This window comes from Weizmannia sp. FSL K6-0777 (assembly GCF_038593185.1).
GTDB classification, from domain to species: Bacteria; Bacillota; Bacilli; order Bacillales; family Bacillaceae_C; genus Weizmannia; species Weizmannia faecalis.
The window spans coordinates 3,342,040-3,572,725 of the sequence record NZ_CP151971.1; the positions used below are offsets into that span (position 1 = coordinate 3,342,040).

Below are 230,686 nucleotides of genomic sequence, written 5' to 3' on the forward strand. Positions count from 1 at the left end.
GGTTTTTTCCCAGATGGTGGTGTAGGCATTGACAAATTCATTTTGAACGGCATTGGTCCATTCCCGGAAGATTTCCCAGAATTCCTGGTGCTTTTCAAACACGACATCCGGGTTGTTATTCATCATCAGGTTGTAAACAATATCCCCGAGAATTTGAATGCCAGTCGTTGCAAAAGTGAGCGGCCAGCCCAGTGTCACGATTCTTTCGGAAAACTCGCCGAGCTGTTTCTCGTATTCGTGATTGCCTTTCGTCAACCGCGCAAGAATCACTTCGACAAAATCCCGGCTTGTTTTTTCAAACACCACCCCTTCATCAAAATGAAACGGGGCACCGCCTTTTGCTTTCATGCTTTTCATCCATTCATCCAGTATTTCATCTTTATGTTCTGGTATAAATTTCGCTAAATATGATTGCATGATCAACCCTCTTTCCTCCGAACAGTTTGAAGCGCCCTTCTTTGACAGCCTGCTTTAGACATGCCGGGCTTTTCCGGAAGGCTTGCACAAAAACAAATGAACTGCTGCCTTTCGCCCCGGCGGATGGCTTTTTTCTGAACCGGTTTGTTGAAAAAACACAGAAAAATCCATTTGATTTATAAGTTATTATATCTGTTTTTGCCGGCAACCGGAAAATATTTTTTATGTAAATGGCACAGGAATCGGGCAAAAGCAGCATTTTTCGGAAATTTTCTTTGGTTTATCTTATAGCGTTATCATATACCCGTTTTCAGATAGGGTTAAACCACATTCGTTGTATTTTTTTTGAAGGTGGGTTGCGCATGTTTGACCGCAGCACGTGAAAAAATATGCTAAAACGGGCGACGGGATGATCTCTCTTTTGTTCCAGCTTATTTTAAGAATGGCAAAGCCTGCCGAATGAAAAAACGCCCTTTAAAAAGAGCGTTCCTAAAATTCGACCAGTCCCAGGCTGATTTGCAGGGCGTCGTCAATTTTTTCCATGACTTCTTCATCAAGATGCGTAATCTTATCCGTTAAGCGTTGTTTATCGATTGTGCGTATTTGTTCAAGCAATATCACAGAATCCCTTTCCAAACCGTAACGCTTTGCATCAATTTCCACATGCGTGGGCAATTTTGCTTTCTGGATTTGCGCTGTTATCGCGGCAACAATGACAGTGGGGCTAAAACGGTTTCCAATGTCGTTTTGTAAAATGAGGACAGGACGTACGCCTCCCTGCTCGGAGCCGACCACCGGAGATAGATCGGCGAAGTACACGTCTCCACGCTTAACAATCAAAGGATTACCCCCCGCTTACTAGGCTTTCAACTGTATGTTCTGCTTCGTATTCAGCCTGGATCGCTTCGGAGGCAATCGCCAAATTAATTTTTGCCATTTCCATGTAACCACGCCTCATCGTTTCGCGGATTTGGCGTTTTTTCCGTTCTTTTAAATACATTTTTGTGGCACGGTAAATTAATTCATTGCGATTCATATTTTCAGTTTCAGCAAATCCGTCCAATTCCGTCAACAGCTGCTGCGGCAAGCGGACTAAAATTTCTGTTGAAATAGGTTCAGACACCTGCTACACCTCCACGCACTAGACACCGTTTCTACTTTCCATTCCCTTTTCATCATACCATCAAATACACTATATGCAAAGGCCAAATCACCATTCCTGTCTATTATCGGCAAAAAAATCATGTCATTATTCAAAATTCGCCAAAACATTTTTCAACCTTCAAGGACCGGATTCGACACGTCCGCGACATCGTTCCCGTTTTTCAGGAAAATGCGCGGCACCCGGCTTGAAATGGAACAGGTAACCTCGTAGTTGATGGTTTCGAGCTTTTCGGCAATTTCGTCAACAGGAATGGACAAATCTCCCTGCTTTCCAATCAAGGTTGCTTTTGTCCCGACAGCAACCGGACGGGCAAGCTTGACCATGCATTGATCCATGCAAATCCTGCCGACAATAGGCGCTCTTTCCCCGTCAATGATCACTTCCTGACCTGAAAGCCTGCGGATCCAGCCATCTGCATATCCAATCGGCAGCGTGGCGATCCATTCATCGCCGGAAGCCTGATAAGTGGCACCATAACTCACCGTGTCCCCGGCATGGATTTGTTTCACATGCGTCACCTTCGTATGAAGGGAGAACGCCTCTTTTAACGGAAACGGCAAAACCGGCTTGATGGCGGGCGAAGGGGAGAGCCCGTACATTGCAATGCCGAAACGGACAGCATTAAACGGAGACTGGTCAAATCTCAAAGCGGCGGCGCTGTTTGCGCAGTGCACATACGGCGGGCGGTGTTCGAGGTTTAAAACCATATCCTGAAACTGGCTATATTGCTTTTCATACAAAGTCGTATCGATTTCATCCGCTGTCGCAAAGTGGGTAAAGATCCCTTCAAAATAGAAACAGGATTGTTGGTTCACGATTTTTTCCACTTCTTTTAATTCCTGTAGGGTTCTTACGCCAATCCGGCCCATTCCGGTATCACATTTAAGATGGACGGATAGTTTCCGCCCGGTTAAATACCGGCCTGCTTCCTCAAGCCAGTCTTTTTGAAAAACAGTCAGGGAGATGTTTTCTTCAGCCGCGACTCCGGCATCTTCCGGACGGGCTGCCCCCAAAACAAGTATCGGAGCGGTAATCCCTTTTTTTCGTAACGCGAGCGCCTCGTCCAAAAATGCAACCGCAAGCGCTGAAGCTCCGGATGCAAGCGCGGTTTTCGCCACATATTCCGCGCCGTGCCCGTAGGCGTTCGCTTTTACAACCGCAATGATTTGCGTATGCTCGGGCAAAAGCTGGCGCATATTTCCGACATTTTCCGAAATGGCATCCAAATCGACTTCCACCCATGTATCCCGGTAAAAAGCCATGATTACACTTCCTTTATGATTCCATATCCTGATTATCGAACGCGTAGCCAGCGTTGTCAATGGTTTTTAAAAGGAAGTCTTATCAAACCGGTTTGGGACGGATTGCCGAAAGCAACATGCTGTAACCGCATCAAGAAAAAAACCCGCAGAGAATGGCTGCGGGCTTGTGCTTTTAGTGCTTACGAACGGGTTATCCGCATTTTATTTTTCCGGTTCTCCTCCGACAGACTGGGCGACTTCCATCATTTCCGCAGCCGTGAGCGATTTGGAGGCAAGCGTATATTCGACACCGTTCACCGTCCAGGACAGGGAGTCGCCTGTCTTGATCCCGAACGCAAACCCGAGATCCGCCATTTCCCCGTTTGCAGGAATCGGTTCTGTGGAAGCAGCAGGGAGTACCTCTGCCTTTTCCTCAATCAGCGTATACGTTTTATCGCCCGTATAGGTCAAAATAACGCGCTTGCCGTTTGCAACGGCAACTTCCTGTTCATCGAGCAGCGTCGTCCCCCCGATTTTTGCCGTCGGATATTTTACCGAAAACTCTTTGTTGCCGACCTTTCCGTCCACCGGCACTTCGAGTTTCGCCCCTGTCATATTTTTTTTCGTGTCAAACGCGTTGCTGTCGAATTTTGCATTAAAATCCACTTTCGTAAAAAGCACACTGACAAGCGTATTGCGGTCCGTGTCCATCACTTTCACACTGACTGGTGCAAGCGTCCTTTTGTCAAAAGTAATTTGCTGGTACGGCAGCATCTTATGATTTTGGTAGCGTGTCTTCGTCTCAAACACATATCGGTTCTTTTTCACCGTCATCTTTGCCTCTTTATCTTTCAATATGTCTTTCACAAGTGATTCATAAAGGTACGCCTGGCTTGTGTTGTTCGGCCAGTCGCTTTGAAATTTGTAGCTTTTGTTGAGGGCGGGCGTGACCACAAACACGCCTTCTTTATTGCGCAAAATCATCTGGCTCTGCCCCTCGCCCGCATTTTTCAGGTTGACACGGTAATATCCCGGCCGGTTGTGCCAAACTTCAATATTGTATGTCCGCGGTTCATTGCCCGTTTTCAGCGTCATTTTCGCATTCAGCTTGTAGCCGTCCATCTTCTCCACTTTTTCATTTAATTTTCCGGCCACATCCTGCGGTTTTTTCGCTCCGCAGGCGGAAAGCAGAAAAATGGCAAACAGCGCCGCAAACAAAACCCAGTACTTTCTCTTCATCCTTTCAACCCCTTTATTGTCTCAAATCTTATGAAGAGAAAGGCTTCATCAAAAGCCCGTGCCTTGTCTCTCCTCTCTTACTCTGAATATATGAGACAACCCGGGCCTGTATGATGGGGAATTGAAAAAACGTTATAGCTTCAGTCTTCCAGAATCACTTGGGCGAATGCATATTCACGGCTGTGCGTGATCGACAAATGGGCATGGGGCTCGGCCGGCTTTGAAAAATACGGGCGGCCATTTTCATCTTTTGCGATTTCAATTTCCTGAAAAGACAACGCGCCCCCGATCCCCGTGCCAAAAGCTTTGGAATAAGCTTCTTTCGCCGCAAACCTGCCGGCCAGGAATTCAATTTTCCTTTTTTCTGTCAACTTGCAGAACTTTTGCTGCTCCGCTTTTGTTAAAATCCGCCCCGGGAACCGCGGCTGCCGTTCATACAGCTTTTTTATCCTTTCAAGCTCGACAATATCAATGCCAATTCCTTTGATCATGCGCTCACCTTCTTTTTTTCCAGAGTATAAACCACAAAATTTCCGATACCCGATTTTCACGCTGCTGCGGTGCCTCTGCCTTCCGTGAAAATATGCGCCGGTAAATCGTTCTGCTGGTATCCATGATGGCGGTTCGGCCCTTTTTGAAAATACGCGCCGGATTTGGGCTATCCCTTTTTCCATCCTGCTGGCGGTTGCGGTTAGAAGCAGGCCGGACGTCTAATTCGTCATTTCCGGCATATGTATAAATAGAGCTTTTCCATTGAAAGGAGTATTTGCAATGCTGATCCGCCCGATCCGCTTTTCTGCTTTTATTGGTTCCTATCCCGTCGTATCTGCCATTTTCCTGGCCCAGTGCCTCTTGTTTGCGGCCATGCGGCTTCCGGTTTTACCAACACAAACCCTTTATGAAACACTGTCCGGTGTGAACCTTTATATTGCCCAAGGGGAAATATGGCGGCTTGTCTCCCCTGTTTTTGTCCATATTGATTTCAGCCACCTGCTGTTGAATTCCTTCTCCCTTTTGCTGCTCGGCCCCTGTCTCGAACGGCTGGCCGGAAAATGGAAGTTTACCCTATTATATTTTGGCTGCGGATGCTGCGCCAATCTCGCTTCTTTTTTTCTGCTTCCGCTTACCTATTCCCATGCCGGTGCGAGCGGTGCCCTGTTCGGCCTGATCGGCGCATATGTCGCCCTTGTCTGGGTCGGGGAAGATGTGCCAAAAACAAGCCGGCAAACCATTTTATCGATTGCGGTCATTTCCGTTGTAACGGCTATGATGCAGCCTGGTGCCAACCACACAGCCCATCTTTCCGGACTCGTTGCCGGCATGCTGCTCGGAGGCATGCTTTTGCAAAGAAAAGCGGCTTCTCCTGCTTAGAAAAAGTCAATTCTCCGGACTCATTGCCGGCGTGCTGCTCGGGGGAATGACTTTTACGAAAAAAACGGATTCTTCCGCTTTAAAAAAAGCCAATTCTTTTCAGCCGCATTACCGGCGTGCTGCTCGGGGGAAAGGCTTTTACGAAAAAAAGCGGATTCTTCCGCTTTAAAAAAAGCAACGGGAGCTGCCGTTGCTTTTTTAATGGGGCGCCGGCAACTTTTGCCATACCGGCATTTTTACTTGTAAAGAGTCGCAGCCGGATACAAACCGACCCGCTCGTAAAGCTGATGATGCTCTATTTTTTTGGCCCCGCCTTCGTTTGGTTAAAATGGTTTGCGGTTTGTTGTTGTTCTTCTCGGCTTTCTTCCCTTATTGTAAGACCCTTTGTAGGACCCTGCAGGCTTGCCCCGTCTGCTATGGTCTTTTTTATGCGGAAGCGGCCGTTCTTCTGAAATATGAACCGGTGTTTTATCCGGCTCTTTCGTCATCAGTTTCAAAGCAGCTGCCGTGACCTCAGCCGGGTCATATTCTGCAAGCAGCTCCTTCGCTACCGACATATATTCATCAATATTGCCTTCTTTGATGGTTTCCCCGATCCGTTCCATGGTGACGCGCTGCTGCCCTTCAAACGCTTCATCCCAGGTCGGCGGGCGCATCGGGAGCATTCTCTTTTTCGTTGTCTGTTCAACCGTTTTGAGATAGCCCATTTCCCGCGGCGTGACAAAGGTCATTGCCATGCCTTCCCGTCCGGCACGGCCCGTTCTTCCGATCCGGTGCACATAGGATTCCGGATCCTGCGGAATATCGTAATTGTAAACATGGGTTACACCCGAGATATCCAGCCCGCGTGCGGCAACATCGGTGGCAACAAGCACATCAATTTTCCCGTCTTTAAACTTCCGGAGTACCGATAAGCGTTTCGCCTGGCTCAAATCACCGTGGATACCTTCTGCAAGATAGCCGCGCAAGTTCAGGGCATTCGCCAGTTCATCAACTCTCCGCTTCGTGCGCCCAAACACAATCGCAAGGTCCGGAGACTGTACATCCAAAAGCCTTGACAATACATCGAATTTTTCGCGTTCCTGGACTTTGACGTAGTATTGTTCAATAGACGGAACGGTCATTTCTTTTGCTTTCACACGGACAAGTTCCGGGTTGTTCATGAAGCGTTCGGCAATTTTCCGGATCGGATCCGGCATGGTTGCCGAGAACAGCATCGTTTGGCGGTCTTTCGGCACGGTGGAAAGAATGGCTTCAATGTCATCAATAAAGCCCATATTCAACATTTCATCCGCTTCGTCAAGCACAAGCGTATGCACATGGTCGAGTTTCAAGGTTCCCCGGTGTATATGGTCAAGAATCCGTCCCGGTGTTCCGACAATAATTTGCGGATGGTTCTTCAGCGCACGGATCTGACGCGAAATATCCTGGCCGCCATAAACAGCCAGCACATGAACGCGCGAATCCTGGCCGATCCGGTACAATTCTTCAGATACTTGAATGGCAAGCTCGCGGGTTGGCGCGATAATGATTCCTTGAATATTACGGCTTCTATGATCAATCTTTTCAATTAACGGTATGCCAAATGCTGCAGTTTTTCCCGTACCTGTCTGCGCCTGGCCGATAATATCCTTCCCTTGCATGGTGAGCGGAATGGTGGCTGCCTGAATCGGCGATGCCTCTTCAAATCCCATTCTTTTCACAGCTTTTAAAATCGCCGGGCTTAAATTTAATTCTGAAAACTTCGTCAATCTTCTCAATCTCCTTCTAAACGTTCAACAGGGCCGCATGTCTTCCTTAGGGTTTTACCCTTTTCGGCAAAAAAATATACTCTTTTGAGCATTGTCAGCTAAAAGCGTAAACGATGTACGGTAATCGTAACATGAATACGGCAAGATTTCAACGAATATGGAGCCGTGGTTTTTTCACAATCATTTTGGGACTTTCAATTTTTCGGTACAATGGTCGCCGCTATACAATTTTTCTAAAAGATATCTAATCTCTGGCACAAAAAAGTGATAAAATCGCCATCATTTATATCTCCAGGTATTTCATTATCCAGTTCTAGAATAAATTTGCCAACCAACACTTTCTCTTTATGCACTAATTTCCCTGTAAATCTATAGGAAAAATATTCATCCAGTTTTTCAATTGTGTACTTTGGCTTTTCCGCCTTCATCAAATCAGAAACATTCAAACAGTAAATCGGGTTCTTTAATACATAGCCTTCTGTGTAATTTAACGGTTGGGCAAAGCATCTGATTTCGGTTTCTCCATCCGTCACGATTACTTCAGCTTCTAAAGCTTCTTTGGAAATCCACTCTATATTTTTTATTTTCAATTTAGCACATCCTTTCTATTTATTCTAAACCATATGCTTTGTACTTTCTTTGCTCGTTCTTTGTATGGGTAATATTTTACTCGAAGGAGCAAATGAGCGGAAAAATAAAGGGACATAGGCTTCAAATTTTTAAACCGCTGAAACAAAAAAATGATCATTTTCAATTCCCGTGCCTGCTTTTCCATCCATCATTCGATCAAACCCTTTTAGAAGCCATGGACAGAAAAGCAATCCATGGAAGAATAATGGCGCACTTTTAACCCATCGACTCTGTTTATGCACTTTCATCGTTTGGGTTCATTTTTTCATTTATGGCATCCATTTTGCTTTTATTAGTTGTACAGGCTATAGTTTCTGAATACAAATATATCAATCGCATGATGGAAAGGCTGAGGAAAATGATGGAAAGCATGATTAGTTATATTTTTCTTGGGCTGTCGCTTGCTGCGCCGATCGGGCCGGTGAATGCCGCTCAAATTGACAAGGGGATTAAAAATGGCTTTCTCCACTCATGGCTGCTCGGAATCGGTGCCATGGCAGCGGACGGTTTGTATATGCTGCTCGTTTATCTCGGTGTCGTCCATTTGCTCAGCATCGGATTTGTAAAATCATTCCTTTGGTTTTTCGGATGCTTTGTCCTTACATACACCGGCATTGAAAGCATGATTGCAGCCAATCAGCCGATTTCCGGTTTGATGAGAAACAAAGAAAAATTGTCCAAATCATTCCTGACCGGTTTTCTGATGTCTCTGACCAATCCGCTCACCATTTTATTCTGGCTCGGCGTTTACGGTTCCGTGCTTGCAAAAACAGCTGAATCTGTAGGCCCGCAGCAGTTTCTCCTCTACAGCCTGGCCATCTTTATCGGAGTGGCGCTGTGGGATTTTTCGATGGCTGCCGTCTCAAGCAGCTTCGGAAAACTGCTAACCAACCGTTTGATTCTTTTCATTTCGAGGCTGTCCGGCCTGTCTCTTGTCGGTTTCGGCATTTATTTCGGCATTCAGGCGGTCAAGAGTCTATAGCATAAGCAAACAAAAGTCCCGCCGAACTCTTGTACCTTTTCGCTGGTTTTCCGGAAAAAATCAGCACGTTCTTGCTTTCCGCCCGCTTTTTTACCGTCCGGCCCTTTTTGCCGATTCAGTCACCTTTTTTTCAAATAAAGGGATGATTTCTGAAGTGGGCATGGAATCCTTTCATTTATACCGCGTTTTTCGAAATGCGCCGGATTTTTCCGGCTTTTCGCCAGTTCTTTCGCTTTTTCTGAATCTTTTTCGCCTTTTCTGCTGGTTTCGACAAGCAACTTATATAGTTCCATAGTTTTCAAGAGAAATTTCCCGTATACTAATCATAACAGCAATCAAACTTTATAAGTTGGAGGAGAATTGTCAATGGCAGCTTCACATATTCAAGCCGTTCTCTTTGATTTAGACGGGGTCATCACAGATACTGCGGAATACCACTACTTAGCATGGAAAAAGCTGGCTGATGAGCTGCAGGTTCCTTTTGACCGCCATTTTAATGAAGCGCTTAAAGGGCTCAGCCGCATGGACTCTTTAAAGAAAATATTGGAGAACGCCCGGCCGGAGCCTTCCTTTTCTAAAGAAAAGCTGAGCGAGCTCGCGGACAGGAAAAATGAATATTACAAAGAACTGATCCGCCAAATTTCCCCTGCCGATTTGCTTCCGGGCATCCACAACCTGCTCGAAGATATAAAGGAAAGGGGAATCAAAACAGCGCTGGCTTCCGCGAGCAAAAACGCCATGTTTGTCATCGACAGACTGGGGGTGGCTTCCTTTTTTGATGAAATCGTGGACGCTGCCCGCATTCAGCACGGCAAGCCGGATCCGGAAATCTTTTTAACCGGCGCCCGCAAGCTGGACGCGGATCCGGCATTTTGCATCGGCATTGAAGACGCGGAAGCCGGCATCCAGGCCATTAAAGCGGCCGGCATGTTTGCAGTCGGGGTCGGCACGCCGGAAAACATGAAGCAGGCGGATTTCCTTGTTGAAGGGACGCAGGATCTTGACTTTGAAAAAATCGAAAGCGCATTTCTTCTGAAAAATAAAGGATGAGGCGTGATGGTTACCATTTCCGATGTCGCAAAACAGGCGAATGTTTCAAAGATGACGGTTTCACGGGTCCTTAACCACCCCGAACAGGTTAGAGATGATTTAAAAAAACTGGTATATGAGGCGATGGAGCAGTTGAACTATGTACCCAATTATGCGGCACGTGCCCTCGTCTCCAACCGTACCCAGGTCATCAAGTTCCTGATATTGGAAGAAATGGACACAACAGAGCCGTATTATATGAACTTGCTGGCCGGCATTGCCAGGGAGCTCGACCAAAACCACTACTCGCTTCAGCTGGTCACACGGAAATCGAAGGACATCGGCCAGTGCGACGGTGTGATTGCGACGGGTGTCCGCAGCCAGGATTACGATACCATTTTAAAAGAATTTTCCAAACCGGTGATTTTATTCGGGCAAAATGACAGAGGGTTTGATTTTATTGATGTGGACAATGAAAAAGGCGTACGGCTGTTAACAGAGCATGTCATTCGCCGCGGGTTTAAAAAAATTTATTTTTTCGGCATTGACCTGCAAGAGCCCTTTATGTTTGCGAGACAAAAAGGTTATCTGGATGCAACCGAAGCAAACGGGTTGCCGCCGTTTCTTTGCAGGGTCAAAAACAGTTCAAGCGCCGCCCAGCAAGAAGCGGAAAAAATTTTATCCAGCCGGAAGGAAAGATGCGCGTTTGTATGCGCAAGCGACCGGATTGCCCTCGGTGTGATCAGAGCCGCCCAATCGCTGCGGCTATCCATACCAAGTGAGGTTGCGGTCACCGGTTTTGACGGGGTGTTTCTTGACCGGATTTCCGCTCCCCATATTACAACCGTGCGCCAGCCCGTTGTAAAAATGGGAGAAGCATGTGCACGCATGCTGTTGAAAAAAATTCAGGAAAACGGGAAATCCCAAGGGCACCAGTTTTTTGAACCGGAAGTGGTCATCCGCCCCTCCACCGTCTGTGAATAAGCAGCCTTACACCGGTTGCTTATTTTTTTCAGGATGGGCTTGGGCCAATCAAACCCGTAAAAAGCATTTTGTTAACGGTAACATCGCTGAAAAATTTGTTCCGGATAAAGGGGTGATGATACGTTGAAAGGGTATAGAAGAAACGTGGAGGTGAACCGCTTTGCAAGATGCGTGGTGGAAAGAAGCTGTCATCTATCAGGTATATCCGCGCAGTTTCAAAGATGCAAACGGGGACGGCGTGGGCGATATCCCGGGCATCATTGAAAAGCTGGATTATATCCGTGATCTCGGGGCAACGGCCATCTGGCTCAATCCGATTTTCGCATCGCCGCATGTGGACAATGGCTATGATGTCAGCAACTACGAAAAAATCGACCCGGTTTTCGGCACGATGGAAGATGTGGAACACCTGATCAAGGAAGCGAAAAAACGCGGGCTTAAAATCATTCTGGACCTCGTGCTGAACCATACGTCAGACCGCCACCCGTGGTTCCAAGAAGCGCGGAAAAGCAAAGAAAATCCGTACAGGGATTACTACATTTGGCATGACCCTGTCAAAGGGCGTGAACCGACGAACTGGGCGAGCTTTTTCGGCGGCAGCACATGGACATTGGATCAACAAACCGGGCAATATTATTTTCATCTGTTCAGCGACAAAATGCCCGACCTGAACTGGGAGAACAAAAAAGTGCGCGAAGAAATGGCAAAAATCGCCCTATTCTGGCTGGATAAAGGTGTGGACGGATTCCGGCTGGATGCGGTCATTCACCTGGCAAAGGACACCCGTTTTCTTCCCGTTAAAACAAAATCGGAAGAAGCCTTTGTGCTTGCAGAACAGTATTATGCCAACCTGCCGCGTGTCCATGATTATATCCGTGAATTTAACCGTACGATTAAAGCGAAGCATCCGGAAGCTTTTTTAATCGGGGAAACAGCTTCCGCCGACACGAAGCTTGCCCGGCTTTATTCAAGGCCGGACCGCGAAGAATGCGACTGCATCATTACCTTTAACTACTTAGGGTTTGACACAGAAGCAAAAAAACCTGGCATTCCGCAAAACTGGCAACAGGGAAAATGGGACTTGCTTGCTTTTAAAAAAGCGATGTCCCAGTGGCAACATGACTTGTACGGGGAAGGCTTCAATTCGCTCTACTGGAATAATCATGATATGCCGCGGGCCTTGTCGCGTTTCGGGGACGAAGGTAAATACCGGGAAAAAAGCGCAAAGATGCTTGCTACTTTGATGTATTTGCAATGGGGGCTGCCGATTTTGCTGCAGGGCGAAGAAATCGGCATGGTGAACTTGAAGCTCCCGCGGCTCCAAGACTATGAGGACCCAAGTATCAAAGGGCTTGCCACAATTGCGAAAAAGAAAGGCTATGCGGAGGAAGAAATTTTAAAAATGGTGCAACAGCGCTCTAAAGATACGTCAAGAGGCGCCATGCAGTGGAACAATGATCGATACGGCGGCTTTTCTACATATGCTCCGTGGCTCGGCATCAATGAAGATACGCGGACCGTGAACGTAGCGGCGCAGGAAAAAGATCCCGGCTCCGTGCTGCATTATTACCGGAAGCTGATCGAACTGAAAAAATCAATGCCTGTCTTTACGGCCGGCAGCTGGGAAATGCTGGCTGATGAGGACCCGGACATCTACGCGTATATACGGAAGCATGAAGGCAGCTGTGCCATGATTGTCTGCAATACATCGAAAAAGCTGCAGACCTTTACCTGCCCGGAGCTTACCCGCCACAGATGGGCATGCCTGCTCAATAACAACGGCTATCATAGCAAAGCGGTGCCAAGCAAACTGGTGCTATCGCCTTTTGAATGCTTTGTTTTATTACAGGAGTAGCATAAGAGGAGGAGAAAAGATGGAACACGCAGGAATTTTTCATCAGCCGTTCAGCGCGGATGCATATGTATATGACAAAAAAACGATGCACCTGAAGCTGCGCACGAAAAAAGGGGATATTCAGAAAGCCGTCCTCATTTGGGGAGACCCGTATTTATTTAAAAAAAAGCAAGACGGGGAATATCACTGGGAATCTGAACGCCTCGAAATGGAAAAAAAGGCTGAAACAGAGGCGCACGATGTCTGGTTTGCCGAAGTCCGTCCGCCGCACCGCCGCCTGCAGTACGCCTTTATCCTTACCGGCACGGATGGCAGCAACATTTTTTATGGCGGGCGCGGCTTTTACCCGGCAAATGAAGATACACTGCGGGTGCCTGACTATTATTTTAAATTTCCGTTTATGCACGAAATCGATATGTTCAAGGCGCCTGACTGGGTGAAGTCCACCATTTGGTACCAGATTTTCCCTGAACGGTTTGCAAACGGCAATCCCGCCATTTCTCCGGAAAATGCCCTGCCGTGGGGAAGCAAAGACCCGGGCGTGGACGACTTTTTCGGCGGCGACCTCGAGGGGATCATCGGCCATCTCGATTATCTCACCGATCTAGGCATTAACGGGATTTACTTGACGCCGATTTTCGAAGCCCCTTCCAATCATAAATACGATACATTCGACTATTTTACGATTGACCCGCATTTCGGCGATAAAGAAACATTCCGCAAACTGGTGAAAGAAGCCCACAAGCGCGGGATCCGGATTATGCTCGATGCGGTGTTCAACCATATTGGGAAAAATTCAAAACAGTGGCAGGATGTGCTGAAAAACGGGGAGAAATCGCGCTACAAAGACTGGTTCCATATCCACTCTTTCCCGGTCCGCGAAGGCGAAAACGGGAACATTGACGGGCATGATACGCTCTCATTTGACACGTTTGCTTTTACGACAAGCATGCCGAAGTTGAATACGGCCAATCCCGAAGTCCAACAGCATTTGCTCGATATTGCGACATACTGGATCCGTGAATTTGACATTGACGGCTGGCGCCTTGATGTCGCCAACGAAGTCGACCATGCTTTTTGGAAAAAGTTCCACCAGACCGTTGTAAGCGAGAAACCGGATGTTTTTATTCTCGGCGAAATTTGGCATGATGCATGGCCTTGGCTTTTAGGCGATGAGTTTCATTCGGTCATGAATTATCCATTTACGCAGACGATAATTGAATACTTTGTGGATGAAAACATTTCCGCTGAAAAACTGATGCACAGCCTCAACCAGCAGTTTATGCACTATATGCAGTCCAACAACGAGGTTTTGTTTAATATGCTTGACAGCCATGACACCCCGCGGATTTTGACAAAAGCGGGCGGTGACAAGCAAAAGGTGAAGCTTGCCCTTGCCTTTACGTTCGCGCATACCGGTTCGCCGTGCATTTATTACGGCACCGAGGTCGGAATAGACGGCGCAGGTGACCCGCTTTGCCGGAAATGCATGGTCTGGGATGAAGACAAGCAGGATCGCGACATGCTCGCATTTATGAAAAAGCTGATCCGCTTCCGGAAAGACCATCAACAAACCTTGACATACGGCGATCTCGTCTGGCTGAAAACCGATAACGAAAAACAAGTGGTCAGCTTCCTGCGCAAAGGGGAAAAATGCACCTTGCTGTTTGCCTTTAACCGGTCGGACCAAGAACAGACCATCCCGTGGAGCGAGCTGGATGTAAAACCGGACACCGTAAAAGACGCTTGGGAAAACAAACCGGTTTCAAGCAAAACCCTTGTCCTCCCGCCAATGGACTTTGCGATTCTGGAAATCACAAACTGACCCTGACCGTAGCGTTCTTGAAACCCATTCGTCGCTTCCCATTGCGATTTTAAAAATCACAAACTACCCCTCCCCCCTGCCGGATAATTGGCAGGGGGCTTTTCATTTTGTTACCGTTAACAGAAAATTTTACATTGTAACCGTTTTCCACTCTCTTCTATAATAAAGTTGTACCAAAAAAGGGAGGTTCATGAAATGAAAGTATTCAAGAAGCTGTTCGTGCTTACGCTTGTCTTGGGCGTCATCATGGCGCTCGCCGCGTGCGGGGGATCGAAAAAAACAAACAGCGGATCTTCTCAAGACAGCGGTGGCAAAAAGACGCTCACGGTTTCCGTGGAAGAATCTTATGCCGATTATGTCAACAGTATTAAGGGCGATTTTGAAAAGAAAAACAATTGTACTGTAAAAGTGGTCAAAAAGCCGATGTTTGACCAGCTGGAAGCACTGCCTTTGGACGGCCCGGCAGGAAAAGCCCCAGATGTGATGCTCGCTTCTTATGACCGGATCGGCGGACTCGGCCAGCAGGGGCATCTGCTTAAACTGTCCAAAAAAGATGTTAGCGCCTATGATGCAAAAGACCAGCGCCAAGTCATGATCGACAACAAAGTTTACGGCGTCCCGTTCGTCATTGAAACGCTCGTCCTTTATTACAACAAAGATTTGTTGAAAAGCCCGCCAAAAACATTTGCCGATCTTGAAAAATTGGCGAAAGACAGCAAATATAATTTTTCATCCGAATCCGGAAAGAATACAGGATTCCTTGTTAAATGGACGGACTTCTACTATTCTTACGGCTTGCTCGCGGGTTACGGTGGCTATGTGTTCGGCGATAACGGCACAAACACAAAAGATATCGGGTTGAACAATGCCGGTTCCGTAAAAGCCATTACGTACGCCACACACTGGTTTAAAGATATTTGGCCAAAAGGAATGAAAGATACAAAAAGCTCCGGCGACTTTGTAACAGAAGAATTCTCAAAAGGCAAAGCGGCTGCCGTCATTGACGGTCCTTGGTCGGCGGACACCTACGCGAAAGCAAAAGTAAATTACGGCGTAGCCCCGATCCCGACGCTTCCAAACGGCCACAAGTACGAAGCATTCGGCGGCGGAAAAGGATGGGTTGCTTCCAACTATACGAAAGAACCGAAACTTGCGGAAAAATGGATTCAATACGTCACCAACTCCGCAAACAGCTACAAATTCTATGAAAAATACAAAGAAATCCCTGCCAACCCGACTGCGCGCGAAAAAGCGGCTGCGACAAATGATGAACTGACAAAAGCGGTTGTTGAACAGTACAAATCCGACCAGCCGATGCCGAACGTTCCAGAAATGGCAGAAGTCTGGACCGGTATGGAATCGACGATGTTTGACGCAGCGAGCGGCAAGAAAACACCAAAGCAGGCAGCCGATGCAGCGGTGAAGACGATCAAAGACAATATTTCCCAAAAGTATTCCAATAAATAATCCGCTTTATCCATTTCCAGGTGGGGATACGCTCCACCTGGTTTTCAAAATATGGTGCTAGGCCGTTAGCAGGTTGAAAGCCGTGTAAACTTCCAGGTTTGGCGTCCATGTTGCAAAAAGCACCAGTAACATAAGTCAACTGCGCGTATTTTCAAGATTGGCATCCGGACCACAAAAATCTGCTGCCAACAAAAAATGAAATATTTTCAAAAAGGTGTCCCTGCCGCAAAACTGCAGCGCTGTATCACATGGACGTAAGACCAAGTCATCCATTTGCAAAAGGCACAAAGTAGCCATGTTTCGCTCATTTTCTATAGCTGCAGCATGAAAATCTGCCAGCGGGATTTTTTGGAAAGACCAATATAGAAACGAGGTAATCAAAATGGAAACCGAACCGAATAAACTGAAGGATGTCCGAAAAGCCGGCTTCTTCTCCCTGATCCCGGGGCTCGGCCAGTTTTATAACAAGCAGCCTTTTAAAGGCGTCCTTTTTCTGGCTATTTTTATCCTTTTTGCCATCCAAATGATCGTAGCAGGCATCCCGGCAATAAACGATTTTATCACGCTGGGTTCTGTCCCGCGGGTTGACCATTCGCTGTTTCTGCTGATCAAGGGTTCCCTGCAAATCATTTTGATCGCAATTTTTCTAGCTTTTTATTTGCTGAATATTTATGATGCCCGGCGTGTTGCCGCCATCTGGAACTTAAAGGGGACAGCCAACACATCCACCAAGGCCATTTTAAAAAACGCATGGGATGCAGGCTTTCCTTATTTGCTGACGATTCCGGCCTATGTGGCCATGACATTCGTCATCATTTTTCCTGTGCTTGTGACGCTGTTCACTGCTTTTACAAACTATGATTTTTATCATATTCCGCCTTTCCGCTTGATTGACTGGGTCGGGATCAAAAATTTCTTAAATATTTTTTCGCTTAGCTCGTATCGGGCCACGTTTACAAGTGTGCTCAGCTGGACAATCATCTGGACATTATGCGCGACCACCGGCCAGATTGTGCTCGGCATTTTAACAGCCTGTGTGGTAAACCAGCCTTTTATCAAAGGGAAAAAGCTGTTTCGGATCATTTTTTTGCTGCCATGGGCGGTGCCGGCCTTTATTACCATTATGAGCTTTTCCAACATTTTCAATGACAGTATCGGTGCCATCAATGCCCAGGTCATTCCGCTGCTCAACCATCTTCTGTTTACCGACATTCCGGCCATCTCGTGGAAAACGGATCCGTTCTGGACAAAAGTGGCCTTGATCATGATCCAGACATGGCTCGGTTTCCCGTATATTTATGTGATGGTCACCGGCGTTCTGCAGTCGATCCCGGGCGATTTATACGAAGCCGCCATCATTGACGGCGCAAATTTCTGGCAAAAGTTCCGCAGGATTACCCTGCCGATGATTTTATTTGCCACCGCGCCTGTTCTGATCACCCAGTACACATTTAATTTTAATAACTTCTCAATTATTTATCTCTTTAATAACGGCGGGCCGGGCAGTGTCGGAGCGGGGGCCGGGTCGAGCGATATTTTAATTTCCTGGATTTATAAACTGACGACCGGGACATCGCCGCAGTACGCGATGGCCGCGGCGATTACCCTTATGATTTCATTTATTGTAATTGCCTTCTCGATGATCGCCTTTAAAAAGACAAACGCTTTCGGCAATGAGGAGATGATGTAGGATGAAGGCGTTAATGAAAAATCAAAAATTTACCCGTTTCTGGAACCGGTTTTTCACCTATGCATTTTTAATCCTATTAAGTGTGATCATTCTGTACCCATTGCTCATTACAGCGTCGTCTGCTTTCCGGGAGTCCAATATCGTTTCCTTCCAGCTGGATTTTCATTCCCACTGGACATTGGACAATTTCCGCCAGCTGTTTACCCAGACGCTGTATCCGGAATGGTATAAAAACACGCTTATCATCGCGGTAGCAACGATGGTTTTACAGATCGTCATCGTGACGCTTGCCGGCTACACTTACAGCCGCTACCGTTTTAAAGGAAGAAAGTACAGCCTTGTCTTTTTCCTGATCATCCAAATGGTTCCGACAATGGCGGCCTTGACCGCATTTTATGTCCTGGCGAATATCCTGAACGCGCTCGATACGTACTGGTTTTTAACCTTGCTTTATGTTGGCGGCGGCATTCCGATGAATACGTGGCTGATGAAAGGTTATTTCGATACGGTGCCGCGCGATTTGGACGAATCGGCAAGAATTGACGGAGCCGGCCATTTGCGCGTATTTTGGCAAATTGTGCTCCCGCTTGTTAAACCGATGCTTGCCGTCCAGGCACTCTGGGCATTTATGGGGCCGTTCGGGGATTATTTGCTGGCTAAATTTTTGCTCCGGACACCAGAACATTTAACCGTGGCGGTCGGCCTCCAACAATTTATTTCCAACCCGACCCAGCAAAAGGTGACGCTCTTTGCTGCCGGCGCCATTTTAGCCGCGCTGCCAATCTGTATTTTGTTTTTCTTCCTGCAGAAAAACTTTGTATCCGGGCTGACGTCGGGGGGCACAAAAGGATAAAGTGCGTAACGAGATGAACAGCTTTAACAGCTGCCGGCCCATGCGGAAAAAACTTGCAAAAAAACATAGAATACTTTATTGAAATGTGGGATTGCTTATGGAACAGATTCAAAGATTCCCTGCTGGTTATTTTGCGACGATCGTTTCACCCGTAAAAATCTTCCGGCACCGGGGCGCGCTTGGCGTTTGGAAACTGATTCTCATTTTTTTCTTTTTAAACGCCTGCCTGATTGCCCCGCTTTCACTCTCTTTTGCGCAGGCAGGAAATATCAGTTTAAAGCAAGTGGCGCCGCATTTATACGAAGCAGTGCAAACCGGATATACCGGGCAAAACGCCGTCCTTTCCTTTCAAAACGGCATGCTCCAATCCAGCAACGCGTGGACAAAGGATCACGGAGATACGATTATCTCCTTTGACCCAGGCAAAACCGCTGCCGTTTCAGAAAGCCATTACCATACAAAAGTCACGCATTACAAAAATGCGCTCCTTTTCCGGAAAGACCGGCTCATTCTGGCTGATGAAAACGGCTTTGGCTTTTCCGTCCGCTACCCGGCCGGAAACGAGAAGATCACGATCCAAAACGGCCGTGACCTTGCTTCTTTTGCCGGCGCTCTCTGGTTCCGGCAATATAAAGTCAACCTGATTCCGCTTGTTTCATGCCTGATCGGAATCCTGTTTCTTTTCAGCAATATACTTTTAATGGGGGCAGTGTCCCTGATACTTTGGCTGACACGTTTTTCAAGTTCTTCCGGCATCCGGTCATTGAGACAGGCTGCAACCATTACACTATCTGCAGCAGGGGTTCCGTCCATTATTGCCATGTTGGCAGGCTTTGCCGGCGCAGGTGCTGCAACGATGATGATGATCCAATCACTGGGCATGGTGCTTTTCATTGCGATGATTTTTTTAAAAACAAAATTTCTGGCGGACGACATGTAAATACAAGATGCTGACGAGGAGGATTTCTCATGTATTATAACCGGCTTTTCGATGTAGATGAATGGACTTTAAAAACAACGAAGCTCCACCGTGAACATATTCGGCTTCAGGAAAGCATCGCTTCTTTAGGAAACGGCTATATGGGAATGCGCGGGAATTTCGAGGAGTCTTATTCCGGGGACCATCACCAGGGCACGTATATTGCAGGGGTCTGGTACCCGGATAAAACAAGGGTGGGCTGGTGGAAAGTCGGCTATCCCGATTATTTCGGAAAGGTCATTAACGCAGTCAATCTTGTCGGGTTGCGCGTCTGGATTGATCAAGAGGAAATTGACCTGTTTCTGGACCCGCTCGAACAATTTCAACTGGAACTTGATATGAAAAATGCCGTCTTGCGCCATTCCTATCTTGTCGAAAAGTCTGGCAAGAAAGTCAAAATTGAATTTGAACGTTTTTTCAGCATTGTCTATAAAGAAATTGCCGCGATCCGAATCCGTGCCACCAATCTTGGCAATCCGGCCGTCCTCACGTTAAAACCTTTCCTGGACGGCAATGTCAAAAACGAAGACGCCAATTATGATGAAATGTTCTGGACGGAAATCCAGTCTGAAGCAACGGAAGACAAGGCCGCGGTTGTCACGGAAACAATTGAAAACCCGTTCGGTGTTCCCCGTTTTACCGTAGCTGCCGCCATGGGCAATCTGACGGAGGCAACGCTTGCTTCCTGTGAGTCGGATACGCTTTATGCCGGCCACGTATATGAAAAAACGCTCGGCGAAAACGAGTCGCTCCTTCTGGATAAAATCGTTTCTGTCACGACAAGCCGGGACTATGAAAAAGATGCGCTCCTCCCCCGCGCCTACGAATTGCTTGAACAGGCTTTGGAAAACGGGTACGAAAAGCTGTACGAGGAGCACGCAGCAGCCTGGCATAAACGGTGGGAGAAAGCAGACGTCCGCATTTCCGGCGATCCGGAAGCCCAGCAAGGGATCCGCTTTAACCTATTCCAGCTTTTTTCGACCTATTACGGCGATGATCCGCGCTTAAACATCGGCCCGAAAGGTTTCACCGGCGAAAAATACGGCGGCGCGACGTACTGGGATACAGAAGCCTATGCCGTACCCATGTATCTGGCCGTTGCCACGCCGGAAGTCACAAGAAATTTACTGCTCTACCGCTACCATCAGCTTCCAGAAGCGTATGAAAACGCAAAAAAACTCGGGCTGAAAGGCGCTTTATATCCGATGGTCACCTTTACCGGGATCGAATGCCATAACGAATGGGAAATCACATTCGAAGAAATTCACCGGAACGGCGCCATTGCTTATGCCATTTACAATTATGTCAATTACACCGGCGACAAAGACTACATCAGCCAGTACGGGATTGACGTCCTCGTCGGGATCAGCCGCTTTTTCGCCGACCGTGTCCATTTTTCCGAGCGAAAGAAAAAATACATGATCCATGGCGTCACCGGCCCGAACGAGTATGAAAACAACGTCAACAACAACTGGTACACAAACCGGATTGCCGTCTGGACGCTTAAATATACCCTTGCGTCCCTTGATTTTACCGGTGCGGAAAAAGCAGCCGCGCTGAATATTACGGAAGAAGAACGCGCGCATTGGCAGGATATTATCGACCGGATGTATTTTCCGTATGATGAAGAGCTGGGCATTTTTCTACAACAGGACGGCTTCCTGGATAAACCGATCAAACCAGTTAGCTGCCTCCCGAAAGAAGATCTGCCGCTCAATCAGCACTGGTCATGGGACCGGATTCTGCGCTCCTGTTATATTAAGCAGGCTGACGTACTGCAAGGGTTTTATTTCTTCAATGATGCGTTTACAATAGAAGAAAAGCGGCGCCATTTTGAATTTTACGAACCGCTCACCGTCCATGAATCGAGCCTCTCCCCGTGCGTCCATGCGATTCTAGCGGCTGAGCTTCGAAAAGAAGACAAAGCGGTCGAACTGTATAAGCGCACGTCCCGGCTTGATCTTGACAACTATAACCATGATACGGAAGACGGGCTGCACATCACGTCCATGACCGGAAGCTGGCTTTCCATTGTCCACGGGTTTGCCGGCATGCGCACCTTCCATGAAACATTGTCGTTTGTGCCGTTTTTACCGAAAGACTGGGATGAATACGCATTTAAAATCAATTACCGGCACCGCCTCCTTGAAGTGAAAGTAAACAAAAAAGAAGTCACCATCTCCCTTTTGGAAGGCGAACCGCTTGAATTGAAGTTATACGGGGAATTCATCCATCTAACAAATACGTACACGAAGGAGTATGAGCTGTCATGACAGAATGGTGGAAAAAAGCCGTTGTTTACCAGATTTACCCGCGTAGTTTTTATGATACAAATGGTGACGGGATCGGCGATTTGCGGGGAATTATGGATAAGCTCGACTATTTGAAGAAACTTGGGATCGACTGCATCTGGATCAGCCCGGTGTACGACTCGCCGCAGGATGACAATGGCTACGACATCCGTGACTACCGCAAGATCGACAAGATGTTCGGGACAAATGAAGATATGGACCGCCTGCTTGACGAAGCCCATGCACGCGGGATTAAAATCGTAATGGATCTTGTCGTGAACCATACCTCCGATGAACATGCCTGGTTTGTCGAAAGCCGGAAATCGAAGGATAATCCGTACCGCGACTTTTATTTTTGGAAAGACCCGAAACCGGACGGCACCCCTCCGAACAACTGGGGTTCGATGTTTTCCGGTTCCGCCTGGGAGTACGACGAAACAACCGGGCAATACTATTTGCACTATTTTTCAAAGAAACAGCCTGACTTAAACTGGGAAAACGAAAAAGTGCGGAAAGAGATTTACGATATGATGAAGTTCTGGATGGATAAAGGGGTGGACGGCTGGCGCATGGATGTGATCGGCTCGATTTCCAAGTTTCTTGATTTTCCTGATTATGAACTTCCGGAAGGGCAAAAATACGACATTGGCAAGTATCATGCAAACGGGCCGCGCCTCCATGCGTTCATCCAGGAAATGAACCGCGAAGTGCTGTCGAAATACGACTGCATGACTGTCGGGGAGGCCATTGGATCCGATGTCGAAATCGCCAAGAAATATACGGGGCCGGACCGCCATGAACTCAATATGATTTTTAACTTTGAACATATGGATGTCGATACGAAACCAGGCAGCCCTGCCGGCAAATGGGCTCTGAAGCCTTTTGACCTCATTGAATTGAAACAAATCCTTTCCCGCTGGCAATATGCGCTCGCGGATACCGGCTGGAATGCGCTCTACTTTGAAAACCATGACCAGGCAAGGGTTGTATCGCGCTGGGGCAATGATACAACGTACCGGGCGGAATGTGCAAAAGCGTTTGCCACCATTTTGCACGGACTGAAAGGGACCCCTTTTATTTACCAGGGGGAAGAAATCGGGATGGTGAATGCCGCGCTTGAACTCGAAGAATATGATGATATTGAAATCCGGAATGCTTATCAAGAACTCGTACTGGAAAATCAAATCATGACGAAGGATGAATTTTTAACAGCTGTCCGAAAAAAAGGACGTGACAATGCACGGACGCCGATGCAGTGGGACAGCGGTCCGAATGCCGGCTTTACAACCGGAAAACCGTGGCTTAAAGTGAACGCCCGCTATCCGGAGATCAACGTAGCAAAAGCGCTTCAAGATTCGAATTCGATTTTTTATTACTATCAATCTCTGATCAAGCTGCGGCATACATATGATGTGTTTACAGACGGCCGGTATGAGCTGCTGATGCCGGACCATCCGCATTTGTACGTATACACGAGGGAGAATGAATCGGAAAAGCTGCTCGTTGCCGCCAACTTAAGCGAAAACACGGTAAGCTTTGATCAACCGGATGGCAACTGGAAACTGCTGCTTGGAAACTATGAAGATACGCGCTCCAGCACGCTGTTCCGCCCGTATGAAGCAGGAATTTATTATCTGGAAAAATAGATTTTTGTGCTATGTTCACCCGATTGCCTTTGGATGCAAAGAGCGTGTTTGTACGGCGGTTGCTCCGCCATACGCCTCCGCTTTGCCCGGTTGCTTTTTTATGCAAAGAGCCCTCTATCCTGCGTATGAGGGGCTCTTTGCTGTTTCTTTGGTTTGGTAGATTTTTGGCTGAAAGTCTAGGCACGTTTCTTTCGCAGGAGATATGGCTGGAATTTGTCCCGCTTCTTATCGCAGACGCCTCCCTACGATCACTTTTGAACGAAATTCTGACCGCTTTCTTAACGTAGATGCGGCCTATGTGAAGAAAGGCCGGCTTTTTCCCCCGCTTGCTTCACTTAGAGGTGGTCTATGTGAAGGAAGAGATCCTTTTTGGCTCGGTTTCTTAATGTGGACGCGCTCTATGTTAAGAAACAAGCTCATTTTCCTCCGCTTCCTTAACGTAGACGCGCTCTATGTTAAGGAAGCACCTCATTTTCCCTCGCTTCCTTAACGTAGACACGCTCTATGTGAAGGAAGCACCTCATTTTCCCTCGCTTCCTTAACGTAGACGCGCTCTATGTTAAGAAACTATCTCATTTTCCTCCGCTTCCTTAACGTAGACACGCTCTATGTTAAGAAACTATCTCATTTTCCCTCGCTTCCTTAACATAGACGCGCTCTATATTAAGGAAGTACCCCATTTTCTATCGCTTTCTTAACGTAGACGGGCTCTATATTAAGGAAGCACCTCATTTTCTATCGCTTCCTTAACGTAGACGCACTCTATGTTAAGAAACTATCTCATTTCCCTCGCTTCCTTAACGTAGACGCGCTCTATGTTAAGAAACAAGCCCATTTTCCTCCGCTTCCTTAACGTAGACGCGCTCTATGTGAAGGAAGCACCTCATTTTCCCTCGCTTCCTTAACGTAGACGTGCTCCATGTTAAGAAACTATCTCATTTTCCCTCGCTTCCTTAACGTAGACGCGCTCTATGTTAAGAAACAAGCTCATTTTCCTCCGCTTCCTTAACGTAGACACCTCTATGTTAAGAAAGCATCTCATTTTCTCTCGTTTCCTTAACATGGACTCGTTCTATGTTAAGGAACAAGCTCATTTTCCCCAGCTTCCTTCACATAGACACACTCTATAGCCAAGTTCCCGACCGCTTCCCTTACATTGAACCCGTCCAATCTCCATTCCACATGACAAAGCTTGCCGGAAAATATCCTTTGCCAAAAATGAAAGACAGCCGCCGGAAAAAACTGGCAGCTGTCTTTCACGTATCATCTATTTAGGAAACCGTAATGGCCTTGACCACTTCTTCCAGCTGCATGCCTCTTGAGGCTTTGACCAAAACCAAATCGCCGGCTCCGATTTTTCCTTTCAACATATCGATCAGCCTCTTCTTGTCCTCAAACGCAAACACACGGTTGTCCGGAAAATCGCAAGCATCCGCAATCAAACGGCCCAACTTGCCATATGTAAAAACAAAATCAATTTTTTCGGGATTCAAGTCGCAGCCAACCTCCCTGTGAAACGCCGCTTCCTTTTCGCCCAGTTCAAGCATATCCCCGAGCACGAGGATTTTCCGGCCCGTTCCTTCAAACTGCTCCACAAGCCGGATGGCCGCACGCATCGACGTCGGGCTTGCATTATATGCATCGTTGATAATTTTTGAACCGTTGATGCCGTCCGCCATTTCCATCCGCATTTCGCTCAGCCTCGTTTTCCCAAGCCCTGCGCGGATTTCCTCAAATGGCATGCCAAACTCGCGGCCGGCAAGAATGGCGGCAAGCGAATTGATGACATTGTATTCACCAAGGACCGGCAGATAAAAATCGATATCTTCCGATGCATTTGTCCGGAACGCGCTGCCGCTTGTCTCTTGTTTCCATTCCACCGGATAAAGATCATTTCCGTGCCCTTTGCCAAACGTCTTTGTTCGGATGCCGGTAATGTTTGGCACCCGTTCCTGCAAAAGCGGTTCATCCCCCATATAGATCAGCAGCCCGTTTTCCGGAAGGCCTTCTGTAATTTCGAGTTTTGCATCGGCAATCGCTTCACGGGAACCGAGATTTTGAATATGCGCCTCACCGATATTTGTAATAATGGCCACATCCGGGCGGGCAATCGATGTGAGGAAAGAAATTTCCCCTTTTGCACTCATGCCCATTTCCACTACGGCGATTTCCGTGTCTTCATCAAGGGACAAAAGCGTTAACGGAACGCCCTGGTGGTTGTTAAAATTGCCTTCCGTTTTTTGCACTTTAAATTTTTCGGAAAGGACGGAGGCGACCATATCTTTTGTTGTCGTTTTGCCGTTGCTGCCGGTAATGCCGACAACTTTTGCCCGCAAGGCGTTCCGGTAGCTTTTTGACAGTTCTTGCAAGCTCTTCTCTGTGTCTTCCACGATAAGAAGCGGCACGTTCGCCGGCGGGTTTGGCACATCTTTTTGCCAGAGGGATGCAGCTGCGCCTCTGCGGAACGCGTCTTCCACATATTGATGGCCGTCCGCATGTCTGCCAGTAAGCGGCACATACAGATTCCCTTTTTCGATTTTGCGCGAATCAATGCATACGCCATGTACAAGCGTTTCGTTGTGCTGCAGTTGTTCCCCGTTTTCCACATGGATCATTCCGGTCATTTCCCGGATCGTCCGTCTGATCATTTTCGCTCTTTTCCTCCTTGAAAACAGAACGGGAACCATTCAGAATGGTTCCAAACTGAGATTCGGAAAGCTATTTCGTCCGAGTAAAATTCAGAACAGAAACCATTAATAATGGTTCCAAACCCCGTTACAAAGTATATTTAATCCGCTGTTTTTCCGCATGTCGCTCCAGGGCAAGTTCAATCAGCTTTTCGATCAGCTGCGGGTAATCCAGCCCTGCCTCTTTCCACAGAAGCGGAAACATGCTGAACGGTGTAAATCCGGGCATCGTATTGATTTCATTGATGATCACCCGTTCGTCTTCTGTCACAAAAAAGTCAGCACGCACCAGCCCCGAGCAGTCGAGTGCTTTAAATGCTGTAATCGCAGCTTCGGTACATTTTTTATACACTTTTTCGGGAATATCGGCCGGAATGATTAACGCCGTTTCCCCGTCTTCGTATTTCGCTTTATAATCGTAAAAATCTTTTTTCGCGACAATTTCGCCGGCAACGGAACATTGCGGATCGTCATTCCCAATCACGCCAAGTTCAATTTCCCTGGCCGTGACGCCTTCTTCGACAATGATTTTCCGGTCGTACTGAAAGGCTTCCTTAAATGCTGCTTCCAACTCCGTGCGGTTTTTACACTTACTGATCCCGACGCTTGAACCGAGATTCGCCGGTTTGACGAAACAAGGGTAGCCGGTCTTTTCTTCCACTTGTTGAAAACAGGTTTCGGGCGCATTTTCCCATTCACTCCGGATAAAAGAAACATATTTCACTTGGTCGAGCCCGGCTTGTGCAAACAGGTTTTTCATAATTACTTTATCCATTCCGGCTGAAGAGGCAAGCACGCCGTTTCCGACATACGGCAGGTTTAACAGTTCAAGCATGCCCTGTACGGTGCCGTCTTCCCCGTTTGGCCCGTGCAGCAGCGGAAAAATGACGTCATAGCCGCCTTTTTCACCCGATACAGTGGTTGACAGCGCATTGGGGGCCATTTTCTTTCCGTCACGGAACTCAAGCTGTTTCACGGTTTCAACAGGTCCGGTTAAAAGCGGCCCTTTTATCCAGTCCCCTTCCGTTGTAATGAAGATGGGGTAAATATCGTATTTTTCGTGATCCAAGGCCTGTATTACAGCTTTGGCGGTTTGCAGGGATACTTCGTGTTCAGCGGATTTCCCGCCGTAAAGCAAACAGATTTTCTTTTTCATTGTCATCCTCCATCATACGAACAGGATATTCCTATTTTAACATTTTACACACCCGGTGTGCGCCAAATTTGCCATTTTGATTTGTTCAGTTTCTTCCCTATTGTATGGCAAAACGGGCATTTGTGTAACACGATTTGTTCAGGATTTTTTTAACAGGGGGCTGTTTCCCGTTGCGCTTTGCGACTTGAAAGATGGTGCCCGTTAAAAAACGCCGTCGTCTGCAGCCCTAAAGATGGTTTTACTAAAAAGGTTTTCCGCCGCTATCCATTTTAAAAATAAAACAGGACCCGATACCATTGAAATGCGGGGGATCGGCCCTGACGTTGAAGAGGATTTTGCATCATGAAAAGCGGGGTGGCTTCCTTCCCCGCTTTTCTATCGTAAAACGCGCCAGCTACTTTTCACTGCAGCATGGACGTCTAATGAATTAAAATTTTCCATTCCTGCATCCTGCGGTCATAGACCATTTTTCCATCGATTGGCGTGCCGGAGATGGCGGCATATTCTTCGTGCATTTCATCCATATCATGAAAATCGCCGATCGTCCAAAACGGGATTTCAATTTGCACCCGGGTCTGCACGGCATATTCCATCGAAATAACCATCCCTTCCTTCATCTTCTCCGAAAGCGGCAACAGCACCTCCACCGGGATAGCGGGCAATGCTTTCCGCTTTTTCCGCCCGAACAGAAACGGTTTCTCTCCTTTGATCCTGTTGATCCGCTCGGCAACCACATAGCCAAGCATCGCATAAAAATCACGGAAAGAACGGAAATAAATTTTGCTGTAGTAGCCGTCATCCTGCGATAAATAGACGAAATGGTTATTTAATTTCCGGTAAAAAGGCATCCGCAAATGATGTTTCATATGGCTCAGATACAGCAGTTCCGCAATTTCATACCCCTCCAGCAGATCGAGCCCTTCCTCATCCTCAAAATCCACCCAGCAAAAATCCCCGTAGCTGTAAATGTCTTCTTCTAGCAGGCGCCCGATCGTTTCCTCATCCGCATATTCAAACAGCGTATGTAAATTTACAGTGCCTGCCTCAAATTGATGACGGAGAAGAAGGAGATTCGTCAAATTGGGAAAAGCATGGTAAAATTCATAAAAACAGATGCCGTGCAATAAAACATAGTGATTCACTTCATTCGCGTGAACATATATGAGCTCCCTGTTGCCACCATGGTTTTTCAAACGATTACCCCCGATTGTGCAGAACATGTTATGGACTAAAACCTGCCAGTTCTCATAATTTTATTTTAACAAATTTGGCAAAAAAATTGGATTTTTATTTCATTCCTATCTGAAAATCGTGCATCCTTTATCCTCATTGATGATTATAATGTATTTCCACTAAATGCAAAACCATATACCCCCTAAACCAGTATGATCATTTTTACCGGGAGAAGATGCGCCTTGTGCTTGCAGTTCTGATTGAAATGATTCAAAATATGGATAGGAATATACAGAAAACGACGAATTACTTTCTTGTTCCCGGGCAAGCCCCGTTTTTTCTCCTGTTTTTCGGGAACAGTATACAGGAAGAGTCTCTTAAGGAGGTGCATGTCTTGCCGAATCAGGGGCCATGTAAAACGATTCGTTTTTGCATCTCTTGGCAGGACAAACCATGCTGACGATCAAATTGCTTATTATTGTCTTATTAATCGGGGCCAATGCGTTTTTTGTCGCCTCGGAATTTTCTCTCGTAAGGGTGCGAACATCGAGAATTGACCAGCTCATTGCGGAAGGCAACAAAAAAGCCGCTTCCGCCAAAAAAGTAATCTCCAGCCTGGACAGCTATCTGTCGACAACACAGCTGGGCATCACCGTGATTTCTCTTGTTCTTGGGTGGCTGGGCGAGCCGACATTAAGGGTGATTTTTAATCCGCTTTTAATCAAACTCCATGTTCCCGGGACACTCATCCACGTGGTGACCTTTATTCTTTCTTTTCTCATCATCACCTTTTTCAGCGTCGTGGTTGGGGAGCTTGCACCGAAAAATATTGCTATCCAGACAGCAGAAAATATTGTGCTGCTCGTCGCCAAACCGCTGATTTTCATCAACAAAATCATGTATCCCTTTACGTGGACACTGAACAAGTCTTCGCGGCTTGTGACAAAAGCGCTCGGTTACGACATGCAATCGGACAATGAAATTACCCATTCGGAAGAAGAACTGCGGATTATCCTGTCAGAAAGCTTAAAAAGTGGTGAAATTAACCAGTCGGAATATAAATATGTCAACAATATATTTGAATTCGATAACCGGATCGCAAAAGAAATTATGGTCCCCCGCACAGAAGTAGTCACGGTTGACAAGAGTGACCGGATTGCCGATCTCATCCGGCTGGCACAATCGGAAAAATATACACGCTACCCGGTTACAGACGGGGACAAGGACAATGTCATCGGCGTTCTCAACATGAAAGAAGTGCTGACGGATTGTGTTTCAAACCCGGATCTCAGGGATGATGCGACGATTGAACCGTATATTAATCCGATTATCCATGTCATTGAAACGGTGCCGATTCAGGGTGTTCTTGCCCGCATGCAAAAGGACAACACCCATATGGCCGTTTTACTGGATGAATATGGCGGGACTGCCGGCATTATTACAGTCGAGGACATTTTAGAGGAAATCGTTGGTGAAATCCGGGACGAGTTTGATACGGATGAGATCCCGCTTATCCAAAAGATCGGGGATGCCCATTATATTTTAGACGCCAAAGTGCTGATTGAAGATGTAAATGACCTCCTTGCGATCGAAATTCCCGATGATGACGTGGATACGATCGGCGGATGGCTGTTGACACAGAAATACGATTTAAAAAAGGGCGATTCCGTGCCGTTCCAATCGTATGACTTTAAAGTAAAAGATATGGAAGGTTCGCACGTCCTGTATGTAGAAGTATCGAAAAAACAGGAAGCAGCTTCCTCATAACGGGGGCTGCGCAACCTGGTTTTTCCGCTTTTTAATAAATTGAATTTTCCTAATTACATTTTATTTCTAACCGATACGTTTGACTGTATGGTATTTATGTTTTATAATAGTCGTAATATAAGTGTGCTTTTTCAGAGATTGGGGTGATTCCAATGGGGCTTTGTACCGCATCGGGGAATTAGCATCCATTGCCAATGTTTCAAAACGGACCATTGATTACTACACCCGGCTCGGGCTGTTAAAACCACAACGTACCGGTGCAAATTACCGGATTTATGACGAAAACGCCGTAAACGACCTGCAGTTTATAGAAGAATGCAAAAAAATGCATCTTCCGCTGGAGGCGATCCGGGCCAAACTGGAATGCAGAAGGAACGGCATATTGAATGCACATGCCTTAATCCAGCAATTGAACCTCTTTTCCGAACAGCTAAAACAGCTCAATACGGAACTGAAGGATATAACACCGAATCTGGAAAAACTGCCGGAAGCGCAAAAAGAAACATTGCGCAATCAATTATCGGGAGACAGCCTGGCACTCGTCCAGTCCCTTTCCTCCATTTTAAACAGGGAAGTGGTTTGGCGCTAAAATCGGGAATAGAATCATTCAATTTTGTAAAAATACAGGAGGTGACTCCTGCCCCGTCTCTATTCGGAGCAGGGAAACTTATTTGGACATATTTAAATTGGTGCTGATTTTTATATTAATCGCACTTTCCGCTTTTTTTGTAGCTTCAGAGTTTGCAATCGTAAAGATTAGAAGTTCCCGGATTGACCAACTCATCGAAGAAGGAAACAAAAAAGCGATTTCGGTAAAAAACATCATCACAAATCTTGATGAGTATTTATCGACCTGCCAATTGGGCATCACCATCATTTCGCTTCTGATCGGATGGATCGGAGAAGAAACCGTATCGCATCTTCTCGCCCCCGTGTTCGGGCTGTTGCATCTTCCGGAGTCTTTTGGCGCCGTTTTCTCCGTCATCCTTGCCTTTGCTGTCATTACCTTTGTGCATGTTGTGGCAGGAGAACTTGCACCAAAAACAGTTGCGATTCAAAAAGCGGAAACCATTACGTTTCTTGCAGCAAAGCCGTTAATTTTGTTCCACAGGCTGATGTACCCGTTTATTTGGCTATTGAACAGTTCTGCCGGCCTGATTACAAAAATGGTTGGGATGGAATCCGCATCCCGGCATGACGTCGCCCATACGGAAGAGGAATTGCGGTTTATCCTGTCTGAAAGCTATAAAAATGGTGAAATCAATCAATCAGAGTTTAAATATGTAAATAAAATTTTTGAGTTTGATAACCGGATTGCGAAAGAAATTATGGTGCCAAGAACCGAGATTGTCTCCCTTTCCAAAGGTGATTCCCTCCGGACGTTCATGGACCTCGTGCAGGAAGAACGGTTTACCCGCTACCCTGTCATTGACGGAGATAAGGACCATATTATCGGGATCATCAATTTAAAGGAAGTCTTAACCGATGTACTGAAAAAACAGGCTCCCCCTTCGTCACTGGAAGCGTATGTCCGGCCGATTATCCGCGTGATCGACACGATTCCGATTAATGAGCTGCTCGTCATGATGCAAAAAGAGCGCATTCACATGGCCGTCTTGCTTGATGAATACGGCGGCACGAGCGGCATTGTGACGGTCGAGGATATTTTGGAGGAAATCGTCGGTGAAATCCGTGACGAATTTGACATGGATGAGGTGCCGCTGATCCGGAAAGTCAAGGACGGTCACTTTATTATCGACTCGAAAGTACTGATCAGTGAAGTGAATGACCTGCTCGGCACACAAATTTCCGATGAAGACATTGATACCCTCGGCGGCTGGATTTTAACCAAAAAGATCGAGGCGAAGCAGGGCGACACGGTTGAATTCGGGGATTACACCTTTACGATCAGTGAAATGGAAGATATGCATATCCGCTATATCGAGGTGAAAAAGAAAGCGGCACGGCCGGCGGTTCAAACTGCAAAACAGGAACCCGTGTCCATGCTTCAAAATGAATCCGGACATCCTGAAATGTTAAAAGCTTTTGAGTAATGGAAGGCAGCAAAAACCTGCCTTGGTGCAAGCCAAAACCAAAAAAACGCGGACGATCGCTTGGTCGCCCGCGTTTTTCCGCTCCGCAAAACAGGAATTAATGTTTTTTGTAAACCGGTTGCAACTTTCTCCCTTCCAGCACTTCGAACAATTCCAGCCGGGATTTCGTAAAAGAGGTTTTAATTCCCATTTCCGAAAAGGCCGATATCATCTTTATTAAATGATCATGGTTTTTTTTCATACGACCACCTCATCTATCATGGATTTCCGTACTGTTTCCTTATCTGTATATGTATTCCCATCTATATAGGATTTTACACGGCATTTCTTAAAGTTTTATGAAAATTTTCTTGTCTTACTCTTAATATAGCAAAAAAATTAAAAAAATATAAGGGTTTTCATCAAAATTGTTTGATTTCCTTTCATAAGTCTGCGAGAAGAACAAATAGACCGGTTGCAGCTGTCTCCTTGTATGTGTAAAATTTTACTCGAAGGGGCAAATGAGTGGAAAAAAATGGGAAGACACTCTATCATCTAAATGTACACCTTGAATGAACATCTAGAGAGAGGTCTTCCCATGGATATTATATCAATAATTGCTGGATTATTAAAGGGTACAAAGAGTCTTATGGAATTTGAAGAACAAATTAAAATTCTGATGCAGAAGGTTTTTACACAATGGGTTGGGGATGTATTTGAGGAGTTAGATAAAACAATTAAACAAAAGAAGTTGGAGGAAGGCTGGGAGTACTGCCGTAGTGATAACAGAAGCGTTCAGTTTCTATTTGGAAGTGTGACTTTTAAACGTTCATTAATGCGTGATAAGAGAGGGAACTCACATTATCCCTTGGATGAATGCTTGGGGCTGGTACCCCACCAGAGATATAGCCCGTTAGTGGAATTAAAGGTGGCAGAGTTGGCAAGTGAGAACACCTATCGGGAGGTGGCGAATATTTTAAAAGAATGGACAGCCGTGAGTCTTAGTCATACAACTGTAGGGGAAATGGTGAAACGCGTAGGAAAAACGCAGGTGGAAGCCGACAAGGCCCTTGTAGAAGAGATGGAAATAGCTGCTTCACTGCCTGATGGGAAGAAGGTAGACTACCTGTTTTCCGAAGCAGATGGCGTATTCATCCGGGGACTGGAAAAGAAACAGAGTATGGAAGTCCACCATGCCATTCTCTATGAAGGTTGGGAAACCAATGGAAAAAGGGTCTCCCTGCGTCAGCCCACAGTCATCATGACGACGGAAGACATTCAGACATTTTGGGATGAAGTCCAAGCCACAGCTGCCAACACCTATTCCCTCGAAAAAGCGCATGTCATTACAAACAGTGATGGAGGTGCTGGGTACACAGCTGAACGGTTTCAAACAGCATTCTCACAGTCGGAATTTCCGGTGCTCAACCAGCTGGATACCTACCACGTTGCACAAGCCATCATAAGGACATTTGGGGGCGGAAAGAGCGAGATCAAGGAGCAAATTAGAAAAGCGATTAGAACGCATGACCTGGACCAATTCACGTTATATTTGGATACGCACGAAAGCACCTTGACGGATAAAAAGGCCCTCAAGAAAATCAAGGAATTCCGTTCGTATATCTTGAAAAACTGGGACCGCATTTTTGACTGGAGAGACAGGGTGAAAAACGTGCCGGAAGGTGCGAGAGGCCTAGGAGCGATGGAATCGAATCAAAGGCATATCTCCTTCAGGATGAAAAAAAGGGGCATGCATTGGAGTGAACTTGGCGCAGAAGCCATGGTGAAAATCAAACAAGGCATACTCAATGGGACATTTAAGCAAAATATTAGAGCTTTCGTTTTAAGCCTGGATCAGTGGGGACTGATCGTTGAGGCGCGCGAAATTTACGAGACTCCTGCGGGAAAAGCGAGCCAGGAGAGACCCCGCAGCGAGGTACGAGCGAGGAGGCTCGCCGGCCGCCCGCGGAAAGCGAGTGAATTTCGCGCGCCTCAACATCCCCGTTATCCATCTTTATACGAAAATACTACATCTTTTCCGAAAATTACACCGAGCAAGTAAAGCACGGTAGCCGAAAGTGTACAAAAAGAGTGTCTAGGAATACCCGATATTTAAACCTTGTCGAGAAAAACTTGACACATACTGTCTCCTTTCCGCACTGGACATCAACGGAAATGTGTATTATGCTAAATAGTTGAATTATCATCTGTCACAATCGAAGCAGCTACCTGCTTTTTGTTTACATATTTTACTAAGGAAGTGTGTCGTCCTATGGCCGCCTTACTGAATGATTATGCCAAAAAACTTCAGAACCATTTGCAGCCGGAGCGCGATTCCCACCAGAAACTGGTGCAAAAAGGGCTGCTGTTGTACCGCCAGCATCTAGTCCATGACAAACGGATTTCGGGACGGTTTTTGCGCGGGAAAGTTCAGGATGTGACACCGGTGGATTGCGGGCTGGATCTTTTTGACCCGTTGTTTTTTGATTGTTCCTGCCCCCATGACGGTTTTTGCCGCCACCTGATGGCTTTGTTTTTCTCTGCCTATAGTGAAGAAAACAGTGTGTTTGACTGGGTCGGGGAGTGGAAGCGACGCAGTACGGACGGGGACATTCTGCAATCCGTGAAACGGGCAAGCGATTTGCTGGAGAAAAAGGCGGAAACATCCGGGCAAAACATCAGCATGTGGCTGGACGATTTCCATACCGCTTTTGAAGAGATCAATGTGAATGATGAATTTCTTCTCGATCTCTCGGCAAGGGAAGTATACCGCCGGCTTACCCTTTTTTTGCCTGTCGAACGGGAATGGGAGCCGCTTTACAAACTGACTGCTGCCTATGAATTGTTTAAGTACATTAACACGATTTGTTTGAAAAATGACTTTTTTTCGTCCACGGCTCTCATGCAATTTTTGTCCGGCGAAGCGGAAGAAGCGGCAAACCAGCTGTCGTCCGCAGCGCTCCCGTTTGTTTTTGATCCGTTTATCGCTTATTTCCGCGAAAACACCCGTGAGCTGGCAGAAAGTGTATCCCTCTACGAACTTGAAACCGTTGATTTTTACCGAATCCTCTGGTCGCGCCTGCTAAAGAAAGAAAATTGGCGGAAAGAGGAAGAGGCGCGTTTAAGGAAGGAAATTTTAAACAGCATTGATGCCGGTGAAAATCTCTCCTCCACGAAGGTGCTCTGCTTCATCCATCTCGCCTTTTTGCTCGGGAATGACGACACCGCGCTGTTTTTTCTCAGGCAGCTGGCTCAAAGCGGCGTCAATACAGCCGTATATATGCCGTACTGGTTCTTGGAACTGAAAGCGGACGAGAGACTGTTCCGCTATATCTCCGCTGCCTTACCGATGATCCCGCGCCTTTTGGAAACATGCGGGGATGACTATGACAAGGCTGCCTATATGCGAATGTTTTTCCGCTCCATCAATGAACAGGCGCTCTCCGCCCAGCAGCTGAAATTACTGGAAAAACTGTACCGCGCCTTTTTGCCTGTCAGCGCCCCGAAATACGGGGATATTTTATTTTTATCCGCAAGATACAGGGAGTGGGCGGAACTCCAGACACTGATCGGCAATACACCCGAGGATATGGCAAAAGAAAAACTCGAACGGGTTGCAAAGCAAGCACCTGAAGTCCTCCTCCCTCTTTACCACCGGGCGGTCGGCATCTGTATCGGGGAAAAAAACCGGAAGTCCTATCAAAAAGCCGTCCGCTATTTGAAAAAATTAAAAGCCATTTACCGGAAACGCCATGAAGAGGAAAGGTGGTACGCATTCTTTGACGAAATCAAGGAACGGACAAAACGGATGCGCGCTTTTCAGGAAGAATGCAGGAGGGGAAATTTGACCGATGCAGATGGAATATGATGTAAAAATCAATATACAACCGGATCCGGGCGGGCGTTATTTCTTATATGCCGAAGACCGGGCCGGAAACGAAGCCGATCCTTCCTACTGGGCGCCGTCTTTGTTGATGTGGCATGAAGAAAGTTTTTATGGCGCCTTCATACCGTACACGCGTTTCGGAAACCGCAGCGGGATTTTGGCCGACAGCTTTACGCTTTTGTCCCTGCTCGGAAAAGAAGGTTTCAGTTCGATGTTGCGATGGGATTGGGATGAACGCGGGCAAATTTATCTTGCTGTGGCTCCCGTGCTGCTTGATGCCGTTTTAAGCGGCGGCTGGCTTGCGACAGCGGCTGCACTTCCGGAAGAAGAAGCATGGGCGATAGAGCTGTCTGATACCGTCATCCACGAGTTCAACCCGTCATTTTGGGACCGGGAGCTGGATGAAAAACCTTTGTCGCGCGTGCTCTCCGAATGGTACGGAGAAGCGGCCCGTTCTTTTATCGCCAGCCGGCCGCAATTGAAGCGGCAATTCATGGAGCTGAAAAAATCAGGCTTTACAAACCAGGAACTCACCTCCTATTTTGACAAGCGACGCTTTCAACTATGGGCGGGCGAAGCGTCCCTCCCCTTTACAATTGGGATCCGCCTTTTTGAACCTGACACGGATGGGGGGTACTGGAAGCTTGAGACCGTGTTGCGCGACCGTGATAAACCGGAACGGCTGCTCGTCTACCCTCGGCAAAAGCTGTATAAAAAATGGCAGCCATTTGAAGAAGAGATCCGGCTCGAACAGGCAAGATGGGGAAAATTGTTCCCTTGGCTTCATGATGAAAACGGGCAGCTGCGCAATGAACTCGAAGAAAACCAAGCATGGGCATTCTTCGTTCACGCCAGCGAAAAGCTTCTCCCGCTCGGTGTCGAAATTATGCTGCCGTCCTGGTGGTCATCCGTTAAAAACGCCAATATGCGGCTGAAAGCTAAACTGAAAAAAAACACAAGCTACCGGTCTTTTTTTAATCTTAATACGGTGCTCGAATTTGACTGGCGGATTTCCTTAAATGGGGCAGAAATGAGCGAAGAAGCGTTCCAAAATCTGATCAACAAGGGGCGCCGCTTTGTGAAAGCGGGAGACGAGTGGATCACACTTGATCCGAAGATGATTCGATCGCTGCAGGCGCTTATGGAAAAAGCCAAAAAAGAGGGGCTCCATCTTCAGGATCTGCTCGCACAAACTTCCGAATCCGAAGAGGAAACGGATGAAGAAGAAACAGAGGATGTGCAGGCGCTCGCCCGGATTCAAATTGAACTGAACCAGTCATTAAAAAAGTTTATCCGAAAGCTTTCCAATCTGACCGAAATGCCATCCGTCCCGATCCCGCCCGGATTTCAGGGCGATTTGCGGCCGTACCAGCAGCTCGGCTTAAACTGGCTTGCCTTTTTGCGTGATTGCGGGTTTGGCGCCGTACTGGCAGACGATATGGGGCTTGGGAAAACCGTGCAGCTGATCGCTTACCTTCTCCATGTGAAATATACGAAACAGCCGGAAAAACCGGCGCTTATCATCTGTCCGACATCTGTCCTCGGCAACTGGCAGCGGGAAATCGAAAAATTTGGAAACAGCTTAAATGTCGCCCTCCATTACGGACCGAACCGGGAAAAAGAAAAACTGGGGGATTACTATCAACATGCCGATGTTGTACTGACGAGCTACGGGATTGCCAACCTTGATTTCGAGGCATTGTCAGCTGTGGAATGGAGCACGATCGCCCTTGATGAAGCGCAAAACATTAAAAATGCGGAGACGAAACAGTCGCGGGCGATCCGGAAACTAAAGGGCAGGCACTATATTGCTTTGACCGGCACCCCGATGGAAAACCGGCTCTCAGAACTGTGGGCGATCTTTGATTTTACCAATAAAGGCTATTTGGGCACGTTCAGGCAGTTCCAAAAACGGTTCATCGCCCCGATCGAAAAGGATGGATCGAAAGAAAAAATCCGCGAGCTTAAGCGCCTCATTCAGCCGTTTTTGCTACGCCGGACGAAAAAAGATCCGGATGTGGAACTGAATCTGCCCGAAAAGCTGGAGCAAAAAGAATATTGCCCGCTGACGGCGGAGCAGGCGGCTCTGTATGAAGAAACGGTGCAAAATGCTTTTAAGGGGATCGACCAGCTGAGCGGGCTTGGCAGAAGAGCGCTGATTTTGCAGATGCTGAACCGGCTGAAGCAGCTGTGCAACCATCCTGCCCTGTTTCTGAAAGAAGAAAAACCGGCGCACCTTTTGGAACGGTCATTTAAATTGGAAAAACTGGCCACGCTGACAGAAGCCATTTTGAATACGGGAGAATCATGCCTGATTTTCACCCAGTATATCGGGATGGGCCAGATGATTCGGCAAATGATGAAGGAGCTGTTCGGTCTTGACGTTCCGTTTTTAAACGGAAGCATGCCGAAAGCAAAACGCGACCAGTTGATCCGTGATTTTCAAAACAAGGCGTTCCCTGTTTTTCTCCTGAGCTTAAAAGCCGGGGGAACGGGCTTGAACTTAACAGCGGCCAATCATGTCATTCATTATGACCGCTGGTGGAACCCGGCTGTTGAAAACCAGGCAACAGACAGGGCGCATCGCATCGGACAGCAGCGGTTTGTCCATGTCCATAAATTGATTGCGACCGGCACACTTGAAGAAAAGATTGACGCCATGCTTGAAAAAAAACAGGCACTGAACGACGAAATTATCCAAAGTGACAACTGGGTAACTGAGCTGTCCGATGACGAATTGAAACATTTGGTTTTGCTGCAAAGTTAAGGAAAAAGCCGCTCTGTTTTATGACGCAGAGCGGCCTTTTCCGTTTAATCTTTCTTTAAATGCCTCAATTAATTGCTCGCCTTCATACCCTTCGCGGACCAGCTCCTCGAGCAGTTTTTCCGCATACGCGATCCGTCTCGAGCGCATTTTCCCTTCGAGCAGAACGCTGATCGTCCCGTCAAATTCTCTTATTCCCCTAACCCGGGTCGAAAGCGGTGCCGGATCATTGTTCTCGTAAGTGATCACGACTTCGGTATCAAGCTCCGTCTGCTGCTTTTCTCTTTCCGCAAAAAACGGCAAATACTTGCGCTCCGTGTACGCTTCAATCAGCCAGGTGCCCCTTCCGTCTTCCTTGTTCAGAATCAACCCGTCAATCAACGGAATCGACACCCGTTCGCCGTCATTCAAAATGGTAAGTGACAGGATCTTAAATGTTTTCATCCCTTTCCTCCCTATTCGTTTGTAAAAATTATAACATACATCCAACCTACGATCACCGATCACGCCAAGTTTCTCCCCTCGTCTCAAAAGACCGGTGACTGCCATGTTTTTGCCGGCCGACAATGCCCATCTCCATACGAAAAAAATTTTAAATTATACCATATCCCTTTTTTGTCGCCGAAATTTGTAAAAATCACGCGTGAAAAATTGATTTTTGCCCGAAAAAAGGGGGCGATTTTTGAAAAATGACGATTTTACACGAAAATGGAAAGCCGGTAAGATAAATGCAGGAAGGGGGTGGCGCAGTTGATTAACCAGGTCACATTAGTCGGAAGGCTTACAAAAGATCCGGATCTTCACTACACGGCAGATGGAAAACCGGTGTTAAATGTTACGCTTGCCTTAAACCGCCATTACCGGAACCAATTTGGCGAAACGTTAACCGATTTTGTCCAATGTACCCTTTGGAATAAAATCGCAGAAAACACAAGCAAATATTGCGCAAAAGGTTCCATGCTCGGCATTACCGGCCGGATTCAGACCCGCCATTATGATAATAAAGACGGAAAAAGGGTTTATGTCACCGAAGTCATTGCCGACACAGTCCAATTTTTAAGCAAACGGCCAGAAAACAAGCCGCTGCAAAAAACCGGTCAGGGAGGGTAGCATGCAATGGAAGATGCAGCAAAACGGTTGGATGCACTTGAGCGGGTCTTAGCGGATATGATCGTCAAACAGGGCATGCTGAACCGGCAGCTTGCACTTTTAATGCAGGAAGTAAAACGGATAGAGGAAGAGAGCCGCAAAATGCCCGCACTCGTGCCACACCTGAAGTAACGTATGAGTTTTCCTTTCCTAACTTTTTTTCCATTTTACCAGTTCCTAAATGTTTCTCCTATTTTGCCCCATCAGAGAGAATGTGTTTGTTATCAATACCGATCCTCTTCTTATCCCCTTTTCTTTTTGGTCAGCTGGACATCCGGCTGATTTTTTTTGCGGGAAAAAGCGGCCTGGTGCCCCGTCTTTATTTTTCAAGCGCAAACATGATTTCCGCTTCACAGGCAAGCTCCCCGTCGATGGTGGCAACCGCTTTGCCTTTTCCGACCGGCCCTTTCAAGCGGATGATTTCCACTTCGAGATGAAGCTGGTCTCCCGGTTTCACCTGGCGTTTAAACCGGCATTTGTCAATCCCTGCAAAAAGCGCAAGTTTCCCGCGGTTTTCTTCCTTTTTTAACATGGCGACAGCGCCCACTTGTGCGAGCGCCTCCACAATCAATACACCCGGCATGACCGGATAGGACGGGAAGTGGCCGGCAAAAAAGGGTTCATTTCCAGATACATTTTTGATTCCAACCGCACGTTTTCCTTCTTCCACTTCAAGAATACGATCAATCAATAAAAAAGGATAACGATGCGGGAGAATGTCTTTAATTTGTTGCAAATCCAACATTGGCAAAAATCCTCCATTTTCAGTTTCAATCCGGGAGCGAACAAGGCGGGGGCAGGATCCAAACAGCTGCCTTCCCCGGGATCCGCCTTAAAGTGCAAGACAGCTGTTTTCCGTAAAAAACGAATCATCAGGAACGGATGTTATTTACAAGGCCCATCATCTGGTCGGACAATGTAATCGTCTTTGACTGGAACTGATACAACCGTTCTGTTTTCGTTAGCTCAGTTATTTCAGTGGAAAGGTCGACATTCGATTTTTCAAGCACGCCCTGCTGCATAGAAATCTGGCTGCGGGTTGCACCTGTCAAATCTGTGTACACATTTGCCGCATTAACGTTTTGCGGCAGTCTCAGCAGGTTGTTCCCGACCTGTTCCAGCACTTGCGGATTGCGCATTTGGACAACGCCGAGGTTAAAGCTTTCCCGCGTGCCATCACTGTATGCCACCTGCAAGGTCCCGTTTGGCCTGATCGCGTAATCTGCTACATTGCCCCGAAATGTAATCATCGCGTTATGCTCATCCAGGACAGGGTTCCCGTTCGCATCAGTGAGCACACTTCTATTGTTTCCGAGCGGGGACACTTCCAATGCGCCATTGCGCGTAAATGCCACTTCATCACTGCCATTTGCCCGGGCAAGCACTTTTAAATACTGGTTTTCTTTTGTAAAGGCCATATCAAGGGCGCGTCCGGTATGTTCAAGTGCCCCCTGCGATGGGGAAATGACCGCTTGTGCCAGTTTTGCCCCCGTGCCGGTCCGGATGCCGTACGGCGTTTTTCTGCCTGTTTCTTTGGATGTATCCGGCTGGTTGTTGATTTGCTGGACGAGCAGATCGGTAAAGCTCGCCTGTTTGCTTTTATAGCCGTTTGTATCCACATTGGCAACATTATGGCTGATGGTATCGATTTTGTCCTGCAACTGCCTGAGCGTGTTCGTTGCTGTCAGCATGGATTGATTCATGGCGCTTTTTCACCCTACCATTCTCCGTTATACTTTTCCTACGTCGTTTACGGCTTTGCCGAGGCTTGCATCATAAGCCTGCAGTACTTTTTGATTGGCTTCAAAAGAGCGGTAAGCACTCATCATATCTGTCATTGTTTTTGTCTCATCGACATTGGAAGATTCCAGGAAGCCCTGCTTGATTTGAAAGCCATTTTGGCCTGCAGCCGGCAGCGCCCCGTTATTCGCGAGCGTATATAAACCGTCGCCTGTTTTCTCAAGCTGTGCCGGATTTTGGGCGTAAGCAAGGCCGATCGTACCTGCATAGCGCCCGTTCTCCGTTACCGCGCCAGCCGCATCGACGGAAAAATCGGTTCCCCCTGTCCGAATCCGGCCCCCGTTTTCATCCAGCACATAATGGCCGGAAGCGGTCGTTAAATAGCCTTCCGGGTTTACCGTGAAATTCCCGTTCCGCGTATAGACTTCATGGCCGTTGCCATCATCGATGCGGAAGAACAGGCTCCCCTCCGGTGAAGCTTGATCGAATATGGCCAAATCGGTCCGGTTGCCTGTTTCTTCAAGGTCGCCCTGTTTAAAAAGCGGCAGTGTTTCCTGCATGTAAACACTGGTCGCAAGTGACCCGACCGATTTCACCACTTCGCCTGTTGTCCCGTTTTTATCCATATAACTGAGCAGCATTTTCGGGAAAGAGCGGATCGATGACTGGTCCGTTTTATATCCCGGCGTATCTGCGTTGGATAAATTATTGGCGAGCAAATCCGTTTTCCGCTGCTGGGCGATCATCCCGGAAGCCGCTGTATACAAACCCCGTAACATTGCCATTCACCTCGCTGGAGCATTCATCAAACGTTTGATTAAACGAGTTTTCTTTTTGAAATTTTATCGATATTTTCAAGCATGACGCCTGTTCCGATCGCTACAGAACTCATCGGATTTTCGGCAACAAGGACCGGTACTTTAATTTCTTCGGCAAGCAATTGGTCAATACCGTGCAAAAGGGCCCCACCGCCTGTTAAAATGACACCACGATCAATGATGTCGGCTGACAGTTCAGGAGGCGTTTTCTCCAAAACGTTTTTCGTGGCGTGGACAATGATGGATACGGATTCACGCAGCGCTTTTTCAATTTCAGCAGATTTAATCGTAATCGTCCGCGGCAAGCCGGAAACCATATCCCTGCCCCGGATGTCCATTTCTTCATTGCGGGCGCCCGGAAATACCGTGCCGATATTCATCTTGATATTCTCCGCCGTCCGTTCGCCGATCAGCAGTTTGTACTCCCGTTTTATATACTGCAGAATTTCATTGTCAAATTTGTCACCGGCCATTTTGATGGACGAGCTTGTCACGATGTCCCCCATCGATAGTACCGCAATATCCGTCGTGCCGCCGCCGATATCAACCACCATGTTCCCGCTCGGCTGGAAAATGTCCATGCCTGCACCGATGGCCGCCACTTTCGGTTCTTCTTCCAGGTAAACATTTTTCCCGCCGCTTTTTTCTGCTGCCTCGCGGATCGCTTTCTGCTCCACGCTCGTAATATTTGTCGGGCAGCAAATCAAAATGCGCGGTTTCGATAAGAATCCCTTTACATTCAGCTTGTTAATAAAATACCGCAGCATCGTTTCTGTTACGTCAAAATCGGCAATGACACCGTCTTTCAACGGGCGGATGGCGACTATATTGCCTGGTGTCCTGCCTACCATGCGGCGCGCTTCCTCCCCGACTGCGAGCACTTTGTTGGCTGTTTTCTCAATGGCCACAACAGATGGCTCATTCAGCACAATTCCCTGGCCTTTTACGTGGATCAGTACATTCGCGGTACCCAAATCAATTCCGATATCCTTTGCAAACATGTATGTGCTCCTTCCTCATTTTTCAAACTTTTTTAGGACGATTTATCTATTCGAAGTCTATCATTGTCTGTTATCCCTGATTATTTATTTTAGCATATTTTTGCCGGGTTTCGGGATCATTTGTCAAATTTTATTTTCGGGTATTTTTCAAGCGGGGTAAACGGAGGGGATTTTACAGGGGCCGGTCTTTCAAAAAAGCGGCTTCCGCATGGGTGTCCTTTTTAATTTTGCGACAGCTGTTTACCGGATGGAAGCAGCTGCGCACTGTCACCGGAATCGTTCCCCAAACCGATCCGGTCCGTAAAAAGAAGCAACCGCGCAATTCGATTGCTTCTTTCAGGGATCATGGAGCCCTCATGAGCCGGAAAGCGCTGCTAACGGTTTTGCTGTTACTCTGTGACTGGATACTCTTCTTTTTTATATTTTTGCTTCGTTGCTTCCCCTCCGCGCAAATGGCGGACAGATTTATGGTAATCGAGGATATCCTTTACCTCATTTGCCAGTTCCGGATTGATTTCCGGCAGCCTTTCCGTCAAATCTTTATGGACAGTACTTTTGGATACGCCAAACTCTTTCGCAATTACGCGAACTGTTTTCCTCGTCTCCACGATATACTTCCCAATCTTGATAGTCCTCTCTTTGATGTAATCGTGCACACTACTCGCCCTCCCCAAAAATTGGATGTGAGGCGTGTGAAATGAGACTCGCTGGATTCAATTTTGTACTGGGTCCCGCAGGCTGTTCATGCTTGCGGCAGAAAGTGAAGCCTTTCTGATGGTGCAGAATATAATCAAGTCTGTAGCGAAGATGCTCCCGTCATTAACGATTCCTCACCTCAAACACTCCCGCTTTTTTGTCAAGTTTGTAACAGTTTATTAGCTTGTGTACCATTTTATGCAAGAAACTGCTTTTTTTACGGGAAGCGGGCGGAAAACAAAAAAAGGACAGAGGTTTTCTGTCCTGTATACACGCGGGCTGTATTAATGGCTGTTCTGGCTGGTTGATGTTTTTTCCGAAGACCGGCTTTGCTTGGACTGGCTGCTTTCGGATGAAACTTCCGGCGTTTTGACGTCGCTGGCCGTTTTATTGAAGTAGCCTTCCGGATTGACCGCCACATCGTCTTTGCGGATTTCAAAATGAAGATGCGTCCCGGCGGCTTTGTTCAGCTCGCTCCGGCCGGCTTTTGCGATCGTTTGTCCTTGCTTGACCATATCGCCTTCTTTCACCGCAATGTCTTTCACCGATTGGTATTCGGTCGTCACGCCTTTGTCATGTTCGACTTCAATGACATTGCCCAAAACGGCATCTTCCTGCACTTTTGTGACGGTACCGCCCATTGCAGCAACAACGTCAAATGTTTTGCCATTTTTCATCGTGATGTCAATTCCCTGGTTCGGCTGATATGTGTTGCCGTATACAACGAGTGCGGCTTCCTGGTCCTTGACGGAAGCATTCGCGTCGTAAAACTTCTTCTCAATCGTGGCCAGTTCAGGTTTTTGTACCGGCATTCTGAAGTTTTCTACCGCTTTGTTTACTTCGATTGCGTCATTGCCGGATCCTTTCTGGCTGATGGATGCATCGTTTTTAAATTTTTCTTTTGCCGAATGGGTTCCAAGCGACTGATACCAAATAATCCCTGTAATCAACAGCACCGCACTTACTAAATAGATTGCCGGATAGACCCAGCGTTTTTTGAAGAAATTTTTTATGTTCTTTGGTTGAGAAGGCCGTTTCTTTTCTTCCTCTCTCATTTATCATCACCTCAGCAACCATTCTGAACATTTCTTCATTTGTTTATACATCAAGTTTAAAAAATTTTTGTCCGGGAGGGATTATTTTTTTGCCAGGGCGCCGGCTCCGGCAATTTGGCTGAATGGTTTCACCGTGACGCCTTGATAATAATACGCCACAATCGCTTTATAATCTTTCCCTTCCTGTGCCATGCCGTTTGCCCCGTACTGGCTCATGCCGACGCCGTGCCCGTATCCTTTCGTTATAATTTCAATTTCTTTTCCTTTTCTTTCCCATGTAAAATCTGAAGAAGGCAGCCCCAGCTTCTCCCTCACCTGCCTGCCGGTGAAAACTTTGCCGGCAATTTTGATTTTCGCCACTCTTTTTCCTTCTGTCCTGGATAAGACAGTTCCCGTATCATTCGCTTGAATCCGGATCCCCAGTTTTTGTTCGAACGCCGTGGCGGGGATGGATGTGACTTTCTTGAATTTAGGCGAGTTTTGATCCCACGGGCTTTTCACGCTTTTTAAATAGGGTACGGCACTGGACCAGTAATCGCCGGCATTTTCTGTGTAGCCGTTGCTGGTGGAAAAAAACGCTGCATCGATCGGCTTGTTATGGTAAGTGATGATTTCGCCTTCTGTTGCAGCAACCGCTTTGTCGATTTTCTCCATTTTTTCCTGATACGCTTTCCCCCAAACGTTTTTCAGTTCATCCCGGCTCAAATATACCTGGTCGTTGACCGTATCTGTCACATTGGCATTATCCGGCAAATCCCTGTTTCCGCCATTTAACATCCGGTTGACAATGAAAGTGCGGGCAGTCAGTGCCTGGGCTTTTAATGCCTCGAGTTTAAACGTTGCAGGCATTTCAGCTGCGACCACGCCTGCAACATAGTCTTCCATTGGCACGCGGTCAACCTTTTTCTCCATGCTTCTGTATACGGATACCTGGACGGATACCGTTGCTTTCTCCTCCTTTGGCGGTTTTTTTTCATGCAATTTTCCGCTCACCTTGTCGTTGTGGAACGGAAGGACGACAAGGGCCGGAATGAGAAAGGAAAAGGCGAGTACGAGGATCGCTGCGATTACAACGGGTTTGATTGGTTTCATGCTGACGCCTCCATATGGTCGAAGTGGTGGAAAGCCTATACTCCAATTTATGGGACGGGACAAGCATTTATGATTAAAAATGCACGCTCAAGGGTGTGCGGGGCAAGCATGGGGCAGCACCGAAAAAAAGCCGACGAACCTTCCCGGCGCGCTCTGGCGACAACCGGATAAGTTCCGGAGGCGCATCGCTTGAGGCGGGAGGAAACGCATTGGACGGCGTTTCAGCATAAACTGTTTCAACAACTGCATGAAAAATCAAGGCCTGTACGTTTGAAACCGGCCTGTTTTGTCCATAATGGGAACAGCGGCAGAAAAATGGCGAAAAAAAAACCCTGCACATGGGGAATATGTACAGAGGTTTTTATACAAACTAGAGATTGGCGTCAGCAAGCAATTGATCTTGTTTTGCCGGCGCAACTTCCGCTTCGTCGTCGACCCTTTCAATGTCGGCCCCAAGTGCAGCCAGTTTTAAATGAAAGTTCAAATAGCCGCGGTCCAGATGTTTTAATTCGGTCACCCGGGTAATGCCTTTTGCCGCCAGCCCGGCAATAATTAAAGCGGCGGCTGCCCGCAGGTCTGTTGCGGCAACTTCAGCCCCCTGCAAATTGCACGGCCCGTTCACAATAACCGAACGCCCTTCTATTTTTAAATCCGCATTCATGCGCCGGAATTCTTCCACATGCATGAATCGGTTTTCAAATACCGTTTCCGTAATCACGCTCGTGCCTTCAGCACACAAAAGGAGCGCCATCATTTGCGACTGCATATCGGTCGGGAATCCCGGATAAGGCATTGTCTTTATGTCTACTGCCTTTAATGTTTCCGGGCCGATAACCCGGACACCGTTCTCTTCTTCAATGATGGTGACACCCATTTCCTCCAGCTTTGCAATTAAGGAAGAAATATGCTCAGGTACCGCACCTTTTACCAACACATTTCCCTTTGTAATCGCAGCGGCAACCATAAATGTCCCTGCTTCAATTCTGTCCGGTATGATGGTATGATCAGCAGCATGCAGCTTCTCCACACCTTCGATCTTAATGGTTCCCGTGCCGGCACCTTTTACATTTGCGCCCATTTCATTCAGGAAATTGGCAAGATCCACAATTTCAGGTTCTTTTGCACAGTTTTCAATGACCGTTTGTCCGTCAGCCAGCGATGCGGCCATCATGATATTCTGGGTTGCGCCGACGCTTGGAAAATCCATATATATTTTCGCGCCATGCAAGCGGCCGGATACAGACGCTTCAATAAAGCCGTTTCCCACATCTACTTTGGCGCCCATTGCTTCAAATCCTTTTAAGTGCAAGTCAATAGGGCGGGATCCAATGGCACAGCCTCCCGGTAATGCGACCCTTGCTTTCCCGGTTCTTGCCAGTAACGGCCCCAGCACTAAAAAAGATGCCCTCATTTTGCGTACATATTCAAAAGGCGTTTCAATTGATAACTCCCTTGATGCATCTACAGTGATTTCATTATCCAGAAACGTAACTTCAGCATTCAAGTGGCGCAGCACTTCACTGATTGTAAATACATCGGAGAGTTGTGGTACATCACGTATGATGCTTTTTCCTTCACTTGCCAATAACGATGCAGCGATCACAGGCAATACGGCATTCTTTGCACCTTCCACTTGAACGGTGCCCTGAAGCCTGTTTCCGCCGCGGACGATGATCTTTTCCAAGAGTATTCCCCTCCGCGTCCATATTCTCTATATTAATATTCAATCGTAATGATGGGTGTGCCAATTACGACCGTTGGCTTACCGCCCAAACCGCTGTCTCGCAAACCGATTTGCACATTCATTTTCCGGTTTTTGGCATGGATATTTTCAGAAAACTTAGGCGAGTATCCGGAAACCGCATAAAAGTTCTTTTCTTCCATTGTTTCAATTTCTTGCGCATCAAGACGTTTCAGCAATTGTTCTTTTTTTCCACGTAACAAAACATGATCCATTTTATCACTGAATTCGCCTTTGATACAAGAGAAAACCATGGGCTTTTTCGTAAAAAGCGCTCGAGTGCGGGCAGATACCAATTGATTGACTTTGCGCATTTGCGCGCGGTCCCATCCTTTGCCATTCACTTCATAAATGATATACGAACCGTTTTCAGCATTTGATAGGGTCGACATCAATTTTACGGTTTCGACATAATGGCTTTTTTCCAGCTTGCCCGTGAGCACCTTCACATGCCTGTCCTTTTTTACCGACCAGTGCATTTCAGGGAATGTATCCTGCAATGTCTGCACTTTTTCGGCCCATTCCGGTTCGGACGGCGCCCGCAGGGGTTCTCTTGTATATAAAGACCATTCAGTGACTTTGCCGTTCAATTTTGCAATGGACGCCTGAAATAACTGCAATTGATCCGTAAAATTGGCCGCATCTGTCTTATTCCCCATGAAAATCAGTGTCAAACCAACAATTGCCAAAACCGGATATACAAATCGGAATTTCATCTTTGCGCTCCCCTCTCCCTTATTAAAAGTGTTAACAAGAGAGACGGCAGACATACCAGGTAAAAGTCGTCAAGTTTTGACACCCTATACACTAGTATAATGAATTTTGTCAAAAAAGCATACCTAAATTGTATGCAACGGATAATTTTTTGGAAACAGGAAAAACGAACCATTTTTCAGCCTCAAAAGAACCGATCAATTGGAATTTTGAAACAATGCTTAGCGGTACCCGTCATTGGAACAGGAAATGCAGGCGCTGCGCCCATAGCAAATAGTCAAGGAAAAAATTGCTGACGCTGTATCCGATTGCGACAGAAAGGAAAATATACAAAAGCCTTGCCTGGACAATGCGGTTTTTCTTTATGATCTTGTCAATATGGACGGCTTGAAGGATCCAAAACGTCATGCCAATAAAAAACAAATTCACAAGGATGCTGAGCACTGCCTGCGTTCCGAATTCAGCTGTCATCTGTCCTCATTCCCTTCCTGTTTTTGCCCGTTCAGGCGCCTTGCCCGGCAAACCGGCTGCTTAAAGAAAAACACCTTCCGAAAAAGCAGAAGGTGCCTTTTTGATCATAAAATGACAGTAAGGAAAAGCGGTTATCTGGAAAAGTGGCGATAGACATCAATCCGGTTCATCGCGCGTTTTAACGCAAGCTCCGCCCGTCTAAAATCGGTATCATCCTGATGGGACTGATGCAATCTTTTTTCTGCACGCTGCTTTGCTTCTTCCGCCCGCCGGATGTCAATTTGTTCGGGTGTTTCGGCAGCCTGTGCCAGAATGGTCACCTGGTTGGAGCGTGTTTCCAAAATGCCGCCGCTCACTGCAACTACTTTTTCCTGGTCGCCGTTTTTAAACCGGACAACTCCGATATCAAGCGGCGCAACAAGCGGAACATGCCCGTACAGGATGCCGATCTCGCCGCTTTTGGCCTTTGCAATAACCATTTCTACTTCCGCATTGTATACCGGGCCGTCCGGAGTGACAACACTGGCTTCAAATGTCCTCATTTTGCTTCCTCCCGGTCCCGTATTATACTTTTACACCCATGGCTTCCGCTTTTTTCACAGCATCCTCGATCGTGCCTACGAGGCGGAAAGCATCTTCAGGAAGATGGTCGTATTTCCCTTCAAGAATTTCTTTAAAGCCGCGGACGGTTTCCTTAACCGGCACATAAGATCCAGGCTGGCCTGTGAATTGTTCCGCAACGTGGAAGTTTTGCGACAGGAAGAACTGGATGCGCCGAGCCCGCGCAACAATCATTTTGTCATCTTCGCTCAGTTCGTCCATCCCGAGGATCGCGATAATGTCCTGAAGCTCGCGGTAACGTTGCAATGTTTGCTGTACCTGGCGGGCAACATTGTAATGCTCTTCCCCGACAATTTCAGGGGACAATGCCCTTGATGTCGAAGCGAGCGGATCCACAGCAGGATAAATCCCCATTTCCGACAAACGCCGTTCAAGGTTTGTCGTCGCATCGAGGTGGGCAAATGTTGTGGCCGGAGCCGGGTCAGTATAGTCGTCAGCAGGTACGTAAATCGCCTGAATGGAAGTAATGGAACCTTTATTGGTCGACGTAATCCGTTCCTGCAGCTGACCCATTTCGGTTGCAAGGGTCGGCTGGTAACCTACGGCTGACGGCATACGGCCGAGCAGCGCAGAAACTTCAGAACCTGCCTGTGTGAAACGGAAAATATTATCGATAAAGAGCAATACGTCCTGCCCTTGCTCATCACGGAAATATTCAGCCATCGTCAGCCCTGTTAAAGCGACACGCATCCGTGCGCCAGGCGGTTCGTTCATTTGTCCGAACACCATCGCTGTTTTGGCAATAACGCCGGAATCTTTCATTTCGTAGTAGAGGTCGTTCCCTTCACGTGTCCGTTCTCCTACGCCGGCGAATACGGAAATACCGCCGTGTTCCTGTGCAACGTTGTTAATCAGTTCCTGGATTAACACGGTTTTGCCAACGCCGGCACCGCCGAACAAGCCAATCTTCCCACCTTTGATGTAAGGCGCCAAAAGGTCAACGACTTTAATGCCGGTTTCAAGAATTTCAACCTGCGTGGATAATTGCTCGAAAGAAGGCGCCGGTTTTTGGATCGGGTCGCGTCGCACATTGCCTTTCAGTTCGCCGTCAAGGTCAATGACTTCCCCGAGGACATTAAATACACGGCCAAGGGTTGCTTCCCCTACCGGTACAGAGATCGGCGCACCTGTGTCCACCACTTCCATGCCGCGGCGGATGCCGTCTGTGGAAGCCATCGCAATCGTGCGGACGGCATCATCGCCCAGGTGTAATGCAACTTCCAGTGTGACATTGATATCCACTTCATTGGCATTTTTTGCTTTATAATTGATTTTTAATGCGTTATAAATATCAGGGAGCTGACCGTTTTCAAACTTTACGTCAACTACCGGACCCATTACTTGCAGAACGTGTCCAATGCTCATACTGTTCCCTCCTAACTTGCTTGATGGCACATGCCCGTTCCGTTTCGGCAAAAGAGCGGTTTGCCAAAACGGAAATTATTCCAGTGCAGCTGCTCCACCGACAATTTCTGTAATTTCCTGTGTGATGGATGCCTGGCGGGCACGGTTATATGTCAATGTCAACGAGTCGATTAATTCAGTTGCATTGTCCGTCGCATTTCTCATTGCAGTCGTGCGTGCCGCGTGTTCACTTGCTTTGCTGTCCAGCAGCGCGCCATAAATAAGGCTTTCTGCGTATTGCGGCAGCAAAACATTCAGGATTTCTTCTGCAGACGGTTCAAATTCATAGGAAATGAGCCGGTTTGTCGCCGTTACATCCGTAAGCGGCAGCAGCCTTTTTTCCGTCACATCCTGGCTAATGGCGCTGACAAAATGGTTGTAATACAAATACAACTCATCGAATGTCCCGTCTTCATACATCGCGACCGTTTTCTTCGTGATATTTTCGATATCCTGGAATGTCGGATGGTCAGACAGGCCGACAATCTGCAGCACAACATTCATCTTTAGACGCCTGAAAAATTCGTATCCTGTACGGCCGATCACAATAATCGCATATTCATCATCAGATTGATGGCGTTCCCGGATGGTCTGGGTTACAAGCCTTAAAACGTTGCTGTTAAAAGCGCCGGCCAGTCCGCGGTCAGATGTGATCACGAAATAACCGGTCCTTTTAACCGGGCGGGAAACAAGCATCGGATGCCGGGCGCCGCCTGTCCCCTGGGAAATGCTGACTACTACATCCTGCATTTTCTCCATGTAGGGGACAAATGATTTGGCGGACAATTCCGCACGGTTCAGTTTTGCAGCCGACACCATCTGCATGGCCTTCGTAATCTGGCTTGTTTTCTGCGTAGAGTTGATCCGGTTTTTTATATCGCGTAAGGATGCCACTTCACTTCACCACCCTTGTGAGTTAATCAGGATTCCAATCCTGGATTGAAATCCTTTGTCTGTCCGGCCCGTTTGCCTCCGGTTCGGATGCTGCAGTGAAAAAGCACGCATGCCGCATACGGGTAACGGGGTTCTCTGTCCAATTATTGATGTTCAGATGCTACGAAGGTCTTTTTAAATGCCTGAATGGCTTCTTTCATTTTTTCATCGTCAGGAAGATTTCCGGTTGTACGGATTTCTTCGAGCAGTGATGCCCGGTTCTGGTCCAGCCAGTCATAAAGTTCCGATTCAAAACGGAGAATGTCTTCCACTTGAATATCGTCCAGCAATCCTTTTGTTAATGCATACAGGATGCATACTTGTTTTTCCACTTTGATTGGCTTGTTCAGGTCCTGCTTCAATACTTCAACCGTACGCTGCCCGCGTGCCAGTTTTGCCCGGGTGGCTTTATCCAGATCCGACCCGAATTGGGCAAATGACTCAAGTTCACGGTAAGATGCCAGGTCAAGGCGCAGTGTGCCGGAAACTTTTTTCATTGCCTTGATTTGCGCGGCACCGCCTACGCGGGATACGGATAACCCTGCATTGATCGCCGGGCGGACACCTGAGAAGAACAAGTCGGACTGCAGGAAGATCTGCCCGTCTGTAATCGAAATCACGTTTGTCGGAATGTAAGCCGAAATATCGCCGGCCTGTGTTTCAACAAACGGCAGGGCGGTCAATGAACCTCCGCCTTTTGCATCGCTTAATTTGGCGGCACGTTCAAGCAGGCGGGAGTGCAAATAGAATACGTCGCCAGGATATGCTTCACGGCCCGGCGGACGGCGCAAGAGCAAGGAAAGTTCACGGTAAGCAACAGCCTGTTTGGATAAGTCATCATACACAACGAGCACGTGTTTTCCGTTGTACATGAATTCTTCGCCCATCGCAACACCGGCATACGGTGCCAGGTATTGAAGAGGCGCCGGTTGCGAAGCGGAAGCCGTTACCACAATCGTATAATCCAAAGCCCCGAATTTGCGGAGCGTTTCAACTGTACCGCGGACGGTCGATTCTTTTTGGCCAATCGCAACATAGATACAAATCATGTCCTGGTCTTTTTGGTTTATAATCGTATCAATCGCAATAGTCGTTTTACCAGTTTGGCGGTCGCCAATAATCAATTCCCGCTGCCCGCGGCCGATCGGCACAAGTGCATCGATCGCCTTAATCCCCGTTTGCAGCGGTTCGCTTACCGATTTCCGGTCCATTACGCCAGGCGCTTTAGATTCAATCGGGCGGGTTTTCGTTGTGTTGATGGGCCCGAGCCCGTCAACCGGCTGGCCGAGCGGGTTGACGACACGGCCGATGAGTTCCTCCCCGACCGGCACCTGCATGATCCGGCCTGTACGCCTTACTTCATCGCCTTCATGAATTTCGCGGTAAGGCCCGAGAATAATGATCCCGACATTGCTTTCCTCAAGGTTCTGCGCAAGCCCCATGACCCCGTTGGAAAATTCCAGCAGTTCCCCGGACATGGCCTGGTCAAGACCGTGTGCACGCGCAATCCCGTCACCGACTTCGATAACGGTACCGACATCGCTCACTTCAATTTCAGACTGGTAATTTTCAATCTGTTTTTTTATCAGCAAGCTGATTTCTTCAGCCTTAATGCTCATAAATCCAGCACCTCATTTCTCACTTAACTGATTAATGTTTTTTCAAGACGTTCCAATTTTCCGCGCAAACTGCTGTCAAAAATAGAGTTGCCGATTCTAATCTTTAATCCGGCCAGCAGACCGTCATCCACGATATTCTCAATGTTTAAAGACCGCTTTCCGACCTTTTTGGCAAATACTTCGGATATCGCTTTGCTCTCGTCAGCAGAAAGCGGGCGAGCAGAGTAGACAAGTGCATCTGCAATACCGCGTTCATCATTCACCCGTTCAATAAAAGCACGGCATACCCTCGGGATGAGCTCGTCCCTGTGCCGCTCAGTCAAGAGCAACAACAAATTCAAAGTGAAAGTGGATAATCCGGAAAAAATGTTTTTAAGGATTTCTTGTTTCTTTTCTATCGTCAATTTCGGAGATTTAAGGAGCTTTCGGAACGGTTCGTTTTCCTCAAAAACCTCTTTTACCGCCCGGACTTCTTTTTCGATCTCTTGAAGCTGCCCGTGCTCTTTTGCAAGCTCGAAAAGTGCCGAAGCGTACCGTTTTTCTACCGCCTCATTACTCATTTCATTTCTCCTGCCTCTTTAATAGAATCGAGTATGAATTTCTCATGGTCTTTCTCGGAAATTTCTTTTTCAATCACTTTAGAGGCAATCATCACGGACAAGGATGCTACCTGTTCACGCAAAGCAGCAACAGCTTTTGCTTTTTCCTGTTCGATTTCAACTTTGGCTGCATCTTTCATGCGTTCTGCTTCCTGACGCGCTGTTGCAACGATATCATCATGCTGCACTTCTGCTTGTTTCCTTGCGTTTTCAATTAAATTCTGGCCTTCAACGCGTGCTTCTTTCAGCAACTTGCGCTGTTCTTCCAAAAGCTTGGCTGCTTCTTCGCGGTTTTTTTCCGCCGTTTCAATTTCTTTTGCAATATGTTCCTCACGTTTCCTCATCATTTCGACAAGAGGACCGTAAGCAAATTTTTTCAATAACAGAAGCAACACAACAAAGATGATGGCCTGGAATAAAATATCGCCTGTGTTGAGCTTCCCTAGCACAAATCCGAGTACTAAATCAGTCTGGGACACCCGGGTTCACTCCCTTCCACACGTTCTTAAAACATTCTTTCGCACCCTTTACCAAAAAAGAAGCAAAATGGTTCAAAGAAGATGGCCTTGAACCGCTCAAAACAAAAGCCACAACGATTCTTGGCTAAATCATAAAGGAAAGGCGAAGGTTTCTTAGAATCCGCTTCGCCGTCAACATTTTCCTTATCTTCCCAGTGCAATAAATGCGATAACAACCGCAATGATAGGAAGAGCTTCAACTAAGCCGATACCAATAAACATTGTTGTCTGCAAAAGACCGCGTGCTTCCGGCTGCCTTGCAATCCCTTCAACTGTACGACCGACAATAAGACCGTTACCAATACCGGCGCCCAATGCTGCCAAACCAACTGCGATTGCTGCTGCAAGAATACCCAAACTCATGATAAGATTTCCTCCTTTGGAATATATAAATAGGTGATTTTTCAAAAATATAGAAATGGTTATTCCTCATGGGCAATCCGATGAGAAATATAAACCATTGTTAACATGGTAAAGATATATGCCTGGATCGTGCCGACAAAAATGGAAAATCCTTGCCATACAAGGGTCGGAATAATTGCTCCGATTGTCCCCCAAATGTTTGTATGCATCGCCAAAGTGCCCGCAAGCAGCGACAGCAACACTTCGCCGGCATAAATATTCCCATAAAGCCGGAGCCCTAATGTTAATGTGTTGGCAAACTGTTCGATCAGGTTAATCGGGACCAGAAACCATAACGGTTCAGCATAGCTTTTCAGATATCCGCCAAACCCCCTCTTTTTGACACCGTAAAAGTGGGACAGGCCCATGACCAGAACAGCCAGCGTAAGGGTAACAACCGGGTCGGAAGTAGGTGACTTCCACCAGGAATAATGGTCATAAACAACCATAAACGGCAATCCAAGCATATTGGAAACAAAGATATACATGATCAGTGTTAGACCCAGAATGTGAAAGACGCCGCCGGTTTTCCAGTCCATATTGCTTTTAATGATCCCTCTTACAAAATCCATGACCCATTCCATAAAATTCTGCATGCCTGTAGGTTTCAACGCCAACTTTCTTGTTGAGATGACCGCAATGATGAACACGATCAATGATGAGACAGTAATCATCATGACGTTGGACAGGTTAAAATACAACCCCATGAATTCAACTATCGGTTGCTTATGTTCCACCGAAACTCACCTCACTTTACTTTTTTCTTTGTTGAAGCAAACCTACAAAAAAATCTATCATAATGACCAGATAAGATGTCATTACGCCAATCACTACAGCTAAAAGATGAAACAAATCCGGAAAACGGAGCGCCACCGCCACCGCGAGGACAGCAGTCGCCATTCTCATCCCGGTACCGAGCGAGACCCTTTTTTTGCCTGAGGAAACATCGGTAACCGCCAATGTTTTCTTCACCATAAGCCATAAGTTAAAGAGGCTAACAGCTGTGCCAAGCAAAAGCCCGAGGAAAACAGAGCGGCAACCGGGAAACATCGCCCCCGTCAAATAAAGGCACAAAAGAATCACCAAATACTTGCGCAGCCTTTTGTAGATACGTAGAAGTTCCGGCATGCCTTAAACACTCCTGACAAGGGACGCCGATCAATTGCAGCACAGCAGGAAAGCGGTATGTCACTTCACCTGGCAAATCGCAACATTCTTAACCAAAACTTACAATTTGTTAAGGTTACGAGTAGCCTGCAGCTCCGGCTTTACTGGTTTTTCAGATTTCCGGCATATAAATAGTAGAATCCCAACCATATGAAAACCTTCTCATTATGTACACTTTTTTAGCATACAATAGCGCTTATCCAATGTCAATAGGAGTTTCCTTGATATAGTCATTAGAACTTGTTTTTTCGAGAAAAGGTCATCCCGCCTCCCGAAATAGGAAGGAAACGCCTGCACTGGCGTAAGCTTGCGCCCTTTTTCCAATCGTTTACATACCTGGCATTCATCTATATACCGAAAACATACCGTTATTATAGACCCTTTTTATTTTTTTACCAGCCTGTTTCTGCAGGGTTAACAAAATTGTAAAACACGAAGCGCATCCATACATTTTATTTTGTTCCAAACAGGCGGTCCCCCGCATCTCCGAGGCCCGGCACAATGTACCCTTGCTCATTCAGCTTCTCATCAAGGGCTGCTGTATAAATATCAACGTCCGGATGGGCTCTCTGTACGGCTTTCACACCCTCAGGGGATGCAATCAGGCACATGAATTTAATGTTTTTTGCGCCTCGCTGTTTTAAAGACTGGATCGCATCCACGGCAGAACCGCCTGTAGCCAGCATCGGATCGACAATAATAAAATCGCGTTCCTCTACATCGCTTGGAAGTTTTATGTAATATTCAACCGGCGTCAGTGTCTTCGGATCGCGGTACAGGCCGACATGTCCGACTTTTGCAGCCGGGATCAGTTTCCGCACGCCGTCGACCATGCCCAGGCCCGCACGCAGGATCGGGACAATGCCGATTTTTTTGCCGGATAAAATTTTTGATTTTGCCTTGCAGACCGGCGTTTCAATTTCAATTTCTTCAAGCGGCATATCGCGGGTAATTTCAAATGCCATCAAAGTCGATACTTCGTCGACAAGTTCGCGGAATTCTTTTGTCCCCGTATGTTTATCGCGGATATACGTCAACTTGTGCTGGATCAGCGGGTGGTCAATGACATGAAGTGTGCTCAAATGAATTCTCTCCTTTAAAGGTTGGTATCAGGTTCGGCAAATGCTTACCCCAACCATTTTACACGAAAAAAGCGCCCAATCTCAAGGAAAGCCAAAAGAAAATCCTGAGGCCGGGCGAAAGGATCCAGCCCCGCGTTTTACGGGGCCATCCTGCTCAATTTTTTTGCCGGTTCTGACTCGAATTTGTTTTTATGCCACATTGGAAGCGGACCAGCCATCCGTCCGGAAAAAGCGGGATAAAACCCCTGCTTAGTTTTGGCCGGCGTACAGCGGAAAGCGTTCCGTAAGATGCTTGACGCGTCCTGCCGCTTCTTTTAAGACTGCTTCGTTATCCGGATTTTTCAATGCCGATCCGATAATGGATGCCACCTCATCCATTTCTTCAAGGCCGAATCCCCTTGTTGTGACTGCGGGTGTGCCGATTCTGAGACCGCTTGTCACAAACGGGCTTTCCGGGTCATACGGAATCGTATTTTTATTGGCCGTAATGCCGATATCATCGAGCACTTTCTCCGCATCCTTCCCGGTAATGCCGAAAGAGCGCAAATCAACGAGAATAAGATGATTATCCGTCCCGCCGGATACAAGGTCAAATCCCTCTTTTTGGAGCCCTTCCGCCAGCCGTTTTGCGTTATCCACCACTTTTTGCGAATAGATTTTGAACCCGTCTGTAAGCGCCTCTCCAAAAGCGACGGCTTTAGCCGCAATCACATGCATAAGCGGGCCGCCCTGGATCCCCGGGAAAATCGATTTGTCCACTTTCTTTGCAAATTCCGCTTTGCATAAAATCATGCCGCCGCGCGGTCCCCGCAATGTTTTATGCGTTGTGGTCGTCACAAAATCCGCATACGGCACAGGGTTCGGATGTAACCCGCAAGCCACAAGCCCTGCAATATGCGCCATATCCACCATTAAATAGGCGCCGACTTCATCCGCAATTTCCTTGAACTTTTTAAAATCAATCGTGCGGGGGTATGCACTTGCACCGGCAACAATCAGTTTCGGCTTATGTACGCGCGCTTTTTCCAATACATCTTCATAATCAATATGCTGCGTTTCCTTATCCACACCGTATTCCACAAAATGGTACTGCATGCCGCTGAAATTGACCGGGCTGCCATGTGTCAAATGCCCGCCGTGGGACAAATTCATGCCAAGCACCGTATCGCCGTGCTCCAGAATGGTGAAATAAACCGCCATATTGGCCTGTGCGCCAGAATGCGGCTGGACATTGACATGTTCGGCACCAAAAAGCTGTTTTGCCCGCTCCCGCGCAAGGTCTTCCACAATATCCACATATTCGCATCCGCCGTAATAACGGTGCCCCGGATAGCCTTCCGCGTATTTGTTGGTCAGAACGGAGCCTTGTGCTTCCATCACCGCTTCGCTGACAAAATTTTCGCTGGCAATGAGTTCAATCTTGTTTCTTTGCCGGTTCAATTCCTGCCGGATCGCCTCGTAAACTTCCTTGTCTTGATTTGCAATATGGCTCAATTCGGTACCCCCTCAAGATTGTTTTCATATTCTTTTTTATTTTACCATAATGCTTTGCAAAATTTGTCCATTTTTTTGACAGGAAGAAAAAAAACATGCCCCGCATACAACATGCAGGGCAGTATAGGGGTCCTTATTCCGGCTGTTCTTTTTCGTAAACCGCCCGCACGCCGCCGATCAGTTTCGGCCGCGTTTTGGCAAATGTAACATGGGCTTTTTCCAGCTCTTTTTCGGAAACCCTTACAGGCACGGCAACATGCTTTAAGTGCATGCCGATCAATGTATCTCCGATGTCGATGCCCGCGTCAGCCCGGATATATTCGACGACAACGGGATCTTCCATGTGAGCGTATGCATACGTAGCCATCGCGCCACCCGCCTTCCGGACAGGCACGACCGTCACTTCTTCCCATCCCTTTTCATCAGCAAGCGAACGGTCAACCACAAGCGCCCGGTTCAGGTGTTCGCAGCATTGAAATGCCAGTTGGAATCCGAACCGGCGTGCAAACATCTGTACACTGTCATAAATAATGGCGGCGACATCCATTGCCCCTGCTGTCCCGATTTTTTTCCCGGTTACTTCGGATGTCGAGCAGCCAACAACAAAAACCTGTCCTTTTTTCATTGGCACCTGCCGGAAAAATTCATCCAGCATGCGGTCCAACTGTTCTTCCAAACGTGCCGAATCTGATTGCAACAAAAACACCTCTGTTATTTTTGTTCATACTGCGCGATTTTCTCAATCCTGCGCGCATGGCGGCCGCCTTCAAACGGCGTTCCGAGCCATTCTTTTACAATTTCACAGGCCAGCCCCGGCCCGATGACCCGCTCTCCCATGGCGAGGACATTGCTGTCATTATGGGCCCTTGTAGCCTTCGCGCTGAAGACATCATGCACAAGCGCGCAACGGATACCCTTTACTTTATTGGCGGAAATACACATCCCGATTCCGGTGCCGCAAATAAGGATCGCACGGTCAAATTCCCCTTTTGCCACCTTTTCCGCAACCGGAAGCGCGTAATCCGGATAATCAACCGACCCTTCACAATCGCATCCGAAATCTTCGTAGGCAACACCCAGATCCTGAAGCAAACCGGCAATTTCCTGTTTAAGATGCTTACCGCCGTGGTCTGAAGCCAATGCCACTTTCATGTTCTTCCCCCTCCTTCATGCTTCTGATTCTATTGTGGCACAGAACGTCGAAAAAGAAAATAAAGCGTCTTAGAGGCCAGGTTCCATGGCTGTTAAAATTTCCGGCCCGTTTAAAACGTCCATCGTCCCCGGAAAAATGCCAGGCATACGGCCGCATGTTCCCGCATCTCCTCTTGTCTTGCGGGATTTCCCGGCACAAAACCTGAATTGCCGCGCTTCTTCCAGCCAAAACCGGTGCTCCCCGTCCAAAACCAGGCGGGCGAAAAACTCACCGGATATGAAAGCGGCGGGTGCTCCCTTTTAATTTCTCCGCATCCTGCTCGAGCTGCGCGATAAGCCTTTCAATCAATTCCATGTTCTGCGCCTGCTCATTTGTAATCGCCGTGACTTCTTTTGCCCCGGCAGAAGTCTGTTCGGTAATGGCCGCCACTTCCTGCGACTGGCTCGAAGCTTCGTGAATCGCATCCATTTGGTTCTTGGCCATACCGGCAATTTTTTCAACTGCCCCCGCAACCAAATGGATCGATTCCGTCATTCTGTCCATCGCTTCATTGGCCTTTTGTCCTCTGCGCACTTCTTCATTGGCTTTTTGAACTTGTACAGTCATTTGTTCGACAACCCGTGTACCTTCCTGCTCAATGTGCTGGATCATCCCGGTAATGCCCTGAACGGCCTGGGCACTTTCATCCGCAAGCTTCCGGACCTCATTTGCGACCACCGCAAACCCGCGCCCGTATTCCCCGGCGCGTGCCGCTTCAATAGAAGCATTCAACGCCAGCAAATTGGTTTGTGCCGCGACTTCACCGACAAAAGAAATGATCCCCTCCACTTTCTTCGTTTCTTCCGCAAGATCCCGAACGGCTTCCAGCGAGATGGTATTTTCTTTTGCCAGATTTTCAACACCTGATATAAGTGAGTCCATTGTCTCTTTGCTCGTCTTTAATTCGCTCAGCATGTGATCAGAAGATTTTTTGCAAGTATCCGCTTTCCCGCGGACTTCGGATGCAAGCTGATAGGTTTTTTCAACGAGGTCAGCCGTAGATTGGGTGGCAGCCGCGGATTGCTCGGCGCCAAGTGAAATCTCTTCCACCGTCTTGTTTACATGTTCCGCCTGGCCCGCAGCCAGTGCCGTTTTCTCCGATATTTCCGACACACTTTCTTTGGTGCGTTCCACATTTTCATCAATTTGTTCAACCGTCTCCCGCAAATTGGAAAGCAAGGAATTGAAAGCCGCTGCGAGCGACTCAATTTCATCGCCCGATTTTGGCACGGGGACTTCATCTCTTAAATCCCCGCGGCTCGCTTTAAGGGCTGCATCTTCTAACTTGCGCATCGGGCCTGCAATCAGGAATGAACCGAAAAAGCTTAAAATCCCGGACCAGATAATCCCTAATGCAAGTGTAATGACAATAAACCACGGCAGCTTTATCCAGTCGGAAAAAAACGGATAAATAAGATAAATGAAAAGACCGCTTGCCGAATATGTAATAAAAGACAGCCCGGTTACGAACAATACAATTTTCTTCGTTAAACTGAATCTATAGCTTCGCTTTTCCATCCGTCACACCCGCCCCTGGTTTCCCATTTTCCTGTTTTTAATCAAACGATTGATCAATGCATGCAATTGTTGATAAGTTTCTCTGTAAGCATCCAGGCTGCCGCCGTACGGATCCGGCACATCCCCGCTGCTTCCGGCATACTCCGCGATCGTAAACGTTTTATTGCGGGCATGCGGATACCGTGCTGCCACTGCCTGTTTGTGCCCGGACGTCATCGTAAGAATCACGTCAGCCCAACCCGCCAAATTCTCCGAAAGGTTCCGGGCGTGGTGGCGGAAATCGATTCCATTTTCTTTCAGTACTTCGTAGGTATGGACAGAAGCGTCTTCACCCTCGGGCGCAAAAAGGCCGGCTGATTCCACTTCAATGCCTGTCAGCTGTTTAGCTTTTAAAATGGCCTCCGCCATCGGGCTCCTGCATGTATTCCCGGTGCAAACAAAAAGGATATTCAAAGGCTGTCCTCCTATCCTGAACTTTTAAATCTACTATTATTATAGTAAAAAAGACCTTAATTACAAGGTCAATCTGTTGATAGATAAAAAAACGCCGGAAAATTGAAGCCGGCTTTTCTAAATAGAAAATAGCAATTTCAGTCCAAAAACAACGAGGATCGTTCCCCCGAGCACTTCGCCGTACACCCCGATCCAACCCTGGAATTTCCTGCCAATCAAAAGGCCGAGCCAGGTTAAAAATGTAGCAGCAACGCCGAAGCAAATCATAACAGCAACAGTCCGCACGCCGAAAATGCCAAGTGATAGCCCGGCAGAAAAACTGTCCAGGCTTACACTCAACGCAAACAGCATCGTTCCCCATCCGGACGGGCTGACAGCTTGCGCCCCCTCCTTTTTGAAGACCCATACAATCATCTGTATCCCCATAATCACGAGCAATATGCCACCAATATACTGGGCAAATAGGCCAAAAGTACGGGAGAGAAGATGGCCCGCAAAAATGCCGAGAACCGGCATCAACACATGAAAAATGCCGACCGTTAAACCTATGTAAAAGATTTGCCTCAGTCTGGGCTGCATCATGCCCACGCCGAGGCTTACCGAAAAAGCATCCATACCGAGCGCCAAAGCCATGATCGCCAAAGTTACCATTTCTGCGATGACTGCCATCTCTTTTTCCCCCTTTGGACGTGCCTACTCCAGCTTATGCACGTCCGGGGCGTTTTAGAAGCCGCAGATCATCCGAAACCGCCCGCGCACCCGATCCGCAATAAAACAGCACCAAGCGATAAGGGCAGTTTAAAAGCGTCCGGGTTACTGAACATCCTCTTCTTTTACATAACGATGCCCCGCTGCTTTCTCAAGCCGATTCATAATCGCCCGGCCGATGCCTTCACGCGGAAAAATTTCAGAAAATATCACATCCACTTTTTGCGCATTAAACGACCGAAGTGTATCATACAAGTGCTGGGCAACGGTCTCAAGGGATGCCCGCCTGCCACAAACTGCCACCACATCAGCACGGACGATACCGGACGTTTCTTCCGTCACAATCGCTCCTGTTACTTCCCCTTTTTTCCGGTGCGCATCGATCATTTGCTGCATAAAAGCTATGCTGCCATCCACAAGATAAACCGGCGCATCTGGCGCATAATGCGTATATTTCATGCCGGGTGCTTTCGGCCGGGCGCCAGCACCAGTTCCCTTAAGTCCCGGATCAAGCCTCACTTTTCCAATCCGTTCTTCGAGCTGTTCTTTCGTAACACCGCCCGGGCGCAAAATCACAGGCACTTCCGCTGTCACATCGAGCACGGTCGATTCCACTCCGACACCCGTTTCTCCGCCGTCCACAATGCCGGCAATTTTACCGGCAAGGTCTTCCCGGACATGGCGAGCTAATGTCGGGCTCGGCTTGCCGGACCGGTTGGCGCTCGGGGCGGCAATCGGCAGCCCGCTCATGCGAATAAGCGCCAGTGCAACCGGATGCCGGGGCATGCGGATCCCGACCGTGTCCAGCCCGGCCGTCACCTTTTCGGACAATGCCCCTTTCTTTACTTTTACAACGAGCGTAAGCGGGCCCGGCCAAAAAGCTTTCATCAGCACTTTCGCCGTTTCCGGTATTTCTTCCGCCAATTCTTCCAGCTGCTTTTCCTCCGCAATGTGGACAATCAGCGGATTATCGGATGGCCTTCCTTTTGCCTTGAAAATCTTATCCACCGCTTCATCGCTTGTTGCATCGGCTCCTAAACCGTATACCGTTTCAGTCGGAAAAGCGACTGTCTGCTTCTCTTTCAGTAACTGCGCTGCTTCTGCAAGTTGTGGATAAGCACCGGGATTCTCCACAGTTTTATCCACAACCCAGTATTTTGTTTCCATTCTTTTTCACCTTTCTCCATCCAATCATCGGTCCTGCCAGGATATTTATTTATCAAGTTTTCTCCCGGCAAGTATACAAAAGTTCGAAAAATGAAACAAGTATTATCCACAACTTGTGGATAATACTTCGCATTTTGTTGATAACCCGTCTTTGTTCCAGCCCGTTTGTCCGAGCTTTCCACAATCCGGGTGGAAAATGTTAAAACAGTTCTTTGATCACTTTCACAATCAGCAGCTTTTTCTCCACCTCGCCATCCTCTCCGGCGTAAACAGCGCTAGTGTGGTTTGCTGTTTCACCGACTGGCTGTTTCGTTTTGCGGTCTTGTGCCGCTGGTTGATTTTCATGCGGTTTCCGGTTCACTTTTTCAGCTGTCGCCGCTTCGGCAGGTTTTGTGCGGGCATTGGAAGTCGCAACCTTCTTTGTTTCCGATTTCTTTTCTTCACCCCTGCTGCTTGTTGCAACGCCGTTGGAAAAATCGAGAAAACAGAGGGGCGGATACAGGACGCACCACCAATTGGCGCCCTTGCCTTCCCCAAGCGTAATCAAAACCGCTTCATACTTCCCGGCCGGATATAAGTACTGGCCGTATAATTTTGTCGGAAAGGCGACCTTACCAAGTTCGGCTTTTACCGGTTCGTCCAGCTGTTCTTCCGCCATCACCCTTCTTGCAATGCTTTCAATTTCCGGCAAGTGGGAGCGGATGACTTTTTCCGCTTCTTTTTTGGAATTTAAGTGGCCTACCCATTTGGCGATGTTCGTATTTACTTCATCGCGGATTTTCCGTTTTACTGCCTGGTCTTCCGGCTTGTCACTGTTTGCCAGAATGCGCAGCCGGATCGCATCTTTCGGAATAACGATGGTTTCAGCCTCCACCGCTTTTTGTTTCGGTGCATATAAACTGATGATCGTTGCGATCGATAACATGAAAATATACAATGAAACCACTGTTTTTCTTTTCATTTTCTTCCCCCGTCCCTTCATATTCCCATTGTGGGCAGGAACAGGGGATTTTAAACTATGAATCTGAAAAAAAGCTAATTTTTTTCGCAAAACACCATCCGCTCATGGCCGTTGATATCGCGGACCACTTCCACAACGCTTTCCGGAAATGTATCCCGCAACAAGCAGGAAACGCGCTCCCCCTGGCCTGACCCGATTTCAAAACCGACGAGCGCCCGCTTGCTTAAAACAGACGGCAATGTTTCCATAAAGCGCCGGTAAAACGCAAGGCCGTCTTCTCCGCCAAACAGGGCCGTTTCAGGGTCATGGTCGCGCACCACAACGGATAACGAGCTCCGGTCCGTTTCCGGGATATACGGCGGATTGGATAAAACAATGTCCAATTTCTCGCCGTGTATAAACGGTTGGAGCAGATCTCCGTGCACAAACCGGATATCCGCATGCAGGGCTTCAGCGTTTTTTTCAGCTACGGCAAGCGCTTTTTCCGAAATATCGGAGGCGTACACCAAAAGCTCCGGCAACTCCAATTTAATTGTGGTCGCGATAATGCCGCTCCCTGTCCCGATATCTGCCAATTTAAGCCCTTTTGTTTCCCCGAAATGACGGCGGATCCGTCCGATTGCACCCTGCACTAGTTCTTCCGTTTCCGGGCGCGGAATGAGCACATCCCCGTTGACAAAAAATTTTCGTCCGTAAAAGGTTTCATAGCCCGTAATATGCTGGACCGGAACCCCTTTTGCATGGGCTTCTGCCGCTTGCCGGAACTTCGCCTCCACATCCGGAGGCAAAACCATCCGCAAGTTGGAAAGCAGGCGGGTGCGATCCATATCCAGAAAATGTCCGAGCAAGATCTCCCCGGCTTGCGCGTCGCGGCCGTTTTCCGTTAAAAAAGAAGAAGCCCACTGCAAGGCTTCATACACTTTTATGTTCCCATCCATCAGCCATTCACACTCTCCAGTTTTTTTGACTGGTCTTCAAGAATGAGGGCATCAATGATTTCATCGAGTTTGCCATCAAGCACCTGGTCAAGCTTTTGGATCGTTAACCCGATCCTATGGTCCGTCACACGGTTTTGCGGAAAATTGTACGTACGAATCCGCTCGGAACGATCCCCCGTTCCAACGGCAGATTTCCGGTTGGCGTCATATTCCGCCTGCGCTTCCTGCTGAAATTTATCATAAATGCGGGCACGAAGCACTTTCATCGCTTTTTCTTTATTTTTGATCTGCGATTTTTCATCCTGGCAGGACACGACAATCCCGGTCGGAATATGGGTCAGGCGCACAGCCGACATTGTCGTGTTGACGCTTTGCCCGCCCGGCCCGCTTGATGCAAATGTATCGACCCGGATATCTTTCTCATTGATATCCACTTCGACTTCCTCCGCTTCCGGCAAAACCGCAACCGTTGCCGTAGACGTATGGATACGCCCGCCCGATTCCGTTTCCGGCACACGCTGCACCCGGTGAGCCCCGTTTTCAAACTTCAATTTCGAATACGCACCCTTGCCGTTCACCATAAACACAATTTCTTTGTACCCGCCGATCCCCGTGACATTGGCTTCAATCACATCGATTTTCCAGCCTTGCGATTCGGCATAACGCATGTACATGCGGTACAGATCGCCTGCAAACAACGCGGCTTCATCCCCGCCGGCTGCCCCACGGATTTCCACGATAACATTTTTTTCATCATTCGGGTCTTTCGGCAGGAGCAAAATTTTCAGGCGCTCTTCATATTCCGGGATTTTTGACTCGAGCTCATGGATCTCTTCTTTCACCATGTCCTTCATTTCAGGATCGAGTTTTTCCGAAAGAAGCGACTTTGCATCCTGGAGCTGTTTCTGCACTTCTTTATATTCACGGTACACCTGTACGGTTTCCTGTAAATCCGACTGCTCCTTCGAATACTCCCGCAGTTTTTTCGGATCATTGACGATCTCAGGATCACTTAACAACTCGTTCAGCTTTTCGTACCGATCTTCCACGGCCTGCAACCGATCGAACATCGAACCCCACCTCATTTCACAACGTATTCCCGTTCCGATAACAGCAAAATCCGCCCTAAGACATAACAAGTTTATTATAGTATACGCACGGGGAAACTTAAAGCGGAACATGAAAACAGTATGTGTCAAGTTTTTCTCGACAAGGTTTAAATATCGGGTATTCCAAGACACTCTTTTTGTACACTTTCGGCTACCGTGCTTTACTTGCTCGGTGTAATTTTCGGAAAAGATGTAGTATTTTCGTATAAAGATGGATAACGGGGATGTTGAGGCGCGCGAAATTCACTCGCTTTCCGCGGGCGGCCGGCGAGCCTCCTCGCTCGTACCTCGCTGCGGGGTCTCTCCTGGCTCGCTTTTCCCGCAGGAGTCTCGTAAATTTCGCGCGCCTCAACGATCAGTCCCCACTGAGCCAGGCTTAAAACGAAAGCTCTAATATTTTGCTTAAATGTCCCATTGCCGATGAACTGCTTGAATGCAGGGCAACTGATCCGTGCTTTACGCCCACTGACGGGCGTACAGGCTGCTTGAGTAGTTGAGACATCCTGATGGATTGTTTCAAGTTCCGTTGCTTTCTCTCGCTTCTTGAACGGTGTTTCAGATAGGCTTCTCTCAATGTCCCATTGAGTATGCCTTGTTTGATTTTCACCATGGCTTCTGCGCCAAGTTCACTCCAATGCATGCCCCTTTTTTTCATCCTGAAGGAGATATGCCTTTGATTCGATTCCATCGCTCCTAGGCCTCTCGCACCTTCCGGCACGTTTTTCACCCTGTCTCTCCAGTCAAAAATGCGGTCCCAGTTTTTCAAGATATACGAACGGAATTCCTTGATTTTCTTGAGGGCCTTTTTATCCGTCAAGGTGCTTTCGTGCGTATCCAAATATAACGTGAATTGGTCCAGGTCATGCGTTCTAATCGCTTTTCTAATTTGCTCCTTGATCTCGCTCTTTCCGCCCCCAAATGTCCTTATGATGGCTTGTGCAACGTGGTAGGTATCCAGCTGGTTGAGCACCGGAAATTCCGACTGTGAGAATGCTGTTTGAAACCGTTCAGCTGTGTACCCAGCACCTCCATCACTGTTTGTAATGACATGCGCTTTTTCGAGGGAATAGGTGTTGGCAGCTGTGGCTTGGACTTCATCCCAAAATGTCTGAATGTCTTCCGTCGTCATGATGACTGTGGGCTGACGCAGGGAGACCCTTTTTCCATTGGTTTCCCATCCCTCATAGAGAATGGCGTGGTGGACTTCCATACTCTGTTTCTTTTTTAGTCCCCGAACGAATACACCATCTGCTTCAGAAAACAGGTAGTCTACCTTCTTCCCCTCAGGCAGGGAAACAGCTATTTCTAGCTCTTCTACAAGTGCCTTATCGGCTTCCGCCTGAGTTTTCCCTACGTGTTTTACCATGTTCCCTACAGTTGTGTGACTAAGACTCACTGCTGTCCACTCTTTTAAAATATCAGCTACTTCCCGATAGGTGTTCTCACTTGCCAACTCTGCCACCTTTAATTCCACTAACGGGCTGTATCGTTGGTGTGGTACCAGCCCTAACCATTCATCCAGAGGATAATGTGAGTTCCCTCTCTTATCACGCATTAATGAACGTTTAAAAGTCACACTTCCAAATAGAAACTGAACGCTTCTGTTATCACTCCGGCAGTACACCCAGCCCTCCTCTAACTTCTCCTGTTTAATTGTTTTATCTAACTCTTCAAATATTTCCCCAACCCATTGTGTAAAAGCCTTCTGCATCAGAAGTTTAAGCTGTTCTTCAAATTCGATAAGACTCTTTGTATCCTTTAATAATCCAGCAATTATTGATATAATATCCATGGGAAGACCTCTCTCTCTAGATGTTCATCTTGAAGTGTACAATTAGATGATAGAGCGTCTTCCCATTTTTTTCCACTCATTTGCCCCTTCGAGTAAAATTTTACACATACATGAAAACAGCTGCTGAAACGCCTTTTCTAGGATGATTTCCTATTTCACGTCTATTCGGACATGAATGTCGTAACGGGGGGCCACTTTCAAAAGTTGGCTGCGGATGTCCGCCGCTTTTTTCATTCTTTCCCTGTGGTTCAGCTGTTCCTCCGTGTGGACATTGACCCACATATCTTTCCCGTTCACATATACCGAATGCGGGACGGCGTTGTCCATTTTCCAAACCGCTTCCCGCACCCTCTCGATATCCGCGTTTACAGCAGCTGCCCCGCCAGCATCCCCGTTTCTTTGCCCGGCCTTTTGCGTATCCGCCGTGCTTAACGGCCTCGTTTCAACACGATCCGGCGCAGCTTCACGGGTCCGGTTTTGGGCCGTGCAACCTGCTAAGAGCAGCATGGCCAGGCAGAGGAAAATCAGCTGTTTTGCCATAAAAAAAACCTCCTCGTATAATAAGTTTAAATCCAAAGTGGATGTCAATTTCCAGTTCATTCTGCTGCTCATTGACAAGTGAATATAAGATTTTGTATTCCGGGCTCGCCCGGAATACAAGTTCGGACTTGGACGCTTCGCGATGTTCCCGGATAATGGTCTTAGGATCGTTTGGGTCAATGCTTCCCCTCCTTGTAGCCTGACTACTCGAAAAGTCTGCATCCCCAGGTTCTTGCTTGAACGTCTAACCCGTAGGCCGTTCCTCCGGATCTCCGTGCTGGAAATGAGCAGTTCCAGGCAGCCCACGGCCCGGATGAGTTCTCATACGCGAGGCTGACAGATCGGCAAGCCATCTGGGGATATCCCGAAGCGTCCGATTCCATCGATCCCAATACAGAGAGGAGGAAATCATATGCCCTTATTTGTCGGTATTGACGTGAGCTCCAAAAACCTCGATGCCTGCCTGATGGATGGAATGGGGGAAACGTTGGCCACCCAAACGGTGACAAACAATCTTCCCGGTGCCTCTGAGTTAAGAGACGCCATCCTCCAACATGCGGAGGCGGATGACACCATCCAGATCGCCATGGAGGCCACATCTGTGTATAGTTGGCACCCGGCAATGTTTTTCCATGAAGATCCCGAGCTGAAACAGCGTCGTACAAAGGTGTTTACCCTGAATCCGAAGCTGGTGAGAAATTTCAAAAAGGCTTATGCCGAGATGGACAAGACCGATCCCAAAGATGCCTGGGTAATTGCGGACCGCTTGCGTTTCGGGAGATTGCCGAAATCCGTGATTCAGTCAGAACAATACCTTGCCCTTCAACGGTTAACACGGATGCGCTATCACCTGATTCAAAGTTTAACCCGGGAACAACAGGTATTTTTGAATCATCTGTTTTTCAAATTCAGTGCCTTTAACCTTGAAGTGGATACACCGGTCTTCGGCCATGCCATAACGGAATTTTTGCTTGAGGCCTATAGCCTCGATGAAATTGCCCAAATGCCTCTAGAGGACTTAGCGATGTATCTCCAGACCAAAGGCCATGGCCGCTTTAGCGATCCCGAGGATTTGGCCGCATCCATCCAAAAAGCTGCCCGGTCCTCTTACCGGCTTTCTAAATGTGTGGAGGATTCGATTGACTTGGTCCTGGGCAGTTCTATTGAGATCATCCGGCATCTTAAACGCCAAATCAAGGATTTGGATAAGGCGATTGCCCGCGTTCTTGATGGAATCCCGAATACCCTCCAGACCATTCCGGGAATAGGCCCGGTGAGCTGTGCTGGGATTCTCGCTGAAATCGGCGACATTGAGCGCTTTGACGACCAAGCCGCGATCGCAAAATTTGCTGGATTGTTCTGGCCCCGCCACCAATCGGGTGATTTTGAGGCTGATGACAAAATGCTTGCGCGTACAGGCAATCGTTATCTCCGGTATTACCTGGTTGAGGCTGCCAATCTGGTCCGGCGACACGAACCTGAGTACCGCGCCTTTTACCAAAAGAAATATCGTGAGGTGCATAAGCACTCACACAAACGCGCCCTCGTCTTAACGGCAAGAAAACTGGTGCGCCTGATCGATGCGCTGCTCCGCAACGATCAAATTTATGCGCCGAAAAAGAAGGTGACGCGATGAGGTAACCAGGTAACCATCATCGATAGCCTGAACTTGAAAACTTCCAGATTATTCCAATTATCTGGAGGCTTAGTTCAGTATTGCCATTTTTACGACATAGAGCCAACAAAATTTCCAATTCACTTGTTTTTAACCCTTGACATCACACCGTAGGACTTTTCCAATAGGTTTCCCTTCGGACGGAGGTTTATTTACGGACCACGTGCCGTCACAGCGGCGGATGGTCGTGGCATTTGCGGCAAACAGGATAATACGTGTCGTTCCCGCCGATCTGGATCTGGTCTCCTGTATACACCGGCTTCCCGTTCTCATCGACGCGCAAATTCATCGTTGCCTTCCGCTCGCAAAACCAGCAGATCGTTTTCATTTCTTCGATTTTATCCGCATACAAAAGCATGTATTTGCTGCCCTCAAAAAGTTCATTTTGAAAATCATTTTTAAGGCCGAATCCCATTACCGGGATATGCAAATCATCGACAATGCGGGCAAGCTGCAGCACATGTCTTTTTTTCAAAAACTGGACTTCATCGATCAGGACGCAGTATGGCGGGGGATTGTACCCTTTCACCATTTCAAAAATATCCGTATCATCGTAGATCGGGATCGCCTTCCTGCGCAAACCGATTCTGCTTGAAATATAGCCTTCTTCATCGCGCGTATCGATACCCGATGTAAAGATAAGGACCGGTTTATTCTGTTCTTCATAGTTATGGGCAACTTTCAATATTTCAATCGATTTGCCGCTGTTCATTGCGCCGTATCTGAAAAATAGCTGTGCCATCGTTCCCGCTCCTTATTTCAACAAATATGGTTTTAGGATCAGAAAAATCCGTCCGGGCAAACCGGAATCCCATAAAAAAAACAGGCAAACGCATCGCCTGTTTTTCATGGATTCTTTTATTTAAGTCCGTATTTTTTATTAAAGCGATCAACACGTCCGTCAGCAGTCGCGAATTTTTGGCGTCCTGTATAGAATGGATGGCATTCGGAACATACTTCCACGCGCAGTTCATCTTTTACAGAACCACTTTCGAATTCGTTGCCGCACGCACATTTGACCATTACTTTTTTGTATTCTGGATGAATTCCTGGTTTCATGCTTTTCATCTCCTTCAGCCCTGAGTCATTGCGAAACAGAGTTCTATTGTTTTACGGGACACGCCCTGTAAAATTTCATAAACACACTATGCTTAGTATAGCAAGTCCGAAGTGGAAATGCAACATCACTGCCTGAAAAAAGTTCTTCCTTATTTTTCCTTATATTACACGCCTTGACGATGATACTTTCAAGTCTGCTTTGATCATTTCCACAAACTCGTCGTTTGTTTTGGATTGTTTCAGCTTGCGCAAGAATTTTTCGACAAAATCCGGAGAATCGGACATCGATTTGCGGATCGCCCACAGCACTTCGAGATGGTCTTTCGAAAGCAGCAGTTCTTCTTTCCTTGTACCGGAACGGCGGATGTCGATGGCCGGGAAAACGCGCTTTTCAGCGAGGGAGCGGTCAAGATGGAGCTCCATGTTCCCGGTGCCTTTAAATTCTTCATAAATCACATCATCCATGCGTGATCCGGTATCGACTAGCGCGGTGGCCAAAATTGTCAGGCTGCCGCCTTCTTCAATATTACGCGCCGCCCCGAAAAACCGTTTCGGACGATGGAACGCAGCCGGGTCAATCCCGCCTGAAAGCGTTCTCCCACTCGGCGGAATCACAAGGTTATAGGCGCGTGCGAGGCGCGTAATGCTGTCCATTAAAATGACGACATCGCGCTTATGCTCGACAAGGCGCATCGCTCTTTCCAATACGAGTTCCGCAACCTTGATATGGTTTTCCGGCACTTCGTCAAAGGTCGAGCTGACGACATCCGCATGCACGGAACGTTCAATATCTGTTACTTCTTCCGGCCGTTCATCAATCAACAGAACGATCAATTCCGCATCAGGATGGTTCACGGTAATAGAGTTGGCAATTTCTTTCAGCAGCATCGTTTTACCGGCTTTCGGCGGCGCCACAATCAAACCGCGCTGCCCGAAACCAACCGGGGTGATTAAATCCATAATCCGGGTGGACAGTTTTTCGGGAGCCGTTTCAAGGATAATCTGCCGGTTCGGATAAAGCGGCGTCAGAGCCGGAAAATGAACCCGTTCCTTAGCGGTTTCCGGGTTTTGGCCGTTTACCGCTTCCACATGCAGCAAGCCGTAATAGCGTTCGTTTTCTTTCGGCGGCCGGACTTTGCCGGAAACCTTATCGCCGTTTCTTAAATCAAAGCGGCGGATTTGCGAAGCAGAAATATAAATGTCCTCCGAACTTGGGGAGTAGTTGATCGGGCGCAGGAATCCGAATCCTTCCGACTGGATGATTTCGAGCACGCCTTCCATAAAGAAATACCCTTCTTGCTCTGCCCGTGCTTTTAAAATCGCAAAAATTAACTCTTTTTTCGTCAGTTTGCTATAGTAGGATACTTTATACTCTCTTGCAAGGGCATAAAGCTCTTTTAACGTCATATTTTCCAGACTTGATATTGATAAACTTTCCATAAAAACACCACACTTTTTCAATTTACAGTCGGGTAGAGCAGTCTGTTTCTTCCGTTACATCAAAATTTTCCATTTGTTCCCGGCGCTTAAAACTATACCGGTATACCAATGGAACAGAACAGGCTAAAAATAAAGGAATGTGAAGGCAAGATATGAAAACATCCACAGTTTTGCTTTGCGCATAGATAGAAAACATGAGCTGTCTGCAAAGAGGCAATGTTGCAGCACGTGCATCTATGGAGCCGCACCATGTACGGAAGAAAAAGAAGACAAACAATTGAATATTTATAAATAAAATCATAATCATTTTAACCCTGAAACAGAAGAGAAATCAACTAAAAATAGCATAAGAGGTAAAAAACTTTGTTGAAAATGGGAGGGAAGGCGGCACTTCCGCCCTTCCCCCGCCGCTATAGCTGCATGGTCCCCCGGAGATTTACGCTTTGATCACAAGGTTCGGCTTTTTCTTCAGACTGTGCTGCCCTTCAATAAAGCGGACCGTCCCCGACTTTGCACGCATGACGACAGAATGGGTGGATCCGTACTGGCCCTTAAATTGGACACCGCGCAAAAGTTCCCCGTCGGTTACGCCGGTCGCAGCAAAAATGGCGTCATCCCCGCTCACAAGGTCGTCCATCATCAGCACTTTATTGATGTCAACCCCCATGCTCAGGCAGCGTTCTTGCTCCGCGTCGTTTTGCGGCAGAAGGCGTCCCTGGATCTCGCCGCCGAGGCATTTCAGCGCAACTGCTGAAATAACCCCTTCCGGCGCGCCGCCCGATCCGAACAAAATATCTACACCGGTATGGTCGAATGCCGTGTTAATGGCAGCTGCCACATCCCCGTCATTGATCAGTTTGATCCGGGCGCCTGCAGCACGGAGCTGCGCAATAATTTCTTCATGGCGCGGACGGTTCAGAACTGTTGCCACCACATCCTCGATATCTTTATTTTTTGCCTTTGCCACAGCTTTTAAATTATCGATAATCGGCGCATTAATATCAATCATGCCGACTGCTTCAGGGCCGACAGCAATTTTATCCATGTACATATCCGGCGCATGGAGCAAATGTCCGTGATCTGCTATCGCCAGCACACTGAGCGCATTCCAGCCGCCGGATGCAAGAATATTCGTTCCTTCCAGCGGGTCAACTGCAATGTCAACGCGGGGGCCGTATCCGTTCCCGAGTTTTTCCCCGATGTACAGCATTGGTGCTTCATCCATTTCCCCTTCACCAATGACGACAGTGCCTTTCATCGGAATGGTGTCGAACACATCACGCATCGCGGACGTTGCCGCATCATCCGCTTCATCTTTCAATCCGCGCCCCATCCATCTTGCGGATGCAAGTGCTGCAGCTTCCGTGACGCGAACCAATTCCATTGACAAACTTCTTTCCAATTTCACTACCCCCATAAATAGATTTTTAATTAGTATATCACATTTAAAAAATTATTGTGTCATAATTTCTCTGTTTTTTTCTATTTATGGGGGAGCCGGCAGTTGTTCGCTAGGAATGGTTCAGGTGTTCCATCTCCTTTTCGGACATGCCTTCCCGCCAAACAGCAGCACCAAGTCCGGTTAGTTTTTCCACGAGGCAGCTGTATCCGCGGTCGATATGTTCAACGCCTGTCACTTCTGTCACGCCTTCTGCCATCAGGCCGGCAATGACAAGGGCAGCACCCGCACGCAAATCACTCGCTTTCACCTTTGCCCCTTGAAGCCGGACCGGACCGTTTACAATCGCAGACCGTCCTTCCACTTTAATATTGGCGCTCATTCTCCGCAACTCGTCAATATGTTTAAAGCGGGCGGAATAAATTGTATCGGTTACGATGGACGTCCCTTCTGCTCTTGTCAGAAGCGTGGTGAACGGTTGTTGCAGATCTGTCGGAAACCCCGGATAAACGAGCGTTTTAATATCAACGGGTTTCAGCTTGTCTGCTTTCCCGATAAAAATCTGTTCATCCCCGGTTTCCACAGGTATGCCCATTTCCCTGAGCTTTGCGGTCAGCGACTCGAGATGATGCGGAATGACATTGTCAACAAGTACTCCTTCACCCGCGGCCGCCGCCAGGATCATAAACGTACCGGCTTCGATCCTGTCCGGAATAATCGTATGCCGGCAGCCGCTCAAATGGTCTACGCCTTCAATCCGGATGACATCTGTTCCGGCGCCTTTAATTTTTGCGCCCATATTTGTCAAAAGTGTGGCTACGTCAATGATTTCCGGCTCTTTTGCAGCGTTTTCAATGATTGTCCTTCCCTTTGCTTTAACGGCAGCCAGCATAATATTGATCGTTGCCCCGACACTGACAACGTCCAGATAAATACGGGCACCTTTCAATTCATCCGCCCTTAAATAGATGGCACCCTGCTCATTTGTCACTTTTGCGCCCAATGCTTCAAAGCCTTTAATATGCTGGTCGATCGGCCGCGGTCCGAGATGGCACCCGCCCGGCAGCCCGATGACAGCTTTTTTGAACCTGCCGAGCATCGCGCCCATTAAATAGTATGAGGCACGCAGTTTCTTCACCCTGCCATTGGGCAGCGGCATCGAGATCATATGGCGGGGATCGACCGTAATTTCCCCGTCCTCTGACGTAACCGTTGCCCCGATCTCTTCCAGCAGGCCGGTCAATGTCCGGACATCGGAAATTTCAGGCAAGCCTTCTATTGTTACAGGAGATTCCGCGAGGATGGTCGCAGGTATTAAAGCGACAGCGCTATTTTTTGCGCCGCTCACTTTAATGGTGCCTTTCAAAGGATATCCCCCGGCAATTTTTAGCTTTTCCATATTAAGCTCCCTTCTTTAGCGGGTATGGATGTACATTCCGGCTGTAAATGGCCGTTCGCAAACTGAGTCCGAAAGCTCCGAAAAACAATATGAATCCCAGCAACAGGATTGCCGAACAGGCGGAAAATCAAACTGTCCCGGAGAAAGCAAGAAATAAAGAGCAATTTTAAATATTTCCGTTATTCTGCTGTACGGCTGTTCCAGTCGCGTGTAAATTGTTCAATCCCTTTGTCCGTTAATGGATGCTTGAACAGCTGTGTGAGCACTTTAAACGGGACGGTTGCGATATGCGCCCCTGCGAGCGCCGCTTGTGTAATATGTTGCGGGTGGCGGATCGAAGCTGCGATAATTTCCGTATCAATTTGATGGATGGAAAAAATTTCGGCAATCTCGGAAATCAGGTGGATGCCGTCATGACCGATATCATCCAGCCTGCCAAGGAACGGCGAAACATACGTTGCACCCGCTCTTGCCGCCAAAAGCGCCTGATTGCTGCTGAAAACCAGGGTAACATTTGTGCGGATGCCTGCCTGTGCCAATTGATGAACGGCTTTCATTCCTTCCGGCGTCATCGGCACTTTGACTGTAATATTCGGAGCAATAGCCGCCAGTTCTTTTCCTTCTTTCACCATACCTTCCGCATCTTCGGAAACGACTTCAGCACTGACAGAACCAGGCACGAGCGCCGTAATTTCTTTTAACCGGTCATGGAATGAAACATTTTCCTTTGCCACAAGCGACGGATTTGTCGTTACGCCGGACAAAATCCCCCATTCATTTGCGGTTTTGATTTCCTCGAAATTGGCAGTATCAATAAAAAATTTCATTCTGCTTCCATCTCCTTTTATGGTTCCTATGTATCCATTTCCACTATACCACGGAACGAAAAGAAAGTTCAGAAAAACAACCGTTTTTTTCACTGGCGCCTATCCAAAAAAACTATAAATCCTCTTGTTTCGCACCTTTGAACCTTGTTTCCCTAAAAAAGCCCAAATCTAAACGCCTGAAGCCATTCGCATTTTAAAACGCCATACCAAAAAAGCCCGGCACGCACGGGGCAGCGCCAGACCTTTTTATCTTGAACACTCATCCTTAAGGCATGTGTGTTCTCGGCTAATCTAAAACAATCATGCTTTTTGGTTAGAACCGAACTCGCGGATTTTGCCGATAACGGTTTGTTTAATCGTTTCGCGTGCAGGCCCGAGGTATTTGCGCGGATCGTATACATCCGGATCAGCTGCCAATACTTCACGAACCGTTTTCGCGGAAGCAATTTGGTTTTCCGTATTCACGTTGATTTTCGCAGTACCTAAAGAAATAGCTTTTTTAATATCAGCTTCAGGGATGCCTGTCCCGCCGTGAAGTACAAGCGGCATGCCGGTAATTTTGCTGATTTCTTCCATTTCTTTGAAGCCAAGGTTTGGTTCGCCGTGGTAAGGGCCGTGAACCGAACCAAGAGCCGGTGCCAAAGCATCGATTTTGGTTGCGTCAACCAGTTTTTTGCATTCTTCAGGATCCGCATAAATGATACCTTTTCCGACAACATCGTCTTCCTGGCCGCCGACAGTGCCGAGTTCTGCTTCCACAGATACGCCGTGGGCATGCGCATATTCCACCACTTTAGAAGTAATTTCCACGTTTTCATCAAACGGATGGTGGGAAGCGTCGATCATTACAGAAGTAAAGCCTGCATCAATGGCTTTCTTTGCATTTTCAAAGCTTGAACCGTGGTCAAGATGGATCGCGACCGGAACCGTGACGTTCAAGTCTTCCATTAATCCTTCAACCATTTTTACAACGGTTTTAAAACCGCTCATGTAACGGCCTGCTCCTTCGGAAACACCGAGGATGACCGGGGATTTTTCTTCTTCTGCAGCCATCAGAATGGCCTGGGCGTATTCAAGGTTATTGACGTTGAATTGCCCTACCGCATATTTCCCTTCTTTTGCTTTATTCAGCATTTCAGTCATGGAAACTAAAGGCATGAATTTTCCTCCTTATCATTTGCGTTAAAAAGATTGCCCGAGGTTATCATTTTTATGATATACAATCTTCATAACATCATACTAGCCTATTGATCATTCCTTAACAATCATAACAAACAAAACCGGCATTTACCAATGAACTTTATTTGTCGGTAAAAAGAAATAAAATTATCAAAATTTTACGGTTTAGCACTTTTTTCACTTCATGCGCTTACATTGCCAAATATTTTTTCACTGCCTTGCGGATGTCGTCAATATCAAACGGCTTTGCAAAATGGGTCAGCGCCCCGAGCTCCTTCGCTTTCTCAATCAAGTCCAGTTCGCCGTAAGCGGTCATAATGATGGCCCGGATATCCGGTTTCATTTCTTTCAGCTTTTTTAAAATTTCAATGCCGTCCATGCCGGGGATTTTCATATCCAGCAAGACAAGGTCGATTTCATGGTTTGCAGCCAGGGAAAGTGCCTGGGGGCCGTTTGCCGCCTGAAAGGTTTCATAGCCCTCTTTCTGCAGCACTTCCGTAAGCAAAACCCGGATGCCAAATTGGTCGTCAACAATTAAAATATTCGGCTCTCTCATTTTTCTCCTCCATCAGCTGATCAGTTTTAACAAAATTTGTATGTATTTTTGCCTGGCATTACTCACTTGCTTTATGTATGTTAAACTATTTCTACTTCTTGTTCCTTTTTTCCTGCTTATGCAAGTGGCAAATTAAATGATCATAGACGGAGGCGGAAAAGCGGCAAAAAAAATAAAAGGGGAAGGCCCCCCTTTTATTCTATCGTCAACTTAACCCCTTCCACATACCGGGGGTTAATTCGTTTTCCTTTTTGAACCACTTTTCCACTGTACAGCTGCTTGCCGCTTGAAATGTCAAACACATACAGGAGACACGCTTTTTCCCGGGAATCGTTCGGGATAAGGAAGTACAACCTGCCGTTTTTGATTTCAGGGATGGGGTTGCCCGTACTCTGGTACTTGATAGCAAATGTCTTGTCTGCTTTCAGCTTTCCATTCCCGTCAAAGGTTAAAAGGCGCGCGCCTCCTTTCTTTCCCCCGGTTGCCATATAAACCGTCTTTCCGTTGTAAACATATTTCCAATTATCGCGGTTTCGCAGCGGAATGTTTATCGGTGGCTTGAGTTTTTTCGTTTCATTTGTGTAATATTTGTAAATGACGGTATTCATTTCCTTTACTGAACCGTCATCGTCCACTTTCTCTTCTTGATATGCCAGTATATGGTTGGGCTTGTTCATGTCGGTTTCTGCGAGCTGGGTATATTGAGCCATTCTCCCCGTCTGTCCTCTTTGTGTAATCCATTTGCCTCCGGTTATTTTCTTGTCCGGCAGGCTGACACGATATACGCGGATATCTCCATCTGTGGCTGCCGCTACTTTCAGCTCATTCCCGGTTTTTTGCACATCCCAAACCGATGGAAAAGATTGTTTTGAAAAACCCTGCACCTTCCTCTTCATTGTTTCTGTTTTTCTTGTTTTCTTATCCAGCACCTCGACATACAGTTCTTTATCGAACCGGTGAAGCGGCTGCGGAATGATGTCCGCATAAGCAATCATTTGTCTATCCTCATAAAAGCCGCCTTGATTGGTCTTTCCCCTCATAAATCGGGGGTACTGCTTGACATACTGCTTGTACCAATCGGGGTCTTCATCTAGTAGCGAAAAAGAAGATTCCCTTCCTAAATAGCGGCTTCCAGATGAAGTAATCGAAAACATGCGATTCAAATGGTTTTCCTGGTTATCCAGAGCAGTGATTTTAACATTTCGGATTTCTTTTTCATTTCCGCTTATCTTTTTCAGCATAAGCCCCGGATCCTTGTCAGCGGCCAATGCGGTGTAAAAAAAGGGAATCGCCGCCACAACCGCAACCACAATCACCAATAAATTTATATAGCGTCTCATCGTATCTCTCCCTTACACCGTTACTTTGTATTTGATCAAGTATCCCCCCAGCAGGATGGAATACCCCGCGATGATGGCAGTCATGGCCACTTCAATCCATAACAATTCCGATTGGTACAAAACACCGGGCAGCAATATATCAAAGAGGAAATCCGGCGTCCAAAATAAAACGAACGAGAGAAAGCCGAAAAGCAGGCCGAGCAAGACCCCCTTCATGCGGAAACTTCTTTCCAATAAGATGGCCGTAAAGATCACAAGGACCACTGTAAACCCTAACCCGTAATGTAAGAGAAAGTCTATCACTGTACTAGGAAGGAGCAGGTTAAACAAGGGAAAACTTAAGACAGCATCTATGACCGTCATATCCATCCTGTAAATGCCCGGTGTAATAGCATTAAAAAAGAAATGTTCAACCGGCAGCAAAACAATCTGAACAGCAACAAATCCAAACACCATCAGCAAAATGCTTGCCGCTTTCGCCAAATAGAGATTCCATCTTTCAACAGGAAGCATCAAAAGCCGGTATATAAACGTATGCTTACCGTACCAGTCCCTGTACCAAATCAGGAATATATAAAACATCATGGCCGCCGCACAAAGCGCAATCGGCCCCATGAACCAAATCGAACCAAAGCAGTCGATAAAGCCGATCGAACCATAATGCTTTACGTATGCCAGCTTTGGCAGTGACTGATGATACATGATCTCATTTGCTTTAGTGATGTAACGATGCACCGTCAAAAAAACGGCCGTAAATTGTGAAAGGATGGTGATTGCAACCAAAGACCAGTAGATTTTCGCAAAACGGTTGATTTCGAAGTTGACGAGTTTTACAAAACTTTTCATTGCCGGTATACCTCCCTCATTATATCGACAACGGATTTCCCTTCGCTTTGGCGAATGTCTTCCGTGTAAAATTCTTTTAAAACCTTCCCGTCCCCGAGCAGCACCACTTTGTCCAATAGATGCTCAATATCGTTGATTTCATGTGTGGTAATCAACACCCCGCGGTTTTCAACCAGGCCGCTTGCGAACACATCTGCAATTTGTTCCCGGCTGAAAATATCAATGCCCGAAAAAGGTTCATCCATCAGCACATAATCGACATCGAGCGATAGCCCAAGCAGCAAATTCACTTTTGCCATGTTTCCTTTCGAAAGGTCACCGATCCGGTCATTTTCATTCAGTTTGAAAAAATAAAGCAAGTCTTTTGCGCGCAATGCATTCCAGTCCGGATAATAATCTCGCATAAAAAGAATGGCATCTTTGATTTTCATCCGCGGCAGCATGATGGGCGCATCCGGAATGAATGCCAGCTTCTCGTAAATATGTTTGTTGTACGGTTCCCCGTCGATCAGAATCTTTCCTTTGCTGACCGGGACAAGCCCTGCAATCGCTTTTAAAGTGGTTGTTTTGCCTGTCCCGTTCACCCCGATCAAACAGGTAATTTCCCCTTTTTCTGCTGTAAAAGAAAGCGAATCAAGCACTTTTTTTCGCCCGTATTTTTTCGTAACTTCCATAACTTCAATCATGCCCGGCCCCCCTTTTGCCCGCGGTATTGCCTTTTTACCAGCTCCAATAGCTCCTCCAGCGGAATGTCCATCGGGCGGATCGCATCCAGAAAATCAGCCAATGCTGACTGGATCAGTTCTTCCCGTACCCGGGCAAGCACTTCCCGGTCTGTTGTAATCCGGCTCGGAAGATTGCGTTCTGTGTGGATCAAACCTTGCTCCTCCATTTCTTTATACGCTCTTTGCGCGGTATTCGGATTGATTTTTAACATGGCTGCAAGTTCGCGCCGCGATGGAATTTCCTGTCCCGCCTCAAGGCTCCCTGACGCAATCCGGGTTTTAAAATAGTGGATAACCTGGATGTAGACAGGATCGCGGTTATTCCATTTAATCTCTGCGATGATCTGAATCGCCCCCATCCTTTTTCATCTCTCCATGTGTATGAAGGGCTTCATACACGAACGTCAAAATGATCGTATTAATACATTCATACAGCTGATATGTGTATCATATCGTTCATACACTTCTCCGTCAATGGTTTTTTATAAAAAACCCGAAAAAAATTCCGGGCTTTTGTATGAAAAAAACGGGATGCAAAAAAGCGGTGAGAAACCAAGCATAATGGTCTCTCACCGCTTTTTTCATTTAGGTGCCTTTGGAAAAATGGAGCACTTCCAAAGGGACGAGTTTATTGTTTCCCCTTGATCGACGCTTCGATAAACCCTTTAAACAAAGGCTGCGGGCGTGTCGGGCGCGAGGTAAATTCCGGGTGGAACTGGGAAGCAACGAACCACGGATGGTCCTTCAGCTCGACAATTTCAATGAGCCGGCCGTCCGGGCTTGTCCCTGAGAACGTGAACCCGGCATTTTCCATCTGTTCACGGAATTGATTGTTAAATTCATAACGGTGGCGGTGGCGCTCATAAATGACTTCATCCTGATAAGCTTCATACGCTTTCGTACCTTTCACAAGCCGGCAAGGATAAAGCCCGAGGCGAAGCGTACCGCCGAGGTCTTCAATTTCTTTTTGCTCCGGCAAAAGGTCAATCACCGGATAAGGCGTATCCGGGTTGATCTCCGAGGAGTGCGCATCTTTCAAACCGAGGACATGGCGGGCAAATTCGACCGATGCAAGCTGCATACCAAGGCAGATGCCGAGAAACGGAATCTTGTGTTCACGGGCATACTGGATGGCAAGAATTTTCCCTTCGATGCCGCGATCGCCGAAACCGCCCGGCACTAATATGCCGTCCGCATCTTTCAGCAGATCCGCCACATTTTCCCTGTCCACCTCTTCGGCATTGATCATGTCAATATCAATATCTGCATCAAACTGGTAGCCGGCATGTTTGAGCGCTTCTGCAACGGAAAGATAGGCATCCTGGAGTGCCACATATTTGCCGACAAGCGCAATTTTTACCGTCTTTTTCAGATTGCGCACCCGGTCAACAAGCCCTCTCCATTCGGCCATATCTGCTTCCGGGCACTGCAGTTTTAAATGGTCGCAAACAAGCTGGTCCAGTTTTTGTTCCTGCAGCATGAGCGGAATGGCATATAACGTATCGGCATCGATGCATTCGACCACTTCGCGCGGCTGGATATCGCAGAACAATGCAATCTTGTCCTTCATATCCTGGGAGATCGGCATTTCCGTCCGGACGACAATGACATTTGGCTGGATTCCGAGGCCGCGCAATTCTTTTACACTATGCTGGGTCGGCTTCGTCTTCATTTCGCCCGATGCTTTTAAATAAGGAATTAATGTACAATGGATATACATGACATTGTCAATGCCGACATCCGTTTTGATTTGCCGGATTGCTTCAAGGAACGGAAGCGATTCAATATCACCGACCGTCCCGCCGATTTCGGTGATGACGACATCTGCATTGGTTACTTTTCCAGCACGAAAGACACGTTCTTTGATTTCATTGGTAATATGCGGGATGACCTGTACGGTGCCGCCGAGATATTCGCCGCGTCGTTCTTTCCGGATGACTTCGGAATAAACTTTACCGGTCGTGACGCTGCTGTATTTTGTTAAGTTAATGTCAATAAAACGTTCATAATGGCCGAGGTCAAGGTCGGTTTCCGCGCCGTCGTCCGTTACAAACACTTCCCCGTGCTGGTACGGGCTCATCGTCCCCGGATCAACATTAATATACGGGTCAAATTTCTGGATCGTAATATTCAACCCGCGGTTTTTTAACAACCGCCCGAGCGATGCCGCAGTAATCCCTTTTCCCAGCGAGGAAACGACCCCGCCTGTTACAAAGATATATTTTGTCACGTGTTGTCCCCTCCTGTAATGTAACATTATTGTTGCCCCAATACACGGCTTCATCCATTTTTAAGGGCTTGGGTCTGGTATGAATCGTTTTTTAAATCAGTCCTGTAAAAAACAAAAAGCCCCTCTTGCAATACGGGTTGCAAGGGGGAGCTTGATTTATTTTGCGATATTCCGTCCTTTTCAAAGGAGCCCAAACATAATACTACCGTTGTCCTGGAAAGAAGTCAAGACTAATCTTTGTCGTTAGCGTCTTCCTCTTCTTCGTCTTCAGTAATGTCGAAATCATCCGTGAGCAGTTCATCGTCTTCGAAAGTTTCATCATCATCTTCATCTTCATCGATATCAGAAAACTCATCGTCAGCCAAATCTTCGTCTTCGGCCAAATCTTCATCTTCCTCGTCTTCGTCGGCAAAATCCTCATCATCATCTTCGACGACATCATCGATATCCTCAAGATCGAGGTCCTCATCATCAATAATGTCCTCTTCTTCCTCGACAACTTTCGCTTTTTTCCGCTTCGTTTTTGTTTTCACGGTGTGGGTCACTTCTTCGTCAATCTGGTCAACCGGGTACCAGGCGCGGAGACCCCAAGTGTTGTCCCCCAGGCTGATAAATCTCCCGTCAATGTTTAAGTCCGTATAGAACTGGATCATTTTTCTTTCGGTCTCTTCTTCCGGCAATCCTAAAACCGCGCCGATTTCCGCAAGCAAGTCCTGGAAGGAAGTCACTTGTTTCTTTTCCTCCAATATTTGTTCCGCCAACTCGATAAAAGACATTTCCTTCAGTTCTTCTTTCGGCAACTGTCGCAAGCTCACGCGTCGCACACCCTTTCTCATTGATCAAAACTGCTATATGGCAGGCAAATGCTAATCTTTGCATGATTTAATAGAAAACATATTTACCATTATATACAAAAAGCAAACGTTTATGCTAGCCCCGCGGCCTTTTCCGGCTTTTTTTATCCCGGATTTTTAAGCGGCCCGGTGTCCTCATCAGCCGGTATGCAAGATAAAACAGAAAAAAAGAGAGGATTAAAAAAGGGATGGCACCAAGTTCTTTACTGTATAAATAATACCCAGCCAGCAAAAAAACGATCATACCGCTGCATGATAGTAAAATTTTGATGAAAGAAAACAAACAGTCCACATCCCTTGAAAAAATAAGCGATTGACGAGTCCTACTCCCACCTTCCGCCTATTCAAGCACATCTCCTATATCCTTGTCCATTTTACATCCATCTGGTAGAAAGAAACAACAGAATTCTATGTGGAAAGAAAATTTATTTTCGTACTTGCCATTGAGCGAAAGCAAAAAACCGGCATTCAGCTGCCGGTTTTTTGCTTTTGGAAGCACACGCTGCATTTTTGTCCAGCGGCAACTCCTAGCGGAAAATGCTATTTGGGTCGTTCAGCTTTGCTGGCACTGTAGTTTTAGCTGTATCAGTATCCAACTTATCCTTTGTTGGCCCGGTAACGTTTGCAACAATACTAAAAGAATGGCCAGAACGCTTGGCACCTGCTTCAGTCGGAATATATAATGCTAATATCAATATTGTCGGTATGAGTAAACTCACATTATAATTGGAATATTATGTTAAACAGATTCTTTTTTAAAAAGTTCCATCATTATCAATATACTGGAAACTTCAAAATTCAGAGAGTAGTTTTACTTCTCCCATTTTGCCAGCCATTCACAAAAAATGGCAACCACTATGCCGCGAGGAGATCTCTTCTATGAATAATGACTTACGATGCAGATCCATACCTAAAATGACCATATGAATACATAGCTCAAAAATATTATCGTTTTTATTGAAGGAGAATATTATGGAAGCATTAATAGAAGCTAATCGAATTTGTAAAAGATATAATCAAAAGAGCAGTAACATGGAATTGAAAGAAACATCCCTTACCATTCAAAAAGGAAAGATTTATGTCATTGAAGGGAAAAGTGGAGCAGGGAAATCAACCTTGTTAAATATTCTGGGAGGAATGGAGAAACCCACATCTGGAAAAGTATATTACAAAGGAAAATCCTTTTATGATCTAAAGGATTCGGAACAGGCTGCTATTAGAGGAGAACAATACGGATTTATATTCCAATCTTTTCAACTTATTCCGGAATTGACTGTAAAAGAAAATATAGAACTTCCACTCATGTTTATAAATAGGCATGAAAGAACAAATAAAGTGGAAGAATTAGCTGGATATTTAGGGATTGAAAATCAATTACATAAGCTTCCTGACTTTTTATCAGGAGGGGAACAACAAAGAGTAGCCATTGCCCGGGCACTTATTACTGATCCCGAAATTATATTTGCCGATGAGCCCACCGGTAATCTTGATGGAGAAACAACCAAAAAAATGATCCATTTATTCACAAGTCTGTGTAACAAAAAAAATATAACACTGATTGTTGTCACTCACGAAAAGAATTTATTCGAATTTCCAGATACTTTGTTTCTTATGAAAAACGGGAGATTGCAGGTGATACAAGAAAATGTTTAATTTAAGCATGAAAATTCTTTTATCGCGAAAAAAATGGTTATTTCTCATCGCTGGTTCAATTGCGATTGTTCTATCATCCGTAGCTTCTATATTTATTGCTTCTGAATCTGTAAGATCGGCAATTAAACAAAAGGCTCAGAATACTTACGGAGAACATACCGGTATGTTAACAAATATTACAGAAACAAAAAAATCATTGTTGAAGAGAAATAAGGGGATATCGGTAGGAGTATATCAAATTATTGGTAAAACTAAAGTTAGTAGTGATAGATTTGCAACGGTGGGCTGGATGGATAAAAAATCAATATTATTGGGGCATTTAAAATTAATAAGTGGGAGATTTCCGGAGAAGCCAAATGAGGTTGCGATAGAATCTGCGTATTTACAAGGCCCTTTAAAAAATTGGAGAATCGCGGAAAAAAGAACAATCAAAATTGGCAACAGCACGAAAAGCTTACGCCTTGTTGGAATAGTAAAAAATTATTCATCACAATGGTCAGTAGCCGAGGATTTTGAGAAGGGTGTCAATGACTTCCCGAATATATTTATATCTAAACAGTTAACTACCAATTATAAGAAAAATAATAGTTTTTTGTTCAAATATAACGAAAGCACAAAAGATTCGTTTGAAAAATCAATAGATCTTATTAATCACTATGACCAACAAGGCACTGTTAATAGTCGATTATTTAATAACGGACTAAATCAATGTGATACTATCAGGTCCTTATCGATTACATTTCAATTATTAATTGTGATTCTTTCACTATTTTCTATAAACAGTCTCATTTTATATTTTACCCAAGATCAACATAAAAAATTGGGTATTATGAAATCCGTAGGTGCAAGTCAACGAGCTTTATACCGCATATACATTTACCAAGCTGTTATTATTTTTGTTTTAAGTGCCTTATTTTCATTTCCTATAGTATATTCTATTCAGTCACTAATCATTCATTTCTCATACAGAGAGTATTTTTCTAACTTTATGCTGATGATTGAAATGGTTGGAATGAGTATATTACTATACATTGGATTATTCTTTATGATCTTATTTTTATTCCTTAAAAATGTTAAGGAGTCCGGCACATTACATGTACAAGAACTATTGAACCAGCAAAATCGTGTAAGTTTCAGCGAACGATATAAAAGCGTTTTTAAAGGCTTTCATTCTAGCTATGGAAAATTATTAGTGAAAGAATTATTTTCGAATCCGAAGCAATTCTACCTTACTGTATTAATTTTATGCTTTTCATCTTTAACATTCACATTTACAAATTATATTCAAAAAGATAATTTATATAGTTGGGAAGGGCTTAAATCCAAGTATTATTTAAACTCCCAAGAAGCTTTTAGCTTTAAAACACAACAAAATTTAAAAGTATTAAGTCACCAGGGATTAACCTTTACAGAAGCTGAAGTAAAAAAACTGGAAAAAACACCCGGGGTTTTATACATAGATAAAACTCCATTCATGGAAGATGTCGAAACGCTAATTGATCGGAAAATGATTACACCTTCCATTAACAATTGGATCTTTAATGAAAACTCTGCTTATAAAACTTATAATAATAAAATTATTATTCCGGATGTAAAATACGTTCTTCTCAATAAAGACGACTGGAAAAATATTGAGGCTCCAAAGAAATATAAAGATCTTGATGGCAAAGCATTCATTTATAATCCAGTTAACAAGAAAAACACAAACGAGGATAAAATCTTAGTTGGAAATACATTGACTTTAGTCAGATTGTATAAAACGCCAACCGGAATGAAAACCAGTCAAAAAAAGTTAAAAATTCTAGATGTTATTCATAAACCATTTAAATATAGAGTCAGCCCTTCTGTAGAAATAAAAAAAGATGACTTTATTATTTTGATGGACACTCAAACCGCAGTAAAATCCGGTTTGTTCCATGGGTTTAATGAACTTGAGATTTACACGAAAAAAGATATCTCTCATAAAGAAAAAATGAATCTTGATAAACAAGTAAAATCCTTATCGTCAACATTTCCTGGCAGCTTAGTGCAGAATACTTCTCAATTAATAAAAGACGATAATAAAATTTATAATTATCTCAAGGTGCTTGGCATGCTTTTGTTTTTTGTCTCTCTTATCCTCACTGCGATTTCCGTCACGATCATGATCTTTAGCAAATATCAAACTCAGAAGAGACAGTGGGGCATTTACTTATCTCTTGGGATGAGTAAAAGAAACATCATGCAACTCGTTTTTAGCGAAATATTCATTTATGTTTTTGTCTCTATGATTTTAAGTATGTTAATTTGTTGTATTGGATTGATAATGTTACCGCGTCAGTATCCCCTTGTTTTCTATTTTAAATATTTTCTGTTGTCTATTTTAATTGAAATCAGTTTTCTCATTATCGGGGGCTATATAATAAATCGTTCCTTACAACGTCAATCAATTGCTTCTTTCCTTAGAAGGGATGAGTAACACGCCTTGGACATAAATAAAGAAGCGAAAAGCTATCGTGATATGATGCAATAGCTTTTCGCTTCTCTTTCTTTTTTCTAATTCATTCGCAATATGAATAGAACGCGTGTATAATCGAAATTTTTGCCAGTTTTTTAAGAACAATACTTCTTGCAGCCGGCTCCTCGGATAGCATAACCTGCCCGTAATAAAGCCCTTAGCTTATTCCGGCCAGAACATTTGCCTGTCGGATACGGGCAAGGCGGCGGGACTTTCTGTTCACATATTCCTTCTGTATTGCCCGCCAATTTGGTAGAGGGTGTTGGTGATTTGGCCGAGACTTGCGACTTTGACGGTTTCCATAAGCTCGGCGAAAATATTGCCTCCTGAAACCGCGGTTTGCTTTAATTTTTCCAGTGCGGTTTCCGCTTCTGCTTTGTGGCGGGCCTGGAAATCACGCAAATTTTTGATCTGCAAATCTTTTTCTTCCTTTGTTGCCCGCGCAAGCTGCATATTGTTCAGCTCGTCCTCGCTTTTCGGGTTTGGATTCAGGAAGGTGTTGACGCCGATAATCGGAAGGGCGCCGGAATGCTTTCTGACCTCGTATTCCATGGACTCTTCCTGAATTTTCCCTCTCTGATACTGGGTCTCCATTGCGCCGAGTACCCCGCCGCGGTCATTGATACGCTCAAATTCCTCCAAAACGGCGGCTTCGACAAGGTCTGTCAGTTCTTCAATGATAAATGAACCTTGCAGCGGATTTTCATTTTTCGACAATCCGTGCTCTTTTGTAATAATCAGCTGAATCGCCATCGCGCGGCGCACCGATTCCTCGGTCGGTGTCGTAATCGCTTCATCATATGCATTGGTATGGAGCGAATTGCAATGATCCTGAAGGGCCATCAGCGCCTGCAGCGTCGTGCGGATATCATTGAAATCAATTTCCTGTGCATGGAGCGACCGGCCGGATGTCTGAATGTGGTACTTCAGCTTCTGGCTCCGCTCATTTGCCCCGTATAAATCGCGCATCACAACCGCCCAGATTCTTCTTGCAACACGCCCGATCACCGTGTACTCCGGATCAAGCCCGTTCGAGAAGAAGAATGAAAGGTTCGGGGCAAAATCATCCACCTTCATGCCCCTTCCTAAATAATACTCAACATAGGTGAAACCGTTTGCAAGTGTGAACGCAAGCTGTGAAATTGGATTCGCACCCGCTTCTGCGATATGGTATCCGGAAATCGAGACCGAATAATAATTGCGCACTTTATGGTCAATAAAATACTGTTGGATATCACCCATCATCCGGAGTGCAAATTCAGTTGAGAAAATGCATGTATTCTGGCCCTGGTCTTCTTTTAAAATATCCGCCTGCACGGTGCCCCTGACCGTCTGCAGCGTTTTTTCGCGCACCTCCGTAAATTCCTCGACGGTTAAAACGCGCCCGAGCTCCGCTTCTTTCTTTTTCACCTGCTGGTCAATTGCCGTATTCATGAACATTGCCAGAATGACCGGCGCCGGGCCGTTAATCGTCATGGAAACAGAAGTCGAAGGCGCACAAAGGTCGAACCCTGCATACAGTTTTTTCATATCATCGAGCGTGCACACACTTACCCCTGACTCGCCGACTTTTCCGTAAATATCCGGGCGTTCGTCCGGATCTTCGCCGTACAGCGTTACCGAGTCAAAAGCCGTGCTCAGCCGCTTTGCCGGATCATCTTTTGATAAATAATGGAAGCGCCGGTTTGTCCGTTCCGGTGTCCCTTCCCCCGCAAACTGCCGCTTCGGATCTTCTTCCTGTCGCTTAAATGGGAAAACACCGGCCGTAAAAGGAAATGCCCCTGGCACATTTTCTTTATACAGCCATTTTAAAATCTCGCCCTTGTCTTCCCAATCTGGCAGCGCCACTTTCGGGATCGGAAGCCCGGACAAGCTTGTTGTCCTGATCCTCGTTGTGATCTCTTTATTGCGGATTTTGACAGTGACCGTCTCCCCGCTGTATTTTTGCTTAACATCCGGCCAGCTTTTCAAAAGGGTTTTCGATTCTTCTGTCAGCCCTTTTTCCGCTTCCGTACGAAGCGCTTCAAGCGATGTAATCACATCCTCTGCTGCCCCGGACTCCTTTGCGGCCGTAATGGCGCCTTCAAGTTGAAACATTCTCCGTGCGAGCATTGCCTGTGCCTCCGCCTTTTTATGGTACCGGCGGACGGTTTCCACTATTTCCCGCAAGTAATGGCTGCGGCTTGCCGGGATGATGGTATGCCGGTTGCCCGCTTCCTGCTTTTTCGAAAAAGACGAGCGAAAAGCCGTACCGCTCTTTTCATTGATTTTTTCCATCAGGGCGCCATATAAGGCGTTTGTCCCCGGATCATGGAACTGGCTGGCAATCGTACCGTATACCGGCATCTCATCCAGGCTTTGATCAAACAGCAGATGGCTCCGCTGGTACTGCTTTTGCACCTGCTTTTTCGCATCCTCTGAACCTTTCCGCTCGAATTTGTTGATCGCAATGAGATCCGCGTAATCGATCATATCAATTTTTTCAAGCTGGGAAGGCGCTCCGAATTCGCTCGTCATCACATACATGGCAACATCGGAAACATTCGTAATTTCGGCGTCCCCCTGGCCGATCCCGCTTGTTTCGATCAAAATCAAATCAAAGCCGGCAGCCTTTACAATCCGGATGGCGTCATGGATGGCAAGGGAAAGTTCGGAACGGGAGGCCCTCGTAGCCATGCTCCGCATAAAAACGTTCGGATGGAAAATTGCATTCATCCGGATCCTGTCGCCAAGCAATGCGCCCCCCGTTTTTTGCTTCGTCGGATCGACCGAAAGAACGGCAATTTTGCTTTCCGGATGGTCGTGCAAAAAACGGCGAATCAGTTCATCTGTCAAGGAGCTCTTTCCCGCTCCCCCGGTACCGGTTATGCCCACGACCGGCGCTTTCTTCACAGCCGACACCGCAGCTTCAAGGGCAGCGAGCGCTTCCTGATGGTTCAAATGGTTCTCGGCATAAGAAATCAGCCTGGCAACAGAACCGATCCGCCCTTCGCTTAAGCGCTCCACCTCTTTTACAAAATCCGCTTCCGTTACCGTCGGGTGGTCGCACTCCCGGAGCATGATATTGATCATCCCCTGAAGGCCGAGCTTTCTGCCGTCCTCCGGTGAAAAAATCCGCGCGATCCCGTAGTCATGCAGTTCTTTCATCTCACGCGGGATGATGACGCCTCCGCCCCCGCCGTAAATACGGATTCCGGAGGCGCCATTTTCCTGGAGCAAATCATACATATACTTGAAAAACTCGAGATGCCCTCCCTGGTAAGAAGAAACGGCAATGCCTTGGACATCTTCCTGAATCGCCGCCTGGACAATTTCGCGTGCCGAGCGATTGTGACCGAGATGAATGACTTCCGCACCGCTTGCCTGCAAAATCCTCCGCATAATGTTGATGGAAGCATCGTGACCGTCAAACAAACTGGACGCTGTGACAAAACGGACCGCATGTTTCGGGCGGTAAATTTCTGTATCAGCCATCATATCCTCCTTGTCTTCATCAGGATTAAGTTAAAACGCATAAATGAACCCCGGGATGGAAAAATTTATGCCATCATATCCCTTGTCTCAAGGCCGGAAAACAGCAAATGGGTTTGCAGACGGATATAATCCTCAATTGTAAACTTCTTTTTAAATGCCCAGCGGCGGAAAGCCCACATTTCACCCTGAACAAAAATATTGTGGGCGAGCATCTCCATCTCTTTTTCATCCAGATCAAGTTCGCCGTTTTCCGCGCATTTTCTGATCATTTTTTCAAATATGCCGACCATTTCCATTTCCTTTTTTAATACATATGGCAGTGCTTCTTTTGTCAGTGATTTTGCTTCCTGGTACATGACAAGTACTTCATCTTGCAGTTCGTCAACAATCCGGAAATAATGGGCAATCGCGAGTTTCAAACTTTCAAGCGTCCCCTGGCCGGCATCAATGCGCAGCAGCCTGTCGCGCACTTCATCATAAATCCGGTCGCACACCAAATAGAGGACATCCTCTTTTGCCCGGATATATTCGTAAAGCGTCCCGATGCTAAAGCCGGATTTTTTGGCAATTTCCCTCGTTGTCGTCCGGTGGAACCCCTTTTCCTTAAAAAGCGCGACGGCGGCATTGATCATTTGGTTTCTGCGCTTTTCAATCAGCCTTTCGTCCCTGACCGATGCCGGCACAAACTTTTTTTGGCTCACAAACGGCCTCCCCTCTCCGTCAGTCCCTTGTCAGCATTCTTGAAATGACAAGCCGCTGGATTTCCTGCGTCCCTTCGTAAATTTGCGTAATTTTGGCATCGCGCATGAACCGCTCAACCGGATAATCTTTTGTATAACCGTAGCCGCCAAAAATCTGCACGGCTTCTGTTGTGACTTTCATCGCCGTATCGCCGGCAAATAGTTTGGACATGGCAGATTCTTTCCCGTACGGCAGCCCGTTTGACTCAAGCCAGGCCGCCTGGTACGTTAACAGCCTTGCCGCTTCGACTGCAGTGGCCATGTCGGCGAGTTTGAAAGACACGCCCTGGTTTGCTGCGATCGGTTTGCCGAACTGTTTCCGCTCTTTCGCATAAGCTGCAGCCGCATCGAGCGCGCCCTGGGCAATGCCGACTGCCTGGGCTGCAATGCCGTTGCGCCCGCCGTCCAGCGTCATCATCGCGATTTTAAAGCCCTGTCCTTCTTCCCCCAGCCGGTTTTCTGCCGGCACCATGACATTGTCAAAAATGATTTCCGTTGTGGTGGAAGCCCGGATGCCCATTTTCTTTTCCTTTTTGCCGGTTGAAAACCCGGGAAAATCTTTTTCAATGATAAATGCGCTTGTACCATGGTGTTTGCTTTTCGGATCGGTGAGGGCAAACACGATGTAAATATCCGCCACGCCGCCGTTTGTAATGAAAATTTTGGAACCATTTAAAACATAATGGTCTCCTTCACGCCTGGCCGTTGTCACCATCGCGCCCGCATCAGAACCCGACCCCGGCTCCGTCAAGCCGTACGCGCCGATTTTTTCCCCGCGGGCAAGCGGAACGAGGTATTTCTGTTTTTGTTCTTCTGTGCCGAATTTAAACAGCGGCCAGCTGGCAAGGGAAGTATGTGCCGAGAGGGTCACGCCGGTTGAGGCGCACACACGCGACAGCTCTTCCACCGCGATGCAGTATGCCAGAAAATCGCTCCCGATCCCGCCGTACTGCTCCGGCCATGGAATCCCGGTCAGGCCAAGCGCCGCCATCCGGTCAAAGATGCCACGGTCAAACCGTTCGTTCTCATCGCGTTCCGCTGCTGTCGGCGCTACTTCCTTCACGGCAAAATCGCGTACCATTTTCCGGATCATTTCATGTTCTTCACTTAAACGAAAGTCCATTTTTCTGCCTCCAATTTTTTTATCCAAGACAACTTAAAGCCTTTTCTCCCGCAATAATTGATTGCTGATCACGATTCTTTGGATTTCACTTGTCCCTTCATAAATTTGCGTAATTTTCGCATCGCGCATGAACCGTTCAACCGGATAGTCTTTCGTGTATCCATATCCGCCGAAAATCTGAACGGCTTCAATCGCTGTATCAACAGCTGTTTGGGAAGCGAGCAGTTTGGCCATCGCCGCTTCTTTTTTGCAGCCCAGGCCGTTGCTCCGCAAAAAGGCTGACCGGTAGACAAGCAGTTTGCTGGCTTCGATGTTTGTTGCCATGTCGGCAAGTTTAAAACCGGTACCCTCAAATGCGTGGATGGGTTTTCCGAACTGGCGCCGGTTTTTTGCGTATTGAAGTGCCAGTTCATAGGCGCCTTCCGCAATCCCGAGGGCCTGTGCCGCGATCCCGATCCGGCCGGCATCCAGCACCGCCATTGCGATCTTAAACCCTTCCCCTTCTTCCCCCAGCCGGTTCTCAGCCGGAACCTGGAGATTTTCAAAGTGAAGCTGGACAGTTTTTGACCCGTGCAGCCCCATTTTTTTCTCATCCTTGCCGGTCCGGAAACCCGGCATGGTCTTTTCAATAATGAAAGCGGTGATGTTGCCGTCTTCCGTGCGGGCAAATACAATATACGTATCCGCCTCGCCGCCGTTTGTAATGAACATTTTTGAACCATTGAGCACATAATGCCCGCCCTGTTTTACCGCTTTTGTTTTTAAATTCTTCGCATCCGACCCCGCCTCGGCTTCCGTCAGGCAAAAAGCCCCCAGGTATTCCCCGCTTGCAAGCTTTGGCAAATATTTTTGTTTTTGCGCTTCACTTCCGAAATATAAAATCGGCGCGGTCCCGACGGATGAATGGACGGAAAGGATGACGCCAATGGTCGCGCTGGCTTTGGAAATTTCATGAACAGCTATAACGTATGCAGTAAAATCCAGCCCCGCACCGCCGTATGTTTCCGGAATGGTGATGCCCATCAGACCGAGGGTTGCCATTTTTCCAAGTATTTCACGCGGGAACATGCCGCGCTCCATGTCGCCCGTAGCCGGCAAAATTTCTTTTTCTGCAAAATCCCGTACGGTTTTTCTTAACAAAAGCTGTTCTTCCGTAAACTGAAAATCCATGATCAGGTCCCCTTTTTTGGGTGGTCATACACGTTGAAGTTTTATTGCACTTCAATCATGACGGCATCGCCCTGGCCGCCACCGGAGCAGATGGCTGCGATCCCGGTCCCGCCGCCGCGCCGTTTCAGTTCGTATGCAAGGGTTAAAATAATGCGCGTGCCGCTTGCACCGATCGGATGGCCTAACGCAACCGCGCCGCCGTTTACATTCACCTTATCCAAATCGAGCTGTGCGATTTTGCTGCTGGCAAGGGCCACAGCGGCAAATGCTTCATTGATTTCAAACAAATCAATGTCATCAAGCTTTCTTCCTGTTTTTTTCAGGATTTCGTTGATCACAAGCCCCGGCGTCTGCGGAAAATGCTGCGCCTCCACCGCCACTTCCGCATGCGCCACAATCTTTGCAAGCGGCTTCAACCCTGCTTTTGCAGCCCGTTCAGCGCTCATTAAAACAAGTGCAGCCGCCCCGTCATTCACACCCGGAGCATTGCCGGCCGTGATGGTGCCGTCTTTGTCGAAAGCAGGCGGCAGCTGGGACAGTTTTTCAAGCGTCGTATCCGCGCGCGGCGGTTCATCCTGTTCAACAAGCAGCGCAGGGCCTTTTCTTTGCGGGATTTCCACCGGAACAATCTCTTCGGCAAACTTGCCGGAATGGATGGCTTCCAATGCTTTCTGGTGGCTTCTTAATGCCCAGCGGTCCTGAAAGTCGCGGGTCAGCCCGAACGCTTCCGCCGTGCGGTTTCCGTATGTGCCCATATGGACGCCGGAAAATGCGCAGATGAGTCCGTCATGGGTCATCATGTCTTTCAGCTGGACATCGCCCATTTTCAATCCCCATCTTGCCTTGGGCAGGAAGTAAGGGGCGTTTGACATCGACTCCATCCCGCCGGCTACAATGACTTCCCCGTCTCCCAAACGGATGATCTGATCCGCCATGGTCACGCTCCTCATGCCGGAAGCACACACTTTATTCACCGTTTCCGTTTTGACTTCCCACGGAATGCCGGCGTGCCTTGCCGCCTGCCGGGATGGGAGCTGCCCCTGGCCGCCCTGTAGGACATTCCCCATAATCACTTCATTTACTTCCCCGTTTTCAACGCCCGCTTTTTCCAATGCATGCCGGATCGCAATCCCGCCTAACGCGGACGCCGGAAGTGCAGCCAGTTTTCCCCCGAATTTCCCAAATGGCGTACGCGCCCCGTCGATGATCACCGTGTTCAACCATCTTCTCCCCTTTTACAATGGATTTATGATAAGCGCCGGCAATTTGCACGAACGCGAATCATCGTTCATTCATAGTCCCTTTGTTATTTGCTGCCAAAACAGCAGCGAACTTCCCGATGCTTTTGGAATGGGTGAAAAGCGCCAATCGAGCGAACGCTCAATCATCGTTCATTCATGGCCCTTTGCCGTTCGTTTCCCAAAACAGCAGTGAGCCTTGCCTTACTGTGTGATTTATGAAAAGCGCCGGCAATATGCATGCGCTTACATTCCCAAACCATTATCATCCTGTGTGATCTGCCGCAAAAAAACGGCGGAGAATCTTCCTTTTGCATATCCCATTCTCCGCCGTTTTTGCGCAGATGATTTGCCGGTTTAAAATCTACCATGATCTGCTTTTCCTGCCGAGCATCCCGTTTTGCGGCGGCATCACCCGCTTAAGAAACTGCATCCGTCTGCCCCGGCGCCCCGCAGACCGAACGTTCAAGTATTTCGGCGACATCCAGGGTTTTCACGGTGTCTTCCACTTCTTTCGCTTTTGTACCGTCAGACAGCATTGTCAGGCAGTACGGGCATTCCGTGCTGATGACTGTCGGATTCACGGCAAGCGCCTGTTCGGTCCGCGCCACATTAATCCGGTGCCCGGTATCTTCTTCCGTCCACATTAATCCGCCGCCGGCCCCGCAGCACATCGCTGTTTCACGGTTCCGCTCCATTTCCACAAGCTTTACGCCCGGGATCATTTTCAAAATGTCACGCGGCTGGTTATAAATATCATTGTACCTGCCGAGGTAGCAGGAATCATGGAAGGTAACCGTTTCATTGACTTCGTATTTCGGCTTTAAGCGCCCTTCTTTCAACAGCTCGTAAAGTACTTCGGTATGATGGTAGACTTCCCCTTCAAAGCCAAAATCTTTATATTCTTTCTTAAACGTATTATATGCATGCGGATCGATCGTCACGATTTTTTTCACACCGTTCTTTGTAAACTCGGCGATGTTCTGGCCGGCCAGTTCCTGGAATAAAAACTCATTGCCAAGCCTGCGTGCCGTGTCTCCGGAGTTTTTCTCCTTGTTGCCGAGAATGGCGAATTTCACGCCCGCTTCATTCAGCAGTTTCGCAAACGACTGCGCGATTTTCTGGCTGCGGCTGTCGTAAGACCCCATTGATCCGACCCAGAATAAATATTCGAATTCCTCATCTGCTTTCTTCATTTCTTTGACCGTCTTGACCTCGATATCTTCGCGTCCTTCACGCCACGACTCGCGCTCTTTCCGGTTCAGCCCCCAAGGATTGCCCTGACGTTCGATATTTTGAATCGCCCGCTGTGCATCCGGTTTCATTTTTCCTTCCGTCAAAACGAGATAGCGCCGCAAATCGATGATTTTATCGACATGTTCGTTCATAACCGGGCACTGGTCTTCGCAATTCCGGCAAGTCGTGCATGCCCAGATCTCTTCTTCGGTAATGACATCGCCGATCAGGCTCGGATTATAATCGAGTGCTGCAGCTGCCTCTTCCGCCCCGCGGGTTGCACTTTCCCGGGCGAGCCGGTTTCCTGTCGTGTTGGCAAAAGCAAACGCCGGAACCCACGGTGCTTTAGACGTAACGGCCGCGCCGTAGTTGGTCAAATGGTCCCTTAATTTAATGATCAAGTCCATCGGTGAAAGCATTTTTCCTGTTCCGGTTGCCGGGCACATATTCGTGCAGCGGCCGCATTCCACACAGGCGTAAAGATCGACAAGCTGAAGCTGCGTGAAGTCCTCGATTTTGCCAACGCCAAAACTTTCCTGCGATTCGTCTTCAAAATCGATCGGCCGTAATTTCCCGGTATCCCCGAGCCGGTTCAGATACACATTCGCAGGCCCTGCAATCAAATGGGCATGCTTCGACTGCGGGATATAGACAAGGAAAGTAAGCAGCAGCAACAGATGGATCCACCATGCCACGTAAAACACAACGGCCGCTGCAGTTGGTCCAATCCAATGAAAGGCCGCTGCAATCCTGGCTGCCACCGGTTCCGTCCATGACGGCTCCTCAAAGTGCCAAATGATTTCCATGCCGCCCCCGACCAGGACAGAAACCATTAGCCCGCCGATAAAGATGAGCACAAGCCCCGCTTTAAAATCGCGTTTTAAGCGGACGAGCTTCTCAATGTAGCGGCGGTAAAACGCCCAGCCGACCGCAAATAAAATCACGAGCGTGACGATTTCCTGAAAGAAAGTAAATCCGGGGTAAAGCGGCCCGAGCGGCAAGTGCGAACCCGGCGCAAGCCCCTTCCATATGAAATCAATTGCGCCGAACTGGACGAGAATAAACCCGTAAAACATCATCACATGGATGGCGCCGCTCTTTTTATCCTTGAGCAGTTTTTTCTGCCCGAAAACGTATACCCATATTTTTTTGAGCCGCGCCTTGACATTGTTGTCGAATTCCTGTTTTTTCCCCAATTTGATATACTGGATCCTTGTCCTTACCAAATACGCAAAAAGGCCAATGCCGTAAGCGGTTACAGACAGAAACAACAACCAGTTTAACCATAATAAGATGTGCATTTTTCTCCCGACGCTCCCTTCGTTCATTCGTGCTCGCACAAAAAAGCAGGTAATTTTCCGAATCTTGCTTACCTATATTATATAATGAATGAGCATTCAGTCAATCCTTTTTTCTTTATTTTTTTGAATTTCTTTGTGCCTGTTTCCGGCTTTTGTAAGTAGAATCGGCCGCATTTGGGGAAGAATAAAGACATGGACTCGGCCACGGAAAAAATCGATTGAAGCGGGGAAAAAAGATATGATTTTGCTCTTATTCCTTTCTGCCGTCATAGTACTCATCATCTGGCTTTTCACCGATTACACGCTTGGAAAAAGGCATTTCCGCAAAACTCGCAAACAGCACCAATATCCCGTACGGCACGGGGATTTTACTGTTTTTACCAGCGGAGAAAATCTGTTTCCCCACTACTTTTCCGATATCCTGCATGCCAAAAAAAGCGTATACGTCCTGTTTTATATTGTAAAAAATGATGAAATCAGCCGTGAATTTTTCAGCCTGCTCGCAAAAAAAGCGCGCGAAGGGAAAGAAGTAAAAGTCTTGCTCGATTGGGCGGGCAGCCGGAAGGTCACAAAACAGATGATTGCACAGCTGAAAAACGCTGGCGCCTCGTTTGCCTTCAGCAACCGGCCGAAATTCCCTTTTTTCTTTTACACGCTCCAGCAGCGGAACCACCGGAAAATAACCGTCATTGACGGGGAGACAGGCTATCTTGGCGGTTTCAATGTAGGAAAGGATTATATCGATGGCAACAAGTCGCTTTCTCCTTGGCGGGATTACCATTTCCGCTTAACCGGCGGAAGTATCCGCGACTTGCAGCAGGAATTTATCAGAAACTGGGAAACGGCTACAGGGGAAAAAATGCCATTTGAAACGCCAATCTCTCCTGAGGAAGAAAAAAGCGGATGCCGCCACCGGATCATCCCGACTGCGGGCGATGAGCTTGAACGCCTGGTTTGCAGCCTGATTGAGGAAGCCCGCGAATCGATTTTTATCGGTTCCCCCTACTTTATCCCGACTCCGGCCATCCACAAAAAACTGGTACAGGCTTTAGCGCGCGGCGTAAACGTTACAGTGCTCGTCCCAGATAAAGCGGACCATCCGCTTGTCAAAGAGGCCGCAAGCCGCTATTTCCGGCAGCTGCTTGATAATGGCGCAGACATTCATTTGTTCAAGCCCGGATTTTATCATGCGAAAATTATGATCATGGACCAGACGATTTGCGATATCGGAACGGCTAATTTTGACCGGCGCAGTGTCCGTTTAAACTTTGAAGTCAACTGTCTTGTATACGACAACGCGTTTATCCAAAAAATGTGTGCGATCGTAAAAGAAGATATGTGCCACGCTGTCCCGCTTACAGCAGACGACCTGAACCGCCCCGGATTGGCAACGAGGCTGGCTGAATGGGGTGTGAGGGCAATTGAAGGATTTTTGTGATAAAAGACCGGCTCTGGGTCAGTCGGCGCGATCAAAAAAAATTGCTCCCTGAAGACTGGGGCACTGCCAGGCACATTAGGTGGTTAACAGCTAAACCATCGTTTGGGCTGTCCTTGAATACCATCGCCCCTTAAAAGCTGTCACGGAACCCCAGGCACGTAACTGCACGTCATCTTGCTATTTGCATTCCATTTTGCTTTTCTTAAACCCAATAAACCATTGCGCACCAAAAAAAGCCGCCCCCTGAACCTGTAAACGGATGGGGACGGCTTTTTTCTTTACATTTTTTCCGGTGCGGAAACGCCGATCAGCTGGAGCGCGTTTTTCAGCGTAATTTGCACGGCCTTCACGAGGGCAAGGCGCGCTTTGGTGGCGTCCGCATGCGCCGGCTCGATCACTTTCACAGCATTGTAAAAGCTGTGGAAGTTGGCGGCAAGTTCGTTAATATAATTTGTAATGCGGTGCGGGATCCGCTTTTCGGCCGCATCAGCAATCACCTGCGGGAATTCTCCGAGCTTTTTCAGGACATCCGTTTCCTTTTCAGACCGGATCACGGAAAAATCGGCGCCTGTATCCGGCACAAACCCTTTTTCTTCCGCCTGGCGCAAAATACTGCAAATACGGGCATGGGCATATTGCGCATAGTAAACCGGGTTTTCATTGGACTCTGAAACGGCAAGATCAAGGTCAAAGTCCAAATGCGTATCCGAACTTCTCATCGCAAAGAAGTACCGGGTTGCATCAAGCCCGACTTCGTCAATGAGTTCACGCATCGTGACCGCTTTCCCAGTCCGCTTGCTCATTTTCATTTTTTCGCCGTTTTTATACAAGTGAACAAGCTGGATGATCTCCACTTCAAGATTGCCGCTGTTATAGCCGAGCGCTTCCATTGCCGCTTTCATCCGCGGGATATAGCCGTGGTGGTCAGCGCCCCAAATATTAATCACCGTATCGAAGCCGCGGTCAAATTTGTCTTTATGGTAAGCAATATCCGGGGTCAAGTACGTGTAAGTCCCATCGTTTTTGATGAGCACGCGGTCTTTGTCGTCGCCGAAAGCCGTCGAGCGGAACCACGTTGCCCCGTCCTTTTCATAAATATGGCCTTTTTCGCGCATCAGTGTCAGCATTTCGTCAACTTTTCCGCTCTTATAAAGAGACGTTTCCGAATACCAGACATCAAAACGAACGCGGAAGTCTTCAAGGTCTTTTTTCAGTTTCGCCATCTCGTAATCGAGGCCGTACTGGCGGAAAAATTCGTAGCGCGTTTTTTCATCCGCGTCCACAAATTTCCGGCCGTATTCATCGGCAAGTTTTTTTCCAAGGTCAATAATATCCTGGCCGTAATAGCCATCTGCCGGCATTTCCTTTTCCATCCCGAGCGCCTGGAAGTAGCGCGCTTCGACTGACAAGGCCAGATTGTGGATCTGGTTGCCGGCATCGTTAATATAGTATTCACGGGTCACCTCATACCCTGCTTTTTCAAGAATATTGCACAGTGAATCCCCGACAGCGGCGCCGCGCGCATGTCCGAGGTGAAGATCACCGGTCGGGTTCGCCGATACGAATTCAACCTGGATTTTTTTGCCCCTGCCGGCATCTGAACGGCCGTAATCCGCACCATCGTGAAGGATAGAAGGGATCAGCCGGGTCAAATACGTATTGTCCAAATAAAAATTAATAAAGCCGGGGCCTGCGATTTCCACTTTTTCAATCGACGTTTTCGATTTGTCGATATGTTCGACAATCGCTTCCGCAATCTGGCGCGGCGCTTTTTTTGCCGCACGCGCAAGCTGCATTGCAATGTTTGCGGCATAATCGCCGTGTGCTTTTTCTTTTGGCTTTTCCAGCACAATAGCCGGAATATCCGCTTCCGCAACCAAGCCGGTCTTCATCACCGCTTCTTTGATTTCCGTTTTCAGCGTTTCCTGCATTTGTTCCGCAATGTTCATTTTGCTGCTTGTACCTCCTCATAATGGATCTTCATTTTATATGTACCGACCGAACCCCCATGCATATAAAGCCTGTATCTGAGGGAAAGCTGCCCGGAAAGCGGGCCTGTGCGCGTGTGCACAATCTCATCTGCCGCCGCTTCAATCGGGAATTGGCCATAGCCGTTTTCGTAAGTCCCCGGGCGCCTTGTCCCGGCACGCAAATCAAGCCGCATGGAGACCGCACCGCTTCTCAATACAAGCGCCCTTCCGCTTGCCATTTTGACAACCGTATAAATTTTGCCGGCTTCCTGCACTTCCTCGTACTTTAAATAGGCCGAACCGCCTTTTTCGTAATAATGGCCGAACAAAACCAGTTCGATTTTTTCCGCTTCTTCCTGGAAAATCTCCGTGGTCATATGTATTTTTACAGGGCAAGAAACGGTTTCCCCCGCCATTTTCCCACATCCTTTATTTCATCCATTATAACCTTTCCGGCGGAAAAATAATATGGTAACTCTCCTCATTTTATCATATATAATGGAGCTGCTATCCCGCAAGCTTAACTTTAAAAACCCGGCACCCGCCCCCGCAGCCGGTGCCGGGTTTTCCGTTACTTCACCCAGCCGAGCATCATTTCGCGCACGAGCTTGCTAGCCGTATTGGCTGTTTGCTCGGAATGATCATATACAGGTGCCACTTCAACAAGGTCACAACCAATGACATTCACGCCGGAACGGGCAATCGCATGAATCGATGCCAGCAGTTCTTTTGAGGTGATCCCGCCGGCATCCACCGTCCCTGTCCCCGGCGCAAAAGCGGGATCGAGCACATCAATATCGACCGTCACATACACATGGCGGCCGGAAAGCGCCGGCAACACTTTTTTGAGCGGCTCAAGCACTTCAAACTTTGCGATATGCATGCCGTTTCTTTCCGCCCATTCAAATTCCTCTTTTAAGCCGGACCGGATACCGAATGAATACACATTCGCGGGCCCGATCAACTCCGCCGTTTTCCGGATCGGCGTAGCATGCGAAAGCGGCTCGCCTTCATAATCCGTGCGCAAATCGGTATGGGCATCAAAATGAATGACAGCGAGATCCGGGTATTTTTTGTAAACGGCGCGGATCACCGGCCATGTCACCAAATGCTCGCCGCCAAGGCCGAACGGAAATTTCCCGTCGTCGAGCAATGTCCCGACATAATTTTCAATCATATCAAGGCTTTTTTGCGGATTGCCGAACGGCAGCGGCATATCTCCGGCATCAAAATAGCTGATTTCAGCAAGTTCCCGGTCAAGATACGGGCTGTATTCTTCGAGCCCGATTGAAACTTCCCGGATGCGCCCCGGGCCGAACCGTGAACCCGGGCGGTAGCTGACTGTCCAGTCCATCGGCATGCCGTAAAGCACCACCCGGCTTTTTTCATAATCCGGGCTTGCCCCGATAAAAACATGGCCTGAATAAGCTTCGTCAAATCTCATCTTTTTCTCCTCTTTTTCACAATTTCGGACACATGGAAAAAGTATAGTGAAATTCCGAAAAAAAGCAAGAATCTTTTTACAGCGGGCCACCCTTCCCATAATCCTTTTTTCGGTTCCGGTGTTTAAAATTTCCTCTCTTACTAAATACTAAGGAAATAAGGAGAAAAAGAGGTGCGGATGATGGAGACACAGACAACACCAAAGATCCGGAAAGCCAAATGGGGCCTGCGCCTGATGCTGTTTGCCCTGATTACTTTCGCCATCCTGCTGTCTGCCTTAACGGCAGCTGTCTATCTGTATGCAAAAATTCTCGGTCCGCCGCCGCTGTCCGTACCGCAATCAACGCTTTATTATGCACAAAACGGCAAACAAATCGGCGAGTCGAACAGCGGCCAGCAAAGATACTGGGTGCCGCTTGACGGCATCTCCGAAAACGCCATTGACGCGACCATTTCAATCGAAGACCGCAACTTTTACCATCACCACGGCTTTGATTACCGGCGCATGGCCGGGGCGGTCGCTGCCGATATGAAAGCAATGGGAAAGGTGCAGGGCGCAAGCACCATTACCCAGCAATACGCCCGCAACCTGTTTTTAACGCTTGATAAAACATGGGAAAGAAAATTAAAGGAAGCATTCTACACGGTCCGGCTCGAGTCCAGCTACAGCAAAGACCGGATTCTGGAAGGCTATTTAAATACGATCAATTACGGGCATGGAAAATACGGGATTGAAGCCGCAAGCCGGTACTATTTCGGGAAAAGCGCCAAACAGCTGACACTTGCCGAAGCCGCCATGCTTGCCGGGATTCCAAACGGACCCGGAGTCTACTCCCCTGTCATTTCGCCGGAAAAAGCGAAAAAACGGCAGCTTGCTGTTTTGCAATCGATGGTGAAAAACGGCTATATTACAAAAAAACAAGCAGCAGCAGCCGCCAATGAAACGGTAAAAATCATGCAAAAAGCGGATCCGGATACAAACCGGATCGCCCCTTATTTCCAGGACCTTGTGAAAAAACAGCTGAAAACAAAACTCGGGTTTGATGACCGGACGATTGCGCTCGGGGGATTAAAAGTATATACCACCCTTGATGTGAAGCAGCAAAAAATTGCCGAAGAAACAGTGAAGGAAATCATTCCGGCATCTTCGCAAATCCAGCTCGGTTTTGCGGCAATCAATCCGAAAAACGGCTTCGTAACCGCACTTACCGGGGGCCGCGATTATGCGGAAAGTTCCTTTAACCGCGCCACACAGGCAACGCGCCAGCCCGGTTCCACCATGAAGCCGCTCCTTTATTATGCTGCATTGAACCACGGATTCACGCCGGCAACGATGCTCAAAAGCGAACCGACCGTTTTCCGGCCGGGCGGATCTTCATACAGGCCGCATAATTTCAACAGCCAGTATGCCAATAGGGACATTACGATGATGCAGGCGCTCGCCGTTTCAGATAATATTTACGCCGTGAAAACCCATTTGCTGCTCGGACAGGATGTGCTCGTCCAAACCGCAAAACAATTCGGCCTTACAACCCCGATGGAAAAAGTGCCGTCACTTGCGCTCGGCACATCCGGAGTGCACCTGCTCGATATGGTGAACGCCTACAGCCTGCTTGCAAACGGCGGCACTCAAAACGGGCCTGTTTTCATCACAAAAGTGGAAGATTATAAAGGTCACGTCCTGTATGCATACGACAAACACGAGAAAAAACGAGTGCTGGACAAAGCGGCGGCGTTTGTCACCTCGCAAATGATGACCGGTATGTTTGACAAGCGCCTGAACGGCTATGCCCGTGTCACCGGCGCCTCCATTGTCAAAAGCCTCACCCGCCCGTACGCCGGCAAATCCGGCTCCACCAACACGGACAGTTGGATGATCGGGTTTTCGCCCCAGCTCGTGTCAGGCGTTTGGGTCGGATACGACAACGGGCAGGAAATCACGTTGGCCGCTGACAAAATGTACGCCAAAAAAATATGGGCCCGGTTTATGGAAAAAGCACTTGCCGGGCGCCCTGCCGCGGAGTTTAAGCCGCCCAAAGGCGTAACCGGCGTTGAAATCGATCCTGAAACCGGGAAAATTGCAACCGAAAACTGCCCGGTGGCAAGGCTGACATACTTTATATCCGGTACCGAACCGGCCGAGCCCTGCAGCAAACATCCCGCAGCAGGAGAAAATGAGTTGTATCCGAAAAAGCACCGTAACTGGCTTGAAAAACTGTTCCCGTTTTTTTAAAAACAGCAAAAAGAAAGGCCTGGCCGCTTTGCGGTCAGGCCTTTCCTGCTCCTTCAATGCATCGTGAAATTTCGGCCGGTTCCTTACGCAAAAATAAATGCGCGGGGTCAGGCCTTTAATGCTTCTTTCAATTCATCGCTGGATAAGTTCCACATCTCGCTGCTGTGGCCTTTTAAAAAGTCTGCCAGCACTTTTTTGGACCGGTCGTCCATATGGTCTACAATGATATGGCCCTTCATCGACTTGTCGAGGCGGTTGACATGTTCCGGCAGCGATTTGTAGCCGCGGCGTTTTTCCTTGTTGACCACCATTTCGCAGGCTGTCACCCCGTGATAATAAGGCCCGTTTTCGCCGCGTTCAATTGTCACCCACACAAGCCAGTACGGTTTTGCCCCCTCTTCCGGGACTTCCGAACGGTCGGGGAAAAATCTCACCCGTTTTTCCACGGCGCTCCTTGCATGCATCGCCCCAATATCGACAACCGCCGTGCCTTCATTGACATCAATGATCACCGGCGAGACATTTTCAAGGTTCAGCGCCCCGGTGCCAAAACTTTTATGGCCGTCAGTCGGCGCATTTTTAATAATATTAAATTCTGCTTTTTTCTTTTTTTCAGCCATCTTGCACATCCCCTTTCTCTCAATGGCAATCTATCCGAATACGGAAACAATGGTCTGGAATCCCTTCATAATCGACGGAACCGCACTGTTAAGCAGCGGCGAGATCGTATACCGGCCAAGCGGCGTGACCAGCAGGACCAGAAATACAACGATGCTGTACTGCTCGTACTGCGTCAATTTTGCCCGTACCCCCGGCGAAACCAAATCTTCTATGATCCGGTACCCGTCCAGCGGCGGAAGCGGAATTAAATTAAAAATAAACAATACGAGATTCAGCCAGACAAAATAATTGAAAAAGGAAAGGACAAACCATGGCAGGCCTGCGCCAAGCCCGGTTGCCACCAGCACATAAAAGATGATTTCCCCGATAAACGCCATCAAAAAATTGCTGGCAGGGCCCGCAAAAGATACCGCCACCCCTGCCAGGCGCGGATTTTTGAAATGGTAGCGGTTTACCGGGACAGGGCGCGCCCAGCCGAAGCCGGCGACAAAAATAAGCAGCGCGCCAAGCGGGTCAATATGCTGCGCCGGGTTCAATGTCAGCCGCCCCTCGCGTTTGGCAGTCGGGTCGCCGCACAAATAAGCTGTATAAGCATGGGAAAACTCATGGACGGTAAAAGCAATGATCAGCACCGCCGCGACAATCGGGATATCCCTTAACGGATATGCCAAAAACTGTTGTAATTGTTCCACGTACCGGTCTCCTTTAAAAACAATATATTGACTATAGTATACAAAATTTTCATTCGGTATTCACTTGTTTTAAAAGTGCCACTTGCAGGCGGGCAAAAAAGACTTTACAATTTTTATGAAATCATCTAAAAGGAGATGCACCCGCATGCCATATGTAACCGTCAAAATGCTGGAAGGCCGTACAGACGAACAAAAGAAAGCGCTGGTCGAAAAAGTAACGGCCGCGGTCAGCGAAACCGTAGGCGCCCCAAAAGAAAACATTACCGTGTTCATTGAAGAAATGTCAAAAAACCATTATGCCATAGGCGGCGTCCGCAAAAGCGACGAATAGGGGCGGAAAAATCGCTATGCCTGCTGGACAGGGCTAGCGATTTTTTTCAATTTTTCTATGTAATCGTACGCCTCGTTGATTTCTTCCTCCGTATAACGCTGCTTCGCCTTTAATGTAAAGATTTTCTCCTTTACTTCCTCTTTCGGAAGCATATCAAAATACATGACGGTTGAAACAAGCTCAAGGAAGCGTGCATTTTGCCCATTCATTTCTGCCAGGCACGCATCCAGCCCCGACAGATCCGGTTCGTACATTTCCAGAAATTCCCGGCCCTCGTCTGTCACCGTATACCGATATTGGACATATCCGCCTTTTTTCTCTTTTACTTCGTTTACAAACCCGAGGTTGGTCAGCTCCTCTACTTTGAGCGTCAACTCTTCAGAATACGGGCCGTAAAAGTGGAACTCAAATTTTTCCTGGAAAGGGAAGGATAATTTTTTCGCAATATAAATCATTTTTTGCAGCTTTTTACGCCCGACAATTTCTCCGCTTATGGCAAGCGCACCCATAATTTTTACATGATCTTCTAACACAAACCATTCACTCCTGACTAAATTTCCGAACTCCGGGGCAATTTCAGCAAAGCGGCAATTTCCCTTTTCTTTTCCCCGTGTGTCGTTTCGTCTTCGATCAAATCAAGCGGAAAATACAATTTATGATCCGTCCTTCTTTTCCCCGAAATCGCGTCCACAATATCCGATTCCCTTGATAATTCTTTCAGGTCACCGTTTCGCATCAGCAAATTGATCGGCAGCCGTTCCCCTTCCTCGCCCGGCCGGTAAAAATCGTACGGAAGATCTGAGGACGAATCAATGACTAAATAATAGTTCGGGTCGATCCCGGCTTCTGCAAAAAGCTTTTCAAGCCGGCTGTGCACCTTAAATTCTTTTGCCGGGTCAAACTCAATGTATTTAAACAGATTCCGGTTTACAAAGCGGGCGCAAAGGTCCCGCAAAACCGGGTCATCTTCCTCCTGCCAAACCTCAATATAATACAGCATGACGTGCTCATCCAGTTTTAAATAATCACGCAGGCTGAGTCTATCTTCAAAAAGCGACTGGAAATGGCTGGGCCCGTGCTTGAACGGGTAACGGGCATCGTACAACGTTTTTGCGCGGTGCAAAATTTTTGTTAAAATCACTTCTGCGCTTCTTGTCACCGGGTGAAAATACACTTGCCAGTACATTTGGTAACGACTTAAAATATAATCCTCGACCGCATGCATGCCGCTGTATTTAAAAACGGCCTGGTCTTCATGCGGGCGCATAACGCGGAGCAGCCTTTCAATGTCAAAATGGCCATAGCTGACCCCTGTATAATACGCATCGCGCAACAAATAATCCATCCGGTCCGCATCAAGCTGGCTTGAAATCAGGCTGACCACCAATTTGTTTTCTGAAGTTTTCGCAATCACTTCCGCCACTTTTTTCGGGAAATTTCTACCGACCCGCCGCAATACTTCATTGACTTCCGTCTCCCCGAGGATGATTTGCCTTGTAAACTCCTCATGGTCCATGCCAAACACTTTTTCAAACGAATGGGAAAACGGGCCGTGGCCAAGATCGTGCAAAAGCGCAGCGCAAAGCGACAGCAGCCTGTCCTTTCCGTTCCAGTTCACCCGGTCTTTAAAAACATCATCTGTAATTCTCCTGACAATTTCATAGACGCCAAGTGAGTGGCTGAAACGGCTGTGTTCCGCCCCGTGGAAAGTCAGGTAAGTCGTGCCGAGCTGCCGGATCCGGCGCAATCGCTGGAACTCTTTTGTTCCGATCAAGTCCCAGATCACCCGGTCACGCACATGGACATAGCGGTGGACAGGGTCTTTAAACACTTTTTCCTCACTGAGCTTAAGTTTGGCGTATTCCATGCTTTACCCTCTTCCTGATGTCGTAATTCTATTATACCGGGACAGGCCGGAGAAAAAAAGCTTGTAATATGCAGATAGGCAGCTTTTGAAATGTGGAGGTCGATTGACAAGTTTGGTTTTTCCGAAAAAAATCCCAATAAAAGGGCGCATCTGCGAAAATGCGGGATGCTGCCCTTTCTATCTGCTGCATCAGGTTGCAATGGCTGCATTTTTTAAAACCTTTGCATTTAAAGCCACCAGAATCCTTGCCTAGGCAATCTTAATGGGCTTTTTGGCTTCCCGTGTGTGCCCCCCAACTGTGTTGCTACAAGCAAAAATCCGTTTGTGCGCTAAAATTCTATTATTTTTTTACCATATTGGTATAAATTGCGTGTTTTTTGTCCATTCTCTTAGTACAAACAAAAAATTTACATTTGGGGGTAATGAGAATGAAATCACGTCAAGATGCGTGGAGCGAAGAAGATGATTTGTTGCTGGCGGAAACAGTGCTCCGCCACGTGCGCGAAGGAAGCACGCAGCTGAATGCATTTGAGGAAGTCGGCGATAAGCTGAACCGTACATCCGCCGCCTGCGGTTTCCGCTGGAATGCGGTTGTCCGCCATAACTACGAACAGGCGCTGCAGCTTGCAAAAAAACAGCGCAAACAACGCCAGCGCCTGCTTGGAAAAGACCAGGGCGGGAAAAAGAAACTGCTGTACCAGCCGCCGGTTCCAACACTCGAGGAAATTGGCGAAATGCCGCTTGCTGAATTTCCAGAACAACCGGCTCCGGACGGGGAAGAAGCTGAAAACGGCAGCCCGCAAGTTTCACAGCCGACCGAAAGCAACGGGGATATGAGCCTTGTCAAGGTCATCAGCTATCTGCAATACTTGAACAATACGCAATTCCAAAGCACGATTTTAAAAAGTGAGAATGCAAGATTGAAGCACGAAAACCAGGAATTGAAAAAGGAAACGGAAGAATTGAAAAAACGTGTCCAAGAGCTCGAAGAAGGTTCGGTTACCATGCAGGAAGACTACGAAACCTTGATGAAAATCATGAACCGCGCGAGAAAATACGTCCTTTTCGAAGAAGACGAAACCGGGGCAACCAAATTTAAAATGGACCGCAACGGCAATCTCGAAAAGCTGGCAGAATAAGTTTCGGGCGAGTAAACACAAACACCCATTGGGCGATGCATGCTCAATGGGTGTTTGGCGTGCAAGGCGGCAATCTCCCGGCTTTTGTTGCATGAAAGGATAATTGGGACGTTCCCTAGGTGCCTTTTGGCTTTTAAGATGTTCTAAAGGACAGTTTGTTTGATTCACAGGCGCTTTTTGGCTTTTTGAGATGTTCTAAAAGACAGTTTGGACGCTGTCAAGGTGTCTTTTGGCTTTTTGAGACGCTCTAAAGGACAATTGGCACGTTCCCCAAGCACCTTTTGTCTTTTTGAAACGTTCTAAAGGACAGTTTGGATGATTTCCAGGTGCATTTTGGCTTTTTGAGATGCTCTAAAAGACAGTTTGGACGCTACCAAGGTGTCTTTTGGCTTTTTGAGATGTTCTAAAAGACAATTTGAACGCTGCCTAGGTTTCTTTTGGCTTTTTGGAACGTTCTAAAGGACAGTTTGGATGATTTCCAGGTGCATTTCGTCTTTTTGAGATGCTCTAAAAGACAATTTGGACGCTGCCTAGGTGTCTTTTGGCTTTTTGAAACGCTCTAAAGGACAATTGGCACGTTTCCCCAGCATCTTTTGTCTTTTTGAAACGCTCCTAAAAGGAAAGTTTGGTCGCCGCCCAAGTGTCTTTTTGGAGCCACGTCTTAAAAATGTCTTTCATTCGTTTTATGAAAGACAAAACACAATCGCCTCAACCCCAAAATGTCCTTCATTCGTCCGATGAAAGACAAAAAATGATTGCCACCGCTTTAAAATGTCCTTCATCTTGTACATGAAAGACAATTGCCAACCAGCCGCGCTTCAAAATGTCTTTCATCCACTTTATGAAGGACAAAACAGAGACCATCTCCGACCCCAAATGTCTTTCATCCGCTCCATGAAGGACAAAACAAACTCGCCATAACCCTAAAATGTCCTTCATTCACCCGATGAAGGACAAATCAAAGACATTACAGACCCCAAATGTCTTTCATCTGCCCAATGAAGGACAAAACAAACTCACCATAACCCTAAAATGTCCTTCATTCACCCAATGAAGGACAAATCAAAGACATCACAGAGCCCAAATGTCTTTCATCTGCCCCATGAAGGACAAAATAAAGTCGCCACAACCCCAAATTGTCCTTCATGCGCCAGATGAAAGACAAAAACAGGCTACCATCACTTTAAAATGTCCTTCATCCACTTCATGAAGGACAAATCAAAGTCATTACCGGCTCCAAATGTCTTTCATCCACTCCATGAAAGACAAATCACAATCATCACGACCCCAAATTGTCCTTCATCTCGCACATGAAAGACAGCAGGCAACCGGCCACGTTTCAAAAATGTCTTTCCTCAGATCAGCAGGTGGCCCTTGATCGTTCATTCTTCACAAAAACCGTGCGTTTCTTTCCAGCATGCGTTCATAATATTTGCCGTACCATTCCGTTTCCTGTTCCGAAAGCGGACGGGACACAAGCCGGCCCCCCAACGTCTTCAGCGTTTGCAAAAGCCGCATGAACACATCCTGAACCGTGAGTGTTTCCTGTAAAAGCTCCGCCAAAGAAGCCATCACTTCAGGACGGACACATGGGTATTGCAACTTTGTCTCCGCACCCTGTTTTGCCCGCTCATAAAAATCCCGAACGAGTTCTGCCCTGTCGGCGCCGCTTCCCGTCACACACAAATAAATCTGGACGGCCACCCCTCTCCTGACCCGCCGCTGGGAGATGCCGGCGAATTTTTTCCCGCCAATGCTCAAATCATAGCTCCCCGGGCAGTACGAGCCTGCTATTTCCCCTGCTTCAATCACAACGGGAAAATCCGAAAACATCATTTGGACCAGCTTCCACATCGCTTCGTAACCACGGTTGATATCCATTCCCTTTTCCGTATCCGGCACCACAAGCGAAATGTTCAGCACGCCTGTATCCAATACAACGGCAAGCCCGCCCGAATTACGGACAATATACCGGAACCCTCTATTTTTAAGAACAGCAAGCCCCTCCTCAAAAAAGGGCAATTTTGTATCCTGAATGCCAAGGCTGACGGTGTCGTGATGCACCCATGTCCGGACAACAGCCGGGGATGCATTTGCCCCGACAGCGGTGCACAATGTGTCGTCCATCGCAAATGACTGGGCCGCTTCAAACTGCGGGCCCAACCCGGACTGGTCCATCACCCGCCACTCGGGCTGCTTCAGCAATTGCAGCGCTTCTTCCATGTTGATCTTTCCCCCATTTATTTTACTACTATCATATCATGACGGATTGACTACCAAAAAGCTGCGGCCGAAATCCCTTTACAATGGGGCTGAACCCATAAAAACTGCCCGGCCGCACTCCAATTCCGGGTGCCATCAAATTCAGCCCAACCTCCTTTTCTCCCCAAAATCTTCCATTATAAAATGGCTCCGCCCAGCATGCCGTATAAACCAGAAAAAAGGTTTGGCATCATCCAAAAGCCAAACCAAAAAAGGCGAGCATTCTAAGCCCTGGTGTGCAAGCTGGAAAAGAAGAGCCTCGGCCACATACCAAGGTCATTTTCCCCCGCAATGTCCCACAGCTTTACTTCCCTTTTCCGTTCGTACCCATTCTTTGCACATCGGTACACCCTTTTTTCGTTTTTGTTAAAAAAATCACAAAGCAGCCAGACGCAGACATTACCGGTAATTTGTCAGCCGGACACCTCCCAAAAAATCAACACGCCCTTCTACAAATGCTGTCCAACCAACCGACAAGACTGCTGTCACGGTTCAGATTCAGCCGGTTCAAACATATAAGGGATTCAGTATAGGGTTGAGATAAGAAGGCTGCTTTCCAGGAAAAAAACCTAAATAAAATGAACTTAAGTTTTTCGCGTCCAAAATTCATTACAATCAGGTTAGACATTGATTCTGGCAACACTGAAAAAATAATATTGGTTTGTTCAACTTATATAAGCCTCTTTTTTAGTTCTCCTCCCACCGCTGTCCATTCAACAGCCGGAAGCCTGGCAACTCCCTTACAAACTTTGTGCTGCGGAAATCAAAGCCAAATGATAAACATCTTCCGCATTGCAGCCGCGCGACAAATCGTTGACAGGCGCATTCAGCCCTTGCAAAATCGGACCGACTGCTTCAAAACCGCCAAGACGCTGGGCCATTTTATAACCGATATTCCCCGCATCCAGATTTGGAAAAATAAACACAGTTGCATTCCCCTGAATCACGGAATCCGGCGCTTTCTTTTGCGCCACAGCCGGCACATACGCGGCATCAAACTGCATCTCGCCGTCCATGACAAGCTCCGGATCGCGCTCTTTAGCCAATCGGACTGCCTGCGCCACTTTCTCCGTCTCATCGGAATGGGCGGAACCTTTTGTTGAAAAGCTCAGCATTGCAATCCTCGGTTCAATATCAAATGTCCGGGCAGTTTTCGCGCTCTCCACGGCCGTTTCCGCCAAGTCTTGGCTGTCCGGTGAAATATTGATTGCACAATCGGCGAAAACAAATTTCTCTTCGCCCCTCACCATAATGAAAACGCCAGAAACTTTTTTCACGCCCGGTTTTGTTTTAATGATCTGCAATGCCGGCCGGACTGTATCTGCCGTTGAATGGATGGCACCGCTTACCAGACCGTCCGCTTTTTTCAAATAGACGAGCATGGTGCCGAAATAATTGACGTCTTTTAAAATTTGGCGCGCATCTTCCTCCGTCGCTTTGCCTTTTCTTCGTTCCACAAAAGCCTGCACCATTTCTTCAAAACCGGCATAGTCTTCCGGGTCATACACTGTAACGCCCTTGACAGAAACACCGATGGCCTGGGCTTTTGCCTGAATTTTATCCTTGTTCCCGATTAAAACCGGCCGGAGTACTTCATCGGCTGCAAACCGGGAGACGGCTGTTAAAACCCTTTCATCCGAACTTTCCGGAAAAACAATCGTTTTGTTATGTCCCCGCACTTTTTCTTTTATCCCGTCAAAAAATGTACTCACGCTCAACACTCCTCGTTTACGGTATCCATTTTAAGGATAATCCATTTTTCCGGAAAATCAAAGGCAAAAGAAGGCTTCTTTTAGACAATTTCGCGGTAGCCGTAATATTTTTTCCCTTTTCTAACCTGTGTTATAGTAAGGGAAGAGAAAAACATTTGGAGGGAAAAAAATGAGCGAAGCAGCAGAAACACTGGACGGCTGGTACTCACTGCATGATTTCCGTTCTCTCGACTGGGCGGGCTGGAAGGCGCTGCCTGCCGAGGAAAGGGATGCTACGGTGAAAGAATTCCGGCAATTTCTTCAGCAACTGGATGCCATCCAAAGCAAACACGAAGGGGCTTATGCTTTATATACCATCACCGGCCAGAAAGCCGACTTTGTTTTATGGACGATGCGGCCGGCCCTGGAAGACCTCGAAGAAATTGAAACAGCCTTTAATAAATTAAGGATTGCTGATTTTACCATTCCGGCATATTCGTACATCGGTGTAAATGAACTGAGCAACTATGTGCGCGGCGGGAAAGCGGACGAGTCTGCGTATGAAAATCCGCGTGTCCGCGAGCGCCTCTACCCGACATTGCCGAAATCCAAATACTTCTGTTTCTACCCGATGGATAAACGGCGCGAAGGCAATGACAACTGGTACATGCTGCCAATGGAGGAACGCAAGGAGTTAATGAAAAGCCACGGATTGATCGGCCGCAAATATGCCGGCAAGGTAAAACAATATATTCTCGGTTCCACCGGGCTTGACGACTACGAATGGGGTGTGGCTTTATTATCCGATGATGCCCTGCAGTTTAAAAAAATCGTCTATGAAATGCGGTTTGACGAAGCCAGCGCAAGGTACGGAGAATTCGGCCCGTTCTATGTCGGCAGCCTGCTTGACGAAGAACGGTTAACCTCCTATTTGCATATTGGTTAAGAAAAATCCTTCCAGCCTGCTGGAAGGATTTTTTCACGAGAGATCTTAAGCATAACCCGTTTCCGGCCGGCATACACATAAATGTAGTGAATGCCCTTGTTTTTTGTGCATTTTACAAAAACCAGGGCAGACCGATATGCAAAATGGAGGGGGAAATCAGTTGGAAAACGGCAATTACACACCGCCCGTATACGGATATCCTTATTATTACCGGCAGTCCGCACAGCCTTATTACGGAGGATATTATCCGCCGTACCAGGTTCCCGGGGGGCAGCAAGCGCAGGCACCCTCACAGAACCTGCCCGGCCAGCTTCCGCTTGAACAATCGTATATTGAAAATATTTTGCGGCTGAATAAAGGAAAACTGGTCACGCTGTACGCCACGTTTGAAAACAACCGGGAATGGAATGCTAAAGTGTTCAATGGCATTATTGAAGCTGCCGGACGGGACCATGTCATCCTTAGTGATCCGCAAACCGGGCAGCGTTATTTAATCCCGATGGTCTATGTTGATTACGTTGTCTTCTCTGAAGAAATCGAATATGAATACCCATATGGTAGCACAACGCAAGCCGGTCAGCCGCTGGCAACCTATCCGCCGCGGTGATCAGCGAAAGAAAAAACAGCTCCGAAACCGGGCTGTTTTTTCTTACATCCACTTTACCGCCGCTATAGCAAGCAGTATCCAGGAAGCAAGGAACGCGACGCCTCCGATTGGCGTAATCGCACCAAGCACACTGATTTTCGTTAAGCTTAAAACATAAAGGCTGCCGGAGAAAAGGACGATGCCAATCAGCATCAACCATCCTGACCAGCTGAGCAGTGCGGATGATTTGAGGATGCCGGAAAGAATGCCGATCGCAATCAACCCGAGCGCATGGTACATTTCATAACGGACGCCGGTCTCCCAAATATCCAGATACTTCTGATCCATGATCCCTTTCAACCCGTGGGCCCCAAAAGCCCCGAGCGCAACAGATATACACGCGTTCAGTGCTCCAAAAAAAACAAAAATATTCATGCGATGCACTCCCATTTTTTAATGTAAAACGCTGTAGAAGCTTAAAAACAAGTCAACATAAATGTTCATGATAAAAAGCTAGATACCATGATAGGTATACAAACCGTATAAGAAGCTGCAGAGAAGACAGGAACGCCCGCTTTGGTGGACGCTTGTTTCAATTGTTTGCGATTAAAAATCAAAAATAGAGTCTCCGTTTGCACCATCTTCCATTTTCAACGGCTCCGGTTTCAGCACCGTTTTCGGCACAGAAGGACTGGCAGGCAATGGCTCTTCTGGCTGTACCGCCTTTCCGCTTTCCAATAAAACTTCACACAAAGCTTTTACCGCATAGATATGCTCCCTGAATTGTTCCGCCGGCATTGCCTGTTTTGCCTTTGCCAATTCCTGCTCCATTTTTTCCAAAAGCATTTCCGTTGTAATGGCCATTTCCGCACCTCTGTTTAATTTCTATATAAAATAAATGAAATCTGTTGCCTACTGCAAAAAAGTATGAGCAATGAATATAAGTTTTTCCCCCAAGCCCGCGTTCCATTTGCACGATGACATTTTTTCCGAAGGCAACAGAACTGCGATATTTTATTCATTTTATATAGCCTGAAAATTTGTTTTCATCCCGCTGCTGTGATGCGTTCCCTGTAGCATAGGCGTCCAACCTGAAATTTGTAATCGCTAGGTTCATGACTTCCGATCGCATCATGGCTGCAGGGTGCCGGTCCTGACAATGTTTCCTTCCTTTGCTGGCCCGCATTTGTCGTTTGCTTACATTTATTTTAACAGAGGACAATTATCCGAACAATGCGGAACGCTGTCATACCTTGCAAAAAAATCGCCATGTTTCACGTGGAACATTGTCGGATTTCCGCGATGGAATGCGTTTTATATCTTTTCCTGTTCCGGCAGCTGCCAGTCGATCTCTTTTTCTTCCAACTTGCGCAAAATATTGTTGGTTTTTGAAAACGGACGGCTCCCGAAAAAACCGCGATGGGCGGACAACGGGCTTGGATGGGCAGCAGTTAAAACAAAATGTTTGTTGGTGTCGATCAGCGCTTTTTTGCTCTGCGCAGGCCTTCCCCATAACAGAAAAATGACAGGTGTTTCTTTCGCATTGATTTTCCGGATCACTTCGTCTGTAAAAATTTCCCATCCCATTCCTTGGTGTGAATGGGCCTGCCCTTCCCTGACAGTCAACACGGTGTTTAACAGCATCACGCCCTGCTTCGCCCAGCTGACCAAGCACCCGTGCTGCGGAATCCTGCATCCAACATCGTCATGTAGCTCTTTGAAAATATTCCGGAGCGAAGGGGGAATATCCACCCCCGGCTTTACTGAAAAACTAAGCCCGTGAGCCTGGCCCGGTCCGTGGTAAGGATCCTGGCCAAGGAGGACAACCTTAACATCCCGATAAGCCGTATAGTGAAAAGCATTAAAGATATCGAACATATCAGGATGGATTCGCTGTGTTGCATATTCTTTTTTGAGGAACTCCCTCAATTTTAAATAATATGGTTTTTGGAATTCCTCCTTTAAAAGCGGGCCCCAATCATTTTTAAAAATGTCCTTCATTTTATTTACAGCCCCTTTCTTTCCTATACTTTCATTTTATCAGTTTCCTTGTCCGGCGGCTGTAAAACTTTTCTTTGTTTAAGGACGGCAGGAAGCGGTTATATAAATGTCAAACAGTATCATCATTTTTCGGAAGGAGGAAGACAGGTGCATAAAGTAGAAGTGGTCGAAAACGGGCTCGAAGCGACGAAAAAGATAACAGAGTTTGAAAATGAAGGATTTGCGAAAGACAATATTTATATTTTCTCGCATGACAAAGACCGTTCAAAAGATTTAACCGACGCAACGGAAACGGGATCTGTCGGCATGGAAGAACAAGGAGTCATTGATTCGGTCGGCAATCTGTTCAGGGAGCGAGGGGATGAACTGCGTTCGAAAATGCAGTCGCTCGGATTGTCGGAGATGGAAGCCGTACAGTATGAAAAAGTACTCGACGAGGGGCGCGTTGTCGTCATCGCCACGGATAACCAGGAGGGGCCTGAACACCTGCTATAAAACCGGACCGGGCCGGCGTTCCTTAAGCCGGCTTTTTTCTGCTTTTATTAGGTTAAATGGCTCATATTCAGCCATCCTGGGACGTGTCTTTAAACCAGGCCAATTAAACTAACAGTTGCAAAAATTATAAAAACAGATCACTTAAGAGAGACAAAAAACTGTCAGCTGATAATTCTAGTCTGCTCAATATGTAAAAAAAGGTAAACAGACTGGGTAGTACTTGACCTTTTTCAATCCGATGAACCGTTTTTTCGGATAATATGTTGCCTGCAAGATCCTTTTGCGTCAAACCCTTTTCTAATCTGGCAGTTTTTACTGCTACCCCTACATTTTCGGCATTTATGATTTTTTGTAAAAACATTTCCTCTGATTGAAATTGTTTGTCTTGATATACCATCAGCTCCCACCCCATATGATTTGAGTATTCTATTTTTGATTTACAAGTTTTGATTTACAAGCTTATCATTTCAAATTAAAAAAACGAACAATTAAAAATTCAAATCAATCACAAAATCTTTCGATACTTTTTATTTTAATAAATTACTGACTGTTGTCAACGAAAAATTTTTCGGCATCACTAAAGATATATGCTGAAATCTATCAGACACTTTTTCCAAAAGCTTTACTTCATCACCCATCCTTCTGTTTTCAGGTATAACTGGACACATGTGTCTATTGTCAACAAACACACATTTTAATAACATACACTTGAACAAATTGATAATTTCCAAGCAATAAATGATATAAATGTGCATAACATTTATATAAAAGTTATTAAAATAGGCCCTTCGGGTTAAATTAAAATAATAAAAATATTAAATTTTAAAAATGTAACTAATCCCGAGGGTCTACTTTTAAAAGGGAGGTGAATATAATATGGGATTATTCCACGTTGCATCTAAGTTTCATGTTTCTGCAGGAATAGCATCTGGTGTTGTTACAGCTGTATTGCATGCTGGTACTATAGCATCTATAATAGGAGCCGTCACAGTAGTTATGTCAGGTGGCGTTGATGCAATCCTCGATATGGGATGGACAGCGTTTATTGCAGAAGTAAAACATTTAGCTAAGGAATATGGCAAAAAAAGAGCTATTGCTTGGTAAAAACTGGAACAGCCAGGATCTACAGTCCTGGCTGTTAAAAAACATTTATTGATTTTTATTGTGGAGTGATGTTTATGGGGATTTTTAGGCTTGTTATGCTATATATCATAAATACATACTCAACCCGAGGTTTTTTAATAAAAAAGGTACTGAAAATAAAGAGCACTAAAAAATACATTCTATTGAGTTTTTTGTTTGAAGTCTTTATATCTGTATTTTTAATTTCTATTTTTAACAGGATCTTTTTACCGGACCATAAAAATATTCTTATTGGAGTGGCTCTGATTCTGACTGTTGGCGACCAAGTGAAAGCTGTTATGACAACAAGAAAAATGTTAGATGAAAGGTACTTGGTCTATCATTTTAGCAGGTATCTCGGGAAGAATAACAATTTAATGAAAAAGGTTATACTGCTCGACTGGATGGTTAGCATGGTGCAAAGTTTAACCAAAATCGTGCCGTTTGGGGTGTTTTTTTATTTACACAGGATGGGAACGAAGTACATATTGATTGTGATTTTGTTCGAACTGCTCCTGTTTTGTATTCATTTACTTGGAAAATCGTTATCTTATCATAAAGGTTTCCGTATTGTACTAAACCTGACAACAAAAGCTTTGTTATGCTGCTTCGTTTATACCGTTGCTTCCATCTTCATGCAAATCATTTATGAATCAAGACGTAACATATCTACTTATGGATATAAATTAAAAGCCATCACAAATTTAAATAATCAAGCAAAAGAAATACTTCTAAGCTCAAATTTGTTTATCATTTTTAAAAATGCAGCCTTGTTTGTTAGCCATATGCATATTCTCACGGCTACTTTAACCGTGGTATTGCTATTCATCATTAGTATTATCATTTTTGCTTTCTCAAAAGATACGAAGGAAGTTTATTATCAAACGCCCTTCTTTGGTTTTTTATATAAAACATTGAATAAGGAGCACTATTATACCTATGCTGACTACTATTCTTTAAAAGCAAACTCAAAAGAATTACTGAACAATCCTTTTGACCTGTTTATCACGGGAGAACTTTCTGTCAGTACAGGAATTTCATTGGCCTCGGCACCTTATATTCATAATATCATCGTTACCCTTATTTTTATGTTTTTTCAGCTCCACATCATTCTGAAGGGAGCGATAAGCACTACAAGCTTTATCTACAAAAAAATTTTTAAGCTTGAACAAGAATGTTCTATGATGGAAATTTTTAAAATATATGAGTTAAAAAAGAATGGTATTCTATTCTCAAAATATGAATTATTAAAAAGAACGATCAATATATATTTATTTTGTCATTTGTTTTTGTTCTTTATTGCAACTTTGTTTATTTCGTTTCAACAAAGTCTATCTTTTTTGATTTTAATTCCATTTTTTTATGCAATAAAAAACGAATATGTTTTATACTCACTTAGAACCAATTATGACGTTTTTGTTTTATTACTTAGCAAAAGTAATCCTCCCAAAATTAACAGGCTGAATGAATTCGATGGATTCTCTTTAATTGCTACAGCGAATAATGTATTATCTAAGCTTGTAACCCAATTTACAATATTAGGGTTGATCATAATAGCGATGTTCAAATTTATCTCGGGGATTTATTGGCTCTGCCCCTTCTTGGCTATCGCCTTTACTCTTTTTGGACAAGTAGTTTACAGCAACAAGGATTACAAAAAAATCAAACAGTCCTGTCAATAGGTTTATTAAAACAAAAAATAACTAAACACGGGGATTTAAGAATTTATGAAAAATATAATTACCACATATAAAAAATACTTTTTTGTTTCTTTAGCCGTTTATTGTATTAGTTTTATAACCGGAGCATTCTTATCAAAATTTTTAAGTTTCAAGTATACCGAAAATGAGCAAAGATTTGTTGACCTGTTTCTTCATAATTATACATTGGGGCTTAAAATCATGGTATTAGGTTGGATTAGTTTGGGTGTAATTAGTATAATATATTTGGGGTATAATGGGGTTTTTTTAGGTGCTTTCTCATTTGCAATTATAAGAAACCATGGGCTCAAACCTGTATTAACCGGAATAATCCCACATGGGATTATAGAAGTAATTGCATTTTTGCTTTTTGCAACAATTGGCTTTGAAAGCCTGCGTTGCATTAACATTTTAAAATTGAATTCTAAAAGTGAACAAGAGTTAAGATATAAAGTTGAAATTATAAAGTTAGTATCGATTTTTCTTTTCGCAACCATTTTATTGGTAATTGCTGCATGGATTGAAGCGGACATATCACATGTATGAACGGAAGTGAAATAGATATGGAAAGGATATCAATAAAGCATTTAACTTATGGTTATGAAAATCAACCCAGGTTATTTAATAACGTAAATATCGAGATAGATCAAAACAGTATTGTAAGATTATATGGAAAAAACGGTTCAGGAAAGACTACTTTGCTGAAAATCATTGCAAATATTATAGACGATCCTCATCTGTCTTATGAGTTGCGGTTTTTTGGTGAAAAGCTAAGTTTTGCAGACATTCGCAAGCGTAGAGTATTTGTTGGAGACTCTCCTGTATTTTATGAAGAATTAACAATGGAACAAAATATTCAATTTTACAATTTGTTATTTCATTACGGCCCTGTATTCAGCAAACAAGTATATGAATACTGTAAAAAGTTTGATGTTGATGCCTATAAGAATGAGCAAGTGAAAAATTTGTCATTAGGGACCCGGCAAAAAATCTTTTTATCCATTAACTTATCGATCCCTTCAGAATTGGTCTTATTGGATGAGCCGTTTAATTCCTTGGACACTTCCAGTAGAAAAGTTTTATCTGACATCATCACACAAAGTAAGCAAAAAACGTTTGTTATTGTGTCACATGAAAAGGAAGCAAGCCTGTCTTTCACACATGAATTAAATAGCGAAAATTGGCAGTTAAAAAGTTTAAATAACACGGATGGGGGTGTGGGAGAATGAAATCCGCCATGTTCACGCTGGTACTAATCGCCATTTTTGTTTTTGTCTATATTAAAAAAACGGGGATTTCAAATATATCTATTCCAAAGTTATTGTTTATACCGGCGATTTTTATCGCAGCCTATTTTATAGACAAAAAGTTGCAACAGAAATTACGAAAATAAGCATTCATACCAGCAATTTCCTGGGCCAGTTGCCAGATTAAACATAGGTAAAACAACGATGGGAATGCACTTTTAGAAGAAGCTGGTCCGGAATTGCGCAAATTCATCGTTGTGGAACGCGACGTGAAGCAGGAGCAGTTTCCTCCCATAAACTAAAAACGCCGCACAAGATTGTTTCTTTTCACAAAGGGCATTGAAAAAAAACACCCATTTTGTAAAAGAAGGATACGTATGCCCTTTTTGAAGAAAAATGCCCTTTTTATTTTTATTGAATTTGAAAACCTGGAAGGAAAGCCAAAAATACGGGATCATTCATTTTCCAGCGCCTCGATTAAGGGTAATTTTTAATTCAAATAATAACATTTATGGAATCCTCATTTTTATCATTTTTTCAGTTATAAAAGCGCTTTTTGCATATAATGACGGAGACTATATAAGAAATACCAGCAGTTAATAAAACACAAAGCACAAAATAAAAACCTAATTTTAGGTTAGAAGATTGATGAAAAAAATTTGAAATCTTTAAGGCTGAATGATTAACTTTGGAGAGTATAAAAGCAATCAAAATTATCAATATGACAGCAATAGTTAATCCGTTTTGATTGAACAAGTATATAAATGGAATTAAAATAAGCATATACATTAAAGAAATACACAGGGTTAAAAGCCCTATAAATAAGTAAGATTTTAAAGGCAAATTTTTATAAAAGACATATATAATTAAATTAACTAAAAAAGAAAAAATGCTTGAGATAAGACATAATGAAATACCCGTTAAATAACGTGCAAATACTATCCTATTGAAAGATACACCTGTTGTATTTAGAAAGTCTAAAAAACCGGATTTATTATCATCATTAAATAGTGACTGAATACTATTCAGAAAAAGCATAGTTATAAATATTGAAATTACAGCACTGTCTTGGCGTAGGAATATTATTGCCAAAATTAGGGCCGCTACAAATGATATTACGAACTTTAATTTAAACCAGTGTTTTCCCAATAATAATATATCTTTTAAATATCCTCCTACCATATTGATTACCTCCTTGCTACTATATTCTTTAATTCCGCTTCCAACTCATTTGTATTACTTATATCGGAAACATCTTTTTTTAGTAGCATAGAACCTTTATGTAAAAATATAACCTTATCTGCAATTTTAATAATATCGTCAAGTAGGTGTGTGCTCATAATTGCAATAGATGAGGTTGTCTTTACATATTCCTTTATAATGGTTAACACAGTATCCCTAATTAAAGGGTCTAATCCACCAGTAACTTCATCAAGTAATAACAATTTTGGATGGTGGGATAGAGTAACAGCAATACCAATTTTGGTTTTCATTCCCTTCGAAAAATATTTAATGCTTTGAGTTTCGGGTATTTCAAATTTATCTAGATAATCCTTAAATTTTTTTGAATCCCATGATTTAAATATATATGGCATAAATAAATTAATATTTTCCGCAGATAATTCCTCGGGAAAATGATTAGTGTCAAATTGAAAACCAATTTCATTCTTGGGAGGAACCGAAAGATTTCCTGAATCCAAAGAAACTGTTTGAGAAATAATCCTTAAAAGTGTTGTTTTTCCAGCTCCATTTTCACCAATAATTCCTACTATATTTTTAGGAAATGCTGAAAAACTAATATTATTTACATGAAATTTACCGATTTTTTTAGATACAGATTCTAACTTGATTGGATTTGTCATATTCATTTTTTTCACGCTTTCCCTATTTAATAAAATAAGTTAGTGATATTGCAACGCATATTCCGCACGTAAATTTTTCCATTTTATGATTTTTTTAAAGGAATTTTCTCCTTCTTTGTAGAATTGAATGATTATCTAATTACGGGAAGATGAGGAAATTTTTATGTCAGATCAAATTTTAACCTTACATGTGGGGCCGTCTCAACTTTTATCTAAACTGTGTGATGAAATAGAACTCGAAAAGACCATTAATGATTTAGTCAAATGGGATTCTGTCCGTTGTCATGTCTCACCCGGAACAAGGATTAAAGCCCTTGTCTTAAACATTTTATGCAGTGGCAAGCCCCTTTATAAGGTTCATGAATTCTATCAAAACCTAGATTCTGAGATGCTTTTCGATACATCGGTTTCACCCGATCAATTAAATGATGATGCATTAGGAAGAGCATTAGATTACTTGTATGAAGCCGAAGCATGGAAAGTCTATTCCACCATTGCATTAAAAGCACTAAAAAAATTGAATCTTCCTATTGGTGTACTGCATAACGATACAACCTCAATTTCTGTTTACGGAGAATATAAGCAACCGAAGGAAGATGGACTGCAAATTACGTACGGGTATAGTAAGGCCCATAGGCCTGACTTAAAACAAATCGTTCTGGGGATGGGGGTCACACCTGAACGAATTCCTATCCTTGCAAAAGTAGAAAATGGGAATACTTCGGATAAATCTTGGAATGTGGAATTCATTCAAAAGATGAGAAAAATCCTTTCCCATGAAGATTGGAAAAATCTCATTTATCAAGCCGATTCTGCATTAATCACAACGGAAAATCTAGCGGAAATTCAACAACAAAATTTATCGTTTATTTCCCGTTTACCTGATACATTCGGTTTAAGCACAGAACTAAAGAAAGAGGCATGGTTGCTCAATAACTGGGAAAGGGTAGGCTCACTTAGCAATAAAAAAGACGCAGCTATTTACCAAATTCAAGCTTTTGAAAGACAAATTCAAAACCTTCCTTACCGGTTTCTTGTTGTCCACTCAAACAATTTAGATCAACGAAAAGAGAAAACCCTAAATCGGGCGATCGAAAAGGAAGAAATACAATTAAAAAAAGAGATAGAAAAACTGAGTAAAGTTATCTTTCATTGTAAAGAGGACGCACTAGAAGCAATTCAATCTTTTAAGAAAAAACAAAAGGCTTCATATTTCTGTTATAAACTAAACGTCCAGATGAGTGATCAACCTATCAAACGAAAAAAGAGAGGAAGACCTAAAAAGGACGAACAGACAAAACAAGAACAAATCTATCAAATACAACTGGAATCGTTTGAAAAAGATCATGATTTTATCGAAAATAAGAAAAAAATGCTCAGCACTTTTGTTTTAATCACAAATAAATTAGATGAGGAGACACTATCCAATCAAGAAGTTTTGAGGGTTTATAAAGGACAGTCGGCCGCTGAGACCCGTTTCCGATTAATCAAAGATTCACAAATGATTGATGCCATTTACTTAAAAACCCCGGAAAGGGTTGAGGCCTTAGGTATTGTGTATGTGATGGCTTTATTAATCTATGGAATTTTAGAATATCGAGTTAGAAAAGAACTGAAAGAAAAGAACCTATCTCTAATCTTGAAAGGAAAAAGGAAACTCTATCAACCCACAGGCCAAGCATTGTTAGAGCAATTAGAAGATATTACCGTGATCCTTATAAATCAAAATCAACAAAAAATAAGGCTCTTACCCGATAATATTGATTCACAAGCCAAAAAAATCATTGAATTATGCGGGTATGATGTATCAATATACGTGTCAAAAAATGTCGAAAACAAAGGAGAATAACACACAATAGGAGGAATTCATGAAAAGAATGTCGAATTGAAAAGAATTTTATCGAAAATTCCTCAAAAATAAGAAGATATCATCCCACCAAGCCATTTAAATATAGTTCATTCAAAAATTAGAATGAACTATATTTAAGACGTGCGAAATGTGGGTTGCAATTAGTACATAGGAAAGAATGTGTGATGTATTACTATTCCCTGTAAAAATAAATGAGCATATAGTTGCAATGAAAACTAAAAAAACGATAACCCTTAAGATGATTGCCATATTGAAGTTGGACTCCTTTTTCTACAGTCTATTCGAAACAAGCAATGTAAGTGTTATAAGCTTAACGGCTGAAAAAGCGATGCCAAAGTACATTAACCCAACAAGTAAGCTTATTAAATTTAGACACAACTAATCCTAAAATATATCCATAGATGGATTCTTTTTTTCTTGTTAACGTACTTGGTGAATTATTTTGTTAAAGTATGATCGATCTCCTGTGACAATGCAATCCGCTTATTATATTTCGAATGAATAGAATATATGATTGTATAGCCAATGCCGATGATCAAATTTAAAATTGCAAAAACAATGAACAGCATAGATATGCTTAAATTATATAAATATCCCCCCACTGGACCTCCAACCGAGTCACCTACCAATACAGAAGATTGAACGATTCCCAAATAAAGGGTTAATTCTTCCGCAGGAAACATGGTATACTCCATTATTTCCCTCACTATTTGAAATCCTGTTATGAGGATCGCAAATAAAAAAACGGGAATGATGATCATATGACGCAAATCCATTACGCCAGTAAAAGTAAAGATAATAAAGATTACCAATTCTATTATTAAAAAGAAAATATTTGGCCGCTGATTCATTTTCTTATTGCGAAAGAACAAACTGCTAAGCATTTGAACAACAGAAACAATTGTCATCAGCGTACTGACAAATGATATATTAAATTGGCCTACTTCCTTTAATATTATGGGCAAATAAGGTTGCACTAAGCCAAGATTCATTCCGATAAGGATTCCTAAAGTATATACAAGAATTGCTATCTTTTTGTTTGATGGCAACACTGTTTTATTTCTTGTCTTTTTAATAATGTGATCATCCGGATAATCACGGATGAAAAAAACACCAAATAAAAGAATCGGAGCCATGATCAACAAACTAATATAAGATGCACTGCTCTCTCCTAAAAAATATAAGGCCTGCCCACTGAGAAATGTAGTGGAGATCATAGCAATTTGAGAAATAATGGCCTTTGATGATATTAATTTTGAACTTATTTCCGGATGATCAGCTATCAGTGCAGCGATCCAGGTTCGGGTAATTAATAAGACCGTTGCTGCCCCAATCCCTGATACGGCGCCGGAAATTATCGGAATAAAAAACGGCTGGGGAAAGATCCTGAGCAACATGCCTGCCATATAAAGCGGAATAAAAATAAATATCCCTTTTTTAATACTTAACTGATTTACTTTCTTTCCTAATAGAAAACTAAATGAACCTGCTACCGCCATGGCGGAATAAGATAAAGAAAAATTAAATACGCTATCGTTCTTTTCAAACCAAAGTATCTGGATATACTTGGATACCCCCATACTAAAGTAAAAAGTAAACAAGAAAATGGTTAACGTTTTAAATTTGTACATTACGAAACCTCTAATTTTTAAAGAATAAATAGAAGGCACGAACAATTTTGAAATTAATCAAATAAAATATTGTTTTCACAAGACATGGTTCTTTATCATGAAATTCTTATTTTTCTCAAGTTAAAATATAGTACAGATGATTAAATAAGTCAATATTTACTTTCTATTTTAAATATTACAATACCTTCTTTTGAAAGCCGGTCATTCTAAAGTTCGGTTCGCGGCCCTGCTGTGTGACTGGCAGATCATCCCCTGTTCATCAAGCATTCGGCCGCTTGATGCACGTCCCCGGGATTTGTATTTTTCATGGCAGTATTATATTCTAAAATAGTGTAAAGCTTATTTTTAAAGGAGATGGGTGCGTGATGGGTTTAAAGAAAACTTTTACGCTGGCTGGTTCTGATTCGAGCGGCGGCGCAGGCCTTCAGGCGGACTTGAAAACATTCCAGGAACTCGGGGTTTACGGCATGTCCGCGATTACTTCCATCGTTGCGATGGATCCAAAAAACGGTTGGCATCATAATGTTTTCCCGATTGATGTCAATATTGTCGAACCGCAGCTTGAGACCATCCTTTCTGTCGGAATTGACGCGATGAAAACCGGTATGCTCGGTTCAGTGGACATTATTGAACTGGCCGCCCGTAAAATAGATGAATACCATCTCGACAAAGTGGTCATTGACCCGGTTATGGTATGTAAAGGCGAAGATGAGGTATTGCAGCCGGAAAATACGGATGCAATGCGCGAGCTTTTGCTTCCGCGGGCAACGATTACAACGCCGAACTTGTTTGAAGCCTGGCAGCTGGCCCAAACCGGCCCGATTAAAACCGTTGAGGACATGAAAGAAGCAGCGGTCAAAATTCATGAACTGGGCGCGAAAAATGTTGTCATAAAAGGCGGCAGAGGGTTGGATACGGATCAGGCCATCGACTTGTTCTATGATGGGGAAGACTTTGAAATTCTCGAATCGAAGAAAATCAAAACAACGTATAACCACGGTGCGGGCTGCACATTTGCCGCTGCCATCACGGCCGAACTGGCAAAGGGCAACACCGTGTCTGGTGCAGTGAAAGTGGCAAAAGAATTTGTCCATATGGCGATTGAACACGGCTTTAAGCTGAACGAATATGTCGGCCCTGTGATGCACGGCGCATATACCCGTTTCTCGCATACCAACTCTTAAGTCAAACCGGGCCCTGCCGGAACATTCCGCCGGGGACCCGGTTTTTAATTTTTTCTTAAAGTGCTGCCGGTTGGTATAATGGAAAGAAACAGGAGCGGACGGCCAAAAGGAGGAAGAAAATGGAACCGATACAAAAACAAACAGCCCAAAAATGGCTGGACGAACTTGCCGGAAAACCGGTGTATATCCATTTGGAAACAACCAATGGCGCCTATGCCTCCCATGTCAATGAGTCATTTTTCTCTGCAGGCGCCTATATCCGCAATGCGCAAGTATCCTATGAACACGGAAAAATTGTTGGGGACGGCCCTTACCGGATCGGCTTGAAAATGAAAATTGGCTGGATTTATGCAGAAGGCCTGACCCACTTTGAAAAAGATGAATTCGACCGCTTGCTTTTTGCCGGCCATGGTTATGACGGGAAGTTGGCTGTTGCCCTCGAATTGAGCATGACACCATTTGAGTGAGGAGATGAGAAAAATGGAAAAAGAGCGCCATGTTCTGGTGATTTTCCCGCATCCCGATGACGAGGCTTTCGGTGTATCCGGCACGATCGCAACCCATGTGAAAAACGGCACGCCGGTCACTTATGCCTGCCTGACGCTTGGGGAAATGGCGCGAAATCTCGGCTATCCCCCTTTTGCCACAAGAGAATCGCTGCCGCATATCCGGAAAAAAGAACTGCAAAAGGCGGCCGAGATTATGGGGATTCAGGATTTACGCATGATGGGGTTGCGCGATAAAACTGTAGAATTTGAAGACGATGAGAAGATGGTCAAAATGGTACTTGACCTCGTCCATGAGCTGAATCCGTCACTTGTCATTACCTTTTACCCAGGCTACTCTGTCCATCCTGACCACGAAGCAACCGGAAGAGCCGTTGTCCGCGCGCTCCGCCGAATTCCTGAAAACAAACGCCCGAAACTCCACTGCGTTGCTTTTTCCAAAAACCATGAAGCGGAGATCGGAAAGCCGGATGTCCGCAATGATGTAAGCGGCGCAGCTGAGCAAAAAATCGGCGCAATGAAAGCCCACCTATCCCAGACCGGCTGGATGATGGCAGAGCGGGAAGAAAAACTGAAGCAAAAAGACCCAGAAACTCTGGAATGGCTCCATTATGAATACTTCTGGACGTATGACTGGGAAAACGACCGGGTCCGATAAGGGTAATTAACCCATAAAGGCGCCAATCGTTGAGTCGTGCAAGGAACTCTGCCTGCCAGACCCCCTGCCCTCGGTTTATCAAATATAAACCGGGGGCAATGGGTTCTAACCCATTTCAAGCATTCTGTAAATCGCTTTTGCCACGCCGTCTTCATCATTTCTTTTCGTCCGGTAGCGGCAAATTTCCAATACTTCATTTTCGGCATTTCCCATCGCAAACGGATAGCCCACCCTTTCGAGCATGGAAATATCATTTAAGTTGTCCCCGATAGCCATCGTTTTCTCCATTGAGAGCCCGTGTTTTTCCGTGTATTCCTTGAGCGCAATCCCTTTTTGCGCCGACACATGGTTGATTTCAATATTACGGAATCCTGATGAAGTCACTTTAATATCGGGAAAATCTTTTTCAAGGTGCTTGCCGATTTGTCGGAGCCTTTGTTCATCTTCATTGAAGGCCAATATTTTGTAAAACAAAATGGACGGATCGTGAAAAATATCCTTTGTATCTCGAATATTATGGACGTATCTCCGGATGCCGCGCTGCTCAATATAGTTCCGCACTTCTTCCACCGGCACTTCGGGGTTTGCGGTATGGAACAAATTGACCAGCATATCCATGTTTTCCTCGTAATCTTCCGTATAGGTACCTTTATTGGTAAAAAATTCATAATAAATGCCGAGTTGGTCGAAAACATCGGCCACCTGGGAAGCTGTCAGGGGATCCAGCCCGCTTGTTTTGAGTAATTTTCCCTTTTCATCCCGCACTTCGGCCCCGTTCAGCCCGATTACCGTACAGTCAATGCCGACAGGATCGAGCACAAGCCGCGCTTCTTCATAAGACCGGCCTGTTGTCACGACAAAGTGAATCCCTTTTTTCTGCGCCAGTTTAATCGCTTCGGCATTTGCCGGGCTGACTTCCTGCCTTGAGTTGAGCAAAGTGCCATCCATATCGGATGCGATACATTCAATCATGATGTCAATCCCCTCCAGATATATATGATGCTGGTTTTTCTTGTTCCGCATGATGCTTCCTTTCCTGTAAGAAGGCCCGGATCATAAAATAACTGACCTCATCCGGCAACAATTCCTTTATCGGCGTTAGCCGCCCGGAACCTGCCCGGCTGATGGCATCCGCAATTTGATCCCGGTACCTTTCGGGAATGAAACGGCTCCATTCTACCGGAAATCCCTCATCTGAACATTTGATCACATGCGTTTCAATCGTTCTTTCCGACATGCCGCGGATTTCTGCGATTTCCTGGATCGTTTTGCCTTCTTGCAACAGACGGTATGTCACATGGTGGCTTTTTTCTTTCCCGTCTTCACGTGCCTTTTTTGTACGCGGCTGCGCTTGTGCTTGTATCCCTTCTTCTTCCATGTAAGTCCGGATCACGCGCATAAACAGCTCGGCGTACTGTTCCACCTTTCTTTCCCCAACCCCTTTCACCTGCAGGAAAGCTTCCCTGGTTACCGGCATCCTGGCACTCATTTCCCTTAGCGATTGGTCGGAAAAGACAATATAAGGCGGTATTTTTTCACGGTCCGCAATCTCTTTGCGAAGTGTCCGCAGTTTTTCAAACAAAAGGTTATCGGATGCAATTTGCTGCGCCCTGACACTTTCTTTCCGGAAAACCTGTTTTTTTGAAAGCAGGACTTCCACTGCCTTTTTGGTCAGCATAAGCACCGGGTATGTACCGTCTTTGGCGCGCAAAAAACCGTCAGCTGTCAGAAAATCAATCAGTTCTGCCACTTCTTTTTGCTTTTTGTCTTTCATAATGCCAAAAGTGGACAGCTTGTCAAAACCGAATTGCCTGATTTTCTGGTCGTTTGATCCGGCCAGCACTTTTGCAATCATCGTTTTGCCGAACCGTTCCTGCATCCTTTTGACACAGGAAAAAACCATTTGCGCTTCTTTTGTCACGTCTGTTTTTGCGCGGGTATCCAGGCAGTTGCCACATTTACCACATGGCTGTGCCTCTTCTTCGCCGAAATAATGCAAAATGAACTGTTGAAAACAGCCTTCCGTATGGCAGTAGTCCAGCATTTTTCGCAACTTGGCATACTCGCCCAGTTTTCTGTCTTCGTTTACTGACTTCTCGATTAAAAAAGTTTGCGTATGGATATCCTGGGGAGCAAACAGCAAAATACAGTCGCTTTCTTCCCCGTCGCGCCCGGCCCGTCCTGCTTCCTGGTAATACGCCTCCATATTTTTCGGCAAATTATAGTGGATGACAAACCGCACATTGCTTTTATCAATCCCCATTCCGAACGCGGAAGTGGCGACCATGACGGAAATATCATCGTATAAAAACCGGTCCTGAAAGCTGTCGCGCTCCGCTTCTTTCATCCCTGCATGATATTTTCCCGCACGAATGCCATTTTTAACAAGAAAATTGTAAATGCGTTCGGTCTCTTTTCTCGTTGCCGTGTAAAGTATCCCGGACTGGTTTGCATTTTTCAGGATGTAGTCCAGTACAAAGGCATCGCGGTTCTGGCCTTTCACCACCTGAAAATGCAGGTTCTCACGGGCAAAACCTGTCGCCACCGTGTTTTCTTCCGGAATCATAAGCAGCCGGCAAATGTCTTCCTTTACCTGCGGCGTTGCGGTAGCGGTTAAAGCAAGCGTCACCGGCTTTGGCTTGAATTGGGAAATCAATTTTTCGATTAAACGGTAGCTTGGGCGGAAGTCGTGACCCCATTGTGAGATACAATGCGCTTCATCAACAGCAATAAGGGAGACATTGATGTTTTCGAGAAGATGTAAAAAAGGAGAAAATTCGAGTCGTTCCGGTGCGAGATAGATTAATTTGTATGCGCCTGTTGATGCAGCCGCAAGCCGCTCATCGATTTCTGCCGGATTCAGGGAGCTGTTCACATATGTTGCCGGTATCCCGATGTTTTCCAGTGTATCCACCTGGTCTTTCATCAAGGAAATCAGCGGCGAAATGACAAGCGTGACCCCTGGTAAAAGCATGGCCGGCACCTGGTAGCAAACCGACTTTCCCCCGCCGGTCGGCATCATGCCCAATGTATCCTTGCCATCCATGATCTGGCTGATAATGGCTTCCTGCCCGCGGCGAAAATGGTCATAGCCATAATATTGTTTTAAAACCTGTCTGGCTTTATCCATTGCTGCCACAAGGCTCCCATCCTTTCCGCAAAATTTGCCTCTATTATAACAGATTTTGCCGGGGCGGTATACGAAGAAAACCACCCCGGCAGTTGTCCGGCCCGCTATATATTACTTTTTCAACCCCATCGCTCTCAGCAACGCATCATGAATATATGTGTTTTCATAAGTACCTTCAAACAACGATGCGCCGCTTCCTGTCGCCGTAAGCGGAATGTCGGCTGCCGTATGGCCAGAAGTTGTCCAGTCCACGACAAATTGCTCGCTGGAACCCGCCACCTGGAACGGTCCGTCTTCTTTTGAAATGCCGTCCCCGGATTCGTCGCTGTGCTCGACGTTTTCAACCGTCATGCCGCCGCAGTCATGGTCGGCCAGGACAAGCACAAGTGTATCCGGGTGCTTTTTCGCATAATCTTTTGCCGCTTTAACGGCATTATCCAGTTGCCGGCCCGCCTTGATCAGCTGGGAGGCATTATTTTCATGGGCCATTTCATCGATCGCTTCTTCTTCAACCATCAGGAAAAAGCCTTTTTTATTTTTTGACAGCGTGCTGATTGCTTTTTCCGTCATTTGCGGAAGCGAAACAACCGGGTCATACTGGTCGCCATGGCCCTCCTCTCGCTGTTCAAACATTTCTTCATTGGCAAAAAGGCCTAAAAGCTTATTCCCGCCTGCCTTTTTCAACCCGGAAGCATTTGTCACATACTGGTAACCGAGCCGTTTCGCTTTGCTGACAAGATTTCCTTCCGTGCCTTTGCTTGCTTCGGAAGGATCTTTTGCCGGATGGTCTTCATAAGCGCCCTGTGAGCCTTTCGGGTACCAGTAATCTTCCCCGCCGCCGAGCAGCACGTCCACTTTGCTGTTTTCCAAGTATTGCTTTGCAATTTTGCTCTGTTCGGAACGGTTTTTGACATGGGCACCGAAAGCGGCAGGCGTTGCATCTGTGATTTGGCTTGTTGTGACCAATCCTGTTGCTTTGCCGGCTTGCTTTGCTTCTTCAAGAACGGTCTTTTTGCTTACTTTGTTGGCATCAACACCGATTGCCCCGTTATACGTTTTGACGCCTGATGCCATAGCGGTCGCAGCTGCAGCCGAATCGGTCACCACGGAGGTGGAGCTTGTATGTACGACCCCCGCATACGGCATTTTGTTCATCTCAAGGTCCCCGCTCAGGCCGGTTGAAGCAAGGCGGATCGCATCCCGCTGCGCAGCCCCCATACCATCCCCGACAAACAGAATCACATTCTTCGCCTTCGCGGAAGCTACATGACCGGTGTGCTTCGAAGGCTTGTAAGCTTTTGCATCTGTAATGCCGTATACCCCCAATGTCGCCACTGCAGACAAGGCAATTGCCGCTTTCATTATACGGTTCTTTTTACCCAATGTTCTTCCTCCCCTTTTCGTTTTGTGCTTACACCTCCATTGTAAAAAAGGATTTTGAAGGAAGTATGTTGAATTTGTAAAAGAAAGATATAAATCCTGTGTACGGGCCTTTACAAAATGCCGGTTATCTTCTCAACCTAAGGTATTCGTTTCTCGTTTCATTGTAATACTTCAAAATGTCTTCCCCTTTGCGCTGAAAAACACTTAAATAAAGCGCATCAATGATATTCAGCTGCGCCATTCGCGAAGACGTTGTTCCGATCCGGAAATCTTCCTCGGATATCGGCGTACAAAGCCTGATATCCGCTTGTTTATACAATGGAGATTTCTCCATATTCGTGATGGCAATCACTTTTGCCCCTTTCCTTTTCGCAAAATCAGCGAGTTCGAGCACATCCTTCGTCCGCCCGGAAACGCTGAGCGCCACAAACACATCCATCTTATTCATGTAAGGGATTAGGGAGATTAGATAATGATAATCTTGGGAAAAAATGGACTGGCACCCCAGCCTTGTAAATTTATAGCATGCATCGACAGCGGCAGTTACCGACCCGCCGACACCAAAAAACACCACTTTTCTAGCATTTTCAAGCACGTTGGCGGCTTTTTCCAGTTCTCTCCTGTCAAGGGAAGAAACACACGATTCTATCGCCTTCTTATTCCCATACGTAACTTTTTGGAATAAATCATAAGGAGAATCTTTTTGTTGCAAAATTGAAAAGTCTGTCATATGACTTTCGGTTAAAGTTAAATTTTTCACAAGCTCCAGCTTAAACGTCTTAAAGCTCGCAATGCCGATCGTTTTGCAAAACCGGACAACGCTCGACTCGCTTACACTGGTTTTTTCCGATAAATCCTTTGTGGTCATTGTCGGAACCATTTCGGGATGTTCCAAAATATATGTGCCAATTTTCTTCTCTGTGCCCGTAAAGTGATGCATTTCCTTTTGAATTCGTTCAAGTATTGAATCCACAACTTTTCCTCCATTTATAACCATCATTGGTATACGCGAGGCAACAGGCGTTTTCCCGCCTTTACGCCTGCCTATTCACCAGTAAAGAAAACAGCGCTTTCCAACATCATAGAATGAAACTTTTTCTCCGTCAATGGCATCGGAAAAATTCTGTTACAACCGCTTTCTCCCTATTCCCTTTCGCTACTTTGTATGATAAAATAAACATCATTTCGCAGGAAAGTTACACCATGACTTCCATCAAGGGGTGTTAGCATGCCATATATCCAGCGTCGGAATGCGATTCTGGCCATGATTTGTTTGTTTCTTATGCTCAGCCTTTCAACTGTATGGTTTTCCTATCGTACGGACAAAAGCAATGCCGCTGCGGCCCCGCCGGCACAAAAACCCGTTCCGACTGTGTTCGTACACGGCTATAAAGGAACGGCCCGATCGTTTAATGGGATGCTCGGTCGGCTGGAAAAAAGCGGAACCGCTGAAAAAGCAATGGTGATTCGCGTTACAAAAGACGGGATGATTGTGGTCAATGGGGAAATTTCCAACCGGGCCCGGCATCCGATGATCCAGGTCATTTTTTCCGATAACCGTGCAAGTTTCCGGCAAACGGCCGGCTGGCTTGAAAAAACCATGCACATTCTTTATACGAAATACGATGTGAAAGAAGCCAATCTCGTCGGGCATTCGATGGGCGGTTTGATTTGCACAAAATATATTGAAGACACTTCCGGCAGGCGGCAATATCCGGACATTCAAAAGCTTGTCACGATTGGCAGCCCTTATGAAGGCGTGCTGACTCGTGTTTTTAAGCAAAATCCGAATAATACCGGCGATGCGGCGCGCGACCTGCTTCCGGGTTCCGTTGCGCTCAAAGCTTTGTATGCCAACAAAAGCCGGTTCAACCCGCATATTCAGGTGCTTGCCATTGCAGGCGTTGTGAATAAGCCGGCATCGGGGGATTCCCTTGTATCCCTGGACAGCGCGCTCTTCAGCAGGTTCATCGTGCCGAAAAAGCAGTACACGTCTAAAATTGTTTACGGCAAAAACGCGCAACACAGCAGCCTTCATGAGAATAAGCGCGTGGACCGGCTTGTCGCGGACTTTCTTTGGCATGCAAAAAAATAGAAAAAACGGCGAAACCTGCGTAAAAGCAGCAACCGCCGCTTTTTTATTTAGTCCGAAGAAACCGCTTTCTATTTGCTGCCGGAACTGGTTCTTCAAGTTTGATTAGGGCTTGCTGAATAAGCAAAATTTCTAGATTTGGCAAGGATGTTCACGGCTTTTGCTTAAATTGAATGCAAGGGTTTATAAAAAATACAGGGAAAAGCTTGCACTTGAAACGCACCCTATGTGAAGGAAGACCTTCATTTTTCCGTGCTTCCTAACATAGACAGCCTCTATGTGAAGAAAGGCCGTCAATTTTTTGTTCTTCCTTAACATAGACACGCCCTAGGTTAAGGAAGGCCTTCATTTTTCTGCGCTTCCTTAACGTAGACGGGCTCTATGTGAAGGAAGACCCTCGTTTTTCCGTGCTTCCTTAACGTAGACGGATTAAGTCCGTATAATTGTGTAAAAAGAAGGAGTCATTTTATCAACTCTTGGCAACACTGTTTTCAACGACGATAAACAATGAAAAGAGGAGATAAAATGACTCACTTACAGTTTAACCTAAATTTGGATGTTTTAAAAGAAGCCATCATGACTTCCGATCTTGACGCGGTAATTAAATCAGCGGTTGTCCTCGTGTTAAACGAGTTTATGGAAAAGGAAAGGGATGACTATTTAAAAACGAGCCCTTATGAACGCGCTGTTGAACGCCGGGATTACCGGAACGGTTACTATGAACGCGAGCTGTTGATGAGCATCGGCAATGTTACATTAAAAGTTCCCCGGACACGTAATGGCGAATTCTCAACTACCTTATTTGAAAAGTATGCCAGATGTGACCAAGCTTTCGTCCTTTCTATGTTGGAGATGGTCATCAATGGCGTCTCTACCCGTAAGGTCACAAATGTCGTAGAACAGCTTTGCGGTAAGAATGTATCCAAGTCGTTTGTCTCTTCCCTTACGCAAAAACTGGATCCCATTGTGAATGCTTGGGCCGAGAGACCGTTGAATACAACCTACTACCCTTATGTGTTTGTGGACGCCATGTATATAAAAGTACGGGAGCACCATAAGGTCGTATCAAAGGCTGTTTATATTGCGACTGCCATTACAGAGAAGAATACACGTGAAATACTGGGTTTAAGCGTTGACCATGCAGAAAGTTTGGAGAGTTGGAGTTCATTTTTTAAACAACTTAAATCACGTGGACTCCAATCACCAAAACTCGTTATTTCCGATGCTCACATGGGCCTTCAGAAAGCAATACAACGGGAATTCATTGGCACTGCTTGGCAAAGGTGCAATGTTCATTTTAAACGCAATATCATTGAAAAACTGCCCAAAAAAGATACTGCAGAAATCCGGGTGATGATTAAGCGCGTGTTTGAGGCCGTTACGATTGAGGACATACGCAAGTTTAAAGATGAATTAATAAACAAATTTGGTACAGAAGCAAGATTTGAAAAAGCCCTGGCCATTTTAGATGAAGGTTTTGAAGATACTATCCAATACATGAACTTTCCTGAGAATATCCGTATGCACATACGGAGTACTAATTCCCTCGAGCGGCTTAACCAAGAGGTTCGTAGAAGGGAAAGGGTCATTCGCATTTTTCCTAATACCCAATCTGCTTTTCGTTTGGTTGGTGCCGTTTTAATGCAGTATCAAGATACAGAATACTCGAAGAGGAAGTCACTTATGGGAAAGAATAGTTAGCAGCATTTTCAGCTTAACTTCCATCATGGATGATTTCATCTCCGGGAAGGGATGTCAAATTGAAAGGCATTTGACATCCCTTCCCGGAGATGAAGAAAAAAATCCATGGAAGTTAAGCCGAAAAAATGAAGGGGTGGTTGAAAACATTTGCCCATAAATTTACACAATAACCTGGACTTGACTCGTAGACGCCCTCTATGTTAAGGAAGGTCTTCATTTTTCTTCGCTTCCTTAACATAGACGCGCCCTATGTGAAGGAAGACCTTCGTTTTTTCGTGTTTCCTTAACTTAGACGCCCTCTATGTAAAGGAACAATGTTATTTTTCCGCGCTTCCTTAACGTAAACGGGTTCTATGTGAAGGAAGACCCTCATTTTTCCGTGCTTTTTTAACGTAGACGCCCTCTATGTAAAGGAACAACGTCATTTTTCCGCGCTTCCTTAACGTAGACGGGCTCTATGTGAAGGAAGACCTTCATTTTTTCGTGCTTCCTTAGCGTAGACGCGCCCTATGTGAAGAAAGACCGTCCATTTTCCTCGCTTCCTTCACATAGGGATTGCTGAGAATAAGCAAAATTCCTAGACTTGGCAAAAATTTAAGCTTGCACTTGAAAGCTGACTCAAAGTATAGAGCAGACATAATCGCATTTCCAAAGATGGATTCTTCTATATTTTTAGACAAATCTTGTTGACAAATTGGGTACAAACTCAGAGTCGGATTCGTTCAGCAAGTCCTTATTAAAGTTGAAGCGATCCGGTGAAAAAGCAATCTGCCCCGTCTTTGCAAGCAAAAGAATTAAAAGCGGTCCAATTGCTGGTACAGTTTCTTTAATGCCTGTTCAATCTCCGCGAGCTGCTTTTCAAGCGGGTGAAGGTTGCCCTTTACATACTCCAATTTCTCCAAATTTTGCTGTAGGCGAACATAATCCGCTTTCAAATCGGCAATTTGGTACTCTACATCCCGTTTATCCATGTTCCTCACCCCCTTAAAGAAAATGATGGAACACGTCACACATTTGAAAAGTCTCATGTCCCTGGCATGCATCCTTTTAATGCGTTAAATCAGCATAGTTTGCGTCGGCGGCTTTTAAAAGATCACCAGGCGCCAAAACAATTTGCGTGCCGATCCGCCCGGCGCTTACGATCACCTCATCAAGCGTTGCTGCGCTCTCATCGACAAATGTCACATAGTGCTTCTTCATGCCGATCGGGGAACAGCCGCCGCGAATATAGCCGGTATATTTTTGGATATCTTTCACATGGACCATTTCGATCTTTTTCTCGCCCGCTGCTTTTGCGGCTTTTTTCAGGTCGAGTTCTGCCGCAACCGGGATGACAAACACATAAAGTTCGCCGCTGTGCCCCTGCGTGACCAGCGTTTTATAAACAGCTTCGGGCGGTTTTCCAATTTTTTCCGCAACGGAGATGCCGTCGATTTTCCCGTCCTTCACCTCATACGACAGCATGCCGTACGGGATTTGCTGCGCATCAAGCAGCCGCATCGCGTTTGTTTTTGTTGTTTTTGCCAAATTCACCACTTCCTCCAGAGGCCTGTTACTATAAGTGTACCGGTTTCGAGGCGGATTTTCCATCAAAACAAAAAAGCCGGCCTGCATGGGGCGAGGCCAGCTTTCCTTTATTTACGCACACCTTTTTTCTTTTTCTGGTCGATTTCATCTTTTCTGCCCGTGGAGAATTCCACGAGTTCTTCTGCAATCTCATTTCCAAGCTTGGCATTTTTATTCCGCTCAGCATTCTGGTTTCCGTATTTCTGCCTGCCCATTTGCACGCTCCTTTCCTTTTTTACAGCTATATTTTGCATTGAAAAAGGAAGAATATGCGGCGTTTTAGATTAATGAATGATATGGGATACCATCCACGGCGTAACAAAAATGGAAATAGCCGCAACGATAATCATGCTGACGCTGGAAATGGCGCCTGACCGGGCACTGAGTTCGAATGCTTTAGAAGTGCCGATCCCGTTCGCATGCGTTCCAAGCAGGATGCCGTGGGCAATTTCGTTTTTAATGCGCAAATGCTTGATCAGCCACGGCGCCATCACAGAGCCGATAATGGCGTTCAAAATCACAAAGACAGCCGTAACAGACGGCACGCCGCCGATTTTTTCAGATACGCCCATTGCAATCGGGGTTGTGATCGTAAACGGGATGATACTGTGCTCCAGGCTTTTGCTGAAATGAAAAAGCGTAGCGATGGCCGAGGAAAGGAATACTGCCATCAGCCATCCCGCCCCGATGCCGATTAAAATTTCAACCGCATATTGGCGGACGATTTTAAAATGGCGGTAAAGCGGCACAGCAAAAGCAACAATGGCCGGCTGCAGCAAATCCGTTAAAACAGAGGTGCCTTTCTGGTAGTCCCGGTACGGTATATCTTCCCCGAGTAAAAAGGCGCCTAATAATACCGGCGTGACAAGTAGCGGGGAAACAAAGATTTTTTTGTATTTCCCGTACAGTTTTTTGAAAATCCAGTAACTTCCAACCGTTAACAGCAGGCACACGATTTTAACGATCACGCATTCTCACGCTCCTTCGATTTGCAATTTTGTCCGCAAGCCATCCCGAACAGGCCATCGCGGCAATCAGGCTTATCAGGATCACAACCAAGATTTCCGGGCCGTTATGGACAAGCAGGTTTCTATACTTCACCATACCGACTGCTGACGGGATAAAAAACAACAGCAGCTCCGCCATCAGGAAATTGGCCCCGATTTCAATCCAGCCCATTTTGACGATGCCGAATTGCAGCAGGAGAAAGAGGGCAATCATTGCCAGCATGCTGCCCGGCAGCGGGATGTGCAACAGTTTTGCAGCTGCGCCCATGACTTCAGCGAACAGATACAAACCGACAATCTGTAACATTCCGATCAGGACTTTTTTCAATATTTTCACCTTCTAAAACTAGTTTACCGCGCCGGCGATAATAGGTAAAATGAATATATAGAATGGTAAAAATGCCTTTTATCTATACAAGGAGGGTTCCAGTTGGATATCCAGCATCTCCAGTACTTTGTTTCCGTTGCCACTCACGGCAGCTTCACGAAAGCCGCCCGGGAATGTTATGTATCGCAGCCGACAATCAGCAAAATGATAAAAAGCTTTGAAGAAGAACTCGGCGTCCCCTTGTTTAACCGCGCCGGGAAAAAAATCGTCCTCACCGATGCCGGACAGGCCGTTTTTCAGCAGGCGCAAAAAACGCTGAAAGCTTTTCGGCAGCTGACAGATGCGATCAATGATGTGGCCGGCCTGAAAAAAGGAAAAATCCGGATCGGGCTGCCGCCAATGATCGGGTCGCGCTATTTTCCCCGGGTCATTGATGAATTTCATCATGCCTACCCGGATATTAAAATCCAGCTCGTGGAAGATGTTACAAGAAAAGTGGTCCGTGATGTGGAAAATGGGGCATTGGATCTCGGCGCCGTCGTGATGCCGGTTGATGATGAGGTGTTCGGGCATTTTTCGTTTGTCCATGACCGGCTTGTGCTGCTTGTGCACCCGTCCCACCGGTTTGCAGGCTGCTCAAGCGTCCGGCTGAAACAGCTGAAAGAGGAGGAATTCATTTTTTTCCATAGAGATTTTGCCCTTCACGACCAGATTATAAAGGAATGTTTGAAGCTTGGGTTTATGCCGAACATTATATACGAAAGCACCCAGTGGGACCTCATCTGTGAATTGGTAGCGTCCAATCTCGGCGTTGCCCTGCTGCCAAGTACAATATGCCATGCGTTTAACCCGGAACGCGTCAAAATCATTCATCTGGAAGAACCTGTCCTCCCGTGGAATCTGGCAATCATCTGGCCGAAACACCAATACCTTTCTTTTGCGGTAAAAGAGTGGATCCGGTTTACAAAGCATTTATTCGGCCGCGGGATCCCGCCTGCCGTGCCGCAACCGGAAGAAGCCATGAAAAAAGAAAGTGAAAAATAGGGGCGCGGGTTCAAAAAAGGGGCGGGTTTTGAGGCACTGCGAAATGCTTCTGAAAGGCAGGTGAAAGGTGTCTCCATAATAGCCGTAGTGATGTTTGAGACAATGCGAAATGCTTCTAAAATCCAAAAAAACCGGCTTGAGGCAGCCGGCTAAGCCTTAATGTCAATCCTGTATGTTTCAAACCAGTAATGGATCTGGGCGAGGTAGGCAAGCAGCTGCGGGCCCGTCATCAGCTGTCCGAACCACGGTGTCCGGAATGCTTTTCCGTTTGTCTCCATCAACTCCATTAATTGATCGCGATGCAGAAATTCATATAAAATGGAATCTTTCTGTTCCAAAACTTCACTGAGCCACCGCTTCACTGCTGCCGTGTAAGCCGGGTGGTGCGTCTTCGGATACGGGCTTTTTTTTCGGTATAAAATCTCTTCCGGCAAAATGCCTTCCAGCGCTTTTCGCAAAATGCCCTTCTCCCTGCCGCCGTACATCTTCATCTCCCACGGTATATTCCAGACGTACTCCACAATCCGGTGATCGGCAAACGGCACGCGCACCTCGAGGCTCGCCCCCATGCTCATCCGGTCCTTCCGGTCAAGGAGCGTTGTCATAAACCAAAGCATATTGATGTAAAACAGCTGGCGACGCTTTTTTTCCAAATCGGTTTCGCCATCCAAAAGCGGCGTTTCCGCGACAGACGCTTCATATTTCGACATCACGTAATCTTTTAATTGCAATTTTTCCTGCCAGCCTTCTTTTAACAGGCCGACCCGTTCATCGAGGGACCGCATCCACGGGAAGCCTTCTCGGTTCAAATCATCTTCACGCCGAAACCACGGATACCCGCCGAAAATTTCATCTGCGCACTCACCCGAAAGGCTGACGGTAAAATCCTTTTTGATCTCGCGGCAAAACCAGAGCAGCGATGAGTCAACATCCGCCATTCCCGGCACATCCCGGGCGAGAACAGCCGCTTTTAAAAATTCGGCCAGTTCTTCCTGTGTGATTACGCAATGATGGTGGACTGTATCAAATGCTTCTGACATCTTGCGGATAAATACCCCGTCAGCATCCGGCTGAAAATCATTCGCTTTGAAGTATCGGTCGTTCCCTTCGTAATCAATGGAAAAAGTATGCAGCCGCCCTTTTCCTTCCCTTTGAAAATGGCCTGCAGCAATGGCGGTAATGGCGCTTGAATCGACGCCGCCGGACAAAAACGTGCAAACAGGGACATCCGAGACAAGCTGGCGGACAATCGCATCCTGAATGAGCGAACGGATCGTTTCCGCCGTTTCCTCTACTGCCTCCGTATGCGGCGCGCTTTTCACGTTCCAGTACCGCCACACTTTTAATCCGTTACGATCCATCTTCAGCGCATGTGCCGGACGCAGTTCCGCCATGCCGCGAAATATTCCCGTCCCCGGTGTTCTCGACGGCCCGAGCCCCCATATTTCGGCAAGCCCTGCCTCATCCACTTCAGCTTTCACATCCGGGTGGGCGAGCATTGCTTTTACTTCCGAGCCGAACAAAAGCCCGCTTCCGTGTGCTTTGTAAAAAAATGGTTTTACCCCGAGGCGGTCGCGTGCCGCAAATACCTGTTCCTTGTTCCCATCCCAGACCGCAAACGCAAAAATGCCGTTCAGACGGTCCACACATGCCTCTTTCCACTCGATATAAGCGGTTAAAAGCACTTCCGTATCAGAGTGGCCCTGATAAGTATAACCTTTTTTCAAAAGCTCCGCGCGCAAATCTTCCGTATTGTACAATTCGCCGTTATAGCAAATCGTATACATCTTTCCGTCCTTTTGCCGCGTCATCGGCTGCACGCCGCATAAAGGGTCAACAACGACGAGCCGTTTATGGCCGAATGCCGAATGCGGCGAAAGCCAGTAATTCGTATCATCCGGTCCCCGTTTGGTCAACGTCTCTGTCATTTTTTTGACCGTTTCCAGTTCACTCCGCAAGTCTTTTTGAAAATCGACCCATCCGGTTATTCCGCACATTCCGGCTCACCCTTCCTGAATTTCTCTACTTCCTGCGGCCCATAAAAGCCGCTTTGCCGTGCCATTTTTCTTACCGGCTGTATTAGTATATAGGCGCATGCCCGGAAATGTGCATGATCCGTATGTGTAAAATTTTACGCGAAGGTGCAGATGCGTGGAAAAAACAGGAGACCATGGTGTGAAACGAAGTGAAAATGTCTTTTATGGTAAAATAAAGCTATATAAAATGGACAAAATATTGCCACTCTGTTGCCTGCCGCAAAAAAGTAGTTCTCATGCAAATGGATGCTCGGGCTTGATGTAAAAACTTAAGTTCATTTTATATAAGTTTTTTTACAGAAAGGGTTGGGCCGATGATTTCCGCTTTGATCATCATCCTGGCGCTCGTCTTGTTATTGCCTTTTTTTGTGCCATTTGTCGAGCGCAATTTGGAAATATTTTTGTTTATCATGGGATGGGCTGCGGCCATTGCCGGCGGTGTCCTAGACAAGCCTCTGTTGAGAAAGGCTTTGGAAGACCCGGTTAACATCACCATTGCCGTATTTGTAGCCGGCCTGTTGTTCCGCTGGCTGGAGCGGCCGCTTGAAAAAGTAATTTCCGCCATTAACCGGGGGATACCGTTTCCGCTTCTGGCTGCCTTGACGGTAATCATTCTCGGGTTGCTTTCGAGTGTCATCACGGCCATTATTGCCGCTTTAATTTTAGTCGTGATTGTCAGCGTGCTGCGGCTTGACCGGAAATCGGAAACACAGCTCGTCGTCTACTCCTGCTTTTCCATCGGGCTCGGCGCCGCACTGACGCCGATCGGCGAACCGCTCTCCACCCTTGCGATCAGCAAGCTGGGGGAGGACTTTTTCTATTTGCTTCGCCTGATCGGGCCGGAAGTCATTTCGGCAGTTGTGATTTTCGGCATTCTGGCTGCCATTGTGATCAAACCCGAACAGTCGGCGATCGGGCTGAAAACGGCGCATAAACGAGAGTCGTATGTGGAAATTGCGGGGCGGACAGTGAAAATTTACTTGTTTGTGATGGGGCTGACCTTGCTCGGCGCTGGGTTTGAACCGCTCATTAACCGCTTCCTGCTCGATTTGAGCCCGTTTATTTTGTACTGGATCAATATGATTTCAGCCGTGCTGGACAATGCGACACTGGCAGCAGCAGAAATCAGCCCGAAAATGGCGGACAAAACGGTACAGGCCATTTTGCTCGGACTGCTGATCAGCGGAGGCATGCTTGTACCCGGCAATATCCCGAATATAATCTCCGCCGGAAAACTCCGCATCACAAGCCGGGAATGGGCCCGGTTCGGCCTCCCAATCGGTCTCGCCGCCATGGCCGTTTATTTTGTCGTGATTTTGTTTGTATAAGAGGGTTGAAGACAGGTTTACAAAAGGATAGGGATGGCTCCCGCTTTGTTCTTTTTCTGTTATGGAAGACAAATTGCGCGGCGGGCTATCCCTTTTTTCTTTATCTCTGTTGTGAAAGACATTTCGGGAGACGGGGATTCTCTTTTTGTCTTTCATCCCCGTTATGAAGGACATTTGGGGCGCCGGCGATTCTCCTTTTGTCCTTCATCCCCGTTATAAGGACATTTGGCTTGGCGGAGCTTTTCCGTGTGTCCTTCATTCCCGTAGTGAAAGATATTTTCCGCAGCGGGATTCTTCTCTGTGTCCTTCGCCCCTATTGTGAAAGACAGGTTGCATGGCGGTATCCTCATCGCCATTGTGAAGGACAATGCTGGTTCCCTCCACAAATTCTATACAAAATGAAAGCTCCAGTACAGAAGACATATTACTATAATAACTCCGAAAATAAGAGCGCCAATATAAGGAATCATTTTTAACTTTCCAGGCTCTTTTCTAATAAAAGAAACAATACTTGCTAAGAAGCTAATACCCCAAGCAAACCAACCCCAATGGTGAAAACGAGTATAATATTTTATATCTTGGCCTGTTAAAAATAGGGTAATAGCAATTATAAAAAGAATAAGCCCAAGGATAAACATAAAAAAGGAAACTTTAACCTGAATTATTCACATAAATTCAGAAACTTATTATAACTTATGGATTACCAAGTCTTTTCGGCTTTATTGTAATTCATTAAAAAAATGAAAAAAGAATCCATTTCTGTTAAAGTTAAAGTAACCAAAACAAAAACCAAACAGAAAGGATTCTTTATATGGTTACTTTAACGCAAAAAACACTTGATTTCAATCACTCAACTTTCGCAGACTGAAACAGGTAGGTATACCTTGATATAATTCGGCAGACCCGCAATCCATTGTTGTAGTTGACTTTTGATCAGTTGTTGAATTTTCTTATTACTTTTATCCAGAGTATCTTCAAGAATCTCGACTAACTGCTGCAATGCAACAGCCCAATCAAGGTCATCTATTTCATCACATAATTCATAAAACATGCCACTTAATGTTCTGTCATCTACACTGCAACGGTTTTGCCATGACAAGACAATATACCTTGCAAACACAATGGTCGTGTGGCTGATAAGCGCGTCATATGAACGACTCTGGAATTCCTTTTGTAGTTTTAATAGGGACTTTGTTGTTTTGAAGAAAACCTCAATATCCCAACGCATCCCGTAAATACGGATGATTTCCTGGTCACTCAGTGTACAGTCTGTACTCAAAATCGCCAACCAGTCGCTTTTCTTGTTGCGGTTGCGAACAAAGACAACTTTAATTGGCACGCCATTGGCCTGCGTTGTATGGATGGAACGCAAGATTCCTTTCTTTCCACTAGTCGGTTTAGCTAGACGATACAATTCATCTAGGCTAACACGCTTACCATCGACAAAATAGCGTTGTTTTAATTTTTTGACCATACCAATTACGTCAAGACCTTGTTCTGTAATCTCCTTGATGAGAGGTTGTTGGGTGAACCACGAATCCATTAGAACATAGGAAGCATCGATACCAGAATTCATCGCCCGGGCAATCATGCCGGGAATCTGTTCTGGTGCCGTTTGTAATGCTTCTTTTCGGCGCTTATAACCGGAGCTGCGTTTATCGATATTTTCGGATATGCCGTTGATCTGGCTCTTTTTCGAACTCAATAATGAGAAGTCAACGGGTAAGAATGTTGCGCCATCAGACCATCCTAATGTCAACATGCGGAATCCTTTGTAAAAACGCATTTTTTGAGATGCATGATCAAAGCAGCGAGCCAGGAGCTCAACGTGTTTGCTTCGGTTCCGGTCATAAGATGAATCATCTAAAATCAATACTTTCGGACGGTCATGACGTGTCAATTTCGAAACTTTTCCAATCACTGAGGCAACCAGTGAAAGGAGGAAACGACGCCAGTTGAACGTTGATTGGTTGAGAAACCGATAAACGGTATCTTTGGCTGGAATGTCTGTAGCTTTCTTACTTTCCAACATCCTGAACCAGTTTTTGTTTTCAAAGATCATACAAAAAATCAATTGAAAAATGTAGGCACAAGAAAAACCAAAGGACTTCGTAATACCAGCGATTCGCAAGTGTTTCAACACATTCAACTCTTTAAATGTTGATTTTATTTCATTTGGTAGTTGATTATTCAGGCTGTTTTTCGCTATCATAGTAGGAGACACCTCTTCTATTTGGTAGTGATTGTCGATAAATCAACTATACCAAAAGTAGAGGTGTTTTTTCATATATTAATTTTACTGTCAAGTGCTGTATCTGAGACGTAATAGACATTAGCCAGCACTGAATTTATTATGATTTTCTAGGTGCGAAAGTTGAGTACTTAACTAAACTATTTAAAAAAGCACTTTGCTTCCATATTTTCAACTGCTGTTTGGATTAAATACCAGCAAGCTGCACCAGCGGCAAGCGCTACCGAAATACATGCTATATAACTGAAAAAAATACAAGCCCATTTAAATGCTGCCTTATTAATACCTGACGCGCTAAGGTGTACGGCATGCTGGTCATTATATACCTTTTCACTAACAAGATTCCCCTGTTGATCAACTTCTGGAACTCTTCAGGATTTTGGGAATTTGCCAAGCGTTTTGATTAATATTTGAAGGGGCTGTTTGCAGATAGCTTTTTTTAAAAGTTTTCCTCAAAGTAAAGAGTTATCTGTAGTGTGGATTTCTTGAAGTGCTCTCACTAAATTTTTAAAACGTTATCTAAACGTTTTAAAGTTATCTTTTTAAAGATACTGTTTTCTAATTTTATCTCGCAAAAAAACTGGCTGCAATCGGGAAATCATGCTGCCAACAAGCAGCCTGCCGCCGATTTTGCAAATATACGGGATATCCCTAATACTCTTACCGTCAATATTCGACATCGTTCGCAGAAAAACGAGCAGAATAACAAGCGTTAGCCGGGCTGTCAGGCAAACCCGGCTTAAGGCTACTTCATTCTTTTTGGCCGTCTATCCGGTAGTTTTTTGATAAACTGGTTCGCCACTTCCGAAGCCACCAGCCCGATCGCAATTGCAATAGATAGAAGCAGCACTTTAGCGGCAAGCGATACGGCGCCGTTATAATCGTTTTGGACAAAGTGCCGCATGGCGTCATACGCAAGGCCGCCTGGCACAAGCGGAATAATCCCGCCGACCGTAAAAATCAAGATCGGCGTCTTATAAAAACGGGCAAACACCTGGCTGATCACCCCGACGAAAAAAGCTGCAATAAACGTGCCATACACGACGTTCTGCTCATACATGTAAAATAGAAAATAAATACCCCACCCGATCATGCCGGTAATCCCGCACTGGATCAACAATTTTCTCGGTGCATTGAAAAGAATGCCAAATCCCGCCGAAGCAAAAAAGCTGGTTAATAGCTGTTGGAACAACTTCCGTCACCCTTTTAAAAAACTGTAATCTTTGATGTGTAAAAAACGCAGGGGCCTTAAAAAGCAGGCGGCCTTTTAAAAAATCGTGAGTATAATCGCGATCCCGGAACCGATGGCAAATGAGGTTAAAAAAGCTTCTGCGCCTTTTGTGACACCGGAAAAAAGATGTCCCGCCATCAGATCGCGCAGTGCGTTGGTAATCGCCAGCCCCGGAACAAGCGGCATGACAGAACCGATAATGATTTTATCCAGTTCCCGGCCGATGCCTGCATGGACAAGGATGTAAGCTGTAATCCCGATCACAAGCGAAGCGACAAATTCAGCAAAGAAACGCACCTTTACGAACCGGTGAATGTAATGCGTGCTGAGGAAGCCAAGGCCGCCTGCAATACATGCGGGCAGAAAGTCAATCCAGCCGCCTAAAAAAATGATGACAAAACAGCCACTTGAAATCGCCGCAGCCACAAATTGTAGCCAGAGAGGGTAAGCTTCCTCTTCCGTTTCAATTTTTTTCAACTGTCCATACGCTTCCTTAAGGGTAATGCCCCGGTTGCTGATTTGCCGCGAGATGCTGTTGACCTGGTCGACTTTTCTCAAATCCGTTGAACGTTCGGAGATGCGGATCAGCTTTGTCAGCTCCGCCCCGTCCAGTGAAAAAATAATGGCAGTCGGGGTGACAAAGCTGTGTGACCCACTGATCCCGGCAGCCGCAGCAATTCTCGACATCGTATCTTCCACACGGTACGTTTCCGCGCCGCTCATCAGCATGATTTTTCCGGCTAATAAGCAAACCCTCATGACCTGCTGGGCTTCATTCTGATACATGCTCATTTCTCCCTATCGATTCACCTGCAATTATTTAACCACAGTTTGCCGGTCAATAAAATAGCCGGGCCATTTTTCAGGGCCGGCTTCTTAAATCATTTCCTTTAACGCAGCGAATTTCGAGGTCACCCGCTTATGCTGAACAAACGAATTTTCAAACGGTCTATATTTATGTTAAGGAAGAACTTCGGTTTCATTCGCTTTCTTAACGTAGACGGCCTCTAGGTTAAGGAAGAACCTCATTTCCCACCGCTTCCTCAACGTAGACGCGCTCTAGGTCAAGAAAGTGACCCCATTTCCTCCGCTTTCTTAATGTAAAGTCCATACAGCTTAAACTTGCGGCATGGACGTTTCATTGCGCTGAAAATAAATGGGCGTGATGCCCTTGTATTTGATATAAGAATTCCATTTCCGATGAAAAGCTGGCTAAATGCGCCATCTTTACGATCATCATTATTTTATTTCGACCGTCCAATTGAGCGGGTCTTCCGTTTTTCCGAGCTGGATGCCGGTTAAAGCATCATAAAGCCGGTTTGCAATCGAATCCGGCGCTTCAGCATGTGGAAGCTGCATCGCAACATCCTTCCAGCCGAGTTCGCCAACAGGAGAAATTACAGCTGCCGTTCCTGTGCCGAACACTTCTTCCAGCTGTCCATTTTTATAAGCATTATAAATTTCGTCTATGGAAATTTTCGTTTCCTTTACAGGGACGTTCCAGTATTTCAGCAACTCGATAACGGAGTCTCTTGTGACACCACCGAGAATACTGCCGTTCAGTTTCGGGGTGACGACTTCTCCGTTGATTTTAAAGAAGATGTTCATGCTGCCGACTTCTTCAATATATTTTCTTTCAACACCGTCCAGCCAAAGCACCTGGTCGTAGCCCAACTCCTCTGCTTTTTCCTGTGCTTTCAAGCTTGCTGCATAATTGCCGCCTGTTTTTGTAAATCCGACGCCCCCTGGGACAGCTCGGACATATTCATCTTCCACATAAATGCGGACAGGTTTCAGCTGGTCGCCGTAATACGAACCAACAGGAGAAAGGATGATCATAAATTTATATTCATGTGCCGGATGTACGCCAAGGCTAGGCTCTGTCGCAATAATGAACGGGCGAATGTAAAGCGATGTCCCTTCCCCGTCCGGAATCCAGTCTTTTTCAAGTTCAACAAGCTGCTTAATGGCATCAAGCACAATGGTCTCGTCTATTTGCGGGATGCTTAATCTCGCGCAAGACACATTCATCCGGGCAACATTTTTTTCAGGCCTGAACAACAGAACCCTGCCGTCCTTTGCGCGATAGGCTTTTAATCCTTCGAATACAGACTGGCTGTAATGGAATACCATTGCCGCCGGTTCCAATACAAGCGGTGCATACGGTGTTATTCTTGGTTGGTGCCAGCCTTCTTCCTCATTATAGTCCATGACAAACATATAGTCCGTAAAATGTTTGCCAAACCCCAATGATTCAACAGCCGGTTTTTCTTTTTTCACATCTGCTTTAACGAATTCGATAACCTGATTCAAACCGATAGCATCCCTTTCCAATACGTGAAATTATTATTTTCGATCTATTATAACAACTTTATGAAGAAAAGACCAGAGGCTTTATAAAATTTTTAAAATTTTTTGAGTGAAGCACTTTCCGAATCAATAGCAGATGCAACCTTAGCCCCCTTGTAAAATAGACTGCAGCAAAGGGCTGTATACATTAAAAGCGGAGAGACCACGGAAAATCGTGTCTCGCCGCTTTTTTCTAATATTCTTCCTTGCGCTGAGCAAATTTGCCAGATTATACAAGAATGCATGTAGAAAAAGGGCTCCATTACTAGCTGGTGCATGCAAAGTTTTCCCTTTAAAATGGCATCAAGCTTTCCTTGCCGATACCTCCAAATCCGGCATGGCAGGCGTTCTCAGCAGGTCGTACCAGTTCTTTAAAGCGGAGATCATAATGACGATCCCGAGAATGAGCATAATGATCGACAAAATGCCGTTCAGTACATTGTATCCCGCTGCGGCATGGTTCAAGTAAACATTTTTTACCATCCAATAACCGGCATAGTTCACCGTAACATACAAATACGCAAGCGGAATCAGGCAAGTGAACATATACCGCTTTTTATCGGCAATTTTCAAAATGACAGTTGCCCCGACAATCAGCCCAATCGAGGCCATCAGCTGGTTCGATACGCCAAACAACGCCCAGACGGAACCGATATCGCCGGAGTAGAGCAAATAGCCCCACATAAAGCAAGCCGCAGCACTTGTGAGAATCGATCCTGGCAGCCAGTCGGTCTTTTTGAGTGGTTTATACAATTCTCCTAAAAAGTCCTGCAGCAGGTAGCGTGCCACCCGTGTCCCCGAATCGATCGCCGTCAAAATAAACACGGCCTCAAACAAGATAACAAATTGATAGAAATAGGGTGCAAGATTGCTAAACCAGTGGATTTTTGTAAAAATATACGTCATGCCGACTGCAAGCGTTACTGCTCCCCCAGTTCTGCCGGCCAGGTCCATTCCGATTTCACTGCTTAAATGCGGAAGGTTGACAACATGCATGCCGAGCGTCTTAAAGACTTCCGGCGTGGAGTTGATGGCAAAATAGTCGGCAGGCTGCAGGGCGGTCGCAGCGACAAGTGCCATTACGCCGACAAGCGATTCGACAAGCATGGCACCAAATGCAACCGGCTTGATATCCGTCCATTTATCAAGCATTTTCGGCGTTGTGCCGGAGCCGATAAAGGCATGGAAACCGGAAATCGCACCGCAGGCAATCGTGATCGAAATAAACGGCCAAACCGGTCCTGTCATCGTCGGGCCGCCGCCGTGGATAAATTGCGACAGCGCTGGCATATGAATCGGCGGATTGATGATAAAGACACCAATAATGAGGGCAATAAACACGCCGATTTTCATAAAACTGCTCAAATAATCACGCGGTGCCAACAGCAGCCATACCGGAAGCGCCGCGGCAAAAAATGCATAAGCTGGAAGAATAATGGCCAATGTTTTCGGATCAAACGTAAGCCATTCGCCAATCACAGTATGTCGGATCCACGGCCCGGCAAAAACGCCCGCTACGATTAGGAGGAACCCGATCGTTGTCGTCAGCTTCAAATTGCCGGTTTTTTTGTAAAACAAGCCAACGCCCATTGCAACCGGAATGGTGATCCCCACGGAAAAGGTGCCCCATGGGTTATTTTGCAGGGCATTTACGACAACCATGGAAAGACCGGCCATTGTAATTACAATAATAAACAGCATGGCAAGGCCTGTACAGAACCCGGCAACCGGCCCCATTTCCTCTTTCGCCACTTCGGAAAGTGATTTCCCTTTCCGGCGCATGGAGGCAAAGAGCACGACAGCATCGTGTACGGCACCGCCGATAACAGCGCCGATCAAAAGCCATAAGAGGCCCGGCAAATAGCCGAACTGCGCTGCCAAAATCGGTCCGACAAGCGGGCCTGCAGCCGCAATCGCCGCAAAATGGTGGCCGAACGTCACCCATTTATTGGTCGGCACATAATCTTTCCCGTCGTTAAACTCATGTGCCGGCGTCGGCGTATCATTATTCAGCTTTAAAACCTTTACGGCCATAAACGTGCCATATAAACGATAAGCAATCATTAAGATACAGATGGAGCCGATTACAATTGTAATCGCATTCATTTGGTGAAAGCCTCCTTTTTGTCATTCTCATCGCTTATATTTTATAAGTTTTGCACGCTGTAAAAGCTGTTTTCCGGCAAAATGTAAATATCATAGGATAAGAGGGCGAATTCAGAGGATGAAATGCATTTTAAATCCGGATAAACTGTTTTAACACATGCTTGTAAGTCCGGCTGACCGGAATATTCGCCCCGTCCCGCATGATCAGATTATAAGTGGAATGAAACCATGGCCGGATCTCGACAATGGCATCGAGATTGACGAGATAAGCACGGTGGACGCGGGCAATCGACGTAGATGGCAGTTTCTTTTCTACATTTACCAGTGATTCTGTTATGGTATATTTTTTATCATCTGTCGCAATGACTGTCCGCCCGTCAACCGACTCCGCGTACAACAGTTTTTCAACCGGGATGATGACAATGCGCTCATCTGTTGTGACCGCCAGTTTGCCGGGATTTTTCGGAACAGCAGGACGGTCCCCTTCCAACATTTTTTTCACCTTTGCGACTGTCTGTGCTACCCTTTTTTCTTCAAACGGTTTTAAAATGTAGTCTGCAGCATTCAGTTCAAACGCTTTTACGGCATATTCATCATAAGCGGTCGCAAATACAACGGCCGGATGCTGCGGATAGCGGCTGATTTCCTTCACGAGATCTATGCCATGCTCGTTTGTCAGCATCATATCGGCAAACACAATATCCGCCTCGGTTTCTTTCAGCTTCGCAAGCGCTTCCTTTACGGATCCGGCTTCGCCCGCCAATTCCACCTGCCCCGTTTTTTTCAGCAAGTAAATCAATTCATCTCGGGCCGGGGCTTCATCATCCACTACAAATGCCTTCAGCATATTCTCCCCCCCATATTTCCTCTAATGGTATCGAAATGGCCACTTTGGTTCCGCCGGTTTTTCTGTTTTCAATCCGGAATACAGCACTATGCCCGTAGATTTCCTCAATTCTTTTCCGGATGTTCCACAAGGCTGTCCCAGTCCCCTCGGCCGAGTCGACAGCCACATTGCCAAGCGACTGCACCTGTTCTTTAGAAATGCCTTTTCCGTTGTCCTCCGTTTCCATGATGAATTTTCCGTTTTTCACACGTGCGCGGACAACAATAAACGGATTTTTCGTAAATTGTTGTGTGAAAGCATGGTGGACGGCGTTTTCCACCAAGGGCTGCAGTGTAAATGGCGGCACCATCGCTGTGTGTAAAAGCGGATCAATATCAAAATGAACATGATACCACCCCGGAAACCGTGCCTGTTCAATGGCCAAATAAGCTTTCACATGTTCCAGTTCTTTTTCAAGGGGGATCAGCATTTTTCCCGCCCCCTGCAGGTTGCTGCGGAAAAAGGCCGCGAGCTGCACGAGCAGTTCCCTTGCTTTATCCGCATCTGTCCGGACAAGGCATGTAATCGTGTTAATCGCATTAAAGAAAAAATGTGGGTGAACCTGGGCCTGGAGCGCTTTAATCTCGGCATCTTTCAAAAGTTTTCTTTGCAGTTCCGCCTCCGCCAGTTCAAGCTGGTTGGAAAACAACTTGCTCAAACCTTCCGCCAGTTCCTGTTCGACCGCGCTTAATTGTGATGCTGATGTAAAGTAAAGCTTTAACGTGCCCGCAACTTGTTCGCGGACAAACAGCGGCAGCACGATCGCCGCCTGGAGCGGGCAGCCTTCATGGTTGCACTGGATTTCCTTAGCCGTTCTGGCGACCATGATTTTCCCGTGCAAAAGCACCCTTTCCGTCAGCTTTGTCGACATGCTCTCAAGCGGAATATGATGGTCCGATGCTACCCCTGCATGCGCCAGCACTTTTTCCCGGTCCGTAATAGCGACGGCATCAGCTGCTGTATGCTTCAAAATTATTTCTGCCGCTTCTTTGCATGATTGCATGTTCAGCCCTTTCCGGAAATGGGCTAGCGTTTCCTGTGCAATCTGCAGCGCTTTATGGGTCTGCACCGCCCTTGTCCGTTCTTCTTCCAGTAAAATCGTCTGGATAATCAAGATAAAAATAAACGTACCAAAGCCGTTAATCGAAATCATCGGTACCGCGATGAGGCGGACGAGCGCCACTGCTTCTTCAAAAGGTTTTGCTACTGCCAGGATGATGCCCATCTGTAGCATTTCCATTAAAACCCCAGCAGCGACCGCTTCAAGCGCAGCATACTTCCCGCGCACGTTAAAGCGTCTGCCAATAAAGCCCATGATAATGCCGGCAATCATCGTCGACAGGCTGCAGGCAATATCCGTATAGCCGCCGAGAGAGAGGCGGTGGATGCTGGCAAGCAGGCCTGCGCCGATGCCGACAACCGGCCCGCCCAAAAGGCCTGCAATCCCGACGCCCATGATTCGGGTATTGGCAATCGCACTTTCAACCGATAAATGCCCCTGCCCGAAAGCATGCGAGACTTTCCCATGCTCAATAACGATGCCGGTATAGTTACTAATGATACCAAAAATTCCAAAAACAATAATCAGCACCACTTTTTCTTTCCGTCCGTATTCCTGATGGATAATTTGCCGGAATGTCTTCAGCCGCGAGAGTAAAAAAGCAGCAATGACAAGAATCCCGGCCCGCTCAAGCATTACCGGCAAAAGTGTTGCCATAAAGGATCCCCCTTTGTTTTCCACCCGTCCGTATTGAAAACCCTTTCTTTTATTATAAAAGACTTCACCGGTTTTAGGAAAGCAAAAAAGCAGTGTTTCAAAAAGCCCAGCCAATAGAAAAACGGCGGGATACCGTTCGAACTGTATCCCGCCGTTTTTTTCTGCTATGGGGCGGATAAACCGCCTGTCTCTATGCCCGCTGTTTTTTAGGGGGCTGCTATGAAACTATTTGCCATCATTGTGTTTGCTTATAATCTTTTAAATACGATACCGGTTTATTGACCGGGACGGCTGCACCTTTATAATGCTTTTTGATAAAGTCAGAGACTTCTTTTGAATGATAAATGTTTACGATTTCTTTCAACGTTTTGTCATTCTTGTCTTTTGTCCGGGCCGCAATAATATTGATATACGCTTTGTTGCCCGCATCTTCACGGAAGATGGAGTCATTCGTCGGGTTTAAGCCGGCATTAATGGCCATATCGCAATTGATCACAGCGAGTGCCGAATCATCCAGGCCGCGCGGTGTTTGGGCGGCATCCACGGCAGTAATTTTCAAATGTTTCGGGTTTGAAGCGACATTTTCAAGCCCGCCTTTGCCTGTGAAACCTTTTTTCGTCGTAATCAATCCGGCTTTTTGCAGCAAAAGCAAAGCCCTGCCGAGGTTTGTCGGGTCTTTCGGAATCACAACTTGGTCGCCATCTTTCACTTCGCTGACCTTTTTATATCTTTTCGAGTAGATCCCCATCGGCCAAATATTCGTTGTGCCGATCGCCGAAAGCTTCAGATTGCGTTGTTTGATAAAATCATCGAAATAAACAACCGTCTGGAACGCGTTAATATCAATTTCCCCGTCGCTTAATGCGAGGTTCGGCTGAACATAGTCGTCAAAGCGGACAATCTTAATATTAATATTTTTCTTTTTCGCGAGTTTCTGGATTAAATTCCATGTCGGCACTTCAGAAGTGGTTGTCCCGACTTTGATTGTTTTTGTGCTTGTACTGCTCGAATTGTTTTTGGCCCCGCATCCTGCCAAAACCAGGATGAGCCCCAATAATAGAATCGCAAATTTTTTCATCGCTGCTAAGTCCCCCTGAATTGAATTTTTTATAAAAAAGGTGTAACCCTTTTTCCCAATATTATTTTCTCCGGATTTTTTTGGAGAGAAAGTTGCCCAATGTCTGGACAAGCTGGGTGAAAATGACCAGCGTGATAACGGTAACGATCATGACGCCTGTCTGAAACTGGTTGTACCCGTACGTGATCGCCAAATCCCCGATCCCGCCGGCACCGACCGCGCCCGCCATCGCGGAAGCCCCAATCAGCCCGATGGTGGCAATCGTTAAATTGAGCACCATGGATGCCTTTGCTTCCGGAAGCAAAAACCGCCAAATAATCTGCCAGTTCGTCGCCCCCATTGACTGCGCAAGTTCGATTGTCCCTTTGTCGACTTCAAGCAGTGAACTTTCAATGAGCCTCCCGATGTAAAAAGCAGTGTACAACACAAGCGGCACAATCGCTGCGGTTGTTCCGATCGCTGTCCCGACAACCCAGCGCGTAAACGGAATGATCGCGACAACGAGAATAATAAACGGGATCGACCGAAAAATATTGATAATCACATTTAAAATATTAAAAATCCATTTGTTTTCCCATATGCCGTTTTCCCGGGTAATAACGAGAATGACGCCAACCGGGATGCCGATGATGATGGAAATGAGTAATGATACAGCCACCATATACAGCGTCTGGCCCATTGCCGTGAAAAATTGCGGCCAAAACCATGACCAATCAAATGCCATTTTTCTCCACCTCCCGAATGATCGCTTCGTGATCGTTGATGTACTGAATGGCCCGCTTCATTTCTTCCGGGTCGCCTTTCAATTCGACAAGCAGGTTGCCAAAAGGGATTCCCTGAAGTTCGGTGATCATGCCATGAAGCACATTCAGGTCGATTGAAAATTGTTTTGCTGTATTGGATAACAGCGGCATATTGGTGGAAGCTCCCTTAAACAGAATCCGGTAAATGCCGTGCGGGTTGTCTTTGCTGCTTTCATCGATCAGTTTTTGCACCGATGGCGGAATCGAATCATTCAGCACAGTTTTCACAAAGCTTCTCGCAATTTGCGTTTTCGGTTCTGTGAAAAGGTCGATTACAGGGCCCTGCTCCACAATTTTTCCGCCGTCCAGCACCGCCACTTTATCACAAATATCACGAATGACATTCATTTCGTGGGTAATCATCAGGATCGTAATGCCCAGCTCGTCCCGGACTTTCCGCAAAAGGTCCAACACGGCTTCGGTCGTATTCGGGTCAAGGGCAGACGTTGCCTCGTCACAAAGCAAGATGTCCGGATCTGTCGCAAGGGCTCTTGCAATACCGACCCTTTGTTTCTGGCCGCCTGACAACTGGTCAGGGTAGTGATGCATTCTCTCTTCCAGCCCGACAAAAGACAATAATTCTGCCACTTTTGCCTTTATTTCTTCCTTCGGGCGATGTTCCAGCACAAGCGGCATGGCCACATTTTGAAAAATCGTCTTTGACTGAAGCAGATTGAACTGCTGGAAAATCATGCCGATTTTTTTTCGCTCTTGACGTAGCTTGGCAGGCGGCAGGCGCACAAGGTCGACCCCGTTAACGAGCACTTTCCCGGAAGTCGGCCGCTCGAGCAGATTGACGCACCGAATCAGTGTGCTTTTCCCGGCACCACTGTAACCAACCACCCCGAAGATTTCCCCTTTTTCAACACGCAGGTTGATGCCTTTTAACGCTTCAACCTTTTTGTCCTTCCCTTTTCCGTATACCTTATGAATATCTTCTAATACCAGCATGTTGAAAACTCCTTCTGTTCCTTTTGGCAAAAAAAAACCTTCTTTCATTCGAAAGAGGTTTGCCGGTCAAGTGACTTATCTCTCAGAATGAACCATTCTGCAGGAATTAGCACCTTTCAAAAAAAGATTTGAAGGTTGCTGGACGTCATCGGGCCTGTCCCTCAGTCTCTCTGGATAAGTTATTCATTTGTTATATTTAAATATTAGTGGACGGCTCGGGATTTGTCAATTCATTATTTTATATTTTTTTGTTTTTCAATCGTCAGACAACTTGAAACAATGCCCGGTTTCCGCGCCACTCCACGTGAATTTCATGCTCAAAAAAGCGGGAAAGCACTTGTTTTTCAATCATCTCGGAAGTCCGGCCCTGCCGGAAAACTTCCCCGTTTCTGATCAGCAATGTTTTTTGGAAAGCGGGAGAAATTTCTTCCGGATGGTGCGTGACATATACAAGCGTCGGTCCGTTCTTATCTTTCGCCAGCTCTTCCACACTTTCTAGCAAAATTTCCCGGGCAAACAAATCCAGCCCGTTGCAAGGCTCGTCCAAAATTAAGATGCGCGGTTCCGCCATTAACGCGCGCGCAATTAAAAGCTTCTGCCGCTCTCCTTGCGAACAATGTTCATAAGCACGGCTAAAAAGGGAAGCACAATGCAATTGTTCCATCAAGCGCAGGGCTTTCTCTTCGTCTTGTGCATCCACCGCTTCATACAGCCCGATGGATGCATATTTGCCGCTGATGACCACATCGCGTGCAAGTTGGGTGCGCGGTATCCTTTCCTGGATGGAGGAGCTGACCCAGCCGATTGATTTCCGCAGTTCCGGCAGGCTTGTTTTTCCGAACGCTTTCCCGAGCACCTTGATGCTCCCCTTTGTCGGCCAAATATACCCGTTGATCATATTGAGCAAAGTGGTTTTGCCGGAACCGTTTAAGCCGAGGACAGCCCAATGCTCCCCTTTTTTGACCGTCCAGTGAATGTCCGAGAGCAGTTTTTTGCCGTCGCGCATCAGGCTCACACCGGCAACTTCGATTATATTTTCCATCTGTGCCATCCCCTTACATTTCGTACAAGTTTTAGACACACAGGGGTTCACCCTGCGCACTTCATTTATTCATGCTGGCGAGAAAATCCCCGAGCAGGTCTTCCGCATCTTCTTCTTTTTCCGGCGCTCCCGTTTCGGGCGGTGCCGGTTCGGCGGCGGCAGTTCTCCAGTCGAATGCATCAAGATCATCCGATCCAGGCGGCTCACCACCGGATCGAACCGGTTTCCCGTCCGCTTCTTCGCTGGTTTGCGGCAATTCGTCTTCCTGTAAAAAAAGCGTCTCATCCATAGATACAGGTTGTTTCGAAAGGGCCGCAAAGAGCGAAGTCGCCCGGAGTGGATCCTGAATCAGTTCGTAAACAATGCTGCCGAGCATCGCTTCCGAATGTTCATGCTTCAGCCAGTCATGTTGCACTTTTGTCAGTTTGCGCGGCAGCGGGATTGTAATGGTTTCTTTGTCCTTTACGAGCGACTGGTTAACACCTTGTATCACATATCCGGCTATTTTGGCGGAGAAGTTCCGTTTCTCTTTTTCTTTTAACTTTGACAGTTCTTTTAAAATATGATCGGGCGTATCCTGGGGGATCCGGAACGCAATCGTCTGGCCCCGCTTCATCCCGCTTTGTTTTTCCATATTTTTTCACCTTATTTGGATTCGACCGGTTTCTTTCCTTTGTCTTCCGGTTTATTGTTTTTCCTCACATAATCCGAAATTAATTTGTAGTAAGCATTGGCCATCATCCAGATGCTCTCTTTTTCATCTTCAAAGAAATCAATATTGTAGCCGTCAAGGCTGTTGTTCAGCGTTTTTAAGTAATCTTTCAGGACAACAGAACCGCCGCCGACAAAATAGCAAATCTCTGTTTGTGAGTTTTTCTGCCACACGTTCCGGAGCAGGCGGTATTGTTTCTTTGCAAGGTCAAACAAGATACGGTCTGTAATGTCGTGCACGCTTGTCCGGCTGCCTTTTACCATAATATGGTTGCGGTCATGCTTTTTCGTGATAATATCGACCACATCACGGCGGCTGTCCAATTCGACCCCGTATTTGACGCGGATTTCTTCACGGATCTGTTCAAGCGCTTCTGATACGCCTAGATTAAATCCCTGCGCCCGGTCATCATCGACTGTCCTGTTTTTGATCACGGCGATATCCGTTGAGAGGCCGCCGATATCCTGGATTAAAATGCGTTTGTCAATCAATTCGCGGTTAATAATGTTTAAATCGTTATCCATGACAAGATTGATAAAAGCGGCAAAGCCTTCCGGATACACTTTGATTTCGTCAAATTTCAGATTGACTTTCAACCCCTGATATTTCGGTGTGACAAGAAATTCCACCTGGTGGACGGATCCAAGCAGCTGCGAGCGGTAGCCCGCATCTTTTCCCTCTTTTACTTCGCGGAGCGGCAGGCCTGTCCCAAGCGTGTAATTGGCATCAATGACATTCTGGTTGCGGGTAAAAACTTTGGCGTTTTCCTCCCTTACTGCGTCAAGCGCAAGGCTTGTAAAAAGCAGGACGAGGGTCTGATCCTCTTCCGACTTGCTGCTTCCCGGGTCAAGTTCGGTTGCATTATCGCTTTTGGTTGCGAGATCCCCGACACGGTAAATCACGTTATTTTCCTTTAAAGCAGGGGAGTGGACTTTTACATGGATGCCTTCAAGCGGATCTTTGCTGTCCAGTTCCTCAATGCCAATTACCGGCCGGTCTTCAATATCCCGTGCAATGACGTTCGGGATATTGAGTTCATACTCCATTTTTCCAAAAATGCCTTTTAAAGAATCGTTGCCTACATCGACTGCGGCAATCCGGGTCTTCCCCATTCACTTTTCCTCCCTGTATCGCTTTCTTTGGCTTACTCTAAGAATATCTGAGTCTATAAAAATAATCAATACTCTGAACTTTTTTAACGAAAATGTAAACTTGTTTGCGGCTTGTAAACTTTTGAAAAGTGTTGTTATAAAGCCATGCTTACATGTTTGCAAACATGTTTGCGTTTTTGTTTACAAATGTTTGCGTTTGTGTAAACATGCAAACAGATTTGAAAACATGTAAACAAATACGCAAACACAGCCAATATCCCTCATCCATAAAAAATTCACGGGTTTTTTTTAAGATTCCAATTGACAGCACGACAATAAAGACTACAATGTTTCATAGTATTGAAGAATGAACATCCGCCAGACCCGGCAATATAACCGGTTTAAAAGGCTGGGGTATCAGATAAAGGGGGGAAAGTGTTGACAGCACAACAGCAATATTACAAAGAGCAGACCCTGTTTCAAATTTCTTGGCCGCTCTTTATTGAGCTTTCTTTGCATATGGGAATCGGAATCATCGCAACCCTTATGCTCGGCCACTACGCCGATGATGCAGCTGCCGGGGTGGGCGTGGCCAACCAGCTGTTGAATATGTTTATACTCATTTTTAATGTCACATCCGTCGGCGCGATTATCCTGATCGGGCAAAATCTTGGCGCAAGGAAAATGAAAGAGGCGCGCCAGGTCGCCCATTCCGCTTTCGGTCTCAATTTTTGGTTCGGCCTTGCCGTCGGGCTTTTTGTTTTTCTGTTCGGGCAACTGCTTCTCGGGTTTTTCGACATCCACGGCAAGGTTTATCAATACGCGCTGACATTTGTCAAAATTTGCGGGGCTTCCCTTTTTCTCGAGTCCATCTCCCTCGCTTTAAGCGCAGTACTGAGGAGCTACGGTTTCACAAAAGAATCAATGCTTGTCACCATTTTAATGGATTTAATTAGCATCTTTGGGAACATTTTGGCCATTACGGGGATTTTCGGGCTCCCGGTTACCGGCGTCATCGGGGTATCGTGGGCCATTGTTATTGCACGCGTTTTTGAGGTATCGGCACTTCTTTTTCTTGTCTACCGCAGGCTTGCAATGAAAATGGGCATTCGCGATATCATCACCATAAAGAAAGAAGATATCCGTGCATTGCTTGAAATCGGCATTCCCTCAGCCGGCGAAAATTTTTCCTACCAGTTTTCCCAACTGGTGATTACCGGGTTTATCGCCGTACTCGGGGAAGCATCCCTGGCAGCGCGCGTTTATTTAAATAATATTTCGATGGTCTGTTATTTGTTTACCCTCGCCATTGCATCCGGCACCCAGCTGCTTATCGCCCGGTATGTCGGTGCAAAAACGTATGAACGCGCCTTGAAACGCGGGATGAAAACTTTAAAGATTGCCATGATGGCTTCTTTCTTTACTTCGCTGGTGATTGCGCTCATCGGCTCACCTGTTTTGCACATATTTACGAAAAGCGAAGACATTCTCGCCGTCAGCATCCCGATTCTTTGGGCCATTGTTTTTACAGAACCAGGGAGAGCGATGAATATCGTGCTGATGAGTTCGCTGAAATCAGCAGGCGATGTCCGCTTCCCGGTCATGATTGGCATTTTTTCCATGTGGGTATTTGCAGCCAGCTTAAGCTATGTCCTTGGAGTGCATTTCGGGCTTGGGCTGCTCGGTATTTGGATTGCCCAGGGCATTGATGAATGGTTCCGAGGCATCTTTGCCACCCGGCGCTGGCTTTCAAAGCCTTGGGAAAGACTGTCGCTTCTCAGAGCCTGACCATTTTTATGGCAGGCTTTTTTCTGTGGAAACGCCAGAGGGTGCAATGTTTTCTCACCTATAAGGGCACAAGCAAGCAGCCATGATTGTACGATGAAAAAGGCCCATACCCGGAACCCAAAAGGATTGTTAGCGGAAAAAGAAACCTGTATCATGGAAGTAGTTGAAACTACAGCCAAAAGGTGGAAAAGCCATGAATATCCTTGTTACATTAAATGAAAATTACCTTCCTCCCCTAAAAGTGTTAATAAACTCTCTTGTCCAAAACAATCCTGAAGAAGCGTTTTCGATCTACCTGCTGCATTCCACCATTTCTGAAGAAAAGCTTTCCGAGTTACATCACTATGTTGAAGAGAAAGGACACCATTTTTTCCCGATCCGGATTCCGCCGGATCTGTTTAAAGATGCGCCTGTCCTCAGGCATTACACTTCAGAAATGTACTACCGGCTTACTGCCCACTTGTTTTTGCCGGCGCATCTTGACAGAATTCTTTACCTCGATCCTGACATTGTCTGTATCAACCCTGCCGCCGCATTTTATTATACAGATTTTGAAGGGCATTTTTTTATTGCATGCGAACATGAACACTCGGCAAAAAAGGCCCGCCTGATCAATAAAATGCGCCTGCGGACACCGAATGCAAAAGGATATTTTAACACCGGCGTTCTTCTCATGAATTTGGAACTGATCCGGCAGCATGTTAAAGTGGAGGAGATCTTTCACTTCATTGAAGAAAATAAACTGAAACTGCTCCTACCCGATCAGGACGTATTCAATGCCTTGTTTTGGAACAAAATAAAACCTGCCGAAAGCTACCGATATAACTATGATGCCCGGTTTTTTGAACGTGCCGCACTGCTCAAAAAACAGAATATAGAGTGGATCAAACAGCATACCGTCTTTATCCATTATTGCGGAAAAGACAAACCGTGGCACCCGAATTATAAATACGCGCTCGGCACTTTTTACCAAAAATATTGCGAATAAATACAAGCTTTTGGGCTGGGTTTGGTAAAATATAGACATACTGAAAATGAGGAGTGAAGATAATGAAAGAAGCGTTAATGAAAAGATTTACTACATACGTGAAAGTGGACACCCAGTCTAACGAAGACAGTGAAACCTGTCCTTCTACTGACGGGCAATGGACACTCCTCCGCATACTTCGCGATGAGCTGGAATCAATCGGCATGGAAGAAGTCCATCTGGATGAAAACGGCTATCTTTTTGCCACTTTGCCAAGCAATACCGATAAGGAAGTCCCGGTAATTGGATTTTTGGCACATGTCGACACGGCGACCGATTTTACAGGGAAAAACGTCAATCCGCAAATTGTCGAAAACTATGACGGGAAAGCCATCGTTTTGAACAAAGAACAAGGGGTTGTCCTGTCTCCGGATGAATACCCGAACTTAAAAAATTATATTGGCCAAACTTTGATTACAACAGATGGCACAACCCTGCTCGGCGCCGATGACAAAGCCGGCGTAACGGAGATTGTGACGGCCATGGACTATTTGCTTAAGCACCCTGAAATCAAACACGGCAAAATCAGGGTCGCTTTTACTCCGGATGAAGAGATCGGCAGAGGGCCGCATAAATTTGATGTGAAAGCGTTCGGTGCCGATTTTGCCTATACGATGGATGGCGGCCCGCTCGGTGAACTCGAGTACGAAACGTTTAACGCTGCTTCCGCTAAAATTACGGTTCGCGGCAATAATATCCACCCGGGGAGCGCAAAGGGGAAAATGGTCCATTCAGCAAAAATTGCGATGGAACTGCACAGCCTCCTGCCCGAGGATGAAGTACCGGAACGGACGGAAGGTTATGAAGGATTTTATCATCTCCTGTCCATCCACGGAGATGTCGAGCAAACAAAACTGTACTACATTATCCGCGACCACGACCGCGAAAAATTTGAGGCAAAAAAGGCAAACCTCCAGTCGATTGTCAACCGCTTAAAAGAAAAATACGGTGAAGATAATATTACGCTGGAATTGGCCGACCAATATTACAACATGAAAGAAAAAATTGAACCGGTGAAAGAAATTGTCGATATTGCACATGACGCCATGAAGAGCCTCGGCATTGAACCGATCATCTCTCCTGTCCGCGGCGGCACGGACGGATCACAGCTGTCTTACATGGGGCTACCGACGCCAAACATTTTTGCCGGTGGAGAAAACATGCACGGCAAATACGAATACGTTTCAGTGGAAACAATGGAAAAAGCCGTCCAGGTCATTGTCGAAATTGCAAAACGGTTTGAAGCAAGAGCGTAGCCAAAATAGCCGATATATCGACTGCCGGGACTTTTAAAAAGGCCAGAAATGAAAAAAACCGTTGGAATAGGTGAAATTCCAACGGTTTTTTTGTACTTAAATTTTCCCACCAACACCAAACAGGAATTTGCAGAACAACAGGCCACAGAAATTTTAAAATCGTTTCCTGGCAGATCCCTGCAGAGAGAGCCAGTTTAGAACAACCTGATGCACTAGGATAAAAAAGGTGTCCTTTCGCCAGCTACTGCCGGCTTCAGGACACCGCGTTTTGATTATGATTCCGTTATCGGTTTTACCTGCTGGGCTGTATTTTCCGGAAGGCTGTCGCGCGGGATGGTTTTCCGGATAAAGAAAGCAAGAATAAAGGCAATCACAGCCAGGTAGGTGGCAACCATAAAGGCATCATTGATCCCCATCACCGTTCCCTGCCTTGCAGCAAGCGCCGCATGAATTTTATCCGCAGGGGAAATTTGACTGGAGACCATAATATCCTTCGTATGCGCAATCCCTTTATTCGTCATGACCGAGACAAAAAAGGCCGTCCCGACAGCGCCTGCTACCATCCTGAAGGTGTTTACCATCGCAGTGCCGTATTTATTCATCGCAAGCGGCAGGTCATTCAACCCGGCCGTAAAGATTGGCATCATCAAAATAGAAATCCCGAAACTACGGATCGTATAAACAGTGACGACATAAGTAAAAGAGGTATCCAATTTCAGACGGGTCAATGCAACAGTAGTCACAATGGTAATGGCAAGCCCGATTAAAGCAAGCCATTTTGCACCATAGCGGTCAAACAGCCGACCTGTAATCGGCGACATAATTCCCATGATGACCCCGCCCGGCAAAAGCATCAGCCCGGACATAAGCGGCGAGAAACCGCGCACGTTTTGCATATAAATCGGCATTAAAATCATACCCGAAAACAATGCCATCGTCACAATAATATTAATCACCATCGTTAACGTAAACACCGGATAACGAAAAATGCGGAATTCCAAAATAGGATGGTCTATGACCCACTGGCGCCAGACAAACAAGCCGAAAGCAATCACCCCGACTGCCAGCGTCGTCATTACTTCCACACTGTCCCAGCCTTTCGTGCCGCCGGTTGAAAATCCGTATAAAATACCGCCGAAACCGAGCGAAGACAAAATAACACCGATTTTATCAAGTTTCGGCCGGCTCGTTTCCGTCACATTTTTTACAAAAACAAAAGCGAAAATCAAGTCAATGATTGCGATCGGCAAAATAATGAAAAACAGTGTCCGCCACGAGTGGTTTTCCACAATCCACCCGGAAAGCGTCGGCCCGATTGCAGGTGCAAAGTTCATGGCGACACCGAAAATCCCCATTACAAAACCGCGCCGGTCAGGTGGAAACAGCACGAAAATGACGTTTGTCACCAGCGGAAAAATAATCCCCGCTCCGGCCGCCTGGACCACCCGGCCAATGAGCAGCACAGAAAACCCTGGTGCGACTGCACAAATCAGCGTCCCCACCGCAAACAGCCCAATGGAAAACAAAAACAGCTGTCTTGTTGTAAATCGGCTCATAAGGTACGCCGTGACCGGAATGACAATCCCGTTTGTGAGCATGTAAATCGTAGAAAGCCAGTTTGCCGTAGAAGCGGAAATGTGTAAATGATTCATAATTTGCGGGAGGGCAACATTAATCAGCGTCTGGTTTAAAAACGCCACCAGTGCGCCAGCCATCATCACCGCAAAAAAAGGGACAATCCTGATAGAACTATTTTTTGTATTCATTGTTTCCATTCCAATCCCCCATTCATGATGTTAGTGTAAACGTTGTATACCGGAACTATGCCGGAAATGCAGATGGTTTTTCGTTTGGCAGAAGTTTTGAAGAAAACTCCCGCCACTCAAGCGGGAGAAAGAAAGCGTTTCAATTATTTAGAGAGGGTAAACTTTCGGTACTCTAATTATTTTATTCATTTTATGCTGGAAGTCAAGAGAAAAGTTTACTTAATTAGGGCAAAGTGCGATTGCAGAAAAAGCGCTGCCCATCAAAATTTTACCGGGTAGAATTACCGTTACATTCGGTAATTAATCTTTTTTGCAATCAAAGACAAGCAAAAGCGGGGGAGCATTTTAACAGGGCTGGTTTCGCGATTAACAGATGTAATATCAATGATGGAAATCAAAATGCGATCACAGTATGTTAAGATTTTAAAGGAGCGTGGAAAGTTGAAGGCCTTCCTTCACATAGAGCCCGGCTACGTTAAGGAAGCGTGGAAAAAAGGCAGTCTTTCTTCACATAGAGCCCGGCTACGTTAAGGAAACACGAAAAAAGATGGTCTTTCTTCACATAGAGCCCGTCTATGTTAGGGCTTGCTGAACGAATCCGATTCTGAGTTTGTACTCGATTTGTCAGCAAGATTTGTCTTAAAATATAGAAGAATTCCTCTCCGAAAATGCGTGATTCTGTCTTCTCTATACATTGAATCAGCTTTCAAGTGCAAGCTTAAATTTTTTTCCAAAACTAGGAAATTTTCTTATTCAGCAAGCCCTAAATAACCAGAACCAGACCCGATAAAGCATCTGGGAAAGAGGGGCGCGGTGGTGACAATACTTGGCGCACCCGCGGTCCCAAAGCTAGCAAATGCCAAAATAAGAATTGACAAACCCGGCTGGAACTGCCATAATAGCAAGGACAAAAGATGAATGAATGCCTTTAAAACAGTCCCGTGAGGCTGGCAAGGTTCCGGATAAATGTGCACTTCCATGCACCTTGCTTTCATTCGGGCAAGGTGCTTTCTTTTTGCCAAAAGGGCACTTCCTGGAAAACCCCTGCCTCGCATTTTACCAATCCATTGAGGGGGAGAAATATGGAACAGCATGAAATTCAAGTTAACCAAAAACTACCTTTTCTCAAAAGCCTGCCGCTAAGTTTTCAGCATTTGTTTGCCATGTTCGGTTCAACCGTTCTCGTTCCTGTCCTGTTTAAAATTGATCCTGCGACCATTTTATTCATGAACGGGATCGGGACGCTGCTTTATATTCTGATCACAAAAGGAAAAATCCCGGCCTATCTCGGGTCCAGCTTTGCTTTTATCTCGCCGGTATTTGCCGTTCTTGCAAAACATGCGGACCTTACCGGATACAGTTACGCATTGGGCGGATTTCTTGCAGTCGGCATTATTCTCGTCATCGTTGCACTTATCGTTAAAATTGCCGGCACCCGCTGGATTGAGGTTGTGTTTCCACCTGCTGCAATGGGTGCGATCGTAGCCGTGATCGGGCTCCAGCTTGTCCCGACTGCGGCACAGATGGCAGGCCTCGTCCAGTCGGATGCTTCCGTAAAACACTGGAGCCCGGACCCTGATACCATCACGGTTTCCTTATTAACACTTGCAATCACTGTGGTCTGCTGGGTTACCCTGCGCGGCTTTCTTAAAATTATTCCGATCTTAATCGGGATCATTTGCGGCTACCTGATTTCCCTGGCATTCGGGATTGTCGACCTCAAACCTGTCCAAGAAGCAGCCTGGATTTCATTGCCGACGTACTATCCGATCAAACTGAACTGGTCCGATATCATGATGATCGTGCCGGCAGCGCTCGTCATCATTCCGGAACATATCGGCCACTTAATCGTCACGGGCAATATTGTCAAAAAAGATTTAACCAAGGACCCCGGGCTTGACCGGTCTTTGCTCGGAAACGGCATTTCCACGATTCTATCCAGTTTTGTCGGTGCCACGCCAAATACAACGTACGGTGAAAATATCGGTGTGCTCGCGATTACGCGTGTCTACTCCACGTGGGTAATCGGCGGCGCTGCGGTCCTCGCCATTATCCTTTCCTTCTGCGGAAAATTGGCGGCGCTCATATCATCGATTCCGCAGCCGGTTATGGGCGGCATCTCTCTCCTCTTGTTCGGCGTCATTGCGGCAAGCGGGCTCAGGATGCTGGTCGAACAAAAAGTGGATTACGGAAAATCGCAAAATTTGATTCTCACCTGCCTTGTTCTCGCTGTTGGCTTAAGCGGCGCAACGATCAATATCGGCACCGCCTCATTAAGCGGGATGGGGCTTGCAACAGTCGTTGCCATTATCGTAAGCCTGTTCTTTAAACTGCTGAACGTGCTCCATTTGGAAAACGAATAAATAAGGGGCGCCCCAAAAGCCGGAAACTGGCGGATGGGACGCCCCTTCTGTAATATTGGACGGGGTGCGCGAGAGCCCGCATACCATTTGCCCGGCCCGCTTTTCCGATAGCTTATAGCAGCCACAAACACCACTCCAAAATATGAAAAAACCTTTGTTTAAAAGAAAAAGCCCGGTTTCCCATGACGGATACCGGGCTTATTTTTAGATTACCGAATCAAGTTTGTTTTAGCCAAATCAACTAATTCATTGGCACGGCCGTTTAATACGGCTTTCAGCATCCACAGCGTAAATCCGTGTGCTTGTTCATACGTAATTTTAGGCGGCAAGGACAATTCCTGACGGTTTACGGCAACGTCAATAACGGCCGGTCCGTCATGTTCGAATGATTCACGGAGTGCCCCTTCCAGATCAGCTGGGTCTTCCACACGGATCCCTTTCATGCCCATCGCTTCGGCAATCGCTGCATAGTTCGGGCTGTCAAGGCCTGTTCCGGTTTCCGGATAACCGGCTGCTTTCATTTCCAGTTCAACAAAGCTTAATGCCGTGTTGTTAAAGACAACGACTTTAACTGGCAGCTTATGCTGGCGGAGCGTTAACATGTCACCCATCAGCATTGACAGGCCGCCGTCCCCGCTGAGCGAAACAACTTGCTTGCCAGGTTGTGCAACAGCCGCGCCGATCGCTTGTGGAAGCGCATTGGCCATCGTACCGTGGTTGAATGAACCGAGCAGGCGCCGTTTGCCGTTCATTTGCACATAACGTGCCGCCCACAATGTTGGTGTACCCACATCGCAAGTGAAAATGGCATCTTCATCTGCCAGATCACTGACCAGTTTTGTCAAATATTGCGGGTGGATCGGTTTGCGTCCAGGTTTGCCAACAGCCAATTCATCGAGATCTTCTCTTACTTTTTGATAAGCTTTGACATGTTTTTCAAGATGCTTGCTATTGTCTTTTTCCTGAATCATTGGAAGCAAAGCTTCAACTGTATCTTTTACATCTCCGACAACGCCGAGTGTCAGCGGTGTCCGGCGTCCCAAATGTTCGGAACGGATGTCAACCTGCAATACTTTTGCGTTTTTCGGATAGAATTGGCGGTACGGGAAGTCTGTACCGAGCATCAGCAGCGTATCGCATTCCATCATGGCGTCATAGCCGGAAGAATATCCGATCAAGCCTGTCAACCCTGCAAAGTAAGGATTATCGTATTCCAAAAACTCCTTACCGCGCAGTGCAACGACCATTGGCGATTTCAATTTATTGCACAGTTCCATAATTTCGTCATGGGCACCTTGGCAACCCGCACCGCAAAGCAGCGTTACTTTTTTCCCGTCGTTTAAGTAAGAAGCAAGCTGTGTTAAATCTTCTTCTGACGGTTTCACGACCGGTTTGGCAAAATGGACCGGTACTTGCGGCACTGCTACGTTGTCATCCAGGCCTGCAACATCACCAGGCAAAACAAGAACGGAGACGCCTTGGTTTGCGACCGCTTGTTGCATCGCCATATTTACCATTAAAGGCATTTGTTCCGGGCGTTGTACTGTTTCAATAAAATGCGCACAGTCTTTGAAAATCAATTCAGGCCGTGTTTGTTGGAAATACTCGCTTCCAATTTCACTGCTCGGAATATGGGCGGCAATCGCCAAAACCGGCACACGTGACCGGTTGCAGTCATACAGCCCATTGATAAGGTGCAAGTTTCCAGGACCGCTGCTTCCTGCGCAAACCGCAATGCTGTTATTTAAGGTAGCCTCTGCACCGGCTGCAAAAGCAGCCACTTCTTCATGGCGCACGCCGACCCATTCAATCCGCCCTGAACGCCGGATAGAGTCGAGCACTGCATTTAAAGAGTCCCCGACGATCCCATAAATTCTTTTTACACCTGCATTTAATAATGAATCAATCAGCAAATCCGCTATCGTTTTTGCCATTTGTCAATCCCCTTCTTTTCCATTTATTTTTCGTTAGTATCCCCTAAATGCCGGCTTTCAATCTCCTAATTCCTTTATCCGCATTGCGGCAAACCTAGCCAATGATCCCTTCCTTCTTCGCTGTTCTTGCACCCTTCGGCATTTGGCATACAAACTGTTATAGTAAAAAATAAATCTGTACTATATTTGTTCATAAAAAGTTCACATTTATATATTAAACCTATATATGCGGTAAAAACAAGGTTTTTGCATGAAAAAAATTATAAAATGCTTGTTTTGCACAAAACTGTATTAGTCCATATGTAAAAGATATTAATACACATTTTTAAAGCGGTTGCATTTTTTCGCTGCCGCAAAACAGACAAACCCTTTTTCATGCAATTTGCGTTATGATGGTATTGATGGATGATGAAAGGAATGAAGAATATGAAACGTTATACAATTGACCAACTGGCACAAATGATTGACCATACCAATTTAAAACCGTTTGCGGATCAAGCGGCAATGGAATCACTTTGCAGGGAGGCGCAGCAGTTCCATTTTAAAATGGTGGCGATTAACTCCGTCCAAACTGCCCTTTGCAAACACTTGCTGGAGGGTACAGATATCCATGTCGGCGCAGCCATTTCTTTTCCGCTCGGGCAGACCACGCTTGAAACCAAAGTGTTCGAAACACAAGATGCGATCGAAGACGGGGCAGACGAAATTGACTATGTCGTGAATCTGTCCGAAGTAAAAAATAAGAACTACCGTTATATCGAAAAAGAGATGGAAACCATTACGGACATTTGCAGGGAAGAAGGTGTCATTTCAAAAGTGATCTTTGAAAACTGCTATTTGGAAAAAGATGAAATCGAAGCGCTGGCCCGGATTGCCAGAAAGGTGAAGCCCGATTTTATTAAGACTTCTACCGGGTTCGGAACAGGCGGGGCCACAATAGAAGATGTCCGGTTTATGAAAGAAATTGTCGGGGACGATGTAAAAGTGAAAGCTGCAGGCGGTATACGCGACGCTGAAACGTTCCTGGCGATGATTGAAGCAGGCGCCGAACGGATCGGCACAAGTTCAGGCGTACAAATCATGGCCAGTCTGCAGACAAAAGCAACAGATGGCGTGATGACGATCGAATAATGGTAAATCTAGAGCATTAGTTATAGATTCATTTCGCATATCTTTTTTAAAGCCATCCTTTAAAAAAGATATGCTCCTTTTAGTTCATTAGAGATTTATTTCTAAACTATCCGTATATTTAAAAAGGAGACAATTTAAATATATGAATGATAATAGCAACGGAAGCAGCCTTTCGTTCGTAGATATAATTAAGACAACTAAACCATCTAAGATTCTCTTTTTTTCAGCATCTGTTCTTTCCCTTTTGGGATGTGTGATCAGTCTTACTGTCCCTCTGCTTATTGAAAGATTAATTGATCAGTTAAAATCAAATATAGACATCAAACTGATCGTTTGGATTATTGCCTTTTCATTATTAGAGAGTGTGGCATCTTCAATTTCACAATTTTTACTTTCCGTATCTGCAGAAAAAGTAATATTTAATCTACGGGAAGCACTGTGGAATAAAACATTACAATTGCCCATGAAATACTACCAGAAAAATAAATCTGAAGAGCTTGTGAGTAGATTAACAAATGATACAACTACTGTAGCGTCGATTGTAACGGATGAGATGGTTGATCTAATATCCTCATTTTTTACGCTCTGTGTTTCTATCGTCATTTTGTTGTTTTTAGATATTCCAATGACGCTTGCTCTCATTATTGTTGTCCCGCTATCCCTTTTTATTATTATTCCATTTGGTAAACGTTTTGGGGAGATTGCCTACAAATCACAAGACAGAATATCTGAACTTACAATGTTCTCTTCACAAATATTGAGGAATATTAAAATAGTAAAGTCATTTGGAGCCGAAACAAAAGAGTTGCAAAGTGGGAAAGATAAATTTTATTCACTTTACAAACTGGGAGTTAAAAGTTCGATTCTTAATGCTGTTATTGGTCCATTTCTGGGTACATTTGGTTTCTTATTACTCATTTCAGTTGTCGGATTAGGGGCCTTGCGGGTCAGCAACGGGGATATTTCAATTGGAAAATTAGTAGCATTTATTATTTACTTATTCCAAGTGATTGCCCCATTTATAAATATCAATATGTTTTTTACATCTTATCAGGAAGCAAAAGGCTCTCTAAAAAGGATTTTTGAAATCCTAAATGAGGATGTTGAACCTGATCACTTCTTAACAAATTCCGTTAAGAATAAAAATTCATTTAACACCTTAATATTGTCTCATATTACATTCTCTTATCATGAGGAGCAAGTTTTAAAAGATATCTCTTTTCATGTCAATAAAGGAGAGATCGTTGCATTAATCGGAGAAAGTGGGGCTGGAAAATCAACAATCTTTAATCTTATTGAACGCTTTTATGAACCGCAATCAGGAGAAATGTACTTAGATCATGTTTCTTTTAGAGAAGTGGAGCCGGGATTATGGAGACAGTCCTTTAGTTATGTACCACAGGATTCACAACTTTTTGACGGCACGGTAAAAGATAATATCACTTATGGTTTATCATCAGTAACGGAAGAAGAAATTGTTCATGCAGCAAAACTTGCCAATGCACATGATTTTATATTAGCACTTCCTGATGGATATGGAAGCGAGATAGGGGAGTACGGGAATCGTCTATCAAGCGGGCAAAAACAAAGAATTGCAATTGCCAGGGCTTTTCTAAGAAAACCTGATTTTATACTAATGGATGAATCAACCGCCAATTTAGATTCAGAATCTGAATATTTATTACAAGATTCTTTGAAACATTTATCTGAACATGTGGGCGTCATTTTAATTGCCCATCGTTTATCAACCATCATGAATACAGACCGGATTTTGGTATTGGAAAATGGTAAAATTACTGGAGATGGCAAGCATGAGACTCTATACCAAACCAACGCTTATTATAGAAATTTGATTCAACATCAAGGACTGAATAAGAATCAATCCTGAATTTCGAAAGAAAAATAGAAGTTTAAAATGAAAAAGTTCCCAAACCTGCCTTATTCCCAAAAATGTTAGGATCTGCTTCTCTCCTAAGCCAAATATAATCCTCAGCTGCCTCTGTGTAGGCAGCTGGAGCTAAATGGTGAGCTAAAATGATTTTTTAACCAATTTTATATAAAGCATACTTGTTTCCTCATTTTCCAACTATAATACCACGTTCATGGACAAATTGTTGCCCTTATCATAGTAGTGTTCGTTTGGTTCCGCAGTCCGTTTTCGTCATATTCATACTGGGCAATAGTTGTCCCGCTGATTGTCGTGACTTTTCCTCATTCTGGTAATTAGCAAGATTGCTATGTGCTGCTTTTTATGCTGCAATATTTCATTTCCGGTTGGTGCTGGGAATGATTTTTTTATCGGTAAATCGGCATTCGCAACCCGTTAATTTCGCCGGAAACAGTTGCGGCTTCTTTCATACCCGACCAGGCCGGGCACAAAAGAAGCCACTTCCGTTCGTGTAAAGTTTTATGCGTTTCCTTTTTCCACTGCTTCCGGGACGGTTTGCAACCCATTTTCGCTCCGGGTTTTGCGGATCAGGCCGACAAGCAAATAGACAACCGGGGTCATGATGATCGAAGCTGCAAATTTAAAAATATACTGGGTGAGAATCAGCGTTCCAATCATCCCAGGCGGCACCGTTCCGTAAAAAGCAATCACGATAAAAATAGACGTATCGATCAACTGGCTGAACATCGTGGAAGCATTGTTGCGCAGCCACAGTTTTTTTCTGCCGTGCCTTGTTTTCAGCTTATGAAATACAAAAACATCGAGATTTTGGCTGACCCAATACGAAATCAGGCTGGCCAACACGACGCGGAAACTGCCGCTTAAAATCGTTTTAAAGGCATCTTGGTGCTGAAAAGAAGGGGCAGCCGGGAGATGGATGGCGGCCACGATAAAAACCAGGGCAAGGATTTGGGTGAGAAAACCTGCCTGGACCGTTGCCCGGCCCGCCTTTTTCCCGTAAACTTCCACTGTAACATCAACAAGGGGATACGTAAAAATGTAAATGATGGCGGCAGCGGGCAGCACAATCGCATCGCCAATATGAAACAGCTTCACAGAAATGATATTCGATAAAATCAGCAGCCCGACAAACATGCCATTTAAGTATGCATTCATCTGTATCCCCCTCACCGGTTATCCACTTTTTCAGGATACAGATCGTGATGCATCAGGCGAAAATGGGCCATGTCTTCATATTTGGTGCCCGGCTTCCCGTAATTGCACCACGGATCGATGGAAATACCCCCGCGCGGCGTAAATTTTCCCCACACTTCAATGTAGCGGAGATCAAGCAGCTTGATGAGATCGTCCATGATGATATTGACGCAGTCTTCATGAAAATCGCCATGGTTGCGGAAACTGAAAAGATACAGTTTTAGAGATTTGCTTTCGACAATTTTTTTGTCCGGTATATAAGAAATATACATGGTTGCAAAATCCGGTTGTCCGGTAAGCGGGCACAGACTTGTAAATTCCGGGCAGTTGAATTTTACAAAATAGTCACGGTCCGCATGCAGATTGTCAACCGCCTCCAATACCCCGGGATCGTAATCCGCCGGGTATTTTGTTTTTTGGTTGCCGAGCAACGTTAAGTCCTGCAATCCTTCTTCCTGTTTTCTTCCAGCCATAAAAAAACCTCCTGTCAAAAATGTTCCCGTCATTTTTTCCAAGAGAGGCGCAGACCCGTGCCAGAATAAGATGAAAAAAGCCACATCCCGTATGGACATGGCTTTTTGATCCATTTATCCATAGTTTTTTATAGAGGGTTTGCTATGAACCTCATGCTTATGCAACTGTTCAATACCTCTCCCAGTCGGGTAGGTGTTCCTTACCATTTTAGAAAATGATGCGGCGCCTGTAAACCCTTTGAACGGAGAAATCTTCCATTCATTCGAAATAAAAGCGATCAGTCTTCACTTTTTACAGGTTCCGCTTTCGCAAATAATTTCCCCGGCCAGAATGCATAGCGGCCGAGCACGGTGGTAATCGCCGGCACGAGTAGCGGGCGGACGACAAAGGTATCCAGCAGAACGCCAATCGCGGTTACAATGCCGAACTGGACCAATATTTGGATCGGGAGCACCGTTAAAACCGCAAACGTTCCGGCTAAAATCAGCCCGGCTGAGGTAATGACGGCACCAGTTTCTGTGACGCCAAGGGCAATCGCGCGCCTGTGCGGCAAATGCTGTTTATTTTTCCAAATGCCCGAGATCATGAAAATATTGTAGTCTTCCCCAAGAGCGACAAGGAATACAAATGCATAGAGCGGAATAAGGTCCTGGATGGCGGAAATGCCCAACCCATAATGGATCAGCAGCCAGCCTGCGCCCAATGCCGCCACATAGGAAAGCAGAACTGTCACAATCAAGTAAACCATGGCAACGAGTGACCGCAAATACAGCAGCAACAAAATGGCAATGATGAAAACGACAGACGGGACAATGACCTTCATATCCCTTTCAGTCACCTTGGCCGTATCATAAAGGGAAGAGGTAATGCCACCAATCCAGATTTGGCTTTTGGACAGACCGGCCTTTTGCAATTGCTTTTGTATCACCGGGATGGATTGAATTGCTTTTTCACTGTACGGGTTATCTTTTAATCTTACATTGTAAGATTCATACTGTTTATCTTTTTCCCCGTATTGCGGTCCGGTTACGGTGTCAACAAACGGCAGTTTTTCAAGCGCTGCCTTTACATTCGCGCCTTTTCCTTCCGTATTGGCGATCACCTGGACAGGCGCCAGCTCGCCCGGCGAAAAATGGTCTGCGATGATTTCATAGCCTTCGCGCGACGGCATATCTTTCGGGAATGACTCGATCAAGTTCTGCGTATACGCGATTTTCGGTACGAAGAAAGCGAGCCCGCCGAGAATGATGACGCTCAGTACAATGATAAGCCAAGGCTTTCTTGTGACCGCTTCTCCCACTTTCCGGCTCCATTTCCCATGTGCAGCATGACGGCGGATCTTTTTCCCTTTTTTCGCTTCCAGGGCGCTGGCCATTTGTTCTGTTCTCGGAATAAACGGAAAGAAAGAAGCCCGGCCTAAAATGGAAAGTAGCGCCGGCAGCAGTGTCAATGCGGCAATGCCCATGATAAAGATGGCAAGGCTGAACGGAACAGCAAACCGCTGATACGTCCCGTAGTGCGCAAAAAGCAATGTGAACAGGCTGAGCACGACCGTAATCGCGCTGACCATGATCGCGCCGCCCGAATGCCGGATGGCCGTGTGCAGCGCTTTTATCTTATCTTCTTCTTCCAGCAAACATTCACGGTATTTTGAAACAAGAAATAAACAGTAATCCGTGCCGGCCCCGAATAAAAGGACAGTCATGATCGAAGTGGCCTGGGAATCCACTGTAATGATGCCTTCTTTTGCAAGAAATCCCAAAACCGGCCCGATTGCCCCATAAGCAAATACGACACCGATAAGCGGAACAAGCGCCAAAATCGGCGACCGATACAATACAATCAAGAGCACCAGCACAAGCAGCACGGTAGAAACCAACAGGGTGATATCCGCTTTGCTAAATAGTGACACCGCATCCGTGGATATGCCCGCAGGCCCTGTGAAGCGGACATGCAGGCCGTCATCTGCCAGTTTCTTATTCAAAATGGCTTTCGATTCGAGGGATGTCACTCTCTTCTTCAATTCTTTCAAGTTATCTGCCAGTTCATCCGTTCCTGCGCTTTTTTCCATAAATACCGGCGTAACAATCGTTGTGCCGTCTTTTGAAGCCTGCCCGCCCAGTGCCTGCGGCGGCATTTTTTCGTACGGTGGGATAAAACTTTGTGCGGGAAGCGGGTTTTTCTTTAAATCCCCGTACAATTTAGCAATCGTTCCGTAATCCTGCTGCGAGAGGCCGCCTTCACGGTACCAGGCGATAAGAAGCGGCGTGCCCGCATTCGGGAACTGTTTTTCAGCCACCTTTTCAGCCCGGACGGACATGGCTGAATCCGGCAGATTTGCTGCGCTGTTATCCGTGACTTTATTCACATTCGGAAAAACAGCAGACAAAACGGACACGACCAGGATCCATGCGGCAAGCGTTACCCATCTCCCTCTCCTTCCGGCACATGCTCCCGTGAACTTTACCAGTATATTTTTCATCGGTTTCCCACCTTTTTTACAGACTTATCACTATTTTATAATAGATGAAGCGGCCAAACAACCGAATCGGGCGGTCAGAGCAGAGCCGGGGGCCGGATTCAAATCATATTTATGGAAGCAAAAGGAAAACCTGCCTGTAAAAATATGTTTTCGCGGATCAAAAGCGGGAATAGTACCTTTGTTCTATTCACCTTTTGGCATGCTTAAAATCATAATTGATTGAAAATTTTTCCACATTCACTTATACTAAACGCATCAACTATTACTTCTTTTGGAAGGGGTACTTTTCTTGGAACGGAATCATACAATCATGCAGTTTTTTGAATGGAATACGCCGGCAGACGGCAGCCATTGGAACCGGCTGAAAGAAATGGCGCCCGAATTAAAGAAAACCGGGATTGATGCTGTCTGGCTTCCGCCGGTGACAAAAGGACAGTCAGACATGGATAATGGTTATGGCGTGTATGACCATTATGACCTTGGAGAGTTTGACCAGAAAGGCACCGTCAGGACAAAGTACGGGACGAAACAGCAATTGCATGAAGCGATCAACGCCTGCCACGAGCATGATATCCAGGTCTATATCGATGTCGTCATGAACCATAAAGCGGGCGCAGATGAAACCGAAGCTTTCCAAGTGGTGGAAGTCGACCCGATGGACCGCACCAAAGAAATTTCCGAACCATTTGAAATAGAAGGCTGGACAAAGTTCAATTTTACAAACCGGAAAGGCAAGTATTCTGATTTTACGTGGAATCATACCCATTTCAGTGGCGTCGATTACGACAACCGGACAGGGCGGAACGGCATTTTCCGTATTGTCGGGGAAAATAAGCATTGGGATGAGCATGTTGACAACGAATTTGGAAACTTTGATTACTTGATGTACGCGGACATTGATTACAACCATCCGGATGTAAAAAAAGAAATGATCGAATGGGGAAAATGGCTGGCCGATACGACCGGTTGTGACGGCTACCGGCTCGATGCCATTAAGCATATCAACCATGACTTTATCCGCGACTTTGCCGCTGCCTTAATGGAACACCGCGGAGACCATTTTTATTTTGTCGGCGAGTTCTGGAATCCGCAGCTGGAAGCGTGCCAAAAATACCTCGACCATGTACAGTTTAAAATCGATTTGTTCGATGTTGCACTCCATTATAAATTGCATGAAGCATCTAAAAAAGGGCGCGCGTTTGACCTCCCGACGATTTTTCATGATACACTCGTTCAAACGCACCCGCTGAATGCTGTTACGTTTGTCGATAACCATGATTCACAGCCGAACGAATCGCTGGAATCATGGGTGGACGACTGGTTTAAGCAGAGCGCCTATGCCTTGATTCTGCTGCGGAAAGACGGTTATCCGTGCGTCTTTTACGGGGATATGTACGGCATCGGCGGCGACAATCCGATTCCCGGAAAAAAAGACGCCCTTTCCCCGCTTTTATCTGTCCGGCGGGAAAAAGCGTATGGCGAGCAAGATGATTATTTCGACCATCCGAACACAATCGGCTGGGTGCGCCGCGGCGTTCCGGAGATCCCGCATTCCGGCTGTGCCGTCGTTATCTCAAACGGCGAGAACGGCGAAAAAAGAATGCTTGTCGGAAAAGAGCGCGCTGGCGAGGTTTGGGTGGACGCTACCGGCAACCGGCAGGAAAAAGTTACAATTGGCGAAGACGGCTATGCAGGATTTCCGGTTAACGGCGGAAGCGTTTCTGTCTGGGTACAGGAAACGGATGAAAACTAAGGAGGGGTACTGTTCCATCTTCCGGAACGGTGCTTATTTCATTCTTTCAGCTTATAGCTGTTTTTGCCGCGTTTTTTAATTTCGTACATCGTTTCATCCGCTTTTGCAATCAAGGTTTCTTCATCGCTGCAATGGTCCGGATACAAACTGATCCCGATGCTGCCTGTTGCTTCTATTGAGTGGGGGCCGATTTGGAACGGGCGGCTGAACGCTTCCACCATCCGGTTTTGCAACGCGGTCAAAACTTGGCGCCTGTTGTGATTCATTGAACCAAAAAGAATCTGTGGTAAACTGTTCATACAGAAACCTTTAGAAGGGATACGCCATGGCACAATTCGTATACAAGCAAATTATCGATGATTTGAAACAAAAAATTTTTGCCGGACAGTTCCCCGATATGAAACTGCCGGATGAACGAAGCCTGAGTGAAGCCTATCAGGTCAGCCGCAGTTCCATTAAGCGGGCGCTCTCGAAAATGGCCAACGACGGCATTATTTTTAAAAAACGCGGTTCCGGAACATTCATCAATCCTTTGTATATAAAAAACGCGTCCATTTTTAATTACGAAGGCACAAACCTCGGTGTCACCGACAATTTTCACATGCATGGCCAAAAGCCGGCCACAAAAGTGCTCTGTTTTGAGGTCATTCCGCCGACAGAAGAATTGCAGCGGAATTTGTTTTTGAACCCCCATGATTTTGTTTATAAAATACGCCGGCTCCGCTTGTTTGATGAGGATCCGTTTATGATGGAGACCGGTTATATTCCGATAAAAATCGTCCAAAATTTAACGCCCGAAATCATTGAAGGCTCCATTTTCAACTATCTGGAAGATGTCCACAATATGGCCGTAACGAAATCTTTTTTATCTATTTTTGCAGAACCGTCCAACGCGAAGGACCGTGAACTTTTGCGTTTAAAAGAACATGAACCGGTCGGTATTATGGAAGGCATCTTTTTTCTCGACAACGGCACGCCGTTTGAGTTTTCCCATATGCGGCTCCACTATCAATATTTAAAGTTCAATACATTTGTATCGGTGTCAGAGTAGGCTGAATGCATTTCAGCTTTTTTTAGACATGATATGTTCATAATTTCACGAATTTGGACCGTATTAATTTGTAAAAAGATTGATTTTTTAGGTGTAAGCGGTATGATGAACGTAGATGATAAATGAAAGGAAGCGGTTGAAATGGCAATGGCAGCTTCGCAAGTCGCTTATTCCTCCCCTGCTTATCTGAAAAATTTAGATGCATACTGGCGTGCAGCCAACTATATTTCGGTTGGCCAGCTTTATTTAAAAGACAATCCGTTATTAAAAGAACCCGTAAAGCCTTCTGATCTGAAAGCAAAACCGATCGGGCACTGGGGGACGATTTCAGGGCAGAACTTTATTTACGCCCATCTGAACCGAGTGATCAACAAATACGATTTAAATATGTTTTATATTGAAGGGCCGGGGCACGGCGGCCAGGTGATGGTATCCAATTCTTATCTTGACGGCAGTTATACTGAAATTTATCCGAATGTGACACAGGACATAGAAGGGATGAAGAGACTGTTTAAACAGTTTTCATTCCCGGGCGGCATTGCTTCCCACGCGGCACCGGAAACGCCGGGATCGATCCATGAAGGCGGCGAACTGGGCTATTCCCTTTCACACGGCACCGGCGCCATTTTGGACCAGCCCGATTTAATGGCCGCTGTTGTCGTCGGCGACGGGGAAGCGGAAACCGGGCCGCTTGCCACTTCCTGGTTGTCCAACCGGTTCATCAACCCGGTAACGGACGGCGCCGTTCTGCCAATTTTGCTTTTAAACGGTTTTAAAATCAGCAATCCGACCATGCTCTCCCGTATGTCTGATGAACAACTGGCGCTTTATTTTGAAGGGCTCGGCTGGCGGCCGTATTTCGTTGAAGGGGAAGACTCGGAAGAAATGCACCGCGATATGGCGTATGTAATGGACCAAATGATCGAACAGATCCAAGCCATCCAGTCACATGCCCGGAAAACCGGTGACACCACCCGCCCCGCCTGGCCAATGCTTGTTTTCCGTGCGCCAAAAGGGTGGACCGGCCCTAAGGAATGGGACGAGAAGCCGGTTGAACATTCATTCCGCGCCCACCAGATTCCGGTTCCGGTCGACCAGGACCACATGGAACATCTCGATGTTTTAATCAACTGGATGAAAAGTTACAGGCCGGAAGAATTATTCGATGACAACGGGCGGCTGAAACCGGAAATTGCCAGGATTGCCCCGAAAGGCAGCAAACGGATGGCGATGAACCCTGCCACCAATGCCGGCTTCCATATCAAAGACCTTGATTTGCCGGATTTCCGCGATTATGCGCTGGACAACAAGGAACATGGAAAACAGATGGCGCAGGATATGACCGTTTTAGGGACATATTTAAAAGACGTGATTTTAAAAAATGAAACAAAACGCAACTTCCGGATTTTCGGTCCGGATGAAACGATGTCGAACCGTTTGGCGCCGGTATTCGAGGCTACAAAGCGGCAATGGGTGGAAAAAATCAAAGAACCGAATGATGAATTTTTGGCACCGGACGGCCGTGTTATTGACTCGCAACTGTCTGAGCACCAGGCGGAAGGATTTTTGGAAGGCTATGTTTTAACCGGCCGCCACGGTTTCTTTGCAAGTTACGAAGCGTTCCTGCGTGTCGTCGATTCGATGATCACCCAGCATTTCAAATGGCTGCGGAAAGCAGCAGAACAAAAGTGGCGTGCGGATATCCCGTCATTGAATGTGGTCGCCACTTCCACTGTATTCCAACAAGATCATAACGGCTATACCCATCAGGATCCGGGTATTCTTGGCCACCTGGCTGATAAAAAACCGGAATTTATCCGGGAATATTTGCCGGCCGATGCCAATACGCTGCTCGCTGTATTTGACAAAATCCTGAACGACCGTGGGAAAATCAATCTGATTGTTTCGTCCAAACACCCACGCCCGCAATGGTTTACCGTTGAAGAAGCGGAAGAGCTGGCAGACCGCGGACTGAAAATCATTGACTGGGCAAGCACGGACGAAGGCGGCAATCCGGATATTGTCATTGCCGCATGCGGGACAGAACCGTTGCTTGAAAGCCTCGCTGCTGTTTCGATTTTGCACGAAAAACTGCCGAAATTGAAGATTCGCATGATCAATGTGCTCGATATTTTGAAATTAAGAAGCCCGGCATTGGATCCGCGCGGCCTTTCGGATGAAGCGTTCGACGCCTATTTTACAAAGGACAAACCGGTTGTTTTTGCCTTCCACGGTTACGAAGGCCTGATCAAAGACTTGTTTTTTGACCGTGCAAACCACAATCTGCATGTGCACGGCTACCGTGAAAACGGGGATATCACAACGCCGTTTGACATGCGCGTGATGAACCAGATGGATCGGTTTGACCTTGTAAAAGAAGTGGTGTCAAGCCTGCCTGATACAGCCCGGCACGCAGCCCTCATCAGCGAAATGGACAGCATGCTGCAAAAACATCATGCGTACATCCGCGAAGAAGGCACAGATCTGCCGGAAATCGAAAACTGGCAGTGGCAAGCGATAAAATAACAGCAAGAAAAACCGGGCGGACGTATCGAAACCGCTGAAAAAACCAATGAAATATAAAACGGCGGGACACCATCATGAATCGTGTCCCACCGTTTTTTCATTCTATAAAGAAAATGAGTTTTTTCTTTCCTAAATCCAACATTTCTATTTCAATAAATAGAATTTTATTTTAAAATAGAAAGACAAGAAATGGCGAAAACGATCATGACCATCAATTCAATCTTACATCATGCGGGTGATAAAATGGAGCTAAGACAGGCATTGCATCATTTTTTCCTTGAAAAAACATGGCAATTGACGGAAGACTGGTACGCATCTCTCGACAAAAACAGCGTGCAGGGGGTTTATGCGTCCACCGACCCCGAAGTGGTTGCAAGACTGAAAGAGCAGAACCACGAGTTCCACGTCCAGTTTTGTGAAGTGTTTTTAAAAGATGAAGATACCTTTTTACACCATTTTGAAAAGTGGGTAATGAGCGTTGCACAAGATGAAGAGCATCTTGCCACACCGAACCACTTCATTTTGCGTGAGTTCTTCCACACGCAGGAACAGTATCTCGACCTGTTCGATTCATTTGTTGCAGCCCACGAAGGAGAGTATACATATGAGGAATTGAATTTTTGGCGCAGGGCGATCATCCGTACATTCGAACATGTCATGATCTGGTTTATGAAAGAAAACCACCACTATTCCTTAAAGCGGCTGGAGTCCCAGCAAGAAACGATTAAAGAGCTAAGTTCCCCTGTCATTATGGTCGGCAAAAATACCGCGCTGCTGCCGCTTGTCGGGGAAATTGATTCCAACCGTGCGAAAATCATTCTGGAAAAAACCCTTGAACAATGCGCAGAAAAAAGCGTTCTCCTTCTGTACATTGATTTATCCGGCGTGGTCGTCATCGATACGATGGTCGCCCAGCAAATTTTCCGGCTGATTGAGACGCTGCGGTTAATCGGGGTAAAATGCATTCTTTCCGGCATCCGGCCGGAAGTAGCACAAACTGCCATTCAATTGGGCATTGATTTTAATGATGTAACGATCCACTCCAAACTGGAACTCATGCCGGAATGATGAAAAATCTATCAATCTACTGCAAAAAGGATGCAACAGAGCGTTGCATCCTTTTTGCTGTTTCCCCCAACCGCCCGCTTATGATTATTTTCATAGGAACAGGGTAAAAAACGGATGAGTAATTTAGCAAATCGGACCAACTTCGGGAAGGAGAAAGCCATGGGGCTGCATGTTAAAAAAGAGGCATTTCTATTCTTATCTGCAATGCTAGTCGTCCTTTTATCCGCATGTGCGAAAAAAGACGAACTGCCGGACGGGGCAAAACTGATCCATAAAGATACATTTACATTTGCGGCTTCCGGCGAATTTAAACCATTCAGCTATGTAAAAGATGATTTGACCATGACTGGATTTGATATTGAAGTAGGAAATGCGATTGCAAAAGAACTTGGGCTAAAGCCTGTTCAAAAACGGATGAAATTCAAAGGGCTTGTGGAAGGCATCAACACCGGACGGGCAGATGCAGCGGTTGCGAGCCATACTGTGACCCCGCAGCGCAGCAAACATGTCATCTTTACAACCCCTTACTACTATTCCGGGCCGCAAATTTTTACAAGGCCGGATAGCACGATAAAAACCGTGAAGGACCTTTCGGGCAAGGAAGTAGCCGCCGCAAAAGGATCCACCTATGCGGACATTGCATCTAAATATGCGAAAAATGTAAAAGTGTATGACAGTGACATCACCGCTCTGAAGTCGCTTTCGGAAGGCCGCCACGATGCCGTCATCACCGACTTTGTGACGGGAAAGACCGCGATCAAAGAAGGGTACAAAATCACCGGCCGGCAGCTGATCGAGCGGAGCGAGCAGGCCGTTGTGGTGGCAAAAGACAATCCGAAGCTTGCAAAAGACATTAACCGGGCGCTTGAAAAACTTAGAAAAGACGGAACGCTTGCACGCATCAGCAAAAAATACTTTGGCGAAGACATTACAAAAAAACCGAACTAGACCGGCAGAAAGGAATGTTGTACATTGCCTAGTTTTTCTCATTTTTTCCATGTGCTCGCCAGTACGAAGCACGTTTTCCTCGAAGCAATGGTTTTGACGCTTGAACTAACCATTGTCTCCATTTTAATCGGCGTTGCCATCGGGCTACTATTTGCCTTGTTAAAGATTTCCCGGTTCAAAATATTCAAGCTGATTTCCGATCTTTATATTTACCTTATCCGCGGCACGCCGCTCATCGTGCAAATCTTTATTCTTTATTTCGGGCTTAGCGGACTCTTTCTGCTCCCTGACTTCTGGGCGGCTTCCCTTGCACTCGCGCTGCATAACGGCGCCTATATCGCTGAAATCTTGCGCGGCACGATCCAGTCGATCGACAAAGGACAGATGGAAGCCGGACGTTCTCTTGGTATGACAAAATCGCTTGCACTGCGCAGAATCATTTTGCCGCAGGCATTCCGGAGGGCGCTGCCGCCGCTCGGCAACCAATTCATCATTTGCTTAAAAGATTCATCGCTGGCCGCATTTATTTCCATGGACGAGCTGTTCAATATCGCCACGACCCTCGGCTCCAACAATTTTGACGAAATGACGTATTTATTGATCGTCGCAGTCTATTACTTAATCCTTGTCGCCCTGCTGACGTTTATAGTCAGCCGCGCGGAAAAATATTTAGCTGTCAATGATTAAAGGAGGCTCCGTTCCTATGAAGGAAATGATTACGGTCGAAAATTTAAATAAATCGTTTGGCGATCTGCACGTTTTAAAAAATATTAATCTCGTAGTCCACGAAAGCGATGTGATCTGCCTGATCGGCTCAAGTGGTTCAGGCAAAAGCACCCTGCTCCGCTGCCTCAATTTTTTGGAGAAAAAAGACAGCGGCACAATTAAAATTGAAGGGGAGGAAATCACACCAAAAACCCATAATATCAATGAAGTGCGGCAAAAGGTCGGCATGGTTTTCCAGCACTTCAACCTGTTTCCGCATAAAACCGTCTTGGAAAACGTGATCGAAGCGCCGGTGATGGTAAAAAAAATCCCCAAAAAACAGGCGGTGGAAGAAGCCCGTGCCCTGCTCGATAAAGTTGGCATTTCCGACAAAGCGGATGTGTATCCGGGCAAACTTTCCGGCGGGCAGAAACAGCGGGTCGCCATTGCGCGTTCGCTCGCTATGCACCCTGATATCATGCTGTTTGACGAGCCGACTTCCGCCCTTGATCCGGAGCTTGTCGGCGAAGTGCTGGCCACGATGAAAGAACTGGCGGAAGAAGGCATGACCATGGTGATCGTCACACATGAAATGGGTTTTGCCCGCGAAGTCGCAGACCGGATTGTTTATATGAATGAAGGCAGGATTATTGAAAAAGGCACCCCTGAACAAATTTTTGAAAACCCGCAGGAGGAAAGGACAAAAGAATTTTTGAAAACGACCGTATTGAAATGATGAAGGTTTTAACCAAGGCGCCATGAAAAATTTTCTTCTTGCTATTTTAAGTTCGTGCTGATACGATAGAAGAGCATGATTTGGAAGGCATATATTCAGCATCAGTAGTCTTTCCAAGCAGATAATTTTGGCCAGTGGAGTAAAGGCATCGGTGTGCCGGGCCAAATGCCGAATCGGCAACTTTTGGTTGCCTTATTGATTGAGTGGGAAACTCAAATTTTATAAGTTGGTTACTTTACAACCGGTGCTTGTGCACATCAACTTGTGAAACGATCAATAAGAGTGGTAAAAGTAATTATTTGCTATATAGACTCTGATCCTATAAGAATATAAAGCTTTCTTCCATATTGTCCACGGACTTTTATGGCAGGCGTATATCTGTTTATGCGGATATGCATGCTTTTTTAGGATGATGATTTCAAGCAAGTGTTGTGCGCACGTATGCGGATTGCACTTGCTTTTTATTATGCAAAAATTCTATTTGAAGGAGACAGAAGAATGGGAAAAGCGTTGATTATCGGGGCCGGCGGCGTAGCATCGGTCGCTGCGCATAAATGTGTCCAAAACAGTGAAGTCTTTGAAGAAATCTGCATCGCAAGCCGCACGAAATCAAAATGCGATGCGTTAAAAGCAAAGCTTGACGGCGGAAAAACGAAAGTGACGACTGCACAGGTCGATGCCAATCACGTCGATGAACTGGTTGCTTTAATTGAAAAAGTGAAACCGGATGTCGTCATGAACCTGGCGTTGCCTTACCAGGATTTAACCATCATGGAAGCCTGCCTTCAAACAAAAACAAACTATCTCGACACCGCGAACTATGAGCCGGAAGACACGGCAAAATTTGAATACAAATGGCAATGGGCATACCGCGAACGTTTTGAAGAAGCCGGCATTACCGCCCTTCTCGGCAGCGGCTTTGACCCGGGCGTAACAGGCGTATTTTCCGCTTATGCCCTGAAACACCATTTTGATGAAATCAATTATATTGATATTTTGGACTGCAATGCCGGCGACCATGGCTATCCGTTCGCAACAAACTTCAACCCGGAAATCAATATCCGCGAAGTTTCCGCCAACGGCAGCTACTGGGAAAACGGCAAATGGATCGAAACAAAACCGATGGAGATCAAACGCGTGTATGATTTTCCTGAAATCGGCGAACGCGACATGTACCTGCTGCACCATGAAGAGCTGGAGTCGCTTGCCGCAAATATCCCTGGCATTAAACGGATCCGTTTCTTCATGACGTTTGGCGAAAGTTACCTGACACATTTGAAATGCCTGGAAAACGTCGGCATGACTTCGATTGAGCCGATTGAATTTGAAGGCAAACAAATCGTGCCGCTGCAATTTCTGAAAGCTGTGCTGCCGGATCCGGCTTCCCTCGGCCCGCGCACAAAAGGGAAAACGAATATCGGCTGCATTTTCCGCGGCAAAAAAGACGGCAAGGACAAAACCTATTACCTTTACAATGTGTGCGACCATGAAGCCTGCTACAAAGAAGTCGGCTCGCAGGCGGTATCGTACACAACCGGCGTGCCGGCGATGATCGGCGCGATGATGCTGATCCAGGGCAAATGGGACAGAAAAGGCGTTTATAATGTGGAAGAGTTCGATCCTGATCCGTTCATGGAAGCTCTGAACAAATGGGGCCTGCCGTGGAAAGAAAGCTATAATCCGGAGCTTGTCGACTGATGCGATTTGAAGAACTGCCGACGCCTTGCTATGTAGTTGATGAACAAAAGCTCGAAGACAATTTGAAAATTTTAAACGGCGTGATGAAACGGACCGGGTGTAAAATTGTTTTGGCGCAAAAAGCTTTTTCGATGTTTGCTTTGTACCCGCTCATCGGCAAATACTTGAGCGGGACAACAGCAAGCGGCTTGTATGAAGCGCGCCTCGGGCATGAGGAAATGGGAAAAGAAAACCATATTTTTTCCGCCGCTTACCGTGAAGATGAAATCGATGAGATCGTCTCGATTTGCGATCATGTTATTTTTAATTCATTTTCACAGCTTGAGAAATTCAAAGGCCGCGTGCTTGCAGGCGGGAAAAAGGCGGGCCTGCGCATCAATCCGGAATGCTCGACACAGACCGGGCATGCAATTTATGACCCTTGTTCGCCGGGCTCGCGCTTCGGTGTGACGCAGGAACAGTTCCGCCCTAATCTTCTGGACGGCGTAACCGGCCTCCATTTCCACACGCTCTGCCAGCAAAATGCGGACGATCTGGAGACAACGCTGAATGCCGTTGAAGAAAAGTTCGGGGAATGGCTGCCGCAAATGGAATGGATCAATTTCGGCGGCGGCCACCATATTACGAGGGAAGGCTATGACATTCCCTTGCTCGAAAAATGCATCAAGCGGATGCAGGACAAGTACGGTTTGGAAGTCTACCTTGAGCCGGGCGAAGCTGTTGCTTTAAATGCCGGCTATCTTGTCACGACAGTGCTTGACACAGTGAAAAACGGCATGGACATCGCGATCCTCGATACGTCCGCCTCGTGCCATATGCCGGATGTGCTGGAAATGCCGTACCGCCCGCCGCTCATCGGGGCCGGGGAGCCGGGCGAAAAACCGTATACGTACCGGCTTGGCGGCCAAACATGCCTCGCCGGCGATACGATCGGCGATTATTCCTTCGATAAGCCGATTAAAGAAGGTGTTCGCCTTGTATTTGGCGATATGGCCATCTACACCATGGTGAAAAATACCACCTTTAATGGCATGCCGCTTCCGGCCATCGCGATCCAATATAAAAACGGCGACTGCGCAATTGTCCGTGAATTCGGCTATCACGACTTTAAAATGAGACTCGGGTGAATACCTGCATTACCCGGGCTAAGTGGAAACAATATAGACGAGGGAGAAAAGCGAAACCGCCGGCAGCCTATCCGTGGCTGATGATGCTTTCTGCTGCAGATTACCGGAAAAAGACGGTTGACACGGACATTTTGCAGGAACTGGAGGAATGGGCGATGAATGAGCAGGAAGTGCTTGACGCAATCAAAGAGTGGGAGAATTTGAGTGCCAATCGGGAAAACAAAGTATTGTACGAAGCCCGGCTGAAATTTTACGCGACTAGCTCGCGAATATCCGCGGCGAAAGAGAGGAAGGGCTCAGAGAAGGGATTCAAAAAGGGATTGAAGAAGAGGTACAAATAGCAATCAAAAAATGCTGAGCAAAGGCACCTCACCCGAAACGATCGCAGATATGCTTGATTATCCGCTTGAAGAAATCAAAAAACCCAGCGGGAATTAGAGCGGGGTAGCTAACTGAATCGCGCGCCCGCCGCTTCCAAACGCAAGGGGGCTTTTCCAATGCCGGACTGGCGGCGGAATGGCCCCCTTTGCTATCTTGGTTGCATGCTTCCGGCTTCCCTTTTTTCCACAACATTGTTATAATAATATTTGGAAGCTTCCAATAACCTGGGGTTTCCGGCATGCCCATACGCAAACCCGGACAGCTATCTTCTTTAGTATTTTTACTATTTGAAGCCATTAGGTGTTCTTTTTGTGTTGCCTGAATTTCAATAAATGGAGGGATGGCAATGAAAAAGCGGGCAATTGTGTATTGCGAAAACCAATTTGGCACAACAGATGGCAAAACAGCAAACGGGCTCATCCGTGAACCCGGGAATTACACCATTACTGCCGTCATTGACAGCAGCAAACACGGGCAGGATGCCTGCATGCTCCTCGACAACAAATGGAGCGGCATTCCGGTTTGCAAAGACCTAGAAGATGCGCTCATCCACTCCGGCCCGAAACCGGATGACTTCATTTTCGGCATCGCGCCGGCGAACGCCTTTTTAAAGCCGGAAGAAAGAAAAGTCATCCTGCAGGCAATGGAAGCCGGATTGAACATCATTAACCCGCTCCAGGAATTCTTAACCGATGATGAAGAAATGGCGGCCCATGCAAAGGCTTGCGGTGTCACGATCCGCGATATCCGTAAACCGCGGCCGAAAAAAGAATGGACTTTGTTTACCGGAGAAATTTTGAAAATGAACACCCCTGTCGTTGCCGTGCTCGGGACAGACGGGGCCTGCGGAAAACGGACAACCGCCAAATGCATTGAAAAGGCATTCATGGAAAAAGGCTACCGCCCGGCATTTATCGCAACCGGGCAGACAGGTTTGATCCAGGGCGCCAAGTACGGGTTTGCGATGGATGCTTTCCCGCTCCAATATTTAATCGGCGAACTGGAGCGCGAAATTTTGCGGGCCAATAAACAAGAACACCCGGATATTATCATCGTGGAAGGCCAGGGCGCGCTCAGCCACCCGGCATATGCAAGCTCAACCGGCATTTTAAAAGGAGCAAGGCCGCAAGCAGTCATTTTACAGCACGCCCCGAAACGAAAATATTTATCCGATTTTCCATTTGCCGAAGTGCCGAAAGTGGAAGATGAAATCAGCCTGATTGAACATTTTGGAAAGACAAAAGTCATCGGCATTACGCTCAACCATGATGGAATGGCAGACAGCGAACTGGAAGACACCATCCGCCGCTATGAAGAAACTTACCATCTTCCGGTTACGGATGTTTTAAAAACCGGCACAGACAAAATCATAAACGCCCTGCTCGATTTCTTCCCTTCCCTGAAAAAGGCAGTGGTTTCCTGATGGCCGTTCTGCCACGGGTGGAAATCAATCTGGAGAAGATCCGGCATAATGCGAAAACATTAAAACAATTATTCGGGAGGAAAGGAATCAGCATTACAGGCGTTGTGAAAGGTGTCGCAGCCGATTTAAAAATTGCCGGCACCCTGGTGGATGCAGGCATCAAAAGCCTCGCAGACTCGAAGATTGCAAATATCGAAAAAATGAGAAAATCGGGAATCAAGGCGGATTTGATTTTGCTCCGTGCCCCCGGGATCAGCGAAGCGAAAAAAACGGTCCGGTTTGCGGATATCAGCATGAACACGGAGCTGGATACGATCCGCGCATTATCCGCTGAAGCGGTGCGGCAACAGAAAACCCATAAAATCATCCTGATGGTGGAAATGGGAGATTTGAGGGAAGGCATATTATTAAAAGATGCCCCTGCTGTGATCAGAGAAATATTAACCTGCCCCGGGATTGAACTGGCCGGAATCGGGACAAATTTTGCCTGCTTTGGAGGCGTGCTCCCGACCGAACAGAAGATGCAGGCGTTTTCCCGGTTTGTCCATGCCATGCAGGAGCTGTTTTCCCTCAAACTTCCTTATGTTTCCGGCGGCAACTCCGCCAACTACAACTGGGCCGTAAAAACAAAAGACGCCGGGGCCGTAAACAATGTGCGGCTCGGCGAGTCCATTTTGCTGGGCCGCGAAACATCAGGCGGGCATACCATTCCGTCTTTATATCAGGATGCCTTTTGCTTTGTTGCCGAAGTCATCGAATCAAAAATCAAACCTTCCGTGCCGTATGGGACAATCGGCAAAAATGCATTCGGGGAACAGGTCACCTTTATCGACAGGGGCAACAGAAGGCGGACGATTGTCAGTGCAGGGCGGCATGATGTGCTTGTTTCAGGCCTTACCCCTGTCCGGCCGTTCCATATCATTGGCTCAAGCAGCGACCATATCATTTTGGATACACAAAATGCGGTTCTCGTGCCGGGCGATGAGGTGAGATTTTATATGGACTACGGCGCGATGCTGAGAGCCATGACGTCTCCGTATGTTTATAAAACGTACGTCCATGGTGCGGCCACAACCGAGCCTTACAAACAACAGTTTCTGCTTTCGCGCGGAACAAAGCAAAGCCGGCCCGCGGAAACCGAAAAAAGCCCCGCCAATTAAAGAAAAGCAGGCTGCAAAAACGGCAGCCTGCCTTTTTTACTTCGTTATAATGATGTCTTCCGCACGGATATCACTGCCAAAATATGGCGCCAGATTTTTGTTGTAATCACTTTTGAAAAAGCCATTGTTGTTTAACTTCGTAATTTCTTTGTTCATCCAATTGAGGAGCGATTGATTCCCTTTTTTCACAGCAGGGGCAATATATTGGTTCGGCCCGAGCGTTTTAATGCCAACCGTATAATCCGGATGGTTTTTCACCCAGGCATACAGGTAGGAATTGTCGTCCGCCAGTGCAACGGCCCGTCCGTTTTTAAGCGCATTGAACTGTTCTGTTTTGGAATCGTACTTTTGCAATTTCACATCTTTTTGTTTGCTTGTAAAATAGTTTTCCGCAGTGGTGCCCTTGTTGACGATCAAAGACTTGCCTTTTAATTGGCTGACACTTGTGACCGGCTTTTTCTTCGGTGAAACAACACCGATGGAAACTTTCATGTACGGCTTGGCAAAATCAACAACTTGCTTCCGTTCCGGTGTGACTGTAAAATTCGCCAGAACCAGATCCACTTTATTCGATTTCAATGCATCCACACGGTTGTTGGCATTCACTTGCACGAATTTCACTTTTACGCCAAGATCTTTGGCAACTTGTTTGGCGAGCGCAACATCATATCCCTGGCGTTGCCCGTTTTTATCGACCCATCCGTACGGCGGAAGATCGCCGAATACGGCAATTTTGATCGTGCCGTTTTTCTTAATGGCTGAAACACTGGACGGATTGCTGCTTGAAGAATTGCCGGAACTTTTGCCGCAGCCTGCAAGCGCCAGCGACAAAATCAGTAAAAATGCTGAAACCAAACCAAACAAACGATGCTTTTTCATGGTCTAACCCTCCAAAATATTTTTCTTTTAAAAATCCATGCTTTCCAGAAAATTTTTCGCCCGCTCTGTCTGCGGCTTTGTGAAAAATTGGCGCCCCGGGGTTTCTTCGAGAATCTTCCCGTCTTCCAAAAACAAGATTTTATCCCCGATTTGCCGGGCAAAATTCATTTCATGCGTGACAACAATCATCGTCATTTTTTCTCTTGCCAACCGCAGGATGATCTCGAGCACGCCGCGCACCATTTCCGGGTCAAGCGAGGCGGTCACTTCATCAAACAGCATCAGCTTCGGGTTCAGCTCAAGCGCGCGGACAATCGCCACCCGCTGTTTCTGCCCGCCGGAAAGCTGGCGCGGATAGGCATTGGCATACTGCTCCATGCCGACTTCCTTTAACAGGCCCATTGCCTGGCGCGCCGCTTCGTCTTTTTTCCGTTTCTGGACTTTCACTGCACCGAGCAGGATGTTTTCCAACACCGTCATATTCGGAAACAGATCATAGCTCTGGAAAACCATTCCGATCTGCTGCCTGAGCCTGCGCCAATTTTTCGGCGACGGCCGCACGGTTTCCCCATTAAACAGAATGGTGCCGCCCTGGAAGGCTTCGAGACCGTTTAAGCAGCGGATCAATGTACTTTTTCCCGATCCCGACGGCCCGAGGAGAACAACAACACTGCCTTCCTCCACTTCGAAAGAGATATCCTCCAGCACTTGTTTTTCGCCGTACGATTTTTTTAAATGTTCGACTTTCAGTAAAGGTTCAGCCATTAGCCCCTGCTTTGCCCCTCCTTTCTAACCGCCTTGCCAGCCGGGAAAGCGGATAGCATAAAATGAAATACAGGATAAATATAAAACCGTATATCCAAAACGCGCCATCCTGATAGCGGTGGCTATTCGCTTCGATGATTTGCTGGCCGACATTGATGACATCCACTACGCTGATCAATAGCAAAAGGGAAGTCGTCTTAATTATTCTGGTCATCAGGTTAATGGCCGCCGGAATCATTAAGTGGACCGATTGCGGCAGCAGCACGTACCGGTAAAGCTGAACCGTGCTTAAACCGACCGCTTTTCCGGATTCCACCTGATGCCTTGGGACAGAAATCAGCGCACCACGGACAATATCGCTCATTTCGGCAGCCATCCACAGGCTGAAGACAATCGTCCCGACCGTATCCGCCTTATAGTTGATGTTAAAGCTTTGCGGCAGAATATAGTAAAACAAAAATAACAGGACAATCGTCGGCACGATGCGGAAAAACTCCAAATACAGCCTGAGTAAAAGGCGGAGCAACGGATTGTGCAATGTCCTTAAAACCCCCAGCACGATGCCGAGGATACCGCCGAAAACGATGGACAGAAAAGCAATTTTTGCCGATACGTATAATCCACCCAGTAAACGTAAAAAGTTGGCTCCTTCAAAAAAGATATTAATTCCCAAATGTCCCATAACGCACCTTCTTCTCCAGCCATGTCAGCAAGATGGACAATGGAATTAAAATGATGGCATAAGCCACAACGAGCATAAACAGATACTCATTCGTGTTGTAATACATCCCGATCAAGTCAAGTGCCGTGTTGGTCAGTTCCGGAATCGCCAACACGGTAAAGATAGAGGTTTCCTTGATTAAAAAAATGACATTTGCGGCGAATGCCGGGACACTGAGCATCAATCCCTGCGGAAAGATGACGTAGCGTGCCAGCTGGAACCTGCTCAGACCGATCGCAAGCCCGGACTCAATCTGCGTTTTCGAAACGCCTGCAAGCCCTCCGGAAAACCCTTCTGCCATATAACTGCCGCCAAGAAAAATAATCCCGATAATCCCGCAAACCTCGGCAGAAAATTTGATCCCGACTTGCGGAAGCCCGTAAAAAAGGAAAAATAACTGGATCAATAAAGGCGTATTGCGGGACAGTTCCACATAGGCCGATACAAGCTTCCGTAAAACCGGCACCTTAAAATACTGGATAAAACTGCATATCAAGCCAAGAACACCAGCCCCGATAATGCCGAAAAAGGAAAGCCGCAAAGTGAGCCAGAATCCTTTTTCAAACATGGGCAAGCTGTTTTGCACAACGGTCCAGTCCATCTCACCCCTCCTTTTTTGGAAAATTCTCTTCAATCCAGGCGGGCTTGCGCCAGCCGCCCGGTATGTATGGCGTTGCTGTCCCGAATCAGGTGCTTGCGCGTTTAAAGGCCGGACGACAAAAAGCCGTTTCCTAAGAAAACGACTGCCCTTTTTCAGGTATTGCTGCAGTTTTCTTATCTTGATAGACGATCATGAACTGTACTATTATGATGCCGGTTTCCAAGGACAGCCCTTCCGCCGCCCGGGATAAGAAATTTTCAGCATTTTAGCAACATCTTTATTTTACTGAACGCCGGGACAAAAATCAATATATTCCTATCGACTTGATAGGTTTTCTTTGCATGACACCCGAAAAAGAAAACAGCATGCCGAAATTGTTCCTCCGCTTGCACCCGTACTGCTTTCCGGCTGCCTGCAAAATGAATGCCGGTTAAGACGCGTTACAGCCAAAAAAAGGCCTTCAATCCACTTTAGGATCAAAGGCCCTTCATTTTAGCGCTCCACGCGTTACCGGTAGGCCGGTTCTTTTTCCGTCAGGCCGAGCGTCTCTGCCGTTTCAGCGTGAATTTGATGCAGCAGATCCGGATTTTCTGCGAGCCGCACGCCATAAGAAGGAATCATTTCTTTTATTTTTGATGCCCATGCTTTTTTCCGGTCCGGGAAGCATTTTTCAATGACTTCGAGCATAACATGGACAGCAGTAGAAGCACCCGGCGAAGCGCCGAGCAATGCCGCGACTGAACCGTCAGCAGCTGTTACCACCTCTGTACCGAACTGGAGCGTGCCTTTTCCGCCTGCTTCCGTATCTTTAATCACCTGGACACGCTGCCCGGCTACGACAACATCCCAGTCTTCCAATCTCGCATCCGGAATGAATTCCTGCAGTGTCTCCAGGCGTTTTTCGTCTGACAATAGAAGCTGCCCGATCAAATATTTAACAAGCGGTACATTTTTTGCCCCGGACGCAAGCATCGTTACGACATTATTCGGCTTCACAGAACCAATCAGGTCTAAATTTGACCCTGTTTTTAAAAACTTCGGCGAGAAGCCGGCAAACGGGCCGAACAGCAAACACTTTTTATGGTCAATATATCTTGTATCCAAATGCGGCACGGACATCGGCGGCGCGCCGACTTTCGCTTTGCCGTACACTTTTGCATGGTGGCGGCTGATGACTTCAGGGTTGTTGCACACCATAAATAGCCCGCTTACCGGAAACCCTCCAATATGTTTGGACTCCGGAATGCCGGTTTTTTGGAGCAACGGCAGGCTTCCGCCACCGGCACCGATAAAAATGAATTTCGCCGTATGGTATTCGATTCTGTTGTGCTCAATATCATGCACTTTCACTTCCCAGTTTCCTTCTGGGGTGCGTTTAATATCCTCAACGGCATGCTTGTAGTTGATTTCGACATTTTGGCGTTGCAAATGATCAAACAGCATGCGGGTCAAGGCGCCGAAGTTGACGTCCGTCCCTGCATCGCTTTTTGTCGCCGCTACCGGTTCATTGGACTTCCTGCCTTCCATCACAAGCGGAATCCATTCCTTTAATTGCCCGGGGTCGTCGGAAAACGCCATTCCTTCAAAAAGCGGATGGGCTGACAGCGCTTTAAATCGTTTTTTTAGAAAAGCAACGTTCTCCTCCCCTTCTACGAGGCTCATATGCGGGATCGGCCGGATAAAGTCCTGCGGATTGCGGATCAGCCCCTTGCTGACCAGGTAGGACCAGAACTGCCTTGAAAGCTGGAACTGTTCATTTACATTTACAGCTTTTGTAATATCTATTGAGCCGTCCGGTTTTTCAGGCGTATAATTCAGCTCACATAATGCCGAGTGCCCGGTCCCCGCATTGTTCCATTCATTCGAACTTTCTTCCCCCGGTTTTGCCAGCTTCTCATATACGGTGATTTCCCAATCCGGGGCCAGTTCTTTCAGCAAGGTGCCCAGCGTTGCACTCATAATGCCGGCACCGATTAAGATGACGTCTGTCTTTCCCTGTCTGATGCTCATGATTACCTTCTCCTTATCCCTGTATTTGCTAATATTATTCCGGACACACTGCCTCTTTTTCAGAACAAGGCAGTCCCCGGGAAAACGCTTTACAAGTCTTAATATCATAATATCATATTTTATGATAATTCTTTAGAATAATGATACACAATTTGACAATGGAAATATCAGGAAACCTTTTTATTTGCTGAATGATTCATTCTTCATTTTGCTTAAAAATATAATATAATGAATCTTGTAAATAGAAATTTTACTGGTATATTTCTTGCATTTGCCAAAGGGGGATGCCAGGAGATATTTTTCACGGATTGAAGACGGAATTTTCATTTTACAAAGGGGGAAGACAAATTGGCACAAACAACCGGACGCACATCCAGACATGTGACTGCTAACATCTTTAAAGGATCACTTGGCAATCTGATCGAATGGTATGATTGGTATGTTTATTCTGCGTTTGCGGTTTATTTTTCATCAGAGTTTTTTCCGGAGGGGAACCAAACTGTCCAGTTATTAAATACAGCCGGGATTTTTGCCATTGGTTTTCTGATGCGGCCGCTCGGGAGCCTGATCATGGGCCGGTATGCAGACCGGTACGGCCGCCGGGCTGCACTGACCCTTTCCGTTGCCATTATGGCGCTCGGTTCGCTTGTCATTGCCTGTACACCGGGATACAGCAGGATTGGTGTGCTGTCACCGGTTATTTTGGTCCTGGCCCGGCTTGTGCAGGGGATCTCGCTGGGCGGGGAATACGGCACTTCTGCTACTTATTTGTCCGAAATGGCAAGCAGCGGCCGCCGCGGCTTCTATTCCAGTTTCCAATATGTCACGCTTGTATCGGGGCAGTTGATCGCACTTGGTGTCCAAATTGTGCTCCAACTCGCATTAAATGAAAGCGAAATGACCTCGTGGGGATGGCGGATCCCGTTTGTGATCGGCGCGATTGGCGCATTGGTGGTCTTGTGGCTGCGCCGTACGATGGACGAGTCCGAACAATTCGAGGAGATGGGATCGGAAACGCGTAAAAATGCCGGAACGCTGAAGGTTCTGATGAATTATCCGAAAGCGGTGCTGACCGTTGTCGGCCTTACACTTGGAGGCACTGTCGCATTCTACACATTCACCACCTATCTGCAAAAATTTATGGTGAACACGTCCGGAATTGATAAAGAAACCGTCAGCTGGATCAACTTTATTGCCCTTTTCATCTTTGTTGTTTTCCAGCCGCTTGCCGGAAAGCTGTCCGACCGGATCGGGCGCAGGCCGCTGTTAATCGGCTTCGGCATTCTCGGGACCCTTTTGACCGTACCGATATTTTTATGGTTGAGAGAAACGCAGAACCCGGTTTTTGCTTTTCTTCTCATGATGGCAGGGCTGATCATTGTAACCGGCTATACTTCCATCAATGCCATTGTGAAAGCTGAGCTGTTCCCGACTGAAATCCGCGCGCTTGGTGTCGGGTTTCCTTACTCATTAACTGTCGCAATCTTTGGCGGAACAGCCGAATTTATCGCGCTTTGGCTGAAAAATGCCGGCGTGGAATCCGCCTTTTTCTACTACGTCGCCGGCTGTATTGCCATCAGCCTGCTCACCTACTTATTCATGGCCGAATCCTCGAAGCATTCCCGGATCGAAGCAGAACTTCAATCCCGCCCGGATTCGAAAAACAAAATTATCACCTGAAAAAGCCAAACAGCTGCAGCGTGGCAGGCTGCAGCTGTTTTATTTTTCCTTGCAAGATGAAAGACCGAGAATACCCAAAAACCAGCCCGTAAATTCAATCGTGAATACGATTCGGGCCCTCCTGAATGAAGGATGATATTTGGACCGCGCTTGCCTGGTGCACCGGCATTATGGCCATCGCTTACTTCTTCGCTAATAAAGCATTTAAACGCCAGTTACGGTAGGCCTATCATGAGGAAGGTCAGTCATACGCTGTGATCAATGCATTGGCTTCCATTCCGGGAAGATTTTAAAGCATCGCCTCCAAACAGGGGGGGCATCTCGATCATTTTCCAGGCTGGGGTTTTTCACACATAAATCAAAAGGAGCAGATGCTTTTCTTCCAAAGGTAAGATGAACAAAGCCAAAAAGGTGCAAGTTCCTATTTGATATTTGCACCTTTTTGGCTTTTTCTTTTCCGGAGAAAACCTCATCTACTTATGATACGGTTCACCGCGGTAATTTAAGAGGCAAAAACCAGCATTGGAATCAATTTCCAGTTCTGGTTTTTCATTAATTCTATGCCTCGTATCTGGTATTTAGACACTGGTGGTCGGGGTTGAAAATGGTGTCAAACCCTTGATTTTATATGGTTTTATATTTGTCGTGCGTAAAATTTGCGTAGAATGCAAAAAACTCTATGTATTTATGGAACAATTGTATTGCTTATTTTTCTCATAACATCACGACTATCTTGTGTACAGAAAACAACCTTCTATGAGTGTACAGCTTCAAAATATTTGTCTAAATTGAATTTATCAATTAATACTTCCTTTAATATATCGTCTAATAAACAACATGTGTGCAACAGAATCCAATTTAGATGACTATACTCAGAATAATCAAATTGAAAATTTTTCATATATTTATTAGCAAAATCATATGCTTTTTTATTAAAGCCTATAAAATCACCATGACCAACTTTATTTCTCATCTGTCTTAATAATTTTGTAGCTTGTTCTGATTCCTCATTGTAAATCCGTTTGATTATAGGATTAATATAATAATCAATTTCTTTAGTTCGTTGCTTTTTGTTGAGTAATAGCATTTCAAGAATTGTGAATACCCTTAGAAAGTGGTAGTGCTTGTAGTCATCATTTTTATTTATAGCTTCGACAATAAAATCTAATTTATAATAATCATCTTCAGTTTGAAGAAAACTATCAAGACATTCACCACATTTTTTCAAATCATATATCGTTTCTTCTTTTGTTTTAAATCCTTTAAACCCTGATCTAATTCTATACGATAATAGTGACGTAACCCTCGGTAAAACACTTAAATAGTCGTTGTTACTGGAATAAATTACATTAAAGTGTGCTCTACCATGCTTTTCGGGATTCATAAAATTAAAAAGTTTCACTAATTTTTCTGAGTAATCTTCTTCACAAAATCTACCATCAAAAAAATTTGTTGTCCAATCAAAAAAGGGCATATCACTATAATCATAATCAAATTCTATAAAAATCATATTCTCAATAATATAATCAATACAGTTTTCAAGAGTACTTAAAGTATAACCTTTTGTGTTTCCTATATTAGTTTCCACTATTTTCTTTGCTATAGTAAAGTCGAAAACATCAGTATATGTCTTACCATACTTAATCATCTGTTCTTTTCTGTTGAATTCAATTTTACCGTAAATATCTAGCACTACCATGGAAACCACCTCTAATAATATAATTATACCATTTCTTGAGTGTTTTCTATTATCTAGTATGATGAAGTTCCTCCAAAATATTCCACAAGTTCAGTTAATATTAATTATTTTTAATATCCGATTTTCAAAAAAATTCTAGTTGCTCATGTTCCCCCTAAGTTCATCCTCGTAACTAAGCAGATTATCATCCCATAATTTTTCTTCATCTTGGAATAACGAATCATGTGTTTTGAAGTATATTTCTCTGATAACATCAATCCAATTATTAATACCTAAATCCGTGACGAAAATATAACAAACGCCGTTAATAGGTAGATTTCCCAAGAGTAAGGATATAGTGGTGTCCGACTATTCGATAAATGCACTTTTAGTGATTCAGTATGTAAAAATTTCCCTGTTTCATTCGTTTTTGTGCACGCCAAATAAATCTGCAAATTTCCATTTTTTTGCAAGTTTTCATTTTTTTATTTCTTTTTTCCTAGTAGTCTATTGATCGGGATGTTTAGTAAAAGGCTTGATACAAACGAGTAAAGACCGGTAACCATTTGTTGGTCTCCGCGACTTTTAATTTCCATTGCCGGCCACGGAAAACCAGCTTTGAGGCCAGTGTGATCATATTCTGGATGACGGTTCGGATTCTTCTTCTTGTTGTTTTCTTTTTCAATGGCGTATCTTGTTTTTTCAAGCTTTCTTGTCCAATCAAGCGAAGCAGGTTATACGCAAATACACCGAAATGGAGCACAAGGCCATTCGTTTCATATTTGCCTGACGGCAGCCGTTCGAGAGATCCAGTTCTGATTTAATTTCACTATGGAACTGTTCGCAAGTGCCATGGTTATGATAAAGAGAGATCACCACATGAGGCGGCACTTCAAGGTCCGTCCAGTAGGTTTCAAATTCATACTCGGGAATTAAAAAAATTTGTCCGTCTCTTGAGATGGTTCTTTCGGTCACTTTAAAAACTTTTCGGATGCTTCGCTCCTGGTCCTTAATTTGAATGGTTTCGGGGATGGATCCAAGGTAAACCTTCTTTCCTTCCCGTTCTTCACAACAGATCCCATATTTTCGGGCAATGTACAGCCAGTCCTCAGCTTTTTCCTTACGGGGATTGCGTTTGATAATAAAGCTTGCATGGTTTTCTAGGAGAATAATGAGATTATCCCGGCTGTCATTTCCGGAATCAAGCCTGAAAAGCAATGGCTGATCTGTTAGTTTCCGGGCAGATTGAATGGTTTCCTGGATGAAATTTGGTGTACCTTTTTGGCAGTGGACACTTCCCTTTCGCATCTCAACATGCAGGCAGTAACCTTCCTGTCCCATGTAAGCGAACATAGGGGCATAACCGTCACAGCCTTTATAGGTTCTTTCGACACCTTCCTTTTTTGTCTTGGAGTTATCGAAAGGGGAGACATCCAGATCAACCGGGATATACGGCTTGTCTTTGGCGTAAACCGGGCTGATTTCCGCATTTGTATGGCGAATCAGATCCAGCGATTCTTCGTGCAAGATCGTTTTCCATTTTTCCACCAAGGCGGCCTGGTCCAATCGTTGCCTGAGAGTCGGGCTGGAAGGAACCCTCTGGATATCCAAAGCCAGTGCAAAAAAAGCATCATCACGGAAGGTTTCAATATTGTCATAATCACTTTTTCCCTGGCAAAGCAAGCCGATATAAGATTTAGCCACATCGCCATTGGAACAAGCCGGATACCGGGAGATATCAGGGAGTTTATAGGCATTCAACCTGGAAACTAAATTCGTTTGATTTAGTAAATTTCCTACTATCGCTAAGCCAGCTTGGGCAACCATTCGTTCTTTTGTGGGTTCTATCACAAACTTTTTCATGAGATCACCTGAATGTGGAATGAATTTAATTTGTCTGATATACCAATTATACTAAATTTTATGCGATTTGTTTGCCTTTAAGCGGAAATTTCGTCACGGATTCAGGACAATGTTAACCCGTTTTGAAGAGTTATACTTTTTAAATGAAAGTTGTCTCAATTGATTATCCATATTATTCCCCCTTATAAAAGAAACCCCAAACTTTAATAGAAGTTTGGGGATTTGCAAATTAAAAACAAGTCTATAATATATATTCGTAAATGCTTTTTGTACGCCTTTAATCTCTTATAGACTTTCGTATTTCAAATAATTGCATTAATGAACTTTTAATCATCTCATATTTACTTTCTAAACCAAAAGCCTTTAATACTGCTATATCAAAGTTATAACGGTCTTCTTGCTGAAGTTCTTCAATCAACGAAAATACCTTTCGTTTCTCTAGATTGCTATACAAAGTTAGAATTTTTAATCTATCTTGTTCCTTTATTAAGGTTGGATTTAACATTTTAAATCTTTCTTCTACCTTATTTTTGTTTAAATCAAGCACCCCTAATCCTCTACCAAAGCCAATTGCTTCTATGTAATATACTCCAATGATACTATTTAATAATGCGGCCAGTAATGTTAAATTCATTGTATCATCTTTTCTTACGAGGCCAGTCAATCTTTGGTCAAAGAAAACAGGTTGAGGTGCTTTTGAGAAAAATAGTCTTTCATCAGGATTAATGAGTAATCCTATATCAAATTTATTTGTTAACGACATTTCGTACCAATATAAATTCTTTCTAACAACAGATTTTGATTTTGGTATTGGAACCCCATTTCCATCCTTAACATTCTCAAAACTACGTATCCAATTTAATGCTCCATAGTGACCAAGTTCTTCTAATTCCTCAATTGTTTTACTGCAACAAAATCCATCTATTGAAGCACTTAAATCCATAATATATGATGAAGTATTGAGTTTTTTCATAACAGGGACAATATATTCCGGTTCAATATTATGGTTCTGTGGATAAAAAAGGGCATTACATCCTCGACGTTCTCCACGCTTAACAAAAAAATAATCTGTTAAAGGAACTAGACTATCTTTGATATCAACCAACCAACCAACCACACTCGGCGAACAAAGCATTTTTAACTATGCCAAGCTCATCTAATAGAGATATTTCTTTATAAGAATAACTCTGACTGACATACAAATTTGAAGGTAGTTCTCTTCGAATTTTGGCAACTAGAGTTGAGACATTTTCAAACTGCTCTGTTTTATCGCCGTTACCAACTATATTTTTCGGTTCTTCTTTTAAAGTAATAAAATTCACTTTTCTGTTAAAGTCTGTATTTCCTTTTTCAATTACAATTATATTTGCTACTACATCAGCATTTTTGAACCAGCGACCTTTACCTGAAGTTATAATATATTTCAAATGATACCTATTTTTTAGTTCATTAAAAAATGTTTCCCCAAACTCTGTTCCTAGCCAAGAATTCGATATTATTAGCCCTGCTCTACCCTTATCAGAAAGAAGTTCATCAATTTTAAGTACTATATATGCATATAAATCACTTCTACCATTGAATTTATCATCTAATGCTTCTATAAATGATATAGCTTCTGGATTTAGTTCAGCCAGCGTTTCTTGTTGAACAAATGGAAGGTTCGAAACAATTACATCAAAATTACCCAATTTAACCTTAAAAGTATTTTTACTATTTGGGCTATGTAATTCTATGTTCTGAGTAGAACTAAGATTAAATACGTCATCCTTGTATATATTTATTTCCCTTCCAATATTTTCGGGCGAGGATAAAGCGAGCATTGCAAATTGAAGAGGATACCTAAATTTGTCCCCAGCCCATATTTGCTTCATTGCATCTTGATTATCTATTCCTGATATTGTTTTCAAATCATAAGCTGCTTTTATAATAGTTCCTGTCCCACAACAAGGGTCTAATACACGCACTCCCTTATCCATCATTGTCAACGAGGTCAAAATCATTGCTAGTTCTTTTGGAGTAGAAAATTGTCCAGCAACTTTACGTTTGCTTCTAGTTACGACCTTACTTAAAAGTTCTTCTAACAATTTATCACTAAAATTATTGAAATCTAACTTGATTATATAATCATTAAAATTTTTTAATACTTTAAAGGTATCACTATCGATATACTTCTCTCCAGCTTTTTCTTCAAAAATATTGTAAAAGTCGCACTTTTCAGATATATTTTCGAAAATTTCTAAACATTCCTCTATAGTTGTTGTTTCACTTATTTTATTAACTAGCAATGCATTAGAGTTATATTTCTTCAAAATATTAGCGAAAATAATTTTATTCATTAATGATATTATTGCTAATTTCGATAACTCTACCCATAAATTCGCTTTCTTTCCATAGCTTCTACCTTCAGCTTCCCACCATATTAACACTTCGTCATTAAACATGCTATCTCTAGCGGCGGCGCTCCTTAATGCATGAGCGCAAGCATCTATATTATTAAAAGCTAAAGAAAGCATTTGTTCATTTACAATTGAGTTAAGAACCTTTTCTGTTCGTAGGGTATTATTACGAAAATAGTATTCTAACTCTTGTAATATACTACGTAAAAGCTGATTAATTTCAGCCATACTATAGGCAACTTCAGAACGTTTTGTTATATGTTTAAGGTCATCCCATTCCTTTAGTAATTCGAATTGGCCTTTCTCATCATTTTTAACGTATAGTCTTGCAATTGAAACGTTCCAAAGTAAAAAACTATTTACGCCTAATATTTCTGCTTTTTTTACTGCATTAAGAAATAGTTCTCTATCTTCAATTGGTGTATCAGGGTATTTTAATTCCCAACCTTGTAATACCTTTGTCTTTCCTTTATCCCCAAATAAAAGTACATCCGGGAAAAGAGAACCACTACCAGTTGATAGCCCCATCTCTCCTCCAGCATGTTGAATAATACTATCCTCTTTACAAACTAAAGCACTGGAGTTTATCTGTGAAATTAAATCAATAGCCCAGCTGCGTTCATTATCACGCGTTGTTCCTATACCTTTCATTTATTGCTTGCTCCTTCCTTACTGTCTCCATTGCTTCCTCTATTCGTCTATTACAAATTTCTATTAAATCTACTTTTTCGTTCTTATATAACTCAACATCTTCATTTTTTTCAATCCCAATGAAGTTTCTATTTTCAAGTATTGCCGAAACTAAAAAGCTCCCACTCCCACATGCATTATCTAGAACTACAGCACCTTCATTTGTGTATGTCCGAATTAAGTATCTACCTAATTCTACAGGCTTTTGAGTAGAATGGTATACTTTTCCTTCTGACTCTGCAGTTTTAAAGTAAATTACATCTGTTGGGTAACGCTTACCATCACTTACCACATGAACTGGGTTGAAATCTCCATAACTTCCTGTAAGTTGGTTTTTTCTAATCCCCTTATCATAGGGGTCACCATCAGTCATCTGTGGGTTATAAACAGGTTGTTTTTTATAAAAGACACATATATCCTCGTGTTTACGCAATGGCTGTTTCTTGGCATTCAAGAAATTTGTGGCCTTTGATTTCTCCCAAACCAATTTGTATTTAAACCACTTTTCATTGCTTAAAATAAGTTTCGCTGTAAAAATACCTTGAGATGTAAGTACAACAACGCCATTATCCTTAACGATTCTTCTATATTCTTTCCATAATAAATCTAAAGGAATAACTGAATCCCATTTATTTTGGGTCGTTCCATATGGCAAATCACATAAAACCATATCTATCGATTTAGACGGTATGCCTTTCATAACTTCTAAGCAGTCACCTTCAATAACTTTATTTAAATAATAGTCGAACATAGCGTCCTCCTTAACCCATTCCCAATTTTACCACTAATCAGCACCCTAAAAAAGAAAAACCGTTCTCCCTATGAGTTCGGTTATATTTTGTCTCAACATTTATTTGCCATATTATCATTATAAACGTAAAAGTCTAATGACGCTATGATGAAGTTTTCCTCAATTAAAAAGATAATTACCTAAATATACTATTATAAAAACCTCATCTACTTAGGGCTTGCTGAACGAATCAGATTCGGTCACAAACAATCCAAATTCCGATTATCAAAATATAAAATAGTGTTGTGCAAAAATTTTAAAAAAAGAACCCTGAGCTTCCGCTCCAGATTCAGTATGAGAAATTGAAGGGCTACTACTGTTTCGCTGGTCTCTTGGAGGCGTGCTCGAATAAGGCCTAGCCCATACTTGCGCTTGCCTTCGCCAAATTTGCCTTCAACGGCATTACGTTCAGAGGCATCCTGCCTTGCCACATGTTCTAAGGTTTTGTCTTCCATTTTGGATGGACGTCCTAACCTTGGCCCACTCAGACGAATGCCAAGAGATTTACAGTATGCCAAATTATCACGGTTTCGGTAGATTTTATCTGCCAAAATCGCTTCCGGATAAAATCCGAACCGATTGTAGTAGTGCTCAACAGATTCCCTAAGAGTGGTCCCTTCATTGTAATTTTCCCAGTCGAGGTGCTCAATCAAGGCATAGCCATCTACGACGCTGATGGCGACTTTTGAACCGAACTCCACGTTCGCTTTTGCCTTGCCCCGCACAATTGGACGGACATGAGGCTGGGAAATGCTCACAATCCGGTGGTCAATCCGGTGTGTCTTCTTTTTGTACATTTCTGCCTGTTGGCGATAAAGTTCATGAATCACGAGGAGTTGCCGATATTCATCTTTGCTCAAAAGAGACAGGGAGCTTTGGGTAAGAAGATTTTCAATGATTTTCAGATCCCGTTTCACATACCCAAGCTGCTTGCCGACAGCTTTCCGGATTTTCCGGGCGCCAGCTTTGCGTTGCTTAGCGACAGAAAGATAGTCCTTGCGGGCTCTTTTCTTGAAGGTCCGTGGCTTACGTAATTTCCCTTTGTGTGGTTCATGCAAGACATCAATGATATGTTCCAATTTCTCACGAGCTTCGTTCAACAGCCCAAGGTCTGTAGGGTAAGCAATATCAGCCGGTGCACAGGTTGCGTCCAGAATGAGTTTTCCTTTGTTCTGCGTTCTGGGAGAAACCGATTCAGTTGATTTCTCTTCTGAAGCAGGATCGGAAGTTTGATGATCATCACTACCATGATCGTCATCATCAGTGTCATCGTGAGGATCATCATCGTTGTTATTTTCCTCTTCCAATTGGCGTTTTTGTTCTTCCGAGACGATCCATTCATTCAGTTCATTGATGATGTTTGCACCCAAACGTTTTCTAAAACGAGTCATCAGAGAATGATCGAAAGGGGCTTTTTCTTGGAATTCAGGCAAACCGATAAAATACTGAAGATACGGATTTTCTGTGATCTGTTCGACTGTTTCTCGGTCAGATAGCCCAAGCCGTTCTTTGATATAGAGAGCTCCAAGAGCGATTCTAACAGAATAAGCCTTTTCGCCTTTGAATTTTTTCTTGAAGGACTTGGCATACTTTTCTTCAGCCTTCCACCACGGGATTAATTCAGCAAGACGGACCCAGCGATTTTCTTTATTTAATTTTCCACCGAATGGTAGAAAAAAATCATCTACAAAAGTTAATTGATGTTCGGTCTTTTTGTACATCGTAACGGCCTCCAAGTGCAAGGTTTTTTACGTGTTTCCTATGAAATCCTTACACTTTATATTCGACAAATACAGCCAAAATCCTTGTCAAATCTGGAACTTTTGCTTATTCAGCAAGCCCTACTTATGATACGGTTCCCCCCGGATAATCCGGAAGGCGCGGTAAATTTGTTCGACTAAAATGAGCCGCATGAGCTGGTGGGGGAAGGTCATTTTCGAAAAAGAGAGGCTTTCATTGCCGCGCTGCAGAACCGCTTGGCTTAAGCCGAGGCTGCCGCCGATTACAAAGGCAACTTTGCTTTTGCCGTATGTCGCCAGACGGTCGAGGGAACCGGCCAGTTCTTCTGACGATTTCATTTTCCCATCTATCGCCAGGTTGATCACATAGGTGTCCGGGCTGATTTTTGCAAGGATCCGCTCGCCTTCCTTCTGCTTTACCAACTCCATTTCCGCTGGACTCAGCATTTCGGGCGCTTTTTCATCCGCTACTTCGATGATTTCAACTTTTGCGTAAGCGGAAAGCCGTTTTAAATATTCCTGAATGCCCTGCTTCAAATACTTTTCTTTCAATTTTCCCACTGTAACGATAGAGATATTCACAACTTACACCCACCTTACCCACAAGCTATTGACAAGAGTTATCCACATATCCACAGAAACTATCCACATTTTGTGTGGGAATAACCGTTCCATACAAGATATATTTCACCATTTTTCGCTATTCACAGCCTGTTTATAACCTTCTTTTCGAGCAATTTCCACAAATATCCACCCGTATAAAAATTTTTTTCAACAAAATGTTCATTTCCGCTGCGGTCCGCAGCACGCTTTGCCCTGTTGATAACTGAATGCCGCAAAAAAAGGAAGGAAAAGCTTTCCGCCTTTCCTCCGCAGTTTGTTAATTGCTTCCCGAAGCGGTCCCGAGCGTTAATGTGAATGTTTTCGGCTGGCCGTTCCGGTATACCGACACTTTCACCTTATCACCGGGCTGTTTATGCTCATACAGGAATTTCCTTAATTCCACGATGTTGTCTATCTTTTGATCGTCCAGTTTGTAAATGACGTCAAATTCTTTCAAACCGGCTTTACTTGCAGGGGACCCGTCTTCAACAGAGCCGATCACAACGCCGGTCGTCACATTGGCGGGCAATTTTAACGTTTCCTTCTGTTGGTAAGCCGAGATATCCGAGACGTTTACAATCCCGACACCCAATGCCGGCCGGGTAATTTTCCCTTTTGTTTCCAACTGGTGAATGACCGGTTTTGCTGAATTAATTGGAATCGAAAATCCGATGCCTTCAACCGACTCATTTGAAATTTTCATGGAGTTGATCCCGACAACCTGGCCGGAAATATTGATTAAAGCACCACCGCTGTTGCCAGGGTTGATCGCAGCATCGGTTTGAATGACTTCTTCCTGCCAATCTTCCGTTCCATCTTCGTCGATATCCACCGGAACAGTCCGATTCAACCCGGAAACAATCCCTTCTGTAACAGATCCGGCAAATTCTTCACCAAGCGGGTTACCGATCGCAATAACAGATTCTCCAAGTTTTAATGCATCCGAATCACCGAATTGAGCAACCGTTGTCACATTGCTGCCGTCTATTTGTAGAACGGCCAGATCCGTATATTTATCGCCGCCGACAAGTTTGGCAGAAAGCTTTTTCCCGTTCGATAAGGTCACCTCCAGCGCATTTGCCCCTTCAATCACATGGTAATTGGTGACGACATAAGCTTTATCACCGGCTTTTTTGTAAATAATCCCGGAACCGGATCCGGCTTCCTGAGAAGAAGAGGAAGAAGATTTTGAGTCCTGCCCAAACATATCATCAGACCAAATACTTTGTTTTTGAATGTTTGAGACGCCGACAACCGCTTTCTCCGTCTTTTCCACTGCTTTTGTAATATCGGTTGTCACCTTTAACGAGACGGTTTTCGTTGTTTTTGCCGTTGACGTGCTGGTATTTGCCACAGAATTTGAATCTACCGCAGAAGAGTCTGAGTTCGTTTTTCCAAAAATATTTGGAAAAAGAAGGGCTACCACAAGCGCCCCCACAATCACGCCAATCAGCCCGGAAAGAAAATAACCAAATTTTCCGCCGCTCCGCCTGTTTTCTTTTCCACGCCGTTGGCCGTCCTGATCATCATAATATCCCATTGCGCACCACCCTTTCTGTACTGATGAGGAAAATAGAAGTTAGATGAAGGAACTCTTTTTTGCCCGTTCTGATTCCATTATAATGGCTGATAATTAAAAATTACTAAAAATCAAGCGCCAAAATAAAAAAAAATATGGCCCGCCTGCCGATTAAACGCTGCCCCGGTTGTTGGCGGCGGGCCCCACAGCGACAGATTCTGCCACCGGATTGCTCTGGTTAAACAGCTGTTAAGGCCGTTGGAATTTTCGGATCCGTATCATATAATGAAAACGTTTCGCCGACCGCCAGGCCCTGTTCCTGAAGCGTTTGGGAAACCGCCATCCGCGCGAGGTCTTTCATATTGTTATCTTTGCTTAAATGGGCAAGGTATATTCGTTTTGTCCGGTCCCCGATCACTTCGCTCATCGCAAGTGCGGCATCTTCATTCGACACATGCCCGACATCGCTCAAAATGCGCTGTTTTACACTCCACGGGTACCTTCCCATCCGGAGCATTTCCACATCGTGGTTGCTTTCAAAAACAAAAATGTCCGCATTGGAAATCGTCCCTTTCATCCGATCGCTGACATAACCTGTATCCGTAATGATGACCAATTTTTTGCTGCCTTCATGAAAAATATAAAACATCGGCTGGACGGCATCGTGGGAAACGCCGAATGACTCAATCTCAAGGCTTCCGAACGATTGGACAGATTCCATCCCGAATGAAAACTTCAAATCTGTTGGAATCTCTCCAATCATGCCTTCCATCGCCGACCATGTTTTGTCATTGGCATAAATCGGGAGCTTGTATTTCCGTGCCAGCACCCCGATTCCTTTAATATGGTCACTGTGTTCATGCGTAACAAGGATTCCGCTTAAATCGGCAATATTGCGGCCAATCTGTCCGAAAAGCTGTTCCATTTGCCTTCCGCTTAAACCTGCATCCACTAAAAAAGCATGCTGCTCCGTCTCCACATAGATCGCATTTCCCGTGCTTCCGCTCGCAAGTACACTAAATTGCATCCCCATCGTATCCTCTCCAAAATTATTGTGCATTTTCCATTTCGTTGACCTGACCTTCAAATGCATTGATAAATAATTGCTCTGTTTCATTCCCGTGTTTTACTGTAAAATGCCATGTCGGCACAAGCACCTGGAGTTCCGGCACCCTCGTATAGTAACCGAGTTCCGCCTTCGTCACTTTGCTGTTCGGTTTCAGCGTTCCTTTCTTATATAAGGCTTCCACCGCCTTTACCGCCGACAATGTCTCTTCTTCTTCTCGGTAGATTTTAATATTGGTCAAATACGTCTGGTCATAGGAAATGATTTCATTCTGGTCATTTAAATACACGGTCAATTTCGCGTTCTTATTATTAAAAATCATTTTTCCGTTATATGTCTCATAAAAGACGGCCTGATTCAAGTCTTTATCATAGTTCCACAGTTTATAGCGGCTGCCGTAAAGCATATTTTCTTGAATAACCGCCTCCAGCTGGTCCGTTTTGATTTTTGTTCCCAATTTCACCGGCTTATCAAAAGCGGAACTGAGTTGATACCCGTTCACGATTTCCGCCTGCTGGTTTTTCAATTTTTTCAAGTCTTTTGCGGTAAATACTTTTTCTTCCGCGCTGATATACGGCCGTTTTGCCTTTCCTTTCGGCAGGTTCACGAACGTAATGTTTGCAGCCTTTAAGCTTTGTTCCGCTGTCGGGCTGCCAATGACTTCATACTGATTTTTGACATGTTTGAAATACAACTGGCAGGAAAGGTAAATATCAAGCACCAAGAAAACAAGAATAAAGATTGTTTTTGTTTTACTCCAGTCCATCTTCATCCCCCCCTGCCATTTTCCAAATTCCGTCTTCGCAATAATACCAGGCCGGCTGCAGCGAAAGGATATCGTCACTGTCTTTTTGTAAACGGTACCCGACTGCAATATCTCTCACCTTGTTCATTTGAACGGAAGGGTTTGTCTGCAAGCCGGCGATTACATCCTGAGCCGGCGGGAGTTTAACAGCAGCCGGTTTTAACGTCAGGTTGAGCGACAGGTTGAAGTACGGGCGGACATACTTGTAAATTTCCGATTTGCCCAAGTATTCCCGGATCTCCGCCATGCCGTCATCGTTAAAAACAGGATAGCCGTCTTTAAAAAGCCGGAACGTGACTTCATTTTCCCGCTCATTGATTTCGAAATACTGGTACTGGTCCGTCCAGCCGCTGTGCTGGTTAATAAAATCAATGGCCCGCGTCAGCAGATGGTTTGGATCGGAGCTGTACCCGATGTCTTCCCCTGGATTCACGAAGGTTAAGACTTTATTGGATTCATCTGTCCGCAACAGGCTGATACCGTTTGTATATTCCCCCGCCACTTTCTTTACAAAGTTTGGATCGGCAAACAGCGCTTTTTTAAATTTATCAATTTCAATATCGGTTGTCGCATATTTGTACTGGTTCACCACCGGATTTCCGGCAGGCAGGTAGATTCTTCTCGGGCCGGAAAGGGCAAAGGCAGTATACGGCTTGTACAAAGATTTGTTGTCGTTCAGTTTTGAAATGAACACCTGAATGGATTTTTGATCTGTGCTTGCCTCATATACTTTATTGGACGCCGTTGAAATAAAATAAACATGGTTTAAGTTTTTGGTTCCTTTGTTTAATTCGATAACAATATGGTCAAAATCGGCATCCGGCACTTTTTTATTGGCAAAGTTCAGGACCGATTGATAGACACTGAACGGGACAGGGGCCGGAAAGTCCAATTCAATCCTGTTTTTTCCGTACATTAAATTATACAGGTCTTTTTTTTGCAACAGGCGAGAGCTGCTCATATCAAATGTCCATGTTCGAAGCAGATTCATCACCCGTGAAATTTCCCCGTCATGAACCGTGCCGGTTGTTCCGTCATTCTCATGGTAAAGTACTTTGTCAGGGAGGATGATGCCGGGCACCTTTTTTTCCTTTGCAATCGCGATATTGTCCAGATCTTTTAAGTTGAGCAAGTCATAATTCGGCTGGTTGTTCCAGATCAGCCACGTTAACAACAAGCTCAGAAGCACGAGCAACGTCAATATGATGGTTTTTGCTTTTTCAAGACTCATAGCCACTCATCCTCTTGTGCCGGTTCGTAGGGAAGGGTAAAGTAAATGGTCGTTCCTTTTCCTTCTTTACTGCTTGCCCAAATGCTTCCGCCGTGCATTTCCACCATTTCTTTTGCAATTGCAAGGCCGAGCCCTGTTCCGCCGAGTTTGCGGCTGCGCGCTTTATCAACACGGTAAAAGCGCTCGAAAATTTTCTTTACGTTTTCTTTCGGGATGCCTACACCCTGGTCAGAAATGCTGACTTCAATTTTTTCGTTCAGTTCCCTCAGCTTAAACGTAATCTGGCCACCTTCAGGGGAGTACTTCAACGCATTGGATATAATGTTGTACAACACCTGGGTCATTTTATCTTCATCGATTTCCACAAAAATTTCCGTATTCGGCAACTTGCGTTTGAACGTGACATTCTGCTGCTTTGCCATTTCAAACCGGTCAATGACATGGTGGAAAAACTCCACAAAATTGACCCACTCTTTATTTAAATGTTCGTCTTTGCTGTCCATTTTTGAAAGCTTCAGCAAATCATTCACCAGCCGGATCATTCGTTCCGTTTCATTTTGCGTCACGCCTAAAAACTGCGGTGCAATTTTCTCATCTTTCCATGCCCCGTCTGTTAAAGCTTCCAAATAGCTTCTCATCGTGGTCAGCGGCGTTCTCAATTCATGGGACACATTGGCCACAAATTCGCGGCGTTCCATATCAATTTTCTCTTGCTCGGTGACATCGTGCAAAACCGTAATCAGGCCGCTGACAAAACCGGCTTCATTTTGAATCACCGAAAAATTCGCTCGTAAAATATACGGTTCTTCATCCGTACTGAAGTCAAGGATAACGGAATCCTGCTCTGTCAATAAATCATCAAACTTATGTTCATTCTCAATTTTTAAAACCGATATAAGCGGCTGGGAAAGCACTGTTTCACGTGAAACATCCAGCATCTCGGCAGCCGGCTCGTTAATTAAAATAATCCTTCCTCTCCGGTCGGTCGCAATTACACCGTCTGTCATATGGGTCAGGATGGAGTCGAGTTTTCTTCTCTCGCCTTCCGTGCTGGCCTGCGCCTCCTGCAGCTTTTTTGTCATATGGTTAAACGAATAAGCGAGCTGTCCGATCTCATCATTCCCGATCACTTTGACTTTCCGGGCAAAATTGCCGCGTGCCATCGCCATCGCCTGCTTGCGGATCTCACTGAGCGGCTTTGAAATCGTGCGTGCGGTAATGATGCCAAGCAGGGCTGTAACCAGTACGGCAATAACCGTCCCTGTCATAAAAATCTGGTTAATCGCCTGCACCTGGCGGTAAACCGTTTCAATTTTGGAGACAAGGTAAATGATTCCGATCAGCTCACCATTTGCTTTAATCGGGGAAGCCAGCACCCACATTCGGTCGCCAGTCTGCTTGTCCAAATAAATCTGGTCTTCCGGCTGGCCGGTTACACGGACGCTTTTGACAATATCTTCGGTTGTTTTTTGGCCGACAATGCTCTGGTCATTGGAAGAAGTACCCAAAATAACGCCGCTGTGCGCGTCGATCAGCCGGATTTCAGATACATCCGTGCTTTTAAAATCGCCCAGTACTTTCCTCACTTTTAACGTAATATCCGCCGCCTGGTTCTGCTTTTTCGTCAACAGGTCTTCAATACTGTATTCAAGCACATTGACCTGGTCGTATATCGATTTTTTAAAATTCGTCTCGAGCTGGTTTTCCAGCTTATTGATAAAATACACCCCAATAATCTCCATCGCGACGACGATCAGCAGAATATAAATCAGGACAAACTTAAAGTGAATAGACTGGAAGAATTTCACCTTATTCATTTGGCTACTCCTGTTCAGGGTTGCGCAAATAATAGCCGACACCGCGCCTTGTCACAATCCACTCTGGGTGGCTCGGGTTATCTTCCACTTTTTCGCGGAGCCGTCTGACCGTTACGTCCACTGTCCGGACATCGCCGTAATAGTCATAACCCCACACGGTTTCAAGCAAGTGCTCACGCGTCATCACTTGCCCGATATGCTTCGCCAGATAGTGGAGCAGCTCAAATTCGCGGTGCGTCAGTTCAATCGTCTCGCCGCGTTTTGAGACGACATAAGCATCCGGATGAATGACAAGTGAACCGATCGCAATTTCATTGGATTCCTCTTCCTCACCCGGAGCCGCGGGCGTCTGCTGGTGCCGCCGCAAATTCGCTTTGACACGGGCAATCAGTTCACGGGTGCTGAAAGGTTTTGTGACATAATCATCGGCACCGAGCTCAAGGCCGAGCACTTTATCAATTTCCGAATCTTTTGCCGTTACCATAATGATCGGCATATTGTATTTTTTCCGCACTTCGCGGCACACTTCCATGCCATCCCGCTTCGGCAGCATAATATCAAGGACAATTAAATCCGGCTGCACCTCTTCCACCTTTTCCAATGCTTCCTCACCGTCATAAGCGCAATACACCGTATAACCCTCTTTTGTTAAATTAAACTGCAAAATATCGGCAATCGGTTTTTCATCATCCACGACCAAAATTTTTTTATCCATCGTCCATACTCCTTCATTTAAAATGCGCCATTCTCATTGATTGACATCTATCTACAACTTTCTATCATCTTTAGTCTTTATGTTCCTAAAAAATCTCATTTTCCCCGCATCATGGCGAACAGCAATGCCCCTGGAAATCCAGAAGCATTGCTGCTCTGTATCAAAGGATTCACAGGCAGCTTCCAGCAGCCATACTATTACAATTTTAACTTACTTGCATAAAAATTGTCCAATTCTACTGAAACCATGCCCCCTGGTAATATCTATCAAGAGTGCCGGGGGATACGGCTTGCATCCTGTTTTCCATTCTGGCGGGTTAGAAGAGCCATATTTAGAAGAGCCATATAATAAAAAAGCACTACGAGAGTCTAAGTCATCGCAGTGCTTTTTAGTAAATGGCCCGGGACGGAATCGAACCGCCGACACAAGGATTTTCAGTCCTTTGCTCTACCGACTGAGCTACCGGGCCCGAACCGAAAACAAATATGTATAATTAAAAATGGCGGTCCCGACGGGAATCGAACCCGCGATCTCCTGCGTGACAGGCAGGCGTGATAACCGCTACACCACGGGACCATTGTGCATTTTGTAACAACAGAAGTAATGTTATCATATCTATCATCCATTTTGCAACACATTTCTACAAATTTTTTAAGTGAATGGCAATCGAAATTTCAGCAAATGTTCATTTTCAAGCATGGCCGCCGTAAAAGATGGAAAATCATGACCCACTTTAAAACAATATAAAAACGGCGAGAAACCCCTTTTATGGGATCTCGCCGTTTTTTCCGTTCTAGTGGACATTCTGGGATGAAAATCGCTTTTAGCAACCTCACCCGATGATGCTTTTTCATCGGTTTTCTTTTCGACGTGGTTCCACTACCGTTTTTCCGGCAGCCCAAATCCGATTCGTCCGGGTTTTCCGTCACACCCGCCAGACACTTTGCACCACAATCGTCTGCAGGCGGTCCGGACCGACGGAAAACATGGAAAGGGGAACCCCGGTCAGTTGGGAAATGCGCTCTAGGTAATGGCGGGCATTGTCCGGAAGCTCATCAAGGGAACGGCAGCCGGTAATATCTTCCGTCCAGCCCGGCAGTTCTTCGTAAACCGGTTCGCATTCAGCCAGCACTTTTAAGCTGGCCGGGAACGCTTCAAGCACTTTCCCTTTATAGCGGTAGGCGACACAAATTTTCAACGTTTCAATGCCGGTCAGTACATCGAGCAGGTTTACGGACAAGTCTGTCAGGCCGCTCACCCGGCGCGCATGGCGGACGACAACACTGTCAAACCAGCCGACACGGCGCGCTCTTCCTGTCGTTGTGCCGTATTCATGTCCGGTTTCGCGGATCCGGTCGCCGGTTTCATCCAAAAGCTCTGTCGGGAACGGGCCATCGCCAACACGTGTCGTATAAGCCTTGGCAATGCCGACAACATGGTTGATTTTCGACGGGCCGACACCGGAACCGATTGTGACGCCGCCGGCAATCGGGTTGGATGATGTGACAAACGGATAAGTTCCCTGGTCAATATCGAGCATGACCCCTTGCGCCCCTTCAAAAAGGACGCGTTTGCCCGCATCAAGCGCGTCGTTTAAAACAACCGACGTATCGCAGACATATTGTTTAAAGCGCTGGCCGTATTCGTAATAAGGCTCCAAAATTTCTTCCAGCGTAAAGCCTTCCGTTTCGTATATTTTTTCAAACAGACGGTTTTTTTCCTCAAGATTGCGCGTCAGTTTTTCTTTGAATTCTTCGTAATCAAGCAGATCAGCAATCCGGATACCGGTCCTTGCTGCTTTATCCATATACGCCGGGCCGATCCCTTTTTTCGTCGTGCCAATTTTATTGCTGCCTTTCCGTTCCTCTTCTGCACCGTCCAGTTTAATATGGTAAGGCAGAATGACGTGCGCACGGTTGGAGATGCGCAAGTTTTCCGTTGAAATACCCCGTCCGTTCAGATAATCCAGTTCCTCGACGAGCGCCTTTGGATCGACGACGACACCGTTTCCGATAACACAAATTTTGTCTTTATAAAAAATCCCCGACGGAATCAAATGTAGTTTATACGTTTCCCCATTAAAACGGATGGTATGGCCCGCGTTATTCCCGCCCTGATAGCGGGACACCACTTCCGCATTTTCAGAGAGGAAGTCGGTAATTTTTCCCTTTCCTTCGTCCCCCCATTGTGTACCTACCACGACAACTGACGACATTGAGTGCACCTCCGCATATTTTACAAATCATGATTTCCATCCATCATTTTACCAGCTTAAACCGCCAACAGTCAATGTAAATCCGAACATTTATATATTTTTTCAGCGTTTTTATTCGTATAACGCACAAAAAAAGCCTTTCCCCGAAAAGGAAAAGCTTCATATCGATACTTGCTATGCCGGAACAGGCGCATCGTCAAACCGCCGTTCCAGGTTCACAAATTTATTGTACTCTTTTATAAAAGCGAGCTGGACGGTGCCGACCGGGCCGTTCCGCTGCTTCGCAATAATGATTTCAATGATGTTTTTATTCTCCGTGTCCTGTTCATAATAGTCTTCCCTGTACAGAAAAGCCACGATATCAGCATCTTGTTCAATGCTTCCCGATTCACGAATATCGCTCATCATCGGGCGCTTATCCTGCCGTTGTTCGACGCCCCGGGAAAGCTGGGAAAGGGCAATGACCGGCACTTCAAGTTCACGCGCCAGCGCCTTCAGCGATCTTGAAATCTCAGAAACTTCCTGCTGCCGGTTTTCCCGGGAACGGGCGCTTCCTTGAATCAGCTGCAAATAGTCGATGACCACCATGCCAAGCCCGTGCTCTTGTTTCAGGCGCCGGCATTTCGAGCGGATTTCCGTTACCCTTACTCCAGGGGTATCATCAATATAAATGCCGGAATTAGAGAGGCTTCCCATTGCCATCGTCAGTTTCCGCCAGTCTTCGTCTGTCAGCGCCCCGGTCCGGAGCCGCTGGGCATCGATATTGCCTTCCGCGCACAGCATCCGCATGACAAGTTGTTCAGCGCCCATTTCAAGGCTAAAGATCGCCACATTTTCCTCTGTCTTCGTGCCGACGTTTTGCGCGATATTGAGGGCAAATGCCGTTTTCCCGACAGACGGGCGCGCCGCCACAATAATCAAATCATTGCGCTGGAAACCGGCTGTCATCCGGTCAAGCTCGTAAAACCCTGTCGGTATCCCGGTGACGTCGCCTTTCCGGTTATGGAGCATTTCGATGTTATCATATGTGCTGACAAGGACATCTTTGATATGTTTAAAATCGCCGGCATTTTTGCGCTGGGCCACTTCCATAATGCTGCGTTCGGCTTCATCAAGCAGTTCATCGACATCGTCTTCCCGCGTATAGCCTTCCTGGGCAATATGGGTGGCAGTCCGAATCAGGCGCCTGAGCAAAGCTTTCTCAGCTACAATTCCGGCATAGTAAGCGATATTGGCCGCTGTCGGAACGCTTGCGGCCAGTTCGCTCAAATAAGAGAGGCCGCCTGCATCTTCAAGCTGCCGGGTGGCTGATAATTCTTCCGCCACTGTTACAAGATCGACTGCCTTGCCGGCATCATTCAGCTTCGCAAACACCTGGAAAATTTTTTGATGGGCATTCCGGTAAAAATCCTCTGCCGTCAAAATTTCCGAAGCTGTTATAAATGCAGAAGGCTCCAAAAAAATGGCACCAAGCACTGCCTGTTCCGCCTCAATATTTTGGGGGGGAATGCGGTCTTGCAATTCATTCATTTTGAATCCTCCATTTTATCCTAAATCATCCAGTTCCGGCACCAAACATAAGCATGCCGGGGAGAATGGCAGTTTAACCGGTAACCCGTTTGCCGTAAGAGAACCGCACACTTATTCCAAATAGAAAAAATGTGATCACGATAAAATGGATCACATTTTTCTGCACGTACTATTATTTTAACACGCGGAAAACAAAAAGAAAGCTGGTAAAATACGTTTCTATTCGGAAACGTGGACATTGAGCACTGCCGTTACGTTATGATGTAATCTGACCGGCACTTTCGTGTAACCCAAAGTGCGGATCGCATCCGGCAGCTCTATTTTTCTTTTATCCACCTGAATCTGGAAGCTTTTTTTCAGTTGTTCAGAGATTTGTTTGCTTGTAACCGAGCCGAACAGTCGCCCGTCCTGGCCCGATTTGGCTTTGATTTCAACCGTTATGTTCTCAAGTTTCTCTTTTAATTTTTTGGCTTCTTCCAGTTCTTCCTGCGCCAGTTTTTCTTCTTTCCGTTTTTGGGCTTCCATGCTTTTCAGATTGGCAGGCGTCGCTTCTATTGCCGCCCCGTTTTTGAACAAATAATTGTGGGCATAACCATCCGCCACATTTTTAATGTCTCCTTTTTTTCCTTTGCCTTTTACGTCTTTCAGGAATATGACCTTCATGATTGCTGACTCCCTTCCATATACTCTTCTATCACTTGAATGAGCTTTTCTTCTGCCTCATCAACCGTTATATTTTTCATCTGGGTGGCTGCATTGGAAAGGTGCCCGCCGCCATCCAGCGTTTCCATAATGATTTGCACATTGACGCTTCCAAGCGACCTTGCGCTGATCCCCACTTCATTCTCGCTGCGCCGTCCGATGACAAAAGAAGCATCGACGCCGTTCATCATTAAAATCGTATCGGCAGCCTGCGCCATTAAAACAGGGGAATAAATGGTTTCATTTTTCCCTTTTGCCACCGCGATGCCGTTTAGCGGAAATTTAACGGTTTCCACAAGCTTGGCGCGCTGGATATACGAACGCAAATCTTCTTTTAAAAATTTTTGTACAAGCACCGTATCGGCACCCTGGGCACGAAGATAGGATGCTGCATCAAACGTCCGTGAGCCTGTCCGCAATGTAAAACTTTTTGTATCCACTATTATACCAGCAAGCAGGGCAGTTGCTTCAAGCATATTGATTTTGCCGTTTTTCGGTTGGTATTCCATCAATTCGGTTACAAGTTCGGATGTCGAAGAGGCGTACGGTTCCATATAGACAAGCAGCGGGTTTTTAATAAAGTCTTCCCCGCGGCGGTGATGGTCAATGACAACGACATTTTCAATCCGCCTGACGATTCGTTCATCGATGACAAGGGAAGGCTTGTGCGTATCAACGACAACAAGCAATGTGTCATCCGTCGCCATTTCAAGCGCCTCATCCGGTGTAATGAAGCGGGCATACAAATCCGGATACTGTTTTATTTCCCCAAGCAGCCGCTTGACACTTGTGTCCGTTTCACTCGGATTTAAAATAATATAGCCGTCTTTTTGGTTGATTTCCGCCACTTTCCGGATGCCGACAGCCGCTCCGATGGCATCCATATCCGGAAATTTGTGGCCCATGATCATCACTTTGTCTCTTTCCATCATGAGTTCCCGCAGCGCATGGGAAATCACGCGGGCCCGGACCCTTGTCCGCTTTTCAACCGGATTTGTTTTGCCACCGTAAAATTTCACTTTTCCGTTCGCCTGCCGGATGGCAACCTGGTCACCACCGCGCCCGAGGGCAATGTCGAGACTCGATTGGGCAAGCTCCCCAAGTTCGGGGAGGGACGGGACACCTGCGCCAACCCCGATGCTCAAAGTCAGCGCCACGTTTTGCTTCGCTGTGGCCTCCCTGACTTCATCAAGAATCGAGAATTTATTGTCTTCCAATTCATGCAAAATCCGTTCATTAAATACCGCAATAAATTTATCAGACGAAATTCGTTTAAAAAACAGGCCGAACTCCATTGTCCATTTGTTTAAAATCGAAGTCACGAGACTGTTCAGGCTGCTGACAGACTGGTCGTCCATGCCTTGTGTCACTTCATCATAGTTGTCCAAATAAATAATGGCGATCACGGTCCGTTCATCTTCATACAACTGCTCGACTTCGGCCTGTTCCGTAATGTCGAAAAAATAAAGCAGCCGCTCTTCCAGTTTCAGGACAACCCTGTACTTCCTTTCATTCAGACTAATCGTCTCGGAATGCATTTCCTGCTTAATCAGCGGTACGAGCACTTCCGCTACATCATAAAGGGAACGCCCGACAAGTGTGTCTTCATTAAAGCAGGAGGCCATAAACGGGTTTGTCCATTCAATGATGTAATCTTCATTGTACAGCATGATCCCGATCGGCATTTCCATCAGCGCTTCTTCACCGACGCGTTTGACCCGGTAGGAAAGATTGGAGATATAGCGTTCGATTTCTTCGCTCGACCGTTGTTCCACGTAAAATGCGCAGTAGGATAACGCCCCGAGCACAACAATGCCGGCTGCCGTTATCCACCAGTGGTAAAAGAAAATAATACCGAGCAGGATGAGAGACACTGCAATTAAGCCGTATAACGGATAGCGCATGAACCGTTTATTGTAGTAAGAAGGCATACCTTCAGCTCCTATATTGAGAAACTAAGAAAGGGTCACTTTTGAATCATCCGCCTGAAATCAAATCCTAAATCCATTATACCGAATATCATAACAAGATAAAGCAGCGGGCTGAATATGATTGATAAAATGACGGCGAAAGCCAGTAACCCTTTTGGCCATTTTTTCTCGTGGCTGACAAAGCTTATAAAAGCGTACCCCTGCAGCAAAATGAGAATTTGGAAAATCAGCATCAGATTCAGAACCGCTTTTGCAAAGAAGCTGCCCGTGTCCCCGTGCATCAGCAGGTTGGCCACCATTGCCAGAATGAAATACCATAAGATATTTCCCGGCAGCCGCATTTCGCGGAAAGGTTGAAAGGACGGAACCGGGACACCGAAACGTTTGGCGATTGGAAAGTTCACAGAAATGAGCACAAAAACGGCGATAAAGGCAGAAAGCAATAACAAGCTCGGCAAATAGACAGAGTACATCTGGCTTGCGACATCGGCCATTTGCGCAAACCGGTCCTCATAGGCCTGTGGTTCCCCAAGGCTGTTGACAAGAGATTTCGACTGTTCGATTGACTGCTGCATGATTTTTAAGTTTTCCGCGATGATATTCAAGTGGAAAAACTTCAGGGTGGCAAACAGCCCGATGATCGTGATGGCTAAAAAGGTCAGGCTGGTTGCTATGTATATAAATAATTTAGATTTTTTTCGCTGAATAGCGTATCCCATAACAAATCCAATACAAACGAAAAAAACGGCCATCGGGATTGCCATGACTGTTCCCATAATGGCAGACACAAGCAAACAAACCAGACAGAAGACAAGAATTGAACGCAAAGAATATTTGGCACAAAACAGGACTAATGGCAGTGGAAGAAAAACCAGAACAATTATTCTAATCACTGGGACATATAATGTCACAAGCAGCATGACGCCGAAAACCGCTGCAAGCATTGCCCCTTCTGTCAGCATTCTTGTTTTTTTCACACGCATGCTCCCTTCAAAAAAAACCATCATTTCCCCTCATTTTACCATAACCCATCCATGAAGCAAAAAGATAATGAAACGAAAAAAGACAACCTGAAAACAGGGTGTCTTTTTTCGTTCATATATTGAAGGAAAAATCCGGGTGATTTTTCCGCTGCTTATTTGTCTTCTGCAACATAAGGGAGCAACGCCATTTGACGTGCGCGTTTGATTGCAGTTGTCAGTTTACGTTGGTATTTTGCGCTTGTGCCCGTTACACGGCGAGGAAGAATTTTTCCTCTTTCAGAAATGAACTTTTTCAGCAAGTCCACATCTTTATAGTCGATATGGGTAATATGGTTCGCTGTAAAGTAGCATACTTTCCGGCGTTTCCGTCCGCCTCTGCGTCCACCTGCCATTTTTTCACCCTCCTTTATATCATCACTTTACGGGTCTTCCCGCATTAGAACGGAAGATCGTCATCAGAGATGTCAATTGGTTGTCCATCATTTGAGAACGGATCTTCATCCGGCTTTGAATAACTTTGATTGCGCTGATTCTGGTTTTGATCCTGGTTGTACCCCGGGAAAGCATTCCCTTGGTTGTTCCCGTAATTCTGGCTGCTGCTGCGTTCCTGATTCGCGCTTCTCGGTTCAAGAAACTGGACGCTTTCTGCCACGACCTCTGTGACATACACGCGCCGGCCATCCTGGGCTTCGTAGTTGCGTGTCTGAATCCGGCCGTCTACGCCTGCCAGACTTCCTTTTTTCAAGTAGTTGGCCACATTTTCAGCCTGTTTTCTCCAAACAACACAATTGATGAAATCCGCTTCCCTTTCCCCCTGCTGGTTGGTAAACGTACGGTTTACAGCCAGGGTAAAAGTAGCAACCGCTACTCCGCTCGGCGTATAGCGCAAATCGGGATCTTTTGTCAGCCTGCCTACGAGAACAACACGGTTCAACATCAGAATCAACCCCTCTCATCATTCAAAGTCCGTTTCACGTGAAACGTTTTATCGTTAAAAATTATTCTTCTTCTCTTACAACAATGTGGCGGATAATATCACCGTTAATCTTCGCCAGACGGTCAAATTCCTGGACTGCAACCGGTTCAGCATTCACGTTGATGATATGGTAGTAACCATCACGGAAGTCCTGAATCTCGTATGCAAGACGGCGTTTTCCCCACTCTTTCGATTCGATGATTTCCGCGCCCTGGTTGGTGAGGACATTGTCAAAACGCTCAACAAGCGCTTTTTTTGCCTCATCCTCGATATTCGGGCGGATAATGTACATAATTTCGTACTTTCTCATCTGTTTGTCACCTCCTTATGGACTATGCGGCCCTTTTATGTAAAAGGGCAAGGAGCAATGGTTCATGCGTTCATTACTCACAAGTCGTAAGTATACCATATCCCGCAGGCAAAATCAAATGTCTTAAAGACTTCATCCCGCATTTGGCTATCGCTGACATTCCCATTTTATCAAACATACGTTCCTTTTGCAAGGGCTTTTTATTAAAAACGGACTGAAATTTTTATCAAAAACAACAGGGGGGAGGCATCCGTTTCACTATGCTTCTATTTTCCGGATCACATTCGCCATTTCGATCGCGCTTACTGCTGCATCCCAGCCTTTGTTGCCTGCTTTCGTCCCGGCCCGCTCAATCGCCTGTTCGATCGTGTCGGTCGTGAGAATCCCGAAAATGACAGGCGTTTCTGTATGGAGGCTTGCATGGGCGACCCCTTTTGCCGCTTCCGCACTTACATATTCAAAATGCGGAGTCGCGCCGCGGATCACCGCGCCAAGTGCCAGCACGGCATCATATTTGTCCGTTTCTGCCATCTTTTTTGCCGCCAGCGGGATTTCAAACGCGCCCGGCACCCAAGCAAGATCAATGGCTTCTTCTCTGACGCCATGCCTTAATAATGCATCCTTTGCCCCGCTTACAAGCCTTGTTGTAATAAATTCATTAAAGCGGGCGGCAACCACGCCGATTTTTAAGCCGGTTCCAACCAGATTGCCTTCAAATACTTGTCCCATTTTGATCTCCTCCTATATATGCAGCAAATGCCCCATTTTTTCTGCTTTCGTCCGCAAATATCCTTCATTTTCACGGACAGGCGCGATTTCAACCGGCACTCTTTCCGCAATTCGGATACCGTAACGCGCCAATGCTTCCACTTTATCAGGATTGTTTGTTAAAAGCCGGACTTGCGTTGCCCCGGTATCTTTTAAGATTTGCGCAGCGATGCAGTAGTCGCGCATATCTGCCGGAAATCCAAGCCGGCGGTTGGCCTCCACTGTATCCAATCCTTTTTCCTGCAGCCGGTAAGCTTTCAATTTATTCAGAAGCCCGATCCCCCGGCCTTCCTGACGCATATAAACGAGGACACCGCGCCCTTCTTTTTCAATCCGCGCAAGGCTCCGGGCAAGCTGCGGGCCGCAGTCGCAACGGAGGGAACCGAAGCAATCACCGGTCAGGCATTCGGAATGGATCCTTGCCAGCACCGGCTCTTCGCTGTTGACTTCCCCTTTTATAAGGGCAACATGTTCTCCCCCTGACAGCAGATCTTTGTAGCCGGCAGCCCGGAACGTGCCGTAACGCGTCGGCAGCGTGATTTCCGCTTCTTTTTGAATCAGTTTCTCATGTTTTTTTCTGTACTCGATTAACGATTGGATCGTCACCAGTTTGATACCAAATTTTTTGGCCATTTTCTCCAGTTGGGGAAGGCGGGCCATCGTGCCGTCTTCATTCATGATTTCGCATATCACGCCGGCCGGATTTGCGCCTGCCAGTTTTGCCAGGTCAACGGCTGCTTCCGTATGGCCGGACCGTTCCAGGACGCCGCCTGCTTTGGCCACTAACGGGAAAATATGCCCCGGCCGGTGAAAGTCTTCGGCTTTTACCCCGTCTTCTGCCAGGTGCCGGACCGTTTTGGCACGTTCAAATGCGCTGATGCCGGTCCGGGTGGCAGCATGGTCAATGCTCACGGTGAAGGCCGTTTCATGGCTGTCGGTATTTTGCCGTGCCATCGGGTAAAGATCGAGCTGCTGTGCTTTTTCCGCCGAAATCGGTGCACAGATGAGCCCGCGTCCTGCTTTGGCCATCAAATTGATCATTTCCGGTGTCGCTTTTTCCGCAAGGCCGATAAAATCACCTTCGTTTTCCCTATTTTCATCATCGACGGCAATCACGACTTTTCCGGCCTTTAAGTCTTCTACTGCTTCTTCAATGGTATGAAACAAGTTTTTCACCCCTTTGTTTACATAAAACCTTGGTCTTTTAAGAGCGCCATCATGCCGCTCTCTTTTTCCGCCCGTTCTCCGTTCCTGAACAGCCCTGCCATATACTTGGCCAAAATATCGCATTCAATATTCACGGCATCGCCAATCTTTTTTTCCGGCAATATCGTATGCTGCTGCGTATGCGGCACCAATGAAACGGTTAATTGCCCGCCCGCAGCCCCGAACACAGTCAGGGAGGTGCCGTCGAGTGCAACCGATCCTTTTGGGATCAGAAAGGCGGACAGGGAGGAGGGAACAGAAATCGTGATATAAACGGCATTTTCCATCCTTTGTTTCAAACAGACCGTGCCCGTGCCATCAACATGCCCTGTGACAAAATGCCCGCCGAACCGCCCGCCTGCAGCCATTGCTCGTTCAAGGTTGACTTTGCTGCCGATGTTCAGTCCGGCCAATGCCGTGCTGAAAAATGTTTCAGGCATGACATCAGCCGTAAATGCATTTGGCGTATAGGATGTGACGGTTAAGCAAACACCGTTCACTGCAATGCTGTCGCCAAGCCGTACATCTTGGAGAACCGTCCTGGCCTGTACGGCAAGCTTAAGGGAGCGGGGGCCTCTTTCCACACGTTTCAATATGCCGATTTCTTCAATAATCCCTGTAAACATGCGCCGGCACCTCCTTTTGGACGGCAGCCGTGATTTTTAAATCAGGCCCGATCTGTTCCACTTTTTCAAACCGGAGCGGCAAAGCATCGGCCACCTTGCCAAACCCGTGTCCATCGAAAGGGGACGGCGCGTTTTTCCCGCCGATCACTTTCGGGGCAATGTAAAAAATATACTGCTGCACTGCGCCTTCTTTTAAAAATGAGCCGTTTACTGCCGCGCCGCCTTCGACGAGTAAAGTCATAATGCCTTTTTCCCCGAGCGCTGCTAACACGTCACGGATCAAGAGGCGGGCATGCGGCATGCGGACCACTTCGACATCAAGCTGCTTCAGACATTGTTCTTTTTCTTTTGGTGCATCGCTTCCGCAAAAAATAATGGTTGGCGCATCGCCGTTTAGCACTTTCGCTTCCGGCGGGATGCGCAAATGGGTGTCTAATACAATGCGAATAGGATTTTTCCCGGAATGGGGCAAACGTGTGGTGAGAAGGGGGTTATCATGGAGAACGGTTTGTATGCCGACAAGTATTGCATCATGCCTGCTTCTTAACCGGCGGGCATCACGCCTTGCTTCTTCACTTGTGATCCATTTGCTGTCACGGGTTTCAGATGCAATTTTTCCGTCTGCCGTCATGGCGGTTTTGACAGTGACAAACGGTGTTTTCGTTTGAATAAAGTGGAAAAAAGGGCGGTACAACTTTTCCGCTTGTTCCTTCAATATCCCGGTTTCCACTTTTACTCCGGCTTGCCTGAGCTTTTCTATTCCTTTGCCTGCGACAAGCGGATTGGGGTCCAATGCAGCGATATATACTGTTTTGATGCCTTTTTCAATTAAAAAATCTGCGCACGGCGGCGTCTTTCCGTAATGGGCACACGGCTCGAGCGTCACAAAAACTTCAGCACCCTCTGCAAGCGGCCCGGCCTGTTCCACCGCAAGCCTTTCCGCATGTTTTTCTCCCGCCTTTAAGTGGGCCGCCATCCCGGCGATCGTGCCGTTTTTCACGACGACACTTCCAACCGGGGGATTCGGGGAAGTCTGCCCGGCCACACTTTCGGCCAAATGGAGTGCAAGCTGCATATAATCTTCTTTTTGCAATCCTTTCATGCCTCC

202 protein-coding genes, 2 tRNA genes, 2 pseudogenes and 1 riboswitch (1 of these 207 cut by a window edge) are annotated in these 230,686 nt (G+C 46.0%); of the genes and pseudogenes, 63 read left to right on the top strand and 143 right to left on the bottom strand.

Going from position 1 to position 230,686, the window contains the following annotated elements:
• The 6 genes from NST70_RS16055 to acpS form a co-directional block, all read right to left on the bottom strand.
• Positions 1-417: the 5' portion of an RsbT co-antagonist protein RsbRA gene (locus tag NST70_RS16055; RefSeq protein ID WP_014096809.1), read on the bottom strand. Its footprint begins 411 nt before the window's first position; only the first 417 of its 828 coding nucleotides appear in the window; the start codon lies at positions 415-417; its stop codon lies beyond the left edge, outside the window.
• A gap of 489 nt (positions 418-906) precedes the next feature.
• Positions 907-1,257 carry a type II toxin-antitoxin system PemK/MazF family toxin gene (locus tag NST70_RS16060; RefSeq protein WP_013860680.1) on the bottom strand — a complete coding sequence of 117 codons (351 nt, stop codon included), beginning with the start codon at positions 1,255-1,257 and terminating at the stop codon, positions 907-909.
• A gap of 4 nt (positions 1,258-1,261) precedes the next feature.
• Positions 1,262-1,540 (bottom strand): hypothetical protein, encoded by a 279-nt coding sequence (locus tag NST70_RS16065; RefSeq protein WP_014096808.1) that lies wholly within the window; start codon positions 1,538-1,540, stop codon positions 1,262-1,264.
• Between the two features lie 152 nt (positions 1,541-1,692).
• The gene (gene alr / locus NST70_RS16070) at positions 1,693-2,844 is read right to left on the bottom strand and encodes an alanine racemase (RefSeq protein WP_014096807.1); all 1,152 of its coding nucleotides are present in this window, start codon (positions 2,842-2,844) and stop codon (positions 1,693-1,695) included.
• Between the two features lie 201 nt (positions 2,845-3,045).
• On the bottom strand, positions 3,046-4,062 hold the full coding sequence (locus NST70_RS16075) for an outer membrane lipoprotein carrier protein LolA (RefSeq protein WP_014096806.1): 1,017 nt from the start codon (positions 4,060-4,062) through the stop codon (positions 3,046-3,048).
• A gap of 140 nt (positions 4,063-4,202) precedes the next feature.
• Positions 4,203-4,553 (bottom strand): holo-ACP synthase, encoded by a 351-nt coding sequence (gene acpS / locus NST70_RS16080; protein WP_014096805.1) that lies wholly within the window; start codon positions 4,551-4,553, stop codon positions 4,203-4,205.
• Between the two features lie 280 nt (positions 4,554-4,833).
• Between acpS and NST70_RS16085 the strand changes: the two genes are divergently transcribed.
• Complete coding sequence (locus NST70_RS16085) at positions 4,834-5,433, top strand: rhomboid family intramembrane serine protease (protein ID WP_014096804.1); 600 nt, start codon at positions 4,834-4,836, stop codon at positions 5,431-5,433.
• A gap of 323 nt (positions 5,434-5,756) precedes the next feature.
• Here the strand turns inward: NST70_RS16085 and NST70_RS16090 are convergent, their stop codons facing one another.
• Both NST70_RS16090 and NST70_RS16095 read right to left on the bottom strand, forming a co-directional pair.
• Positions 5,757-7,184, bottom strand: coding sequence for a DEAD/DEAH box helicase (locus tag NST70_RS16090; RefSeq protein WP_014096803.1), 1,428 nt, complete (start codon positions 7,182-7,184; stop codon positions 5,757-5,759).
• Between the two features lie 233 nt (positions 7,185-7,417).
• On the bottom strand, positions 7,418-7,774 hold the full coding sequence (locus tag NST70_RS16095) for a hypothetical protein (protein WP_017551134.1): 357 nt from the start codon (positions 7,772-7,774) through the stop codon (positions 7,418-7,420).
• 401 nt (positions 7,775-8,175) lie between these two features.
• Here NST70_RS16095 and NST70_RS16100 point away from each other — a divergent pair, with 401 nt between their 5' ends.
• From NST70_RS16100 to NST70_RS16150, 11 genes are all read left to right on the top strand, one after another.
• Positions 8,176-8,796, top strand: a complete 621-nt coding sequence (locus NST70_RS16100; RefSeq protein WP_014096801.1) for a LysE family transporter — start codon at positions 8,176-8,178, stop codon at positions 8,794-8,796.
• 366 nt (positions 8,797-9,162) lie between these two features.
• Positions 9,163-9,846, top strand: a complete 684-nt coding sequence (gene pgmB / locus NST70_RS16105) for a beta-phosphoglucomutase (RefSeq protein ID WP_014096800.1) — start codon at positions 9,163-9,165, stop codon at positions 9,844-9,846.
• A gap of 6 nt (positions 9,847-9,852) precedes the next feature.
• Entirely contained in the window at positions 9,853-10,809 is a 957-nt protein-coding gene (locus NST70_RS16110) for a LacI family DNA-binding transcriptional regulator (RefSeq protein WP_017551138.1), read from the top strand.
• 160 nt (positions 10,810-10,969) lie between these two features.
• Positions 10,970-12,664, top strand: coding sequence for an alpha-glucosidase (locus tag NST70_RS16115; RefSeq protein ID WP_014096798.1), 1,695 nt, complete (start codon positions 10,970-10,972; stop codon positions 12,662-12,664).
• A 19-nt stretch (positions 12,665-12,683) separates the two neighbouring features.
• A complete protein-coding gene (locus NST70_RS16120; protein ID WP_017551140.1) occupies positions 12,684-14,489 on the top strand; it encodes an alpha-glycosidase in 1,806 nt (601 codons plus the stop codon).
• Positions 14,490-14,684: 195 nt separating this feature from the next.
• Positions 14,685-15,956 carry an extracellular solute-binding protein gene (locus tag NST70_RS16125; RefSeq protein ID WP_014096796.1) on the top strand — a complete coding sequence of 424 codons (1,272 nt, stop codon included), beginning with the start codon at positions 14,685-14,687 and terminating at the stop codon, positions 15,954-15,956.
• Between the two features lie 382 nt (positions 15,957-16,338).
• The gene (locus NST70_RS16130; protein ID WP_017551142.1) at positions 16,339-17,646 is read left to right on the top strand and encodes a sugar ABC transporter permease; all 1,308 of its coding nucleotides are present in this window, start codon (positions 16,339-16,341) and stop codon (positions 17,644-17,646) included.
• A 1-nt stretch (position 17,647) separates the two neighbouring features.
• Positions 17,648-18,499, top strand: a complete 852-nt coding sequence (locus tag NST70_RS16135; protein ID WP_017551143.1) for a sugar ABC transporter permease — start codon at positions 17,648-17,650, stop codon at positions 18,497-18,499.
• Positions 18,500-18,596: 97 nt separating this feature from the next.
• Positions 18,597-19,439, top strand: a complete 843-nt coding sequence (locus NST70_RS16140) for a DUF1189 family protein (protein ID WP_017551144.1) — start codon at positions 18,597-18,599, stop codon at positions 19,437-19,439.
• 29 nt (positions 19,440-19,468) lie between these two features.
• Positions 19,469-21,751: a glycoside hydrolase family 65 protein gene (locus NST70_RS16145; RefSeq protein ID WP_342475453.1), complete on the top strand. Its 2,283-nt coding sequence runs from the start codon at positions 19,469-19,471 to the stop codon at positions 21,749-21,751.
• On the top strand, positions 21,748-23,415 hold the full coding sequence (locus NST70_RS16150; RefSeq protein ID WP_035183260.1) for an alpha-glucosidase: 1,668 nt from the start codon (positions 21,748-21,750) through the stop codon (positions 23,413-23,415). Before NST70_RS16145 ends, NST70_RS16150 begins: the two co-directional genes overlap by 4 nt.
• A 1,271-nt stretch (positions 23,416-24,686) precedes the next feature.
• Here NST70_RS16150 and murF read toward each other — a convergent pair.
• The 3 genes from murF to NST70_RS16165 all read right to left on the bottom strand — a co-directional run bounded on the left by murF (position 24,687) and on the right by NST70_RS16165 (position 28,451).
• A complete protein-coding gene (murF, locus tag NST70_RS16155) occupies positions 24,687-26,063 on the bottom strand; it encodes a UDP-N-acetylmuramoyl-tripeptide--D-alanyl-D-alanine ligase (RefSeq protein WP_017551146.1) in 1,377 nt (458 codons plus the stop codon).
• 127 nt (positions 26,064-26,190) lie between these two features.
• Positions 26,191-27,258, bottom strand: a complete 1,068-nt coding sequence (locus NST70_RS16160; protein WP_017551147.1) for a D-alanine--D-alanine ligase — start codon at positions 27,256-27,258, stop codon at positions 26,191-26,193.
• A 419-nt stretch (positions 27,259-27,677) separates the two neighbouring features.
• Positions 27,678-28,451, bottom strand: a complete 774-nt coding sequence (locus NST70_RS16165; RefSeq protein ID WP_014096788.1) for a hypothetical protein — start codon at positions 28,449-28,451, stop codon at positions 27,678-27,680.
• 433 nt (positions 28,452-28,884) lie between these two features.
• Here NST70_RS16165 and NST70_RS16170 point away from each other — a divergent pair, with 433 nt between their 5' ends.
• The 3 genes from NST70_RS16170 to NST70_RS16180 all read left to right on the top strand — a co-directional run bounded on the left by NST70_RS16170 (position 28,885) and on the right by NST70_RS16180 (position 32,252).
• Positions 28,885-30,198 carry a hemolysin family protein gene (locus NST70_RS16170; protein ID WP_014096787.1) on the top strand — a complete coding sequence of 438 codons (1,314 nt, stop codon included), beginning with the start codon at positions 28,885-28,887 and terminating at the stop codon, positions 30,196-30,198.
• A gap of 160 nt (positions 30,199-30,358) precedes the next feature.
• Positions 30,359-30,787, top strand: coding sequence for a MerR family transcriptional regulator (locus NST70_RS16175; RefSeq protein ID WP_026683905.1), 429 nt, complete (start codon positions 30,359-30,361; stop codon positions 30,785-30,787).
• 82 nt (positions 30,788-30,869) lie between these two features.
• Positions 30,870-32,252 (top strand): hemolysin family protein, encoded by a 1,383-nt coding sequence (locus NST70_RS16180; protein WP_014096785.1) that lies wholly within the window; start codon positions 30,870-30,872, stop codon positions 32,250-32,252.
• A 97-nt stretch (positions 32,253-32,349) separates the two neighbouring features.
• Here NST70_RS16180 and NST70_RS16185 read toward each other — a convergent pair whose 3' ends face one another.
• Entirely contained in the window at positions 32,350-32,493 is a 144-nt protein-coding gene (locus NST70_RS16185) for an Lmo0850 family protein (RefSeq protein WP_013860706.1), read from the bottom strand.
• A gap of 336 nt (positions 32,494-32,829) precedes the next feature.
• On the opposite strand from NST70_RS16185, the gene NST70_RS16190 reads away from it, so the two are divergent.
• From NST70_RS16190 to NST70_RS16200, 3 genes are all read left to right on the top strand, one after another.
• Complete coding sequence (locus tag NST70_RS16190) at positions 32,830-34,293, top strand: ISLre2 family transposase (RefSeq protein ID WP_342475454.1); 1,464 nt, start codon at positions 32,830-32,832, stop codon at positions 34,291-34,293.
• Positions 34,294-34,503: 210 nt separating this feature from the next.
• On the top strand, positions 34,504-36,099 hold the full coding sequence (locus NST70_RS16195) for a hypothetical protein (RefSeq protein ID WP_035189460.1): 1,596 nt from the start codon (positions 34,504-34,506) through the stop codon (positions 36,097-36,099).
• A complete protein-coding gene (locus tag NST70_RS16200; RefSeq protein ID WP_342475455.1) occupies positions 36,083-38,884 on the top strand; it encodes a DEAD/DEAH box helicase in 2,802 nt (933 codons plus the stop codon). Before NST70_RS16195 ends, NST70_RS16200 begins: the two co-directional genes overlap by 17 nt.
• An 18-nt stretch (positions 38,885-38,902) precedes the next feature.
• Here NST70_RS16200 and NST70_RS16205 read toward each other — a convergent pair whose 3' ends face one another.
• Positions 38,903-39,325 (bottom strand): YwpF-like family protein, encoded by a 423-nt coding sequence (locus tag NST70_RS16205; protein ID WP_014096780.1) that lies wholly within the window; start codon positions 39,323-39,325, stop codon positions 38,903-38,905.
• A gap of 306 nt (positions 39,326-39,631) precedes the next feature.
• On the opposite strand from NST70_RS16205, the gene ssb (NST70_RS16210) reads away from it, so the two are divergent.
• Both ssb (NST70_RS16210) and NST70_RS16215 read left to right on the top strand, forming a co-directional pair.
• A complete protein-coding gene (gene ssb / locus NST70_RS16210) occupies positions 39,632-39,991 on the top strand; it encodes a single-stranded DNA-binding protein (protein ID WP_026683911.1) in 360 nt (119 codons plus the stop codon).
• A 6-nt stretch (positions 39,992-39,997) separates the two neighbouring features.
• Positions 39,998-40,162: a hypothetical protein gene (locus NST70_RS16215; RefSeq protein ID WP_013860712.1), complete on the top strand. Its 165-nt coding sequence runs from the start codon at positions 39,998-40,000 to the stop codon at positions 40,160-40,162.
• Positions 40,163-40,349: 187 nt separating this feature from the next.
• Here NST70_RS16215 and fabZ read toward each other — a convergent pair whose 3' ends face one another.
• The 32 genes from fabZ to NST70_RS16375 form a co-directional block, all read right to left on the bottom strand.
• Positions 40,350-40,775, bottom strand: coding sequence for a 3-hydroxyacyl-ACP dehydratase FabZ (fabZ, locus tag NST70_RS16220; protein WP_342475456.1), 426 nt, complete (start codon positions 40,773-40,775; stop codon positions 40,350-40,352).
• Between the two features lie 127 nt (positions 40,776-40,902).
• On the bottom strand, positions 40,903-41,733 hold the full coding sequence (locus NST70_RS16225; protein ID WP_014096777.1) for a flagellar hook-basal body protein: 831 nt from the start codon (positions 41,731-41,733) through the stop codon (positions 40,903-40,905).
• A 27-nt stretch (positions 41,734-41,760) separates the two neighbouring features.
• Positions 41,761-42,549, bottom strand: a complete 789-nt coding sequence (locus NST70_RS16230; protein WP_342476237.1) for a flagellar hook-basal body protein — start codon at positions 42,547-42,549, stop codon at positions 41,761-41,763.
• Between the two features lie 38 nt (positions 42,550-42,587).
• A complete protein-coding gene (locus NST70_RS16235; RefSeq protein WP_014096775.1) occupies positions 42,588-43,589 on the bottom strand; it encodes a rod shape-determining protein in 1,002 nt (333 codons plus the stop codon).
• Between the two features lie 389 nt (positions 43,590-43,978).
• Positions 43,979-44,245, bottom strand: coding sequence for a sporulation transcriptional regulator SpoIIID (spoIIID, locus tag NST70_RS16240; RefSeq protein WP_014096774.1), 267 nt, complete (start codon positions 44,243-44,245; stop codon positions 43,979-43,981).
• A gap of 324 nt (positions 44,246-44,569) precedes the next feature.
• Positions 44,570-45,340 carry a M23 family metallopeptidase gene (locus NST70_RS16245; protein ID WP_013860719.1) on the bottom strand — a complete coding sequence of 257 codons (771 nt, stop codon included), beginning with the start codon at positions 45,338-45,340 and terminating at the stop codon, positions 44,570-44,572.
• Positions 45,341-45,421: 81 nt separating this feature from the next.
• Positions 45,422-46,432, bottom strand: coding sequence for a stage II sporulation protein D (gene spoIID / locus NST70_RS16250; protein ID WP_019721009.1), 1,011 nt, complete (start codon positions 46,430-46,432; stop codon positions 45,422-45,424).
• A gap of 370 nt (positions 46,433-46,802) precedes the next feature.
• Positions 46,803-48,116 (bottom strand): UDP-N-acetylglucosamine 1-carboxyvinyltransferase, encoded by a 1,314-nt coding sequence (murA, locus tag NST70_RS16255; protein ID WP_041819519.1) that lies wholly within the window; start codon positions 48,114-48,116, stop codon positions 46,803-46,805.
• A 32-nt stretch (positions 48,117-48,148) separates the two neighbouring features.
• The gene (locus NST70_RS16260) at positions 48,149-48,889 is read right to left on the bottom strand and encodes a YwmB family TATA-box binding protein (RefSeq protein ID WP_342475457.1); all 741 of its coding nucleotides are present in this window, start codon (positions 48,887-48,889) and stop codon (positions 48,149-48,151) included.
• A 232-nt stretch (positions 48,890-49,121) separates the two neighbouring features.
• Entirely contained in the window at positions 49,122-49,358 is a 237-nt protein-coding gene (locus NST70_RS16265; protein WP_013860723.1) for a DUF1146 family protein, read from the bottom strand.
• Between the two features lie 131 nt (positions 49,359-49,489).
• A complete protein-coding gene (locus tag NST70_RS16270) occupies positions 49,490-49,900 on the bottom strand; it encodes a F0F1 ATP synthase subunit epsilon (protein WP_285958503.1) in 411 nt (136 codons plus the stop codon).
• A 22-nt stretch (positions 49,901-49,922) separates the two neighbouring features.
• The gene (atpD, locus tag NST70_RS16275; protein WP_014096767.1) at positions 49,923-51,344 is read right to left on the bottom strand and encodes a F0F1 ATP synthase subunit beta; all 1,422 of its coding nucleotides are present in this window, start codon (positions 51,342-51,344) and stop codon (positions 49,923-49,925) included.
• Between the two features lie 75 nt (positions 51,345-51,419).
• Complete coding sequence (gene atpG / locus NST70_RS16280) at positions 51,420-52,277, bottom strand: ATP synthase F1 subunit gamma (RefSeq protein ID WP_342475458.1); 858 nt, start codon at positions 52,275-52,277, stop codon at positions 51,420-51,422.
• Positions 52,278-52,420: 143 nt separating this feature from the next.
• Positions 52,421-53,935: a F0F1 ATP synthase subunit alpha gene (gene atpA, locus NST70_RS16285; protein WP_061574252.1), complete on the bottom strand. Its 1,515-nt coding sequence runs from the start codon at positions 53,933-53,935 to the stop codon at positions 52,421-52,423.
• Between the two features lie 23 nt (positions 53,936-53,958).
• Positions 53,959-54,495, bottom strand: coding sequence for a F0F1 ATP synthase subunit delta (locus NST70_RS16290; protein ID WP_211062395.1), 537 nt, complete (start codon positions 54,493-54,495; stop codon positions 53,959-53,961).
• A complete protein-coding gene (gene atpF / locus NST70_RS16295; protein WP_014096763.1) occupies positions 54,492-55,013 on the bottom strand; it encodes a F0F1 ATP synthase subunit B in 522 nt (173 codons plus the stop codon). The genes NST70_RS16290 and atpF overlap by 4 nt, the downstream gene beginning before the upstream one ends.
• Positions 55,014-55,196: 183 nt before the next feature.
• Positions 55,197-55,409 (bottom strand): F0F1 ATP synthase subunit C, encoded by a 213-nt coding sequence (atpE, locus tag NST70_RS16300; RefSeq protein WP_026104500.1) that lies wholly within the window; start codon positions 55,407-55,409, stop codon positions 55,197-55,199.
• A 65-nt stretch (positions 55,410-55,474) separates the two neighbouring features.
• Positions 55,475-56,191, bottom strand: a complete 717-nt coding sequence (gene atpB / locus NST70_RS16305) for a F0F1 ATP synthase subunit A (protein ID WP_014096761.1) — start codon at positions 56,189-56,191, stop codon at positions 55,475-55,477.
• A 16-nt stretch (positions 56,192-56,207) separates the two neighbouring features.
• Positions 56,208-56,582, bottom strand: coding sequence for an ATP synthase subunit I (locus NST70_RS16310; protein WP_014096760.1), 375 nt, complete (start codon positions 56,580-56,582; stop codon positions 56,208-56,210).
• Between the two features lie 491 nt (positions 56,583-57,073).
• Entirely contained in the window at positions 57,074-57,703 is a 630-nt protein-coding gene (gene upp / locus NST70_RS16315) for a uracil phosphoribosyltransferase (RefSeq protein ID WP_014096758.1), read from the bottom strand.
• A 249-nt stretch (positions 57,704-57,952) separates the two neighbouring features.
• Complete coding sequence (glyA, locus tag NST70_RS16320; protein ID WP_014096757.1) at positions 57,953-59,197, bottom strand: serine hydroxymethyltransferase; 1,245 nt, start codon at positions 59,195-59,197, stop codon at positions 57,953-57,955.
• 133 nt (positions 59,198-59,330) lie between these two features.
• Positions 59,331-59,894: a TIGR01440 family protein gene (locus NST70_RS16325; protein WP_017550316.1), complete on the bottom strand. Its 564-nt coding sequence runs from the start codon at positions 59,892-59,894 to the stop codon at positions 59,331-59,333.
• 14 nt (positions 59,895-59,908) lie between these two features.
• Positions 59,909-60,349 (bottom strand): ribose 5-phosphate isomerase B, encoded by a 441-nt coding sequence (rpiB, locus tag NST70_RS16330; protein WP_014096755.1) that lies wholly within the window; start codon positions 60,347-60,349, stop codon positions 59,909-59,911.
• A gap of 268 nt (positions 60,350-60,617) precedes the next feature.
• Complete coding sequence (locus NST70_RS16335; RefSeq protein WP_260832145.1) at positions 60,618-61,907, bottom strand: methyl-accepting chemotaxis protein; 1,290 nt, start codon at positions 61,905-61,907, stop codon at positions 60,618-60,620.
• Positions 61,908-61,910: 3 nt separating this feature from the next.
• Positions 61,911-62,360 (bottom strand): low molecular weight protein arginine phosphatase, encoded by a 450-nt coding sequence (locus NST70_RS16340; protein WP_014096753.1) that lies wholly within the window; start codon positions 62,358-62,360, stop codon positions 61,911-61,913.
• A 117-nt stretch (positions 62,361-62,477) separates the two neighbouring features.
• A complete protein-coding gene (locus NST70_RS16345; RefSeq protein ID WP_014096752.1) occupies positions 62,478-63,029 on the bottom strand; it encodes a manganese efflux pump MntP family protein in 552 nt (183 codons plus the stop codon).
• A 144-nt stretch (positions 63,030-63,173) separates the two neighbouring features.
• Positions 63,174-64,235, bottom strand: coding sequence for an L-threonylcarbamoyladenylate synthase (locus NST70_RS16350; protein WP_014096751.1), 1,062 nt, complete (start codon positions 64,233-64,235; stop codon positions 63,174-63,176).
• 199 nt (positions 64,236-64,434) lie between these two features.
• On the bottom strand, positions 64,435-65,196 hold the full coding sequence (spoIIR, locus tag NST70_RS16355; protein ID WP_014096750.1) for a stage II sporulation protein R: 762 nt from the start codon (positions 65,194-65,196) through the stop codon (positions 64,435-64,437).
• 74 nt (positions 65,197-65,270) lie between these two features.
• The gene (prmC, locus tag NST70_RS16360) at positions 65,271-66,122 is read right to left on the bottom strand and encodes a peptide chain release factor N(5)-glutamine methyltransferase (protein ID WP_026104501.1); all 852 of its coding nucleotides are present in this window, start codon (positions 66,120-66,122) and stop codon (positions 65,271-65,273) included.
• Between the two features lie 11 nt (positions 66,123-66,133).
• Positions 66,134-67,204, bottom strand: coding sequence for a peptide chain release factor 1 (gene prfA, locus NST70_RS16365; RefSeq protein WP_014096748.1), 1,071 nt, complete (start codon positions 67,202-67,204; stop codon positions 66,134-66,136).
• Between the two features lie 415 nt (positions 67,205-67,619).
• Positions 67,620-69,035, bottom strand: a complete 1,416-nt coding sequence (locus NST70_RS16370) for an ISLre2 family transposase (RefSeq protein WP_048339784.1) — start codon at positions 69,033-69,035, stop codon at positions 67,620-67,622.
• 150 nt (positions 69,036-69,185) lie between these two features.
• Positions 69,186-69,575 carry a hypothetical protein gene (locus tag NST70_RS16375; protein WP_035183232.1) on the bottom strand — a complete coding sequence of 130 codons (390 nt, stop codon included), beginning with the start codon at positions 69,573-69,575 and terminating at the stop codon, positions 69,186-69,188.
• A 412-nt stretch (positions 69,576-69,987) separates the two neighbouring features.
• Between NST70_RS16375 and NST70_RS16380 the strand changes: the two genes are divergently transcribed.
• Positions 69,988-71,211, top strand: a complete 1,224-nt coding sequence (locus NST70_RS16380) for an IS110 family transposase (protein WP_013858393.1) — start codon at positions 69,988-69,990, stop codon at positions 71,209-71,211.
• A gap of 208 nt (positions 71,212-71,419) precedes the next feature.
• Here NST70_RS16380 and NST70_RS16385 read toward each other — a convergent pair whose 3' ends face one another.
• The 14 genes from NST70_RS16385 to rpoE form a co-directional block, all read right to left on the bottom strand.
• Positions 71,420-71,992, bottom strand: a complete 573-nt coding sequence (locus NST70_RS16385; protein WP_014096746.1) for a thymidine kinase — start codon at positions 71,990-71,992, stop codon at positions 71,420-71,422.
• 116 nt (positions 71,993-72,108) lie between these two features.
• On the bottom strand, positions 72,109-72,309 hold the full coding sequence (rpmE, locus tag NST70_RS16390) for a 50S ribosomal protein L31 (protein WP_013860746.1): 201 nt from the start codon (positions 72,307-72,309) through the stop codon (positions 72,109-72,111).
• A gap of 159 nt (positions 72,310-72,468) precedes the next feature.
• The gene (gene rho, locus NST70_RS16395) at positions 72,469-73,749 is read right to left on the bottom strand and encodes a transcription termination factor Rho (RefSeq protein ID WP_013860747.1); all 1,281 of its coding nucleotides are present in this window, start codon (positions 73,747-73,749) and stop codon (positions 72,469-72,471) included.
• A 436-nt stretch (positions 73,750-74,185) separates the two neighbouring features.
• On the bottom strand, positions 74,186-75,151 hold the full coding sequence (glpX, locus tag NST70_RS16400) for a class II fructose-bisphosphatase (protein WP_014096744.1): 966 nt from the start codon (positions 75,149-75,151) through the stop codon (positions 74,186-74,188).
• Between the two features lie 109 nt (positions 75,152-75,260).
• Complete coding sequence (locus NST70_RS16405) at positions 75,261-76,547, bottom strand: UDP-N-acetylglucosamine 1-carboxyvinyltransferase (RefSeq protein ID WP_014096743.1); 1,287 nt, start codon at positions 76,545-76,547, stop codon at positions 75,261-75,263.
• 179 nt (positions 76,548-76,726) lie between these two features.
• On the bottom strand, positions 76,727-77,374 hold the full coding sequence (gene fsa / locus NST70_RS16410) for a fructose-6-phosphate aldolase (RefSeq protein ID WP_035189474.1): 648 nt from the start codon (positions 77,372-77,374) through the stop codon (positions 76,727-76,729).
• A 300-nt stretch (positions 77,375-77,674) separates the two neighbouring features.
• Positions 77,675-78,532 carry a class II fructose-bisphosphate aldolase gene (locus NST70_RS16415; RefSeq protein WP_014096741.1) on the bottom strand — a complete coding sequence of 286 codons (858 nt, stop codon included), beginning with the start codon at positions 78,530-78,532 and terminating at the stop codon, positions 77,675-77,677.
• A gap of 211 nt (positions 78,533-78,743) precedes the next feature.
• On the bottom strand, positions 78,744-79,109 hold the full coding sequence (locus NST70_RS16420) for a response regulator (RefSeq protein ID WP_013860752.1): 366 nt from the start codon (positions 79,107-79,109) through the stop codon (positions 78,744-78,746).
• Between the two features lie 194 nt (positions 79,110-79,303).
• On the bottom strand, positions 79,304-80,449 hold the full coding sequence (locus tag NST70_RS16425; protein ID WP_014096740.1) for a hypothetical protein: 1,146 nt from the start codon (positions 80,447-80,449) through the stop codon (positions 79,304-79,306).
• A gap of 12 nt (positions 80,450-80,461) precedes the next feature.
• On the bottom strand, positions 80,462-81,295 hold the full coding sequence (locus tag NST70_RS16430) for a hypothetical protein (protein ID WP_061577323.1): 834 nt from the start codon (positions 81,293-81,295) through the stop codon (positions 80,462-80,464).
• Positions 81,292-81,981 (bottom strand): ABC transporter ATP-binding protein, encoded by a 690-nt coding sequence (locus NST70_RS16435; RefSeq protein ID WP_014096738.1) that lies wholly within the window; start codon positions 81,979-81,981, stop codon positions 81,292-81,294. Before NST70_RS16435 ends, NST70_RS16430 begins: the two co-directional genes overlap by 4 nt.
• Positions 81,978-82,379, bottom strand: coding sequence for a GntR family transcriptional regulator (locus tag NST70_RS16440; RefSeq protein ID WP_014096737.1), 402 nt, complete (start codon positions 82,377-82,379; stop codon positions 81,978-81,980). Before NST70_RS16440 ends, NST70_RS16435 begins: the two co-directional genes overlap by 4 nt.
• 269 nt (positions 82,380-82,648) lie before the next feature.
• Positions 82,649-84,250 carry a CTP synthase gene (locus tag NST70_RS16445; protein ID WP_014096736.1) on the bottom strand — a complete coding sequence of 534 codons (1,602 nt, stop codon included), beginning with the start codon at positions 84,248-84,250 and terminating at the stop codon, positions 82,649-82,651.
• A 230-nt stretch (positions 84,251-84,480) separates the two neighbouring features.
• The gene (gene rpoE / locus NST70_RS16450; RefSeq protein ID WP_014096735.1) at positions 84,481-85,065 is read right to left on the bottom strand and encodes a DNA-directed RNA polymerase subunit delta; all 585 of its coding nucleotides are present in this window, start codon (positions 85,063-85,065) and stop codon (positions 84,481-84,483) included.
• A 1,011-nt stretch (positions 85,066-86,076) separates the two neighbouring features.
• On the opposite strand from rpoE, the gene NST70_RS16455 reads away from it, so the two are divergent.
• Together NST70_RS16455 and NST70_RS16460 are read left to right on the top strand one after the other, a co-directional pair.
• Positions 86,077-86,757 (top strand): ABC transporter ATP-binding protein, encoded by a 681-nt coding sequence (locus NST70_RS16455; RefSeq protein ID WP_014096734.1) that lies wholly within the window; start codon positions 86,077-86,079, stop codon positions 86,755-86,757.
• Positions 86,750-89,215, top strand: a complete 2,466-nt coding sequence (locus NST70_RS16460) for an ABC transporter permease (protein ID WP_342475459.1) — start codon at positions 86,750-86,752, stop codon at positions 89,213-89,215. The genes NST70_RS16455 and NST70_RS16460 overlap by 8 nt, the downstream gene beginning before the upstream one ends.
• A gap of 258 nt (positions 89,216-89,473) precedes the next feature.
• On the opposite strand, the gene icmF is transcribed toward NST70_RS16460, so the two are convergent.
• The 6 genes from icmF to NST70_RS16490 all read right to left on the bottom strand — a co-directional run bounded on the left by icmF (position 89,474) and on the right by NST70_RS16490 (position 99,536).
• Complete coding sequence (gene icmF / locus NST70_RS16465) at positions 89,474-92,728, bottom strand: fused isobutyryl-CoA mutase/GTPase IcmF (RefSeq protein ID WP_342475460.1); 3,255 nt, start codon at positions 92,726-92,728, stop codon at positions 89,474-89,476.
• 65 nt (positions 92,729-92,793) lie between these two features.
• A complete protein-coding gene (locus NST70_RS16470; RefSeq protein ID WP_026685111.1) occupies positions 92,794-93,429 on the bottom strand; it encodes a TetR/AcrR family transcriptional regulator in 636 nt (211 codons plus the stop codon).
• Between the two features lie 19 nt (positions 93,430-93,448).
• A complete protein-coding gene (locus NST70_RS16475; protein WP_017550325.1) occupies positions 93,449-94,591 on the bottom strand; it encodes an acyl-CoA dehydrogenase in 1,143 nt (380 codons plus the stop codon).
• Between the two features lie 33 nt (positions 94,592-94,624).
• Positions 94,625-95,761, bottom strand: coding sequence for an acyl-CoA dehydrogenase (locus NST70_RS16480; RefSeq protein WP_013860764.1), 1,137 nt, complete (start codon positions 95,759-95,761; stop codon positions 94,625-94,627).
• A 41-nt stretch (positions 95,762-95,802) separates the two neighbouring features.
• Positions 95,803-96,981 carry an acetyl-CoA C-acetyltransferase gene (locus NST70_RS16485; protein WP_029142436.1) on the bottom strand — a complete coding sequence of 393 codons (1,179 nt, stop codon included), beginning with the start codon at positions 96,979-96,981 and terminating at the stop codon, positions 95,803-95,805.
• Positions 96,982-97,418: 437 nt separating this feature from the next.
• Positions 97,419-99,536, bottom strand: coding sequence for a (Fe-S)-binding protein (locus NST70_RS16490; protein ID WP_328228482.1), 2,118 nt, complete (start codon positions 99,534-99,536; stop codon positions 97,419-97,421).
• 238 nt (positions 99,537-99,774) lie between these two features.
• Here NST70_RS16490 and cls point away from each other — a divergent pair, with 238 nt between their 5' ends.
• Positions 99,775-100,974 carry a cardiolipin synthase gene (gene cls / locus NST70_RS16495; RefSeq protein ID WP_328228481.1) on the top strand — a complete coding sequence of 400 codons (1,200 nt, stop codon included), beginning with the start codon at positions 99,775-99,777 and terminating at the stop codon, positions 100,972-100,974.
• A gap of 278 nt (positions 100,975-101,252) precedes the next feature.
• Here the strand turns inward: cls and argS are convergent, their stop codons facing one another.
• The 3 genes from argS to speB all read right to left on the bottom strand — a co-directional run bounded on the left by argS (position 101,253) and on the right by speB (position 104,388).
• Positions 101,253-102,923: an arginine--tRNA ligase gene (gene argS / locus NST70_RS16500; protein ID WP_035190068.1), complete on the bottom strand. Its 1,671-nt coding sequence runs from the start codon at positions 102,921-102,923 to the stop codon at positions 101,253-101,255.
• Entirely contained in the window at positions 102,920-103,360 is a 441-nt protein-coding gene (locus NST70_RS16505; RefSeq protein WP_035190070.1) for a DUF1934 domain-containing protein, read from the bottom strand. Before NST70_RS16505 ends, argS begins: the two co-directional genes overlap by 4 nt.
• A 155-nt stretch (positions 103,361-103,515) precedes the next feature.
• Positions 103,516-104,388 (bottom strand): agmatinase, encoded by an 873-nt coding sequence (gene speB / locus NST70_RS16510; protein ID WP_017552682.1) that lies wholly within the window; start codon positions 104,386-104,388, stop codon positions 103,516-103,518.
• 180 nt (positions 104,389-104,568) lie between these two features.
• Between speB and NST70_RS16515 the strand changes: the two genes are divergently transcribed.
• Positions 104,569-106,620, top strand: a complete 2,052-nt coding sequence (locus NST70_RS16515; RefSeq protein WP_035190088.1) for a transglycosylase domain-containing protein — start codon at positions 104,569-104,571, stop codon at positions 106,618-106,620.
• A 107-nt stretch (positions 106,621-106,727) separates the two neighbouring features.
• Here the strand turns inward: NST70_RS16515 and NST70_RS16520 are convergent, their stop codons facing one another.
• Together NST70_RS16520 and NST70_RS16525 are read right to left on the bottom strand one after the other, a co-directional pair.
• The gene (locus tag NST70_RS16520) at positions 106,728-107,240 is read right to left on the bottom strand and encodes a YwhD family protein (RefSeq protein WP_017552680.1); all 513 of its coding nucleotides are present in this window, start codon (positions 107,238-107,240) and stop codon (positions 106,728-106,730) included.
• Positions 107,241-107,270: 30 nt separating this feature from the next.
• A complete protein-coding gene (locus NST70_RS16525; protein ID WP_014096720.1) occupies positions 107,271-107,933 on the bottom strand; it encodes a site-2 protease family protein in 663 nt (220 codons plus the stop codon).
• Positions 107,934-108,078: 145 nt separating this feature from the next.
• On the opposite strand from NST70_RS16525, the gene NST70_RS16530 reads away from it, so the two are divergent.
• On the top strand, positions 108,079-108,264 hold the full coding sequence (locus NST70_RS16530) for a 2-hydroxymuconate tautomerase (RefSeq protein ID WP_035190072.1): 186 nt from the start codon (positions 108,079-108,081) through the stop codon (positions 108,262-108,264).
• Positions 108,265-108,278: 14 nt separating this feature from the next.
• Here the strand turns inward: NST70_RS16530 and NST70_RS16535 are convergent, their stop codons facing one another.
• Both NST70_RS16535 and NST70_RS16540 read right to left on the bottom strand, forming a co-directional pair.
• Complete coding sequence (locus tag NST70_RS16535; RefSeq protein ID WP_035190074.1) at positions 108,279-108,797, bottom strand: hypothetical protein; 519 nt, start codon at positions 108,795-108,797, stop codon at positions 108,279-108,281.
• A 17-nt stretch (positions 108,798-108,814) separates the two neighbouring features.
• Positions 108,815-110,131: an HD domain-containing protein gene (locus NST70_RS16540; protein ID WP_017550337.1), complete on the bottom strand. Its 1,317-nt coding sequence runs from the start codon at positions 110,129-110,131 to the stop codon at positions 108,815-108,817.
• A gap of 428 nt (positions 110,132-110,559) precedes the next feature.
• On the opposite strand from NST70_RS16540, the gene NST70_RS16545 reads away from it, so the two are divergent.
• The gene (locus NST70_RS16545) at positions 110,560-111,270 is read left to right on the top strand and encodes an RsfA family transcriptional regulator (protein WP_017550339.1); all 711 of its coding nucleotides are present in this window, start codon (positions 110,560-110,562) and stop codon (positions 111,268-111,270) included.
• A gap of 1,389 nt (positions 111,271-112,659) precedes the next feature.
• Here NST70_RS16545 and NST70_RS16550 read toward each other — a convergent pair.
• Together NST70_RS16550 and pta are read right to left on the bottom strand one after the other, a co-directional pair.
• Entirely contained in the window at positions 112,660-113,493 is an 834-nt protein-coding gene (locus NST70_RS16550) for a lipoate--protein ligase family protein (protein ID WP_035183189.1), read from the bottom strand.
• A gap of 779 nt (positions 113,494-114,272) precedes the next feature.
• Positions 114,273-115,244, bottom strand: a complete 972-nt coding sequence (gene pta / locus NST70_RS16555) for a phosphate acetyltransferase (RefSeq protein ID WP_035183186.1) — start codon at positions 115,242-115,244, stop codon at positions 114,273-114,275.
• 169 nt (positions 115,245-115,413) lie between these two features.
• Between pta and hemQ the strand changes: the two genes are divergently transcribed.
• Together hemQ and gerQ are read left to right on the top strand one after the other, a co-directional pair.
• Positions 115,414-116,169, top strand: a complete 756-nt coding sequence (hemQ, locus tag NST70_RS16560; RefSeq protein WP_014096713.1) for a hydrogen peroxide-dependent heme synthase — start codon at positions 115,414-115,416, stop codon at positions 116,167-116,169.
• A 160-nt stretch (positions 116,170-116,329) separates the two neighbouring features.
• Complete coding sequence (gene gerQ / locus NST70_RS16565; RefSeq protein WP_014096712.1) at positions 116,330-116,776, top strand: spore coat protein GerQ; 447 nt, start codon at positions 116,330-116,332, stop codon at positions 116,774-116,776.
• Between the two features lie 42 nt (positions 116,777-116,818).
• On the opposite strand, the gene NST70_RS16570 is transcribed toward gerQ, so the two are convergent.
• From NST70_RS16570 to NST70_RS16580, 3 genes are all read right to left on the bottom strand, one after another.
• A complete protein-coding gene (locus NST70_RS16570) occupies positions 116,819-117,190 on the bottom strand; it encodes a DUF423 domain-containing protein (RefSeq protein ID WP_014096711.1) in 372 nt (123 codons plus the stop codon).
• Between the two features lie 171 nt (positions 117,191-117,361).
• The gene (locus NST70_RS16575) at positions 117,362-117,619 is read right to left on the bottom strand and encodes a YwdI family protein (RefSeq protein ID WP_014096710.1); all 258 of its coding nucleotides are present in this window, start codon (positions 117,617-117,619) and stop codon (positions 117,362-117,364) included.
• Positions 117,620-118,069: 450 nt separating this feature from the next.
• Positions 118,070-118,756 (bottom strand): uracil-DNA glycosylase, encoded by a 687-nt coding sequence (locus NST70_RS16580; protein WP_014096709.1) that lies wholly within the window; start codon positions 118,754-118,756, stop codon positions 118,070-118,072.
• A gap of 147 nt (positions 118,757-118,903) precedes the next feature.
• Between NST70_RS16580 and NST70_RS16585 the strand changes: the two genes are divergently transcribed.
• Positions 118,904-119,251 carry a general stress protein gene (locus NST70_RS16585; protein WP_013860790.1) on the top strand — a complete coding sequence of 116 codons (348 nt, stop codon included), beginning with the start codon at positions 118,904-118,906 and terminating at the stop codon, positions 119,249-119,251.
• A 124-nt stretch (positions 119,252-119,375) separates the two neighbouring features.
• Here NST70_RS16585 and NST70_RS16590 read toward each other — a convergent pair whose 3' ends face one another.
• Entirely contained in the window at positions 119,376-119,648 is a 273-nt protein-coding gene (locus NST70_RS16590; RefSeq protein ID WP_017550349.1) for a helix-turn-helix transcriptional regulator, read from the bottom strand.
• Positions 119,649-120,127: 479 nt separating this feature from the next.
• Between NST70_RS16590 and NST70_RS16595 the strand changes: the two genes are divergently transcribed.
• From NST70_RS16595 to NST70_RS16615, 5 genes are all read left to right on the top strand, one after another.
• Complete coding sequence (locus NST70_RS16595; protein ID WP_017550351.1) at positions 120,128-120,355, top strand: uberolysin/carnocyclin family circular bacteriocin; 228 nt, start codon at positions 120,128-120,130, stop codon at positions 120,353-120,355.
• A gap of 74 nt (positions 120,356-120,429) precedes the next feature.
• Positions 120,430-122,055 (top strand): hypothetical protein, encoded by a 1,626-nt coding sequence (locus tag NST70_RS16600; RefSeq protein ID WP_013860791.1) that lies wholly within the window; start codon positions 120,430-120,432, stop codon positions 122,053-122,055.
• A gap of 45 nt (positions 122,056-122,100) precedes the next feature.
• The gene (locus NST70_RS16605) at positions 122,101-122,619 is read left to right on the top strand and encodes a stage II sporulation protein M (RefSeq protein ID WP_017550353.1); all 519 of its coding nucleotides are present in this window, start codon (positions 122,101-122,103) and stop codon (positions 122,617-122,619) included.
• A gap of 17 nt (positions 122,620-122,636) precedes the next feature.
• Entirely contained in the window at positions 122,637-123,302 is a 666-nt protein-coding gene (locus NST70_RS16610; RefSeq protein WP_013860792.1) for an ABC transporter ATP-binding protein, read from the top strand.
• Positions 123,299-123,466 carry a hypothetical protein gene (locus NST70_RS16615; RefSeq protein WP_013860793.1) on the top strand — a complete coding sequence of 56 codons (168 nt, stop codon included), beginning with the start codon at positions 123,299-123,301 and terminating at the stop codon, positions 123,464-123,466. Before NST70_RS16610 ends, NST70_RS16615 begins: the two co-directional genes overlap by 4 nt.
• Before the next feature lie 391 nt (positions 123,467-123,857).
• Here the strand turns inward: NST70_RS16615 and NST70_RS16620 are convergent, their stop codons facing one another.
• Together NST70_RS16620 and NST70_RS16625 are read right to left on the bottom strand one after the other, a co-directional pair.
• Entirely contained in the window at positions 123,858-124,502 is a 645-nt protein-coding gene (locus tag NST70_RS16620; protein ID WP_035190076.1) for an ABC-2 transporter permease, read from the bottom strand.
• 5 nt (positions 124,503-124,507) lie between these two features.
• Positions 124,508-125,188 carry an ABC transporter ATP-binding protein gene (locus tag NST70_RS16625; RefSeq protein WP_341289311.1) on the bottom strand — a complete coding sequence of 227 codons (681 nt, stop codon included), beginning with the start codon at positions 125,186-125,188 and terminating at the stop codon, positions 124,508-124,510.
• Positions 125,189-125,345: 157 nt separating this feature from the next.
• On the opposite strand from NST70_RS16625, the gene NST70_RS16630 reads away from it, so the two are divergent.
• Entirely contained in the window at positions 125,346-127,031 is a 1,686-nt protein-coding gene (locus NST70_RS16630) for an IS1634 family transposase (RefSeq protein WP_260832243.1), read from the top strand.
• A 458-nt stretch (positions 127,032-127,489) separates the two neighbouring features.
• Here NST70_RS16630 and NST70_RS16635 read toward each other — a convergent pair whose 3' ends face one another.
• On the bottom strand, positions 127,490-128,683 hold the full coding sequence (locus tag NST70_RS16635) for an MFS transporter (protein ID WP_014096701.1): 1,194 nt from the start codon (positions 128,681-128,683) through the stop codon (positions 127,490-127,492).
• Between the two features lie 365 nt (positions 128,684-129,048).
• Here NST70_RS16635 and pdxK point away from each other — a divergent pair, with 365 nt between their 5' ends.
• From pdxK to bshB2, 3 genes are all read left to right on the top strand, one after another.
• The gene (pdxK, locus tag NST70_RS16640; RefSeq protein ID WP_014096700.1) at positions 129,049-129,867 is read left to right on the top strand and encodes a pyridoxine/pyridoxal/pyridoxamine kinase; all 819 of its coding nucleotides are present in this window, start codon (positions 129,049-129,051) and stop codon (positions 129,865-129,867) included.
• A 119-nt stretch (positions 129,868-129,986) separates the two neighbouring features.
• On the top strand, positions 129,987-130,334 hold the full coding sequence (locus NST70_RS16645) for a YojF family protein (protein WP_013860797.1): 348 nt from the start codon (positions 129,987-129,989) through the stop codon (positions 130,332-130,334).
• A gap of 13 nt (positions 130,335-130,347) precedes the next feature.
• A complete protein-coding gene (gene bshB2, locus NST70_RS16650) occupies positions 130,348-131,031 on the top strand; it encodes a bacillithiol biosynthesis deacetylase BshB2 (protein WP_014096699.1) in 684 nt (227 codons plus the stop codon).
• 105 nt (positions 131,032-131,136) lie between these two features.
• Here the strand turns inward: bshB2 and NST70_RS16655 are convergent, their stop codons facing one another.
• The 4 genes from NST70_RS16655 to NST70_RS16670 form a co-directional block, all read right to left on the bottom strand.
• Entirely contained in the window at positions 131,137-132,003 is an 867-nt protein-coding gene (locus NST70_RS16655; protein ID WP_035183175.1) for a Cof-type HAD-IIB family hydrolase, read from the bottom strand.
• Positions 132,004-132,007: 4 nt separating this feature from the next.
• The gene (recQ, locus tag NST70_RS16660; protein ID WP_342475461.1) at positions 132,008-134,170 is read right to left on the bottom strand and encodes a DNA helicase RecQ; all 2,163 of its coding nucleotides are present in this window, start codon (positions 134,168-134,170) and stop codon (positions 132,008-132,010) included.
• Positions 134,171-134,272: 102 nt separating this feature from the next.
• On the bottom strand, positions 134,273-135,544 hold the full coding sequence (locus NST70_RS16665) for an alkaline phosphatase (protein ID WP_035190676.1): 1,272 nt from the start codon (positions 135,542-135,544) through the stop codon (positions 134,273-134,275).
• A 124-nt stretch (positions 135,545-135,668) separates the two neighbouring features.
• Entirely contained in the window at positions 135,669-136,517 is an 849-nt protein-coding gene (locus NST70_RS16670) for a MurR/RpiR family transcriptional regulator (RefSeq protein ID WP_035190678.1), read from the bottom strand.
• A 255-nt stretch (positions 136,518-136,772) separates the two neighbouring features.
• On the opposite strand from NST70_RS16670, the gene NST70_RS16675 reads away from it, so the two are divergent.
• Both NST70_RS16675 and NST70_RS16680 read left to right on the top strand, forming a co-directional pair.
• Positions 136,773-137,639, top strand: coding sequence for an alpha/beta hydrolase (locus NST70_RS16675; RefSeq protein WP_035183167.1), 867 nt, complete (start codon positions 136,773-136,775; stop codon positions 137,637-137,639).
• 522 nt (positions 137,640-138,161) lie between these two features.
• Entirely contained in the window at positions 138,162-139,337 is a 1,176-nt protein-coding gene (locus NST70_RS16680; protein ID WP_104851116.1) for an IS256 family transposase, read from the top strand.
• Between the two features lie 794 nt (positions 139,338-140,131).
• Here NST70_RS16680 and NST70_RS16685 read toward each other — a convergent pair.
• The 5 genes from NST70_RS16685 to NST70_RS16705 form a co-directional block, all read right to left on the bottom strand.
• Positions 140,132-140,308 (bottom strand): SE1832 family protein, encoded by a 177-nt coding sequence (locus tag NST70_RS16685; protein WP_342475462.1) that lies wholly within the window; start codon positions 140,306-140,308, stop codon positions 140,132-140,134.
• Between the two features lie 76 nt (positions 140,309-140,384).
• Positions 140,385-140,864, bottom strand: a complete 480-nt coding sequence (gene ybaK, locus NST70_RS16690) for a Cys-tRNA(Pro) deacylase (RefSeq protein ID WP_035183165.1) — start codon at positions 140,862-140,864, stop codon at positions 140,385-140,387.
• Positions 140,865-140,971: 107 nt separating this feature from the next.
• Positions 140,972-141,118, bottom strand: a complete 147-nt coding sequence (locus tag NST70_RS16695; protein ID WP_164931356.1) for a hypothetical protein — start codon at positions 141,116-141,118, stop codon at positions 140,972-140,974.
• Between the two features lie 69 nt (positions 141,119-141,187).
• Positions 141,188-141,871, bottom strand: a complete 684-nt coding sequence (locus NST70_RS16700; protein ID WP_026684575.1) for an LrgB family protein — start codon at positions 141,869-141,871, stop codon at positions 141,188-141,190.
• Positions 141,861-142,238 carry a CidA/LrgA family holin-like protein gene (locus NST70_RS16705; protein ID WP_035183163.1) on the bottom strand — a complete coding sequence of 126 codons (378 nt, stop codon included), beginning with the start codon at positions 142,236-142,238 and terminating at the stop codon, positions 141,861-141,863. Before NST70_RS16705 ends, NST70_RS16700 begins: the two co-directional genes overlap by 11 nt.
• 102 nt (positions 142,239-142,340) lie before the next feature.
• Between NST70_RS16705 and NST70_RS16710 the strand changes: the two genes are divergently transcribed.
• A complete protein-coding gene (locus tag NST70_RS16710) occupies positions 142,341-143,282 on the top strand; it encodes a LysR family transcriptional regulator (protein WP_110134270.1) in 942 nt (313 codons plus the stop codon).
• A gap of 149 nt (positions 143,283-143,431) precedes the next feature.
• Here the strand turns inward: NST70_RS16710 and asnB are convergent, their stop codons facing one another.
• On the bottom strand, positions 143,432-145,279 hold the full coding sequence (asnB, locus tag NST70_RS16715) for an asparagine synthase (glutamine-hydrolyzing) (RefSeq protein ID WP_342475463.1): 1,848 nt from the start codon (positions 145,277-145,279) through the stop codon (positions 143,432-143,434).
• 353 nt (positions 145,280-145,632) lie between these two features.
• Between asnB and NST70_RS16720 the strand changes: the two genes are divergently transcribed.
• Positions 145,633-146,646 carry a DUF1646 family protein gene (locus NST70_RS16720; protein ID WP_014096687.1) on the top strand — a complete coding sequence of 338 codons (1,014 nt, stop codon included), beginning with the start codon at positions 145,633-145,635 and terminating at the stop codon, positions 146,644-146,646.
• A gap of 850 nt (positions 146,647-147,496) precedes the next feature.
• On the opposite strand, the gene NST70_RS16725 is transcribed toward NST70_RS16720, so the two are convergent.
• The 13 genes from NST70_RS16725 to NST70_RS16785 all read right to left on the bottom strand — a co-directional run bounded on the left by NST70_RS16725 (position 147,497) and on the right by NST70_RS16785 (position 162,884).
• On the bottom strand, positions 147,497-148,858 hold the full coding sequence (locus NST70_RS16725) for a transposase (protein WP_104851691.1): 1,362 nt from the start codon (positions 148,856-148,858) through the stop codon (positions 147,497-147,499).
• 784 nt (positions 148,859-149,642) lie between these two features.
• Entirely contained in the window at positions 149,643-150,089 is a 447-nt protein-coding gene (locus NST70_RS16730; RefSeq protein ID WP_014096684.1) for a threonine/serine exporter family protein, read from the bottom strand.
• Positions 150,090-150,164: 75 nt separating this feature from the next.
• Positions 150,165-150,914: a threonine/serine exporter family protein gene (locus tag NST70_RS16735; RefSeq protein ID WP_014096683.1), complete on the bottom strand. Its 750-nt coding sequence runs from the start codon at positions 150,912-150,914 to the stop codon at positions 150,165-150,167.
• A 453-nt stretch (positions 150,915-151,367) separates the two neighbouring features.
• The gene (locus NST70_RS16740) at positions 151,368-152,441 is read right to left on the bottom strand and encodes a branched-chain amino acid aminotransferase (RefSeq protein ID WP_014096682.1); all 1,074 of its coding nucleotides are present in this window, start codon (positions 152,439-152,441) and stop codon (positions 151,368-151,370) included.
• Positions 152,442-152,780: 339 nt separating this feature from the next.
• The gene (cstA, locus tag NST70_RS16745; protein WP_014096681.1) at positions 152,781-154,583 is read right to left on the bottom strand and encodes a carbon starvation protein CstA; all 1,803 of its coding nucleotides are present in this window, start codon (positions 154,581-154,583) and stop codon (positions 152,781-152,783) included.
• Positions 154,584-154,713: 130 nt separating this feature from the next.
• A complete protein-coding gene (locus NST70_RS16750) occupies positions 154,714-155,430 on the bottom strand; it encodes a LytTR family DNA-binding domain-containing protein (RefSeq protein ID WP_035188683.1) in 717 nt (238 codons plus the stop codon).
• Entirely contained in the window at positions 155,405-157,186 is a 1,782-nt protein-coding gene (locus NST70_RS16755) for a sensor histidine kinase (protein ID WP_035183149.1), read from the bottom strand. Before NST70_RS16755 ends, NST70_RS16750 begins: the two co-directional genes overlap by 26 nt.
• Before the next feature lie 235 nt (positions 157,187-157,421).
• Complete coding sequence (locus NST70_RS16760) at positions 157,422-158,264, bottom strand: MetQ/NlpA family ABC transporter substrate-binding protein (protein WP_014096678.1); 843 nt, start codon at positions 158,262-158,264, stop codon at positions 157,422-157,424.
• Between the two features lie 61 nt (positions 158,265-158,325).
• Positions 158,326-158,988 (bottom strand): methionine ABC transporter permease, encoded by a 663-nt coding sequence (locus NST70_RS16765; protein ID WP_014096677.1) that lies wholly within the window; start codon positions 158,986-158,988, stop codon positions 158,326-158,328.
• Positions 158,978-160,018, bottom strand: a complete 1,041-nt coding sequence (locus NST70_RS16770; RefSeq protein WP_014096676.1) for a methionine ABC transporter ATP-binding protein — start codon at positions 160,016-160,018, stop codon at positions 158,978-158,980. The genes NST70_RS16765 and NST70_RS16770 overlap by 11 nt, the downstream gene beginning before the upstream one ends.
• A gap of 72 nt (positions 160,019-160,090) precedes the next feature.
• Positions 160,091-160,199: riboswitch (SAM riboswitch) on the bottom strand.
• Positions 160,200-160,280: 81 nt separating this feature from the next.
• Positions 160,281-161,060 (bottom strand): ABC transporter ATP-binding protein, encoded by a 780-nt coding sequence (locus NST70_RS16775; RefSeq protein ID WP_035183148.1) that lies wholly within the window; start codon positions 161,058-161,060, stop codon positions 160,281-160,283.
• Between the two features lie 61 nt (positions 161,061-161,121).
• A complete protein-coding gene (locus NST70_RS16780; RefSeq protein WP_014096674.1) occupies positions 161,122-161,694 on the bottom strand; it encodes a hypothetical protein in 573 nt (190 codons plus the stop codon).
• Positions 161,695-161,705: 11 nt separating this feature from the next.
• On the bottom strand, positions 161,706-162,884 hold the full coding sequence (locus NST70_RS16785; RefSeq protein WP_014096673.1) for a ParM/StbA family protein: 1,179 nt from the start codon (positions 162,882-162,884) through the stop codon (positions 161,706-161,708).
• A gap of 417 nt (positions 162,885-163,301) precedes the next feature.
• Here NST70_RS16785 and NST70_RS16790 point away from each other — a divergent pair, with 417 nt between their 5' ends.
• From NST70_RS16790 to pepT, 3 genes are all read left to right on the top strand, one after another.
• Positions 163,302-164,651 carry an MATE family efflux transporter gene (locus NST70_RS16790; protein WP_342475464.1) on the top strand — a complete coding sequence of 450 codons (1,350 nt, stop codon included), beginning with the start codon at positions 163,302-163,304 and terminating at the stop codon, positions 164,649-164,651.
• A gap of 193 nt (positions 164,652-164,844) precedes the next feature.
• On the top strand, positions 164,845-165,639 hold the full coding sequence (locus NST70_RS16795) for a glycosyltransferase family 8 protein (RefSeq protein ID WP_061577769.1): 795 nt from the start codon (positions 164,845-164,847) through the stop codon (positions 165,637-165,639).
• Between the two features lie 62 nt (positions 165,640-165,701).
• Positions 165,702-166,934, top strand: a complete 1,233-nt coding sequence (gene pepT, locus NST70_RS16800; protein WP_035188694.1) for a peptidase T — start codon at positions 165,702-165,704, stop codon at positions 166,932-166,934.
• A gap of 272 nt (positions 166,935-167,206) precedes the next feature.
• Here pepT and NST70_RS16805 read toward each other — a convergent pair whose 3' ends face one another.
• Positions 167,207-168,709, bottom strand: a complete 1,503-nt coding sequence (locus NST70_RS16805; RefSeq protein ID WP_035188696.1) for a DHA2 family efflux MFS transporter permease subunit — start codon at positions 168,707-168,709, stop codon at positions 167,207-167,209.
• Positions 168,710-169,449: 740 nt separating this feature from the next.
• Positions 169,450-169,722, bottom strand: a complete 273-nt coding sequence (locus NST70_RS16810; protein ID WP_035188699.1) for a hypothetical protein — start codon at positions 169,720-169,722, stop codon at positions 169,450-169,452.
• Between the two features lie 60 nt (positions 169,723-169,782).
• Between NST70_RS16810 and uraA the strand changes: the two genes are divergently transcribed.
• Entirely contained in the window at positions 169,783-171,063 is a 1,281-nt protein-coding gene (gene uraA, locus NST70_RS16815) for a uracil permease (RefSeq protein ID WP_035188701.1), read from the top strand.
• A 209-nt stretch (positions 171,064-171,272) separates the two neighbouring features.
• Here uraA and poxB read toward each other — a convergent pair whose 3' ends face one another.
• Positions 171,273-172,997, bottom strand: coding sequence for a ubiquinone-dependent pyruvate dehydrogenase (gene poxB, locus NST70_RS16820; protein WP_035188702.1), 1,725 nt, complete (start codon positions 172,995-172,997; stop codon positions 171,273-171,275).
• A gap of 426 nt (positions 172,998-173,423) precedes the next feature.
• Here poxB and deoC point away from each other — a divergent pair, with 426 nt between their 5' ends.
• Together deoC and NST70_RS16830 are read left to right on the top strand one after the other, a co-directional pair.
• Positions 173,424-174,128: a deoxyribose-phosphate aldolase gene (deoC, locus tag NST70_RS16825; protein WP_193352491.1), complete on the top strand. Its 705-nt coding sequence runs from the start codon at positions 173,424-173,426 to the stop codon at positions 174,126-174,128.
• Positions 174,129-174,270: 142 nt separating this feature from the next.
• On the top strand, positions 174,271-176,016 hold the full coding sequence (locus NST70_RS16830; protein ID WP_019720308.1) for an ABC transporter ATP-binding protein: 1,746 nt from the start codon (positions 174,271-174,273) through the stop codon (positions 176,014-176,016).
• A 519-nt stretch (positions 176,017-176,535) separates the two neighbouring features.
• Here NST70_RS16830 and NST70_RS16835 read toward each other — a convergent pair.
• From NST70_RS16835 to NST70_RS16845, 3 genes are all read right to left on the bottom strand, one after another.
• Positions 176,536-177,192 (bottom strand): queuosine precursor transporter, encoded by a 657-nt coding sequence (locus tag NST70_RS16835; RefSeq protein ID WP_014096662.1) that lies wholly within the window; start codon positions 177,190-177,192, stop codon positions 176,536-176,538.
• Positions 177,193-177,203: 11 nt separating this feature from the next.
• On the bottom strand, positions 177,204-177,704 hold the full coding sequence (gene queF, locus NST70_RS16840) for a preQ(1) synthase (RefSeq protein ID WP_035188704.1): 501 nt from the start codon (positions 177,702-177,704) through the stop codon (positions 177,204-177,206).
• Positions 177,705-177,982: 278 nt separating this feature from the next.
• Positions 177,983-180,187, bottom strand: coding sequence for an MMPL family transporter (locus NST70_RS16845; protein WP_035188706.1), 2,205 nt, complete (start codon positions 180,185-180,187; stop codon positions 177,983-177,985).
• 289 nt (positions 180,188-180,476) lie between these two features.
• Between NST70_RS16845 and NST70_RS16850 the strand changes: the two genes are divergently transcribed.
• Positions 180,477-181,940: an alpha-amylase gene (locus NST70_RS16850; RefSeq protein WP_035188707.1), complete on the top strand. Its 1,464-nt coding sequence runs from the start codon at positions 180,477-180,479 to the stop codon at positions 181,938-181,940.
• 38 nt (positions 181,941-181,978) lie between these two features.
• Here NST70_RS16850 and NST70_RS16855 read toward each other — a convergent pair whose 3' ends face one another.
• Positions 181,979-182,239, bottom strand: coding sequence for a diguanylate cyclase (locus NST70_RS16855; protein ID WP_014096658.1), 261 nt, complete (start codon positions 182,237-182,239; stop codon positions 181,979-181,981).
• Positions 182,240-182,265: 26 nt separating this feature from the next.
• Here NST70_RS16855 and NST70_RS16860 point away from each other — a divergent pair, with 26 nt between their 5' ends.
• The 11 genes from NST70_RS16860 (at position 182,266) to NST70_RS16910 (ending at position 194,763) form a co-directional block, all read left to right on the top strand.
• Positions 182,266-182,991: a GntR family transcriptional regulator gene (locus NST70_RS16860; protein WP_035188708.1), complete on the top strand. Its 726-nt coding sequence runs from the start codon at positions 182,266-182,268 to the stop codon at positions 182,989-182,991.
• Between the two features lie 141 nt (positions 182,992-183,132).
• On the top strand, positions 183,133-185,517 hold the full coding sequence (locus tag NST70_RS16865; protein WP_152598473.1) for a phosphoketolase family protein: 2,385 nt from the start codon (positions 183,133-183,135) through the stop codon (positions 185,515-185,517).
• Between the two features lie 243 nt (positions 185,518-185,760).
• Positions 185,761-186,585 carry an STAS domain-containing protein gene (locus tag NST70_RS16870; RefSeq protein ID WP_035188747.1) on the top strand — a complete coding sequence of 275 codons (825 nt, stop codon included), beginning with the start codon at positions 185,761-185,763 and terminating at the stop codon, positions 186,583-186,585.
• Positions 186,586-186,744: 159 nt separating this feature from the next.
• The gene (locus NST70_RS16875) at positions 186,745-187,533 is read left to right on the top strand and encodes a transporter substrate-binding domain-containing protein (RefSeq protein WP_104851693.1); all 789 of its coding nucleotides are present in this window, start codon (positions 186,745-186,747) and stop codon (positions 187,531-187,533) included.
• A gap of 24 nt (positions 187,534-187,557) precedes the next feature.
• On the top strand, positions 187,558-188,220 hold the full coding sequence (locus tag NST70_RS16880) for an amino acid ABC transporter permease (protein WP_035188711.1): 663 nt from the start codon (positions 187,558-187,560) through the stop codon (positions 188,218-188,220).
• Between the two features lie 16 nt (positions 188,221-188,236).
• Entirely contained in the window at positions 188,237-188,974 is a 738-nt protein-coding gene (locus NST70_RS16885; protein WP_035188714.1) for an amino acid ABC transporter ATP-binding protein, read from the top strand.
• 498 nt (positions 188,975-189,472) lie between these two features.
• Complete coding sequence (locus NST70_RS16890; protein WP_013860852.1) at positions 189,473-190,672, top strand: saccharopine dehydrogenase family protein; 1,200 nt, start codon at positions 189,473-189,475, stop codon at positions 190,670-190,672.
• A complete protein-coding gene (nspC, locus tag NST70_RS16895; protein WP_035188716.1) occupies positions 190,672-191,799 on the top strand; it encodes a carboxynorspermidine decarboxylase in 1,128 nt (375 codons plus the stop codon). Before NST70_RS16890 ends, nspC begins: the two co-directional genes overlap by 1 nt.
• The gene (locus NST70_RS16900; RefSeq protein ID WP_235801674.1) at positions 191,796-192,140 is read left to right on the top strand and encodes a hypothetical protein; all 345 of its coding nucleotides are present in this window, start codon (positions 191,796-191,798) and stop codon (positions 192,138-192,140) included. The genes nspC and NST70_RS16900 overlap by 4 nt, the downstream gene beginning before the upstream one ends.
• Positions 192,141-192,526: 386 nt before the next feature.
• Positions 192,527-193,603, top strand: coding sequence for a DUF1611 domain-containing protein (locus NST70_RS16905; protein ID WP_035188718.1), 1,077 nt, complete (start codon positions 192,527-192,529; stop codon positions 193,601-193,603).
• Positions 193,603-194,763 (top strand): alanine/ornithine racemase family PLP-dependent enzyme, encoded by a 1,161-nt coding sequence (locus tag NST70_RS16910; protein WP_035188720.1) that lies wholly within the window; start codon positions 193,603-193,605, stop codon positions 194,761-194,763. The genes NST70_RS16905 and NST70_RS16910 overlap by 1 nt, the downstream gene beginning before the upstream one ends.
• A 36-nt stretch (positions 194,764-194,799) precedes the next feature.
• Here NST70_RS16910 and NST70_RS16915 read toward each other — a convergent pair whose 3' ends face one another.
• The 5 genes from NST70_RS16915 to NST70_RS16935 all read right to left on the bottom strand — a co-directional run bounded on the left by NST70_RS16915 (position 194,800) and on the right by NST70_RS16935 (position 199,739).
• A complete protein-coding gene (locus NST70_RS16915; protein WP_017554225.1) occupies positions 194,800-195,642 on the bottom strand; it encodes a cysteine ABC transporter substrate-binding protein in 843 nt (280 codons plus the stop codon).
• A 27-nt stretch (positions 195,643-195,669) separates the two neighbouring features.
• Entirely contained in the window at positions 195,670-196,407 is a 738-nt protein-coding gene (locus NST70_RS16920) for an amino acid ABC transporter ATP-binding protein (protein WP_035188722.1), read from the bottom strand.
• Positions 196,400-197,089, bottom strand: coding sequence for an amino acid ABC transporter permease (locus NST70_RS16925; RefSeq protein WP_035188723.1), 690 nt, complete (start codon positions 197,087-197,089; stop codon positions 196,400-196,402). Before NST70_RS16925 ends, NST70_RS16920 begins: the two co-directional genes overlap by 8 nt.
• Positions 197,070-197,729 (bottom strand): amino acid ABC transporter permease, encoded by a 660-nt coding sequence (locus tag NST70_RS16930; RefSeq protein ID WP_013860860.1) that lies wholly within the window; start codon positions 197,727-197,729, stop codon positions 197,070-197,072. Before NST70_RS16930 ends, NST70_RS16925 begins: the two co-directional genes overlap by 20 nt.
• A gap of 507 nt (positions 197,730-198,236) precedes the next feature.
• On the bottom strand, positions 198,237-199,739 hold the full coding sequence (locus tag NST70_RS16935) for a malate:quinone oxidoreductase (protein ID WP_035188725.1): 1,503 nt from the start codon (positions 199,737-199,739) through the stop codon (positions 198,237-198,239).
• A 348-nt stretch (positions 199,740-200,087) separates the two neighbouring features.
• On the opposite strand from NST70_RS16935, the gene NST70_RS16940 reads away from it, so the two are divergent.
• Together NST70_RS16940 and NST70_RS16945 are read left to right on the top strand one after the other, a co-directional pair.
• On the top strand, positions 200,088-201,419 hold the full coding sequence (locus NST70_RS16940) for an MFS transporter (protein WP_035188727.1): 1,332 nt from the start codon (positions 200,088-200,090) through the stop codon (positions 201,417-201,419).
• A gap of 76 nt (positions 201,420-201,495) precedes the next feature.
• Positions 201,496-201,643, top strand: a pseudogene (locus tag NST70_RS16945) (ABC transporter permease); the annotation flags it as partial.
• A gap of 530 nt (positions 201,644-202,173) precedes the next feature.
• Here the strand turns inward: NST70_RS16945 and NST70_RS16950 are convergent.
• From NST70_RS16950 to ribD, 27 genes and pseudogenes are all read right to left on the bottom strand, one after another.
• On the bottom strand, positions 202,174-203,118 hold the full coding sequence (locus NST70_RS16950) for a hypothetical protein (protein WP_342475465.1): 945 nt from the start codon (positions 203,116-203,118) through the stop codon (positions 202,174-202,176).
• A 502-nt stretch (positions 203,119-203,620) separates the two neighbouring features.
• Positions 203,621-204,960: pseudogene (locus NST70_RS16955) on the bottom strand (IS1380 family transposase).
• 277 nt (positions 204,961-205,237) lie between these two features.
• Positions 205,238-206,065 carry a hypothetical protein gene (locus NST70_RS16960; protein ID WP_342475466.1) on the bottom strand — a complete coding sequence of 276 codons (828 nt, stop codon included), beginning with the start codon at positions 206,063-206,065 and terminating at the stop codon, positions 205,238-205,240.
• Complete coding sequence (locus NST70_RS16965) at positions 206,058-208,007, bottom strand: N-6 DNA methylase (RefSeq protein ID WP_342475467.1); 1,950 nt, start codon at positions 208,005-208,007, stop codon at positions 206,058-206,060. The genes NST70_RS16960 and NST70_RS16965 overlap by 8 nt, the downstream gene beginning before the upstream one ends.
• Positions 207,982-208,797, bottom strand: coding sequence for a site-specific DNA-methyltransferase (locus NST70_RS16970; protein WP_118498710.1), 816 nt, complete (start codon positions 208,795-208,797; stop codon positions 207,982-207,984). The genes NST70_RS16965 and NST70_RS16970 overlap by 26 nt, the downstream gene beginning before the upstream one ends.
• Positions 208,798-209,036: 239 nt before the next feature.
• Entirely contained in the window at positions 209,037-210,557 is a 1,521-nt protein-coding gene (locus NST70_RS16975; RefSeq protein WP_342475468.1) for an IS5 family transposase, read from the bottom strand.
• Between the two features lie 120 nt (positions 210,558-210,677).
• On the bottom strand, positions 210,678-211,157 hold the full coding sequence (gene rlmH / locus NST70_RS16980; protein WP_342475469.1) for a 23S rRNA (pseudouridine(1915)-N(3))-methyltransferase RlmH: 480 nt from the start codon (positions 211,155-211,157) through the stop codon (positions 210,678-210,680).
• Between the two features lie 298 nt (positions 211,158-211,455).
• Positions 211,456-212,718, bottom strand: a complete 1,263-nt coding sequence (locus NST70_RS16985) for a trypsin-like peptidase domain-containing protein (RefSeq protein WP_342475470.1) — start codon at positions 212,716-212,718, stop codon at positions 211,456-211,458.
• 217 nt (positions 212,719-212,935) lie between these two features.
• On the bottom strand, positions 212,936-213,730 hold the full coding sequence (locus NST70_RS16990) for an MBL fold metallo-hydrolase (RefSeq protein WP_026683519.1): 795 nt from the start codon (positions 213,728-213,730) through the stop codon (positions 212,936-212,938).
• A gap of 16 nt (positions 213,731-213,746) precedes the next feature.
• Entirely contained in the window at positions 213,747-214,529 is a 783-nt protein-coding gene (gene yycI / locus NST70_RS16995) for a two-component system regulatory protein YycI (protein WP_026683518.1), read from the bottom strand.
• Positions 214,516-215,799: a two-component system activity regulator YycH gene (gene yycH / locus NST70_RS17000; RefSeq protein WP_035188740.1), complete on the bottom strand. Its 1,284-nt coding sequence runs from the start codon at positions 215,797-215,799 to the stop codon at positions 214,516-214,518. Before yycH ends, yycI begins: the two co-directional genes overlap by 14 nt.
• Positions 215,796-217,616 (bottom strand): cell wall metabolism sensor histidine kinase WalK, encoded by a 1,821-nt coding sequence (gene walK / locus NST70_RS17005; RefSeq protein ID WP_035188742.1) that lies wholly within the window; start codon positions 217,614-217,616, stop codon positions 215,796-215,798. Before walK ends, yycH begins: the two co-directional genes overlap by 4 nt.
• A gap of 4 nt (positions 217,617-217,620) precedes the next feature.
• Positions 217,621-218,331: a response regulator YycF gene (yycF, locus tag NST70_RS17010; protein WP_014096628.1), complete on the bottom strand. Its 711-nt coding sequence runs from the start codon at positions 218,329-218,331 to the stop codon at positions 217,621-217,623.
• A 396-nt stretch (positions 218,332-218,727) separates the two neighbouring features.
• Positions 218,728-218,800, bottom strand: a tRNA-Phe gene (locus NST70_RS17015).
• Positions 218,801-218,831: 31 nt separating this feature from the next.
• Positions 218,832-218,907: transfer RNA gene (locus tag NST70_RS17020), tRNA-Asp, on the bottom strand.
• A gap of 349 nt (positions 218,908-219,256) precedes the next feature.
• Positions 219,257-220,546 carry an adenylosuccinate synthase gene (locus NST70_RS17025; RefSeq protein WP_014096627.1) on the bottom strand — a complete coding sequence of 430 codons (1,290 nt, stop codon included), beginning with the start codon at positions 220,544-220,546 and terminating at the stop codon, positions 219,257-219,259.
• A 174-nt stretch (positions 220,547-220,720) separates the two neighbouring features.
• Entirely contained in the window at positions 220,721-222,076 is a 1,356-nt protein-coding gene (gene dnaB, locus NST70_RS17030; RefSeq protein ID WP_014096626.1) for a replicative DNA helicase, read from the bottom strand.
• 219 nt (positions 222,077-222,295) lie between these two features.
• A complete protein-coding gene (gene rplI / locus NST70_RS17035; RefSeq protein ID WP_014096625.1) occupies positions 222,296-222,739 on the bottom strand; it encodes a 50S ribosomal protein L9 in 444 nt (147 codons plus the stop codon).
• Positions 222,736-224,709 (bottom strand): DHH family phosphoesterase, encoded by a 1,974-nt coding sequence (locus NST70_RS17040; RefSeq protein ID WP_035188759.1) that lies wholly within the window; start codon positions 224,707-224,709, stop codon positions 222,736-222,738. The genes rplI and NST70_RS17040 overlap by 4 nt, the downstream gene beginning before the upstream one ends.
• Positions 224,710-224,744: 35 nt before the next feature.
• A complete protein-coding gene (locus NST70_RS17045) occupies positions 224,745-225,713 on the bottom strand; it encodes a YybS family protein (protein ID WP_342475471.1) in 969 nt (322 codons plus the stop codon).
• 131 nt (positions 225,714-225,844) lie between these two features.
• On the bottom strand, positions 225,845-226,084 hold the full coding sequence (gene rpsR, locus NST70_RS17050; protein ID WP_013860883.1) for a 30S ribosomal protein S18: 240 nt from the start codon (positions 226,082-226,084) through the stop codon (positions 225,845-225,847).
• 44 nt (positions 226,085-226,128) lie between these two features.
• Positions 226,129-226,629, bottom strand: a complete 501-nt coding sequence (ssb, locus tag NST70_RS17055) for a single-stranded DNA-binding protein (RefSeq protein ID WP_017554535.1) — start codon at positions 226,627-226,629, stop codon at positions 226,129-226,131.
• A gap of 61 nt (positions 226,630-226,690) precedes the next feature.
• Entirely contained in the window at positions 226,691-226,978 is a 288-nt protein-coding gene (gene rpsF / locus NST70_RS17060) for a 30S ribosomal protein S6 (RefSeq protein WP_013860885.1), read from the bottom strand.
• Between the two features lie 258 nt (positions 226,979-227,236).
• Entirely contained in the window at positions 227,237-227,707 is a 471-nt protein-coding gene (gene ribE / locus NST70_RS17065) for a 6,7-dimethyl-8-ribityllumazine synthase (protein WP_013860886.1), read from the bottom strand.
• A gap of 12 nt (positions 227,708-227,719) precedes the next feature.
• Positions 227,720-228,913 (bottom strand): bifunctional 3,4-dihydroxy-2-butanone-4-phosphate synthase/GTP cyclohydrolase II, encoded by a 1,194-nt coding sequence (locus NST70_RS17070; RefSeq protein ID WP_342475472.1) that lies wholly within the window; start codon positions 228,911-228,913, stop codon positions 227,720-227,722.
• 17 nt (positions 228,914-228,930) lie between these two features.
• Positions 228,931-229,578 carry a riboflavin synthase gene (locus NST70_RS17075; protein WP_265114577.1) on the bottom strand — a complete coding sequence of 216 codons (648 nt, stop codon included), beginning with the start codon at positions 229,576-229,578 and terminating at the stop codon, positions 228,931-228,933.
• A complete protein-coding gene (ribD, locus tag NST70_RS17080; RefSeq protein ID WP_265114576.1) occupies positions 229,559-230,671 on the bottom strand; it encodes a bifunctional diaminohydroxyphosphoribosylaminopyrimidine deaminase/5-amino-6-(5-phosphoribosylamino)uracil reductase RibD in 1,113 nt (370 codons plus the stop codon). Before ribD ends, NST70_RS17075 begins: the two co-directional genes overlap by 20 nt.
• Between the last annotated feature and the right edge of the window lie 15 nt (positions 230,672-230,686).

Excerpts from the sequence above, each read along its gene's own strand:
- alr (WP_014096807.1), bottom strand. The coding sequence starts at position 2,844 with ATGGCTTTTTACCGGGATACATGGGTGGAAGTCGATTTGGATGCCATT.
- NST70_RS16075 (WP_014096806.1), bottom strand. The coding sequence starts at position 4,062 with ATGAAGAGAAAGTACTGGGTTTTGTTTGCGGCGCTGTTTGCCATTTTT.
- acpS (WP_014096805.1), bottom strand. The coding sequence starts at position 4,553 with ATGATCAAAGGAATTGGCATTGATATTGTCGAGCTTGAAAGGATAAAA.
- NST70_RS16085 (WP_014096804.1), top strand. The coding sequence starts at position 4,834 with ATGCTGATCCGCCCGATCCGCTTTTCTGCTTTTATTGGTTCCTATCCC.
- NST70_RS16100 (WP_014096801.1), top strand. The coding sequence starts at position 8,176 with ATGGAAAGCATGATTAGTTATATTTTTCTTGGGCTGTCGCTTGCTGCG.
- pgmB (WP_014096800.1), top strand. The coding sequence starts at position 9,163 with ATGGCAGCTTCACATATTCAAGCCGTTCTCTTTGATTTAGACGGGGTC.
- NST70_RS16110 (WP_017551138.1), top strand. The coding sequence starts at position 9,853 with ATGGTTACCATTTCCGATGTCGCAAAACAGGCGAATGTTTCAAAGATG.
- NST70_RS16120 (WP_017551140.1), top strand. The coding sequence starts at position 12,684 with ATGGAACACGCAGGAATTTTTCATCAGCCGTTCAGCGCGGATGCATAT.
- NST70_RS16125 (WP_014096796.1), top strand. The coding sequence starts at position 14,685 with ATGAAAGTATTCAAGAAGCTGTTCGTGCTTACGCTTGTCTTGGGCGTC.
- NST70_RS16130 (WP_017551142.1), top strand. The coding sequence starts at position 16,339 with ATGGAAACCGAACCGAATAAACTGAAGGATGTCCGAAAAGCCGGCTTC.
- NST70_RS16135 (WP_017551143.1), top strand. The coding sequence starts at position 17,648 with ATGAAGGCGTTAATGAAAAATCAAAAATTTACCCGTTTCTGGAACCGG.
- NST70_RS16140 (WP_017551144.1), top strand. The coding sequence starts at position 18,597 with ATGGAACAGATTCAAAGATTCCCTGCTGGTTATTTTGCGACGATCGTT.
- NST70_RS16145 (WP_342475453.1), top strand. The coding sequence starts at position 19,469 with ATGTATTATAACCGGCTTTTCGATGTAGATGAATGGACTTTAAAAACA.
- NST70_RS16150 (WP_035183260.1), top strand. The coding sequence starts at position 21,748 with ATGACAGAATGGTGGAAAAAAGCCGTTGTTTACCAGATTTACCCGCGT.
- murF (WP_017551146.1), bottom strand. The coding sequence starts at position 26,063 with ATGATCAGACGGACGATCCGGGAAATGACCGGAATGATCCATGTGGAA.
- NST70_RS16160 (WP_017551147.1), bottom strand. The coding sequence starts at position 27,258 with ATGAAAAAGAAAATCTGTTTGCTTTACGGCGGGAAATCCGCTGAACAC.
- NST70_RS16170 (WP_014096787.1), top strand. The coding sequence starts at position 28,885 with ATGCTGACGATCAAATTGCTTATTATTGTCTTATTAATCGGGGCCAAT.
- NST70_RS16185 (WP_013860706.1), bottom strand. The coding sequence starts at position 32,493 with ATGAAAAAAAACCATGATCATTTAATAAAGATGATATCGGCCTTTTCG.
- NST70_RS16190 (WP_342475454.1), top strand. The coding sequence starts at position 32,830 with ATGGATATTATATCAATAATTGCTGGATTATTAAAGGGTACAAAGAGT.
- NST70_RS16195 (WP_035189460.1), top strand. The coding sequence starts at position 34,504 with ATGGCCGCCTTACTGAATGATTATGCCAAAAAACTTCAGAACCATTTG.
- NST70_RS16200 (WP_342475455.1), top strand. The coding sequence starts at position 36,083 with ATGCAGATGGAATATGATGTAAAAATCAATATACAACCGGATCCGGGC.
- NST70_RS16205 (WP_014096780.1), bottom strand. The coding sequence starts at position 39,325 with ATGAAAACATTTAAGATCCTGTCACTTACCATTTTGAATGACGGCGAA.
- NST70_RS16215 (WP_013860712.1), top strand. The coding sequence starts at position 39,998 with ATGGAAGATGCAGCAAAACGGTTGGATGCACTTGAGCGGGTCTTAGCG.
- fabZ (WP_342475456.1), bottom strand. The coding sequence starts at position 40,775 with ATGTTGGATTTGCAACAAATTAAAGACATTCTCCCGCATCGTTATCCT.
- NST70_RS16225 (WP_014096777.1), bottom strand. The coding sequence starts at position 41,733 with ATGAATCAATCCATGCTGACAGCAACGAACACGCTCAGGCAGTTGCAG.
- NST70_RS16230 (WP_342476237.1), bottom strand. The coding sequence starts at position 42,549 with ATGTTACGGGGTTTGTATACAGCGGCTTCCGGGATGATCGCCCAGCAG.
- NST70_RS16235 (WP_014096775.1), bottom strand. The coding sequence starts at position 43,589 with ATGTTTGCAAAGGATATCGGAATTGATTTGGGTACCGCGAATGTACTG.
- NST70_RS16245 (WP_013860719.1), bottom strand. The coding sequence starts at position 45,340 with ATGAGAGAGGAAGAAAAGAAACGGCCTTCTCAACCAAAGAACATAAAA.
- spoIID (WP_019721009.1), bottom strand. The coding sequence starts at position 46,432 with ATGAAACCAATCAAACCCGTTGTAATCGCAGCGATCCTCGTACTCGCC.
- NST70_RS16260 (WP_342475457.1), bottom strand. The coding sequence starts at position 48,889 with ATGAAATTCCGATTTGTATATCCGGTTTTGGCAATTGTTGGTTTGACA.
- NST70_RS16265 (WP_013860723.1), bottom strand. The coding sequence starts at position 49,358 with ATGACAGCTGAATTCGGAACGCAGGCAGTGCTCAGCATCCTTGTGAAT.
- NST70_RS16270 (WP_285958503.1), bottom strand. The coding sequence starts at position 49,900 with ATGAGGACATTTGAAGCCAGTGTTGTCACTCCGGACGGCCCGGTATAC.
- atpD (WP_014096767.1), bottom strand. The coding sequence starts at position 51,344 with ATGAGCATTGGACACGTTCTGCAAGTAATGGGTCCGGTAGTTGACGTA.
- atpA (WP_061574252.1), bottom strand. The coding sequence starts at position 53,935 with ATGAGCATTAAGGCTGAAGAAATCAGCTTGCTGATAAAAAAACAGATT.
- NST70_RS16290 (WP_211062395.1), bottom strand. The coding sequence starts at position 54,495 with ATGAGTAATGAGGCGGTAGAAAAACGGTACGCTTCGGCACTTTTCGAG.
- NST70_RS16310 (WP_014096760.1), bottom strand. The coding sequence starts at position 56,582 with ATGCCGGAACTTCTACGTATCTACAAAAGGCTGCGCAAGTATTTGGTG.
- rpiB (WP_014096755.1), bottom strand. The coding sequence starts at position 60,349 with ATGAAAGTGGCATTGGCTTCAGACCACGGCGGTAAGCATCTTAAACAG.
- NST70_RS16335 (WP_260832145.1), bottom strand. The coding sequence starts at position 61,907 with ATGGAAAAGCGAAGCTATAGATTCAGTTTAACGAAGAAAATTGTATTG.
- NST70_RS16345 (WP_014096752.1), bottom strand. The coding sequence starts at position 63,029 with ATGGCAGTCATCGCAGAAATGGTAACTTTGGCGATCATGGCTTTGGCG.
- NST70_RS16350 (WP_014096751.1), bottom strand. The coding sequence starts at position 64,235 with ATGGAAACAAAATACTGGGTTGTGGATAAAACTGTGGAGAATCCCGGT.
- spoIIR (WP_014096750.1), bottom strand. The coding sequence starts at position 65,196 with ATGAAAAGAAAAACAGTGGTTTCATTGTATATTTTCATGTTATCGATC.
- prfA (WP_014096748.1), bottom strand. The coding sequence starts at position 67,204 with ATGTTCGATCGGTTGCAGGCCGTGGAAGATCGGTACGAAAAGCTGAAC.
- NST70_RS16370 (WP_048339784.1), bottom strand. The coding sequence starts at position 69,035 with ATGGATATTATATCAATAATTGCTGGATTATTAAAGGATACAAAGAGT.
- NST70_RS16375 (WP_035183232.1), bottom strand. The coding sequence starts at position 69,575 with ATGGCAAAACAGCTGATTTTCCTCTGCCTGGCCATGCTGCTCTTAGCA.
- NST70_RS16380 (WP_013858393.1), top strand. The coding sequence starts at position 69,988 with ATGCCCTTATTTGTCGGTATTGACGTGAGCTCCAAAAACCTCGATGCC.
- NST70_RS16385 (WP_014096746.1), bottom strand. The coding sequence starts at position 71,992 with ATGGCACAGCTATTTTTCAGATACGGCGCAATGAACAGCGGCAAATCG.
- rpmE (WP_013860746.1), bottom strand. The coding sequence starts at position 72,309 with ATGAAACCAGGAATTCATCCAGAATACAAAAAAGTAATGGTCAAATGT.
- rho (WP_013860747.1), bottom strand. The coding sequence starts at position 73,749 with ATGGAAAGTTTATCAATATCAAGTCTGGAAAATATGACGTTAAAAGAG.
- NST70_RS16405 (WP_014096743.1), bottom strand. The coding sequence starts at position 76,547 with ATGGAAAAGCTAAAAATTGCCGGGGGATATCCTTTGAAAGGCACCATT.
- fsa (WP_035189474.1), bottom strand. The coding sequence starts at position 77,374 with ATGAAATTTTTTATTGATACTGCCAATTTCGAGGAAATCAAAACCGCA.
- NST70_RS16415 (WP_014096741.1), bottom strand. The coding sequence starts at position 78,532 with ATGCCTTTAGTTTCCATGACTGAAATGCTGAATAAAGCAAAAGAAGGG.
- NST70_RS16420 (WP_013860752.1), bottom strand. The coding sequence starts at position 79,109 with ATGAGAGAGCCGAATATTTTAATTGTTGACGACCAATTTGGCATCCGG.
- NST70_RS16425 (WP_014096740.1), bottom strand. The coding sequence starts at position 80,449 with ATGAGACGCTATATAAATTTATTGGTGATTGTGGTTGCGGTTGTGGCG.
- NST70_RS16430 (WP_061577323.1), bottom strand. The coding sequence starts at position 81,295 with ATGAAAAGTTTTGTAAAACTCGTCAACTTCGAAATCAACCGTTTTGCG.
- NST70_RS16435 (WP_014096738.1), bottom strand. The coding sequence starts at position 81,981 with ATGATTGAAGTTATGGAAGTTACGAAAAAATACGGGCGAAAAAAAGTG.
- NST70_RS16440 (WP_014096737.1), bottom strand. The coding sequence starts at position 82,379 with ATGGGGGCGATTCAGATCATCGCAGAGATTAAATGGAATAACCGCGAT.
- NST70_RS16455 (WP_014096734.1), top strand. The coding sequence starts at position 86,077 with ATGGAAGCATTAATAGAAGCTAATCGAATTTGTAAAAGATATAATCAA.
- NST70_RS16460 (WP_342475459.1), top strand. The coding sequence starts at position 86,750 with ATGTTTAATTTAAGCATGAAAATTCTTTTATCGCGAAAAAAATGGTTA.
- icmF (WP_342475460.1), bottom strand. The coding sequence starts at position 92,728 with ATGGCTGATACAGAAATTTACCGCCCGAAACATGCGGTCCGTTTTGTC.
- NST70_RS16475 (WP_017550325.1), bottom strand. The coding sequence starts at position 94,591 with ATGGACTTTCGTTTAAGTGAAGAACATGAAATGATCCGGAAAATGGTA.
- NST70_RS16480 (WP_013860764.1), bottom strand. The coding sequence starts at position 95,761 with ATGGATTTTCAGTTTACGGAAGAACAGCTTTTGTTAAGAAAAACCGTA.
- NST70_RS16490 (WP_328228482.1), bottom strand. The coding sequence starts at position 99,536 with ATGCACATCTTATTATGGTTAAACTGGTTGTTGTTTCTGTCTGTAACC.
- cls (WP_328228481.1), top strand. The coding sequence starts at position 99,775 with ATGATTTTGCTCTTATTCCTTTCTGCCGTCATAGTACTCATCATCTGG.
- argS (WP_035190068.1), bottom strand. The coding sequence starts at position 102,923 with ATGAACATTGCGGAACAAATGCAGGAAACGCTGAAAACGGAAATCAAA.
- NST70_RS16505 (WP_035190070.1), bottom strand. The coding sequence starts at position 103,360 with ATGGCGGGGGAAACCGTTTCTTGCCCTGTAAAAATACATATGACCACG.
- speB (WP_017552682.1), bottom strand. The coding sequence starts at position 104,388 with ATGAGATTTGACGAAGCTTATTCAGGCCATGTTTTTATCGGGGCAAGC.
- NST70_RS16515 (WP_035190088.1), top strand. The coding sequence starts at position 104,569 with ATGGAGACACAGACAACACCAAAGATCCGGAAAGCCAAATGGGGCCTG.
- NST70_RS16520 (WP_017552680.1), bottom strand. The coding sequence starts at position 107,240 with ATGGCTGAAAAAAAGAAAAAAGCAGAATTTAATATTATTAAAAATGCG.
- NST70_RS16530 (WP_035190072.1), top strand. The coding sequence starts at position 108,079 with ATGCCATATGTAACCGTCAAAATGCTGGAAGGCCGTACAGACGAACAA.
- NST70_RS16540 (WP_017550337.1), bottom strand. The coding sequence starts at position 110,131 with ATGGAATACGCCAAACTTAAGCTCAGTGAGGAAAAAGTGTTTAAAGAC.
- NST70_RS16545 (WP_017550339.1), top strand. The coding sequence starts at position 110,560 with ATGAAATCACGTCAAGATGCGTGGAGCGAAGAAGATGATTTGTTGCTG.
- NST70_RS16550 (WP_035183189.1), bottom strand. The coding sequence starts at position 113,493 with ATGGAAGAAGCGCTGCAATTGCTGAAGCAGCCCGAGTGGCGGGTGATG.
- hemQ (WP_014096713.1), top strand. The coding sequence starts at position 115,414 with ATGAGCGAAGCAGCAGAAACACTGGACGGCTGGTACTCACTGCATGAT.
- NST70_RS16570 (WP_014096711.1), bottom strand. The coding sequence starts at position 117,190 with ATGAATATTTTTGTTTTTTTTGGAGCACTGAACGCGTGTATATCTGTT.
- NST70_RS16575 (WP_014096710.1), bottom strand. The coding sequence starts at position 117,619 with ATGGCCATTACAACGGAAATGCTTTTGGAAAAAATGGAGCAGGAATTG.
- NST70_RS16580 (WP_014096709.1), bottom strand. The coding sequence starts at position 118,756 with ATGAAGGACATTTTTAAAAATGATTGGGGCCCGCTTTTAAAGGAGGAA.
- NST70_RS16590 (WP_017550349.1), bottom strand. The coding sequence starts at position 119,648 with ATGGTATATCAAGACAAACAATTTCAATCAGAGGAAATGTTTTTACAA.
- NST70_RS16595 (WP_017550351.1), top strand. The coding sequence starts at position 120,128 with ATGGGATTATTCCACGTTGCATCTAAGTTTCATGTTTCTGCAGGAATA.
- NST70_RS16600 (WP_013860791.1), top strand. The coding sequence starts at position 120,430 with ATGGGGATTTTTAGGCTTGTTATGCTATATATCATAAATACATACTCA.
- NST70_RS16605 (WP_017550353.1), top strand. The coding sequence starts at position 122,101 with ATGAAAAATATAATTACCACATATAAAAAATACTTTTTTGTTTCTTTA.
- NST70_RS16610 (WP_013860792.1), top strand. The coding sequence starts at position 122,637 with ATGGAAAGGATATCAATAAAGCATTTAACTTATGGTTATGAAAATCAA.
- NST70_RS16615 (WP_013860793.1), top strand. The coding sequence starts at position 123,299 with ATGAAATCCGCCATGTTCACGCTGGTACTAATCGCCATTTTTGTTTTT.
- NST70_RS16620 (WP_035190076.1), bottom strand. The coding sequence starts at position 124,502 with ATGGTAGGAGGATATTTAAAAGATATATTATTATTGGGAAAACACTGG.
- NST70_RS16625 (WP_341289311.1), bottom strand. The coding sequence starts at position 125,188 with ATGAATATGACAAATCCAATCAAGTTAGAATCTGTATCTAAAAAAATC.
- NST70_RS16630 (WP_260832243.1), top strand. The coding sequence starts at position 125,346 with ATGTCAGATCAAATTTTAACCTTACATGTGGGGCCGTCTCAACTTTTA.
- NST70_RS16635 (WP_014096701.1), bottom strand. The coding sequence starts at position 128,683 with ATGTACAAATTTAAAACGTTAACCATTTTCTTGTTTACTTTTTACTTT.
- pdxK (WP_014096700.1), top strand. The coding sequence starts at position 129,049 with ATGGGTTTAAAGAAAACTTTTACGCTGGCTGGTTCTGATTCGAGCGGC.
- NST70_RS16645 (WP_013860797.1), top strand. The coding sequence starts at position 129,987 with ATGGAACCGATACAAAAACAAACAGCCCAAAAATGGCTGGACGAACTT.
- bshB2 (WP_014096699.1), top strand. The coding sequence starts at position 130,348 with ATGGAAAAAGAGCGCCATGTTCTGGTGATTTTCCCGCATCCCGATGAC.
- NST70_RS16655 (WP_035183175.1), bottom strand. The coding sequence starts at position 132,003 with ATGATTGAATGTATCGCATCCGATATGGATGGCACTTTGCTCAACTCA.
- NST70_RS16675 (WP_035183167.1), top strand. The coding sequence starts at position 136,773 with ATGCCATATATCCAGCGTCGGAATGCGATTCTGGCCATGATTTGTTTG.
- NST70_RS16680 (WP_104851116.1), top strand. The coding sequence starts at position 138,162 with ATGACTCACTTACAGTTTAACCTAAATTTGGATGTTTTAAAAGAAGCC.
- NST70_RS16685 (WP_342475462.1), bottom strand. The coding sequence starts at position 140,308 with ATGGATAAACGGGATGTAGAGTACCAAATTGCCGATTTGAAAGCGGAT.
- NST70_RS16695 (WP_164931356.1), bottom strand. The coding sequence starts at position 141,118 with ATGGGCAGGCAGAAATACGGAAACCAGAATGCTGAGCGGAATAAAAAT.
- asnB (WP_342475463.1), bottom strand. The coding sequence starts at position 145,279 with ATGTGCGGAATAACCGGATGGGTCGATTTTCAAAAAGACTTGCGGAGT.
- NST70_RS16720 (WP_014096687.1), top strand. The coding sequence starts at position 145,633 with ATGATTTCCGCTTTGATCATCATCCTGGCGCTCGTCTTGTTATTGCCT.
- NST70_RS16725 (WP_104851691.1), bottom strand. The coding sequence starts at position 148,858 with ATGATAGCGAAAAACAGCCTGAATAATCAACTACCAAATGAAATAAAA.
- NST70_RS16735 (WP_014096683.1), bottom strand. The coding sequence starts at position 150,914 with ATGTATCAGAATGAAGCCCAGCAGGTCATGAGGGTTTGCTTATTAGCC.
- cstA (WP_014096681.1), bottom strand. The coding sequence starts at position 154,583 with ATGAATGCGATTACAATTGTAATCGGCTCCATCTGTATCTTAATGATT.
- NST70_RS16750 (WP_035188683.1), bottom strand. The coding sequence starts at position 155,430 with ATGCTGAAGGCATTTGTAGTGGATGATGAAGCCCCGGCCCGAGATGAA.
- NST70_RS16755 (WP_035183149.1), bottom strand. The coding sequence starts at position 157,186 with ATGGCAACACTTTTGCCGGTAATGCTTGAGCGGGCCGGGATTCTTGTC.
- NST70_RS16760 (WP_014096678.1), bottom strand. The coding sequence starts at position 158,264 with ATGAAAAAATTTGCGATTCTATTATTGGGGCTCATCCTGGTTTTGGCA.
- NST70_RS16765 (WP_014096677.1), bottom strand. The coding sequence starts at position 158,988 with ATGGCATTTGATTGGTCATGGTTTTGGCCGCAATTTTTCACGGCAATG.
- NST70_RS16770 (WP_014096676.1), bottom strand. The coding sequence starts at position 160,018 with ATGCTGGTATTAGAAGATATTCATAAGGTATACGGAAAAGGGAAGGAC.
- NST70_RS16775 (WP_035183148.1), bottom strand. The coding sequence starts at position 161,060 with ATGGAAAATATAATCGAAGTTGCCGGTGTGAGCCTGATGCGCGACGGC.
- NST70_RS16780 (WP_014096674.1), bottom strand. The coding sequence starts at position 161,694 with ATGGAAAAACAAAGCGGGATGAAGCGGGGCCAGACGATTGCGTTCCGG.
- NST70_RS16785 (WP_014096673.1), bottom strand. The coding sequence starts at position 162,884 with ATGGGGAAGACCCGGATTGCCGCAGTCGATGTAGGCAACGATTCTTTA.
- NST70_RS16795 (WP_061577769.1), top strand. The coding sequence starts at position 164,845 with ATGAATATCCTTGTTACATTAAATGAAAATTACCTTCCTCCCCTAAAA.
- pepT (WP_035188694.1), top strand. The coding sequence starts at position 165,702 with ATGAAAGAAGCGTTAATGAAAAGATTTACTACATACGTGAAAGTGGAC.
- NST70_RS16805 (WP_035188696.1), bottom strand. The coding sequence starts at position 168,709 with ATGGAAACAATGAATACAAAAAATAGTTCTATCAGGATTGTCCCTTTT.
- uraA (WP_035188701.1), top strand. The coding sequence starts at position 169,783 with ATGGAACAGCATGAAATTCAAGTTAACCAAAAACTACCTTTTCTCAAA.
- poxB (WP_035188702.1), bottom strand. The coding sequence starts at position 172,997 with ATGGCAAAAACGATAGCGGATTTGCTGATTGATTCATTATTAAATGCA.
- deoC (WP_193352491.1), top strand. The coding sequence starts at position 173,424 with ATGAAACGTTATACAATTGACCAACTGGCACAAATGATTGACCATACC.
- NST70_RS16830 (WP_019720308.1), top strand. The coding sequence starts at position 174,271 with ATGAATGATAATAGCAACGGAAGCAGCCTTTCGTTCGTAGATATAATT.
- NST70_RS16835 (WP_014096662.1), bottom strand. The coding sequence starts at position 177,192 with ATGAATGCATACTTAAATGGCATGTTTGTCGGGCTGCTGATTTTATCG.
- queF (WP_035188704.1), bottom strand. The coding sequence starts at position 177,704 with ATGGCTGGAAGAAAACAGGAAGAAGGATTGCAGGACTTAACGTTGCTC.
- NST70_RS16845 (WP_035188706.1), bottom strand. The coding sequence starts at position 180,187 with ATGAAAAATATACTGGTAAAGTTCACGGGAGCATGTGCCGGAAGGAGA.
- NST70_RS16855 (WP_014096658.1), bottom strand. The coding sequence starts at position 182,239 with ATGAACAGTTTACCACAGATTCTTTTTGGTTCAATGAATCACAACAGG.
- NST70_RS16860 (WP_035188708.1), top strand. The coding sequence starts at position 182,266 with ATGGCACAATTCGTATACAAGCAAATTATCGATGATTTGAAACAAAAA.
- NST70_RS16865 (WP_152598473.1), top strand. The coding sequence starts at position 183,133 with ATGGCAATGGCAGCTTCGCAAGTCGCTTATTCCTCCCCTGCTTATCTG.
- NST70_RS16870 (WP_035188747.1), top strand. The coding sequence starts at position 185,761 with ATGGAGCTAAGACAGGCATTGCATCATTTTTTCCTTGAAAAAACATGG.
- NST70_RS16875 (WP_104851693.1), top strand. The coding sequence starts at position 186,745 with ATGGGGCTGCATGTTAAAAAAGAGGCATTTCTATTCTTATCTGCAATG.
- NST70_RS16885 (WP_035188714.1), top strand. The coding sequence starts at position 188,237 with ATGAAGGAAATGATTACGGTCGAAAATTTAAATAAATCGTTTGGCGAT.
- NST70_RS16890 (WP_013860852.1), top strand. The coding sequence starts at position 189,473 with ATGGGAAAAGCGTTGATTATCGGGGCCGGCGGCGTAGCATCGGTCGCT.
- nspC (WP_035188716.1), top strand. The coding sequence starts at position 190,672 with ATGCGATTTGAAGAACTGCCGACGCCTTGCTATGTAGTTGATGAACAA.
- NST70_RS16905 (WP_035188718.1), top strand. The coding sequence starts at position 192,527 with ATGAAAAAGCGGGCAATTGTGTATTGCGAAAACCAATTTGGCACAACA.
- NST70_RS16910 (WP_035188720.1), top strand. The coding sequence starts at position 193,603 with ATGGCCGTTCTGCCACGGGTGGAAATCAATCTGGAGAAGATCCGGCAT.
- NST70_RS16915 (WP_017554225.1), bottom strand. The coding sequence starts at position 195,642 with ATGAAAAAGCATCGTTTGTTTGGTTTGGTTTCAGCATTTTTACTGATT.
- NST70_RS16920 (WP_035188722.1), bottom strand. The coding sequence starts at position 196,407 with ATGGCTGAACCTTTACTGAAAGTCGAACATTTAAAAAAATCGTACGGC.
- NST70_RS16925 (WP_035188723.1), bottom strand. The coding sequence starts at position 197,089 with ATGGGACATTTGGGAATTAATATCTTTTTTGAAGGAGCCAACTTTTTA.
- NST70_RS16930 (WP_013860860.1), bottom strand. The coding sequence starts at position 197,729 with ATGGACTGGACCGTTGTGCAAAACAGCTTGCCCATGTTTGAAAAAGGA.
- NST70_RS16935 (WP_035188725.1), bottom strand. The coding sequence starts at position 199,739 with ATGAGCATCAGACAGGGAAAGACAGACGTCATCTTAATCGGTGCCGGC.
- NST70_RS16950 (WP_342475465.1), bottom strand. The coding sequence starts at position 203,118 with ATGGTAGTGCTAGATATTTACGGTAAAATTGAATTCAACAGAAAAGAA.
- NST70_RS16965 (WP_342475467.1), bottom strand. The coding sequence starts at position 208,007 with ATGAAAGGTATAGGAACAACGCGTGATAATGAACGCAGCTGGGCTATT.
- NST70_RS16970 (WP_118498710.1), bottom strand. The coding sequence starts at position 208,797 with ATGTTCGACTATTATTTAAATAAAGTTATTGAAGGTGACTGCTTAGAA.
- NST70_RS16975 (WP_342475468.1), bottom strand. The coding sequence starts at position 210,557 with ATGTACAAAAAGACCGAACATCAATTAACTTTTGTAGATGATTTTTTT.
- NST70_RS16985 (WP_342475470.1), bottom strand. The coding sequence starts at position 212,718 with ATGGGATATTATGATGATCAGGACGGCCAACGGCGTGGAAAAGAAAAC.
- NST70_RS16990 (WP_026683519.1), bottom strand. The coding sequence starts at position 213,730 with ATGGGGATGCAATTTAGTGTACTTGCGAGCGGAAGCACGGGAAATGCG.
- yycI (WP_026683518.1), bottom strand. The coding sequence starts at position 214,529 with ATGGACTGGAGTAAAACAAAAACAATCTTTATTCTTGTTTTCTTGGTG.
- yycH (WP_035188740.1), bottom strand. The coding sequence starts at position 215,799 with ATGAGTCTTGAAAAAGCAAAAACCATCATATTGACGTTGCTCGTGCTT.
- walK (WP_035188742.1), bottom strand. The coding sequence starts at position 217,616 with ATGAATAAGGTGAAATTCTTCCAGTCTATTCACTTTAAGTTTGTCCTG.
- yycF (WP_014096628.1), bottom strand. The coding sequence starts at position 218,331 with ATGGATAAAAAAATTTTGGTCGTGGATGATGAAAAACCGATTGCCGAT.
- NST70_RS17025 (WP_014096627.1), bottom strand. The coding sequence starts at position 220,546 with ATGTCGTCAGTTGTCGTGGTAGGTACACAATGGGGGGACGAAGGAAAG.
- dnaB (WP_014096626.1), bottom strand. The coding sequence starts at position 222,076 with ATGAATGAATTGCAAGACCGCATTCCCCCCCAAAATATTGAGGCGGAA.
- rplI (WP_014096625.1), bottom strand. The coding sequence starts at position 222,739 with ATGAAGGTCATATTCCTGAAAGACGTAAAAGGCAAAGGAAAAAAAGGA.
- NST70_RS17040 (WP_035188759.1), bottom strand. The coding sequence starts at position 224,709 with ATGCCTTCTTACTACAATAAACGGTTCATGCGCTATCCGTTATACGGC.
- NST70_RS17045 (WP_342475471.1), bottom strand. The coding sequence starts at position 225,713 with ATGGTTTTTTTTGAAGGGAGCATGCGTGTGAAAAAAACAAGAATGCTG.
- rpsR (WP_013860883.1), bottom strand. The coding sequence starts at position 226,084 with ATGGCAGGTGGACGCAGAGGCGGACGGAAACGCCGGAAAGTATGCTAC.
- ssb (WP_017554535.1), bottom strand. The coding sequence starts at position 226,629 with ATGTTGAACCGTGTTGTTCTCGTAGGCAGGCTGACAAAAGATCCCGAT.
- rpsF (WP_013860885.1), bottom strand. The coding sequence starts at position 226,978 with ATGAGAAAGTACGAAATTATGTACATTATCCGCCCGAATATCGAGGAT.
- ribE (WP_013860886.1), bottom strand. The coding sequence starts at position 227,707 with ATGGGACAAGTATTTGAAGGCAATCTGGTTGGAACCGGCTTAAAAATC.
- NST70_RS17075 (WP_265114577.1), bottom strand. The coding sequence starts at position 229,578 with ATGTTTACAGGGATTATTGAAGAAATCGGCATATTGAAACGTGTGGAA.